Annotated in this window: 210 protein-coding genes, 1 tRNA gene, 1 other RNA gene and 3 pseudogenes (1 of these 215 only partly in view); 155 read left to right on the top strand and 60 right to left on the bottom strand. The window is 66.7% G+C overall.

Annotated elements, in window-relative coordinates; translation table 11 throughout:
* The 10 genes from CGK74_RS02455 to CGK74_RS02410 all read left to right on the top strand — a co-directional run.
* On the top strand, window positions 1-246 hold the 3' end of the coding sequence (locus tag CGK74_RS02455; protein WP_206186157.1) for a DUF2802 domain-containing protein. The gene continues 297 nt to the left of window position 1, outside the view; 246 of the gene's 543 nt are visible here — the last part of the coding sequence; its start codon lies off the left edge, out of view; the stop codon is at window positions 244-246.
* Window positions 243-839 (top strand): SPOR domain-containing protein, encoded by a 597-nt coding sequence (locus CGK74_RS02450; protein WP_094266931.1) that lies wholly within the window; start codon window positions 243-245, stop codon window positions 837-839. The genes CGK74_RS02455 and CGK74_RS02450 overlap by 4 nt, the downstream gene beginning before the upstream one ends.
* 38 nt (window positions 840-877) lie before the next feature.
* Window positions 878-1,321, top strand: coding sequence for a flagellar assembly protein FliW (gene fliW, locus CGK74_RS02445; protein ID WP_094266930.1), 444 nt, complete (start codon window positions 878-880; stop codon window positions 1,319-1,321).
* Window positions 1,322-1,393: 72 nt separating this feature from the next.
* Window positions 1,394-1,774 (top strand): RidA family protein, encoded by a 381-nt coding sequence (locus CGK74_RS02440; RefSeq protein ID WP_094266929.1) that lies wholly within the window; start codon window positions 1,394-1,396, stop codon window positions 1,772-1,774.
* A gap of 117 nt (window positions 1,775-1,891) precedes the next feature.
* Complete coding sequence (recG, locus tag CGK74_RS02435) at window positions 1,892-3,949, top strand: ATP-dependent DNA helicase RecG (RefSeq protein WP_094266928.1); 2,058 nt, start codon at window positions 1,892-1,894, stop codon at window positions 3,947-3,949.
* 196 nt (window positions 3,950-4,145) lie between these two features.
* Window positions 4,146-4,715, top strand: a complete 570-nt coding sequence (locus tag CGK74_RS02430) for a chorismate--pyruvate lyase family protein (RefSeq protein ID WP_094266927.1) — start codon at window positions 4,146-4,148, stop codon at window positions 4,713-4,715.
* Window positions 4,712-5,593 (top strand): 4-hydroxybenzoate octaprenyltransferase, encoded by an 882-nt coding sequence (ubiA, locus tag CGK74_RS02425; RefSeq protein ID WP_094266926.1) that lies wholly within the window; start codon window positions 4,712-4,714, stop codon window positions 5,591-5,593. Before CGK74_RS02430 ends, ubiA begins: the two co-directional genes overlap by 4 nt.
* Before the next feature lie 40 nt (window positions 5,594-5,633).
* Complete coding sequence (gene pyrF, locus CGK74_RS02420) at window positions 5,634-6,458, top strand: orotidine-5'-phosphate decarboxylase (RefSeq protein ID WP_094266925.1); 825 nt, start codon at window positions 5,634-5,636, stop codon at window positions 6,456-6,458.
* 103 nt (window positions 6,459-6,561) lie between these two features.
* A complete protein-coding gene (gene ubiD, locus CGK74_RS02415; RefSeq protein ID WP_094266924.1) occupies window positions 6,562-8,052 on the top strand; it encodes a 4-hydroxy-3-polyprenylbenzoate decarboxylase in 1,491 nt (496 codons plus the stop codon).
* 136 nt (window positions 8,053-8,188) lie between these two features.
* Window positions 8,189-8,602 (top strand): DUF4870 family protein, encoded by a 414-nt coding sequence (locus CGK74_RS02410; protein ID WP_094266923.1) that lies wholly within the window; start codon window positions 8,189-8,191, stop codon window positions 8,600-8,602.
* A 13-nt stretch (window positions 8,603-8,615) separates the two neighbouring features.
* On the opposite strand, the gene dacB is transcribed toward CGK74_RS02410, so the two are convergent.
* On the bottom strand, window positions 8,616-10,157 hold the full coding sequence (gene dacB, locus CGK74_RS02405; protein WP_420823164.1) for a D-alanyl-D-alanine carboxypeptidase/D-alanyl-D-alanine endopeptidase: 1,542 nt from the start codon (window positions 10,155-10,157) through the stop codon (window positions 8,616-8,618).
* Window positions 10,158-10,208: 51 nt separating this feature from the next.
* Between dacB and CGK74_RS02400 the strand changes: the two genes are divergently transcribed.
* A complete protein-coding gene (locus CGK74_RS02400; protein ID WP_094266922.1) occupies window positions 10,209-10,550 on the top strand; it encodes a hypothetical protein in 342 nt (113 codons plus the stop codon).
* Between the two features lie 22 nt (window positions 10,551-10,572).
* Here CGK74_RS02400 and lysA read toward each other — a convergent pair whose 3' ends face one another.
* Both lysA and lptM read right to left on the bottom strand, forming a co-directional pair.
* Window positions 10,573-11,853: a diaminopimelate decarboxylase gene (gene lysA / locus CGK74_RS02395; protein ID WP_094266921.1), complete on the bottom strand. Its 1,281-nt coding sequence runs from the start codon at window positions 11,851-11,853 to the stop codon at window positions 10,573-10,575.
* Entirely contained in the window at window positions 11,850-12,029 is a 180-nt protein-coding gene (lptM, locus tag CGK74_RS02390; RefSeq protein ID WP_240498600.1) for an LPS translocon maturation chaperone LptM, read from the bottom strand. The genes lysA and lptM overlap by 4 nt, the downstream gene beginning before the upstream one ends.
* Before the next feature lie 45 nt (window positions 12,030-12,074).
* Here lptM and cyaY point away from each other — a divergent pair, with 45 nt between their 5' ends.
* Complete coding sequence (cyaY, locus tag CGK74_RS02385) at window positions 12,075-12,401, top strand: iron donor protein CyaY (RefSeq protein ID WP_094266919.1); 327 nt, start codon at window positions 12,075-12,077, stop codon at window positions 12,399-12,401.
* Between the two features lie 4 nt (window positions 12,402-12,405).
* Here the strand turns inward: cyaY and CGK74_RS02380 are convergent, their stop codons facing one another.
* Window positions 12,406-14,823 (bottom strand): penicillin-binding protein 1A, encoded by a 2,418-nt coding sequence (locus CGK74_RS02380; protein ID WP_094266918.1) that lies wholly within the window; start codon window positions 14,821-14,823, stop codon window positions 12,406-12,408.
* Between the two features lie 177 nt (window positions 14,824-15,000).
* Here CGK74_RS02380 and CGK74_RS02375 point away from each other — a divergent pair, with 177 nt between their 5' ends.
* From CGK74_RS02375 to CGK74_RS02330, 10 genes are all read left to right on the top strand, one after another.
* A complete protein-coding gene (locus CGK74_RS02375; RefSeq protein ID WP_094266917.1) occupies window positions 15,001-16,077 on the top strand; it encodes a pilus assembly protein PilM in 1,077 nt (358 codons plus the stop codon).
* A complete protein-coding gene (locus CGK74_RS02370; protein WP_094266916.1) occupies window positions 16,074-16,679 on the top strand; it encodes a PilN domain-containing protein in 606 nt (201 codons plus the stop codon). The genes CGK74_RS02375 and CGK74_RS02370 overlap by 4 nt, the downstream gene beginning before the upstream one ends.
* Entirely contained in the window at window positions 16,676-17,353 is a 678-nt protein-coding gene (locus CGK74_RS02365) for a type IV pilus inner membrane component PilO (RefSeq protein WP_094266915.1), read from the top strand. Before CGK74_RS02370 ends, CGK74_RS02365 begins: the two co-directional genes overlap by 4 nt.
* A complete protein-coding gene (locus CGK74_RS02360; protein ID WP_094266914.1) occupies window positions 17,350-17,871 on the top strand; it encodes a pilus assembly protein PilP in 522 nt (173 codons plus the stop codon). The genes CGK74_RS02365 and CGK74_RS02360 overlap by 4 nt, the downstream gene beginning before the upstream one ends.
* Window positions 17,868-20,018 (top strand): type IV pilus secretin PilQ, encoded by a 2,151-nt coding sequence (locus CGK74_RS02355; protein ID WP_206186156.1) that lies wholly within the window; start codon window positions 17,868-17,870, stop codon window positions 20,016-20,018. The genes CGK74_RS02360 and CGK74_RS02355 overlap by 4 nt, the downstream gene beginning before the upstream one ends.
* 86 nt (window positions 20,019-20,104) lie before the next feature.
* Complete coding sequence (locus tag CGK74_RS02350; protein WP_094266913.1) at window positions 20,105-20,635, top strand: shikimate kinase; 531 nt, start codon at window positions 20,105-20,107, stop codon at window positions 20,633-20,635.
* Window positions 20,623-21,705 carry a 3-dehydroquinate synthase gene (gene aroB, locus CGK74_RS02345; RefSeq protein WP_094266912.1) on the top strand — a complete coding sequence of 361 codons (1,083 nt, stop codon included), beginning with the start codon at window positions 20,623-20,625 and terminating at the stop codon, window positions 21,703-21,705. Before CGK74_RS02350 ends, aroB begins: the two co-directional genes overlap by 13 nt.
* A 59-nt stretch (window positions 21,706-21,764) precedes the next feature.
* Entirely contained in the window at window positions 21,765-22,889 is a 1,125-nt protein-coding gene (locus CGK74_RS02340) for a deoxyguanosinetriphosphate triphosphohydrolase (protein WP_094266911.1), read from the top strand.
* Between the two features lie 309 nt (window positions 22,890-23,198).
* The gene (locus CGK74_RS02335) at window positions 23,199-27,881 is read left to right on the top strand and encodes a glutamate synthase-related protein (protein ID WP_094266910.1); all 4,683 of its coding nucleotides are present in this window, start codon (window positions 23,199-23,201) and stop codon (window positions 27,879-27,881) included.
* A complete protein-coding gene (locus CGK74_RS02330; RefSeq protein ID WP_094266909.1) occupies window positions 27,882-29,345 on the top strand; it encodes a glutamate synthase subunit beta in 1,464 nt (487 codons plus the stop codon). It abuts the gene before it with no gap.
* Window positions 29,346-29,473: 128 nt separating this feature from the next.
* Here the strand turns inward: CGK74_RS02330 and CGK74_RS02325 are convergent, their stop codons facing one another.
* Window positions 29,474-31,108, bottom strand: coding sequence for an ABC transporter substrate-binding protein (locus CGK74_RS02325; RefSeq protein ID WP_240498599.1), 1,635 nt, complete (start codon window positions 31,106-31,108; stop codon window positions 29,474-29,476).
* Between CGK74_RS02325 and CGK74_RS02320 the strand changes: the two genes are divergently transcribed.
* Together CGK74_RS02320 and CGK74_RS02315 are read left to right on the top strand one after the other, a co-directional pair.
* The gene (locus CGK74_RS02320) at window positions 31,095-32,666 is read left to right on the top strand and encodes a GGDEF domain-containing protein (protein ID WP_240498623.1); all 1,572 of its coding nucleotides are present in this window, start codon (window positions 31,095-31,097) and stop codon (window positions 32,664-32,666) included. The genes CGK74_RS02325 and CGK74_RS02320 overlap by 14 nt on opposite strands.
* 155 nt (window positions 32,667-32,821) lie before the next feature.
* A complete protein-coding gene (locus CGK74_RS02315) occupies window positions 32,822-34,765 on the top strand; it encodes an LTA synthase family protein (RefSeq protein WP_240498598.1) in 1,944 nt (647 codons plus the stop codon).
* A gap of 45 nt (window positions 34,766-34,810) precedes the next feature.
* Here CGK74_RS02315 and CGK74_RS02310 read toward each other — a convergent pair whose 3' ends face one another.
* A complete protein-coding gene (locus tag CGK74_RS02310) occupies window positions 34,811-36,256 on the bottom strand; it encodes an aminotransferase-like domain-containing protein (protein ID WP_094266905.1) in 1,446 nt (481 codons plus the stop codon).
* 156 nt (window positions 36,257-36,412) lie between these two features.
* Between CGK74_RS02310 and CGK74_RS02305 the strand changes: the two genes are divergently transcribed.
* Window positions 36,413-37,021, top strand: a complete 609-nt coding sequence (locus CGK74_RS02305; protein ID WP_094266904.1) for a LysE family translocator — start codon at window positions 36,413-36,415, stop codon at window positions 37,019-37,021.
* A 5-nt stretch (window positions 37,022-37,026) separates the two neighbouring features.
* Here the strand turns inward: CGK74_RS02305 and ggt are convergent, their stop codons facing one another.
* The 3 genes from ggt to CGK74_RS02290 all read right to left on the bottom strand — a co-directional run bounded on the left by ggt (window position 37,027) and on the right by CGK74_RS02290 (window position 41,480).
* Window positions 37,027-38,766, bottom strand: coding sequence for a gamma-glutamyltransferase (gene ggt / locus CGK74_RS02300; RefSeq protein ID WP_094267415.1), 1,740 nt, complete (start codon window positions 38,764-38,766; stop codon window positions 37,027-37,029).
* Window positions 38,767-38,892: 126 nt separating this feature from the next.
* Complete coding sequence (locus CGK74_RS02295) at window positions 38,893-40,077, bottom strand: acetate/propionate family kinase (protein ID WP_094266903.1); 1,185 nt, start codon at window positions 40,075-40,077, stop codon at window positions 38,893-38,895.
* Window positions 40,074-41,480 carry a bifunctional enoyl-CoA hydratase/phosphate acetyltransferase gene (locus tag CGK74_RS02290; protein WP_094266902.1) on the bottom strand — a complete coding sequence of 469 codons (1,407 nt, stop codon included), beginning with the start codon at window positions 41,478-41,480 and terminating at the stop codon, window positions 40,074-40,076. The genes CGK74_RS02295 and CGK74_RS02290 overlap by 4 nt, the downstream gene beginning before the upstream one ends.
* 219 nt (window positions 41,481-41,699) lie before the next feature.
* Here CGK74_RS02290 and glmU point away from each other — a divergent pair, with 219 nt between their 5' ends.
* The 10 genes and pseudogenes from glmU to CGK74_RS02250 form a co-directional block, all read left to right on the top strand.
* On the top strand, window positions 41,700-43,061 hold the full coding sequence (glmU, locus tag CGK74_RS02285) for a bifunctional UDP-N-acetylglucosamine diphosphorylase/glucosamine-1-phosphate N-acetyltransferase GlmU (RefSeq protein ID WP_094266901.1): 1,362 nt from the start codon (window positions 41,700-41,702) through the stop codon (window positions 43,059-43,061).
* 51 nt (window positions 43,062-43,112) lie between these two features.
* Complete coding sequence (gene glmS / locus CGK74_RS02280) at window positions 43,113-44,939, top strand: glutamine--fructose-6-phosphate transaminase (isomerizing) (protein WP_094266900.1); 1,827 nt, start codon at window positions 43,113-43,115, stop codon at window positions 44,937-44,939.
* Window positions 44,940-45,079: 140 nt separating this feature from the next.
* A pseudogene (locus CGK74_RS19565) lies at window positions 45,080-45,301 on the top strand (NAD(P)H-dependent oxidoreductase); the annotation flags it as partial.
* 12 nt (window positions 45,302-45,313) lie between these two features.
* Window positions 45,314-45,544, top strand: a complete 231-nt coding sequence (locus tag CGK74_RS19560) for a hypothetical protein (RefSeq protein ID WP_463294564.1) — start codon at window positions 45,314-45,316, stop codon at window positions 45,542-45,544.
* A gap of 69 nt (window positions 45,545-45,613) precedes the next feature.
* Window positions 45,614-46,153 carry a sigma-70 family RNA polymerase sigma factor gene (locus CGK74_RS02270; RefSeq protein ID WP_094266899.1) on the top strand — a complete coding sequence of 180 codons (540 nt, stop codon included), beginning with the start codon at window positions 45,614-45,616 and terminating at the stop codon, window positions 46,151-46,153.
* A gap of 138 nt (window positions 46,154-46,291) precedes the next feature.
* Window positions 46,292-46,462: pseudogene (locus CGK74_RS19110) on the top strand (cation-transporting P-type ATPase); the annotation flags it as partial.
* Between the two features lie 232 nt (window positions 46,463-46,694).
* Window positions 46,695-48,701, top strand: a complete 2,007-nt coding sequence (locus CGK74_RS02265) for a cation-translocating P-type ATPase (RefSeq protein ID WP_240498622.1) — start codon at window positions 46,695-46,697, stop codon at window positions 48,699-48,701.
* 89 nt (window positions 48,702-48,790) lie between these two features.
* Window positions 48,791-50,254: a permease gene (locus CGK74_RS02260; RefSeq protein WP_094266898.1), complete on the top strand. Its 1,464-nt coding sequence runs from the start codon at window positions 48,791-48,793 to the stop codon at window positions 50,252-50,254.
* A gap of 2 nt (window positions 50,255-50,256) precedes the next feature.
* Window positions 50,257-50,496 carry a thioredoxin family protein gene (locus tag CGK74_RS02255; protein WP_094266897.1) on the top strand — a complete coding sequence of 80 codons (240 nt, stop codon included), beginning with the start codon at window positions 50,257-50,259 and terminating at the stop codon, window positions 50,494-50,496.
* Between the two features lie 4 nt (window positions 50,497-50,500).
* Window positions 50,501-50,659 (top strand): annotated as a pseudogene (locus tag CGK74_RS02250) (ureidoglycolate lyase); the annotation flags it as partial.
* A 24-nt stretch (window positions 50,660-50,683) separates the two neighbouring features.
* On the opposite strand, the gene CGK74_RS02245 reads toward CGK74_RS02250, so the two are convergent.
* Together CGK74_RS02245 and CGK74_RS02240 are read right to left on the bottom strand one after the other, a co-directional pair.
* A complete protein-coding gene (locus tag CGK74_RS02245; protein WP_094266895.1) occupies window positions 50,684-51,988 on the bottom strand; it encodes a methyl-accepting chemotaxis protein in 1,305 nt (434 codons plus the stop codon).
* Window positions 51,963-52,484 carry a PAS domain-containing protein gene (locus tag CGK74_RS02240; RefSeq protein ID WP_094266894.1) on the bottom strand — a complete coding sequence of 174 codons (522 nt, stop codon included), beginning with the start codon at window positions 52,482-52,484 and terminating at the stop codon, window positions 51,963-51,965. Before CGK74_RS02240 ends, CGK74_RS02245 begins: the two co-directional genes overlap by 26 nt.
* A gap of 261 nt (window positions 52,485-52,745) precedes the next feature.
* Between CGK74_RS02240 and CGK74_RS02235 the strand changes: the two genes are divergently transcribed.
* The 3 genes from CGK74_RS02235 (at window position 52,746) to CGK74_RS02225 (ending at window position 61,115) form a co-directional block, all read left to right on the top strand.
* Window positions 52,746-55,058, top strand: a complete 2,313-nt coding sequence (locus CGK74_RS02235; RefSeq protein WP_165770032.1) for a PhnD/SsuA/transferrin family substrate-binding protein — start codon at window positions 52,746-52,748, stop codon at window positions 55,056-55,058.
* 341 nt (window positions 55,059-55,399) lie between these two features.
* Window positions 55,400-57,961 carry a hybrid sensor histidine kinase/response regulator gene (locus CGK74_RS02230; RefSeq protein WP_094266892.1) on the top strand — a complete coding sequence of 854 codons (2,562 nt, stop codon included), beginning with the start codon at window positions 55,400-55,402 and terminating at the stop codon, window positions 57,959-57,961.
* Window positions 57,962-58,067: 106 nt separating this feature from the next.
* Window positions 58,068-61,115, top strand: coding sequence for an ATP-binding protein (locus CGK74_RS02225; RefSeq protein WP_240498597.1), 3,048 nt, complete (start codon window positions 58,068-58,070; stop codon window positions 61,113-61,115).
* Between the two features lie 4 nt (window positions 61,116-61,119).
* Here CGK74_RS02225 and CGK74_RS02220 read toward each other — a convergent pair whose 3' ends face one another.
* Window positions 61,120-61,437: a hypothetical protein gene (locus tag CGK74_RS02220; protein ID WP_094266891.1), complete on the bottom strand. Its 318-nt coding sequence runs from the start codon at window positions 61,435-61,437 to the stop codon at window positions 61,120-61,122.
* Window positions 61,438-61,544: 107 nt separating this feature from the next.
* On the opposite strand from CGK74_RS02220, the gene CGK74_RS02215 reads away from it, so the two are divergent.
* Window positions 61,545-62,192 carry a LysE family transporter gene (locus tag CGK74_RS02215; protein WP_094266890.1) on the top strand — a complete coding sequence of 216 codons (648 nt, stop codon included), beginning with the start codon at window positions 61,545-61,547 and terminating at the stop codon, window positions 62,190-62,192.
* Between the two features lie 47 nt (window positions 62,193-62,239).
* On the opposite strand, the gene CGK74_RS02210 is transcribed toward CGK74_RS02215, so the two are convergent.
* Together CGK74_RS02210 and CGK74_RS02205 are read right to left on the bottom strand one after the other, a co-directional pair.
* On the bottom strand, window positions 62,240-63,130 hold the full coding sequence (locus CGK74_RS02210; RefSeq protein WP_094267413.1) for a class I SAM-dependent methyltransferase: 891 nt from the start codon (window positions 63,128-63,130) through the stop codon (window positions 62,240-62,242).
* A gap of 101 nt (window positions 63,131-63,231) precedes the next feature.
* A complete protein-coding gene (locus CGK74_RS02205) occupies window positions 63,232-64,257 on the bottom strand; it encodes an AraC family transcriptional regulator (protein WP_094266889.1) in 1,026 nt (341 codons plus the stop codon).
* Between the two features lie 248 nt (window positions 64,258-64,505).
* Here CGK74_RS02205 and CGK74_RS02200 point away from each other — a divergent pair, with 248 nt between their 5' ends.
* From CGK74_RS02200 to CGK74_RS02150, 11 genes are all read left to right on the top strand, one after another.
* On the top strand, window positions 64,506-65,339 hold the full coding sequence (locus CGK74_RS02200) for an ABC transporter ATP-binding protein (protein ID WP_048708193.1): 834 nt from the start codon (window positions 64,506-64,508) through the stop codon (window positions 65,337-65,339).
* Window position 65,340: 1 nt separating this feature from the next.
* Window positions 65,341-66,225 (top strand): branched-chain amino acid ABC transporter permease, encoded by an 885-nt coding sequence (locus CGK74_RS02195; RefSeq protein WP_048708195.1) that lies wholly within the window; start codon window positions 65,341-65,343, stop codon window positions 66,223-66,225.
* Window positions 66,225-67,265, top strand: a complete 1,041-nt coding sequence (locus CGK74_RS02190) for a branched-chain amino acid ABC transporter permease (protein WP_094266888.1) — start codon at window positions 66,225-66,227, stop codon at window positions 67,263-67,265. The genes CGK74_RS02195 and CGK74_RS02190 overlap by 1 nt, the downstream gene beginning before the upstream one ends.
* Window positions 67,266-67,314: 49 nt before the next feature.
* The gene (locus tag CGK74_RS02185; protein WP_094266887.1) at window positions 67,315-68,484 is read left to right on the top strand and encodes an ABC transporter substrate-binding protein; all 1,170 of its coding nucleotides are present in this window, start codon (window positions 67,315-67,317) and stop codon (window positions 68,482-68,484) included.
* 3 nt (window positions 68,485-68,487) lie between these two features.
* Window positions 68,488-69,300: an ABC transporter ATP-binding protein gene (locus CGK74_RS02180; protein ID WP_094266886.1), complete on the top strand. Its 813-nt coding sequence runs from the start codon at window positions 68,488-68,490 to the stop codon at window positions 69,298-69,300.
* 8 nt (window positions 69,301-69,308) lie between these two features.
* Window positions 69,309-71,159, top strand: a complete 1,851-nt coding sequence (locus CGK74_RS02175; RefSeq protein ID WP_206186154.1) for an AMP-binding protein — start codon at window positions 69,309-69,311, stop codon at window positions 71,157-71,159.
* Window positions 71,152-71,967: an enoyl-CoA hydratase/isomerase family protein gene (locus CGK74_RS02170; RefSeq protein WP_094266885.1), complete on the top strand. Its 816-nt coding sequence runs from the start codon at window positions 71,152-71,154 to the stop codon at window positions 71,965-71,967. The genes CGK74_RS02175 and CGK74_RS02170 overlap by 8 nt, the downstream gene beginning before the upstream one ends.
* A 139-nt stretch (window positions 71,968-72,106) precedes the next feature.
* Entirely contained in the window at window positions 72,107-73,243 is a 1,137-nt protein-coding gene (locus tag CGK74_RS02165; protein WP_094266884.1) for an acyl-CoA dehydrogenase family protein, read from the top strand.
* A 16-nt stretch (window positions 73,244-73,259) separates the two neighbouring features.
* Entirely contained in the window at window positions 73,260-74,459 is a 1,200-nt protein-coding gene (locus CGK74_RS02160) for a thiolase family protein (RefSeq protein ID WP_094266883.1), read from the top strand.
* Between the two features lie 19 nt (window positions 74,460-74,478).
* Window positions 74,479-75,246, top strand: a complete 768-nt coding sequence (locus tag CGK74_RS02155; protein WP_094266882.1) for an SDR family NAD(P)-dependent oxidoreductase — start codon at window positions 74,479-74,481, stop codon at window positions 75,244-75,246.
* Between the two features lie 61 nt (window positions 75,247-75,307).
* A complete protein-coding gene (locus CGK74_RS02150) occupies window positions 75,308-76,891 on the top strand; it encodes an acyl-CoA synthetase (RefSeq protein WP_206186153.1) in 1,584 nt (527 codons plus the stop codon).
* 52 nt (window positions 76,892-76,943) lie between these two features.
* Here the strand turns inward: CGK74_RS02150 and CGK74_RS02145 are convergent, their stop codons facing one another.
* Window positions 76,944-78,143 (bottom strand): CaiB/BaiF CoA transferase family protein, encoded by a 1,200-nt coding sequence (locus tag CGK74_RS02145; RefSeq protein ID WP_094266881.1) that lies wholly within the window; start codon window positions 78,141-78,143, stop codon window positions 76,944-76,946.
* A 200-nt stretch (window positions 78,144-78,343) separates the two neighbouring features.
* Here CGK74_RS02145 and CGK74_RS02140 point away from each other — a divergent pair, with 200 nt between their 5' ends.
* Window positions 78,344-78,949 (top strand): DUF938 domain-containing protein, encoded by a 606-nt coding sequence (locus tag CGK74_RS02140; protein WP_094266880.1) that lies wholly within the window; start codon window positions 78,344-78,346, stop codon window positions 78,947-78,949.
* An 18-nt stretch (window positions 78,950-78,967) separates the two neighbouring features.
* On the opposite strand, the gene CGK74_RS02135 is transcribed toward CGK74_RS02140, so the two are convergent.
* Window positions 78,968-79,450 carry a YbaK/EbsC family protein gene (locus CGK74_RS02135; RefSeq protein WP_094266879.1) on the bottom strand — a complete coding sequence of 161 codons (483 nt, stop codon included), beginning with the start codon at window positions 79,448-79,450 and terminating at the stop codon, window positions 78,968-78,970.
* A 138-nt stretch (window positions 79,451-79,588) separates the two neighbouring features.
* Between CGK74_RS02135 and CGK74_RS02130 the strand changes: the two genes are divergently transcribed.
* On the top strand, window positions 79,589-80,530 hold the full coding sequence (locus CGK74_RS02130) for a cation efflux transmembrane domain-containing protein (RefSeq protein WP_094266878.1): 942 nt from the start codon (window positions 79,589-79,591) through the stop codon (window positions 80,528-80,530).
* Here CGK74_RS02130 and CGK74_RS02125 read toward each other — a convergent pair.
* The gene (locus CGK74_RS02125; RefSeq protein WP_094266877.1) at window positions 80,466-81,605 is read right to left on the bottom strand and encodes an AI-2E family transporter; all 1,140 of its coding nucleotides are present in this window, start codon (window positions 81,603-81,605) and stop codon (window positions 80,466-80,468) included. The two genes, CGK74_RS02130 and CGK74_RS02125, sit on opposite strands and share 65 nt — an antisense overlap.
* Window positions 81,606-82,042: 437 nt before the next feature.
* Between CGK74_RS02125 and CGK74_RS02120 the strand changes: the two genes are divergently transcribed.
* On the top strand, window positions 82,043-82,540 hold the full coding sequence (locus tag CGK74_RS02120) for a cache domain-containing protein (RefSeq protein ID WP_094266876.1): 498 nt from the start codon (window positions 82,043-82,045) through the stop codon (window positions 82,538-82,540).
* Window positions 82,541-82,650: 110 nt separating this feature from the next.
* On the opposite strand, the gene CGK74_RS02115 is transcribed toward CGK74_RS02120, so the two are convergent.
* Window positions 82,651-82,727: transfer RNA gene (locus tag CGK74_RS02115), tRNA-Met, on the bottom strand.
* 215 nt (window positions 82,728-82,942) lie between these two features.
* Here CGK74_RS02115 and CGK74_RS02110 point away from each other — a divergent pair.
* The 11 genes from CGK74_RS02110 (at window position 82,943) to CGK74_RS02060 (ending at window position 93,755) form a co-directional block, all read left to right on the top strand.
* On the top strand, window positions 82,943-83,269 hold the full coding sequence (locus CGK74_RS02110) for a hypothetical protein (RefSeq protein ID WP_240498595.1): 327 nt from the start codon (window positions 82,943-82,945) through the stop codon (window positions 83,267-83,269).
* 24 nt (window positions 83,270-83,293) lie between these two features.
* Window positions 83,294-84,646 carry a tRNA (N6-isopentenyl adenosine(37)-C2)-methylthiotransferase MiaB gene (gene miaB / locus CGK74_RS02105; RefSeq protein WP_094266875.1) on the top strand — a complete coding sequence of 451 codons (1,353 nt, stop codon included), beginning with the start codon at window positions 83,294-83,296 and terminating at the stop codon, window positions 84,644-84,646.
* Window positions 84,646-85,662 (top strand): PhoH family protein, encoded by a 1,017-nt coding sequence (locus CGK74_RS02100; protein ID WP_094266874.1) that lies wholly within the window; start codon window positions 84,646-84,648, stop codon window positions 85,660-85,662. Before miaB ends, CGK74_RS02100 begins: the two co-directional genes overlap by 1 nt.
* Window positions 85,643-86,413 (top strand): rRNA maturation RNase YbeY, encoded by a 771-nt coding sequence (gene ybeY, locus CGK74_RS02095; protein WP_094266873.1) that lies wholly within the window; start codon window positions 85,643-85,645, stop codon window positions 86,411-86,413. Before CGK74_RS02100 ends, ybeY begins: the two co-directional genes overlap by 20 nt.
* Window positions 86,414-86,472: 59 nt before the next feature.
* Window positions 86,473-87,312, top strand: a complete 840-nt coding sequence (locus CGK74_RS02090) for an HlyC/CorC family transporter (RefSeq protein WP_094266872.1) — start codon at window positions 86,473-86,475, stop codon at window positions 87,310-87,312.
* Window positions 87,312-88,820 carry an apolipoprotein N-acyltransferase gene (lnt, locus tag CGK74_RS02085; RefSeq protein ID WP_094266871.1) on the top strand — a complete coding sequence of 503 codons (1,509 nt, stop codon included), beginning with the start codon at window positions 87,312-87,314 and terminating at the stop codon, window positions 88,818-88,820. The genes CGK74_RS02090 and lnt overlap by 1 nt, the downstream gene beginning before the upstream one ends.
* A gap of 48 nt (window positions 88,821-88,868) precedes the next feature.
* A complete protein-coding gene (glyQ, locus tag CGK74_RS02080; RefSeq protein ID WP_004253948.1) occupies window positions 88,869-89,795 on the top strand; it encodes a glycine--tRNA ligase subunit alpha in 927 nt (308 codons plus the stop codon).
* The gene (gene glyS, locus CGK74_RS02075; RefSeq protein WP_094266870.1) at window positions 89,795-91,882 is read left to right on the top strand and encodes a glycine--tRNA ligase subunit beta; all 2,088 of its coding nucleotides are present in this window, start codon (window positions 89,795-89,797) and stop codon (window positions 91,880-91,882) included. The genes glyQ and glyS overlap by 1 nt, the downstream gene beginning before the upstream one ends.
* Window positions 91,883-91,943: 61 nt before the next feature.
* Window positions 91,944-92,477, top strand: coding sequence for a D-glycero-beta-D-manno-heptose 1,7-bisphosphate 7-phosphatase (gene gmhB, locus CGK74_RS02070; protein WP_094267409.1), 534 nt, complete (start codon window positions 91,944-91,946; stop codon window positions 92,475-92,477).
* Window positions 92,478-92,528: 51 nt separating this feature from the next.
* Window positions 92,529-93,302, top strand: a complete 774-nt coding sequence (locus tag CGK74_RS02065) for a lysophospholipid acyltransferase family protein (RefSeq protein ID WP_094266869.1) — start codon at window positions 92,529-92,531, stop codon at window positions 93,300-93,302.
* Between the two features lie 78 nt (window positions 93,303-93,380).
* Entirely contained in the window at window positions 93,381-93,755 is a 375-nt protein-coding gene (locus tag CGK74_RS02060) for a 4a-hydroxytetrahydrobiopterin dehydratase (protein WP_094266868.1), read from the top strand.
* A gap of 97 nt (window positions 93,756-93,852) precedes the next feature.
* Here CGK74_RS02060 and CGK74_RS02055 read toward each other — a convergent pair whose 3' ends face one another.
* The 14 genes from CGK74_RS02055 to CGK74_RS01990 form a co-directional block, all read right to left on the bottom strand.
* Window positions 93,853-94,419: a phasin family protein gene (locus CGK74_RS02055; RefSeq protein ID WP_094266867.1), complete on the bottom strand. Its 567-nt coding sequence runs from the start codon at window positions 94,417-94,419 to the stop codon at window positions 93,853-93,855.
* 326 nt (window positions 94,420-94,745) lie between these two features.
* The gene (locus tag CGK74_RS02050; RefSeq protein WP_094266866.1) at window positions 94,746-95,522 is read right to left on the bottom strand and encodes an enoyl-CoA hydratase; all 777 of its coding nucleotides are present in this window, start codon (window positions 95,520-95,522) and stop codon (window positions 94,746-94,748) included.
* Between the two features lie 31 nt (window positions 95,523-95,553).
* Complete coding sequence (gene lptA, locus CGK74_RS02045) at window positions 95,554-96,057, bottom strand: lipopolysaccharide transport periplasmic protein LptA (protein ID WP_420823163.1); 504 nt, start codon at window positions 96,055-96,057, stop codon at window positions 95,554-95,556.
* A gap of 53 nt (window positions 96,058-96,110) precedes the next feature.
* On the bottom strand, window positions 96,111-96,686 hold the full coding sequence (gene lptC, locus CGK74_RS02040; protein WP_094266864.1) for an LPS export ABC transporter periplasmic protein LptC: 576 nt from the start codon (window positions 96,684-96,686) through the stop codon (window positions 96,111-96,113).
* Between the two features lie 3 nt (window positions 96,687-96,689).
* Window positions 96,690-97,670, bottom strand: a complete 981-nt coding sequence (locus tag CGK74_RS02035) for a KpsF/GutQ family sugar-phosphate isomerase (RefSeq protein ID WP_094266863.1) — start codon at window positions 97,668-97,670, stop codon at window positions 96,690-96,692.
* Between the two features lie 209 nt (window positions 97,671-97,879).
* The gene (locus CGK74_RS02030) at window positions 97,880-98,518 is read right to left on the bottom strand and encodes a prepilin-type N-terminal cleavage/methylation domain-containing protein (RefSeq protein ID WP_094266862.1); all 639 of its coding nucleotides are present in this window, start codon (window positions 98,516-98,518) and stop codon (window positions 97,880-97,882) included.
* Between the two features lie 36 nt (window positions 98,519-98,554).
* A complete protein-coding gene (locus tag CGK74_RS02025) occupies window positions 98,555-99,250 on the bottom strand; it encodes a type II secretion system protein (RefSeq protein WP_094266861.1) in 696 nt (231 codons plus the stop codon).
* Window positions 99,247-100,488, bottom strand: a complete 1,242-nt coding sequence (locus CGK74_RS02020; protein WP_094266860.1) for a hypothetical protein — start codon at window positions 100,486-100,488, stop codon at window positions 99,247-99,249. Before CGK74_RS02020 ends, CGK74_RS02025 begins: the two co-directional genes overlap by 4 nt.
* Window positions 100,485-100,910: a hypothetical protein gene (locus CGK74_RS18725; protein WP_133091758.1), complete on the bottom strand. Its 426-nt coding sequence runs from the start codon at window positions 100,908-100,910 to the stop codon at window positions 100,485-100,487. The genes CGK74_RS02020 and CGK74_RS18725 overlap by 4 nt, the downstream gene beginning before the upstream one ends.
* Window positions 100,907-101,503 carry a hypothetical protein gene (locus CGK74_RS02010; RefSeq protein ID WP_133091756.1) on the bottom strand — a complete coding sequence of 199 codons (597 nt, stop codon included), beginning with the start codon at window positions 101,501-101,503 and terminating at the stop codon, window positions 100,907-100,909. The genes CGK74_RS18725 and CGK74_RS02010 overlap by 4 nt, the downstream gene beginning before the upstream one ends.
* Window positions 101,500-102,879: a beta clamp domain-containing protein gene (locus CGK74_RS02005; RefSeq protein ID WP_094266857.1), complete on the bottom strand. Its 1,380-nt coding sequence runs from the start codon at window positions 102,877-102,879 to the stop codon at window positions 101,500-101,502. The genes CGK74_RS02010 and CGK74_RS02005 overlap by 4 nt, the downstream gene beginning before the upstream one ends.
* Before the next feature lie 3 nt (window positions 102,880-102,882).
* Window positions 102,883-104,082, bottom strand: a complete 1,200-nt coding sequence (locus CGK74_RS02000; protein WP_094266856.1) for a type II secretion system F family protein — start codon at window positions 104,080-104,082, stop codon at window positions 102,883-102,885.
* Window positions 104,079-105,791, bottom strand: a complete 1,713-nt coding sequence (locus CGK74_RS01995) for a GspE/PulE family protein (RefSeq protein ID WP_094266855.1) — start codon at window positions 105,789-105,791, stop codon at window positions 104,079-104,081. Before CGK74_RS01995 ends, CGK74_RS02000 begins: the two co-directional genes overlap by 4 nt.
* Complete coding sequence (locus tag CGK74_RS01990) at window positions 105,788-107,203, bottom strand: pilus (MSHA type) biogenesis protein MshL (protein ID WP_240498594.1); 1,416 nt, start codon at window positions 107,201-107,203, stop codon at window positions 105,788-105,790. The genes CGK74_RS01995 and CGK74_RS01990 overlap by 4 nt, the downstream gene beginning before the upstream one ends.
* Before the next feature lie 464 nt (window positions 107,204-107,667).
* On the opposite strand from CGK74_RS01990, the gene CGK74_RS01985 reads away from it, so the two are divergent.
* From CGK74_RS01985 to murA, 10 genes are read left to right on the top strand one after another with little or no spacing between them, the layout of a single operon-like run.
* Window positions 107,668-108,486, top strand: coding sequence for an ABC transporter ATP-binding protein (locus CGK74_RS01985; protein ID WP_420823160.1), 819 nt, complete (start codon window positions 107,668-107,670; stop codon window positions 108,484-108,486).
* Window positions 108,483-109,286, top strand: a complete 804-nt coding sequence (gene mlaE / locus CGK74_RS01980) for a lipid asymmetry maintenance ABC transporter permease subunit MlaE (protein ID WP_094266852.1) — start codon at window positions 108,483-108,485, stop codon at window positions 109,284-109,286. The genes CGK74_RS01985 and mlaE overlap by 4 nt, the downstream gene beginning before the upstream one ends.
* The gene (gene mlaD, locus CGK74_RS01975; RefSeq protein ID WP_206186182.1) at window positions 109,286-109,753 is read left to right on the top strand and encodes an outer membrane lipid asymmetry maintenance protein MlaD; all 468 of its coding nucleotides are present in this window, start codon (window positions 109,286-109,288) and stop codon (window positions 109,751-109,753) included. The genes mlaE and mlaD overlap by 1 nt, the downstream gene beginning before the upstream one ends.
* 32 nt (window positions 109,754-109,785) lie before the next feature.
* The gene (locus tag CGK74_RS01970; RefSeq protein WP_094266850.1) at window positions 109,786-110,628 is read left to right on the top strand and encodes an MlaA family lipoprotein; all 843 of its coding nucleotides are present in this window, start codon (window positions 109,786-109,788) and stop codon (window positions 110,626-110,628) included.
* A gap of 1 nt (window position 110,629) precedes the next feature.
* On the top strand, window positions 110,630-111,262 hold the full coding sequence (locus tag CGK74_RS01965; RefSeq protein WP_094266849.1) for an MlaC/ttg2D family ABC transporter substrate-binding protein: 633 nt from the start codon (window positions 110,630-110,632) through the stop codon (window positions 111,260-111,262).
* Window positions 111,259-111,546 carry an STAS domain-containing protein gene (locus CGK74_RS01960; protein ID WP_094266848.1) on the top strand — a complete coding sequence of 96 codons (288 nt, stop codon included), beginning with the start codon at window positions 111,259-111,261 and terminating at the stop codon, window positions 111,544-111,546. The genes CGK74_RS01965 and CGK74_RS01960 overlap by 4 nt, the downstream gene beginning before the upstream one ends.
* Window positions 111,543-112,439: an ABC transporter ATP-binding protein gene (locus CGK74_RS01955; protein WP_094266847.1), complete on the top strand. Its 897-nt coding sequence runs from the start codon at window positions 111,543-111,545 to the stop codon at window positions 112,437-112,439. Before CGK74_RS01960 ends, CGK74_RS01955 begins: the two co-directional genes overlap by 4 nt.
* Before the next feature lie 31 nt (window positions 112,440-112,470).
* On the top strand, window positions 112,471-113,244 hold the full coding sequence (locus CGK74_RS01950) for an ABC transporter permease (protein WP_094266846.1): 774 nt from the start codon (window positions 112,471-112,473) through the stop codon (window positions 113,242-113,244).
* Window positions 113,245-113,254: 10 nt separating this feature from the next.
* Window positions 113,255-113,512, top strand: coding sequence for a BolA family protein (locus CGK74_RS01945; protein ID WP_094266845.1), 258 nt, complete (start codon window positions 113,255-113,257; stop codon window positions 113,510-113,512).
* 7 nt (window positions 113,513-113,519) lie between these two features.
* Window positions 113,520-114,770 carry a UDP-N-acetylglucosamine 1-carboxyvinyltransferase gene (murA, locus tag CGK74_RS01940; protein ID WP_094266844.1) on the top strand — a complete coding sequence of 417 codons (1,251 nt, stop codon included), beginning with the start codon at window positions 113,520-113,522 and terminating at the stop codon, window positions 114,768-114,770.
* An 87-nt stretch (window positions 114,771-114,857) separates the two neighbouring features.
* Here the strand turns inward: murA and rnk are convergent, their stop codons facing one another.
* Window positions 114,858-115,265: a nucleoside diphosphate kinase regulator gene (gene rnk, locus CGK74_RS01935; protein ID WP_094266843.1), complete on the bottom strand. Its 408-nt coding sequence runs from the start codon at window positions 115,263-115,265 to the stop codon at window positions 114,858-114,860.
* A gap of 150 nt (window positions 115,266-115,415) precedes the next feature.
* Here rnk and hisG point away from each other — a divergent pair, with 150 nt between their 5' ends.
* Together hisG and hisD are read left to right on the top strand one after the other, a co-directional pair.
* Complete coding sequence (gene hisG / locus CGK74_RS01930) at window positions 115,416-116,060, top strand: ATP phosphoribosyltransferase (RefSeq protein ID WP_094267408.1); 645 nt, start codon at window positions 115,416-115,418, stop codon at window positions 116,058-116,060.
* Window positions 116,061-116,070: 10 nt separating this feature from the next.
* On the top strand, window positions 116,071-117,378 hold the full coding sequence (gene hisD / locus CGK74_RS01925; RefSeq protein ID WP_094266842.1) for a histidinol dehydrogenase: 1,308 nt from the start codon (window positions 116,071-116,073) through the stop codon (window positions 117,376-117,378).
* Window positions 117,379-117,553: 175 nt separating this feature from the next.
* Here hisD and hisC read toward each other — a convergent pair whose 3' ends face one another.
* Window positions 117,554-118,627 carry a histidinol-phosphate transaminase gene (hisC, locus tag CGK74_RS01920; RefSeq protein ID WP_094266841.1) on the bottom strand — a complete coding sequence of 358 codons (1,074 nt, stop codon included), beginning with the start codon at window positions 118,625-118,627 and terminating at the stop codon, window positions 117,554-117,556.
* A gap of 158 nt (window positions 118,628-118,785) precedes the next feature.
* Here hisC and hisB point away from each other — a divergent pair, with 158 nt between their 5' ends.
* From hisB to tatC, 10 genes are all read left to right on the top strand, one after another.
* Window positions 118,786-119,373, top strand: coding sequence for an imidazoleglycerol-phosphate dehydratase HisB (hisB, locus tag CGK74_RS01915; RefSeq protein WP_094266840.1), 588 nt, complete (start codon window positions 118,786-118,788; stop codon window positions 119,371-119,373).
* Window positions 119,374-119,434: 61 nt separating this feature from the next.
* Window positions 119,435-120,073: an imidazole glycerol phosphate synthase subunit HisH gene (gene hisH, locus CGK74_RS01910; RefSeq protein ID WP_094266839.1), complete on the top strand. Its 639-nt coding sequence runs from the start codon at window positions 119,435-119,437 to the stop codon at window positions 120,071-120,073.
* A 46-nt stretch (window positions 120,074-120,119) separates the two neighbouring features.
* Window positions 120,120-120,869, top strand: a complete 750-nt coding sequence (gene hisA / locus CGK74_RS01905; protein ID WP_094266838.1) for a 1-(5-phosphoribosyl)-5-[(5-phosphoribosylamino)methylideneamino]imidazole-4-carboxamide isomerase — start codon at window positions 120,120-120,122, stop codon at window positions 120,867-120,869.
* 22 nt (window positions 120,870-120,891) lie between these two features.
* Window positions 120,892-121,650: an imidazole glycerol phosphate synthase subunit HisF gene (gene hisF, locus CGK74_RS01900; RefSeq protein WP_094266837.1), complete on the top strand. Its 759-nt coding sequence runs from the start codon at window positions 120,892-120,894 to the stop codon at window positions 121,648-121,650.
* Entirely contained in the window at window positions 121,647-122,042 is a 396-nt protein-coding gene (gene hisI / locus CGK74_RS01895) for a phosphoribosyl-AMP cyclohydrolase (protein ID WP_094266836.1), read from the top strand. The genes hisF and hisI overlap by 4 nt, the downstream gene beginning before the upstream one ends.
* A complete protein-coding gene (locus tag CGK74_RS01890) occupies window positions 122,039-122,377 on the top strand; it encodes a phosphoribosyl-ATP diphosphatase (RefSeq protein ID WP_094266835.1) in 339 nt (112 codons plus the stop codon). The genes hisI and CGK74_RS01890 overlap by 4 nt, the downstream gene beginning before the upstream one ends.
* Complete coding sequence (locus tag CGK74_RS01885) at window positions 122,374-122,721, top strand: histidine triad nucleotide-binding protein (protein ID WP_094266834.1); 348 nt, start codon at window positions 122,374-122,376, stop codon at window positions 122,719-122,721. Before CGK74_RS01890 ends, CGK74_RS01885 begins: the two co-directional genes overlap by 4 nt.
* Before the next feature lie 10 nt (window positions 122,722-122,731).
* Window positions 122,732-122,962: a Sec-independent protein translocase subunit TatA gene (gene tatA, locus CGK74_RS01880; protein WP_094266833.1), complete on the top strand. Its 231-nt coding sequence runs from the start codon at window positions 122,732-122,734 to the stop codon at window positions 122,960-122,962.
* A gap of 96 nt (window positions 122,963-123,058) precedes the next feature.
* A complete protein-coding gene (gene tatB, locus CGK74_RS01875) occupies window positions 123,059-123,520 on the top strand; it encodes a Sec-independent protein translocase protein TatB (protein ID WP_094266832.1) in 462 nt (153 codons plus the stop codon).
* Window positions 123,517-124,332: a twin-arginine translocase subunit TatC gene (gene tatC, locus CGK74_RS01870; protein ID WP_094266831.1), complete on the top strand. Its 816-nt coding sequence runs from the start codon at window positions 123,517-123,519 to the stop codon at window positions 124,330-124,332. Before tatB ends, tatC begins: the two co-directional genes overlap by 4 nt.
* A gap of 72 nt (window positions 124,333-124,404) precedes the next feature.
* Here tatC and CGK74_RS01865 read toward each other — a convergent pair whose 3' ends face one another.
* Window positions 124,405-125,565 carry a Do family serine endopeptidase gene (locus CGK74_RS01865; protein ID WP_094266830.1) on the bottom strand — a complete coding sequence of 387 codons (1,161 nt, stop codon included), beginning with the start codon at window positions 125,563-125,565 and terminating at the stop codon, window positions 124,405-124,407.
* Between the two features lie 81 nt (window positions 125,566-125,646).
* Here CGK74_RS01865 and CGK74_RS01860 point away from each other — a divergent pair, with 81 nt between their 5' ends.
* Window positions 125,647-126,402 carry a Nif3-like dinuclear metal center hexameric protein gene (locus tag CGK74_RS01860; protein ID WP_094266829.1) on the top strand — a complete coding sequence of 252 codons (756 nt, stop codon included), beginning with the start codon at window positions 125,647-125,649 and terminating at the stop codon, window positions 126,400-126,402.
* A gap of 19 nt (window positions 126,403-126,421) precedes the next feature.
* Here the strand turns inward: CGK74_RS01860 and CGK74_RS01855 are convergent, their stop codons facing one another.
* Complete coding sequence (locus tag CGK74_RS01855) at window positions 126,422-128,302, bottom strand: type IV pilus assembly protein FimV (RefSeq protein ID WP_133091754.1); 1,881 nt, start codon at window positions 128,300-128,302, stop codon at window positions 126,422-126,424.
* A 245-nt stretch (window positions 128,303-128,547) separates the two neighbouring features.
* Between CGK74_RS01855 and CGK74_RS01850 the strand changes: the two genes are divergently transcribed.
* From CGK74_RS01850 to CGK74_RS01775, 16 genes are all read left to right on the top strand, one after another.
* Complete coding sequence (locus CGK74_RS01850; RefSeq protein ID WP_094266827.1) at window positions 128,548-129,102, top strand: DUF2889 domain-containing protein; 555 nt, start codon at window positions 128,548-128,550, stop codon at window positions 129,100-129,102.
* A 232-nt stretch (window positions 129,103-129,334) separates the two neighbouring features.
* Window positions 129,335-130,495 (top strand): ADP-forming succinate--CoA ligase subunit beta, encoded by a 1,161-nt coding sequence (sucC, locus tag CGK74_RS01845; RefSeq protein ID WP_094266826.1) that lies wholly within the window; start codon window positions 129,335-129,337, stop codon window positions 130,493-130,495.
* Window positions 130,496-130,506: 11 nt separating this feature from the next.
* Window positions 130,507-131,400: a succinate--CoA ligase subunit alpha gene (gene sucD / locus CGK74_RS01840; protein WP_094266825.1), complete on the top strand. Its 894-nt coding sequence runs from the start codon at window positions 130,507-130,509 to the stop codon at window positions 131,398-131,400.
* A 140-nt stretch (window positions 131,401-131,540) separates the two neighbouring features.
* The gene (locus CGK74_RS01835) at window positions 131,541-132,272 is read left to right on the top strand and encodes an FHA domain-containing protein (protein ID WP_094266824.1); all 732 of its coding nucleotides are present in this window, start codon (window positions 131,541-131,543) and stop codon (window positions 132,270-132,272) included.
* A 134-nt stretch (window positions 132,273-132,406) separates the two neighbouring features.
* Complete coding sequence (locus tag CGK74_RS01830; RefSeq protein ID WP_094266823.1) at window positions 132,407-133,174, top strand: 3',5'-cyclic-nucleotide phosphodiesterase; 768 nt, start codon at window positions 132,407-132,409, stop codon at window positions 133,172-133,174.
* Window positions 133,175-133,190: 16 nt separating this feature from the next.
* The gene (locus tag CGK74_RS01825; RefSeq protein WP_240498593.1) at window positions 133,191-135,623 is read left to right on the top strand and encodes a GspE/PulE family protein; all 2,433 of its coding nucleotides are present in this window, start codon (window positions 133,191-133,193) and stop codon (window positions 135,621-135,623) included.
* Window positions 135,624-135,705: 82 nt separating this feature from the next.
* The gene (rpe, locus tag CGK74_RS01820; RefSeq protein WP_094266822.1) at window positions 135,706-136,401 is read left to right on the top strand and encodes a ribulose-phosphate 3-epimerase; all 696 of its coding nucleotides are present in this window, start codon (window positions 135,706-135,708) and stop codon (window positions 136,399-136,401) included.
* Window positions 136,398-137,078: a phosphoglycolate phosphatase gene (locus tag CGK74_RS01815; RefSeq protein ID WP_094266821.1), complete on the top strand. Its 681-nt coding sequence runs from the start codon at window positions 136,398-136,400 to the stop codon at window positions 137,076-137,078. Before rpe ends, CGK74_RS01815 begins: the two co-directional genes overlap by 4 nt.
* A 229-nt stretch (window positions 137,079-137,307) precedes the next feature.
* Window positions 137,308-138,783, top strand: a complete 1,476-nt coding sequence (trpE, locus tag CGK74_RS01810) for an anthranilate synthase component I (RefSeq protein WP_094266820.1) — start codon at window positions 137,308-137,310, stop codon at window positions 138,781-138,783.
* Window positions 138,784-138,793: 10 nt separating this feature from the next.
* Window positions 138,794-139,375 (top strand): aminodeoxychorismate/anthranilate synthase component II, encoded by a 582-nt coding sequence (locus CGK74_RS01805; RefSeq protein WP_094266819.1) that lies wholly within the window; start codon window positions 138,794-138,796, stop codon window positions 139,373-139,375.
* A 14-nt stretch (window positions 139,376-139,389) separates the two neighbouring features.
* Complete coding sequence (trpD, locus tag CGK74_RS01800; RefSeq protein WP_094267406.1) at window positions 139,390-140,436, top strand: anthranilate phosphoribosyltransferase; 1,047 nt, start codon at window positions 139,390-139,392, stop codon at window positions 140,434-140,436.
* The gene (gene trpC, locus CGK74_RS01795; protein ID WP_094266818.1) at window positions 140,433-141,230 is read left to right on the top strand and encodes an indole-3-glycerol phosphate synthase TrpC; all 798 of its coding nucleotides are present in this window, start codon (window positions 140,433-140,435) and stop codon (window positions 141,228-141,230) included. The genes trpD and trpC overlap by 4 nt, the downstream gene beginning before the upstream one ends.
* 30 nt (window positions 141,231-141,260) lie before the next feature.
* Window positions 141,261-145,397, top strand: a complete 4,137-nt coding sequence (locus CGK74_RS01790) for a translocation/assembly module TamB domain-containing protein (RefSeq protein ID WP_094266817.1) — start codon at window positions 141,261-141,263, stop codon at window positions 145,395-145,397.
* A gap of 92 nt (window positions 145,398-145,489) precedes the next feature.
* The gene (msrA, locus tag CGK74_RS01785) at window positions 145,490-146,056 is read left to right on the top strand and encodes a peptide-methionine (S)-S-oxide reductase MsrA (protein ID WP_094266816.1); all 567 of its coding nucleotides are present in this window, start codon (window positions 145,490-145,492) and stop codon (window positions 146,054-146,056) included.
* Window positions 146,057-146,091: 35 nt separating this feature from the next.
* A complete protein-coding gene (locus tag CGK74_RS01780) occupies window positions 146,092-146,436 on the top strand; it encodes an FKBP-type peptidyl-prolyl cis-trans isomerase (protein WP_094266815.1) in 345 nt (114 codons plus the stop codon).
* A gap of 93 nt (window positions 146,437-146,529) precedes the next feature.
* On the top strand, window positions 146,530-146,988 hold the full coding sequence (locus CGK74_RS01775) for an Lrp/AsnC family transcriptional regulator (RefSeq protein WP_004254091.1): 459 nt from the start codon (window positions 146,530-146,532) through the stop codon (window positions 146,986-146,988).
* 29 nt (window positions 146,989-147,017) lie between these two features.
* Here CGK74_RS01775 and CGK74_RS01770 read toward each other — a convergent pair whose 3' ends face one another.
* Window positions 147,018-148,367, bottom strand: a complete 1,350-nt coding sequence (locus CGK74_RS01770; protein WP_094266814.1) for a sodium-dependent transporter — start codon at window positions 148,365-148,367, stop codon at window positions 147,018-147,020.
* A gap of 430 nt (window positions 148,368-148,797) precedes the next feature.
* Here CGK74_RS01770 and CGK74_RS01765 point away from each other — a divergent pair, with 430 nt between their 5' ends.
* The 3 genes from CGK74_RS01765 (at window position 148,798) to CGK74_RS01755 (ending at window position 156,031) form a co-directional block, all read left to right on the top strand.
* Window positions 148,798-151,065 carry a GGDEF/EAL domain-containing response regulator gene (locus CGK74_RS01765; RefSeq protein WP_094266813.1) on the top strand — a complete coding sequence of 756 codons (2,268 nt, stop codon included), beginning with the start codon at window positions 148,798-148,800 and terminating at the stop codon, window positions 151,063-151,065.
* Between the two features lie 221 nt (window positions 151,066-151,286).
* Entirely contained in the window at window positions 151,287-154,883 is a 3,597-nt protein-coding gene (locus CGK74_RS01760) for an indolepyruvate ferredoxin oxidoreductase family protein (protein WP_094267405.1), read from the top strand.
* Between the two features lie 98 nt (window positions 154,884-154,981).
* A complete protein-coding gene (locus tag CGK74_RS01755; protein WP_094266812.1) occupies window positions 154,982-156,031 on the top strand; it encodes a Glu/Leu/Phe/Val dehydrogenase dimerization domain-containing protein in 1,050 nt (349 codons plus the stop codon).
* Between the two features lie 68 nt (window positions 156,032-156,099).
* Here the strand turns inward: CGK74_RS01755 and CGK74_RS19105 are convergent, their stop codons facing one another.
* From CGK74_RS19105 to recQ, 6 genes are all read right to left on the bottom strand, one after another.
* Entirely contained in the window at window positions 156,100-156,843 is a 744-nt protein-coding gene (locus CGK74_RS19105) for a PEP-CTERM sorting domain-containing protein (protein ID WP_240498592.1), read from the bottom strand.
* A 413-nt stretch (window positions 156,844-157,256) separates the two neighbouring features.
* Window positions 157,257-159,353 carry a putative bifunctional diguanylate cyclase/phosphodiesterase gene (locus tag CGK74_RS01745; protein ID WP_165770031.1) on the bottom strand — a complete coding sequence of 699 codons (2,097 nt, stop codon included), beginning with the start codon at window positions 159,351-159,353 and terminating at the stop codon, window positions 157,257-157,259.
* The gene (locus CGK74_RS01740; protein WP_094266809.1) at window positions 159,346-161,724 is read right to left on the bottom strand and encodes an ATP-binding protein; all 2,379 of its coding nucleotides are present in this window, start codon (window positions 161,722-161,724) and stop codon (window positions 159,346-159,348) included. Before CGK74_RS01740 ends, CGK74_RS01745 begins: the two co-directional genes overlap by 8 nt.
* On the bottom strand, window positions 161,721-162,281 hold the full coding sequence (locus CGK74_RS01735) for a YfiR family protein (protein WP_094266808.1): 561 nt from the start codon (window positions 162,279-162,281) through the stop codon (window positions 161,721-161,723). Before CGK74_RS01735 ends, CGK74_RS01740 begins: the two co-directional genes overlap by 4 nt.
* A 151-nt stretch (window positions 162,282-162,432) precedes the next feature.
* Window positions 162,433-164,328 carry a TonB-dependent receptor plug domain-containing protein gene (locus CGK74_RS01730; RefSeq protein ID WP_094266807.1) on the bottom strand — a complete coding sequence of 632 codons (1,896 nt, stop codon included), beginning with the start codon at window positions 164,326-164,328 and terminating at the stop codon, window positions 162,433-162,435.
* A 145-nt stretch (window positions 164,329-164,473) separates the two neighbouring features.
* Window positions 164,474-166,339, bottom strand: coding sequence for a DNA helicase RecQ (gene recQ, locus CGK74_RS01725; protein WP_094266806.1), 1,866 nt, complete (start codon window positions 166,337-166,339; stop codon window positions 164,474-164,476).
* A gap of 192 nt (window positions 166,340-166,531) precedes the next feature.
* Between recQ and CGK74_RS01720 the strand changes: the two genes are divergently transcribed.
* Window positions 166,532-167,458 carry a MerR family transcriptional regulator gene (locus CGK74_RS01720; RefSeq protein ID WP_094266805.1) on the top strand — a complete coding sequence of 309 codons (927 nt, stop codon included), beginning with the start codon at window positions 166,532-166,534 and terminating at the stop codon, window positions 167,456-167,458.
* 3 nt (window positions 167,459-167,461) lie between these two features.
* On the opposite strand, the gene CGK74_RS01715 is transcribed toward CGK74_RS01720, so the two are convergent.
* Window positions 167,462-169,096 (bottom strand): Na/Pi cotransporter family protein, encoded by a 1,635-nt coding sequence (locus CGK74_RS01715; RefSeq protein WP_094266804.1) that lies wholly within the window; start codon window positions 169,094-169,096, stop codon window positions 167,462-167,464.
* 224 nt (window positions 169,097-169,320) lie between these two features.
* Here CGK74_RS01715 and CGK74_RS01705 point away from each other — a divergent pair, with 224 nt between their 5' ends.
* The 15 genes from CGK74_RS01705 to CGK74_RS01640 all read left to right on the top strand — a co-directional run bounded on the left by CGK74_RS01705 (window position 169,321) and on the right by CGK74_RS01640 (window position 181,320).
* Window positions 169,321-169,566, top strand: coding sequence for a hypothetical protein (locus CGK74_RS01705; protein WP_094266802.1), 246 nt, complete (start codon window positions 169,321-169,323; stop codon window positions 169,564-169,566).
* Window positions 169,566-170,933: an NAD(P)/FAD-dependent oxidoreductase gene (locus CGK74_RS01700; protein ID WP_240498591.1), complete on the top strand. Its 1,368-nt coding sequence runs from the start codon at window positions 169,566-169,568 to the stop codon at window positions 170,931-170,933. The genes CGK74_RS01705 and CGK74_RS01700 overlap by 1 nt, the downstream gene beginning before the upstream one ends.
* Window positions 170,927-171,748 carry a DUF1365 domain-containing protein gene (locus tag CGK74_RS01695; protein WP_206186152.1) on the top strand — a complete coding sequence of 274 codons (822 nt, stop codon included), beginning with the start codon at window positions 170,927-170,929 and terminating at the stop codon, window positions 171,746-171,748. The genes CGK74_RS01700 and CGK74_RS01695 overlap by 7 nt, the downstream gene beginning before the upstream one ends.
* Entirely contained in the window at window positions 171,745-172,977 is a 1,233-nt protein-coding gene (locus CGK74_RS01690; RefSeq protein ID WP_094266801.1) for an SAM-dependent methyltransferase, read from the top strand. Before CGK74_RS01695 ends, CGK74_RS01690 begins: the two co-directional genes overlap by 4 nt.
* On the top strand, window positions 172,974-173,540 hold the full coding sequence (locus CGK74_RS01685) for a chalcone isomerase family protein (protein WP_094266800.1): 567 nt from the start codon (window positions 172,974-172,976) through the stop codon (window positions 173,538-173,540). The genes CGK74_RS01690 and CGK74_RS01685 overlap by 4 nt, the downstream gene beginning before the upstream one ends.
* The gene (locus tag CGK74_RS01680) at window positions 173,537-174,859 is read left to right on the top strand and encodes an MFS transporter (RefSeq protein ID WP_094266799.1); all 1,323 of its coding nucleotides are present in this window, start codon (window positions 173,537-173,539) and stop codon (window positions 174,857-174,859) included. Before CGK74_RS01685 ends, CGK74_RS01680 begins: the two co-directional genes overlap by 4 nt.
* A 17-nt stretch (window positions 174,860-174,876) precedes the next feature.
* Entirely contained in the window at window positions 174,877-175,386 is a 510-nt protein-coding gene (locus tag CGK74_RS01675) for a DUF3833 domain-containing protein (protein ID WP_206186179.1), read from the top strand.
* On the top strand, window positions 175,386-176,174 hold the full coding sequence (locus tag CGK74_RS01670) for an SDR family NAD(P)-dependent oxidoreductase (protein ID WP_165770030.1): 789 nt from the start codon (window positions 175,386-175,388) through the stop codon (window positions 176,172-176,174). Before CGK74_RS01675 ends, CGK74_RS01670 begins: the two co-directional genes overlap by 1 nt.
* An 8-nt stretch (window positions 176,175-176,182) precedes the next feature.
* Window positions 176,183-176,629, top strand: a complete 447-nt coding sequence (locus tag CGK74_RS01665; protein ID WP_094266797.1) for a nuclear transport factor 2 family protein — start codon at window positions 176,183-176,185, stop codon at window positions 176,627-176,629.
* 251 nt (window positions 176,630-176,880) lie between these two features.
* The gene (gene coxB / locus CGK74_RS01660) at window positions 176,881-177,696 is read left to right on the top strand and encodes a cytochrome c oxidase subunit II (protein ID WP_094266796.1); all 816 of its coding nucleotides are present in this window, start codon (window positions 176,881-176,883) and stop codon (window positions 177,694-177,696) included.
* Between the two features lie 98 nt (window positions 177,697-177,794).
* On the top strand, window positions 177,795-179,372 hold the full coding sequence (gene ctaD / locus CGK74_RS01655) for a cytochrome c oxidase subunit I (RefSeq protein ID WP_094266795.1): 1,578 nt from the start codon (window positions 177,795-177,797) through the stop codon (window positions 179,370-179,372).
* 111 nt (window positions 179,373-179,483) lie between these two features.
* Entirely contained in the window at window positions 179,484-179,600 is a 117-nt protein-coding gene (locus CGK74_RS19100) for a cytochrome oxidase small assembly protein (RefSeq protein WP_240498590.1), read from the top strand.
* The gene (locus tag CGK74_RS01650; RefSeq protein ID WP_094266794.1) at window positions 179,597-180,199 is read left to right on the top strand and encodes a cytochrome c oxidase assembly protein; all 603 of its coding nucleotides are present in this window, start codon (window positions 179,597-179,599) and stop codon (window positions 180,197-180,199) included. The genes CGK74_RS19100 and CGK74_RS01650 overlap by 4 nt, the downstream gene beginning before the upstream one ends.
* Window positions 180,196-180,408 carry a DUF2970 domain-containing protein gene (locus tag CGK74_RS01645; protein ID WP_094266793.1) on the top strand — a complete coding sequence of 71 codons (213 nt, stop codon included), beginning with the start codon at window positions 180,196-180,198 and terminating at the stop codon, window positions 180,406-180,408. Before CGK74_RS01650 ends, CGK74_RS01645 begins: the two co-directional genes overlap by 4 nt.
* Before the next feature lie 36 nt (window positions 180,409-180,444).
* Entirely contained in the window at window positions 180,445-181,320 is an 876-nt protein-coding gene (locus CGK74_RS01640; protein ID WP_094266792.1) for a cytochrome c oxidase subunit 3, read from the top strand.
* Between the two features lie 33 nt (window positions 181,321-181,353).
* Here the strand turns inward: CGK74_RS01640 and CGK74_RS01635 are convergent, their stop codons facing one another.
* The gene (locus CGK74_RS01635; protein ID WP_094266791.1) at window positions 181,354-181,554 is read right to left on the bottom strand and encodes a DUF2909 domain-containing protein; all 201 of its coding nucleotides are present in this window, start codon (window positions 181,552-181,554) and stop codon (window positions 181,354-181,356) included.
* 102 nt (window positions 181,555-181,656) lie between these two features.
* Here CGK74_RS01635 and CGK74_RS01630 point away from each other — a divergent pair, with 102 nt between their 5' ends.
* From CGK74_RS01630 to CGK74_RS01610, 5 genes are all read left to right on the top strand, one after another.
* A complete protein-coding gene (locus tag CGK74_RS01630; protein ID WP_240498589.1) occupies window positions 181,657-182,460 on the top strand; it encodes an SURF1 family protein in 804 nt (267 codons plus the stop codon).
* Window positions 182,426-183,079 (top strand): hypothetical protein, encoded by a 654-nt coding sequence (locus CGK74_RS01625; protein WP_094266790.1) that lies wholly within the window; start codon window positions 182,426-182,428, stop codon window positions 183,077-183,079. The genes CGK74_RS01630 and CGK74_RS01625 overlap by 35 nt, the downstream gene beginning before the upstream one ends.
* Window positions 183,076-184,161: a COX15/CtaA family protein gene (locus CGK74_RS01620; protein ID WP_240498588.1), complete on the top strand. Its 1,086-nt coding sequence runs from the start codon at window positions 183,076-183,078 to the stop codon at window positions 184,159-184,161. The genes CGK74_RS01625 and CGK74_RS01620 overlap by 4 nt, the downstream gene beginning before the upstream one ends.
* Window positions 184,158-185,054 (top strand): heme o synthase, encoded by an 897-nt coding sequence (gene cyoE, locus CGK74_RS01615; RefSeq protein ID WP_094266789.1) that lies wholly within the window; start codon window positions 184,158-184,160, stop codon window positions 185,052-185,054. The genes CGK74_RS01620 and cyoE overlap by 4 nt, the downstream gene beginning before the upstream one ends.
* A gap of 99 nt (window positions 185,055-185,153) precedes the next feature.
* Complete coding sequence (locus CGK74_RS01610) at window positions 185,154-185,771, top strand: SCO family protein (RefSeq protein ID WP_094266788.1); 618 nt, start codon at window positions 185,154-185,156, stop codon at window positions 185,769-185,771.
* A gap of 1 nt (window position 185,772) precedes the next feature.
* On the opposite strand, the gene CGK74_RS01605 is transcribed toward CGK74_RS01610, so the two are convergent.
* The 3 genes from CGK74_RS01605 to rpoH form a co-directional block, all read right to left on the bottom strand.
* Window positions 185,773-186,105 (bottom strand): DUF5615 family PIN-like protein, encoded by a 333-nt coding sequence (locus CGK74_RS01605; RefSeq protein WP_094266787.1) that lies wholly within the window; start codon window positions 186,103-186,105, stop codon window positions 185,773-185,775.
* Entirely contained in the window at window positions 186,102-186,338 is a 237-nt protein-coding gene (locus tag CGK74_RS01600; protein ID WP_094266786.1) for a DUF433 domain-containing protein, read from the bottom strand. The genes CGK74_RS01605 and CGK74_RS01600 overlap by 4 nt, the downstream gene beginning before the upstream one ends.
* A 62-nt stretch (window positions 186,339-186,400) precedes the next feature.
* Window positions 186,401-187,252 carry an RNA polymerase sigma factor RpoH gene (gene rpoH, locus CGK74_RS01595; RefSeq protein WP_094266785.1) on the bottom strand — a complete coding sequence of 284 codons (852 nt, stop codon included), beginning with the start codon at window positions 187,250-187,252 and terminating at the stop codon, window positions 186,401-186,403.
* A gap of 367 nt (window positions 187,253-187,619) precedes the next feature.
* Here rpoH and CGK74_RS01590 point away from each other — a divergent pair, with 367 nt between their 5' ends.
* Window positions 187,620-188,666: a porin gene (locus CGK74_RS01590; RefSeq protein WP_094266784.1), complete on the top strand. Its 1,047-nt coding sequence runs from the start codon at window positions 187,620-187,622 to the stop codon at window positions 188,664-188,666.
* A 220-nt stretch (window positions 188,667-188,886) separates the two neighbouring features.
* Window positions 188,887-189,684, top strand: a complete 798-nt coding sequence (locus CGK74_RS01585) for a symmetrical bis(5'-nucleosyl)-tetraphosphatase (protein WP_094266783.1) — start codon at window positions 188,887-188,889, stop codon at window positions 189,682-189,684.
* Here the strand turns inward: CGK74_RS01585 and CGK74_RS01580 are convergent.
* Complete coding sequence (locus CGK74_RS01580; protein WP_240498621.1) at window positions 189,681-190,403, bottom strand: lysophospholipid acyltransferase family protein; 723 nt, start codon at window positions 190,401-190,403, stop codon at window positions 189,681-189,683. The genes CGK74_RS01585 and CGK74_RS01580 overlap by 4 nt on opposite strands.
* A gap of 98 nt (window positions 190,404-190,501) precedes the next feature.
* Window positions 190,502-191,269 carry a GNAT family N-acetyltransferase gene (locus tag CGK74_RS01575; RefSeq protein WP_094266781.1) on the bottom strand — a complete coding sequence of 256 codons (768 nt, stop codon included), beginning with the start codon at window positions 191,267-191,269 and terminating at the stop codon, window positions 190,502-190,504.
* A 111-nt stretch (window positions 191,270-191,380) separates the two neighbouring features.
* Between CGK74_RS01575 and CGK74_RS01570 the strand changes: the two genes are divergently transcribed.
* The 3 genes from CGK74_RS01570 (at window position 191,381) to CGK74_RS01560 (ending at window position 193,333) form a co-directional block, all read left to right on the top strand.
* Window positions 191,381-191,797, top strand: a complete 417-nt coding sequence (locus tag CGK74_RS01570) for an HIT family protein (protein ID WP_004291956.1) — start codon at window positions 191,381-191,383, stop codon at window positions 191,795-191,797.
* A gap of 133 nt (window positions 191,798-191,930) precedes the next feature.
* A complete protein-coding gene (locus CGK74_RS01565) occupies window positions 191,931-192,866 on the top strand; it encodes a carbohydrate kinase family protein (protein WP_094266780.1) in 936 nt (311 codons plus the stop codon).
* Window positions 192,860-193,333, top strand: a complete 474-nt coding sequence (locus CGK74_RS01560; RefSeq protein WP_094266779.1) for an outer membrane lipoprotein — start codon at window positions 192,860-192,862, stop codon at window positions 193,331-193,333. The genes CGK74_RS01565 and CGK74_RS01560 overlap by 7 nt, the downstream gene beginning before the upstream one ends.
* Window positions 193,334-193,365: 32 nt before the next feature.
* Here CGK74_RS01560 and CGK74_RS01555 read toward each other — a convergent pair whose 3' ends face one another.
* The 6 genes from CGK74_RS01555 to CGK74_RS01530 all read right to left on the bottom strand — a co-directional run bounded on the left by CGK74_RS01555 (window position 193,366) and on the right by CGK74_RS01530 (window position 198,732).
* Window positions 193,366-194,538, bottom strand: coding sequence for a DUF3426 domain-containing protein (locus CGK74_RS01555; protein ID WP_094266778.1), 1,173 nt, complete (start codon window positions 194,536-194,538; stop codon window positions 193,366-193,368).
* A complete protein-coding gene (gene prmA / locus CGK74_RS01550) occupies window positions 194,535-195,437 on the bottom strand; it encodes a 50S ribosomal protein L11 methyltransferase (RefSeq protein ID WP_094266777.1) in 903 nt (300 codons plus the stop codon). The genes CGK74_RS01555 and prmA overlap by 4 nt, the downstream gene beginning before the upstream one ends.
* Before the next feature lie 6 nt (window positions 195,438-195,443).
* Window positions 195,444-196,802, bottom strand: a complete 1,359-nt coding sequence (accC, locus tag CGK74_RS01545) for an acetyl-CoA carboxylase biotin carboxylase subunit (protein ID WP_004291961.1) — start codon at window positions 196,800-196,802, stop codon at window positions 195,444-195,446.
* Between the two features lie 7 nt (window positions 196,803-196,809).
* Complete coding sequence (gene accB, locus CGK74_RS01540; RefSeq protein ID WP_094266776.1) at window positions 196,810-197,259, bottom strand: acetyl-CoA carboxylase biotin carboxyl carrier protein; 450 nt, start codon at window positions 197,257-197,259, stop codon at window positions 196,810-196,812.
* Between the two features lie 358 nt (window positions 197,260-197,617).
* Window positions 197,618-198,169, bottom strand: coding sequence for a TlpA family protein disulfide reductase (locus tag CGK74_RS01535; RefSeq protein WP_094267399.1), 552 nt, complete (start codon window positions 198,167-198,169; stop codon window positions 197,618-197,620).
* Window positions 198,170-198,180: 11 nt separating this feature from the next.
* Window positions 198,181-198,732, bottom strand: a complete 552-nt coding sequence (locus tag CGK74_RS01530; protein ID WP_240498620.1) for a hypothetical protein — start codon at window positions 198,730-198,732, stop codon at window positions 198,181-198,183.
* 143 nt (window positions 198,733-198,875) lie between these two features.
* Between CGK74_RS01530 and mpl the strand changes: the two genes are divergently transcribed.
* Complete coding sequence (mpl, locus tag CGK74_RS01525; protein ID WP_094266774.1) at window positions 198,876-200,228, top strand: UDP-N-acetylmuramate:L-alanyl-gamma-D-glutamyl-meso-diaminopimelate ligase; 1,353 nt, start codon at window positions 198,876-198,878, stop codon at window positions 200,226-200,228.
* A 6-nt stretch (window positions 200,229-200,234) separates the two neighbouring features.
* Here mpl and CGK74_RS01520 read toward each other — a convergent pair whose 3' ends face one another.
* The 3 genes from CGK74_RS01520 to CGK74_RS01510 are packed head-to-tail and all read right to left on the bottom strand — an operon-like array spanning window position 200,235 to window position 201,969.
* Window positions 200,235-200,900: a BON domain-containing protein gene (locus CGK74_RS01520; protein WP_094266773.1), complete on the bottom strand. Its 666-nt coding sequence runs from the start codon at window positions 200,898-200,900 to the stop codon at window positions 200,235-200,237.
* The gene (locus tag CGK74_RS01515; RefSeq protein WP_094266772.1) at window positions 200,900-201,493 is read right to left on the bottom strand and encodes an SIS domain-containing protein; all 594 of its coding nucleotides are present in this window, start codon (window positions 201,491-201,493) and stop codon (window positions 200,900-200,902) included. The genes CGK74_RS01520 and CGK74_RS01515 overlap by 1 nt, the downstream gene beginning before the upstream one ends.
* 44 nt (window positions 201,494-201,537) lie before the next feature.
* Entirely contained in the window at window positions 201,538-201,969 is a 432-nt protein-coding gene (locus CGK74_RS01510) for a YraN family protein (RefSeq protein WP_094266771.1), read from the bottom strand.
* Window positions 201,970-202,013: 44 nt separating this feature from the next.
* Here CGK74_RS01510 and rsmI point away from each other — a divergent pair, with 44 nt between their 5' ends.
* The 21 genes from rsmI (at window position 202,014) to CGK74_RS01405 (ending at window position 223,358) form a co-directional block, all read left to right on the top strand.
* Window positions 202,014-202,889 (top strand): 16S rRNA (cytidine(1402)-2'-O)-methyltransferase, encoded by an 876-nt coding sequence (rsmI, locus tag CGK74_RS01505; protein ID WP_094266770.1) that lies wholly within the window; start codon window positions 202,014-202,016, stop codon window positions 202,887-202,889.
* A 49-nt stretch (window positions 202,890-202,938) separates the two neighbouring features.
* A complete protein-coding gene (pyrC, locus tag CGK74_RS01500) occupies window positions 202,939-203,973 on the top strand; it encodes a dihydroorotase (protein ID WP_094266769.1) in 1,035 nt (344 codons plus the stop codon).
* Between the two features lie 10 nt (window positions 203,974-203,983).
* Window positions 203,984-204,421, top strand: a complete 438-nt coding sequence (locus CGK74_RS01495; protein WP_094266768.1) for a hypothetical protein — start codon at window positions 203,984-203,986, stop codon at window positions 204,419-204,421.
* 25 nt (window positions 204,422-204,446) lie between these two features.
* Window positions 204,447-204,828: RNase P RNA component class A (gene rnpB / locus CGK74_RS01490), an RNA gene on the top strand.
* Between the two features lie 378 nt (window positions 204,829-205,206).
* Complete coding sequence (mraZ, locus tag CGK74_RS01485; RefSeq protein WP_094266767.1) at window positions 205,207-205,650, top strand: division/cell wall cluster transcriptional repressor MraZ; 444 nt, start codon at window positions 205,207-205,209, stop codon at window positions 205,648-205,650.
* Complete coding sequence (gene rsmH, locus CGK74_RS01480) at window positions 205,647-206,585, top strand: 16S rRNA (cytosine(1402)-N(4))-methyltransferase RsmH (protein ID WP_094266766.1); 939 nt, start codon at window positions 205,647-205,649, stop codon at window positions 206,583-206,585. Before mraZ ends, rsmH begins: the two co-directional genes overlap by 4 nt.
* Window positions 206,585-206,851, top strand: coding sequence for a cell division protein FtsL (gene ftsL, locus CGK74_RS01475; protein ID WP_094267398.1), 267 nt, complete (start codon window positions 206,585-206,587; stop codon window positions 206,849-206,851). The genes rsmH and ftsL overlap by 1 nt, the downstream gene beginning before the upstream one ends.
* Window positions 206,848-208,620, top strand: a complete 1,773-nt coding sequence (locus tag CGK74_RS01470; RefSeq protein WP_094266765.1) for a peptidoglycan D,D-transpeptidase FtsI family protein — start codon at window positions 206,848-206,850, stop codon at window positions 208,618-208,620. The genes ftsL and CGK74_RS01470 overlap by 4 nt, the downstream gene beginning before the upstream one ends.
* On the top strand, window positions 208,621-210,120 hold the full coding sequence (locus tag CGK74_RS01465) for a UDP-N-acetylmuramoyl-L-alanyl-D-glutamate--2,6-diaminopimelate ligase (RefSeq protein ID WP_094266764.1): 1,500 nt from the start codon (window positions 208,621-208,623) through the stop codon (window positions 210,118-210,120).
* A complete protein-coding gene (locus CGK74_RS01460) occupies window positions 210,117-211,529 on the top strand; it encodes a UDP-N-acetylmuramoyl-tripeptide--D-alanyl-D-alanine ligase (RefSeq protein ID WP_094266763.1) in 1,413 nt (470 codons plus the stop codon). Before CGK74_RS01465 ends, CGK74_RS01460 begins: the two co-directional genes overlap by 4 nt.
* Before the next feature lies 1 nt (window position 211,530).
* A complete protein-coding gene (gene mraY / locus CGK74_RS01455) occupies window positions 211,531-212,619 on the top strand; it encodes a phospho-N-acetylmuramoyl-pentapeptide-transferase (RefSeq protein WP_094266762.1) in 1,089 nt (362 codons plus the stop codon).
* Complete coding sequence (murD, locus tag CGK74_RS01450; protein ID WP_094266761.1) at window positions 212,616-214,016, top strand: UDP-N-acetylmuramoyl-L-alanine--D-glutamate ligase; 1,401 nt, start codon at window positions 212,616-212,618, stop codon at window positions 214,014-214,016. The genes mraY and murD overlap by 4 nt, the downstream gene beginning before the upstream one ends.
* Window positions 214,013-215,242 (top strand): putative lipid II flippase FtsW, encoded by a 1,230-nt coding sequence (gene ftsW / locus CGK74_RS01445; RefSeq protein WP_094266760.1) that lies wholly within the window; start codon window positions 214,013-214,015, stop codon window positions 215,240-215,242. Before murD ends, ftsW begins: the two co-directional genes overlap by 4 nt.
* On the top strand, window positions 215,239-216,309 hold the full coding sequence (gene murG, locus CGK74_RS01440; protein ID WP_094266759.1) for an undecaprenyldiphospho-muramoylpentapeptide beta-N-acetylglucosaminyltransferase: 1,071 nt from the start codon (window positions 215,239-215,241) through the stop codon (window positions 216,307-216,309). The genes ftsW and murG overlap by 4 nt, the downstream gene beginning before the upstream one ends.
* A complete protein-coding gene (gene murC / locus CGK74_RS01435; RefSeq protein WP_094266758.1) occupies window positions 216,306-217,721 on the top strand; it encodes a UDP-N-acetylmuramate--L-alanine ligase in 1,416 nt (471 codons plus the stop codon). The genes murG and murC overlap by 4 nt, the downstream gene beginning before the upstream one ends.
* Window positions 217,718-218,632 (top strand): D-alanine--D-alanine ligase, encoded by a 915-nt coding sequence (locus tag CGK74_RS01430; protein ID WP_094266757.1) that lies wholly within the window; start codon window positions 217,718-217,720, stop codon window positions 218,630-218,632. Before murC ends, CGK74_RS01430 begins: the two co-directional genes overlap by 4 nt.
* A complete protein-coding gene (locus CGK74_RS01425; RefSeq protein WP_094266756.1) occupies window positions 218,625-219,485 on the top strand; it encodes a cell division protein FtsQ/DivIB in 861 nt (286 codons plus the stop codon). The genes CGK74_RS01430 and CGK74_RS01425 overlap by 8 nt, the downstream gene beginning before the upstream one ends.
* Window positions 219,482-220,711, top strand: coding sequence for a cell division protein FtsA (ftsA, locus tag CGK74_RS01420; RefSeq protein ID WP_094266755.1), 1,230 nt, complete (start codon window positions 219,482-219,484; stop codon window positions 220,709-220,711). Before CGK74_RS01425 ends, ftsA begins: the two co-directional genes overlap by 4 nt.
* Before the next feature lie 141 nt (window positions 220,712-220,852).
* Window positions 220,853-222,001, top strand: coding sequence for a cell division protein FtsZ (ftsZ, locus tag CGK74_RS01415; RefSeq protein WP_094266754.1), 1,149 nt, complete (start codon window positions 220,853-220,855; stop codon window positions 221,999-222,001).
* Between the two features lie 212 nt (window positions 222,002-222,213).
* Window positions 222,214-223,140, top strand: coding sequence for a UDP-3-O-acyl-N-acetylglucosamine deacetylase (lpxC, locus tag CGK74_RS01410; RefSeq protein ID WP_094266753.1), 927 nt, complete (start codon window positions 222,214-222,216; stop codon window positions 223,138-223,140).
* A gap of 29 nt (window positions 223,141-223,169) precedes the next feature.
* Entirely contained in the window at window positions 223,170-223,358 is a 189-nt protein-coding gene (locus CGK74_RS01405; RefSeq protein ID WP_094266752.1) for a hypothetical protein, read from the top strand.
* Between the two features lie 45 nt (window positions 223,359-223,403).
* Here the strand turns inward: CGK74_RS01405 and CGK74_RS01400 are convergent, their stop codons facing one another.
* On the bottom strand, window positions 223,404-223,835 hold the full coding sequence (locus CGK74_RS01400; RefSeq protein ID WP_094266751.1) for a DciA family protein: 432 nt from the start codon (window positions 223,833-223,835) through the stop codon (window positions 223,404-223,406).
* 118 nt (window positions 223,836-223,953) lie between these two features.
* Here CGK74_RS01400 and secA point away from each other — a divergent pair, with 118 nt between their 5' ends.
* Window positions 223,954-226,677: a preprotein translocase subunit SecA gene (gene secA / locus CGK74_RS01395; protein ID WP_094266750.1), complete on the top strand. Its 2,724-nt coding sequence runs from the start codon at window positions 223,954-223,956 to the stop codon at window positions 226,675-226,677.
* Window positions 226,678-226,809 lie beyond the last annotated feature (132 nt).

The following is a 226,809-nucleotide window of genomic DNA, read 5'->3' as shown; positions in this document are numbered from 1 at the left end:
TTGCGGGCACTCGTGTCGCGCCAACATGCCGAGATAGATGCCCTGCAGCTCGAGGTTGCGGGCCTGCGCACGCAGCTCGAGGACGCTGGCGCGGGTGCCAGCGGCGTGTCGCCCGAGTACAGCGAATCGCTGCGCCTTGCCGAGCAGGGCATGTCTGCCGAGGAGATCGCTGCGCGTTGTGGCATCACCGTGGCCGAGGCCGAACTCGTGCTCTCGCTCGCACGCAGTGGAGGCGCCCAACGATGAGTACGCAGGACGATCCGCTGCGCAGGCAGCGCAACCAAGCCCTGAAGCGCGCGGGCGTGGCCTTGGTCTTGGCGGGCCTGCTGCTCGTCGTGGCGCTGGTGCTGGAGCAGCAGGGGGCCGTGCCGGAGCGCGTCGGGGCCGGCGCTGGCAAAGGCCAGGTGGGCATGCAGCCGGCAGCGTCGGCGATCGCCGTCCTCCCGCCGGCAGCTCCGGCGCCGCGCGTGCCGGCCGCCGCGCAGCCGGAACAGGGCGGCCCCCCGGACCCTGTGCAACCCGCCGCGCCTGCAACCGACCGCGCGCCAGAGGCTCCCATTGTGCCCGCGGTGCCCGTTGCGCCGCTGCCTGTCCCACAAGCCATTCCGCCTGCCCCTGCTGACGGCTTCCGCATTCAGCTCGGCGTGTTCGGCGATCCGGCGAATGCCGCCGCCTATCAGCGCGAGCTCGCTGCAAAAGGGTTGCCGGCTACGATCCAGAGCCGGGTCGTGCTCGGCCCCTTCGCCGACCGTACCGCGGCGGAGAAGGCCCAGGCGGCCTTGCGCAAGGCGGGCCATGAAGCCGGTATGCTGTTGCCGCCCGCACGCAAGAAACCCTGAACCGGGTAAAGAAACCTTCCACCTTGAGGAGTCGCACCATGAAGATCAAGAGCCCCGAATTCGGCAGCGCAGAGATTGCTGACGACCTCATCATCGAGTTTCCCGAGGGGCTGCCCGGCTTCGAGGCCTGCCGCCGTTTTGCCCTCGTGCATGAGGAAGGGCGCGAGCCGGACGTCTTCTTGCTGCAGTGCGCGGATGATCCCGAAGTCGGCTTCTCGGTCACACCACCGGCCCGCCTGGGCGTCAATCTCGAGTTCGTCCTGACCGACGCCGAGACCGAACTGCTGCAGCTCCAGAATCAGGAAGATCTCGCCGTTGCGGTCATCGTGCGGGCGCAGGAGGGGGCGGACGCGAATCCGGCCTCGGCCGGCTTGAGCGCCAACTTCATGGCGCCGCTGGTGATCAATACGCGGGCGCGTCGCGGACTGCAGAAGGTCATCGGCCGCATGGGCTGCGACATCACGCTGCGCCAGCAGGACTGAATCCTGCCGCGCGGCCGCAGGCGGGCAGTCGCGGTTTACAATGCGGGCCTTTCGCACCCAGAGGTTTTCGCCATGGCCCGCACCATCATCTCCACGCCCAACGCACCGGCCGCGATCGGCCCGTATTCGCAGGCCGTCAAGGTCGGCAACCAGGTCTACCTGTCCGGCCAGATCGGGCTCGATCCCGTCAGCATGCAACTGGTCGACGGTGTCGAGGCCCAGGCCGTGCGCGTGTTCGACAACCTCAAGGCGGTGGCCGAGGCCGCAGGGGCGTCGTTCGCCGACGTCGTCAAGATCACGATCTACCTGACCGACCTGTCGAACTTCGGCATCGTCAACGAGGTGATGACGCGCTACTTCGCCGAGCCCTATCCGGCCCGCGCCACCGTGGGCGTCCGCGAACTGCCCCGTGGCGCGCTGGTCGAGGCCGACCTCACCATCGTGCTCGGCTGATTCCGCGAAGTCTGCCTGAGCAAGGGATGCTGCGCCTGCAGCGTCCCATGCGTTTCCGTGCCCCGTTCCCCCCGATCGGCCGCCTCGACGCCTGCCGAGTCCGTCGCCAACGCAGCGGTGCGTGATGCCGCGCCGGCTGCGCGCGGCTGGCCCGGTGTCGGCCCGCAGCTTGCCGGCCTGCTGGCGAAGCTCGACATCCGCGGGCCGCAGGACCTGCTGCTTCACCTGCCGCTGCGCTACGAGGACGAGACGCGCCTGACCCCGATTGCGGCCGCGCGACCAGGATTTGCCGTGCAGGTGGAAGGCGAGGTCCAGTCGAGCGAGATCGTGCTGCGCCCACGCCGGCAACTCGTCGTACGCATTGCCGATGCGTCCGGAACGCTGGTCGCACGCTGGCTCAACTTCTACCCCTCGCAGCAGAAGCAGCTTGCAAGCGGGCGCCGCGTGCGTCTGTTCGGCGAGGTGCGGGGTGGCTTCTTCGGCGACGAGATGATCCACCCCCGGGTCCGCGTGGTGGAGGCGGATGAAGCCCTGCCGAACGCGCTGACGCCGGTTTATCCGACCACCGCGGGCGTGGGCCAGGCCACGCTGCGCAAGCTCATCGACCGCGCGCTCGCGAGCGAGATGCTGGACGATCCGCTGCCCGTGGCGGCGTGTCGCGGCCTCGGGCTGCCGGGCTTTGGTGAGGCCCTGCGCGCGCTGCACCACCCCGCACCCGATGCCGACCCCGCGGCGCTCGAGCTGCGCGAACATCCGGCCTGGCGCCGCATCAAGTTCGAGGAACTGCTGGTGCAACAGATGTCGCTGCGCCGCGCTTACAACGCCCGGCGGGCCCGCCAGGCCGTGCCTCTGCCGGTCCGCGGCGAGCTGACTGCGGCCTTGCTGGCCAGCCTGCCTTTCCGCCCGACCGGTGCGCAGTCCCGTGCAGTGGCAGAGATCGCTGCCGACCTCGCCGCCCCGCACCCGATGCAGCGTCTGCTGCAGGGCGACGTCGGCAGCGGCAAGACCCTGGTCGCGGCGCTGGCGATGCTGCAGGCGGTGGACAACGGCTGGCAGGCGGCGATGATGGCACCGACCGAGATCCTGGCCGAGCAGCACTGGCGCAAGCTGTCCGACTGGCTCGCGCCGCTCGGCATCGGGGTGGCCTGGCTGTCGGGCAGCCGCAGGAAGCGCGAGCGCGAGGCCGAACTCGAACGCCTGCGCAGCGGCGAGCTGCTGCTGGCCGTGGGCACCCATGCGCTGATCGAGGATCCGGTGACGCTGCCGCGTCTGGCGCTGGCGGTGGTCGACGAGCAGCACCGCTTCGGCGTGCGCCAGCGCCTCGCGCTGCGCGAGAAGGGCGAGGCGGGCCGGCGCCCGCACATGCTGATGATGTCGGCCACACCGATCCCGCGCACCCTGGCGATGACCCACTACGCCGACCTCGATGTCTCGGTGCTCGACGAGTTGCCACCCGGGCGCACGCCGATCCGCACCAAGCTGGTGTCCGACGCCCGCCGCGACGAGGTCGTCGAGCGGGTGCGGCAGGCCTGCCTGGGCGGCCGTCAGGCCTACTGGGTGTGCCCGCTGATCGAGGAGTCGGAGGCGCTGCAACTGCAGACCGCAGTCGAGACCTTCGAGACGCTGGTGGCAGCCTTGCCGGAACTCAGGGTGGGCCTGGTGCACGGCCGCCTCAAGGCCGACGAGAAATCCGCCACGATGAAGGCCTTTTCCACGGGCGAACTCGACGTGCTGGTGGCCACCACCGTCATCGAGGTCGGCGTCGATGTCCCCAACGCCAGCCTGATGGTTATCGAGCACGCCGAGCGCTTCGGCCTCGCCCAGTTGCATCAGCTGCGCGGCCGCGTCGGGCGCGGCAGTGCCGAGTCCGTCTGCATCCTGATCTACGCCCAGCCTCTGTCGCAGACCGGCCGCGAGCGCCTGAAGGTGATCTACGAGAACACCGACGGTTTCGAGATCGCCCGCGCCGACCTGCGCATCCGCGGCCCTGGCGAGTTCGTCGGTGCGCGCCAGAGCGGACTGCCCTTGCTGCGTTATGCGAGTCTCGAGGACGACACCGACCTTATCGATCCGGCACGCGAATGGGCCGAGCGCATGCTGCGCGAAATGCCCGAGGCGAGCGAGCGCCTGATGAAGCGCTGGCTTGGAGGGCGGGAAGCCTTGCTGCGCGCGTGACCGTACAACGCCGCAATGAGGCAGTCGGGAGGGGTGGGCGTTCGTGGAGAAGGCGAGGACTGTCCGAGCGCAGCGAGTTCCGCAGCCTTCGGAACGAATGCCCACCCCTCCCGACGGTGGAAGCCTGCTCACGCCTGTGGGTCCCCTCGCTCAGGGATGCCGCGAGTACAATCCGGCCTCGTCCTGACGACCAAGCATGCTGATCCGTCCTCCTAGCGAAACCTGGCTGGCCGCCCCGCCGCGCGCCCGCACGCCGTCCCACCTCATCCCCTGGCTCACCGACCCGTCGTCGCTGACCGCGAGGATCCGCGCGCGCTGTGAGCGCGTCAGCGTGAACCTGCTGTGCCAGGGGCTCGCCTCGGCCGTGCCCGACGAGGCGAAGCTGCTCGGCCTGCGCCCCGGCGAGCGGGTCTGGGTGCGCGAAGTGCTGTTGCTCGCCGACCGCCGCCCTGTGGTGTTTGCCCGCACGCTCTTGCCCCGCGGGCATGTGCGCGGGGCGTGGAATCTCTTTCACGGCTTCGGCGCCCGGCCGCTGGGGGCTGCCTTGTTCGCCGATCCGGCCATCTCGCGTGCGCCGCTCGCCTGCGTACGGCTCGATGCACGCGATGCGCGTTATCATCGGGCCCGCGCTGCCTTGGCCGCACACGCGCCTTCCGTGCTTGTGCCGCGCGAATTGTGGGGGCGCCGTTCGCTGTTCCATCGTCACGACCGCGCGCTGATGGTCAGCGAGTTCTTCCTGCCCGCGATTTTCGATCTGCCCCGATGACCGACACGATGAGCCTCAGTGACAAGCTGCCGCACTACGCCCGCCTGATGCGGATCGACAAGCCCATCGGCACGCTGCTGTTGCTGTGGCCGACGCTGTGGGCGCTGTGGTTCGCCGCCGAGGGCTGGCCGCCGCTGCATGTGCTGGTGATCTTCGTGATCGGCACCTTCCTGATGCGCTCGGCCGGCTGCGTCATCAACGACTACGCCGACCGCGACTTCGACGGCCATGTCGAGCGCACCCGCAACCGCCCGCTGGCGACGGGTGCGGTCGGCACGCGCGAGGCGCTGCTGCTGGCGGGCGCACTGTCGCTGCTGGCCTTCCTGCTGATCCTGCCGCTGAACGCGCTGGTCATCTGGCTGTCGCTGCCGGCCTTGTTCCTTGCCGGCAGCTACCCCTTCACCAAGCGCTTCTTCGCCATTCCGCAGGGCTACCTCGGCATCGCCTTCGGCTTCGGCATCCCGATGGGCTTTGCCGCGATTCTCGCCGAGGTGCCGCCTGTGGCCTGGGTGATGCTGCTTGCCAACGTATTCTGGGCGATCGCCTACGACACCGAGTACGCCATGGTCGACCGGCCCGACGATCTCAAGATCGGCATCAAGACCTCGGCCATCACCTTCGGCCGCTTCGACGTCGCCGCGGTGATGCTGTGCTACGCGATCACGCTCGGCCTGCTCGCCGCGATCGGTGTCGCGGCCGACCGCGGCATGGCCTGGTTCGCCGGCCTGCTCGTCGCGGGAGGGATCGCCGGCTACCACTACACGCTGATCCGCGAGCGCGATCGTGCGAACTGCTTCAAGGCCTTCCGCCACAACAACTGGTTCGGCGCCGCCGTGTTCGCCGGGCTCCTCATCGACGACCTGCTGCGCCGGGCCTGAGCCGGCAGCCGACCTTTCTGCGCATTTTCTGGATCCTGACATGCACTTCATGACCGCCCTCGAGGCCGCCTGGCAGCAGCGCAACAGCCTGCTGTGCGTTGGCCTCGACCCCGATCCCGTCAAGTTTCCCGCTCACCTGCAGGGGTGCCCCGACGCCATCCTCGAATTCTGCAAGGCCATCGTCGACGCCACGGCCGACCTGGTGTGCTGCTTCAAGCCGCAGATCGCCTACTTCGCCGCCCATCGCGCCGAGGACCAGCTCGAGGCGCTGATCGAGCACATCCACACGGCGCATCCCGACACCCCGGTCATCCTCGACGCCAAGCGCGGCGACATCGGCAGCACCGCGGAGCAGTACGCCATCGAAGCCTTCGAGCGCTTCAAGGCCGACGCGATCACGGTCAATCCCTACATGGGCCGCGACTCGGTCGATCCCTACCTGGCCTACCCGGACAAGGGTGTGATCCTGCTGTGCCGCACCTCCAACCCGGGCGGCTCGGACCTGCAGTTCCTGGAAGTCGATACGCCCAAGGGGCGCATGAAGCTCTACGAGCATGTCGCGCGCACCGTGGCCGAGGACTGGAACGCCAGCGGCAACTGCGGCCTGGTCGTGGGAGCGACCTTCCCGGCCGAGATCGCGCGCGTGCGTGAGCTGACCGGCGACATGCCCTTGCTGGTGCCGGGGATCGGCGCCCAGGGCGGCGACATCGCCGCGACCCTCGTGGCGGGGCGCACGGCGAAGGGGGGCGGTCTGATGATCAACTCCTCGCGTGCGGTGCTGTATGCCGGCAAGGACGAGGATTTCGCAGAGGCCGCGCGCAAGGTGGCGCTCGACACCCGTGACGCGATCAACGCCCATCGCTGACCACGCCTGTTCGCGCGCGACTGCAACTTCGCGCTGGCGGGCGCGTCAATTAACGTCCCATGCCTCGCCCGCCCATGCCACGCATCCAACACGAGACGCCCGAATGAAATACGACGACCTGCGCGACTTCATCACCCAGCTCGAGGCGCGCGGCGAACTCAAGCGCATCGCGGTGCCGGTCGATACCCACCTGGAGATGACCGAGATCGCCGACCGCGTGCTGCGCACCGGCGGCCCGGCCCTGCTGTTCGAGAAGCCGGTGACGAAGGGCGTGCAGCAGTCCATTCCGGTGCTCGCCAACCTCTTCGGCACCCCGCAGCGGGTAGCGATGGGCATGGGCGAGGATGTCGCCGACGGCAACTGGAGCACACCGCTGCGCGAAGTCGGCAAGCTGCTTGCCTACCTGAAGGAGCCCGAGCCGCCTAAGGGCCTGAAGGACGCCTGGGAGAAGCTGCCGGTGCTGAAGCAGGTGCTCAACATGGCGCCGAAGGAAGTTCGCTCCGCGCCCTGCCAGCAGGTGGTGTGGGAGGGCGACGAGGTCGATCTGGCGAAGCTGCCGATCCAGCACTGCTGGCCGGGCGATGCCGCGCCGCTGATCACCTGGGGCCTGGTGGTGACGCGCGGGCCGCACAAGAAGCGGCAGAACCTGGGCATCTACCGCCAGCAGGTCATCGGCCGCAACCGCGTGATCATGCGCTGGCTGGCACACCGTGGCGGCGCGCTCGACTTCCTCGAGCACCAGCGCGCGCATCCGGGGGAGCCTTTCCCGGTGTCGGTGGTGCTGGGCTGCGATCCGGCGACGATTCTCGGTGCGGTGACGCCGGTGCCGGATTCGATCTCCGAATACCAGTTCGCCGGCCTGCTGCGCGGGGCCAAGACCGAGCTGGTGAAGTGCATCGGCAACGACCTGCAGGTGCCGGCCTCGGCCGAGATCGTGCTCGAAGGCGTCATTCACCCGAATGACATGGCGCCCGAGGGCCCCTACGGCGACCACACCGGCTACTACAACGAGGTCTCCGACTTCCCGGTATTCACCATCGAGCGCATCACCATGCGCCGCGACCCGATCTACCACAGCACCTACACCGGCAAGCCGCCCGACGAGCCGGCGATGCTGGGTGTGGCGCTCAACGAGGTTTTCGTGCCGCTGCTGCAGAAGCAGTTCACCGAGATCGTCGATTTCTACCTGCCGCCCGAGGGCTGCTCCTACCGCCTGGCTGTAGTCAGCATCCGCAAGCAGTATCCGGGTCATGCCAAGCGCGTGATGTTCGGCATCTGGAGCTTCCTGCGCCAGTTCATGTACACGAAGTTCATCATCGTGGTGGATGAGGATGTGAACATCCGCGACTGGAAGGAAGTGATCTGGGCGCTGACCACGCGCATGGACGCCACCCGTGACACCACGCTGGTCGATAACACGCCGATCGACTATCTCGACTTCGCCAGCCCGGTCGCCGGCCTCGGCAGCAAGATGGGGCTGGACGCCACCAACAAGTGGCCGGGGGAGACCAACCGCGAGTGGGGAACGCCGATCGTCATGGACGCTACGGTGAAGGCGAAGGTCGATGCGATGTGGGGCGAGCTGGGGCTCTGACCCCGCTGTCACGCCGCACATACTTGTGATCCATGTTGCGCCGCGGCGGAACGGCGTGGCACCCTGTGGGTCGAAGCGTTCGTCATCAGGGAGATCGCCGTTTCGGTCGATCGCTCCCGCGTCCTGAGGAAAAACGATGAGCAACCCCGTTCCCGCACCGCTGCAAGCCGGCCAGCCCTCCGAGAACATGGTCACGGTCACGCATCTCATCTATGCACTGCATGCCTTCGCCGTGTTCACCGGTGTGGTCGGCTCCGCGACCATCATCGGCAGCTTCGTCGCGAGCCTGCCGTCGATCGCAGCGATCATCCTGAACTACTGGAATCAGGCGGCAGTGCGGGGGACCTGGCTGGAGAGCCACTTCCGCTGGCAGATCCGCACCTTCTGGTTCGCCGTGCTGTGGATTGCCGTCGCTGTCCTGCTGGCGCTGACCGTAATCGGCATTCCGTTCGCGCTGTTGCTGATCGGCGTGGCCGGGCTGTGGGTGCTGTATCGCGTGGTGCGCGGCTGGCTCGCCCTGATCGGGCGGCGTGCCTTGCCGATGGACTGAGTTGTATCTGGCGTCAGGGCTGGGCGCCCCATACCCATTCGAGCAGCGCGTCCTGCGCTGATGCGCTGGCGCCGGCCTCCGGGTGGTTCACCATCATCACCACCACGTGGCGGCGGCTGTTGCGGTCGAGGACGTAGCCGGCGATCGCGCGCACGCCGTTGAGCGTTCCGGTCTTGATGTGTGCCTGGCCGCTGGCCGGACTGTTGCGCAGTCGGCGGCGGGCGGTGCCATCGAGTCCGGCAACGGGCAGGGCCGAGATGTATTCCGGCATCCACGGCCGCTGCCATGCGAGCAGCAGCATCTGGCCGAGGGTTTCGGCGGGGACGCGTTCGATACGCGATAGCCCGGCGCCGTTCTCGATGACGAGGCTGTCCACGGGCAGCCCCGCTGTGGCGAGCCGCTCGGCGGTTGCACGGGCGCCAAGTGTCACCATGTCCCGCGCCTCGGCCGCTTCGCCTTGATACGTCGTGCCGAGGCTGGCCAGCAACTGGCGTGCGATGACGTTGTTCGACCACTTGTTCATGTCGCGCACGATGTCGGCAAGCGGCGGCGATTCGTGGGTGAGCAGGGTCTGCGCGCTTGCCGGCGTCAGGCCGCTCCGAACCTGGCCGTCCAGGCGTCCGCCGGCCTCGGCCCACAGCGCCGCGACGAGCGCAGCACCGAATTCGGCCGGCGCCAGCGGCGCCGCGCTCCAGGTGCGAGGGCCGCAGGCCGCCGGCAGGCTGCCGCTCAGCACCAGGCGGGGGCCCGGTTCGATGCGCGCCTCGAGGTCGCGGTACCACACGTCGCATCCTGCAGCCGAGGTGACGAGACGGTTGTCGACCACCACGCCCGCCAGGGGCGGCTCGGCGAGGACCGTAACCGCTTCGTTCGGCTGACGACCGGGAAAGAGCGCCAGTTCCAGCGTGTTGTAATGCATCAGCAGACCGTGAGGGCCGCTGTTGTAGGGCCGCAGGCCGCGTCCGTCGAAGGCGTCGGGGTCGTGGGGCGGCAGTTGCAGCACCGAGCCGTCGAGCACGATGTCGCCCGCGATGCGCTCGATGCCGAGTCCGCGGAGGCGGCGCAGGAGCTTGCCGACCCGGTCCTTGTCCAGTGCCGGGTCGCCGCTGCCGACGACATACAGGTTGCCGGTGAGGACGCCTTGCGACACGGTAGTGTCGCTGGCGACACGGGTGCTCCATGTGTGGGTTGGGCCGAGTTGGTCGAAGGCGGCGAAGGCGGTCACCAGCTTCATCACCGAGGCCGGGTTCATACCCGCACGCGCGTTAACGCTCAGGCTGGGAGCGGGTGCATCGACCGGCTGCACCCACACAGAAACCGCACTGTCTGGAATCTGGGCCGATCCGAGGGCGAGTCGGACTGCGGGTGGCAGTGCGTCGTCCCCCGCAGCAGGGAAGGCGAAAAGCGAAAGGCTACCGAAGGCGGTGCAAAGTGCGAGCCGAAGACACCGCGATAGTGCACTACGGCACAGTCGTTTGATGCAGTGCGACAAATCGGCTCTCTCGCGTCTGTAGAATGTAAGTCGTAAACAAGAAGATCGCCCGTTCGGATGCATGGGTGTGGTCGTCGGGAAGGTACTTTCCGGCGTGGTCGCGGGGGCTTTGAAATGAGCGGATTTGGGCATTATGCGCGCACGGCCGATGAGCTGGAGCGCGAGATCTACAAGCGGGGATTGGCCTTGGGCCTCGACTGGGACGATCAGGCGCGGCTGCGTGAGCTGGCACGACAGGCGCTGAGTTGCGACCCCGGTTGCGTCGTGCGCCTGCTGCGCAGCCCGGTCCGGCAGGACAAGCTCACTGGCGAGCTGTTCGCGTTGTCGGAGCTGATGCTGAACACGATGCGCCAGAGCGCGCAGATCGGCGTGCATACGAGTGGCGGCCGGGCATGGAAGGCCTTCGGCCGCGCCTTGTACCAGGAATCCGAGAAGCTGGAGGAGGCGGGCGCCTGAGGTCGCCCGCCCCGGGCTCGATTCAGCCCAGTGGTTTCTCGTCGGCGAACAGCGCCGAAACGGATTCACGCGCCCGGACCAAATGGGCCTGCTCGCCATCGACGATCACTTCGGCGGCGCGTGGGCGGGTGTTGTAGTTGGAGCTCATGGTCATGCCGTAGGCGCCGGCAGACAGGATCGCGAGCAGATCGCCTTCGGCCACGGCCAGTTCGCGCCCGCGAGCGAGGAAGTCGCCGCTCTCGCAGATCGGGCCGACGATATCGTAGGCCTGTGTGGGAACCTCGCGACCGACGACCTCGACCACTTCGTGCCAGGCGTCGTACAGGGCCGGGCGGGCGAGATCGTTCATGGCTGCGTCGACGATGGCGAAGTTCTTGGTTTCGCCGGGCTTGAGGTATTCGATACGGGTCAGCAGCAGCCCTGCGTTGCCAACCAGCGATCGACCGGGTTCGAAACAGAGCTCTTCCTTGCGGCCTTCGAAGACCTTCAGCAGCGGCGCAAGATATTGCGCCACGCTCGGCGGCGTTTCGTCGCGGTAGCGAATGCCGAGTCCCCCGCCGAGGTCTATGTGCTCGAGCACGATGCCGTCGATGGCGAGACGATCCACCAGATCCGCCAGTTTCTGTGCGGCCTCCGCCACCGGCGCCGGGTCGAGCAGTTGCGAGCCGATGTGGCAGGCGATGCCCGCGATGTGCAGGTTGGGCAGCGCCGCTGCGCGGCGGTAGAGCGACTGGGCGTCGGCAAAGGCGACGCCGAACTTGTTGCCCTTGAGCCCGGTGGAGATGTACGGGTGCGTCTTGGGGTCGACGTCGGGATTCACGCGCAGGGCGATCGGCGCGGTCTTGCCGAGTTCGCCTGCAACGGCGTCGAGGCGCTCCAGTTCGGCCGCCGATTCGACGTTGAAGCAGCGGATGCCCGCCAGCAGGGCCTGGCACATCTCGTCACGGGTCTTGCCCACGCCAGAGAACACGACTCGGTCGGCACGGCCGCCGGCCGCCAGCACGCGGGCCAGTTCGCCGCCCGAGACGATGTCGAAGCCCGCACCCAACTGGGCGAAGACGGACAGGATGCCGAGGTTCGAGTTGGCCTTCACCGCATAGCAGACCAGCGCCTTGCGGCCGCTGAGTGCCTGCCTCCAGGCCTCGAAGGCCGAAGTCAGCGCGGCCTTGGAATAGACGTAGGTCGGGGTGCCGAACTGCTCGGCGACCTGCGTCAGCGGCAGGCCCTCAAGGGTCAGCATGCCGCTTTCGGCATGCAGCGTCGGCGTCGGCAGGGTGCCGGCGGTGTTGGTCGAATCGGTCATTGGAGCTCGCGGTCGGAGAACGGGTCCGGGTGCAGGACGGGTTTGCTATGATCGGCGCCCGGTGCCGCCGGACCGGGCGTGCCGGTCTTGGGGGCAGGCAGGTAGAGCGGGCCCTTGATGCCGCAGGCCGACAGGAGCGCGCAGGCAAGCGCGATTGCGGTAATTTTGGCTCGCATCGCCGTCATTCGATAAAAACCGGAATGCTAACAGAAGGAATCCGCATGGAAGAGTCCGCATTCAACGCGCTGGCAGAGGACGAGCTCGCGCGCATCGAGAACGCGCTGGAGGCGTGCGGCGCCGACATTGACATCGAACCCAAGCCCGGCGGGATCCTCGAGATAGAGTTCGACAACGGCAGCAAGATGATCGTCAATCGCCATAGCGCCGCCCGTGAGATCTGGGTGGCTGCCCGCTCCGGCGGATTTCACTTCCGCCACGAGCAGGGGCGCTGGGTGAATACGCGTGGTGGGGACGAACTGTGGGCAATGCTGGCCGCACTCGTCAGCGACCAGGCCGGCGAGACCGTCAGCCTGGTCCGTAGCGACTGACTTGTCAGCGTCGGATCGGCACCGGCATGCGGTCTTCGACCGGCGCCGGCGCTTGCGCTGCGGGAATCGGGCGGCTCACCGGGATGGGGGCCGGCGGGATAGCCTCTTCCGGTGCCTCGAGCGCAGGGCTCTGGTCATCGGAGGCAAACATGTTCCGCAGCCAGTCGGGGGCGAGCGGAGGTTCCGGCGGCTCGTACTCCGCGTACTGGTAATCCATCCGGCTGCCGTCGCCGGCCTGGATCTGGACGAGACCGTTGGGGCGCGGACGCTGTACTTCCGGGCTGTCTTCCAGCGCTTTGCTCATGTAGTTGATCCAGATCGGTAGCGCTGCGGCGCCTCCGGTCTCGCCACGACCGAGATTGCGCGGCTGGCTGTAGCCGACCCAGGCGATGGCGACGACGTCCGGGTTGTAGCCGCAGAACCAGGCGTCCAGATAGTCGTTCGTGGTGCCCGTCTTGCCTGCCAGGTCGTTGCGCTTGAGGCTGCGCGCGCGTGCCGCGGTGCCGCGTTGCACTACGTCCTGCATCATCGAGTCCATCAGCCAGGCGTTCCGCGGATCGAGCACGCGTGGCGCACTCTGTCCAGCCACGGGCGGATCGGTGCGCGCGACCAGGCGGCCGTTACCGTCGTAGATCTCCTTGACGATGTAGGGGTCGATGCGGAATCCACCGTTGGCGAAGACCGAATAGCCCGAGGCCATCTCCCATGGCGTGACGCTGCCGGCGCCCAACGCCATCGTCAGGTAGGGCGGGTGCTTGGCCGAGTCGAAACCGAAGCGCCCGACGTAATCCTGGGCGAACACTGGGGTGATGTCCTGCAGCAGACGGATCGACACCAGGTTCTTCGAGCGCGCGAGGGCGTCGCGCACGGTCATCGGCCCGCCGAACTTGCCGTCGTAGTTCTTCGGCTCCCACGCCTGGCTACCTGTCACGCCGGCAGGAAAGTAGAGCGGATCGTCGGCGACCACGTGTCCGGGCCCGTAGCCGCGCTCGAGTGCAGCCGAGTAGATGAACGGCTTGAAGCTCGATCCTGGCTGGCGCTGTCCCTGGGTGGCGTGGTTGAACTTCGTTCGGGCGAAGTCGAAGCCGCCGACCAGGGCGCGTACCGCGCCGTCCTTCGGGTCGACCGATACCAGGGCAGCCTGCACATCGGGCAGCTGCGCGATCTCCCAGGTCTTGTCGCCCGCGTCGCGGATCCGGATGATCGCGCCGCGGCGGATGCGCCTTGTCTGCGGCGCCTTCTCGGCGAGCATCGGTGCGGCAAAGCGCAATCCGTTGCCACTGATCGTGATCTCCTTGCCACGGCGATAGACCGTCACGGCCTTGGGGGAGGCCTGCAGGACCAGTGCGGCCAGCAGGTCATCGTGGTCGCTGACGTCGGACAGGGCTTCATCGAGGCGCTCGTCGCCGACGCCATTCTGCGGCAGGTCGACGAATGCTTCCGGGCCACGATAGCCATGGCGTCGGTCGTAGTCGAGCACGCCCTTGCGCAGTGCCGCATAGGCGGCCTCCTGATCCTTGCGCGTGATCGTCGTCACGATCCGGATGCCCAACTCATAGGCTTGGTCGCCAAACTGCTCGACCGCGATCTGACGAGCCATCTCGGCGACATATTCGCCATGAATGCTGTTGTCTTGTTGTGCTCGCGCAACACTCGTGTCGCGCTGACTTCGAGTGGGTGTTGCCACCGCAATCGCCTCTTCGAAGGCGTCGCGTCCGATGAATCCAGCCTCGAGCATGCGGCGCAGCACGTACTGCTGTCGCACGGTTGCACGCGCCGGGTTCACGATCGGGTTGAAGGCCGATGGCGCCTTGGGTAGCCCCGCGAGCATCGCAGCTTCGGACAGTGTAAGTGCGTCAAGCGTCTTCGCGTAGTAGGCGCGGGCCGCGGCAGCGAAGCCATAGGCCCGCTGCCCCAGATAGATCTGGTTGATGTAGAGCTCGAGGATCTGGTCCTTGCTGAGCTCATGCTCGATCTTGAGTGCGAGCAGAATTTCGTAAATTTTGCGATTGTAGGTTTTTTCGCGCGTAAGGAAGAAGTTGCGCGCCACCTGCATGGTGATGGTGGAGGCGCCTTGGCCGCGGCCGCCGGACGTCAAGTTGGCCAGTGCCGCCCGCGCAATGCCAATGGGATCAACGCCCGCATGCTCGTAGAAACGCTCGTCTTCCGCTGCGAGGATCGCATGCTTCAACACCGAAGGGACCTCGGCTATGCGAACTACATCACGCCGCTCTTCGCCAAACTCTCCCAGCAAATGCCCATCTGCCGTATATACTCGCAGCGGAACACGCGGCCGGTAGTCGGTCAGCGAGTCAAGGGAGGGGAGGTTCGGCCAGGCGAAGAGCGACACCGCCGCGAGTGTCGCCAGGCCGAGAATTGCGAGCGCCAGTAGCGCCGCGACCGGATAAAGGACCCAGCGCATCAGCAGTCCACAATGATGTCAATTGGGCGCGCATTATACGGGATGCCCTTCAGAGATGCTGTTTCCAGTCGTTAGTTGTGAAACAGTTCCCTTTACATGTATCGGGTCTTGTTGATAGCATTTCATGACAAAAGTCAGCTTTGACTCGTAACATAAAGAAATGTAAGGACTTTCTTTGTGATTGAACTCCCCTTTTTCGGCGCTGCTGCAAGCCAGCTTGCTGGGCTCGATATCTCATCTTCATCCGTTAAGCTTGTCGAGCTTGCCGGGGGGGACAAGGAAGGTTACAAAGTCGAGCGCTATGCCATCGAGCCCCTGCCGCGTGACGCCGTCACGGATGGCAATATCGCCAATCTCGAGGCAGTGAGCGATGCCGTGAAGCGTGCCTTGCGCCGGTTCGGTCCGGGTGTGCGCAACGTCGCGATGGCCTTGCCTGCTTCATCCGTCATCACCAAGAAGATCATCCTGCCCGCCGGGTTGCGCGAGCAGGAAATGGAGCTTTCGGTGGAGTCGGAGGCGAATCAGTACATTCCTTTTGCGCTCGACGAGGTTAACCTGGACTTTCAGGTCATCGGCCCGGCGCCGGGCAATCCCGACGAGCTCGAGGTGCTGATCGCGGCCTCCCGCAAGGACAAGGTCGAGGACCGCGTTGCGGTGGCGCAGGCGGCAGGCCTGAAGGCGACCGTGATCGATGTCGAGTCGCTGGCGATCGAGTCGGCGCTCGAGCTTGTCAGTCGGCAGTTGCCCAATGGCGGAGAAGACAAGGTCATCGGCTTGGTCGATGTCGGCGCCAATGTCATGAATGTCACGGTATTCCGCAATCGTCAGCAGGTGTATGCGCGGGAACAGGCGTTCGGCGGCAATCAACTGACCCAGGACATCGCGCGGCAGTACGGCATGAGTGTTGATGAGGCTGAGGCGGCCAAGCGTGCGGGGGCACTGCCTGACACGTACGCGCGCGAGTTGATGCGCCCCTTCATGGACAGCCTCGCGCTCGAGGTATCGCGGGCGCTGCAGTTCTTCTTTACTTCCACTCAATACAATCAGGTCGATCACCTTGTTCTTGCCGGGGGCTGCGCCGTCATGCCCGGGCTGGCCGAGGTGGTGGCGGCTCGCACCCAGGTCGAGACCATCATCGGCAACCCATTCGTCGGCATGACCGTTTCTTCCAAGGTGCGGCCGAAGAATCTGCTGGCTGATGCGCCTTCGCTGATGGTGGCCTGCGGTCTCGCCCTGCGGAGGTTCGACGCATGATACGGATCAACCTGCTTCCGCACCGTGCCGAGAAGCGAAAGCTGCGCAAGCAACAGTTCTATGGTCTCTCGGTGGCGATGGTCGTCATTGGCGCCTTGGTCGGTTTCATCGTTCATTCGGTCTACGCGGGCTACATCGAACGGCAGGAGGCCCGAAACGCCTTCCTCAAGACCGAAATTGCCAAGCTCGATCAGGAAATCGCCGAAATCCGCCGTCTTCAGGAGCAGATTGATTCCTTGCTTGCGCGCAAGCAGGTCATCGAGTCGCTGCAGGGGACGCGTTCAGAAGCCGTGCATCTGTTCAACGAACTCGCCAAGGGCATGCCCGAGGGCGTCTATCTGAAATCGGTGAAGCAGGCGGGCGCGCGCGTAACCCTGATCGGTTACGCCCAGTCGAATGCTCGGGTGTCGCATCTGATGCGGAATCTGGACGAGTCCCCTTTCCTCGAGCGGCCTACGCTGGTGGAGGTCAAGGCGTCGACTGTCGAGGGGCGACGGGTCAGCGAGTTCACGCTCGGGATCAACATTGAGCGACCCAAGACCGAAGAAGCGGCTCAACAAAAGCCGGCGCCTGCGGCCAAGGGCAAGGGGGCGCGTAAATGAAGGCGGTGGATAGTCAGAAGACGGTGCGAAAGTTCGACTTTCAGCGTCTGGTCAGGGACTTCAAGGGGCTCGATTCGAGTGATCCCGGCTTGTGGCCGCTGGCTCCTCGCGTTGCGGTCATGCTCGCTTTGCTCGCTGCCACTCTTGGCGCGTTCTGGTGGTTCGACTGGCAGGATCAGGCGGCTACGCTCACCCAGCGCGAGGCAGAAGAGCAGCAGTTGCGCGATAGCTGGGTTGGCAAGAAACGCCAGGCGGTGAATCTGGAGGAGCACAAACGGCAGCTGGCGGAAATCGACCGGCAGTTCGGGGCCTTGCTCAAGCAACTGCCCAACCGGGCAGAGATGGATTCGCTGCTTGCTGATATCAACCAGGCGGGTCTCGGGCGGGGTTTGCAGTTCGAGCTGTTCAAGCCGGGCGCGAACCTCGTGAAGGAGTTCTATGCGGAGATGCCCATCGACATTCGGGTGACCGGTGGGTACCACGAGCTCGGCGAATTTGCGAGCGACGTCGCGGGGTTGCCGCGGATCGTCACGCTCAACAACGTCGCGATGAGCACCGAAAAGGATGGTCGTCTGAAACTGGAAGCCAAGGCCGTTACCTATCGCTATCTCGACGAAGAGGAGTTGGCGCAACAACGACAGGCTGCCAAGGCTGCGAAGGGGAAGAAACGATGAACAAGGCGGCTTTCGTCGCTTGCGCCGTCCTCGTCGCCGGTTGCTCGGGCGGCGAGCAGCAGGACATTCAGGCCTGGATGGGCGAGCAGGCAAGGGCTATGCGTGGTTCAGTCAAGCCTTTGCCGGAGATCAAACCTTTCCCTGTAGTTTCCTACGACGGGGCGGCTGGGGACGATCCGTTCCGTACGGGACGGATGGAGGTTGAGAAGCGCGCGGCAAACACTGCGCTGCGCCCGGACATGGAGCGGCGCAAGGAGCCTCTCGAGGCCTATCCGCTCGAGTCCTTGCGCATGGTGGGCGTACTGATCCAAGGGCGGAACTCCCACGCGCTGGTGCTGGCCGGCAAGAACCTCCATCAGGTGAAGGTTGGAAATCACATGGGACAGGACTTCGGTGTCGTTACAAAGATCAGTGAGAACGAAGTGACGCTGAAGGAACTCGTCGAAGACGTGCATGGCGATTGGGTCGAGCGGACCAGTTCGCTGACATTGCAGGAGCGGCAGGAGGCCGGAAAATGAAACACCGCATCGGAATGCTGCTTCTGGCAGCCGCTATCGCGGGCATAGCGCCCGCGCCCGTCGCACTTGCGCAGGATGCCGCGCAGGTGCAGGCTATGGATAACCAGATCGAAGGTCTGGAGGTTGCCGAGCAGGGGGGTACGCTTTACGTCCGCCTGACGATGCGGGAGCCGATGAGTGCGCCGCCGCCGAGCTTCAGCGTGGCGAATCCGGCGCGCATTGCATTCGATTTTCCGGCAACCGGCAATGCGCTGGGGCGCACAAGCCAGACGATCGAGCAGGGCGATCTGCGCAGCGCCAACATCGTCCAAGCGGGCGACCGTACGCGTGTCGTGCTGAATCTGGTCAAGATGAATCCCCATGAGGTCAGTGTCGATGGCCGTAGTGTGGTGATCGCCATCCGCCCGACCAGCGTGCAGGAAATGCAGGGTAGCGTCGTGGCGCAGGCGCAGGGAAATTTCGCTGCGTCGCGTTCGCTCGTAGCGATCGGACAAGGAGTCCGCGATGTCAATTTCCGCCGTGGCAGGGATGGCGAAGGCCGGGTTGTTGTCGACCTCGGCAGTCCCGATACCGGCATCGACATCCGCCAGCAGGGCGGAAATATCGTGGTGGACTTCCTCGGCGCCTCGCTTCCCGAGCATTTGCGTCGTCGCAGCGATGTCACCGATTTCGGTACGCCCGTCACGTCGATGTCGGCGCAGCAGATGGGCGACAAGGTTCGTCTGACGGTGACGCCCAACGGCTTGTGGGAGCACAACGCCTATCAGAGCGACAACCGGTTCGTGCTCGAGGTCAAGCGCGTCGTCGAGGATCCAAACAAGTTGGTCCAGGGTACGCGTGGCCAGTATCAGGGTGAGAAGCTTTCGCTCAATTTCCAGAACATCGATGTTCGTTCGGTGTTGCAGGTCATCGCCGATTTCACCAATTTCAACATCATTACGTCCGACTCCGTTCAGGGTAGTCTTACCCTGCGCCTGAAGGATGTGCCGTGGGATCAGGCGCTAGACATCATTCTTCAGGCCAAGGGCCTGGATATGCGCAAGAACGGCAATGTGATCTGGATCGCACCGGGCGACGAACTCGCCGCTCGAGAGAAACTCCAACTCGAGGCCAAGCAGCAGATCAATGACCTGGAGCCGCTTGCGACCGAAAGCTTCCAGATCAACTATCACAAGGCCAAGGAGATCTTCGATTTCCTCAAGAGCAAGGATCAGACCATTCTGTCCAAGCGCGGCAGCGTGGTCGTCGATGAGCGCAGCAACAAGGTGTTCGTGACCGACGTGGCGTCGCGGCTGCAGTCTCTGCGACGGCTTGTGCAGGAGATCGATATTGCGCCGAGGCAGGTGCTGATTGAGGCTCGTATCGTCGAAGCCAACAAGACCTTCTCGCGTGACCTCGGTGTTCGCCTCGGGTACGGCGATCGTACCAACCGGCATATCGGGAACGGAGGTCGGCTCGGCTTCGGTAGTTCCGAGTTCGGTTCGGTGGATTCAAGCGGCAACACCACGACGGGTCCGAATGCTCCGATCAACTCCATCATCCGCCGTGTTGGCGAGAGTGCGACCAGTGGTTCGAGTGCGCTGACGAGCGGATATGGCAATCTCAATCTGACGCTCTTCAACAGCAGCCTGACTCGCTTCCTGAACCTCGAACTGGTTGCACAGGAGACGGATGGGCGTATTCGCCTGGTCTCGAGTCCGCGAGTGCTGACTGCCAATCAGGTGGAAGCGCTGATCGAGCAAGGTACCGAAATCCCGTACCAGGAGGCCAGCAGTTCCGGCGCGACGAGTACCTCGTTCAAGAAGGCTGTGCTGTCGCTGAAGGTCAAGCCGCAGATCACCCCGGACGGTCGTCTGCAACTGTCGATCGAAGTGAACAAGGATTCGCGCGGCGAGGATACAAGCGCAGGCCCGGCGATCGATACCAAAAAGGTCAAGAGCGAGGTCCTGATCGAGAACGGCGGCACCGTCGTGATCGGTGGTATCTACGAAGAGACTGATACCAGCACGACGGAACAGGTTCCTCTGCTGGGTGATATCCCCGTGCTCGGTCATCTGTTCAAGACCAACATGAAGAACTCCGAGCGTCGCGAGATGCTGGTCTTCATCACGCCGCGTATCGTCGCTGATGCGCTGACCCTGCGGTAAGTCCTTCAGCCTGCTGATACAATGTAGGGGCGGGCATCCCGAGAGGGTGCCCGCCCTTTTTCATCTGGACTTCCGGCGATTCGCGCGTGACCTGCTTGATACTGATCGGCATGATGGGGGCCGGCAAGACCACCGTTGGCAAGGAGCTTGCGCGCAGGCGCAATGTCCGGTTCGCCGATTGCGATCATGAGATCGTGGCGCGGACGGGGGTAAGCGTGCCGACGATATTCGAGATCGAAGGCGAGGCCGGATTTCGCCGCCGCGAGACCCAGATGATGGACGAGCTTACCCGCGAATCCGATATCGTCGTCGCTACGGGCGGGGGCGTCGTGATGACGCCGGAGAATCGCGATCTGATGCGTGAACGAGGCATCGTCATCTATCTCAACGTTCCGCCTCAGGTCTTGTTCGAGCGCACCCGCCACGACCGCAACCGTCCATTGTTGCAGGTGGAGAATCCGCGCCAGCGCATCGAGGAGCTCTACCTTGTGCGTGACCCGCTCTATCGTGAGGTGGCCGACGTCATCGTGGAGGGAGGGCGCGGCAATCCGGGCGCGATGGTGCGAATGATCGAAAACGCGCTGCAGAAACTTAAGAAAACGCCATGCGTACCCTGAACGTTGCACTGGGCGATCGCGCCTACCCGATCCACATCGGTCGTGGCCTGCTCGATCGCGCTGATCTGGTCCTGCCGCACCTCAAGACCAGGCGGGTCGCCATCGTGACCAACGACGTAGTCGGGCCGCTCTATCTCCACCGCCTGTGCAGCGCGCTAGAGGCCGCGGGTGTGCAGGTGAGCGCCGTCAGCCTGCCCGATGGCGAGGCGCACAAGGACTGGGCGACACTCAACCGTATCTTCGACGTATTGCTGGCTGAACGCTGCGAGCGTTCGACGACGCTGATCGCGCTCGGCGGCGGGGTCGTCGGCGACATGGGCGGTTTTGCGGCGGCGTGCTATCAGCGCGGAATGCCCTTCATCCAGATCCCGACCACCTTGCTTGCCCAGGTGGACTCGTCGGTAGGTGGCAAGACCGCGATCAATCACCCGCTAGGCAAGAACATGATTGGCGCTTTCTACCAGCCGAGGCTGGTGCTGGCCGACATCGAGACGCTGAACACCCTGCCTGGGCGCGAACTCTCGGCAGGGCTTGCGGAAGTGATCAAGTACGGCCTGATACGGGACGCCGAGTTCCTGGGCTGGCTCGAAGGGAACCTCGAGCGCCTGGTGGCACGCGAGCCGGATGCGCTGGCGCACGCGATCGAGCGCTCGTGCCGAAACAAGGCCGAGGTTGTGGCGGCCGACGAGACCGAGCGGGGCGAGCGCGCCTTGCTCAACCTCGGTCATACGTTCGGACATGCCATCGAGACGGGTCTTGGCTACGGTGAGTGGCTGCACGGCGAGGCGGTCGCGGCAGGTACGATGATGGCGGTCGAACTTTCGCGGCGCCTGGGCTGGCTGAGCGAGGTCGACGTCGCCCGTGTCGCCGCGCTGTTCGAACGCGCAGGCTTGCCGGTATATGGACCGAAGCTGGGCGTCGAGCGTTATCTCGATCTGATGGCGCACGACAAGAAGGTGGAGGCAGGCAGACTGCGGCTGATCCTGCTGCGTTCGCTGGGGCAGGGCGTTATCCACGCGGACGCGTCACCGGCCGAGATCTCCAAGGCCATCGAAGCGCGCTGTCGCTGAGGCCAGCATGCAGGTGCGCCGCCCGCGGGTTGGCCGATTCCTGATTCGAGGACGAAACGATGCTGCAACTCGCTCCCTATGCCGTGTCTGAGTCCAACTCGCGCGGGCGTACTCACGATGAGCCGGCTCCGATAGCGAGGGGCGACTTCCAGCGCGACCGCGACCGCATCGTTCACTCCACGGCCTTTCGGCGGCTCGAGTACAAGACCCAGGTGTTCGTCAATCACGAGGGCGACCTGTTCCGCACCCGGCTCACCCACAGCATCGAAGTCGCCCAGATAACCCGCGGCATTGCCCGCCAGCTCAACCTCAATGAGGATCTCGCCGAGTCGATCGCGCTCGCGCACGACCTTGGGCACACGCCTTTTGGTCATGCCGGACAGGAGGCGCTGAACGCCTGCATGAAGGACTACGGCGGTTTCGAGCACAACCTACAGTCGCTGCGTACGGTCGATCTTCTGGAGGATCGCTACGCAGCGTTCGACGGCCTGAACCTGATGTTCGAGACCCGCGAGGGTATCCTCAAGCACTGCTCCCGCGCCAATGCCGAATTGCTTGGTGACGTTGGTGAGCGCTTCCTTGCGGGCACTCAGCCCTCGCTCGAGGCCCAGCTTGCCAATCTCGCCGACGAGATCGCCTACAACAACCACGACATCGACGATGGGTTGCGCTCGGGCTTGATCACGCTTGAGCAACTCGAGGGCGTGGCGCTTTTTGCCACCCAGCGGCGTGAGGTCGAATCGCGGTGGCCAGGCCTGGCCGGGCGCAAGCTGATCAACGAGACAGTTCGACGCATGATCCACCTGATGGTGATCGACCTGCTCGAGCAGACGCGCGCCAACATCGCCGCCGCAGGCGTGCTCACGCTTGCCGATGTCCGCACTGCGCCGCGCCTCGTGGCCTATTCGGATGACCTGCTGCCACGTTTGCGCGAGCTCAAGCTGTTCCTGCGCGAGAAGCTGTATCGCCACTACCAGGTGCTGCGCATGACCAACAAGGCGCGACGCATCATCAGCGAGCTGTTCGTTGCCTTCATGGACGACCCGCACATCCTGCCGCCGCAGTATCAGTCATGGGCGCGCGACGACAAACCGCGGGCGATCGCCGACTACATTGCGGGCATGACCGACCGCTACGCGATGAAAGAGCATCGAAGGCTGTTTGCGGTAGGCGAAATCCACTGACGAGGTTGCCGTGTTGCGCGTTGTGGAACGCCTTGCCGAAATGGTGTGCCGCAGTGCAAAAAAATTCTTGAACCTGACGTTTCACGGGCGTATAGTTTTTTTGTCAACAGGATCTCTGATGGCAGTTACCAAAATGGTGCATGCAGCGACTCAGCTTCGCTGAAACGTTCACCAAAAAGCGTTACATGCACCAAGTTGGTGCAAACCACAAAGCCGGTGCGCGCGCGCCCGGCTTTTTTGTGCGCGTTCGTTTTTGGGGCATGCCCGGCCCCTGACGCGTGAACTCCGTTGTCGTTTGAGGAATAGAAGATGGATCTGCCCCAAAAGCAGGGTCTTTACGATCCCGCCAATGAACATGATGCCTGCGGCGTGGGTTTCATCGCCCACATCAAGGGCAGGAAAACCCACGACATCGTGCTGCAGGGCCTCGAAATCCTGAAGAACCTGGATCACCGCGGTGCGGTCGGTGCCGACCCGCTGCAGGGTGACGGCGCCGGCATCCTGATCCAGATTCCGGATCAGCTCTATCGCGAGGAGATGGCGAAGCAGGGCGTGAGCCTTCCGCTGCCCGGCGAGTACGGTGTGGGCATGGTGTTCATGCCCAAGGAAGCCGCTTCGCGCCTGGCCTGTGAGGAAGAGATCGAGCGCGCCGTCGTGGCCGAAGGCCAGGTCGTGCTCGGCTGGCGCGACGTCCCGGTCAACCACGACATGCCGATGTCGCCGACCGTCAAGGCCAAGGAGCCGGTGATCCGCCAGATCTTCATTGGCCGCGGTGCCGACGTGATGGTTACCGAAGCGCTCGAGCGCAAGCTCTATGTCGTGCGCCGCCGCGCCGCGAATGCGATCGCCGCGCTTAACCTCAAGCACGGCAAAGAGTTCTACATGGTGTCGATGTCGGCACGCACGGTGAACTACAAGGGCCTGCTGCTGGCCAACCAGGTTGGCGAGTACTACTTCGACCTCGTCGATCCGCGCGCCGTGTCCGCGCTGTCGCTGGTTCACCAGCGCTTCTCGACCAACACCTTCCCGAAGTGGAACCTGGCCCACCCGTTCCGCTACATCGCGCACAACGGCGAGATCAACACCCTGCGCGGCAACTACAACTGGATGCGCGCACGCGAGAAGGGCGTGCATTCGCCGCTGTTGGGCGAAGATCTGCAGAAGATCTGGCCGCTGATCTACCCCGGTCAGTCCGACTCGGCCTCCTTCGACAACGCGCTCGAACTGCTGGTGATGAGCGGCTACTCGCTCGCTCACGCGATGATGATGATGATCCCGGAGGCCTGGGAGTCGCACACGCAGATGGACGAGAAGCGCCGCGCCTTCTACGAATACCATGCGGCGATGATGGAGCCGTGGGACGGCCCCGCAGCGGTGGCCTTCACCGACGGCCGCCAGATTGGCGCCACGCTCGACCGTAACGGCCTGCGCCCGGCGCGCTACCTCGTTACCGACGACGATCTCGTCGTGATGGCTTCCGAGTCCGGCGTGCTGCCGATTCCCGACAGCAAGATCGTCAAGAAGTGGCGCCTGCAGCCGGGCAAGATGTTCCTGATCGACATGGAACAGGGCCGCATCATCGGCGACCAGGAACTGAAGGAGTCGCTGGCCAACGCCAAGCCCTACGCCGATTGGCTGCGCCGCATCAACATCAAGCTCGACACCCTCGAGGCACCGGCCGTGCTCGACACCGCCGCTGCCGACGAGCGCGTCGCGCCGCTGCTCGACCGCCAGCAGGCCTTCGGCTTCACCCAGGAAGACATCAAGTTCATCCTCGAGCCGATGGGCAAGGCGGGCGAGGAGGCAACCGGTTCGATGGGCAACGACTCGCCGCTGGCGGTGCTGTCGTCCAAGAACAAGCCGCTCTACAACTACTTCCGCCAGCTCTTCGCGCAGGTCACCAACCCGCCGATCGACCCGATCCGCGAGCAGATGGTGATGTCGCTCGTTTCCTTCATCGGACCGAAGCCGAACCTGCTCGAGATCAACGAGATCAACCCGCCGTTCCGCCTCGAGGTGAGCCAGCCGGTGCTGGACTTCGAAGGCATGGCGAAGATCCGCAACATCGCGCGCTATACGCAGAACAAGTTCCGCTCGGCCGAGCTGGACATCTGCTATCCGGCAGAATGGGGCAAGGAAGGCGTCGAAGCGCGCCTGGCCTCGCTCTGTGCCGATGCCGAGAACGCGGTGCTGGGTGGTTACAACATCCTGATCGTGTCCGACCGCAAGCTCGCGGCCGATCGCGTGGCGATCCCCGCGCTGCTGGCGCTGTCCGCCATCCACCAGCACCTGGTGGCCAAGGGCCTGCGTACCCGCGCAGGCCTGGTGGTCGAGACCGGTTCGGCGCGCGAAGTGCATCACTTCGCCGTGCTCGCCGGCTATGGTGCCGAGGCGGTTCACCCCTACCTCGCGCTCGAGACGCTGCAGCACCTCGCGGGCGATGCCGAGTCGGCGGCCAAGTACGTCAAGCATTTCGTCAAGGCCATCGGCAAGGGCCTGATGAAGGTCATGTCCAAGATGGGCATCTCGACCTACATGTCCTACACCGGCGCGCAGATCTTCGAAGCCGTCGGCCTGCAGCAGGCGCTGCTCGACAAGTACTTCACCGGCACCACCAGCCAGGTCGAAGGCATCGGCGTGTTCGAGGTCATGGAAGAGTCCATCCGCCAGCACAAGGCTGCGTTCAGTGCCGACCCGGTGCTGCATGACATGCTGGAGGCAGGCGGTGAGTACGCCTTCCGTATCCGCGGCGAGGAGCACATGTGGACGCCGGACGCGATCGCCAAGCTGCAGCACGCCACGCGCTCGGGCAAGGCTGACACGTACAAGGAATACGCCAAGATCATCAACGACCAGAGCAAGCGCCACATGACCCTGCGCGGCCTGTTCGAGCTCAAGGCTGCGGTCACGCCCGTGCCGCTGGACGAGGTCGAGCCCGCGAAGGAGATCGTCAAGCGCTTTGCCACCGGTGCGATGTCGCTCGGCTCGATCTCGACCGAGGCGCACACCACGCTGGCCGTGGCGATGAACCGCATCGGCGGCAAGTCGAATACCGGCGAGGGTGGCGAGGATCCGATGCGCTTCAAGCCGCTGACGCAGGCGATCAAGCTGTCGCAGGTGATCGGCGAAAACCGCATCGCCCGCGACCTTGAGCTGAGCGCCGGCGATTCGCTGCGTTCCGCGATCAAGCAGGTGGCGTCGGGTCGCTTCGGCGTCACGACCGAGTACCTGGTCAATGCCGATCAGATCCAGATCAAGATGGCCCAGGGTGCCAAGCCCGGCGAAGGCGGACAGCTGCCCGGCCACAAGGTCTCCGAGTACATCGGCTTCCTGCGTCACTCGGTGCCGGGTGTCGGCCTTATCTCGCCGCCGCCGCACCATGACATCTACTCGATCGAGGATCTGGCCCAGCTGATCCACGACCTGAAGAACACCAACCCGCTGGCCAGCATCTCGGTCAAGCTGGTGTCCGAGATCGGTATCGGCACGGTGGCGGCGGGCGTGGCCAAGGCCAAGGCCGACCACATCGTCGTTGCCGGCCATGACGGCGGTACCGGTGCCTCGCCGTGGAGCTCGATCAAGCACGCGGGGTCGCCGTGGGAGCTCGGCTTGGCCGAAACCCAGCAGACCCTGGTGCTCAACCGCCTGCGCTCGCGTGTGCGCCTGCAGGTGGATGGCCAGATCAAGACCGGCCGCGACGTCGTCATCGGCGCGCTGCTCGGCGCCGACGAGTTCGGCTTCGCCACCGCGCCGCTGGTCGTCGAAGGCTGCATCATGATGCGCAAGTGCCACCTCAACACCTGCCCGGTGGGCGTCGCCACGCAGGATCCGGTGCTGCGCGCGCGCTTCTCCGGCCAGCCCGAGCACGTGGTCAACTATTTCTTCTTCGTGGCCGAAGAAGTGCGCGAGCTGATGGCCCAGCTGGGCATCCGCAAGTTCGATGACCTCATCGGCCGTGCGGACCTGCTCGACATGAAGCAGGGTATCTCGCACTGGAAGGCTCAGGGCCTGGACTACTCGCGCATCTTCTACCTGCCGAACGTGCCTGCCGAGGTGCCGCGCCTGCATACCGAGGGCCAGGACCACGGTCTGGAGGGCGCACTGGACCAGCAACTCATCGCGCTCGCGAAGCCGGCGCTGGAGAAGGGCGAGAAGGTCAACATCGACCTGACGGTGCGCAACATCAACCGTACGGTCGGCGCCATGCTGTCGGGCCAGGTGGCCACGCGCTACGGCCACGCCGGCCTGCCATCCGACACCATCCACATCCGCCTGAACGGCACCGCCGGCCAGAGCTTCGGTGCCTTCCTGGCCCGCGGCATCACGCTGGAACTGGTCGGCGAGGGCAATGACTACGTCGGCAAGGGGCTGTCGGGCGGTCGCATCGTCGTGCGTCCGAAGGCCGAGTTCCGCGGCGACACGCCGGAGAACATCATTGTCGGCAACACCGTGCTCTACGGCGCGACCGAAGGCGAGGTGTACTTCGCCGGCGTCGCTGGCGAGCGCTTCGCGGTGCGCAACTCCGGTGCCACCGCGGTGGTGGAAGGCGTGGGCGACCATGGCTGCGAGTACATGACCGGCGGCACCGTGGTGGTGCTCGGCCAGACCGGCCGCAACTTCGCCGCCGGCATGTCGGGCGGCGTGGCCTACGTGCTCGACGAGGACGGCACTTTCGAGCAGCGCTGCAACATGGCGCAGGTCGCGCTCGAGCCGCTGCCCGACGAGATTGCCGCGCGTAAGGGCTCGGAGTCGGGCGACGAGCTCGAGTCCCACGGCCGCGTCGACATCGACCACCTGACCATGGGCGACGAGCTCATCCTCAAGGGCCTGATCGAACGCCATGTCCGTTTCGCCGGCAGCGTTCGCGCCCGCGAGATCCTTAACAACTGGGCGACCTGGCGCAAGAAGTTCGTCAAGGTGTTCCCGCACGAGTACCGCCGTGCGCTCGCCGAAATGGCGCAGCAGCGCGAAGCACAGAAGGAGGCCGCATAAATGGGCAAGCCAACTGGTTTCATGGAGTATCAGCGCCTGTCGGAGGCTTACGAGCCGGTCGACAAGCGTCTGAAGACCTACAAGGAGTTCGTCGTTCGTCTGAGCGACGAGCAGGCGTCGATCCAGGGCGCGCGTTGCATGGACTGCGGCATCCCGTTCTGCAACAACGGCTGCCCGGTCAACAACATCATTCCGGACTGGAACGACCTCGTTTATCGCGGCCACTGGCGCGAGGCGATCGAGGTCCTGCACTCGACCAACAACTTCCCCGAGTTCACCGGCCGTATCTGCCCCGCGCCCTGCGAGGCGGCGTGCACGCTGAACATCAACACCGAGGCGGTGGGCATCAAGTCGATCGAGCACGCGATCATCGACAAGGCCTGGGAAGAAGGCTGGGTGGTGCCGCAGGTTGCGGACGTGAAGACCGGCAAGAAGGTCGCCGTCGTCGGTTCCGGCCCGGCGGGCCTGGCGGCCGCGCAGCAACTGGCACGAGCCGGCCATGACGTGACGGTTTTCGAGAAGAACGACCGTGTCGGCGGGCTGCTGCGCTACGGCATCCCCGACTTCAAGATGGAGAAGGGACTGATCGACCGCCGCGTCGAGCAAATGCAGGCCGAGGGTGTCACCTTCCGTACCGGCGTGCTGATCGGTGCCAAGGAAATGCCGACCGGCATCGTCAATGACGCCAAGGAAGTCATCAGTGCCGAGCAACTGCAGAAGGACTTCGACGCCGTGGTGCTGGCGGGCGGCTCCGAAGTGCCGCGCGACCTGCCGGTACCGGGCCGCGAGCTCGGTGGCGTGCATTTCGCGCTCGAGTTCCTGATCCCGCAGAACAAGCAGGTCGCCGGCGACAAGCCCAACCCGATCTCGGCCAAGGGCAAGCACGTGGTCGTGATCGGCGGTGGCGACACCGGTTCCGACTGCGTGGGGACGTCCAATCGCCACGGCGCGGCCAGCGTAACCCAGTTCGAGCTGATGCCGATGCCGCCCGAGCAGGAGAACAAGCCGCTGGTGTGGCCGTACTGGCCGACCAAGCTGCGGACCTCGTCCTCGCACGAGGAAGGCTGCGAGCGCGACTTCGCCGTCGCCACCAAGGAGTTCATCGGCAAGAACGGCAAGGTCAAGGCGCTCAAGGCCTGTCGCCTGGAGTGGAAGGACGGCAAGATGTCCGAAGTGCCGGGCTCGGAGTTCGAGATCAAGGCCGACCTGGTGCTGTTCGCGATGGGCTTTACCCAGCCGGTGGGCGGCGTGCTCGAGGCCTTCGGCGTTGGCAAGGACGCGCGCGGCAACGCCAAGGCGACGACCGACGGCGAAGGCTGCTACGCCACCAACGCGCCGAAGGTGTTTGCCGCCGGTGACATGCGTCGCGGCCAGTCGCTGGTGGTGTGGGCGATTCGCGAGGGGCGCCAGTGCGCGCGCGAGGTCGATGCATTCCTGATGGGCGAAAGCCTGTTGCCGAGGTAAGGCGGAAAATTAGCGTCGAGCCCGGAGGGGGGCGGATCGAGCAAGTCGATCCGCCCCCCTCGTCCGTTTACGGCGGCCGCGTGTGTAGCGCGCCGGTTGGCCGTGTGTCCCTCCGGCAGGGAGTCACTTCAGCGCCACCGCAGTGCGGCGAGATCGTGGACGTAGATCGGATAGTTCACCCACAGCCCTTCCAGTCCCTTGCGTGCCACGGTGGACACCTGCGGCGCATAGATCCAGGCATTGACGGCGTCGTCCGCCAACTTGCGCTGGATGTCGGCAAGCAGTCGGTTGCGCTGGCGCGGGTTGTCGGCGTTGCGGTGGGCCTCGACCAGCGCGCGGAACTCGGCGCTGTCGTAGCCGAAGTAGTAGGACGGGTCAGTGTAGATGTCGTAGTCGAGTGGCTCGACGTGGTTGATCAGCGTCAGCTCGAAGTTGCCCTTGAATGCGCCGTTCAGCCATTCGGCCCAGCTGACCAGTTCCACGTCCGTGTCGATGCCGACTGCTGCGAGTTGTTGCACGAGCAGCTGTCCGCCGTCCCGCGCGTAGGGGGTGGGCGGCAGGCTCAGTTTGAGCCTGAGGCCACCTTCGATGCCGGCCTCCGCCAGCAATGCTCTGGCACGCCCGGGGTCATGGGGGTAGCGGTCGGCCAGATGCAGATAGCCGACTTCGGTGGGGGCGAAGTGGCTTCCGATGGCGCTGCCACGACCATCAAGGATTTGCCGGATCACGGCCGCACGATCGATGGCATGGTTGATCGCGCGGCGTACGCGGACGTCGTCGAGCGGTTTGTGGCGGTTGTTGATCGCGAGCAGTGCCTTGCTGCTCGAGCCGCCAATGAGTACCTGATAACGTTCGTTCAGCCGGTTGCGCAGAACCGTTTTCGTGGCGAAGTTGAAGAACACATCCACTTCGGGTGGCAGTTCGAGCTTGTCGACGAAGGAGTTGGTGAAGCGGAACACCGCGCGCTGCAGGTCAACGGTATCGGCATTGCGGTACTCAGGCCATTTGACGAGCGTGATCGAGTGCCCCTTGTCCCATCGCTCGAAACGGAAGGGCCCGGTACCGATAGGGGCGGCCATGGCGCGATCCACGCTGGCGGGATGCAGGATCACGGCGGGGCTCTCGCCGAGGCGATACAGCAGGTGAGGATCGGGATGACGCAGAACCAGAATGACGGTGAGCGGGTCGGGAGTGCTGATGTGCTCGATCTTGTCGAACAGTTTTGTTCGCGACTTGTTGCCGGAGTCGGGCCGTTTGGCGCGCTCGAACGAGAACTTCACTGCAGCCGAATCGAAAGCCTGTCCGTCGTGAAAGCGCACGCCGGGTCGCAACCGGAAGGTGTAGGTCCTGCCATCGGCCGAAACGTCCCAGGATTCGGCAAGCATCGGGCTCGTCTGGCCATTCTCTTCGATCTTTACCAGCCCCTCCAGCACGTTGTAGTGCACGACTTCGCCGATTGCCGCTGCTGGCGCGCTCGTCGGATCGAGCCGGTCGGGTTCCAGCGTGATCCCGAACACGACCTGATCTTTCGCTGCAGCGTATCCTGAAACAATTGCCATTCCGCTGACGAATCCAGCCAGCAGGCAGCGAGCGATCACTCGCCAAGCGTTGGAACATGCAGTTCTTGTCATGCGATTTCCTTGTTGATCCCCGAATTTGCCCGAGCCGGCCTTGTCTAGCGTACCCCGACCAGCATCCGATTCCGCCCTGAAGCGCCGCAAGGGGGCTCTTGCCGCTGCGGCGTTGCTCGTGCTGCTGGTCATTTGCCTGATTGCATGGCTTCACGGCGTGTATGTCGAACGCGAGAACCGCCACCGCCATCAGGCAGAGAGAGAGCTGCAGTCTATCAACCAGTTGCAGCTGCAGGCGGTCGTCGGCTGGCAGCAGCGATCATTGCGCGATGCGGAGATGCTGGTCGAGGACACCCTGCTGTCGGCCGCACTCGGCCACTGGCTGGGCGACGGCGATGTCAGCGCTCGCGAAGGCGTGCGTCGCCGCTTGCGTACGCTCAATGAGCTCGGGCACTACACCGCGGTGCATTTTGTCGATTCCGCAGGCACCGTCCTGCTGAGCAATCGTGCAGACGACGGTCGGGAAGGGAAGCGGGTCCCCATGGCCGATCTGGGCGCCTTGCAGTCGGCGCTTTCTTCGGCCAAGGCCGTGATGGCGGAGCCGGTATCCGATCAGGCCTTTGCCTTCCCCTTCATCAGTGTGTTCGCGCCGCTTTACGACGATGAGGTGGCGATCGGTGCGGTGTGGCTGGTGCAGGACCTGCGTTCCGCGCTCTTGCCGTTGCTCGAGCCCTGGCCGACGCCGAGCCAGACGGCGCGTTCCGGTATTGTCTGGCGTGACGGCGAGCAGGCACGCTATCTGAATGCGCCGCGCGGGGTCAAAGCGGAGGTGCTGCAGTATCGCTACCCGCTTGACGGCAATCCGGCCGCGGTCGTGCTGGCGCTGGGGGGCGTGCGGGGCGTGTTCTACGCAAGCGATGAACAGGGCCGCGCAGTGATGGCGATGGCCAGCCCGGTGTTCGGTACGCGCTGGCTGCTGCTGTCCTCCGTCGAGGTGGCCGAGGTGTTTGCCGATGTACGCAGGCGGGAGGTCTTGGCCTTGGCCTTGCCGGTCAGCCTTTTGCTGCTCGCCTCGGCCGGGGTGTTCGGCCTTGTGTTGCGCCGTGCCTGGCAGCGCGAACGGGTGTTGACCCAGGCCCTGCAGCGCAGCCTGGGGGGACTGGAGGCGCAGCTGCGGGTCGATCCGCTGACCGGTGTGGCGAACCGCCGGGGGCTCGACGAAGCCGTGAGCTTCCAGCTGGCGCTCGCCGTGCGTGGCGAAACCCCGCTCGCGCTGCTGATGATCGATGTCGATCACTTCAAGCTCTATAACGACCAATATGGTCACCCGGCCGGTGATCAGTGCCTGAAGGCACTGGCTGCCGCGCTTCAGGCTCACGTCGGTCGTGCCGGCGAGCTGGTGGCACGCTATGGCGGTGAGGAGTTCGCGGTCCTGCTTCCGCTCACGGACGGGAAGGCCGCACTCGACCTCGCTCAACGCATGTGCGAGGCCGTACGCAGGCTGCAGATTCCGCATGCCGCATCGACGGTTGCATCGCATGTGACCGTCAGCATCGGCGTAGCCTGGCTGAAGGCCGACGCCGTCACGGTCGAGTACGCGCGGACGCATCGGGTCGCGCCCGAGGGCGGGCCCGACTGGCCGCTGATGAGTGAGCTTTTAGAGCAGGCCGATGCGGCATTGTACGAAGCCAAGCGGCTCGGGCGGGACCAGGCCGTCTTGTACCTGGACCCGGACGGTGAGGTCCGATGAGGATGGATGTCGCAGGCCAGGGCGGCGCGTCGAAGCCCGTGTAATGCGCCGCAGTGATCCGGGGCGACATCGCCGCATCCAGTAACATGCATGCCGACTCACGGTTGTGTTACAGCGGTATTATCGGATCCCCAGAGTGGCTCCAGAAAACCGCCGTGCATCGATTCATTCATTCCTCGTCGTCGAACTGTCCGGTTGGAACGGGACCCGCGACCTCGCGGGTGCGCGAGTGGGCGTGGGCGCTGGGTCTGGTCACGCTGTGGTACCTGCTCGCGCAGACCGGCATCGCATTTGCCCTGGGCGTGTCACCCGAAGCGGGCGCATGGCTGCGTGATCTTTGCGCACATCTGTTCGTGGGCGGGCTGCTGTTCATGATGGCGCGCAGCGTGATGCACTTTGCGCTGGCGATGGGCGTGCTGTTCTCGGCCTTCACCGTGTCCAACGCGATCAAGCTCGCCGTGCTCGGCGGGCCGGTGATGCCCGACGACTTCGTGGCGGCGAAGAATCTCTTCCTGTTGCTCGACGGCTGGCAGCTATGGGGCAGTGTCGCGATGCTCGCACTGCCGCTGGCCGGCCTGCTGTGGATGTTCGCCTGGCGCAAACCCAGGGCCTGGCTGGCGCTCGCGGGCGTGGTCCTGGCCGTCGCGGCCGTGGCGAAACATCCGGCGCTGGTGGTGGGCTGGATGGACGCCCGCTTCGGCGACTGGGTCTGGAACCAGCGCGGCAACTACGAAATGCGGGGCTTGCCCCTGCACCTCGTGCAGGAAACGGCGCGTAACCTCTCGCGCCGCACGCAGCCGCCGCAGATGGTCGAGGTCGATGAGGCATTGATGCTGCTCGGGGCGAAGCCGCCCGGCAGTCTCTTCAAGGCCGCAATGCAGCGCTCCGGCCGCGCCGGGCGCAACGTGCACATGATTGTGCTCGAGTCCTTCTGGGACTCATTGCCACTCAAGGCAGCGGGCTTGTCGGCCGATCCGCTCGACCCGGCTTTCCGCAAGCTGTGGAAGGCCGCGGGCAACGCGCGGGCCCTGTCGCCAGTGTTCGGCGGCTACACCGCCAATGCCGAGTTCGAGGCGCTGTGCGGATTCCCGGTTCAGACCGACGCCGTGTTCTTCGAAGGCCGCTTGCGCCGCGACGTGCCCTGCCTGCCGCGTCACCTGGGCGAGGTCGGATATCGCAGCGTGGCCTCGCACCCCAACGCCGCGCCGTTCTGGAACCGCATCAACGCCTATCGCCGTGTCGGCTTCGAGCAGTACTGGTCCGACCGCAACTTCGTGCTCGACGACATGAATGGCGAGTTCCTCAGCGATGCCTCCCTGTATCGCCAGGTGCTCGAGCGCATCGGCCCCGAGCTCGACGGTGGTCGGCCGCTGTTCAATTACGTGCTGACCTACTTCGGACATCTGGACTACCCGCTCAACGAAGCACGCCCGCCGGTGATCACCGCCGCGACCGACAACAGCCTGGTGAGCGCCTACGCGAACACCGTGTATTACAAGTCGCGAGAGTTGATGCACTTCCTCACCGAGCTGCGAAGGCGCGATCCCGACGCGATCGTCGTGCTGTTCGGTGACCACCTGCCGTCGCTGGGCTGGAACCATGGTGGCTATGCCGAATCCGGGCTCCTTGCCGCGAGCCGCAGCGAGTTTGACGATGCAATGTTCCGTACCCTCGTCGCCACCCCGCTGATCGTCATCGACGGCCGGCGCGGCCCGGTCCGCACCGGCGACCTGCCGATCTACGCCTTGCCGGCATTGGTCCTCGACCTGCTGGGCGATGAACGCGAGACCATGTTGCGTTTTGCCGCGCATGCCGATGACGTGGTGCGCGTGCGCCCCTTGCCCGGCGTGCACTTCACCGTGGAAGGGAAGGCGCTGACCGTGTGCCGCGACGGCGAAGCGCAGATCGGCTGCGAGGCTTCTTCCGCCTGGGTTGAAGCCATATCGGTACTCAAGCGCGACCTGTTCAACGGCGGACAGCACGCCTTGCAGGCGCCCGACCGCCTGCGTCGTCTGCAGACCGTGGAGCTCGAGGTCGAGGAACTCGGCAGCGACGGGCTGGACGACGGCATCGCCAACGAAACCGACAACGACGTCTGACACGGCAGCCGTCCGATGCCGGACTGGTGTCGCGCTGGCGCATGCTCAGCCCTCGGTCAGTTGCGCGCTGGCAAGGGCGCCGAGCGTGCCCAGTGCCTGCACATGGCGTTCGGTGAACGGGTAACAGCCTGACAGGCGAAGGTGCCGGCTGTAGCGACCGCTGGGGGCGTAGAGCTTGCCGGGCGTGATGCCGATGCCAAGCGGCAAGGCCGCGTCGAACAGGGCGTTGGTGTTGCAGCCCTCGGGCAGTTCGACCCAGAGCAGGAAGCCGCCGCTGGGCTGTGTGGCGAGGGTGCCGCGTGGAAAGGACGCATCGATCAGGCCGCGCAGGCGTTCGATCTGGCCCGCATACACCCGCCGCAGCCGGCGCAGGTGTTGGGCGTAGCCGCCATTTTCCAGGAACCTGCCGACGGCCTCGGCCAGCAACGCCGGCTGCGCCACCGAGGAGCAGAACTTCAGTTCCGCCAGCGCCCGGCCGAAGCGGCCGCCCTCCATCCAGCCGATCCGAAAGCCCGGTGCCAGCGTCTTGGTATAGGAGGCGCAGACGATGATCCAGCCGTCGCGGTCGAAGGCCTTGGCCGTCGGCTGCAGGGGCGTGGCGAACTGCAGTTCCGCGTACAGGGCGTCCTCGATCACCGGCACCCGGTACTGCGCGGCCAGGGCGGCGAGCCGGCGCTTGGCGGCCAGCGGCATGCCGGTGCCGAGCGGGTTGTGGACGTTGGGCATCGCCACCACGGCCTGCAGGCGCCCCTCGGACAGCAAGAGCTCAAGCGCGTCGAGCGAAAGTCCGGTGTCCGGGTGCGTGGGCAACTCGATGGTCTTCAGTCCGAGGCGGTCGATCAGCGGAATCAGGTTGAAGTAGGTCGGCGACTCCAGACCCACCGTATCGCCCGGGCGGGTGACGGCGCGCAGCGCGAGTTGCAGCGCTTCCATGCAGCCGTTGGTGATCAGGATGGCGTCGGGGGACAGGTTCATGCCCAGCGCGGCGGCATGGAGGCAGATCTGTTCGCGCAGCAAGGCGGAGCCCGGTGGCAGCGAATAGTCGGTGAGCAGGGCGGGCCGGCGCCGCGACAGGTCGGCGACGATGCGCGCGAGGCGTTCGCCGGGATAGAAGTCACCGCCCTTCGGGCAGGCGAGCGACAGGTCGATGGTGTCGGGGCGGGTCTGGGCCGCCAGCACGGTCGCGATGCGACTCAGCACGGCGCCATCGGCCGGGCGCCCTTCCTCCGGCAGGTGCCCGGCTGGCGCAGGAGGCGGCGAGGGCAGGCGCGAGCGCACGAAATAGCCCGACTGCGGGCGAGCCTCGACGAGGCCCGCGGCTTCCAGCTGACGGTAGGCGGCCAGTACGGTGTTGATGCTCAAACTGCGGCTGGAGGCCGCCTCCCGTACCGAGGGCAGGCGGGCGCCGGCAGGCAGGCGGCCGTCGCGCATCGCGTCGCGCAGTTCGTCGGCCAGTGATTGATACAGCGGCAGGGCTTCGGTGATGGACATGGATACAGATCGGTGAGCTGGCTGCGGATACAGAACTGCATTTCTGCAGACTGTACCCAATATAGACGACAAGCTCTGGCTCTGTATCTGTATTTGCCGTGCGCATAGAGTGGTTCTGCAGCGGGTCGTCCGGACCCGTGATGCAAGGAGACCACCATGCTCGACCTGCCCCTCATGACCTACGTCGCCACGATGTCCGTCACGCCCGGACCGAACAACATCATGCTCGCCGCGAGCGGGGTCAATTTCGGCTTTCGCCGTACCCTGCCGCACATGCTGGGCATCAGCGTCGGGCATGGCGTGCAGGTCGTGCTGGTGGGCGGGACGGTGGCCTGGGCGATGAACTGGATCGAGGCCCTGCGCCTGCCGCTGGTGCTGCTGGGCTGCAGCTACCTGCTGTGGCTGGCGTGGCGACAGGCGCAGGCCGGGCGCCCGGGCAACGCTGGGCAGGCGCGACCGCTCGGTTTCGTCGGGGCGGCGCTGTTCCAGTGGGTCAATCCCAAGGCCTGGATGATGGTGCTCAACGTCGCGATCCTGTTCCTGCCCCAGGGGGCCGGCTGGGCTGCGGTTGCGCTGCTCGGCCTGTCATGTGCCGTCATCAACCTGCCGTGCATCGCATTGTGGGCCGGTATCGGTGACCGCATGCGCAGCCTGCTGGAACGGCCGGCTGCGCTGCGGACGTTCAACCTCACGATGGCGGCGCTGCTGGGCGCCACCGCCGTGTGGATCCTCGTCGATGAGTTGCCCGCAGGCGTGCTGGCCTGAACCGTCTACTGCTTCTGCACGATCGCGCTGCCGCCGCCGTGACGCAGCGGCTCGCTGACGGCGGTCACCGTGCCGTCGGTGTTGAAGCGGATGCCGTTGGCAGCGCCGATCTGGTCCGTCTCACGCCATCGGTGGCCCAATGCTTCGAGCGCTTTCGCCTGCTCACTGCCGGGGAAGCCGAGCAGCGTCTCGACCAGTGTGGTGTCGCCGTTGCGCTGGCTCATGCGGGGTGCGGCAAGGGCATCGGCCAGGCTCATACCGAGGTCGATGTGGTTGACGAGGGTCTGCAGTGCGGTGGTGATGATGGTCGAGCCGCCGGGTGAGCCGATCGTGAAGGCCGGCGCACCGTCCTTGAGCACGATGGTCGGGCTCATGCTGGAGCGTGGCCGCTTGAAGGCTTCGGGCACGTTGGGGTGCGGACCGCTGAAGTCGAAGTCGGTGAGTTCGTTGTTGAGCAGGAAGCCGCGTCCCGGCACGACGATGCCGCTGCCGCCCCAGTCCTCGATGGTGAAGGTGTAGGCGACGACGTTGCCTTCGCGGTCGGACACCGCCAGGTGGGTGGTGTGCATCGACTCCCGTGCCAGTGGCTTCGGTCGCGGCCGCAGTGGCACCGACAGATCGTTCTCGAAGGGGTAGGGGTCCCCGGCGTCAACCTTGCCCGGCGCGGCGCGCGGGCCGATCTGCCGCGCACGCTCGCGTGCGTAGGCCTTGGATAGCAGGCCTTCCCGGGGCACATCGACGAACGTCTCGTCGGCGACGTAGGCGTTACGGTCGGCGAAGGCCAGGCGCGAAGCCTCGAGGTAGAGATGCTCGATCTCGGCCCGCGACCGGCTCGACAGGTCGAAGGTCTCCAGCATGTTCAGCGCCTGTGCGATCGCGATGCCGCCGCTCGACGGCGTGGGCATGCCGTGGATCTCGTAGCCGCGGTAGGTCGAACGGATGGGCTGGCGGATGCGCGCCTCGTAGTCCTGCAGGTCGGCTATCGTCATGTCGCCGGGCAGGACCGCGACCCCCGGGTTGGCCGGCGGGTGGTTGACCGCGGCGACGATGCTGGCTGCGATCGGACCCTCGTAGAAGGCCTTGACCCCGCCGCGCGCGATGTCGCGGTAGGTCTGTGCCATGTCCGGATTGCGGAAGTGCATGCCGACCGGCAGCGCCTTGCCATCTTTCAGGTAGAGCGCCGATGCGGTGGAGAAGCGTGCGAACTTGGCCTCGTTGGCGGTGTTGATGCGGTGGAAGTTGGGCCCGACCGCAAAGCCCTGTTCGGCGACACGGATCGCGGGGGCCAGAACCTGCTCGAACCCCATCGTGCCGTAGCGCGCCAGCGCCTCGTGCCAGCCGCGCACCGTGCCGGGCACGCCGACCGAGAGGCCGTTGGGCACGGCCGCCTTCCATTCCATCTCGCTGCCGTCCGCATTGCGGAACACGCCGGGGTGGAAGGTGGCCGGCGCCACCTCGCGGTGGTCGAGCGCGATCACGCGCTGGTCCCTGGCCGAGTAGATCAGCATGAAACCGCCGCCGCCGATGCCGCAACTGAATGGATCGGTGACCCCGAGCGTTGCCGCGGCAGCCACCGCGGCGTCGATGGCATTGCCGCCAGCGTCCAGGATTTCCATTGCGGCCAGGCTGGCTTCGTGCGAGATGGTGGCAACGGCACCGCCGTGGCCGGTGTCGACCGCCTGTTTTGCCCAGGCGCCGAAGGCGGCCATCAGCAGGGCCGTGGCGAGAAGGCTGCGGGTTTTCATGTCGTGCTCCATCATGCCGGGGGAATGACGGTAGCACTGCGGGGGAGGGGGCTCAAGCAGGGATAACCCGGCGGAGCGCCGGGGAGGCCGGATGGGCGCAGTCCGGCGGACTGCGCCCGACGCGGATTACAGGCCCAGCGTCTCGACCGTGTAGCGCGCGATCATGCGCTCTTCGTTGGTCGGCACCACCGCAACCGCGACCTGGCTGCCGGTCGCGTCGATGCGGCGGGCGTGGTCGGCGTTGGCGATGGCGTCGATCTTCACGCCAAGCCACGCCGACAGCGCGGCCACCTTCTCGCGTACTGCAGCGGCGTGCTCGCCGATGCCGCCTGTGAACACCAGCGCGTCCAGACCGCCTGCGGCCGCAGCCAGCGAGCCGAGCTCGCGCGCGATGCGGTAGCAGAACAGGTCCACCGCCTCCTTCGCCTCGGGGGCGTCGGAGGTGAGCAGGGTGCGCATGTCCTGGCTGATGCCGGACACGCCCAGCAGGCCCGACTCCTTGTACAGCAGGTTGGTCAGCGCCTTGGCGTCCATGCCCTTCTGTTCCATCAGGTAGAGCATCACGCCGGGGTCGAGGCTGCCGGTGCGGGTGCCCATCATCAGGCCCTCGACGGCGGTGAAGCCCATCGTGGATGCCACGCTCCTGCCGTCACGCAGCGCGCACATCGATGCGCCGTTGCCCAGGTGGGCGATGACGACCGCGCCCTGTGCGCGCTCGCCGATGATGCCGGGCAACTGGCGCGCGACGTAGTCGTAGGACAGGCCGTGGAAGCCGTAGCGCTTGACGCCCTCGGCCGAGATGCGGCGCGGCAACGCGAAGGCCTGGGCGACGGCGGGCTGGGTACGGTGGAAGGCAGTGTCGAAGCAGCCGACCTGCGGCACGTCCGGCATCAGCGTTGCGACCGCGCGCACCGCGCGCAGGTTGTGAGGCTGATGCAGCGGCGCCAGCGGCACGAAGGTGTCGAGCGTGCGCAGCACCGCCTCGTCGAGCCGCGTCGGGGCGCTGTAGTGGTCGCCGCCATGCACGATGCGGTGGCCGGCGGCCACAATCTCGAGGTCGGGGTTGTGCTGCGTCAGCAGGCCGAACACGTGGTTAAGCGCGTCGCGGTGCTGCTCGCCCTGGCTGCCGGAGGTGCGCACCGCTTCATGGATGCGGGTGCCGGATGCCGTCTTGAGGGTGATCTCGGGCGTCGCACCGATGCCCTCGACCTGGCCGGAGAAGGCAGGCTCGGCGGCGAGTTCGCCGTTGATCGGATAGAGCGCGAACTTGAGGCTGCTGGAGCCGGCGTTGAGAACGAGGACGGCCTTCATCGCTTCATCATCTCCCGCTTCTTGTGTGCCATCAGCTGCACCACGGCGCACGAGGCCGCGCGGGTCTCGGCGGTGTCGGCACGGCTGGTCAGCACGATGGGCACGCGCGCGCCCAGCACCACGCCGGCCATCAGCGCGTTGGCCAGGTACTCGAGCTGCTTGGCAACCATGTTGCCGGACTCGAGGTCGGGCACGACGAGGATGTCGGCATTACCCGCCACCACCGACTTGATGCCCTTGGTCTTGGCGGCGACCAGCGACACCGCGTTGTCGAAGGCCAGCGGACCGTCCAGCAGGCCGCCCTTGATCTGGCCGCGGTCTGCCATCTTGCACAGTGCGGCGGCCTCGATGGTGGAGCGGATCTTGGAGGTGACGGTCTCCACCGCAGACAGGATCGCCACCTTGGGTTCGGGCAGGCCGAGGATGTGGGCGAGTTCGATCGCGTTCTGGATGATGTCGACCTTATCCTCGAGCGTGGGCTCGATCATGATCGCGGCGTCGGTGATCATCAGCGGATGCGGGTAGGTCGGGACGTCGGCGAGGAAGACGTGGCTGATGCGACGGCCCGTGCGCAGGTGCTTGATGACCTGACTCATCATCTCGTCGGTGTGCAGCGAACCCTTCATCAGCGCCTCGGCGCCACCGTCGCGGCACAGGGCGACGGCGATTTCGGCCGAGGCGTGGCTGTGCTCGGCATCGACGATGCGGAAGCCCTTGATGTCGATGCCGTGCTCTTCGGCCACCGCGCGGATCTTGCTTTCCGGGCCGACCAGGATCGGGTCGACCAGGCCAGCCTTGGCGGCCTGCACCGGTCCGGACAGCGATTCCTTGTCGCAGGGATGCGCCACGGCGATCGGGATCGGCGACAGGCCGGCCGACACCGACAGCAGGTGGCGGTAGCGCAGTTCGCGGTCGCTGATGGTGACTTCGGGCAGCACCACGCGCTCACGCTTGATCTTCTGCGTCGGCGCCATCACCTCGGCGACGCCGTCGATGACCTTGAGTCCGTCCTGGTTGACCGCCAGGCAGTCGAACACGATGTGGTGGTTGTGCTCGTATTTCTCCTTGCAGGTCACGGTGATCGTCAGCGTGTCGCCGATCGTGATCGGCCGCCAGAAGTTCAGCCCCTGCGACACATAGACGGTGCCGGGACCGGGAAATTCGGTACCAAGGATGGTCGAGATCAGCGTGCTGCCCCACATGCTGTGGCCGACCACCTCGCGAAACTGGCTCGAGCGCGCGTATTCGACGTCGACGTGGGTCGGATTGACGTCGCCGGACATGGCGGCGAACAGGTGGATGTCTTCGGGACGCAGGGTGCGCATCAACTGGGCGAAGTCGCCGACCTGGATCTCGTCGAAGGTGCGGTTCTGGATGAACTGGGGAGCGGAGGAATGTTCCATGGCGGATCTCATTGATGTGCTTTGCAGCACGCGATTCTAGATGCTGTGCGTGAGCAATATAAGCGCTAAACGTTGACGATTGTGCAATGCGTCAATTTAGGCGCAAATTCCTGCGCCGGCATTGTGGTTTCCACGCATTTGCCATGCATGTGCGCACATCTCGCGGCGCATCACGATGATAAACTCCCGCCCCATCCGCCAACCCGCTGGAAAAACTCCATGGAAGTCGTCGTTCTCGCTGCCGGCCAGGGCAAGCGCATGCGTTCCGTCCTGCCCAAGGTGCTGCAACCCATTGCCGGCAAGCCGATGCTGGCCCACGTGCTGGATACGGCGCGCACGCTGGACGCGCAGCGCATCTGCGTGGTCTATGGCCACGGCGGCGAGGTGGTGCGTGAGCGCCTCGACGCGGCTGACCTGGCTTGGGCGCGGCAGGCGCCGCAGCTTGGCACCGGCCATGCGGTGCAGCAGGCGCTGCCGCACCTCACCGATGGCGACATGGCGTTGGTGCTGTATGGCGACGTGCCGCTGATCGGTGTGCCCACGCTGCGCCGACTGGTTTCCGCCGCCGGCGTCGATCGACTGGCGTTGCTGACCGTCGAGATGGATAACCCGACCGGCTACGGCCGCATCCTGCGCAATGCCGCGGGCGGCGTTACCCGCATCGTCGAGGAGAAGGACGCGACCGACGACGAGCGCAAGGTGCGGGAGGTGAACACCGGCATCCTCGTCGCCCCGGTCGTGCGCCTGCGCGACTGGCTCGGCCGCATCGGCAACGACAACGCCCAGGGCGAGTACTACCTCACCGACATCATCGGGCTCGCCGTGGCCGACGGCGTCGAGGTCGCCACCGTGCAGCCCGATGCGTTCGCCGAGACGCTGGGCGTCAACAACAAGATGCAGCTCGCCGAGCTCGAGCGCATCCACCAGGGCAACATCGCCCGCCGCCTGATGGAAGAGGGCGTCACGCTGATCGACCCGGCCCGCATCGACGTGCGCGGCAGCCTCACCGTCGGCCGCGACGTCGAGATCGACGTCGGCTGCGTGTTCGAGGGCGAGGTCGAACTCGGCGACAACGTGCGCATCGGCGCCCACTGCGTCATCCGCAATGCACGTATCGGCGCTGGCACCCGGATTGAGCCGTTCAGTCACGTCGACAGCACGACGATGGGCCAGGCCTGCGTGATCGGGCCCTATGCCCGCACCCGGCCGGGCACCGTGCTGGGCAGCGACGTGCATCTGGGCAACTTCGTCGAGGTCAAGAACAGCGTCATCGCCGATCATTCCAAGGCCAACCACCTGGCCTACGTGGGCGACGCGGACGTTGGCAGCAAGGTCAACATCGGCGCCGGCACCATCACCTGCAACTACGACGGTGCAAACAAGCACCGCACCATCATCGAAGACGAGGTCTTCATCGGCTCCGACACCCAGCTCGTCGCGCCGGTGCGGGTGGGGCGCGGTGCCACGCTGGGCGCCGGCACCACACTGACCAAGGACGCGCCGCCCGACCAGCTCACCGTCTCGCGCAGCAAGCAGATCAGCCTCGAACACTGGAAGCGTCCGGTGAAGCAGTCGCGCTGAGCGCGTCCTGCAGCCGAACCCAACGAATCACGCCTTCAAGGAAGCCCCGCCATGTGTGGCATCGTCACTGCAATCGCAACGAACAACATCGTTCCCGTGCTGCTCGAAGGGCTGCGCAAGCTCGAATACCGCGGCTATGACTCGGCCGGCCTGGCCGTGCTGTCGGGCGAGCTGACCCGCCTGCGCTCCGCCGGCCGCGTCGCAGAGCTTGCGGCGCTCGCCGATGCGCGCCAGCTGTCGGCCAACATCGGCATCGCGCACACGCGCTGGGCCACGCACGGCGTGCCGTCCGAGCGCAACGCCCATCCGCACATCTCGGGCGGCCTGGCAGTGGTGCACAACGGCATCATCGAGAACTTCGAGGCGATCAAGACCGGCCTGCAGGCGCGCGGCTACGTGTTCACCTCCGAGACCGACACCGAGGCCATCGCCCACCTCATCCACAGCAAGCTGCAGGGCACGCCCGACCTGTTCGAGGCGGTGCGCCTGGCGACCAACGAGCTGGTCGGCGCCTACGCCATCGGCGTGCTGGCCGAAGCCGACCCCTTCCGCGCCATCGTCGCGCGCCGCGGTTCGCCGCTGCTGCTCGGGGTTGGCGAGGACGGCATGTACGCTGCCTCCGACACCGCCGCGCTGCTGCAGGTGACGCGCAAGGTGGTGTATCTGGAAGACGGCGATCTCGCCGAACTGCGCCGCGACAGCTACCGCATCGTGCTGGCCGACGGCACGCCGGTCGAGCGCGAGGTGCACCTGTCCAGCCTGTCGGCCGACGCGGTCGAGCTGGGCAAGTTCCGCCACTACATGCAGAAGGAGATTTTCGAGCAGCCGCAGGCGCTGGCCAATACGCTGGAACTTATCGCCGGCGGCGGCGGCATCAGCCCGCAGCACTTCGGTGCCCGCGCGGCCGAGGTGTTCGAGGGCGTACGTCGCGTGCTGGTACTGGCCTGCGGCACCAGCTACCACGCCGGCCTGGTCGCGCGTTACTGGATCGAGGCCATCGCCAAGCTGCCGGTGACGGTCGAGATCGCCAGCGAATACCGTTATCGCGAATCGGTGCCGGACCCTGACACCCTGGTTGTGGTCATCTCGCAGTCGGGCGAGACGGCCGACACTCTGGCCGCGCTCAAGCATGCGAAGTCGCTCGGCATGGAGCGCACGCTGGCCATCTGCAACGTGCCCGAGTCCGCCATCGTGCGCGAAACGGCGCTGCGCTTCATCACCCGCGCCGGCCCCGAGATCGGCGTCGCCTCCACCAAGGCCTTCACCACCCAGCTCGCCGCCTTCGCACTGCTGACGCTGGCGCTGGCCAAGCTCAATGGTCGCCTGTCGGCCGCCGACGAGGAACGCCACCTCGTCGCGCTGCGCCACCTGCCTGTCGCGGTGCAGAAGGTGCTGGAACTCGAGCCCGAGATCGAGAAGTGGGCGCAGCGCTTCGCCAGCAAGGAGCATGCACTCTTCCTCGGTCGCGGCAGCCACTGGCCGATTGCCATGGAAGGCGCGCTCAAGCTCAAGGAGATCTCCTACATCCACGCCGAGGCCTACGCCGCCGGCGAGCTCAAGCACGGCCCGCTGGCGCTGGTGGACAAGGACATGCCGGTCATCGCGGTGTCGCCGCACGACCAGTTGCTGGAGAAGCTCAAGTCCAACCTGCAGGAAGTCCGCGCCCGTGGCGGCGAACTGTACGTGTTCGCCGATGCCGGCAGCGAGATTCCCGAATCGGAAGGCGTTCACATCCTGCACATGCCCGAGCACTACGGCATGCTGTCGCCGGTGCTGCACGTGATCCCGCTGCAGCTGCTGTCGTACCACGCGGCGCTGGTGAAGGGGACCGATGTGGATAAGCCGCGGAATCTGGCCAAGAGTGTGACGGTGGAGTGAGCCTAGAGGGACTGCTGTCGCAGTTGTTCCTTGCCAATAAAGTCGAAAACGCCCGGGCATCTCGTCCGGGCGTTTTCGTTTGGGTGGATTTGTAGGTCTCTGGCCACCGACTTGCCCGATCTGCCCCCGACACCCACCCCAAGGTGGTTGAGTTGTGCGAGCTCACGCAGTGGGCCGAGGGCATGGTGTGGTGCTCGCCCGAGCGCCACGGCGCGATGACCTGCATCATGAAGACGCAGATCGACTGGATACCGCTGTCGGTGGGTGCCGTGCGTCCGACTCAGGGCAAGACGCTGGCGGTGATGCAGGTGTGCGGCGGCTCGCAGTCGTTCAACGCGGTCAACCAGATGTGCGTGCTCTGACGCTGGATGCGCATGCTGACCATCCCCAACCAGTCCTCGGTGGCCAAGGCCTTCCTCGAGTTCGACGACCACGACCGCATGAAGCCCTCGGCCTGCTACGATCGCGTCGTCGATGTGATGGAGGAGCTGGTGAAGCTCACCCTGCCGACGCGTGACATCGCCCCCCAACTCGTCGACCGCTACAGTGAACGCAATGAGAGCGCCCAGGAACTGTCGAAGCGGGTGAGTCAGGCGTCGATCTGACCTAGACGGCCCACCCCGCCTTCCTTGGCGAACGATCAACAACCATTGCCCCGAAATGAGCGCTCCAATGTGACGGTCCCCTGCCTGCTCTCCGCCTGGTCGGCGCACGAAGCCGAACTGCTGCGCTACCTGCGCCACCACGTCCGCCCGCCGTCGGAGGCGGAGGATGTGCTGCACGATCTTTTCCTCAAGGCCTTGCGCCAGGGCGAACGCTTCTGTGACGTGAACAACCCCCGCGCCTGGCTGTTCGAGGTGGCGCGCAACGTGGTTGTGGACCGCGCGCGAGGGGTCCGCAGCAGCGAGCCGCTGCCGGACGACCTGGTGGCGCCCGATTTCGAGCTACCGCCGGTCGACAGCCTGTCGGCCTGCCTGCCAAGAGTGCTGCTCGAACTTGCTGCCGAGGACCGCGAGGCCATCGAACTCTGCGATCTCGGTGGGATGACCCAGGGGCGTTTTGCAGCGCTGAAGGGCTTGTCGCTGCCCGGGGCAAAGTCGCGCATTCAACGCGCACGGCAGCGGCTGCGAGCGCAATTGCTGCGGTCTTGCCAAGTACAGGTCGATGAGACCGGCGCCGTGTGTTGCTTCGTGCCGAGGCCACCCCCCGCCTAAAGTCCAGCTGGTTCTTGCATCCATTCCGTCCCGGCTGCGTCATCAGTGTGAGGCGCCCTACGCCGACGGGAAGGTTCGCTGGCGGCGAGCGACAAGGGTGCGATGGTCCCCCGCTGACGCAGGAGAACCCACTCGATCATGGCCCGGGAATGCACCTGTACTGATGCCAGCCAGCTCGGCGTCGTCGAGATCGCGGCGGCCTTGCGCACCGACTGCGAGAACGGTCTGGGCTCGGCCGAAGTCGAACAGCGCCTTGCCCGCGGCGGCAGCAACGCCCTGCGCAGCGTGCCCACGGTGCCGGCATGGAAGCGCTTGCTGGCGCAGTTCCACGACCCCCTGATCTATCTGCTGCTGGGCGCGATAGTCGTCACGCTCGTCGTGCGGGAGATCGAAGGGCAAACGGGCTGGCCATTCGACGCGATCGCGATCGCAGTGATCGTTGTGCTGAACGCAATCCTGGGCTTCGTGCAGGAGGCGCGGGCAGAGAATGCGGCTGCCGCATTGGCGAGGCTCAGCGAGGTGATCGTCAGCGTCATCCGTGATGGTCATCTCCAGCGCACGCGACTTGCTGGACGTGCTGCTGCTCGGTGTGTCGCTTGCCGTCGCGGCGGTGCCGGAGGGGCTGCCTGCGGTTTTGTCGATCGTGCTCGCGATCGGCGTGCAACGCATGGCGGCACGCAATGCGATCGTGAAGCGGCTGTCCTCGGTCGAGGCGCTTGGGTCGGCCTCGGTGATCTGCTCGGACAAGACCGGCACCCTGACACGGTCGGAGATGACGATCGTGCGCGTCGCCACGTTGTCGGGTACCACCGAGGTCAGCGGTGTCGGTTATGCGCCCGAGGGCGAGGTTCATCAGGCGGGTGAGGCGCTGTCGCAGGGCCCGTTGCATGCCGAGCATGTCGTCGTGCTTTCCGGCGGCAGCCTTGCCGGCAATGCGGATCTGAGCCAGACGGCAGAAGGCACCTGGCAGATCCAGGGCGATCCGACCGAGGCAGCCTTTCTCGTCGCCGAGCGCAAGCTCGGCGTGCACGAGCGCCGCTACCGCCGCTTCGAGCGCGTCGCTGAAGTGCCGTTCACGTCCGAACGGAAGATGATGTCAGTGATCGCAATCGACCACGAGCGTGACGATACCCCTGTGGTGATCGCCAAGGGCGCGCCGGATGTGCTGCTGGGGCGCTGTACACAGGCCCGCGTCGGGCTCGATGTCGTAGCGCTCGACGACGACATCCGTAGCCGCCTGCTGGCCGACGTGGATGAGATGTCCGACGCGGCCTTGCGCGCCCTGGCGGTCGCCTATCGACCGCTCGCTGCGGGCGAGGATGCGCAGGCCGGAGAGACGCTGGAGCAGGGGCTGATCTTCGTCGGCACGGTCGGCATCATCGATCCGCCTCGCGGGGAGGCGAAGCAGGCGATCGGCGAGGCCCTTCGCGCGGGCATCCGCGTGATCATGATTACTGGTGATCATCCACGCACCGCGGCGCGCATCGCGGCCGATCTCGGCATCACTCCGCCCGGCGCGAAGGCGATCTCCGGCGCGGAGATCGATGCGATGGACGACGCGGCCTTTGTCGAGGTGGTGAGGACGATATCCGTCTTTGCCCGTGTCGCGCCGGTGCACAAGCTGCGCATCGTCGATGCGCTGCAGGCCGACGGACAGGTCGTAGCGATGACCGGGGATGGGGTTAACGACGCACCAGCCCTGAAGTCGGCCGACATCGGCGTGGCGATGGGGGGCACCGGCACCGAAGTGACGAAGGAGGCGGCCAAGATGATCCTCGCCGACGACAACTTCGCCACCATCGTTGCCGCCGTGCGCGAGGGGCGGGGCATCTTCAACAACATCGAGAAGTTCCTCCGCTACCTGCTGTCGTCCAACATGGGCGAGGTGCTGACGATTTTTCTCGGAGTGGTCGGCGCCGGCGTGATTGGCTTGCAGACGGACGGCGCGACGCTGGTGTTGCCGCTGCTGGCGACCCAGATCCTGTGGATAAACCTGCTCACCGATTCCTGGCCGGCTATGGCGATGGGGGTGGATCCGCAGGCCGACGATGTGATGGCGCGCCCGCCGCGGCGTGCGGACCAGCGTGTCATCGACGCGCGCATGTGGGCGGGGGCGGTGCAGACGGGCCTAATGATGGCCGCGGCAACCTTGCTAACGATCGATCTCTTCTTGCCCGGCGGGCTAATCGAGGGCGCGCACGACATCGACACCGCCCGCACTGCCGGCTTCACCGTGCTGGTGTTCGCCCAGCTGTTCAACTGCCTCAGTGCGCGCTCCGCGCTGACGAGTGCGTTCCATCGACCCTTCGTGACCCCCTGGCTGTGGGCGGCGATCGGCCTTTCCACCTTGCTGCAGGTGGCGGTCGTTCATGTCGAGCTGCTCAACCAGGCCTTCGGGACCATGCCGTTGACTGGGGCGCAGTGGCTGATCTGCCTGGCGATGGCCAGTACGGTCCTGTGGTTCGGGGAGCTCCGAAAGGCTTTGCTGTGCCTCGGGCGTCCGTCCGTGCCTGCATCCTTTTCGGCGCATGAACGTCATCATTCATAGACAGCTTGTAGTCGAACAGACTCTCCGCTAGCGTTGGTCAGGTTCACGCTTGGCAGCAGGACTCTCACTTTCTCGCTGGAGTTCGCATCATGGACACCCTGCTTTCCTGGGTTCTCCCCGTCGTACACGGCGGGCTGGGCAATCTGGCCGCCTATCTCGCCGCGCATGTCCTGCTCTGCTTGCTGCCCGCGTTCTTCATCGCCGGCGCGATGTCCGCGCTGATCCCGAAGGAGACGGTTACCCGCTTCCTCGGTCGCAACTCCAGCAAGGCGGTGTCGTATCCCGCTGCAGCTGCCGCAGGGTCCTTGCTGGCGGTGTGCTCGTGCACCATCGTTCCGCTCTTCGCCGGGATCTACAAGAAAGGCGCCGGCCTGGGACCGGCGATCACCTTCCTGTTCTTCGCCCCGGCGGCCAACATCCTGGCGCTGGTCTACACCGGCGGCATCATCGGCCCCGATCTTGCCGTCGCGCGCTTTCTGCTCTCCCTGACCTTCGGCATCGGCATTGGCCTGATCATGGCCTTGATCTTCCGCAGCGACGACGCCGCGCACGACCGCGCCACCGACACCGCCTTCGGCGCGCAGGGCGCCGGGATGGGGCGGATGGCGCTGGTCTTCCTGTCGGTGTGGGTGGCGCTGCTGCTGGCGGGGACGCTCAAGCTCGACGTGCTGACCGGCACGTACCTGAGCTTCGAGGTGCCGCTCGCCGATGCCCAGAGCTGGCAGGCCGCACTCGACCGCCTGGTGCCCTACGACGCGGCCAAGGGCGAAGAAGGTGTGTCGCTGCAGGGTGTGGTGCTGATCGGGCTGCTCGGCGCGATCGGCTTTGCCGCCTGGCGCGGACTGGAAAACATCGTCGAGGGCGCCAGCGCATGGACCTGGATCAGCCTCGGACTGATCGCGGCGACCCTGCTGGTGGCTGCGCTGTGGGTGCAGCCGGTGGAAGGCGGGCTGCACATCGGCCTGACCGGCAAGTTCTTCGCCGTCGCTGCCGCGCTCGCGGTGCTGCACTTCATAGTGCGCCACCGTCTGAACGAGGACGAGCTGCGCGACTGGCTGTGGGAGTCCTGGCGCTTCGTGAAGCAGATCTTCCCGCTGCTGGTGGTGGGAGTGTTCATCGTCGGCATGATCCGCGTGCTCATCCGGCCCGAATGGATCCAGATGCTGGCTGGCACCAATTCGCTCACAGGCAACCTGGCCGGCGTGGTGTTCGGCGTGTTCATGTACTTCCCGACCCTGGTCGAGGTGCCGATCGCCAAGATGTTCCTCGAGCTCGGCATGCATCGCGGCCCACTGCTCGCCTACCTGATGTCCGACCCCGAACTGTCGCTGCAGAGCATTCTGATCATCTCGGCGATCATCGGCCGGAAGAAAACCTTTACCTACGTTGGCTTGGTGGCGCTGTTCAGCGCTGCTGCTGGCCTCATCTACGGCGCCTGGATCGACGGCGCTTCGCTGCTCATGCTCGCGCTTTACCTGGCGGGTTTCATCGCGCTGCTGGCGGTGCTGTTGTCGGTTGCAAGCCGCCACACGTCCTCACTGAAAGGAGTCTGACCATGCTCGAGATCAAGGTGCTCGGCCCCGGCTGCGCCAACTGCCGCAAACTGGAAGAACTTGTCCGCGAGGCCCTTTCCACGACGGGCATCGAAGCCGAAGTCCTGAAGGTCACCGCCATGGACGAGATCATCGCCCACGACGTGCTCAAGACCCCGGGGCTGGTGATCGGTGGCAAGCTAGTTTCGTCAGGGCGGATTCCAACGACGGCGACGATTGCGGAGTGGATACGGGCAGCCTGAAATCGACCAGGGTGTCAATTACCTTGCAGGCGTCTGGCATCACCCTTTGCTCGCACTGGATGCGGTGTCTGATTTCATCGTGATCGATCGCAAAGGCCCCGGACTCAATTGCGATGAGGTCATGCTCGAGCCCGCTGGGCTCATCGCGTCCATCAAATTGTGATATGCACATTGGGCGAGCAGCAGGTTACCGGATGCCGGTCTGCAGCACCTGCGACTCGATCCGTGCGAACAGGCTGTCGTAGGCCTCGATCAGGCGGGTGCGCTCGGCCTCGTTGTCCTGCCAGCTACCCTCGAGGGCCAAGGCCAGGGCTTCGCGTTCGATTTCGGGTCGGGACGACAGGTCCGGCGCTTCGCCGCTGACGGCCTGATTGACGTTGGCCCGCGCGGCCTGGGCGAGCGAGACGCGGCCCATCAGCGCCGTCATGGCGTCAGCGCCATCGGCGATCGCGCCGGCGAGGCGCTCGATCTGCGATGCGGCGCTGGCCGAGCGGCTCAGTTCGTCGCCAAAGGCGTCAGCGGTGCCGCGCGCTTCGGCGACCGCCTCGCCTAGACCCTCCATGCGACTGCTGACGGCGTCCATGGCCTGCGATACGGCGGAAATCGCCGCGGTGATCTCGGTCGCGGCATGCTGCGACTGGTCGGCCAGCTTGCGGACCTCGTCGGCGACCACCGCGAAGCCACGGCCGGCCTCACCGGCGCGGGCCGCCTCGATCGCGGCATTCAGCGCGAGCAGGTTGGTCTGCTTGGCGATCTGGTCGACCTGCCCGGACAGTACGCGGATCGCCGCCGTCTTCTGGTCGAGATCGGACAGCGAGGCGGCGCTTTCGCGTGCGGATTCCTGCGCGCCACCCAGCGACACGGACATCGCGTTGGCCGATGAGGACATGCGCGTCGCCGTTTCGAAGAAGTCCTGCGCCAGCGTGCGCACCTCCGAGGCGCCGGCATCGACCTGCGCCAGGGCCTCGTTGACCCGCTCGATCGCATTGGACAGGCCGCGTTCCGAGCGCATGAAGATCCGCGACAGCAGGGCCTCGCGGACGATCGACTGGCGCGCCTGGTGCAGCCGTTCGAGCAGCGTCTGCATGCGCTCGAGCACGATACGGAAGGTGCCATGAAGGCCCGAGGTCTGCAGACGACGCCAGTCGTGGCCTTCCGCCGACGCTTCCATCGCGCCGAGCATCTCGCGGAACGCCGCCTCGGTCTGGTCCAGTGACGAATTGAGGTGGCGACGGATCTGCTCGAGACGCGGCTCGGCGTAGGCGCGCGGCAGGCGTTCGACCAGCCGCCCGTCGCTGAAAGCGGTGAGCAGCCGGTCGAGGTCGGTCAGGGGCGAGGTCGCCGTGCCCGCCGGCCACAACAGGACGACGATCGCGCCCAGCAGTGCGGCCAAGGCATGCAGCGGACCGAGGAATGCGCCTCCCGCGCCGAGCAGCACGAGGGCGCAGGCGATCCAGCGCCGGCGCTCAGAGCGCGAAAACAAGCTGTTCATAGCTCATCCTCGATTGTTGGAGCAGATCCACCAGGACCTTGGTACCCGCGCTGATCGCATCCCGTGCGCCGGCTGCGCGCTCCGCTTCGAGCATCTGGCGATACACCGGCTCGATCTTGGCAAGCGCGTCGCGTCGCGGGCAGCGCCGCACCGAGTAGTAGCCGACGATCTCGCCCTTCGGGCCGAAGTCTGGCGTGATGTGGGTGAACACCCAATAGAAGCCACCGTCCTTCGACATGTTCTTCACGTAGGCAAAGAACTCTCGGCCAGCCTGGATCGTGTCCCAGGCGAGCTTGAAGGCCGCGCGCGGCATGTCCGGATGGCGGATGATGTTGTGCTGGCTGCCGAGCAGTTCCTGCTCGGTGTAGCCGGAGAATTCGATGAAGATCTCGTTGCCGTAGGTGATCCGGCCCTTGAGGTCGGTCTTGCTGACGATGAAATCGTCCTCGCGCATGACGCGCTCGTTGCGGGTAGGCGTGATCGCCTTGTCTTTCATTGTTGCGTCTCCACGGGGTGCGGCAGCTGCGATCTGGGTCGCTCGCCTTTGGCGCGCATGCGACAGGCGCGGCGCTTATAGGGGTTATAGGACCATATCGACTGACGCGGGCAGAACTTGAGCGCCAGCGGCCAGCGGCCAGCGGCTCGTGCGCGCGTCGCTGGCGGGGATCGAATAGAATGCCGACCCATCATGCGAGCGCTCCTTTCCCTGCTGCGATTCAGGCCGACGCGGCCATGCCTGCCAGGGTGGTTGGGCGCCGTGTTTGTCCTTGTGTTTCTCGGTGCGGGGGCTTTGTCGCCGGTCGAGGCCCGTGAGCCCAATACGCTGACGATCGGCATGTTCGCCTACCGGCCCGTCTCCGTGCTGGAGCCCGCCTGGCGACCGTTGGCCTGGTATCTTCAGGAGCAGGTGCCCGGCGTCCATGTGAACATCCGTTTCCTCGATCAGGACGCGATGACCCGCGCACTCGAGCGCGACGAGCTCGACCTGGTGTTCACGAACCCCGCGCACTACATCACCTTGCGCACCCAGAACCAGCTCTCCGGCGCCATCGCCACGCTGGTTGCGCTGGAGGAGGGGAAGGCCGTGTCCCAGTTGGGGGGCGTGCTCATCCGCCGCAAGGAGAGGACGGACATCCAGCGCTGGCAAGACCTGCCGGGCAAGGTGGTCGCCGTCACCGGCACGCAGTATCTCGGCGGCTATGCGACACAGGCCAAGGAACTCGTCCAGCGCGGGATCGCGCTCGACTCGATCGAGTTCAAGCGCCTGGGCAACCCCCACGACAAGGTGGTCGCGGCCGTGCTCGAGGGGCAGGCCGACGCCGGCTTCATCCGCACTGGCATCCTCGAGAGCCTGCACGCGGAGGGCAAGGCCGAGGTCGCAGACCTCGAGGTTGTCGAGCCCGTCTCACACTCCGGTTTTCCGTTCAAGGCGAGCACCGCCTTGTACCCCGAGTGGGCCATGGTCGCCCTGCCGCACCTCGACCGCGACCTCAGCCGGCGCATCAGCGCAGCCTTGCTGGCGCTGGAGCCTGAGGACGTCCTGAGCCAGCTTGCCGGCATCCACGGCTTCACGATCCCGGCCGATTACCAGTCGGTACAGGAGGCGATGATGGCGGCGCGTGTGCCGCCCTTCGACAAGGCACCGACGGTCAGCATCCGCGAGTTCGCGCGCCAGCATGCCGCGGCCGTGATCGCCGTGGGCAGCATCCTGCTGACGGTGATGATCGCTTCGGCCTGGGTGCTGCGTACCAACCGGCGCCTGAATCTGGCGCAGGGGCGTCTGGCGCAGGAGCGGCAGCGCCTGGAAGACATCATCGAAGGTACCAATGCCGGTACCTGGGAATGGTATGTCGCGGAAGACCGGATCGTTTACGGCAGGCGCTGGGCGGCCATGCTGGGTTACACGCTCGAGGAACTCGAGCCCGTGTCGCTCGACACCTGGAAGACACTGACCCATCCCGTCGACCAGCAGGAGGTGCTCGCCCAGCTCGACAAGGATCTCGCCGCCGGAGTCGATGCCTTCGAGTCCGAATTCCGCATGCGGCACAAGGCTGGCCATTGGGTATGGATCCACAACCTGGGCCGGATCATCCGGCGTACCGAAGATGGCAAGCCGCTGCTGCTGACCGGGATTCACCTCGACGTCACCGAGCGCAAGCGCAACGAGGAGGAGCGCGCCCTGAGCCATTCGGTTTTCCTGCGTACCCACACGGGCGTCATGGTGACCGACGAGTCCAACCGCATCGTCCAGATCAATCCGGCATTCACCGAGATCACCGGTTATACGCCGGAAGAGGTGCTGGGCAAGTCGCCGGACATGCTGGCTTCCGGCGAGCACGACGAGGCCTTCTATCGCAAGCTCTGGAACGATCTCGAGGGCAAGGGCGAATGGGAAGGCGAGATCATCAACCGGCACAAGAACGGCCACACCGTTCCCGAGCGAATGACGATCTCCGTGGTGCGGGACGGGGACGGCGCCATCCAGCACTACATCGGGGTGTTCACCGACATCAGCCTGCAGAAGCAGCTTGTCCGGGAGCTGCAGCATTCCGCCCACCACGACCTGCTGACCGGACTGCCGAACCGCGCCCTGCTCTACGACCGGCTGGGCCTGGCGCTGGCACAGGCGCGCCGCGCCCGCAGCAGCGTCGCGGTCATCTTCCTCGACCTGGATGGCTTCAAGCCCGTCAATGACACCTACGGCCATGTTGTGGGCGACGAGCTGCTGAGGAGGCTCGCCCAACGCATGCGCGGGGTTGTCCGTGATGGCGACACCCTGGCCCGACTTGGCGGCGACGAGTTCGTGGTTGTCGCCAATGCGGTCGCCGACGAAGAGGACGCCACTGCCTGTGCGGAGCGCGTGCTCGCGGCCATCGGCGAACCGGTCACGCTGAAGATGGCGGGGACGACCGTGCGCCTGTCGGCAAGCGTGGGTGTGGTCGTCTGCCCGCCAACGGCATCCGAGGAGGATGCGCTGCCGGAGGCGGTGCTGGGCAGGGCCGACGTGCTGATGTACGAGGCCAAGCGGGCGGGCAAGGCGAGGGTCGTCGTGCAGCGCTTCGTCCCGTAAGCGCAGCATTCCGGGCTCCTTCGGGTAGACGGTTGGGGATGCCCGACCATGGCGTCTTCGAGCGCAGGACGTGAGGCAATGCACTTCCCGAACGACGAGGTCGGCAGGCAGAATGATGCGCGCCGTCGCGTTCTCGCGCGGCGAATCGCCATCTGTCGTGGCGGCTCCCGGCCTTCCGTTTCGCTGCCTCCATCCGGTGGCGCGCAAGCAGCCGGCTTCGGTGATGAGGGGACATGATTCTGGGGCGCAGCTGTTTCGTATTGGCCGTGACGGTGGCGTTGCTTGCCGCCTGCGCCCTCACGTCCACGGCGGCGGCCGGCGAGTCCGGGAGACGGTAGATTGTGAGTCTGGCCGCGGATTCCCTGCTGTGGCGTCATCTTCCGGAGGTCGGCGTCGCGATCGGCGGTGTCCTGTTGCTGCTGCTGGCCTGGTTGTACAGCCTGCGCCATGCGGTCAGACGGCGCACGGCGGCCCTCAGTGCGGCGCACGCCGAACTGGCCGAGCGCGTGAAGGAGCAAGCCTGTCTGTATGCGGTGTTCGAGCGCAGCGAGGATCTCGAGGGGCCGCTGGCGGACGTGCTGTCGGATATCGCCGCGCTGCTGCCGGCCGGCTTCTTCCACCCGGACAGCGCGGTGGCCAGCATCGAGTGGGCGGGGCAGGTTCATGCGACCGGGCGCATGGCCGGAACTGTCTCCCGCATCAGCGCAGGCATCTGCCCGCGGGGTGTATGCGATGGCACGGTGACTGTCGCCTACCGCGATGCCTGGCCGCCGCAGGACGAAGGCCCCTTCCTGCACGAAGAGCGCAGACTGATCGAGGCTGTCGCGGCCCGCCTCGCCGGCATGATCCTGCGGCGTGAGTCCGAGGAGCGCCTGCTGCAGAGTGAGGAACGCTTCCGCCGTCTGTTCGACGACACGCGCCAGCCGACGGCACTGCTGGAGGACGGGCGCTTCGTCGCTGCCAATCGCGCGTCGCTGGCGATGCTGGGGTTGAGCGAGGCTGCGCAGCTGCTGGGACGTACGCCGCTCGACATCTCGCCCGCGCGGCAGCCGGATGGGAGGGCCTCGAGCGACATGGCTGCGGACCTGTTCGAGCGCATCCGCGTCGAGGGCGCGTGCGAGTTCGAATGGAGCCACCTGCGCGCCGGCGGAGAAGACTTCACCGCCCGGGTGCTGCTGACCGCGATCCAGCAGGGCGACAAGGAGCTGCTGCACGTCGTCTGGAGCGACATCAGCGAACAGAAGCGCATCGAGCACGAGCTGGCGCTCTACCGTCAGTCTCTCGAGCGCCAGGTCGAGGCACGCACGGCCGAACTGGCGCATGCGCTCGAACTGGCAGAGGCGGCGGCGCGCGCCAAATCGGACTTCCTGGCGAACATGTCGCACGAGATCCGCACGCCGCTCAACGCCGTGGTGGGCATGACCTACCTGGCGCTGAAAGCCGAGCCTTCGGTCGAGGTGCGCGACTGTCTCGAGCGCATCCAGCACTCGAGCCAGCATCTGCTGGGGGTCATCAACGACATCCTGGATTTCTCGAAACTCGAGGCGGAGAAGGTGAGCCTCGAGCACGAGGCCTTCGAGCTGGAAACCGTGCTGCAGGGGGTCGCCAACGTGGTGGGCGACAAGGCGACGGCGAAGGGCCTCGAATTCGTCGTGGACGTCATGCCGGGCACGCCCAACGCGCTGGTGGGCGATGCCTTGCGCGTGGGCCAGATCCTGATCAACCTGGCCGGGAATGCGGTGAAGTTCACCGAGCGGGGCTTCGTGACGGTGCAGGTGTCGCTGCTTGCGTCCGAGGGCGAGACGCTGGTGCTGCGCTTCGCCGTCAGGGATTCCGGCATCGGCATCGACGAGACCCATCGCGCCCGACTGTTCCAGAGTTTCCAGCAGGCCGATTCGTCGACCACGCGCCGCTACGGCGGCACGGGGCTCGGGCTGGCGATCTCGAAGCGCCTGGCTAGCTTGATGGGCGGCCATATCGGGGTGGATAGCGTGCCGGGCAAGGGGGCGACGTTCTGGTTCACCGCAAGGTTCGGCGGGGGCATCGAGCAGGCCGGACGGCTGAGCGTGCAGCCCGACCTGCGCGGCCTGCGCGTGCTGCTGGTCGATGACAGCGCCGAGGCGCGCGAGGCGGTGGGCGACATGCTGCGCAGCCTGAGCTTCGTCGTCGAAGCCACCGACTCGGCCGCTGCGGCGTCGAGCTTCATGCACGAGGCGCGCGCCCGGGGACGCGCCTTCGATGTGGCGCTGGTGGATTGGCGGATGCCGGGCATCGACGGCATCGAGTTCGCGCGCCGCCTGCGTGGCGAGGAAGGTGTGCCGCCGATGGCGCTGATGCTGACCGCGTTCGAGCGCGACGAGGCAGTTGGCCCCGCGCGTGAGGCCGGCATCCGCGAAATGCTGGTGAAGCCGGTGATGCCGTCCACCCTGTTCGACACGGTCATGCGCCTGATCGGTAACGGTGCCCGCAGCGTCCGGCCGGCGCCGCCCGACAGCCGTGAGTTGTTGCGCGAGAAGGCAGGGCTGCGCGGCGTGCGTGCGCTGGTGGTGGAGGACAATGAGGTCAACCAGGTGGTCGCGCGCGAGTTCCTGAAGGCGCTGGGGCTGGTGGTCGACATCGCGCCCGATGGCGCGGTGGCCCTGGAGATGGTGCAACGCAAGCCGTACGACGTGGTCCTGATGGACATGCAGATGCCGGTGATGGACGGACTCACGGCAACGGCCGAGATCCGTAAGCTGCCAGGCATGGATGCACTGCCCATCCTGGCGATGACGGCGAACGCGATGGCCGGCGACCGCGAGCGCTGCCTGGCCGCGGGCATGAACGACCACGTGGCCAAGCCGATCGACCCCCGCGTCCTGGCCGACAAGCTTCAACAATGGGTGCGTCCCGCTGCGCCATGACCCGATGCCGCTGGCGAGCACGGAGTTTCCGCATTCGCCCGTCGATCGCCGATAATCTCGCCTTATGGGCTCGGCCGCATCGTGGGCCCCAACGGATCGAGCACGCATGACCAACCCGGTTGTCCATCCCGCAGCAGACAGGGCCGCGGGCGTACCCCACCGCCCGTGGCGGCGCTTCGTGCTGCCGCTGCTCGTGCTGTCGTTGCTGATCGGCGTGCTTGGCACGGTGGGCTACCGCTATCTCGCCGAGGAGATCCGCCGCGAGACGCATCGCACGCTGACGGTGATCGCCGAACAGAAGCGCCAGCACATCGAGGACTGGCTGGGCAAGGCGCGTGTCGACGCCGAGCTGTATTTCTCCGGCCATTCTCAGCTCGATACGCTTTTCGCGCGCTGGCTGGACGGCGGACGGCAGGACAGCGGAGCTCTCGCGCGCATGCAGGACCTGATGCGCGATGCGCAGCGTGCGCGAGGCTGGGAGGGCGTGGCGGTGATCGACGCCGACGGGCAGCCGGCCTTCGTCATTGGAGACGCGGACAGCGGCGACCACGCCGAGCTGATCAGGCAGGTGCTGCGCGAGCCACGCGTGACGCTGGTCGACCTGTACCTGAACGCGCGGGGTGAGGCGCGCTTTGGCGTGCTGGCGCCGATCGGCGAGGCCGACCACGCACCGCGCGGCGTTGCCTACCTGACCTGGCGTGCGGATGCGGTGCTGTTCCCGATGGTGGAGTCCTGGCCCATCCCGACGCGCACCGCGGAAACCTATCTCGTGCGTCGCGACGGCAGTGGCGTCCGCTTCCTCACGCCGCTGCGTCACCAGCGCGATGCGGCACTCGTGCTGACCCTGCCGCTCGCCTCGCCCAACCTGCCTGCGGCGCGCGCCGCGCAGGGCGAGGCCGGCATCCTCTCCGGCGGGCGGGACTATCGCGGTGTGCCCGTGCTGGCCTACGCGGCGCCCATCGGCGGGACGCCCTGGCTGATGCTCGCCGAGATCGACGAGCGCGAGGCCTATGCGCGCGTGCGCCTGATGACCTGGGTGACGGCGCTGGTCATGGGGCTGCTGTTGCTGCTGGTGTATTCGGCGGGCTTCCTGCTGTGGCGGCGCGACCTGCAGCGGCAGGAGGTGGTTGCGCTGCGTGCCCAGCGTGCCGCGGAGGCACGGTTCCGCGTGATCTTCGAGCAGGCGCCGGTCGGCGTGGTGCTGGTCGATTCCGGCAGCGGGGTGATCACCGAGGTGAATCAGCGCTTCGCCGACATCGTCGGCCGCAGCCCGGCACAACTGGTCGGGCTCGATCCGCGCGCCATCACCCACCCCGAGGACGTGGCCGAGAGCGCGGACAACCTGCATCGGCTGTCGGCGGGCGAGATTCCGGGCTACCGCGTCAACAAGCGCTACCTGCGGCCCGATGGCTCGGTGGTGTGGGTCAGCCTGAGCTTTGCGCCGGTGCAGGTCGAGAGCGAGGAGGCACCGCGCTACCTCGGCATGGTCGAGGACATCACCGCGCGCAAGGCGATGGAGGAGCGCCTGCAGGTCAGCGAGGCGCGCCACCGCCAGCTGGCGGACGAGGCCGCCGCCGCCAACGCGGCCAAGAGCGAGTTCCTCGCCCACATGAGCCACGAGATCCGCACGCCGATGAACGCCGTCCTCGGCCTGGCCCAGGTGCTGGCGCGCGAGAACCTCTCCGCCGGCCAGCGCGACATGGTCGAGCGCATCCGCAATGCCGGCCAGTCGCTGATGGCGATCCTCAACGACGTGCTCGACCTGTCGAAGATCGAGGCCGGGCAGTTGCGCATCGAGCCGCGCCCCTTCGACCTCGCCGCCTTGCTGGCGAACGTCGACAGCCTGATGGGGCAGGTGGCGCGCAGCAAGGGGCTGGCCCTGCGCGTGCAGATGCCCGAGCCGCCGCCCGGCATGCTGCTGGGCGACGGCCTGCGCCTGGAGCAGGTGCTGTTCAACCTGGTGGGCAACGCGATCAAGTTCACGGAGCGCGGCGAAGTGGCGGTGCGCGTGCGCAGCCTCGAGACGCGCGAGGCCGAACTGCGACTGCGCGTCGAGGTGCGCGATACCGGCATCGGCATCGCGCCCGAGGCGCTCGGCCGGCTGTTCTCGCCCTTCACCCAGGCCGATGCCGGCATCGGTCGCCGTTTCGGCGGCACCGGTCTCGGTCTGTCGATCTGCAAGCGCCTGGTCGAGCTGATGGGCGGCAGTATCGGCGCCGACAGTCAGCCGGGCCTCGGCAGCACCTTCTGGTTCGAACTGCCGCTGCAGCGCGCCGCTGCCGACCAGTCCGTGCAACCTCGCACCGCGCCGGCAGCGACCTCGGGCCCGCGCCTGGCGGGCGCGCATGTGCTGGTGGTGGACGACAGCGCGATGAACCGCGACCTGGTCGAACGCGCGCTGGCGCTGGAAGGCGCGAGCGCGACGCTGGCGGCCGACGGGCAGCAGGCGGTGCAGTTGCTGAAGACACGCCCCGACGGCTTCGATGCGGTACTGATGGACGTGCAGATGCCGGTGATGGACGGCCTGAGCGCGATGCGGGTGATCCGCGGCGAACTGGGCATCATCGACCTGCCGATCATCGCCTTCACCGCTGGCGTGCGCGACGACCAGCAGGTGGCGGCGCGCGAGGCGGGCGCCAACGACGTCCTGCCCAAGCCGATGGACCTCGAGGAGATGGCGCAACTGATGGCGCGCTGGATCGGGCCGCATCCCGCAGTGCAGTGCGAGCCTGGGCCAGGTGGAGCAGCGATGCCGGCTCTGTCCGCGGGTGCTTCGACCGCCCTTGCGGCGAGCGCAGCGCCCGCAGCCGATGCCTTCCCCGATATTCCCGGCATCGACCGCGAACGCGCGGTTCAGCGCGTCGGCGGCGACCTCGGAATGTTCGTCGGCCTGCTCGAGTTCTTCATCGAGGACAATGCCGATGCCGCCGGGCAGGCCCGCCGCGAACTTGCCGAAGGCCGGCGCGAGGATGCCGCGCGGCGCATGCACACCCTGCGCAGCAACGCCGGCTTCATCTGTGCGATGGAGTTGATGGAGGAGGCCGGCGCGCTGGAGGCGGCCATCGAGAACGACGAGCCCGACGTCGATGCACGCCTTGCGGTCGTGGGCGAGCGCATCGAGCGGCTGATCGAGGCCAGCGCGCCGTGGCGCTGAAGACCTAGCGTTCGCTGTAGTCCGCGTCGCAGCCGTCGCCGGCCGCGATCCAGCGCCGCACCAGCCGCCTCGCCCACGCCGCCGGCAGCCAGCGCAGGTGGCGCTCGGGGTGGGCGAGGGCACCGCACACGTAGCGCGCCTGCGCGGCGTTCCACGTCAGGGCGCGGCAGGCGCCACGCAGGCGGCGGGACAGCAGCACGCCCAGCGGGCAGGGCTCGGCCGCGCAGCACACGCCGCAGCCGTTGCACGGCGCGCCTGTTGCGGGCTTTGGCGGTGCGGCGGCTTGCAGGTGGATCACCTGATAGCGGGCGGGTGCGGTCATCGTGGCGGAATGGATTCGGGTCGCGGGGCCGGGCGCGCGTGCGAGGACGTGGCCGGCGCATTAACATAGCCGACTTCCGCTGCCGAATCTCACCAAACCCTGCCCCGATGCTGCTCGATACCTGGATTTCCTTCTTCGTCGCCTGCTGGATCATCAGCCTGAGCCCCGGCGCCGGCGCGATCGCGTCGATGTCCTCGGGACTGAACTACGGTTTTCGCCGCGGCTACTGGAACGCCATCGGGCTGCAGCTCGCGCTGGCGCTGCAGATCGGCATCGTCGCCACCGGGCTGGGGGCGGTGCTGGCCACGTCCGAGCTGGCGTTCTCGGCCATCAAGTGGTTCGGCGTGGCCTACCTGGTCTACCTTGGCTGGAAGCAGTGGATGGCGCCGCCCGCGGCGATGGCGGTCGAGTCGGGCGATGCCGCGCACGGCCGGCCGTGGCCGCTGGTGATGCGAGGCTTCGTCGTCAATGCCAGCAACCCGAAGGCGATCGTGTTCATCCTCGCGGTGCTGCCGCAGTTCCTCGATCCGGCGCGCCCGCTGCTTGCGCAATACCTGATCCTCGCGGCCACCATGATCGCCGTCGACCTGATCGTCATGGCGGGCTACACCGGCCTTGCGGCGCGCGTGCTGAGCCTGCTGCGCGAGCCGCATCAGCAGCGGCTGCTCAACCGGACCTTCGGTGGCCTGTTCGCCGCGGCGGCGTTGCTGTTGGCCATCGTCCGGCGCGCCGGCCACGCCACGCCGGGCGCCTAGCCGCCAAGCGGGGCGCGGTCGATCGCCGACAGCGCGGGACGGCCGGCTCAGCCGGCGGCGTCCGGGTCGGGCGCCGGGGCGGTGTCTGAGCACGCTTCGGACGGGGGGGCGCCGGCGAAGAAGCGTTCGCCCAGTTCCTCCAGCCCCAGCGTCTGCAGCAGCTCGCGCAGGCGCGCGGATGGGCGGTTGCGCGGCAGGCCCCGGTCGCTCGCGATGATGAGTTCGTTCTTCATCGAGTGCTCCCAGCCCACCAGTTCGGTGACGTTGACCTGGTAGCCGTGCGATTCGAGTTGCAGGCAGCGCAACACGTTGGTGACGTGGCTGCCGAACTCGCGCGTGTGGATGGGATGGCGCCACAGTTCGGTGAGGCTGTTCTTCAGCTGGCGCTGCTTGTTCTTGCGCAGCACCGTGGCGACTTCGGCCTGGCAGCAGGGCACGAGCACGATGAAGCGCGCGCGCTTTTCCAGCGCGAAGCGAATCGCGTCGTCGGTGGCGGTGTTGCAGGCATGCAGCGCGGTGACGACGTCGATGCGCTCGGGCAGTCGCTCGGAGCGGATCGACTCGGCCACCGTCAGGTTGTGGAAGCGCATGCCGGCCGCGAAGCCGAGCTTGTCGGCCAGGCGGCGCGAACTCATCACCAGTTCGTCGCGCGTTTCGATGCCGTGGATGCGGCCGCCGGGGGCATGCTGCTTGAAGAACAGGTCGTACAGGATGAAGCCGAGGTAGGACTTGCCCGCGCCGTGGTCCACCAGCTGGATGTCCGGCCGTTCGGCCAGCGCCTCGGCCAGCAGCGGCTCGATGAACTGGTAGAGGTGATAGACCTGCTTCAGCTTGCGCCGGCTGTCCTGGTTGAGCTTGCCGTCACGCGTCAGGATGTGGAGCTGCTTGAGCAGCTCGATCGACTGTTCGGGGCGGATTTCGGGGTGCTGGACGGTCATGGGTGCAAGGGGCCGATGGCTGGGCGTGCGGAAGTGGGCGCCAATGTACTCCGCCACCGCGCGTGGACCAAGTGCGGCCTTCCCGAGGCGCGGTCGCTGCTTCAGCTTCCTGGCCGCGCGCGCCTGTAGCTGCCCGGCGGCGTGCCGGTCCATTGCTTGAAGGCGCGGTTGAAGGCGGCCGGGTCGTCGAAGCCGAGGTCGGCGCCGATGCTGGCAATGGGCTCGTCGGTACGCGAGATGCGGGCGATGGCGACGTCGCGGCGCAGGGCGTCCTTGACCGCCTGGAAGTGCGTGCCCTCGGCGTCGAGCCGGCGCGCGAGCGTGCGTGGCGAGATGTGCAGCGCGCGCGCGGTGTCCTCCACCGTCTGCGGCCGGCCCAGGCCGGCTTCCAGCAGGTCGCGCACGCGGTGGGTGAACAGGCGCTCGCTGACCGAGACGTGGATCCAGTCCATCGGCGCCTTGCGCAGGAAGGACGACAGCGAGGCCTTGTCCTGACGGATCGGCGCGTCCATGAACGCCGGCTCGATGCACAGCGCGGTCCGTGCCTGGTCGAAGCGCGCCGGGCCGGCGTACATGTTGATGTATTCGCCGGCATGCGCCGGGGCGGGATAGCCCAGGTCCACCCGCGCGAACAGCAGCTTGCGCTCGATCATCCACGAGGCGATGCCCTGCACCAGCATCAGCATCAGCTCGAGGATCAGCATGCGGTGGCGGCCAAGGTCGACGCGTTCGACCAGCGTGATGCGTGTCAGTCCGTCCGCCTCGCCCATCTCGAAATGCAGGTCGTCCAGCACGAGGCGGAAGAACCAGCAGAAGCGGTGCAGCGCGACGCGCAGGTTGGCGGCATCCAGCATGCCGAGGCACAGGAACTTGAGCGTGCCCGCGCGCAGGGGGCGCGAGAACATGCCCGGGGTCTCGTCGTCGAGCTCGATGGCGAGCGTGCGGTAGAACAGCGCGAACTGCTCCACCGTGACGCGTGCCGATTCCTGTTCAAGCAGTGCCGGGGCGATGCCTGCACGGCCGATGCAGTCGAGTGCCAACGGCTGTCGTTCGCCGAGGCGGTCGAGGAGCTGGCCGATCATGCGGATCGGCACGGTGACGGCGGGAGCATTCGGACGTTCGGTCATGGCGGTTGCGATGCTGCGGTGCGTGATCGGGATGTCTCGATCAAGTGGCAGAAAATGTCAATCGATCGGCCGGTTCTGTCATCCACAACCCGGCCCGTACTGCCTAGTATGGCCTGCAAATAGCGGCAGAAAAAAGATTAATGCCAACGCCGGCGCATCGCGATCCCCGATGGGTTCGCGTTCGCTGGCAATTAAAGCACAGCACGCACAGGCCGCCCGGGAAGAGGCGGCTGGCAGGAGGAGACAAGGTGCATCCAGGCAAGGCCAGTCCGATCCTCGAGGTCGAGGGGCTCACGTTGTCGTTCGGCGGTATCAAGGCGCTGACCGACGTGGGCTTCGAAGTCGCTCCGGGGTCCATCACCACCGTCATCGGTCCGAACGGCGCGGGCAAGACCTCGCTGTTCAACACGATCTCCGGTTTCTACAAACCCTCGACGGGGCGTATCCGCTTCCAGGGCGAGGACATCACCGCCACGCGGCCGCCCGAGCGCGCCAGGCTGGGCCTCGCGCGCAGCTTCCAGAACATCGCGCTGTTCCGCGGCATGACCGTGCTCGACAACATCAAGCTCGGTCGCCATGCCCACCTTCGCACCAACGTGCTCGACGCGCTGTTCTACTTCGGCCGTGCGCGGCACGAGGAAATGAAGCTGCGCCAGGAGGTCGAGGAACGCATCATCGACTTCCTCGAGATCGACCACATCCGCCACATGCCGGTGTCGGTGCTGTCCTACGGCCTGCAGAAGCGGGTGGAGATGGCGCGCGCGCTGGCGATGCGACCCAAGGTGCTGATGCTGGACGAGCCGGTCGCCGGCATGAACCGCGAGGAGACCGAGGACATGGCGCGCTTCATCCTCGACGTGCGCGAGGAGTGGGGCGTGACCGTGCTGATGGTGGAGCACGACATGGGCATGGTCATGGACCTGTCCGACCACGTGGTGGTGCTCAACTTCGGCCAGGTCATCGCCGACGGCACGCCGGCCGAGGTGCAGGCCAACCCCGAGGTGATCAAGGCCTACCTGGGTTCGGGCGACGTCTCGGAGTTGCGCCAGCGCCTTCATCAACCTCTTGCAGTGGGGGCCTGAGATGGACTTCGACTGGCTTTTCCTGGCCGAGATCGTGCTGGCTGGCCTCGGCGCCGGCGGCCTCTACGCGCTGACCGGCCTCGCTTTCGTGATGATCTACAAGGCCACGCGGGTGGTGAACCTGGCCATCGGCGAGATGCTGATGATCGGCGCCTACCTGTGCTTCGGCCTCGCCACGGCCATGAACATGCCGATGTGGCTGGCGATCCTGGTTGCGGTGATCGGCAGCGGGGTGGCGGGCGCGACGCTCGAGCGGGTGGCGATCCGGCCGATGCTGGGCGAGTCGCCGATCTCGGTGTTCATGGTGACCGTGGGTCTGGCCTCCATCCTGGTCGGCGTGGTCGAGCTGATCTGGACCTCCGAGCCGCGCCGCCTGCCCGAGTTCATGCCCAGCGCGCCAGTGATGATCGGCGAGGCCTTCGTGCCGCCCAAGGTGTTCTACGGCTTCCTCGTCGCGGCGGTGCTGATCGGGGTGGCGCTGGCGGTGTTCCGCTTCTGGCGCGGCGGCGTGGCACTGCGGGCGACGGCATCGGACCAGCAGGCGGCCTACTCGATGGGCATCAACGTGCCCAAGGTGTTCTCGCTGTCCTGGACGGTGGCGGCAATGATCGCGGCCATCGCCGGCGTCATCGTCGGTGCGGTGGGCGGCATCTCCTCGACGATGGGCGTGTTCGGCCTGTCGGTGCTGGTGGTGGTGATCGTCGGCGGCCTCGATAGCGTGCTCGGCGCGCTGGTCGCCGGGCTCTTCATCGGCGTCGTCGAGTCCCTCGCGGGTGGCTTCCTCGGCGGCGAATTCAAGCTGCTGGCCACCTTCATGATCCTGATCGTCGTGCTGCTGGTCCGTCCCTACGGCCTGTTCGGCACCCACGAAATCGAGAGGTTGTAATGCGTATCGGAACCGCACGCTCCAGTTACCGCCATGACGAGTCGCTGTTCGACAGCCGCACCCAGCACGGCTGGCTGGCCGTCCTCGCCGTCGCGCTGCTCGGCTTTCCGTTCCTGGCCGACGAGTACTGGCTTTACCTGGCCTGCCTGGTGGCGATCAACATCGCCAGCACCACCGGGCTCAACATCCTCACCGGCTACACCGGGCTGGTGAGCCTGGGGCAGGCCGCGTTTATGGGCATCGGCGCCTACACGGTCGCGGCGCTGGAGCAGAAACTGGGCACGCCGGTGCTGCTCAACCTGCTGGCCGGCGGCTTCGTCGCCATGCTGGGCGGGTTGGTGGTCGGGCTGCCCTCGCTGCGGGTAAAGGGTCTGTACCTGGCGATCGCGACCATCGCCGCGTCGGTGGTGCTGCACTTCGTGTTCGCCAACTGGCATGCGGTCACCGGCGGCCACTCGGGCATCACGGTGGCGCCGGCGGAGATCCTCGGCGTCAGCTTCGACACTTCGTTCCGCCTGTACTGGCTGTTCGTGCCGATCACCATCCTGATGGTGCTGGGCGCGGCCAACCTGTTCCGCACCCGCATCGGCCGCGCCTTCATCGCGATCCGCGACCGCGACATCTCGGCCGAGGTGCTGGGCATCCCGCTGCTGCGCTACAAGCTGCTGTCCTTCGGCCTGTCGTCCTTCTACGCCGGGGTGGCGGGCGGCATGTGGGCCTACTTCTTCCGCGTGGTCACGCCGGAGAGCTTCCCGCTGATCATGTCGATCTTCTTCCTCGCCGCGGTCATCGTCGGCGGCATGGGCACCATCCTCGGCGCCATCCTCGGCGCGATCTTCATGACCATGGTGCCCGAGGCGCTCAAGCTCATCGTCGGCTGGCTGCCGCTGTCAGCCGACGCCACGCTGATCCTTTCGCCGGTGCGCACCATCGTGTTCGGCGCGCTGATCGTCGGCTTCCTGGTGTTCGAGCCGCTCGGCCTGCAGGAGATCTGGCGCCGCATTCGTCGTTTCTTCCACCTCTGGCCGTTCCGGGCCTGAGTTTTCCTCGCCTCACTGCATCACCACATACAAAGAGAAGGAGACAAGCATGAGAAGAACCGTACTCAAGAGCCTGCTGGCCACCGCGGTGCTGGCCGCCACCGCCGGCCTGCCCGCGGTCCAGGCGGCCGACAAGGAAATCGTCATCGGTGGCTCGATCCCGATGAGCGGCGTGTTCGCCTTTGCCGGCATCGGCATCCACGCCGGCATCCAGGACTACGTGAAGATGGTCAACGACGCCGGCGGCATCGAAGGCCACAAGCTGCGCTACGTGCCCGAGGACAGCGCCTACAAGGTCGACCAGTCGGTGGCCGCGTTCAAGAAGATCACCAGCCAGAACAAGGTGAACTTCTACTACGGCGACTCCACCGCCTTCAGCAAGACCATCAACCCCGAGCTCGACCGCGCCGGCACGATGATCATGTCGGGCGCCTCCTTCGCCACCGAACTCAACGACCCGAAGAAGTACCCTTACCAGTTCATCGCCGGCCCCGACTACACCCAGCAGTTCGGCATCCTGCTGCGCTACATCGCCAAGGAGAAGCCGGGCGCCAAGGTGGCCTTCGTCTATTCCGACACCGAATTCGGCCGCGACCCGATCGAGAGCAGCCGCGGCGTCGCCAAGGAGATGGGCCTCAACGTCGCCATCGAGATCATGACCCCGCCGGGCGCGGTCGATGTGTCGACCGAGATCGCCAAGCTGCGCCGCGCACGACCCGACTTCACCATATTCCACGGCTACATCCTCGGCCCCATCCCCGAGTTCATCGGCCAGGCACGCCAGCTCGGGCTGGACACCAAGTTCATGGGCACCTTCTGGACCATGGACAACAGCACCGTGATGCAGATGGGTGACGTCGCCGAGGGCTTCATGGGTGTGATGCCCTACAACTACTACTACGACACGGCCACGCCGGCGCCGATGCTGGACAAGATCCGCGCGATGCGGCCGGAGTACCAGAACGTGCCCTACATCCAGGGCTTCCTGTCCGCCATGCTCTACGCCGAATCGGCCCGCCGCACGATCGCCGCCGGCAAGGAGATGACCGCGGCCAACTTCAAGGCGGCGCTGAACTCGATCGAGAACTTCGACACCGGCGGCCTGATCGGCGTGCCCATCACGATCCACGGCAACACCATCCCCGTCGGTCGCATCTACCGGGCCGACACCAAGGCCAAGCGCATGGTGCCGGCCTCCGACTGGATCGTGCTGGAGTAAGCGATGAGTGCGGTCGAATCCGTCCTCGAGGTGAACAACATCGAGGTGATCTACAACAAGGCGGTACAGGTGCTGCGTGGCCTGTCGCTGTCGGTGCCGCGCGGGCAGATCGTCGCGCTGCTCGGCTCCAACGGCGCGGGCAAGAGCACCACGCTCAAGACCGTGTCCGGCCTGCTGGGGCTGGAGAACGGCGAGCTGACGCGCGGCGAGATCCGCTTCGAAGGCAAGCCGCTGGCGGGTTCGAAGCCGCATGAACTGGTGCGCGCGGGGCTCTTCCACGTAATGGAAGGGCGCCGCGTGTTCGAGGACCTGACGGTGGAGGAAAACCTCGTCTCCGCGACCTATGCGCTCACCGGGCGCAGCGGCGCGAAGGCTGATTACGAGCTCGTCTACGAGTACTTTCCGCGCCTGTACGAGCGCCGCAACGGCCTGGCCGGCTACCTGTCGGGCGGCGAGCAGCAGATGCTGGCGATCGGCCGCGCGCTGATCGCGCGACCCAAGCTGATCCTGCTCGACGAACCTTCGCTGGGCCTGGCGCCGCTGCTGGTGGAGAACATCTTCCAGATCATCGCCCGCATCAACGCCGAACAGAAAGTGTCGATGCTGCTGGTCGAGCAGAACGCCTCGGTGGCGCTGGCGGTGGCGCACTACGGCTACATCATGGAGAACGGCAAGGTCGTCACCGACGGCCCGGCCGAACGCCTGGCCGCCGACCAGGACGTGCGCGAGTTCTACCTCGGCATGGGCGGGCACGGCGAGATGAAGAGCTTCCGCGACATCAAGCACTACAAGCGCCGCAAGCGCTGGCTGTCGTGAGCGAGAGGATGGCCATGAGCAAGAATCCCGAAGTCAATCCGCTTCCCCGGCTGACCCTGCCGCAGATGCTGCGCGAGCAGGCGAAGCAACACCCCGGGCGCATCGCCATCCGCCAGAAGGATTTCGGCATCTGGCAGGGCATCACCTGGGACGACTACTACCGCCGTTCGAGTCACGTCGGCCTGGGGCTGCGTGCGCTCGGCCTGTCTGCCGGCGGCCATGTCGGCGTGATCGCCGAGAACCGCATCGAATGGGTGCTGACGCAGATGGGTTGTGGCCTGGTCGGCGGCATTGCGGTCGGCGTCTATCCGACCAGCCCGTCGCCCGAGGTGGCCTACGTGCTCAACCACGCCGACGTCGAGGTCGTGGTGTGCGAGGACCAGGAGCAGACCGACAAGGTGGTCGAGGCGCTCGACCAGCTGCCGCACCTGCGCGCCATCGTGGTGATGGAGACCAAGGGGCTGCGCAGTGCCGATGAGCGCGTGCGCGACCGCATCCTGTCCTTCGCCGACCTGGAGACGCTCGGCGTCGAGTACGAGGCCACCCATCGTCATCTGGTGGAAGAGACGCTGGCCGCGCAGCGGCTCGAGGACATCGCGCTGATGATCTACACCTCGGGCTCCACCGGCAAACCCAAGGGCGCGATGATCAGCTACGCCAACATCCGCGGCGTGGCGCCCGGCATCGCCGATCGCCTGGGCCTGTCGGCGGACACCAGCCACCTGTCCTACCTGCCGCTGTGCCACGTCGCCGAGCAGATGCTGACCACCTTCTGCCCGATCTACCTGGGCTCCACGGTGGCCTTCGGCGAGTCGATCCGCACCGTACAGGAAGACCTGCGCGAGATCGCGCCGACCATGTTCCTGGGCGTGCCCCGCATCTGGGAAAAGCTGCACTCGGCGATCAGCATCAAGATGCAGGAGAGCGGTCCGCTGCAGCGCTGGCTGTTCGACCGTGCAATGGCCGCCTGCGCGCCCTTCGCGCACAAGGCGGCAACGCAGCGCACGACGGGCGAGCGTCTCACCTACGCCTTCTGGTACTGGATCATCCTGCGCGCGCTGCAGAATTTCATCGGTCTGCGCCGGGCGCAGGTGGCGCTGACCGGCGCCGCGCCGATTCCGCCCGCGGTGGTGCAGTTCTTCCGCACGCTGGGCGTGCCGCTGGTGGAGGTCTACGGCCTGACCGAGTCGACCGGCATGATCACCGGCCAGCCGCTGGATGCCGCTCGCTTCGGCTCGGTCGGCACGCCCATCCTCGGTGTCGAGTACCGGATCGGCGATCGCGGCGAGCTGCTGATCCGCGGCGAGATGGTGTTCGCCGGTTATTACAAGAACCCGGAGGCGACCGCCGACAGCATCCGCGACGGCTGGCTGCACACCGGCGACGTGGTCGAGGCGCGCGACGGCCAGCTCTACATCGTCGATCGCCTGAAGGACATCATGATCACCGCCGGCGGCAAGAACCTGACGCCGTCCGAGATCGAGAAGACGATGAAGGCCAGCCCCTACATCAAGGAGTGCATCGTCGTCGCCGACGGGCGCAAGTTCGTCTCCGCGCTGATCCAGATCGACTACGAGACGGTGGCGAAATGGGCCGAGGGCCGGCAGATCCTCTTCACCCACTTCCGCTCGCTGGTCGAGCACCCGGAGGTGCGCGCGCTGATCGAGGCCGAGATCGCACGCGGCAATGCCCAGCTCGCGCAGGTCTCGCACATCCGCCGCTTCCACCTGCTGACCAAGGAACTGGACCACGACGACGGCGAGGTGACGGCAACGATGAAGGTGCGTCGTTCCAGCATCTACAAGACCTATGCCGACGTGATCGAAGCCATGTACCAGGGAGAGGCCGCCCATGCCTGAACACCATCAAGCCGCCAGCGTTCGCCTCGAACGCGAGGATGGCATCGCCGTCATCACGCTGGATCGTCCTGCCTCGCGCAACAGCCTGGACCTGCCGATGGGCCTCGCGCTGCGCGATGCCGTCAGGTCGCTGGCGGCCGCGTCGCCGCGGGTGGTCGTGCTGCGCAGCAGCGGCGCGCACTTCATGGTCGGCGGCGACGTGCGCCGCTTCGACACCCTGCTTGGTCAGTCGCAGGCGGACTGCACCGAAGAAATCGGCCAGCTGATCGATGCCGTGCATGAGGCCGTCGCCGGCCTGACGCGGCTGCCCTGCCCGGTGGTGGGCCTGGTGGGCGGCTCCGCGGCGGGCTTCGGCATGTCGCTGGCGATGGCCTGCGACCTGCTGGTGGCGGCCGACGATGCGCGCTTCGTGCTCGCCTACAGCGCCATCGGCACCACGCCCGACGGTGGCGCGAGCTGGCACCTGTCGCGCCGCGTCGGTCTGCAGCGAGCCCTGGCGATCGCGCTGCTCAACCCGCAGATCGACGCCGCGCAGGCGAAGGACATCGGCCTGGTGGCCGAGGTGGTGCCGGCAGCGCAACTCGCCGAGGCCGGGCTGGCACTGGCGCGCCGGCTGGCCGAAGGGCCGGCGGCGGCCCAGGCCGGCATCAAGCGCCTGCTGCGCGAAGGTCTCGACACCGACCTGGCGACGGCGCTCGCCGCCGAGAAGGCGAGCTTCATCGCCATGTCGGCGACGCCGGACTTCAGCGAGGGGGTGAGCGCCTTCTGCGAGCGGCGACCGGCGCGCTTCGGCCGCTCATCCGGATGAAGACGCCCGGCTGAGGATTTCCGGCCAAGGCCACCCGCCGCGGTCGCCCTGTATCCCGGTACCCCGTTTCGGCGTGCTCAGGCATGCCGGGCCACGTTGTGCCCGTCGTCCGCGGACGACGGCTTTGCAAGGAGACATCATGGACTTCCAGTTGAACGCGGAGCAGCGCGAGATCCGCGATCTGGCACGCCGCTTCGCCGAGCGCGAGATCGCACCGCGCGCGGCCGAGGCCGACGTCGCCAAGACCTTCCCCTTCGAGGTGCACCAGCGCGCGCAGGAACTCGGCCTGCTCGGCATCAACCTGCCGGAGGCGGTGGGCGGCGGCGGCCTGGGCTGCCTTGAGCTGGTGCTGGTCACCGAGGCCTTCTGCCGCGGCTGCCTGGGCATCGGCACCGCGCTGTGCGTGAATGCGCTGGCCACCGAGCCGATCGTGATCGCCGGCAGCGAGATGCAGCGCGAGCGCTATCTCGGCGCGGCGGCCAATGGCGCGCTGGCGAGTTTCGCGATGACCGAGCCGGGCGCCGGCTCCGACGTCGCCGGCATCCGTACCCGTGCCGAGCGGGTGGAGGGCGGCTACCGCCTGACCGGCAGCAAGATCTGGATCTCCAACGCCAATCTGGCGGAGTTCCTCGTCGTCTTCGCCAAGACCGCGGCGGACGCCGGCCACCGCGGCATGACCGCCTTCATCGTGCCGCGCGGCAGCAAGGGCATGGCGATCGGCGAGCCGTTGGGCAAGCTCGGCCAGCGCTGCGCGCCCACCTGCGAGGTCTTCCTCGATCAGGTGTTCGTGCCCGAGGACCATCGCCTGGGCGAGGAGGGTGGCGGCTTCGCGCTGGCGATGGCGGTGTTCGACCACTCGCGGCCGATGGTGGCGGCCTTCGGCGTCGGTCTCATCGAACGCTGCCTCGACGAATCGCTGGCCTACGCCACCCAGCGCAACAGCATGGGCAAGCGCCTGATCGACCACCAGGCGGTGGCGCACAAGCTGGCCGAGATGCGCATGAAGCTCGAGGCCGCGCGCCTGCTCACCTACCAGTCGGCCTGGCTGCTCGACCAGGGCAAGCCGAACACCATCGAGGCCTCCATCGCCAAGGCCTTCGCCGCCGATGCCGCGATGTGGGCGGCGACCGAGGCCGTGCAGATTTTCGGCGGCATGGGCTACTCGACCGAATACCCGGTGGAAAAGCTCTTCCGCGACGCCAAGGTGCTGCAGATCTACGAAGGCACCAGCGAGATCCAGCGCAACATCATCGCCCGCGAACTGCAGCGGGCCTGAACCTGAGGACCCAGCAATGACCCCAAGCACCCCCTCCAATCCGAACGAAGCGCTGATCCTGGGCGCCGTCCGTACCCCCTTCGGCCGCCGCGGCGGCGCGCTGCGCGAGACCCGTCCGGACGAGCTGCTCGCCACCGCCATCGGCGGCGTGCTGGCGCGCACCGGACTGCCGGCCGAAAAGGTCGGCGACGTGCTGGCCGGTTGCGTCAGCCAGGCCGGCGAGCAGGGCGCCAACATCGCCCGCCAGGCGCTGCTGGTCGCCGGGCTGCCGGCCGAGGTGCCGGGCGTGTCGATGAACCGCATGTGCGGCTCCAGCCAGTTCGCCACCCATGCCGCGTCGCAGGCGGTGGCTGCGGGCGATCTCGACTTCGCCATCGGTTGTGGTGTCGAGAGCATGAGCCGGGTGCCGATGTTCCTCGACCTGACCCTGGGGCAGGGCGACTTCCGCGGCTTCGACAAGCTGCATCCGAAGATCCTCGCGCGCTTCGCCATCCCGCACCAGGTCGAGAGTGCCGAACGCATCGCCGACCAGTGGCAGATCTCGCGTGCCGAGATGGACGACTACGCGATCGAGAGCCACCGCCGTGCCGAGGCCGCACGCGCGGCCGGCCTGCACACCGAGATCCTGCCGGTGGCGGGTGTGGACAAGGAGGGCGGTGCGATCACGCTGGGGCACGACGAAGGCATCCGTGCGGTGATCGACGTCGAGCGCATGCGCGCCATGCAGCCGGTGTTCCGCCAGCCGGGCGAGGGCGGCGTGACCGCGGCCAACGCCAGCCAGATGTCCGACGGCGCGGCCGCGGTGCTGGTCGGCCGGCGTGAGGCCGCCGAAGCGCTGGGCATCCGGCCGCGCGCGCGCTTCCGCGCCCGCGTCGCGGTCGGCTCCGATCCGGTGATGCAGCTCACCGGGGTGATCCCGGCGGCGCGCCGTGCGCTGGAGGTGGCCGGGCTGTCGATCCGCGACATGGACTGGATCGAGGTCAACGAGGCCTTCGCCAGCGTGGCGCTGTGCTTCGTGCGCGAGTTCGCGCCCGACATGGACCGCTTCAATCCCTGGGGCGGCGCGATCGCCCACGGCCACCCGCTGGGTGGCACCGGTGCCGGCCTGATGGCCAAGATGCTCGCCGGCCTCGAGCAACGCGACGGCCGCTTCGGCCTGCAGGTCATGTGCATCGGCCACGGCATGGCCACCGCCACCATCATCGAACGCATCTGAGACACAAGGAGCACACGCAATGAAGATCGCAAACTCGGTATTTCTCGTCACCGGCGGCGCCTCGGGCCTGGGCGCGGCCACCGCGCGCATGGTGGTGGGCGGCGGCGGCCAGGTGGTGATCGCCGACCTCAACGAAGAGGCGGGCAAGGCGCTGGCGGCCGAACTGGGCGCGGCGGCCTGCTTCGTGCGCACCGACGTCACCGACGAGGCGTCGACGCAGGCAGCGGTCGATGCCGCGGTGAAGGGCTTCGGTGGACTGCATGGCCTGGTGTGCTGCGCCGGCGTGGCGCCGGGCGAAAAGGTGGTGGGCAAGGAAGGCCCGCACCGCCTCGACAGTTTCATGCGCGGGGTGACGATCAACCTCGTCGGCACCTTCAACCCGATCCGCCTCGCGGCCGACGCCATGAGCAAGGCCGCGCCGAACGAGGAGGGCGAGCGCGGCGTGATCGTCACCACCGCCTCGGTCGCCGCCTTCGACGGCCAGATCGGCCAGGCGGCCTACTCGGCGTCCAAGGCCGGCGTGGTCGGCATGACGCTGCCGATCGCGCGCGAACTGGCGCGCTACGGCATCCGCGTCATGAGCATCGCGCCCGGCATCTTCGAGACGCCGATGCTGCGCGGCCTGCCGCAGCAGGTGCAGGATTCGCTCGGCCAGATGGTGCCTTTCCCCTCGCGCCTGGGCCGTTCCAGCGAGTACGCGCAGCTGGTGAAGTCGATCTGCGAGAACCCGATGCTCAACGGAGAGGTCATCCGCCTGGACGGCGCGATCCGCATGGCGGCCAAGTAAGGCGATTTGCCCGAGTACGATGGGGGCGCCTGCGGGTGCCCCGCAAGCACTGAATGAGGACATGAGCATGACCGCAGCACTCCTGACAGCCACGCCCGCCGATGTGCGCCGTGCCGGGCGCAACCTGATCGGCGACGCCTTCGCGCGCTCGGTGCGCCGCAATCCCGAACGCGAGGCCCTGCGCTTCGAGGGGCGCAGCTGGCGCTACGCCCAGCTCGAGCGCGCCGCGAACCGAGTCGCCAACCGGCTGCTGACGCTGGGCCTGAAGGCCGGCGACCGCGTCGCCGCCTATGGCCGCAACTCGGACGCCTACGTGCTGCTGTGGCTGGGCTGCGCGAAGGCCGGCCTGATCCACGTGCCGATCAACTATGCGCTGCTCGATGCCGAGCTGCGCTACATCGTCGAGCAGTCCGGCGCGCGGGCACTGTTCTGCGACGCCGACATGGCGACCCACGTCGAGGCGCTGGGCCCTACGCTGCCCTGCGAGTGGCGCGGCACGCTACATGGCGGGCAGGATCGCGACATCCTCGCCTGGGCGCAGGGCGGCGGCGCCGATACCGCGCCGGAACTTGACCTCGACGAGGAGAGCATCGCCCAGCTGCTCTATACCTCCGGCACCACCGCGGCGCCCAAGGGCGCGATGATGAGCCACCGCGCCCTGCTGGCCGAATACACCAGCACCCTGCTGGCGACCGACATCCGCGGCGAGGACTGCTCGCTGGCCGCGCTGCCGCTCTACCACTCGGCACAGATGCACGTGTTCCTGATGCCGCAGCTGCTGGTGGGCGCCACCACGCTGCTGATCCAGGCACCGCAGCCCGAGCGCTGCTTCGAACTGATCGCGCAGGAAGGCGTCACCTCCTTCTTCGCGCCGCCGACGGTGTGGATCGCCTTCCTGCGTCATCCTGCCTTCGATCCGGCGCGCCTGGCCTCGCTGCAGAAGGGCTACTACGGCGCCTCGATCATGCCGGTGCCGGTCGTGCACGAACTGGCGTCCAAGCTGCCGGCGCTCAAGCTCTACAACTGCTACGGCCAGAGCGAGATCGCACCGCTGGCCACCGTGCTGCGCCCCGAGGAGCATGCGGATCGCCCCGCCTCCGCCGGACGGCCGATCTTCAACGTCGAGACCCGCATCGTCGACACCGACCTGAACGACGTGCCGCCGGGCGAGATGGGCGAGATCGTGCACCGTTCGCCGCAGCTCATGAGCGGCTACTGGGACAAGCCCGAGGAAACCGCGGCCAGCTTCAAGGACGGCTGGTTCCGTTCCGGCGATGTCGGCTACCTGGACGAGGCCGGCTATCTCTACATCACCGACCGCATCAAGGACATCATCAAGACCGGCGGCGTGGTGGTGGCGAGCCGCGAGGTCGAGGAGTGCCTCTACACCCACCCCGCGGTGGCCGAGGTGGCGGTGATCGGCTTGCCCGACGAGCGCTGGATCGAGGCAGTGACGGCGGTGGTGGCGCTGAAGCAGGGCGCGCAGGCCACGGCCGAGGAGCTGATAGCCCACGTACATGCCCACCTGGCGCCGTTCAAGGTGCCCAAGCGCGTGTTCTTCGTCGAGGACATGCCGCGCAACGCCTCGGGCAAGCTGCTGAAGCGCGAGCTGCGTGTGCGTTACGCCAGCGAGGCGACGGACTGAGGGGCGCGTCGGCAGTGAAACGGCCCGGTAGCGGTCGCTGCCGGGCCATGGCTCAGATGGCGCCGGCGGCGCGCAGCGCGGCGATGCGCCCGGCGTCGTAGCCCAGCGTGGCGAGCACGCGGTCGGTGTGCTCGCCCAGCGCCGGGCCGATCCACTCGGTGCCGCCCGGCGTCGCCGACAGCTTCGGCACGACGCCCGGCATGCGGCAGTCGCGGCCATCGGGCAGCTTCACGGTCTGCAGCATCTCGCGTGCGAGGAATTGCGGGTCGGCGAACATGTCGGCCACCGAGTAGATGCGCGAGGCCGGCACCTCGGCGGCGGTGAGTGCGGCCAGCACCGCAGCCTCGTCGTGGGCGGCGACCCAGGCGTCGATCAGCGCGTAGAGTTCGTCGCGCCGGGCGTCGCGGCCCGCGTTGTCGGCCAGCGTCGGATCGTCGGCGAGGTCGGGGCGGTCCATCGCCAGCATCAGGCGGCGGAAGATGGCATCGCCATTGGCGCCGATGGCGACGTGCTTACCGTCCTTCGTGGTGTGGGTGTTCGACGGCGTGATGCCCGGCATGATGTTGCCGGTGCGCTCGCGCACGAAGCCGAACACGTCGAATTCCGGCACCAGCGACTCCATCATCGCGAACACGGCCTCGTACAGCGCCACGTCCACCACCTGGCCCTGGCCGCCGTTCACTTCCTTGTGGCGCAAGGCCATCAGCGCGCCGAGCGCGCCCCACAGCGCAGCGATCGAATCACCGATCGAGATGCCGGTCTTCACTGGCGGCCGATCGGGGAAACCGGTGACGTAGCGCAGCCCGCCCATGGATTCGCCGATGGCGCCGAAGCCGGGTTGCTGCGCCATCGGCCCGGTCTGGCCGAAGCCCGACAGGCGCAGCATCACCAGCCCCGGGTTGATCGCCGACAGCGCCTCCCAGCCCAGGCCGAGCTTTTCCAGCACGCCGGGGCGGAAGTTCTCGATCACGATGTCGGCCTCGGCCACCAGCCGGCGCAGCACCTCGAGCCCGTCGGGATGCTTGAGGTTCACCGTCACCGACTGCTTGTTGCGCGACTGCAGGTACCACCACAGCGAGGTGCCCTCGTAGAGCTTGCGCCACTTGCGCAGCGGGTCGCCGCCGTCGGGCGATTCGATCTTGATCACCTCGGCGCCGAACTCGGCGAGGATGCGGGCGGCGAAGGGGCCGGCGATCAGCGTGCCAAGCTCGATGACCTTGAGGCCGGCGAGGGGTTTGGTGGGTGTGCTCATGGTGGGGCGGGGCGGTGAAGGGAGTGCGTCATTATCTCAGCGTTGGCCTGCACTTCCCGGCGTCAGTCGCACGCGAGCAGTAGCGCCTGACGCCGGGTGGTCGGGCTTGGCGGACATGACGCGCAGAACAGCACACGGGGTGCTTCGCTGAACCGGTGCGGGCGATAATCGGAGCCACCATCTTCATGCCTCCGCACCCCATGCCGACCCTCGACTGCCGCCAGTTCTCGCCCTCCGCCGCCCGCAACCGCGACCCCATCCTCGCCGTGCTGCAGCGCGTGCTGCCGACCGCAGGCTTGGTGCTCGAGCTCGGCAGCGGCACTGGTGAGCATGCGGTGCATTTTGCCCGCCACCTCTCCGCGCTGCGCTGGCAGCCGAGCGAGGCCGATCCCGCCGCGATGGCCTCGATCACTGACTGGGTGGCGCACAGTGCGCTGCCCAACGTGCTGCCGCCGCTGCGTTTCGATCTTGCCGCCAGCCCCTGGCCCCTCGCCGCGGCCGACGCGATCGTGGCGATCAACGTGCTGCATTACTCGCCCTGGGAAACGACGCCTGCGCTGTTTGCCGGAGCGGCCGAGGTCTTGCCCGCAGGCGGGGTGGTTTATTGCTATGGCCCCTACCGTCGCGGTGGCGCCCACATCGCACCGAGTAACGCCGATTTCGACGGCTGGTTGCGCAGCGTTGATGCGCGCTTTGCCGTGCGCGACCTGGAAGCGGTTGAGGCCGAGGCGCAGCGTCGGGGCTTCAGGCTGGAAGAGGTGGTCGACATGCCGGCGAACAATTTCAGCCTGGTTTTTCGTCGCTGAGGAGTTGGGCGGGCGCGCTCACTGCTTGATGTCGCCCCAGGCGGCACCGGTCAGGGCCTGCAGTTGAGCCGGGGTGAGCGGGAAGACCGAGAACGGGGTGCCGGCGGCGGCCCACAATCGGTTGAAGCGCTGCAGGTCCTGGTCGAGCAGCAGCTTCGCCGGCTGCGCATGGCCGATCGGGGCGACGCCGCCGATGGCGTAGCCGGTGGCGCTGCGCACGAACTCCGCGTCGGCGCGGCCCAGCGCTTCGCCGACCAGCGCGGCGACCTTGGCCTCGCACACCCGGTTGTCGCCGCTGGCGACCACGATGACGGCCTGTCCGCTGTCCCTGCCGCGGAACACGATGGACTTGGCGATCTCCGCCACTTCGCAGCCGAGGGCCGCGGCTGCCTCGGCACTGGTGCGGGTGGGCTGTTCGAATTCGACCACGCGGCTGTCGAGGCCGGCGTCGGCAAGGCGCTGCTGGGTGCGCAGGGCGGTGGGGTGTTGGGCGGACTTCATGCGATCGGATACCCGAGTCGGACACGAAGCCGAAGGGTAACTGCTTTTGAGGGCCGCGGCCGAACGCAGCCGGATTTTCGCAAAAGGCACTCGAAGGCGGAAAATGGCGCCTTGACGATTCATGTCCCTGCGAATGCGATGCCGATCAAGCCCGCCTGCTCCGGAAGTTGCGATTGCAGCAACGCCAAGTCCCTCAAGCCCCGCGTCGAGCCAGGCCGTGTGGTGGCGGAAGATCAGGTTTCAGCGCATGGAGCAGCGGCGTCCTCCGAGGTGAATGGCCTCTGGCGGCGCAGCGTCTTTCGCATCCCCGGCATGGATTGCCCCGCGGAGGAGCAGATGATCCGCCTGCGGCTGGCCGATGCGCCGGTGACCACGCTGCGTTTCGATCTGCCGGGACGGACATTGATCGTGGATCATGGCGGTGAGGCCGCGGCCATCCTCTCGAGGCTGCTGCCGCTGGGCTATGGTGCCGTACTGGCAGAGTCCGAAGCGCTGCAGCAGGGTGAGGCACCGGCAGCAGCGGGCGCAAACGATGCCGACGAGGCGCGCGTGCTTGGGTTCCTGCTGGCGATCAATGCCGTGATGTTCGTGGTGGAACTCGGGGCCGGGTTGTGGGCGCGTTCGGCGGGGCTGGTGGCCGATGCCATGGACATGTTTGCCGATGCCGCCGTGTATGGCGTCGCGCTCTATGCGGTGGGGCGCACGGCGCGGCACAAGCTCTGGGCGGCGCGCCTTGCGGGCGTGCTGCAACTGCTGCTGGCGCTGGCTGCGCTGGGTGAGACTGCGCGGCGCATGCTGACAGGGGCTACGCCCGAGCCGCTGGGCATGGTGAGCATCGCGGTTCTGGCGCTGGCAGCCAATGTTGCCTGCCTGTGGCTGATCTCGCGCTATCGCGACGGCGGCGTGCATATGAAGGCGAGCTACATCTTCTCGGCCAACGACGTCATCGCCAACCTGGGCGTGATCGCCGCCGGCGTGCTGGTCGGCTGGATCGGCAGTCCGTGGCCGGACTGGATCATCGGTGTGGCGATTGCTGCGGTGGTGCTGGCGGGGGCGCTGCGGATCCTGCGCCTGCGTTGACATGGGGTGTGGCGGGCGGCTTCAGGTCCGACTCCTCTATCCACTCGCGCCACACCGCCATCAGCACGGCCAGCACCACGGGTCCGAGGAACAGGCCGACCAGGCCGAAGGCCGCCAGACCGCCGAGCACGCCGAACATTACCAGCAGGAAGGGAATGCGGGTGGCGTTGCTGATCACCAGCGGACGCACGAGGTTGTCCACCCAGCTCACCACCAGCGCGCCCCATAACAGCAGGCCAATGCCCTCCGCCGTATTGCCGCTCACCAGCAGCCACACGCCGATCGTGCCCCAGGCGAACGGCGTGCCGAACGGAATCATCGCGATCAGGGCGGTGATGGCGCCGAGCAGCACGGGCGCGGCGACACCGGCCCACCAGTAGCCCAGGCCGGCGACGAAGCCTTGCGCCAGTGCCGTGGCGACGAGGCCCCAGACTACCGCCTTCGTCATCGAACCGACTGCCGCCAGGTAGTCGTTCACCCGCTCGCCGAGGAAACGGTGCAGCACGCGATGCACCTGCTGCAGCACGCGCTCGCCGTCGCGATAGAGGAAGAATACGGTGATCAGTGCGAAGCCGAGCTTGGCCGCGTTGCGGCCGACGTCGCCGATCAGTGCGACGGCCAGCTCGGCGCCTTGCCTGACCCACTCGTTCATCTGCACGCGGAAGGTTTCGGGGTCGCCCGTCAGTTCGTCGAGCATGCGCTGAAGGTCGTCGCCGATCCACGGCAGGTTACGGATGAAGTCGGGCAAGGCGAGCGTGCCCTGGCGCAACTCCGTAGTCACTGCCGCGATCGCAACCCCGATCTCGCTGCGCAACAGCGTCGCCAGCCACAGCGCCGGCAGCACGAAGGCAGCCGTCAGCAGCAGGGTCATCATTGACGCGGCCAGTGTCGGGTAGCGCGACAGGCGCTGGCGCAGGCGGTGATAGAGCGGCCAGGTGGCGTAGGCGATGATCACCGCCCACGCCACCGGAACGATGAAGGGCTGCAGCACCGCGTAGCTCAGTACCAGCAGGCCGCCGAGCAGGAAGCCAAGAATGACGCGGCGGGCGATTTTTTCGGCGACCTGGTCGATCATGGGGGTGCGTTCTTCAGGCGGTTGGGGCTGATCCTGGCGCGTGAGGCGCGCTGGCGTTCAGGCCCCATTGTGCGCGCTCCTGTCGCGGAAGGCTTGATGAGGATCGGCAAACGCGGGTTCGAGAGGTCGAGCCATGCCTGCTTATTCGTTCCGGGTTAAGGGGGGTGCCGATCATGGCGGATGGGACCTAGTTCACGAACTCTTCGTCATCAGCCTGCACGAGTGCACGGCAGATTGCTACTATGCGCGCTCCAGTGCGTGTAGTCGTCGCCTTGGCGGTTCGATTTGTCGCCCCGTGTGGTGTCGCGAGCCGAATTGATCACTGGAAGTCATGGGGTTCTGCCGGGTGTGCCAGCATGCAGGCAGGATGAGATTTGCAGTCGGGTTCGTTGCGGCCGCCAGGAAGCGGTCGGGCCCGGATACGGGGAGACCAGAATATGCTTTCAATCGCGCGCCTGCTGCGCATCCGGCTTTTTGTTTTTGCCTTTGCCGCGTCGTTGGGGGCCACGGCCGCTGTGGCCCAGGGGAGTGGCCAGACCGAGGTTCGCTCGACGCAGGCCCAGGCTCAGCAGATGCTCGACCGCGCAGTCGCCGAACTGAAGGCAAACGGCCCCCGAGCCTATGAGCGTTTCAACGATCCCAAGGGTGATTTCGTCATCAACGACCTGTATGTGTACGTCGTCGGAGTCGATGACCTCGTGTTCCGCGCCCACGGTACCATGCCCAAGCTGATTGGCCGCAGCGCCGCCACACTCCGCGATGCGACCGGCAAGCGCTTCATCGCCGATCAGGCCGACGAAGTGCGCACGGTCGGCAAGGGAACGCTGGAGTACATCTGGCGCAATCCGGTCAATGGCCGCGATGAACTTAAGCGTGCCCTGTACCAGCGCGTCGGCGACGTCTTTGCCGCGGTGGGTATCTACGTGGCTCAGTGAGAGATTGTCGACGGGGCTGCCTGTCGGCGGCCCGCTGTCGTGCCCGACAGGGCAGGTGCCGAAAAGCAAAAGGCCAACTCCGAGGAGTTGGCCTTTTGCTTGAATCGGGGTGGTGGTGATGGGCGGAATCGAACCGCCGACCTATGGGTTATGAATCCATCGCTCTAACCGTCTGAGCTACATCACCAACAGAGCGCGCGAATATAGCGGGCTTTTCAGTACCTCGTCAACAGGCCCGAAGCGCGGCCGCGCTGGATCTGCGGCCGGGGGTGTGCCGCATGGAAATGCCGAAACGGGAGTGTAACGTTTGATTTATAAGGGTTTTGCATTGACATGGAAGGGGTGATCGGGGATCATTCTTCGCCTGAATAACCTTCTGCCGGAACCTGCCGGCCGACGTCTTTGCGCAAAATTCCCCTCTCCCTGCTGCTGCTGTCGCTGGCCGGAGCCCCGGGCTCGGCGGCGAATGCGGCACCGACGCGAGCGTTTCCCGAGGATGCTCGCAAGACCACCATTACGTTTGCCCCTGCCGGTGCCGTGCTTCTGGATGATGAGCCGGTGCCTCTGAGTCCCGGCGCGCAGATCCGTGATCGTGCCAACCGGATCGTGCTGCCGTCGCACATTCGCGGCGAGTACAAGGTGCGCGTCAAGTTCGACAATCAGGGACAAGTTCACCGGGTCTGGATCCTCACGCCCGAGGAAGCGGCCGTTCCGGACCCCAAGCGGTAATCCCGCAGCGATTCCTTTCCCCAGATGAAGAAACTCTACATCCGCACCTTCGGGTGCCAGATGAACGAGTACGACTCCGACAAGATGGCGGACGTGCTCGGTGCCCACGAAGAGCTGGTCAAGACCGACAACCCGGAAGAGGCAGACGTGATCCTCTTCAACACCTGTTCGGTGCGCGAGAAGGCGCAGGAGCGGGTGTTCCACGACCTCGGTCGGGCGCGCCTGCTCAAGCTGCAGAAGCCCGGGCTGATCATCGGCGTCGGCGGCTGTGTGGCGAGCCAGGAAGGCGAAGCGATCGTCAAGCGCGCGCCCTATGTGGACGTGGTCTTCGGTCCGCAGACCCTGCATCGCCTGCCGAAGCTGATCGAGGCGCGCAAGCAGACCGGGCGCTCGCAGGTCGACATCTCCTTCCCCGAGATCGAGAAGTTCGACGCGATGCCGCCGGCGCGTGTCGAAGGTGCCAGCGCCTTCGTGTCGATCATGGAAGGCTGCTCGAAGTACTGCACCTTCTGCGTCGTTCCCTATACCCGCGGTGACGAGGTGTCGCGCCCGCTCGAGGACGTGCTTGCCGAGGTGGCCGGCCTGGCGGCGCAGGGTGTGAAGGAAGTGACCCTGCTCGGGCAGAACGTGAACGCCTGGCGTGGCGAACTCACGCGTGAGGATGGCGAGCAGGGCGACTTTGCGTTCCTGCTCGAGTGCGTGGCCGAGATCCCCGGCATCGAACGCATCCGCTACACCACCTCGCACCCGCGCGAGATGACGCAACGCCTGATCGACTGCTACGCGAACATCCCCAAGCTGGTGTCGCAGTTGCACCTGCCGGTGCAGTCGGGCTCGGACCGCGTGCTCGCGGCGATGAAGCGCGGCTACTCGGTGCTGGAGTTCAAGTCCGTCGTGCGCAAGCTGCGGGCGGCGCGACCGGATCTGTCGCTGACCTCGGATTTCATCGTCGGCTTCCCCGGCGAGACCGAGGACGACTTCGAGAAGACCATGAAGCTCATCGAGGACGTCGGCTTCGATGGCTCCTTCAGCTTCGTATACAGCGCGCGCCCCGGCACGCCGGCGGCCGACCTCGAAGACCCCGTGCCGCAGGAGACCAAGCTCGCCTGGCTGGCGAGGCTGCAGAAGCGCATCGACGAACAGTACCAGGCCAACAGCGAGGCCATGGTCGGCAGCGTGCAGCGCATCCTGGTCGAGGGGGCGGCGAAGAAGAATGCCGAGGCCGAGATGATGGGGCGCACCGACAACAACCGTGTGGTGAACTTCCCCTCCGATTCGCCCCATCGCGACCGCCTGATCGGCCAGTTCGTCGATGTCCGCATCACCGCCGCGCTGCCCCACAGCCTGCGTGGCGAAATCCTCGTCCGGGAATCCTGATGGCGAAAACCCTGGAAGTTTTCTTCGAGCCGGTCGACAACGCCCGGCTCGCCCGCCTGTGCGGCGTGCTGGACGAGAATCTGCGCCAGATCGAGAACGCCTTCGACATCACTGTCACCCGCCGTGGCGAGCAGTTCACGCTGCATGGCCATCCGGCCCAGGTGCTGCGTGGCGAGATGGCGCTGAAGCACTTCTACGCGCGCGCGGAGAACGACCTGTCGCTCGACGACGTGCAACTCGGCCTGATCGAGATCGCGAACAAGGGCGAGGCCGTGGCGCCCGCGCCGGTGCTGATGACGCGCCGCACCGAACTTCACGGGCGCACGCCGCGCCAGGTGGAGTACCTGAAGCACATTCAGGACCACGACATCACCTTCGGTATCGGTCCGGCGGGCACCGGCAAGACCTATCTGGCGGTGGCGAGCGCGGTCGACGCCTTCGAGCGCGACCTGGTCGAGCGCATCATCCTGACCCGACCTGCGGTCGAGGCCGGCGAGCGCCTGGGTTTCCTGCCCGGCGATCTGGCGCAGAAGGTCGATCCCTATCTGCGGCCGCTGTATGACGCGCTCTACGACCTGATGGGCTTCGACCGCGTGGGCAAGCTGTTCGAGCGCAGCCTGATCGAGATCGCGCCGCTCGCCTTCATGCGCGGGCGTACGCTCAACAATGCCTTCATCATCCTCGACGAGGCGCAGAACACCACCCCCGAGCAGATGAAGATGTTCCTGACACGTATCGGCTTCGGTGCCAAGGCCGTGGTCACCGGCGACCTGACCCAGGTCGACCTGGCGCGCGGCCAGCGCAGCGGCCTGAAGGAGGCGCGCGAGGTGCTGGGCGAGGTGCGCGGTATCGCGTTCACCGAGTTCCGCAAGGAGGACGTGGTCCGTCATCCGCTTGTCGCACGCATCGTGGAAGCTTATGACAACGAGGCTGCGCGCGTGGAGCGCGCCAAGGCTGCAGTACGTGCACAGAAACAGCAGGACGAGGGAGACCAGAATGCCGAAAGCGGCGAATAATCCCGCGGTAAACAGCCCGAAGATCGTCGCCGTCGATGCCGATGGCAAGGCGACCCGCATCAAGGCCGAACGCCTTGAGATCGACCTGGGCGACGGCCGCAAGCTGCTGCTCGCCTTCCCCGAGCGCGCCTGGGGCGACCTCGAGATCGAGGCCGAGACCGACAGCGAGGAGGCCGTGCCGATGCTGTCGCTGCAGCCCGGCGCCTGCAACCTGATGACGCTGCGTGTCGACGTGCATCACGACCTGCTGCCGGTCGAGCCGATCGACCTGCCGCAAGGCGAGAATCCGCCGCTGCTGACGCTGGCGGTGCAGAAGGCGGTCGACAGCGTGGACAAGGCCAGTGCGCCCAAGAAGCACCAGATCCGCCGCTGGGCCCAGGCTGCGCTACAGCGGGATGCCGAGGTGGCGGTGCGCCTGGTCGGCGAGGCCGAGGGGCGCGAGCTCAACCGCGAGTTCCGTGGCAAGGACTACGCCACCAACGTACTGACCTTCGCCTACGGCGAGGGCGAGGACCTGCCCGGCGCCGCAGACAGGCCGCTGGCGGGCGACCTCGTGCTGTGCGTGCCAGTCGTCCTGCGCGAGGCGGCAGAGCAGGGCAAGACACTGGAAGCCCACTTCGCCCACCTCGTGGTGCATGGTATGTTGCACCTTCAGGGCTACGACCACGAGAACGAGATCGATGCCCAGGAAATGGAAAAACTCGAAACGGAAATCCTCCGCGGCCTGGGCTACGCTGACCCGTACGCCTGAGCACGCGCGGCGCGGCGTCGGGATGGCGCGCGCCGCAGGCGGCATTTCCTTCCCCCGACATGGACAGTCCTTCAAAACCGTCGCTGATCGATCGTATCTCGGCCCTGCTGTCGCGTGAGCCGGAAGACCGTGAAGACCTGCTCGCGCTGCTGCATGCGGCCTTCGAGCGTGATCTGCTGGATGCCGACGCGTTGTCGATCATCGAAGGCGCGCTGCAGGTCTCCGACATGCAGGTGCATGACGTCATGGTGCCGCGTGCGCAGATGGACTGCGTCAGCCTTGAAGCGCCCGTCGAGGAGATCGCCGGCTTCGTCGTCGACAAGGGCCATTCGCGTTTCCCGGCAATTGGCGAGGGCAAGGACGACGTCGTCGGCATCCTGCTGGCCAAGGATCTGCTGCGCTACTTTGCCGGACGCGAGTTCGACCTGCGCGGCATGCTGCGTCCCGCGGTCTTCATCCCCGAATCCAAGCGCCTCAACGTGCTGCTGCGCGAGTTCCGCGTCAGCCATAACCACATGGCGATCGTCGTCGATGAGTACGGCGGCGTCGCCGGCCTGGTGACGATCGAGGACGTGCTCGAGCAGATCGTTGGCGACATCGAGGACGAGTACGACCTCGACGAACTCGGCGACAATATTCGCCTCGCCTACAACGGCCGCTACCGCGTCAAGGCGACGACCGAGATCGAGGCTTTCAACAAGGCCTTCGCCACGCAGTTCTGCGACGACGAGTACGACACCGTCGGTGGTCTGCTGATCCGGCAGTTCGGTCGCCTGCCGTATCGCGGCGAGACGATCGAGCTCGACGGGGTGAAATTCCAGGTTCTGCGCGCCGATAGCCGGCGCCTGCATTCGCTGCTGGTCGAGCGGCTGCCCCAACCCGAAGCGGCTGCCGAGTGATGCGCCGGCGCGTGGGGCTGGCGCTGCTCGCGGGGGGCGCGGGCGTTCTGGCGTTCGAGCCCGTCGGCTGGTTTCCGCTCATGTTCCTGTGCCTGGCCGTACTGGCCCGCTTGCTGCGCGACGTGGGGCGCACGCGAGATGGCTTCTGGCTCGGGTTCGCGTGGGGCTGGGGTGCCTTCATCGCCGGCGTGTCCTGGCTCTATGTCGCGCTCAACCGCTACGGCGGCATGCCCGCGCCATTGGCCGGTCTGGCGATCGCGCTGTTCTGTGCTTACCTGGCGCTCTACCCGGCCCTGGTCGGGGCGCTGTTCGTGCGTTTGCGAAGTCTCGCTCGGGGCAGTGCGCCGCTCGCAGGGGCCGCGCTGTTCGGCGCGTTGTGGCTGCTCGGCGAATGGCTGCGCGGCGTGGTGTTCACCGGTTTTCCATGGCTTGCGGTCGGTTACTCGCAGACGGCGCCAAGCCCGCTGGCGGGCTACCTGCCGGTGATCGGCGTGTATGGCGTCGGCGGCCTGCTGGCCTTCGTCGCCGCGTGGCTGGGGCTGGCCGAGTGGCGACGTGCAGGCACTTTGTGGCGCCCGGGGCTGATCTGCGTCGCCGTGCTCGGCGGCGGAGCCCTGCTGTCGATGCGCGCCTGGACCACGCCGGTCGGCGAGCCCGTGCGCATCGCACTGGCGCAGACGAACTTCGAACAGAGCCTGAAGTGGGATCCGGAACGCTTTGCCGACGTGCTCCAGGTCAATTTCGACCTCGTTCGCGACGCCTTCCTGCGCCCGAATCCGCCGGCCATCCTGGTGCTGCCGGAGACCACGCTGCCGACGCTGCTCGACCGACTGCCCGAAGGCTATCTGGAAGCGCTTGCGCGCCTGGCGCAGGAGGCGGGCGGCGACCTGGTGCTGGGCGCGTTCCGGCGCGACGACGCAGGTCATATCTACAACGCGGCGATCAGTCTGGGCACGGCGCCGGTGCAGCACTACGCGAAGCAGCACCTCGTGCCCTTCGGCGAATACTCGCCGCCGCTGTTCGGCTGGTTCTACCAACTTGCCAGCATACCGATGTCCGACCAGACGCGGGGTGCGCCCGACCAGGCGCCGATGGTGCTCGATGGCCAGCAGGTCGCGCTCAACATCTGCTACGAGGACTTGTTCGGCGCCGAGATCATCCGTGCCCTGCCGCAGGCCACGCTGCTGCTGAACATCTCCAACCTTGCCTGGTATGGCGACTCCTTCGCCCAGCCCCAGCACCTGCAGATTGCCCGCGTGCGCGCAATCGAGACCGGCCGGCCCATGCTGCGTTCGACCAATACAGGCATGACCGCGGTCGTGCAGCCCGATGGCAGCGTCAGCGCGGTGCTGCCCGAGTTCGAACGCGGCGTGCTGCGCGCGAGCGTGCAGGGCTATTCCGGGCTCACGCTCTATGTGCGCTGGGGAGACCGCCTTGCGCTGGCCGCTGCCGTGTTCGTGCTGGGGCTGATCGGCCTGCGGCGCGCGCGTCGTGCCGGATACCGGTAAAATCCCCGTCTTTGCGTGCGCAGCGCGGCCAATGGGCCGCCCGAGACCATGACCACCGAATCCAGACTCGTGAAACCGACCTTCCAGCAAGTCATCCTCACGCTCCAGCACTTCTGGGGCGAGCGCGGCTGCGTGCTGCTGCAGCCCTACGACCTCGAGGTGGGCGCCGGCACCAGCCACACCGCCACCTTCCTGCGCGCGATCGGTCCCGAACCCTGGAACGCCGCCTACGTGCAGCCGTCGCGCCGCCCGAAGGACGGCCGCTACGGTGAGAACCCCAACCGCCTGCAGCACTATTACCAGTTCCAGGTGGTGCTCAAGCCCTCGCCGCTGAACATCCAGGAACTCTACCTCGACAGCCTGCGCGCGCTCGGCATCGACCCGATGGTGCACGACATCCGCTTCGTCGAGGACGACTGGGAGAACCCCACGCTCGGCGCCTGGGGCCTGGGCTGGGAAGTGTGGCTGGACGGCATGGAAGTCACCCAGTTCACCTATTTCCAGCAGGTCGGCGGCCTCGATTGCAAGCCGGTGCTGGGCGAGATCACCTACGGCATCGAGCGTCTGGCGATGTACCTGCAGGGCGTGGAAAACGTCTATGACCTGGTGTGGTCGATCGCGCCGGACGGGCGCAAGGTGACCTATGGCGACGTCTATCACCAGAACGAGGTCGAGCAGTCGACCTTCAACTTCGAGCACAGCAACGTCGACTTCCTGTTCTCGCTGTTCAATAACTACGAGTCCGAAGCCAAGCGCGTGATGGAAGTCGGCCTCGCGTTGCCGGCCTACGAGATGGTGCTGAAGGCGGCGCACACCTTCAACCTGCTTGATGCCCGTGGTGCCATCTCGGTGACCGAGCGCGCCGCCTACATCGGCCGTATCCGCAACCTGTCGCGCGCCGTCGCCCAGGCTTATTTCGAATCCCGTGAAGCCCTCGGCTTCCCGATGCTGAACACAACCAAGGAGGCCGCGTGATGACCAGCGCGACCCTGCTCGTTGAACTGCTCACCGAAGAGCTGCCGCCCAAGGCCCTGCCGCGCCTGGGCGAGACTTTCGCCACCAGGATCGCCGACGGCCTCAAGGCCAAGGGCCTGGCGCCTGCCGACGCCGCCTTCCGCACCTTCGCCAGCCCGCGCCGGCTGGCAGTGACGGTGGCGCAGGTGGCCTCGGAGGCCGCCGCCAAGGAGGTCACCGAGAAGCTGATGCCGGTGTCCGTGGCGCTCGACGCCGAGGGCAAGCCGACGCCGGCGCTGCTGAAGAAGCTGGAGGCGAAGGGCATCGCGGTCGAGGCTGTCGCCAGCTTCGAGCGCCGCATGGACGGTAAGGCCGAGGCCCTGTTCCACACCGCCATGGTGCCGGGTGCGAAGCTCGCCGACGTCCTGGCGGGCATCGTACAGGACGCGATCAAGGCACTGCCCATCCCCAAGGTCATGCGCTGGGGCGACGGCGATGCCACTTTCGTGCGTCCGGTGCACAAGCTCACCTTCCTGCACGGTGCTGACGTGGTGCCGGGCCGCGTGCTCGACCTCGACTCGGGGCGCACCACGCGTGGCCACCGCTTCATGAGTCGCGGCGACATCGACATCGCGACTGCGGATGCCTACGAGCCCACACTGCTCGCCGAGGGCAAGGTCATTCCCAACTTCGCCGAGCGCCGCGCCAACATCGAGCGCCAGCTTCTCGCCGAGGCTGCGAAGCAGGGCGCGCTGCTCAACGAATATGCCGACCTGCTGGACGAGGTCGCCGCGCTGGTCGAGCACCCGACGGTGTATGTCGGCGAGTTCGAGGCCGAATTCCTCGCCGTGCCGCAGGAGTGCCTGATCCTGACCATGCGCGCCAACCAGAAGTATTTCCCGCTCTTCGACGGCGCCGGCAAGCTGCTCAACCGCTTCCTGATCGTCTCGAACATGCAGGTGGCTGACCCGAGCAACATCGTCGCCGGCAACGCCCGTGTGGTGCGCCCGCGCCTGTCGGACGCGCGCTTCTTCTTCGAGCAGGACAAGAAACAGAAGCTCGAGGCGCGCTTGCCGCGCCTGGCGCCGGTGATCTATCACAACAAGCTCGGCAGCCAGCTCGAGCGCGTCGATCGGCTTGAAGCGCTGGCGGGTGCGATCGCCGCCCAGCTGCATGGCGACGTCGCCGCGGCCAAGCGCGCCGCGCGCCTGGCGAAAGCCGACCTCGTCACTGACATGGTGGGCGAATTCCCCGAGCTGCAGGGCATCATGGGCCGTTACTACGCGCTCGCCGACGGCGAAGGCGAGGTTGTGGCCGATGCCATCCAGGCCCATTACCAGCCGCGTTTCGCGGGTGATGCCTTGCCGGCCGGCAACGTCGCCGCCGCGGTGGCGCTGGCCGACAAGCTCGACGCCCTGGTCGGATTCTTCGGCATCGGCATGGTGCCGACGGGCGACAAGGACCCGTTCGCGCTGCGCCGCGCCGCGCTCGGCGTGTTGCGCATCCTGATCGAGGCGCCGCTGCCGCTTGAGCTGCCGAAGCTCATCGATACGGCCGCCGCCGGCTTCAAGCCCGGCCTGCTCACCGCCGAAGGCTTCGCCGCGCAGTTGCAGGACTTCATGCTCGAGCGCCTGAAGAACCTGCTGCGGGAGACAGGGCGCGATGGCGCTGTGATCGACGCCGTGCTGGCATTGAAGCCCGCGCGCATCGATCTGGTACCGGCCAAGCTCGCCGCGGTGGAAGCCTTCCGCGCCCTGCCCGAGGCCGAGGCGCTGGCTGCCGCCAACAAGCGCATCGTCAACATCCTGAAGAAGGCCGAGGGCACGCCGGGTGAGCCCGACTTCGCGCTGCTGCAGGAGGAGGCCGAGAAGGTGCTGTTCCGCCAGGTGGTCGAGGTCGCGCCGCTGGTGCGCTCGCATGTCGCCAACGAAGACTACACCGACGCGCTGCGTGCCCTGGCCGGCCTGCGCGCAGCGGTTGACCACTTCTTCGAGGATGTCATGGTGATGGCCGAGGAGCCGCTGACCCGCGCCAACCGCATCGCGCTGCTGGCCCAGCTTGCCGGCCTGATGAACCAGGTGGCGGACATCTCCCGTCTGTCGGCCTGACCCGGACGCGTCCCGCTGCAGGGCGGGGTGTGTTCCGCTATGCCGGAGCAACGACATGCCGATGAAGCTCATCATTCTCGACCGCGACGGCGTGATCAACGCCGACTCGGAACAGTTCATCAAGTCGCCCGACGAATGGAAGCCCATTCCCGGGTCGCTCGAGGCCATCGCGCGCCTCAACCAGTGGGGCTGGCGAGTGGTCGTCGCGTCCAACCAGTCGGGGGTGGGGCGCGGCCTGTTCGGCATGGACACGCTGAATGCGATCAACGACAAGATGGTGCGCAGCCTCGCGCAGGTGGGGGGGCGACTCGATGCGATCTTCTTCTGTCCGCACGCCGCCGACTCGACCTGCGACTGCCGCAAGCCCAAGCCAGGGCTTTTCCAGCAGATCGCGGAGCGCTTCAATGTCGACCTCACCGGCGTGCCCTGCGTCGGCGACAGCCTGCGCGACCTGCAGGCGGGCGTGAGCATGGGCTGTGAGCCCTACCTGGTGCTGACGGGAAAGGGCATGAAGACCCGTGAGGATCCCGAGTTGCCGCCGGGCACGCGGATCTTTCCAGATCTCGACGCAGTCGCTGCAGCCCTGACCGCCTGATTCCGGCGCCATCCCGCGCGGCGCCTTCCCCGTCTCATTGCGAACCTCATCGTGCATCTGATCCGCTCCGTCGTCTTCGCTCTCCTGCTCACCCTGATCACGGTGCCGTACGCGATCTTCGCGACATTGATCTTCTGGCTCCCTCCGATGACGCGCCATCGCCTGATCACGTCGTGGGTGCCAATCATGATGTGGGTGATCAAGCATGTGCTGGGAATTCGCTACCGCATCATCGGTGCCGAGAACATTCCGGCCGGCCCAGCGGTGGTGTTGTCGAAGCATCAGTCGGCGTGGGAAACCATCGCGTTGCAGCAGATCTTTCCACCGCTGTGCTACGTGCTCAAGCGCGAACTGCTGCGCGTTCCTTTCTTCGGTTGGGCGCTCGGCATGATCCCGGGCATCGCGATCGACCGCGCGGCGGGCAAGGATGCGATGGCGCAGGTGGTGGAGCAGGGGCGCGAGCGACTCAAGGAAGGCCTGTGGGTCGTTGTGTTCCCGGAAGGCACGCGCGTTGCGCCGGGGACGGTGCGGCGCTACAAGCCGGGCGGGGCGATTCTGGCCAAGCGTGCGGGCGTGCCGGTGGTGCCGGTGGCACACAACGCGGGCGAGTTCTGGCGGCGCAACGCCTTCATCAAGCACCCGGGGGAGATCGTCGTTAGCATCGGGCCGGTGATCGAGGTCAAGGGCGTCAGGGCCGACGACATCAACCAGCGTGCCGAGGCGTGGATCGAGAACGAGATGCGGCGGCTGTTCCCGCATCACTATGCGGGTGCGGCTGACACCGCCGGCCAGGCCGCTGCGGAGAAACCCCCGTCACCCGAGTGACCTCGCTGGCGAGCGGGGAACGTGGCATTCGGCCGGTCGCATGACTAAAGTGAAAGCCCGATCCGAGAGGAGACCGAGATGAGCGACAGGCTGCCGGTGATTTCCGATGACGATATCCGCAGCCGACTGGCGGCGGAACTGCCCCACTGGTATCTCGAGAATGGCTGGATCCGGCGCAAGTACCGGACTGAAGGCTGGAAGGGCACGCTCATGGTGGTCAATACCATCGGTCATCTGGCCGAGGCCGCCTGGCATCACCCGGACCTGGCCGTTTCCTACGCCTTCGTGATCGTGAAGCTGACGACGCATTCGTCGAAGGGGGTCACCGAGCGCGACTTCGCGCTGGCCCGGAAGATCGAGGACGTGGTGCAGTGGCAACCCGCGCGCGAGGGTGGCGTGCTGGAAGGCACGCCCGGCGATGATCCGCGGTTCCGTTACATCAAGTACGACTGAGGCTGCGCTTCCGCGTTGCGGTGTTTCTTGATGGCGTTGTAAACGCAAAACGGCCCCGCACTGCGGGGCCGTTTCGTGAAGCTTGAACCGTCAGGACTCAGGCGGCCTTCTTGGCGGTGGTCTTGGTGGTGGTGCTGACGGCCTTGACGGTGGCGTTGGTCGCGGCGGCCACGTTGGCTTCGGCGATCTCGGCGACTTGCTTGGCAGCCTTGCTCATGCTGTCGTAGGCGCTGTTGGCGGCGGCGATGGCCGACTTGACAGCGGCGACGGCAACGTCGGAACCAGCCGGGGCGGACTTGGCAGCCTTGTCCAGCGCGGTGGCGACGCCCTTGTTCAGCTCGGCGACCTGGCCTTCCAGAACCTTCGACACTTCTTCCTGGCTCTGCGAGGTGATCTCGTAGACGCTGCGGGCGTAGGCGACGGCCTTCTCGACGATCGGCTGGGCCAGCGAAGCCTGCAGGTTCACCAGTTCCTGCACGTCCTTGACGGCCAGCAGAGCCTTGGTGTTGGCAACGCCGTCTTCCAGGATCGAACGGGCGGTGTTCAGGTTCAGGGCAGCCAGGCGCTCGGCGCTGGCGAAGGCGGCGTTAGCCAGGGTCAGCAGGGTCTCGACGTTGGCCTTGTTGGTGTTGGCGAACTGCTCGGGGGTAACGAAAGCGGACATTTGAATCTCCTCGAATGGTGGTCAATGCAGAAACATCGGGTTGGGTTTGCCGCGATGTTGCGTTGCAGCATGGTCTGGATTATAGGGACGTCGTCATTCAAGTCAAGGGAAAACTTGTGCATCGCACAATAGTGAATCGATAATTTCAATCTATCCCGGCGCTTCCTGCCCCGCCCGAGTCTGTCCCCAGCGTGCTTGCCCGTCTCCGGTCCGGAGTCTGCCAAAGCTGCCTTACAGAAAAATGACGAGGTCGTTCTGCGGCGCAGCGATCGACGGACGAAAAAAGGCCGCCCGGGGGCGGCCGTTCCGGTGCATGCGGCGATGCGTCAATCGTGGCGGAAGCTGGCCTTGCGCTTCTCGACGAAGGCGGCCATGCCTTCCTTCTGGTCGTTGAGGGCAAAGGCCGAGTGGAAGACGCGGCGCTCGAACAGCAGGCCTTCGTTCAGGCTGCTCTCGAAGGCGCGGTTGACGGACTCCTTGATCATCATGACCACCGGCAGGGAGAAACTGGCAATCGTCTCCGCTGCGGCGAGCGCCTCATCGACGAGCTTGTCGGCCGGGACGACGCGCGACACCAGGCCGGCCTTCTCGGCTTCGGCGGCGTCCATGAAGCGGGCGGTCAGGCACAGGTCCATCGCCTTGGCCTTGCCGACCGCGCGCGGCAGGCGCTGCGTGCCGCCAGCGCCGGGCAGGATGCCGAGCTTGACTTCGGGCTGGCCGAACTTCGCCGAATCAGCCGCGATGATGATGTCGCACATCATCGCCAGTTCGCAGCCTCCGCCAAGCGCAAAACCCGCGACAGCCGCAATGACCGGCTTGCGGCAGGTCTTGACGCGTTCCCAGTTGCGGCTGATGTAGTCGCCCTTGTAGGCGTCCATGTAAGAGAAGGTCGCCATGGCGCCGATGTCGGCGCCGGCAGCGAAGGCTTTCTCGGAGCCGGTGATGACGATGGCGCCGATGTTGTCGTCGGCCTCGAAGCCGTCGAGTGCAGCGCCAATCTCGTCCATGACCTGGTCGTTCAGCGCATTCAGCGCCTTGGGGCGGTTCAGGGTGATCAGGCCGACGCGGCCACGGGTTTCGGCGATGATGAGTTCGAAGCTCATGCTGACTCCAGTGCTGTTGCAGGAAAAACCGCTATTGCGCAGCGGTGGGCTTGTTGTCGTTCTTGGGCTGGATGACGGCGCGGACGCGGGTGTCACTGCCGGCGGCGGGCTTGCTGCCGCCCGGCGCATTGGTGGCGAGGTAGTTCTCGGTGATGGCGTCGTATTCGATGTAGGCGCCGCGTACCTCGTCGCCGCCGCTGGTGACGCGCGCACGGTTGAAGAGGCGGGCGCGCTCGTTGCGGCTGTCGTATTCGATGCGCTCGGCCTCGCCGTCGACGTATTCGTTCGTGCCCTCGCGCTTCTGGCGGAAGGTGGCGAGCTTGCCGCCGCTGGCGGTGGCGACGCCGTTCTGGAAGCCCGCGGCGTCCTGGGTGACGACCAGCTTGTCACCCTTGATGACAAGGCTGCCCTGGGTTAGAACCACGCTGCCTTCGAATACATGCACCTTGTTGCGGTCGTCGACGGTCATGTTGTCGGCTTCGATGTTGACCGGCTGGTCGCGATCGGCACGCTCAGCGAATGCATGCTGGCTCATGCCGAACAGGGTGGCGAGGGCGATGGCAAGCGGGGCGATGGAGATTCGGGCTTTCATGAAGCGGATCCTTGGCGGCGGGGCATGTTGACGCGCACCTGGCCGAGCAGTTCGAGGGTGCCGAAGAGATTGTCGGCGCGCATGCCGAGCGCGTCGGCACGCGTGTTGCCCCGGGTTAGGACCACGGGGGAGTCGGTGAGCGCGCGGTAGGAATCCGGCCACACCGTAAGGGTTTCGGAATCGAGGGCTAGCGCGGGCTCGTCGGTCGAGCCAGGGCGACGTACCTTGACGTCGCCGCGCATGTCGACCTGCTCGCCACCGGGCGAAATCTCGGCCTGCTCGGCCGTGATGCGCGTTTCCCGCCCCTGGTTGTCCATGCGCAGGCGCGGCTGCTCGAGCCGGGTGATGTCGCCCTGCGGGAAGTGCGTCATACGATCGGCGAACAGTTCGTAGCGCTGCGAGCCGTCCGCAGCGAAGCCGACCACGCGCGTGTGTTCGGCGATGAAGTCGGGGCCGGTCTGCTCCGCCCGGCTACCCACGGGGTCGTCGATCCGCGTGACGCGCTCGAGCCAGACGGACGCGCCGGCCAGCAGGGCGAGGACAAGGATGGGGTAGAGGCGATAGGTGTTCACGGTTCAGATCACCTTCGCCAGCATCAGGTCGTGGGTCGTCAGTGCGCCGAGCAGGCGACCATCCTTGCCGACCACCAGCAACTGGCTGATGCGCATGCGCTCCATCAGTTCTGCCGCCTCGACTGCCAGCGCATCCGGCCCGATCGAGCGCGGGTTGCGGGTCATCACGTCGGCCAGCCGGGCGCTGCGCACGTCGCAGCCCTTCTCAAGCGCACGGCGCAGGTCCCCGTCAGTGAAGATGCCGATCGGCTGCGTGGCCTCAGCGGTGACGGCGGTCATGCCCATGCCGCCGGCTGTCATCGCCAGCAAGGCGTCGGTCAGCGGCGCGTCGGGCGCGACGGCGGGTACGGTTTCGGCCGGGCGCATCACGTCGCGCACGTGGGTCAGCAGGCGGCGACCCAGTGCGCCGCCGGGGTGGGAGCGGGCAAAATCGTCGGCGCCGAAGCCGCGCGCATCCAGCAGCGCGACGGCGAGCGCATCGCCCAGCGCGAGCGTGGCCGTGGTGCTCGCGGTCGGTGCAAGGTTCAGCGGACAGGCTTCCTCGGCGACCGCGGCCTCGAGATGGACGTCGGCCTGTTGCGCCAGCGGTGACTCGGGGCGACCCGTGATCGAGATCAGCCTCGCACCCTGCCGTTTCACCAGCGGGACGATGGTGAGCACTTCCTCGCTGGTGCCCGAGTTTGACAGCGCGATCACCACGTCTTCCGGCGTGATCATGCCGAGGTCGCCGTGCGCCGCCTCGGCCGCGTGCACGAAATAGGCCGGCGTGCCGGTGCTTGCGAGCGTGGCTGCGAGCTTGCGGCCGATATGGCCGGACTTGCCGATGCCGGTCACGATGACGCGGCCGTGGCGCTGCAGGATGAGTGCGACCGCGCGCTCGAATTCCGGCCCGATGCGGTCGGCCAGGGCAGCGACCGCGGCCGCTTCGATGCGGAGCACGCGGCGTGCAAGGGCGAGGGTGGGACTGTCGGCGGTGGAGCTCATCGGGGCGGTCGAATCCGTGCGTTCAAGGGCTGCAACAGGCACCAGTGACGCGCACGAATGCGGATGGCGCTGTGCAGCAACGACTCGCGATTCTATACCAGTCGACCGCCGGGCCGCTGTCCGGGTAGTCGCCCGACTGCGGTGGGTGCCCGCCTCTCCGGCTCAGGCGCCGCGGCGCACCTGCGGCCGCGTGCCTGAGCAAGTCGCGCTTACAGGCTGGCACACACCGTGTAGCTTGCCGCGTCGTCAAGCGGGGCGTCGGCCGAGACGGCGGTGAGCGAACCGCCTGCGTCGCTGCCGGCACGCATCGAACCGGTCGACGGGTCGCCGTCGTCCAGCGCGATGTCGAGCTGGCGCGCCAGTTTGCCCGGGATGCTCGCCGAGCACGTCAGGATGCCGCCACTGATGCCGAGCAGGGTGCCGGCGCGCTGCACGCCCAGCCTGCCGCCGAGGGTGTTGCGCGGCAGGTAGCTTGCGCTGCCGGTATCGCTGCTGCCGCTGGCGAGGTTCGCCAGCCTGACATGCTGCCAGAAGCGGAAGGCGTCGCTGTCCGTGGTGTCGTTCCAGGCGCCGTCAATAATTCCGTTGCCATTGCCGAGCGCGGTGCATTCGGCGCCGCCCGGGCACAGGTGAAGCCGGGCGCGGGCGTCGTCCCCCGGCAGGGCACGAAAGCGGTCCTGGTAAGCGTGAACGAGGGCCGGGATGGTGCGGAAGTCCTGCGCCAGGTTCTTGACCTTGGCGCTGTCGATCAGCTCCTGCCCCTTGAGCACGCCGCCGAGCAGCAGGCCGACGATGAGCAGTACGACGGCAATCTCGACGAGGGTGAAACCTTGTTGGCGGGGTTGCATCGGTGTTGTCTCCTGGGTGGTGGGTGAAATCGGGGGTCAGAGCCGGCCGGCCTGTGCCAGGCGCGCGATCAACAATGGGCGGCCGATCCAGACCAGCAGGTCGTCGTGGTCGGGGGTGGTCTCGCCGGCCTGGTAGGTCGTGGAGTAGCTGGCGTTGAGGCCGTCGGCGCGGCGGTTGGGACCGGTCGAATAGACGATGGCGACCGCCTGCGAGTCGGTAACGGTGATGCGGCTGCCGTCGTGGCCGCGGATCTGCAGGTCGTCGGTGGGGGCGGTCGCGGCGCTGATGGCGGTGTTGGCGAAGGCGCGGTCGACCCGGTAGTGCCAGTGTCCGCCCCAGTCGTCGCTGCGGGTCCGGCGTGGCAGCCCCCAGGCGTCGGTGGGCTGGAGCCCTAGGGTCAGCCACGGCAGTCGTCCTTCGCGGGCGGTGTTGCAGGGTGGGCTGTCCTCGATGCCGTAGCCGGGCGCGCCCGGGTCGTCCTCGGTGCTGGGGCAGGGCAGGCGGCCGTGGATGATGGCGAAGCCGGTGAGTGCATGCTGGATGTCACGCAGGCGCTCGATGCTGAGCTGACGGTCGCGCGCGTCGATGCGTGCGCCCAGTGGCACCATGAGCCCGCCCGCCAGAAGCGACAGGATCACCAGCACGATCGCAAGCTCGGCGAGGGTGAATCCGCCTTGCGCTAAACCGCTGGTGTGGGGAGGGAGCGTTTGGGCCGGACCGGGCGTGTTCATGGGATGCATCGGACGACGTCCTGGGTAGCCGGTCGGCTGGGGTTGCCGGCGCGGAACAGAGGTGCGCCCGCGAACCACGGAATGCCCGCTGTGTAGTTGTGCGCGTTGTCGCCCTCAAGGTACTGCGCGGGATCGGCGCGCTCGGCGGTGGTTGTGCGCTGCTGGCGCTCGGGGCCTTCGCGGATGCGTTCGCCGCCGAGGAGCAGCGCCGCCCGGCAGAGTCGGGTGGCGCCGTCGTCCGTGTCATGGACGCTCACGCAAGGGGAGCCATCGATGCAGGCTGCAATGCGGAACTGGTCGCGCCAGTTGTCATGCACGGCTGCGTCCTCGCCGGCGAGGCCGAGCACGGCAGCGGATGGCAGCAGGCCCGTCGCGACCGGGGCGCCGGCTACGGGAGCGAGATGGGTGGCGATGAAATCCGCGTCGGCAAGCGCAGCGTCGAGCGCGGCGGCGGCATCAGAGCCGATCCGCGCGATCCGGTCCGCATGGTCGCTCCGACGACGCAGCGCGTCGTGGATGTCGTCGATGCCGATCCAGGCAAGCACATCATTGCTGGCGGTGTCGCCTGTCATGCCCTGGCGGAAGGTGGCCGGCACGACGAGGCTACTGCCGTTGCCGCCGTCGAGGAAGGCCGACAGATCATCGCTCGTCGACGCACTACCCGGGCACGGTCCGGCGCCGGTGTTGGTGCGGATCTGGCCTGCCAGGGCGGGGCCCGGCGCGATGATGACGGCGACCGCGAGTTCGTCGGGACCGGCTGCCGAGAGCCGCCGCCCGGTACTGTCGAGAAGTGCGAACTGGCCGGGGCTGTCCCAGTTCAGCACCGCTGGCTTCGGGTTGTTCTTGATGCTGCCGGCGACCGCGTACCACAGGCATTCGTGCCATCCGTCGCGCAGTTCCGGCAGCGCCAGTGTTCGCCACGGGAGGCGACCGAGGCTCGGTGCGTTGCGTGCGCCGCAGGCGCCGAGCGCGCTGGAGCCGCTGTTGCCCGCGTCGGGGCAGGGCAGGTAGCCGTAGCCTTCGCCAGGATGGCGCTCGGCGTAGCTGATCGCGTAGCCGATCAGTGCTTCGCGTGCCTGGGAGAGGACTTCGACGCTGCGTGCCTGGGCGCGTGCCTCGGCGAGCGTGCGTAGCTCGCCGTTCGCGAGCAGGCCCGCGGTCGATAGCAATGCGACCAGCAGCAGGACAGCGAGCAGGGCATGGCCGGAGACCGGGTGATTAGTTGGGGGACGTCTCATTGGTGCGAAGGGCCGTGGGAACGGACGTGGAGCCGCGGCAGACCGTCTCCGGCTGACGGAGCGGCCGGTGGCCAGCTGTCGCCGACGTGCAAGCGCAACCGGGGCGCAGGACGAGGGAAGAGCTCGAGTGCGGGATAGGGGGCAAGGCGAAAGAACGGCGCCGGGACGAGCGGCTCGGCATCGAGCCAGATCGTGGCTTGCCCGCCGCTGCTGCGAAGGAGCCCGTCGATGCGCCGGGACACTGGATCGACGCGCGAGCCGCCTTGATCGACGGCCGGCTCGGCGGGATGGTCGAGGGCGTGGCGTTCCGCCGGGGTATGGAACAGGCGGCCGAAGTCCGCGGCTGGCGCGTTCGTTCCCCAGAGTGCCAGTAACAGCGTGAGGGGCCATGCGGAAGCGGGATGTGGGCGGGTCTTGCTCATGGCGTCCTGGCGTTTGCAGGCAGGGCGACGCTCAGCCATAGAAGGCGGCAGTCAGCATTGATGCGAGCCGGGTACTGGCTGACCACGCGTTCCAGCCTGCAGCCGCGCGCGCGTACGTGGGGCGTAGATTCGATGGCCTCGAGCAGGCGCGGCAGGCGGCCCTCGTGGCGGAGGGAAAACCCGGCGATGATCTCGCTGCGGAGCAGAAGCGAGGCGGGGGCGCCAGCGAGCGGGCGCGGGGGCGAGAGCGAGGTCGATACGACGCGTGTGGGAGTATTTCCCGTGTCGTGGCGCTCGACGGTTTCCTGCAGCGCGCGTGACCAGTGCCGGGGGTCGGGCGTGCGCGCCAGCGCTTCGAGTGCTTGCCAGTGTGCAGTGGCGTGCCTGGCTGTCTCGGCGCGCGAGGATGCCGCTGCAAGTTCGGCATCGATCTGATTGACCGCGCGACGCACGCGGTCAAGGGCGGTTTCTGCCGCGTCGACGGCGGAGGTCGAGCCGATCAGCAAGCTGGCCGTCACGACGAGCCCGGCCACGGCAAGCCCTGGTGCAGCGAAGCGTGCAAGCCTGGACGGGCGTGATTCGATGGCTTTCATGGACGTTCGCTGCCAAGCCTGTCGAGCGCAGTACGCACTGAAATCACGGACCGCCCATCCGGACGGCTGGGTTCGACCGCGACCGGGCCCAGGTGCTCGAGCCGTCGGGCAATCGCTTCGATGTCCTGGCGCGTCGCTTGTGTGAGCGTCAGTGTGATGGCGACACCGGGCGCCTCCAGCTCCCAGGCGAGTGAATGCAGGCGGGCTGCAGGGCCCTCCTCGAGCGCGCGGGAGACGTGTTCGAAGAGAGCCTGGGTCGGGGCGCGCAGGCGCGTGGCCTGCTCGAACTGCTCGGCGCTTGACCGGATGAGATCGGGCGTGGCAGGCAGCGGGGGAATGGAGGCGTCAATGCTTGCGAGCAACTCGCGCTTGGCGCTCAGCGCGGCTTCCTGCGCGGCATGCTCCTGTGTCAATCGTGCTGCGTCTTGCCAGTTCAGCGCCGCCGCGGCCATCCCGGCCACACAGATGGAAGCCGAGACGCCGACAAACAGGCGCTGCGGTCGTGACATGCGGCCCGGCGAGGCGGGCGTTTGCCAGCCCAGCCGGGGCGATGCCTTGTTGAGCCAGTGGAGCAGAAGATGGCTGCAATCCAGGCCCTTGCCTTCCCCGGTGAAGATGCCGAACGATGCTGGGTCGAGCCAGTGCAGCTCGAGTCCATGTTCAGCCGCCGACGAGAGCGTGCAAGTGGATGGCAGTGCCGCTGCAGCAGCGAGGATGCCGACCACTGGCTGCACCGTTCCGCCGACGACCGTACTCGCGTAGCGCACGGTGCGTGCGATTTCGCTCAGCCAATCGGTGTTCTGCCCGGCCGTAGTTGCCGGGTAGTCTTCGACGAGACGGGACAGGCGGGCACGTCCTTCCTCCACCAGGGTCAAACGCATGCCGGCCTGGCTGAAGCTGACGAGCAGGCCGTCGGCAAGCCCGCTGCAAGCGGCCAGCAAGGCGCTTGCCGGGATGATGCATTCGATGCGGACATCTGCCGAGCGCAGGGCGTCGATCCAGGGTTCGATCCGTTCCGGCCGGGTCAGGCCGCTGAACAGTACGCGCTCGGTGGCCCCGCCGTGCTCGCGGGGTCTGTCCGGCAGCGCGTCGGCACGGGCCCAGAGTGGCTGCGGAAACCATTGCGCAAGCCTGCGCGCGATGAGGGCGCGGCGGTCCGCCCCGCGCACCCGGGGCAGGACTTCGGTCTCATACGCTTCTTCGCCGACGTCTATCAGGATGCGGATGCGTGCGCCGCGCGGGCGTGCTACCAACCAGCGGGCGAAGTCCGCAATCTGGGGCGGGGAGAGGCGCTCCACGCACCTGTGGTCATGTCCATTCGTTTGCCATATCTCGAGGCCGAGTGAATCGATGCGCAGGAACTGGCGGCGGCTCATGGGTCAGAGAGGAAGCCGGGTGATGAGGCCGTAGATCGGGCCCAGGATGGCGCTGGCGATCCACAGCAGCAGGGCGCCCAGCATGACGGTGAGCGCGGGGTCGATGGCCGCCTGCAGGCGGCCGATCGCGTTATCCACATCGCGCCGGCACAGCAGGGCGACGTTGTCGAGTGCGCGGTCGAGCGCGCCGGTCTGTTCGCCGACCCGGACCATGCGGGTGAGCAGTGCGGGAAAGCCGCTTGCCGTCTCGAAGGCTGCCGCAAGCGGACGGCCCCGTTCCACCTGCCGTGTCACGTCGCGCAAGGCGTTGCGTAGCGCGAGATTGCCGGTGGTGTCCTCGGCGATGTGCAAAGCATCGATAACGGGGACGCCAGCGGCATAGAGGCTGGCGAGGGTGCTTGCGAAGCGGGCTAGCCCGATGTCGCGCAGGATGCCACCGACGAACGGCAGCGAAAGCAGCAGGCGGTGGGCGCGCACGCGTGCCGGCTCGGAACGGGCGAGCTGCCATTGCAGGGTGGCGGCGAGGCCTCCGGTGCCCAGCAGCATCAGCCAGCCATGCTTGGTGACGAGGGCAGACAGGGCGAGCAGCACCCGTGTCTGCAGGGGCAATTGCTCGCCGCTGCTGCGGAAGAGCTTTTCCATCTCGGGCACGACATGCACGAGTGCCACGACGAGCGCGAGCAACAGCAGGGCGGCGACGATCGCCGGGTAGATCGCGATACGCCGGGCGTGCATGACGAGTGCCTCCTCCCGCTCCAGCGCTGCGCCGATCTCGCGGACGGCGTCGCTCAGTCGGCCTGCCTGCTCGCCCGCCTTCAATAGCGAAACGAGCGCCGGTGCGAAGACGCCGTCCGGGCGCGCGATCGCCTCCGACAAGGGGCGTCCTCGTTCGACGTCGGTGAGCAGCGTGCTGATGAGAACGCTGGTGCGCGCATGCGTCGTGGCATCCCGCATGGTCGTGAGTGCCTCGAAGGGCGGGACGCCTGCAGCGAGGAGTTGTTCGAAGTGAAAGCAGAAATTGATCAGCTCCCGGCGCGGCACCTTGGCGCGCGTCCGCCAGCGCAGGCGGATGGCCTCGCCATTGATCAACACCAGGCCCATCGCCTGCAGGCGCTGTTCGAGGTCGTGCAGGTCGATGGCGTCGAGTTCGCCCCGTACCCGACGGCCATCGCTTGCCATGGCGCGATAGCGATGGGGATTCATGCGCTTGCTCCACGCTCGTCCGCATGCGCGGCGAGGTCCACGACGCGGGTCAGCTCGGCGATCGATGTGCTGCCGTCGAGCACGCGCCGGATGCCGTCGTCGGCAAGGCTCACATGACCACGGGCGCGCAGCGCGGTCCGCACTCGGCCGAGACTGGCGCCCTCGTGGATGAGCTCGTCGAGCGCAGGATCGATCCTGACCAGTTCCATGATGGCCAGGCGTCCGCGGTAGCCGCGGAAATCGCAGGCGGGGCAGCCGACGGGATGGAAGATCCGGTGCAGGCTGGCCGGGTCCAGCCCCAGCAGCCTGCAGTCGTCCTGGCCTGCGGTAGTCTCGGTCCGGCAGTCTGGGCACAGCCTTCGCACCAGGCGCTGCGCGATGATGCCGCCGAGGCTGCCAGCCAGCATGTCCGTCCGCAGGCCGATGTCGACAAGCCGCTGCAGCGCGCCGGCGACCGAGTTGGCGTGCAGGGTCGAGAACACGCGATGTCCCGTGAGCGCGGCGCGCAGTGCCATGCGCGCGGTGTCCGTGTCGCGGATCTCGCCGATGAGCAGGATGTCGGGATCCTGGCGCAGCAGGGCGCGCACGCCATCGGCGAAATCCAGCCGCGAAGCCTCCCCGACCGAGGTCTGGCGCAATTGCGCCAGTGGGTATTCCACCGGGTCTTCGAGCGTCATGATGTTGACGGCCTCGGCGTTGAGGTGATTCAGGATCGAGTACAGCGTCGTGGTCTTGCCGCTGCCGGTCGGACCCACGACCAAGGTCAGGCCTTCGGGCCGGGCGAGGATGCGGTCGAGGATTGCGCGCTGCCCGTCGGTCAGCCCCAGGGCGTTGAGCGGCACGATGCCCTTCTCGCGGTCCAGCACGCGTAGCACGATGTTTTCGCCGTGCAGCGTGGGCTGCGTGGCGACGCGGAAGTCGATCGGGCGGCCGGCCAGCGTGATCGAGATGCGGCCGTCCTGCGGGCAGCGGGACTCGGCGATGTCGAGCCCGGCCATCACCTTGAGGCGGACGGCCAGCTCTGGCCAGAACGACTTGTGCAGTGCGCGCACCTGGCGCAGCGTGCCGTCGATGCGCTGGCGGATGCGCAGGAAACCGGCCTCGGGTTCGAAATGAAGGTCCGAGGCGCCGCGTGCGGCGGCGTCGGCGAGCATGGCGTCGACCAGGCGCACGATGGCCTGACCGTCGGAGGTGGCGTTGCGGCCCCACAGTTCGCTGCGGGCGTCGCGCTGCTCGATCTCGTGCACGATGTCGTCGATCGCCGCCGGCTGGCCGTAGTGGCGATCGATCGCGCGCGACAGCTCGGCGTCCGCTGCGAGGCGCAGTTCGACGCGGATCCCGGGCCCCAGTTCGGCGCGCAGTCGATCCTGGGCGACGATGTCGTCTGCGTTGGCGGCGGCGATGGTCAGCGTCTGTGACGCATGGTCATAGTGCAGGGGCAGCAGGCGATGCCGTTGCGCCAGTGCGCGAGGCACGCGTGCAAGGGCGTCTGGGTCGGCGAGGGTGTCGCCCAGATCGACACTGGGGTGCCCGTAGTGGGTCGCGAGCGCGTCGCGCAGCGCCGTGTCGCTGACGAAGCCGAGTTCGACCAGCAGTCGTCCGAGCGGGCGCTTGCGTTGCTGTTGCTCGTGCAGGGCGATGCGTAGCTGGTCGGCACCGATCAGGCGAGCGGCTGTGAGGATCTGGCCAATGGGGATGGGGGCATTCATGGCTGGCTGGGCAGTGTGGGGATCCCCGGGCGTAGCGGCATGGAGGGGAGGTTGCGCTGCCCCGGCGACGGCGCGGAGACGAGGAAGCCGGCGTCCGGCAAGTGGCCGGCATAAGGCGCGTAATCGGTGTCGGTGCTCGGGTCGTCGATCAGCAGCGGGCGCAGGAAGATCAGCAACTCGGTCCGGCGTGCGGTGTTGTCGCGCCGGGTGAAGAACTCGCCCAACAGCGGCACGTCGCCCAGCAGGGGGACGCGGCCGGTATCGTGGTCGATGCGGTCCTCCATGAGCCCGCCGAGCACGGCGATCTGGCCGCTGCGCAAGCGCAGCATGGATTCGATCTCGCGCGTGCGGATCTGCGGCACACGGTTGGGGATGTTGCGCAGCGAGGGATTGGGATCGTCCTTGAAGCCGGCGATACCGGAGATGGTCGGCCGGATGTTGAGCGTGATCTCGCCGCCGGCGCTGATCTGCGGCGTGACCGACATCACCATGCCCACCGAGACCGATTGCGGCGTCGTGGTCGCGGTGATCTTCTCGCGGTCGCTGTCGCCATACTCGGTCGTGGAGGCGTCCACCAGGAAGTACACGTATTCCTCGACGACCTTGAGCATCGCAGTCTGGTTGTTGAGCACCGAAAGTCGCGGGCTGGACAGTACCTTGACCGTGCCGAAGGTCTCGAGGAGTTCCACCTTGATGTCGAAGCTGCCGGACAGGTAGCTCAGGGTGGGCGAACCCGCTGCGGCGCCGTCGTTGCTGCCGCGCGGTGCGATGCGCCAGCCGGGCAGGCCAAGCCGCGTCCAGTCGATGCCCTGCCGGTAGCCGTCCGCGAGTGTGACCTCGACGATCGTCGCCTCGATCAGCACCTGGCGGCGCGCGGCCGCTTGAACCTCGCCGAGAAAGGCGCGCAATTGATCGTGCTGGCGTGCGGTGGCGCGCACCATGACGACGCCGCTGCCCGGGTTGAGCATGATGTCGGGGCAGATGCCTGTATCGGATCTGCACGGGGAGGCGCCGCTCGCCGGATCGGCCAGGATGGCGCGAATGTTCGACTGGAGCACCTCCCAGAAATCGTTTGTCGAACGCGTCTCGATCTGGGTCACGGAGGCGTTGCCGGCGCCGTTCGGGCCGTTGCCCGAGCTGCCGGCCCCGGTGGCGATCTGCGTGCTGGTGGCGACGGTGCCCCGCATGCTCCGGCTCAGGTTTACGTAATCGAGGGCATAACTGCGCAGGAAGGGGGTGTCCGGTCGCACACTCAGATGGTCACCCTCAATCTCGTAGCGGATCGGCGCCAGTTGGGCAATGCGGGTCAGCAGGCGATCAAGCGGCTGGTCGATGGCATTGAGTGTGACGCGACCCTCGAGTCCGGGATGCAGGTCGAGATTCAGGCGCGCATCCCGGCCGATGGCCAGCAATAGTTGGGTGACCGGGAGGTCGTGAACCGCGACCGAGTAGGTTTCATCGCGTCGGAGCGGACGTGCCCGGATTGGTGCCGCAGGCGGGGCACTCGCCGGTGGCGGCGGATCGGCTGAGGGTGCGGCCGCGGTCTGGGGAGCGGTGTGTGGCGACGGCGAATGTCCTGTCGTCAGGTGCCCTTCCGGCGACGGTGCCGGCGGCAGCGTTGTGCAGGCGCCAATCAGCCCGGCGCAGAGGGCGGGCAGGACGAGGCAGGCGGCGTGCTGAAGGGTAGGCATGCAACAATGCTAAATGCATTTATCGAGAAATGAAATATGCATTTAGGATCTAGCCCCAATAGTTTCGCCCGATGAGGTATGAGTGCGTTCGTGCAATAGTTGGCTGTTGCGTCGCAGCATCATGCCCGGGGCGATGTTTCTCCTCTGCTAGAATGCGCGGTTCGATACCAGATGCAGAGCCCCTTGTGATTCCTGCCGAGCGCGGCGCCCCCCTCGTTTCCCTTCGCGATGTCCGCTTCGCCTACGGCGAGCGGTCGGTGCTGCGCGGCATCGACCTGCGCGTGCATCGCGGCCAGGTCGTGGCGATCATGGGTGGCAGCGGTTGTGGCAAGACCACGCTGCTACGCCTGATCGGCGGTCAGCTCAAGGCGAGTTCGGGGGTGGTCGAGGTCGACGGTCGCGACGTCGGCAAGATGGGCCGCTCCGACCTCTATGCGATGCGACGTCGGATGGGCATGCTGTTCCAGTTCGGGGCGCTGTTCACCGACATCAGTGTGTTCGACAACGTGGCTTTCCCCTTGCGCGAGCACACCGACCTGCCGCCGTCCATGATCAGCGACCTGGTGCTGATGAAGCTGCAGGCCGTCGGTTTGCGCGGGGCGGCTTCGCTGCGCCCGGGAGAGCTTTCCGGCGGCATGGCGCGTCGCGTCGCGCTGGCGCGGGCGGTGGCGCTGGACCCGATGCTGATCCTGTACGACGAGCCCTTTGCCGGGCTGGACCCGATCTCGCTCGGCATCATCGGCCAGCTGATCCGGCGCCTGAACGATGCGCTGGGTGCCAGTTCGGTGATGGTCACGCACGATGTGCATGAGTCGCTCGAGATCGTGGACTACATCTATTTCGTTTCCGACGGGCGGATCGTCGCACAGGGTACGCCGGACGAGATCCGCGCCTCGACCGATCCCTTCGTGCATCAGTTCGTCAATGCGGAGGCCGACGGACCCGTGCCCTTCCATTATCCGGCGGCGCCGATCGACAGCCTGCTGCAGGGGGGGCGATCATGAACGCGTTCTTCGGCAGTATCGTCGGCGGGCTGCGCCACATCGGCAAGCTCACCATCGACGGCATCTGGCGCCTCGGCTTCATCACCCGCTTCCTGTTCGCGCTGCTGATGGCTTCGGGCCAGTCGGTGCGCCGCATTCACCTGACGTTCCGGGAGCTCTATTTCAGCGGCGTGCTGTCGCTGCTGATCATCACGGTCTCCGGTCTGTTCGTCGGACTGGTGCTGGGCCTGCAGGGCTACGATATCCTGCAGCGCTACGGTTCGGCCGATGCTGTCGGGGTGATGGTGGCCTTGTCCCTTCTGCGCGAGCTCGGTCCGGTGATTGCCGCCCTGTTGTTTGCCAGCCGCGCGGGTTCGGCCATTACCGCGGAGATCGGCCTGATGAAGACGACCGAACAATTGAAGGCCATGGACATGATGGCGGTGAACCCGATCGCGCGCGTGGTCGCGCCGCGCTTCTGGGGCGGCGTGCTGTCGATGCCGCTGCTGGCTGCGCTGTTCTCCGCGATGGGTGTGTTCGGCGGCTGGTTCATCACGGTTGCGGTGATCGGCGTCGATGATGGCGCCTTCTGGTCGCAGATGCAGGCCGCGGTCGAGTTCCGCTACGACGTGGTCAACGGCGTGATCAAATCCTTCGTCTTCGGCGCGGTGGTGTCGCTGATCGCCGTGTTCGAGGGCTACGACTGCGAGCCCACCGCGGAGGGCGTCTCGCGCGCCATTACGCGCACCGTCGTCACGTCGGCGCTGGCCATCCTGGCGCTCGATTTCGTGCTCACCTCTTTCATGTTCCGGGGTCAATGATGAGTCGTACCGCGCTCGACCTGTGGGTCGGCATTTTCGTTGCCATCGGCTTTGCCGCGCTGGTGTTCCTGGCGATGAAGGTCGGCAATTTCTCGGGCCTCGATGGCCGGGAGACCTATCGCATCGAGGCTCCGTTCGACAACATCGGCGGGCTGAAGGTCAGGGCGCCGGTCAAGAGCGCCGGCGTGCTGGTCGGTCGTGTGCAGTCGATCCGTTTCGACACCGAGACCTATCGCGCGGTCGTGCAGATGGAGATCGACAAGCGCTTCGAATTCCCGGCCGATACCTCGGCATCGATCCTGACCTCGGGGCTGCTCGGCGAGCAGTACATCGGGCTCGAGGCCGGTGCCGACATCGAGCCGCTTAGGGAGGGCGACCGGGTGCTGATCACGCAGTCGGCCGTCGTCCTCGAGAAGCTGATCGGCCAGTTCCTGTTTGACAAGGCGGCCGAGCCGGCCGCCCAGTAAGTCCCCCAGACCCGCCGCTGGAGAAAACAACAATGAGTGCAGTGTCAAATCGTTCGCGCAAGCCGCTTGCCGTGGCCGCCCTGTCGCTAAGCCTGTTGTCCGGCTGTGCCACCACCGCCAATCCGGATGACCCGCTCGAGGGGTACAACCGGGCCATGTTCAGCTTCAACGAGCAGGTCGACAAGGCGGTCGTGAAGCCTGCGGCGCAGGCCTACGAGTTCGTGTTGCCGCAGTTCGTGCGCACCGGCGTGGGCAACTTCATCGGCAACCTCGAGGATCCGTGGATCGGCCTCAACAACCTGTTGCAGGGCAAGGGTGCGGACGGCATGTCCGACCTGATGCGCTTCTTCGTCAACTCCACCTTTGGCCTGCTGGGTGTGCTTGATGTCGCGACCGAGATGGGTTTGCCCAAGCACGACGAAGACCTTGGTCAGACGCTGGGGCGCTGGGGCGTAGGCGAAGGCGCCTACATCGTGTTGCCCTTCTTCGGGCCGCGCACGGTGCGTGACGCCGTCGCCTTGCCAGCCGACCGGGCGGGCCAGAGCCCGGTCAACATCGATCATGTGCCGACGCGCAACAGTTACACCGCGCTGCGCATCACGCATGTCCGCTCGACCTTCCTCGGCACGGAGAAGACCGTGGACGAGGCCACCATCGACAAGTACGCCTACACCCGCGACTTCTACCTTGAACAACGTCGTTACAAGGTTTCCGATGGCAACGTGACGCGCGAGTACGAGAATTTCGATGCGCGCAGGGCGCCCGCGCTGGGTGAGGAGCTTGACGTGGCTGCGGCGGCGGCCGTGGAACGCCTGGAATTGAACAGCATCGGTGGCGACAAACTTGCTGATGCAAGTATTCGAACGGGTAATTGACATGACTTTCAAGAAGCTGATTGCACTGGGCTTTTTCATGCTTGCCGGCTTGCTGCCCGCAGCGCATGCGTCGGCGCAGCAGGCGCCCGATGCGCTGGTGCGTGACGTGACCAACGAGGTGCTCGAGATCGTGCGCGCCGACAAGGCGATCCAGGCGGGCGACGTGCATCGCGTCATCGAACTGGTCGACGCCAAGGTGCTGCCGCACTTCGACTTTCGCCGCATGACCATGCTGGCCGTGGGGCGTGACTGGCGCGAGGCTTCGCCCGAGCAGCAGGCCCGCCTGACCGAGGCCTTCCGTACGCTGCTCGTGCGCACTTACTCCAACGCGCTGACCCAATATCGCGACCAGACCATCGATTTCAGGCCTACTCGGTTCGCGGCCGCTGACACGCGGGTGCAGGTCCGTACCGAGGTGCGCCAAAGCGGCGCCCAGCCGATCGGCATCGACTACATGCTGGAGAAGTCGGATGCCGGCTGGAAGGTGTTCGACGTCATCGTTGCGGGCGTCAGCCTGGTCACGAACTACCGCAGCAGCTTCACGCAGGAGATCCGCAGCGGCGGCGTAGACGGCCTGATCAAATCGCTGGAGGCCAAGAATCGCTCGCTCGAGGCGGAGCAGCGACGCTCATGAGTGACGCGCAGGCGGTGTTCGCGCCGCAGGGCCCGCTCACCATGCTGAGCGCCGCCGCCTTGCTGGCGGAGGGACGGCGACTGGCCGCAGAGGCGCCGTTGACGGTCGATCTTGGTGCGGTGACGGCAGCCGACTCGGCTGCGCTCGCGCTGATCCTTGACTGGCTGCGCGCGGCGCGGACGTCCGGCCAGCGCATCGTGCTGCGCAACCTGCCCGCGGGACTCGTCAGTCTCGCTGCGCTCTACGACATCGACACGCTCCTGCCGCTGGAGCCGAAGGCATGACGATGCCTGCGATTCGCGTCAGCGCCGTCACCAAGCAGTACGGTTCGCTGAAGGCGCTGGGCGGCGTCGATCTCGAGATCGCGCAGGGCGAGTTCTTCGGCCTGCTCGGTCCGAATGGCGCGGGCAAGACCACGCTTATCTCGGCGCTGGCGGGGCTGGTGCGGCCGGATAGCGGCTCGCTCGAGATCATGGGGCACGACGTGGCGGCCGATTACCGCAGTGCTCGCCGTAATCTCGGCGTGGTGCCGCAGGAACTGGTGTTCGATCCCTTCTTCTCGGTGCGCGAACTGTTGCGCATCCAGTCGGGCTACTTCGGCATTCGCGGCAATGACGATTGGATCGACGAGATCCTTGCCAGCCTCGATCTGACGCACAAGGCCAGCGCCAACATGCGCACCCTGTCGGGCGGCATGAAGCGCCGCGTGCTGGTCGCGCAGGCGCTGGTGCACCGTCCGCCGGTCATCGTGCTGGACGAGCCCACCGCCGGTGTCGACGTCGAGTTGAGGCAGGGGCTGTGGCAGTTCGTACGCAAGCTCAATCGCGACGGTCACACCATCGTGCTGACGACGCATTACCTCGAGGAAGCCGAAACTTTGTGCGGCCGCATCGCCATGCTCAAGGCCGGCAAGGTGGTCGCCCTGGATACCACCGGCAACCTGCTGCGCCGCTTCGCCACCCACAGCCTGCGCGTGCGTGTGGAGACGCTCGAGGCGGCCCTCGCGCTCGGCGGTCTGGCGTCCGATGACGGCTGGGTCGAGTTCGGCTTCGACAGTTACGACGACGTCGAGCGCCTGCTCGCGCGCCTGCGCGAATCCGGTGCCGGATTGCGCGAGATGCAGCTGGGAGAGCCCGACCTGGAGAGGGTGTTCGTGGAGGTCATGCATCGTGCCTGAGACGCGCAAGCCCTCACCCCGCATCGAGCCGATGCCTGTCGATTCGCCGCTGACGGGTTTCAGCACCCTGCTGTACAAGGAGGTGCTGCGCTTCTGGAAGGTGAGTTTTCAGACCGTGGCGGCACCGGTGCTCAATGCCCTGCTGTTCCTGCTGATCTTCTCGCATGTGCTCGACCGCCACGTCACCGTGTACGGCGACGTGGCCTACACCAGCTTCCTCGTGCCGGGCCTGGTGATGATGTCGGTGCTGCAGAACGCCTTCGCCAACAGTTCGTCCTCGCTGATCCAGAGCAAGATCACTGGCAACATCATCTTTGTGCTGCTGCCGCCGCTGTCCTATCGTGAGTTTTATGCGGCCTACGTGATTGCCTCGACCCTGCGCGGGCTCTTCGTCGGTGCCGGCGTGTTGCTGGTGGCCATGCCCTTCGTTGACCTGAGCATCGCCAACCCGTTGTGGGTGCTGACGTTCGCGGTGATGGGCGGGATCATCCTGGGGTCGTTCGGCGTCATCGCCGGCATCTGGGCGGACAAGTTCGACCAACTCGCTGCGTTCCAGAACTTCCTGATCATGCCGCTGACGATGCTGTCCGGCGTGTTCTACTCCATTCACTCCCTGCCGCCCGTGTGGCAGGACGTCTCGCATTTCAACCCGTTCTTCTTCATGATCGACGGGTTCCGCTACGGTTTCTTTGGTCAATCCGACACTTCGCCCTGGCTGTCGCTCGGGGTCGTGTCGCTGTGTTTCGTGTCGCTTGCGGCGCTGACCCTCGCCATGCTCGCGCGGGGCTACAAGCTGAGGGCGTAAAGGATGAATCATGTTTGAAGCAAGTGAGATCAAGCGTCTGATCGAGCAGGGGCTGCCCTGCGAATTCGTTGCCATCGAAGGTGACGACGGGGTGCATTTCACTGGCGTCGTCGTCAGTGCCACCTTCGAGGGCAAGCCCCGCGTGCGCCAGCATCAGGCGGTGTATGCCACGCTCGGTAGCCTGATGGGCAACGAGATCCACGCGCTGCAGTTGCAGACCTTCACGCCCGCGCAGTGGGAAGAGGGTCGCGGCGACCTGGGGATGTGAGCGCTTCATGGACAAGCTGCTGATCGAGGGCGGCGCCCGTCTGTCGGGCGAGATCGCCATTTCCGGCGCCAAGAATGCCGCGCTGCCCATCCTGTGTACCGCGCTGCTGACGGCCGAGCCGGTGACCTACACCAATGTGCCCCAGCTCAAGGACATCGGCACGCTGCTGGCGCTGCTCGGGCAGATGGGGGTCAAGGTCGAGCGTGCTGGCGATACCGTCACCCTTGACGCCTCTGGTCTGAACAACCCGGTGGCACCGTACGAGATGGTCAAGACCATGCGTGCGTCCATCCTCGTGCTCGGCCCGCTCGTGGCCCGCTGTGGCGAGGCCAGGGTATCGCTGCCCGGCGGTTGCGCGATCGGTGCACGACCGGTTGACCAGCACATCAAGGGTCTGCAGGCGATGGGTGCCGACGTACGAGTCGAGCATGGCTACGTGCATGCCACGGTGCCGCGGCTGAAGGGAGCGCGCCTGTTCACCGACATGGTGACGGTGACGGGTACCGAGAACCTGATGATGGCTGCGGTGCTGGCTGATGGCGAAACGGTCATCGAAAACGCGGCGCGCGAGCCCGAGGTGGTCGATCTGGCGAACTGCCTGGTGTCGATGGGGGCACAGATTTCGGGCGCTGGGACCGACGTGATCCGCATCCGCGGCGTTGAGCGCCTGCATGGCGCCACGCACCGCATCATGCCTGACCGCATCGAGACCGGCACCTACCTGTGCGCAGCCGCGGCCACCGGTGGTTCGGTGCGCCTGACCGGCACAAGTTCGAGCTATCTCGACGCGGTGGTCGACAAGTTGATGGATGCGGGTTGCGAGGTGGTGTCCGAGCGCGACGCGATCCGCATCATGGCGCCGGCGCGGCTCAATGCCGTCAGTCTTCGAACCGCGCCCTATCCGGCCTTTCCGACCGACATGCAGGCGCAGTTCATGGCGATCAACTGCGTGGCCAACGGCGTGGCGATGATCCGCGAAACCATCTTCGAGAACCGCTTCATGCATGCGGTCGAGCTGCAGCGCCTCGGTGCCGACATCCGCATTGACGGCAACACCGCGGTGGTGCAGGGTGTGGCGAAGCTCGAAGGTGCCACCGTGATGGCGACTGACCTGCGTGCTTCGGCCAGTCTCGTCGTCGCCGGCCTGGTGGCCGAGGGCGAGACCACGATCGAGCGCATCTACCATCTTGACCGCGGCTACGAGCGGCTGGAAGAAAAGCTCGCGGCACTGGGGGCGAAAGTCAGGCGGCTGGCCTGACCGTCTGAGTGCGGTCCAGAAACGCGACGGGGGCGTCCGGCCAAGCCGGACGCCCCCGTCGTCATTACGGTCATCCGTGTTCGCGGATCAGAGGTCGAACTGACCGTTGGCCTCGGGTTGCCAGGTGACTTCCAGCACCTTCAGGCGGATCTCGTTGCCATCCGGACCCTTCCAGTCGATCGACTGCCCGGCCGACAGGCCCAGCAGTGCGCTGCCCGCGGGCGAAAAGATCGAGACGCGACGCGCCTCGGCGTTGGCGTCCTTCGGATAGGCCAGGGTCAGCTCGTATTCGCGCCCGGTGTTCTCCTCGAGAAAACGGGCGCGGCTATTCATCGTGATGACGTCGGCTGGCATCTCCTCGGGCTCGCGCACGTCGGCGCGCTCGAGTTCCTCGCGCAGGCCGTTGAGGTCGCTGCGGCTGCGGAAGGCGGGGAGGGTGAGCAGACCCTCGAGGCGCTCGAGGTCGCTGCTGGAGACGATGATCGACGGTTTCATGTTGCGGATTCCTGCACAGGGCGCGCGCCAGCGATGCGGCACGACAAAAGAAAAGGCCGAACCGCCTTGTGCGGTTCAGCCAGTTGGCACGAAGGTTAACAGAAGCGGCCTCGGGTTACAATGTCAGCCCTTTCGATCAAGGCTTTTCACGTGTCCAGCATCACGCTCGCCCTGTCCAAGGGCCGCATCTTCGAAGAGACGCTGCCGCTGCTTGCCGCTGCCGGTATCGTGCCGACCGACAACCCCGAGTCCTCGCGCAAGCTCATCATCGGCACCAATCGGCCCGACGTGCGCCTCGTCATCGTGCGCGCGACCGACACGCCGACCTACGTGCAGTATGGCGCGGCCGATCTCGGTATCGCCGGCAAGGACGTTCTGATCGAACACGGCGGCGCGGGGCTGTATCAGCCGCTGGACCTCAACATCGCCAAGTGCCGCCTGTGCGTCGCGGTGCAAAGGGGTTTCGACTATGTGGCGGCGACGCGTCCAGGCGGTCGCATCCGCGTTGCGACCAAGTACATCAATGCGGCCAAGGCGCACTTTGCCGGCAAGGGCATGCATGTCGACCTCATCAAGCTCTACGGCTCGATGGAACTCGCGCCCCTGGTCGGGTTGGCCGACGCCATCGTTGACCTGGTGTCCACCGGCGGCACGCTGCGGGCCAACAATCTGGAAGAGGTCGAGGACATCATGCCGATCAGCTCGCGCCTGATCGTCAACCAGGCCTCGCTCAAGCTCAAGCGCGAATTGCTGCAGCCGGTGCTCGACGCCTTCGCCGGTGCGATCAAACCGTAAGGACCGTTTCATGAGCCAGACGCCCATCCGCCGCCTCGATGCGCGCGAACCCGAATTTTTTTCCACGCTGGATGCGCTGCTTGCCTTCGAATCCGAAGCCGACGAGCGCATCGACACCGCGGTGACCGAGATCCTGCGCGCGGTGCGCGCCACCGGCGACGCGGCTGTGGTCGAGTTCACCCGTCGCTTCGACGGTCTGGACGTGCATTCGATGGGGGCGCTGGAGTTGCCCAAGGCCGAGCTTTACGCCGCACTCGACAGCCTCTCGTCGGAGCAGCGCGAGGCGCTGACGATCGCGGCCGACCGCGTGCGCGTCTATCACGAGCGCCAGAAGGGCGAGTCCTGGGAATTCACCGAGGCCGATGGCACGCGTCTGGGCCAGAAGGTCACGCCGCTTGACCGCGTCGGCCTCTACGTTCCGGGCGGGCGCGCGTCCTATCCCAGCTCCGTGCTGATGAACGCCATTCCGGCCAAGGTGGCCGGTGTTGGCGAGCTGATCATGGTCGTGCCCACGCCGCGCGGCGAGAAGAACCCGCTGGTGCTGGCTGCCGCCGCGATCACTGGCGTCGACCGCGTGTTCACCATTGGTGGCGCGCAGGCGGTGGCGGCGCTTGCCTATGGCACGCAGACCATCCCGCAGGTGGACAAGATCGTCGGCCCGGGCAACGCTTATGTGGCCGAGGCCAAGCGCCGCGTGTTCGGCACCGTCGGCATCGACATGGTCGCCGGCCCGTCGGAAGTGCTGATCATCTCCGACGGCTCCGGCCACGCCGACTGGGTCGCGATGGACCTCTTCGCCCAGGCCGAACACGACGAACTGGCGCAATCGATCCTGCTCTGTACCGACGCCGGCTTCATCGACGCCGTGCACGCGGCGATCGACCGCCTGCTGCCCACCATGCCGCGCCGCGAGACAATCGCCAAATCGCTCGCCAACCGCGGCGCCCTGATCCATGTTGACAGCCTCGAACAGGCTTGTGCGCTAGCGAATCGCATCGCCCCCGAGCACCTCGAACTGTCGCTGGACGACGCCGAAGCCTGGATCGACCACATCCGCCACGCCGGCGCGATCTTCGTCGGCCACTGGGCGGTGGAGGCGCTGGGAGACTACTGTGCCGGCCCCAATCACGTGCTGCCGACCATGCGCAGCGCGCGCTTCTCGTCGCCGCTGGGCACCTACGACTTCCAGAAGCGCACCAGCATCGTGAATATCTCGCAGGCCGGCGCCCAGCATCTCGGCAAGGTCGCTTCGATCCTCGCTCACGGCGAGGGCTTGCAGGCACATGCACGTTCCGCCGAGATGCGGCTGAAGGTGTGAAGACAGCGGGCTCGAAGCCCATGTGGTGGTGAGCCGGACGTGACTGGGGTATCCATGGCGCCGGCGAGGACTGTCTGAGCCGAGCGCAGCGAAGGCGAGTTCCGCAGCCGGCAGAGTGGATACTCCAGTCACGTCCGGCGGACTGGAGCCAAGCCGCCTGACGCGTCGATGTGTCTCAGCGGCCGAGAATGTCCTTCAGTGCCTCGACCAGGATGTCGCACTGTTCATCGGTACCGATCGTGATCCGCATGAACTGATCGATCCGTGCAGCCTTGAAGTGGCGCACGATGATCGCGCGCTTGCGCAGTTCGGCCGTCAACTCGGCTCCGTCACGCTGCGGATGGCTGGCGAAGATGAAATTCGCCGCTGACGGCAGCACCTCGAAGCCCAGCGCCCGCATGTCGGCGATCAGCTTCTCGCGCGTCGCGATGACCTTGCGACAACTCGCCTGGAAGAACGCCTCATCCTCTACCGACGCCACGGCGCCAGCGATCGCCAGCCGGTCGAGCGGATAGGAATTGAAGCTGTTCTTGACCCGCTCCAGCGCCTCGATCAGGTCAGCATGCCCCGCGGCAAAACCGACCCGCAGGCCCGCCAGCGAGCGGCTCTTCGAGAAGGTATGTACCACGAGCAGGTTGGGATACTTGTCGATCAGGCCGATGGCGCTCTCGCCCCCAAAGTCCACATAGGCCTCGTCCACCAGCACCACTGCGTCCGGGTTGCCGGCGACGATACGCTCGACTGCCTCCAGCGGCAGCAGACGACCGGTCGGGGCGTTGGGGTTGGGGAAGATGATCGCCCCCGGCTGTTCGCCGTCCTGCGGGAGGTAGTCCTCCACCCGGATCGAGAAGTCCTCCGCCAGCGGAATCGTGCGGTGTGGGATGTCGTACAGTCCGCAATAGACCGGATAGAAGCTGTAGCTGATGTCGGGGAACCGCAGCGGGCGATCCTGCTTCAGCAGCGCCATGAAAGCGTGCGCGAGCACCTCGTCCGAACCGTTGCCGACGAAGATCTGTTGCGGTTGCAGGCCGTGGCGCTGCGCGAGTGCGGCCTTGAGGGCGTCCGCATTCGGGTCGGGGTAGAGGCGCAGGGAGTCACCCGTCGCCGCGCGGATCGCCTCGAGCGCCTTGGGCGACGGGCCATAGGGGTGCTCGTTGGTGTTGAGCTTGACCAGGTTGTCGAGCTTGGGCTGTTCGCCCGGGACGTAGGGGGTCAGGCCGTGGACGACGGCGCTCCAGAAGCGGCTCATGGTTTTGTCTGCGATAGAAAGGCGAGCAGGGGATCGAGTGGCAGATCGGCAACGCGATAGCACGGCGACGGTCTACACCATAGGCTGCGCGTTGCAGTCAATTTGCCGGGCGATGTTATCATGGCCCGGACCTGTCACCCTTGAGCCATCAGCCAGTCATGCGGCAAGCCGAAGTTACTCGCAATACCCTCGAAACGAAGATCTCCGTGCGCATCGATCTCGATGGCACGGGCAAGGGCAAGCTCGATACGGGCGTGCCTTTCTTCGACCACATGCTCGACCAGATCGTCCGCCACGGCCTGATCGATCTCGACATCCACTGCGAGGGCGACACGCATATCGACGACCATCACACCGTCGAGGACGTCGGCATCACCCTGGGCCAGGCTTTTGCCAAGGCGATCGGCGACAAGAAGGGCTTGCGTCGCTATGGTCATGCCTACGTGCCGCTGGACGAGGCGCTGTCGCGCGTGGTGGTGGATTTTTCCGGCCGGCCCGGACTGCATTACTTCGTCGAATATACGCGTGCCCGCATCGGCAATTTCGATGTCGATCTGGCGCGCGAGTTCTTCCAGGGCTTCGTCAATCACGCGGGGGTCACGCTGCACATCGACAACCTGCGTGGCGACAACGCGCATCACCAGTGCGAGACCGTGTTCAAGGCTTTTGCCCGCGCGCTGCGCATGGCGGCCGAGGTCGACGAGCGTGCAGCCGGCACCATCCCCTCCACCAAGGGCGCGCTCTGAGCGAATTTTCCTCGCGATCGTCTTCGACGGCCGCCATCCTGTTCAATAGCGAGTCAAGCCGATGACCACTGTGGCCATCATCGATTACGGCATGGGCAACCTGCGCTCGGTCGCCAAGGCGATCGAGCACGTGGCGCCCGGTCACGACGTCTTCATCACCTCCGAGCCGGCGCGCGTTGCCGAAGCCGAGCGCGTGGTCTTTCCCGGCCAGGGTGCGATGCCCGACTGCATGCGCGAGCTCGAGGCGCGCGGACTGCGCCAGGCCGTTGTGGATGCGGCCGCAGGCAAGCCCTTTCTGGGTATCTGCATCGGTCAGCAGATGCTGTTCGAGCACAGTGCCGAGGGTGATGTCCCCGGGCTGGGTATCCTCGATGGTGACGTCGTGCGCTTTCCCGAGGCGAAAATGCTGGCGGCCGACGGTGGTCGGCTGAAGGTGCCGCACATGGGCTGGAACGAGGTCTGGCAGCGGGGCGCGCACCCGATGTGGGACGGCATCCCGGACGGCGAGCGTTTCTACTTCGTGCATAGCTACTTCGTTGCGCCGGCCGATCCGGCGCTCACCGCGGCCGAGACCGATTATGGCGTTCGCTTTACCAGTGCGGTAGCGCGGGCTAATATCTTCGCGGCCCAGTTCCACCCGGAAAAGAGCGCTGCGGCGGGACTCCGGCTGCTGGCCAACTTCATTCGCTGGCAGCCCTGAGCGCCGGCGCCATCCACCTCCCCGTTCCACTACTTCAGATACCGGTATGCTGCTCATTCCCGCCATCGACCTCAAGGACGGTCAGTGTGTTCGCCTCAAGCAGGGCGAAATGGACGACGCCACGGTGTTTTCCGAAGATCCCGGCGCCATGGCGCGCCATTGGATCGACGCCGGCGCCCGTCGCCTGCACCTGGTGGACCTGAACGGCGCCTTTGCCGGCAAGCCCAAGAACGGCGCTGCGATCCGTGCGATCACCGACGTGGTCGGCGACGATATTCCGGTGCAGTTGGGCGGCGGCATTCGCGACCTCGACACCATCGAGCATTATCTGGACAACGGCATCAGCTACGTGATCATCGGCACCGCCGCGGTGAAGAACCCGGGCTTCCTGCATGACGCCTGCGGTGCCTTCCCCGGACATATCATCGTGGGCCTCGACGCCAAGGACGGCAAGGTGGCGGTCGACGGCTGGTCCAAGCTCACCGGCCATGACGTCGTTGATCTGGCGAAGAAGTTCGAGGACTACGGCGTCGAGTCGGTGATCTACACCGATATCGGGCGTGACGGCATGCTGTCCGGCGTGAACATCGAAGCCACGGTACGACTGGCGCGTGCCCTGCGCATTCCGGTCATTGCCAGCGGAGGCGTCACCGACCTGCGCGATATCGATGCGCTGTGTGCGGTCGAGGACGAGGGCGTGATGGGCGCAATCACCGGACGGGCCATCTACGAAGGCACGCTCGACTTCGCTGCGGCCCAGGCTCGTGCCGACGAACTCAACGGGGTATCCGAATGACCCTCGCCGCCGAGCGCTGCTGATGCTGGCCAAACGCATCATTCCCTGCCTGGACGTGAGCGCCGGGCGCGTGGTCAAGGGTGTCAATTTCGTCGAACTGCGCGACGCGGGTGATCCGGTCGAGATCGCCCGTCGTTATGACGAGCAAGGCGCCGACGAACTGACCTTCCTCGACATCACGGCGAGTTCGGATGATCGCGACATCATCCTGCACGTGGTCGAGCAGGTCGCCGAACAGGTCTTCATTCCCCTCACCGTGGGCGGCGGCGTGCGCGTCGTCGACGACGTGCGCCGGCTGCTGAATGCCGGCGCGGACAAGGTCAGCATGAACACCGCGGCGGTCAATAACCCGCAACTGGTGCATGACGCCTCGAGCAAGGTCGGCAGTCAGTGCATCGTGGTGGCGATCGATGCCAAGCAGACGGCGCCGGGCAAGTGGGAGGTGTTCACCCACGGTGGCCGCAAGAATACCGGCCTCGATGCCATCGAGTGGGCTCGAAAGGTGGAGTCGCTGGGGGCGGGCGAGATCCTGCTGACCAGCATGGACCGTGACGGCACGAAGAGCGGCTTCGATCTCGCGCTGACGCGCGCGGTGTCGGATGCCGTGCGCATTCCGGTCATTGCTAGCGGTGGCGTTGGTACCCTCGAGCATCTGGCCGAGGGCGTATCCGAGGGCCGCGCTGATGCCGTTCTGGCTGCGAGCATCTTCCACTTCGGACAACACACGGTGCGCGAGGCCAAGGAGCTGATGCGCGCGCGCGGCATCGAGGTGAGGCTGTGAGCGAGAACACGCGCTGGCTCAACGAGGTCAAGTGGGACGAGCATGGCCTGGTTCCCGTGATCGCGCAGGAGGCGTCGAGCGGCGATGTGCTGATGTTCGCGTGGATGAACCGCGAGGCACTGCAGCGCACTGCCGAGACGGGCGAAGCCATCTACTGGTCACGTTCGCGGCGTAAGCTGTGGCACAAGGGCGAGGAGTCCGGCCATGTGCAGAAGGTGCTCGACATCCGCATCGACTGCGACAACGATGTGGTCTTGCTGAAGATCGAGCAGGTAGGCGGCATCGCCTGCCATACCGGGCGCCACAGCTGCTTCTTCCAGAAGTATTTCGCCGATGGCCGCTGGGAGGCCGTCGAACCGGTTTTGAAAGACCCGCAGGAGATCTACAAGTGATCGATATCGAAGTGCTGCGTCGCGTGTCGGATACCCTGGTTGCGCGCAAGAAGGCCGACCCCGATTCTTCCTACGTCTCCAGCCTGTACGCCAAGGGCACTGACACCATCTGCAAGAAGGTGGCAGAGGAAGCGGCGGAAACGATCATGGCTGCCAAGGACAAGGACATGCTGCACCTGGTCTGGGAAGTCACGGATCTGTGGTTTCACTCGATGGTGCTGCTTGCGCATCATGGGCTTTCGGTCGAGGACGTGCTGGCCGAGTTCCGCCGCCGTGAAGGCGTGTCGGGCATCGACGAGAAGAAGTCCCGCACGGCGCAGCAGGCAGGGTCATGAGCGACTGCATCTTCTGCCGTATCGTCCGCGGCGAGATTCCGTCGAAGAAGGTCTACGAGGACGAGCATGTCTTCGCCTTCCACGACATCAACCCGATTGCTCCCGTGCATGTGCTGGTGGTTCCGAAGGTGCACGTCGACTCGATGGCGCACCTGGATGAGGAACACGAGGCCGCCATGGGGCGTCTCATGGTTGCGGCGGGCAAAATTGCGCGCGAGCAGGGTTGTACGGATGGCTTCCGGACCATCGTGAATACCGGAAGGGTTGGGTTGCAGGAGGTGTATCATCTGCACCTTCACATTGTGGGTGGCCCCAATCCCCTGCCACCCATGTTGAAGCGTTAAGGAGAGCGGTATGGGTTCATTCAGCATCTGGCACTGGCTGATCGTGCTGGTCATCGTCCTGCTGGTGTTCGGGACGAAGAAGCTGCGCAACATCGGTTCGGATCTCGGTGGCGCGGTCAAGGGCTTCAAGGACGGCATGAAGGAAGGCGAGAACGCCACCGATGCCTCCCAGCAGAAGATCGCGGGCGGTCAGACGATCGAGGGTGAGGCGCGGGAGAAGGTCGACAAGACCGCTTCCTGAGCTTCGCGTCTCGAAGGAGGAGGGGCGCCCGCAAAGGAGCGCCCCTTCGTTTTCGTGCGGCATGCTCCGGCGTGACCGCATCTCAAGCGGCAGAACATGTTCGACTTCGGCTTTTCGGAACTCATCGTCATCGGCGTGGTGATGCTCGTCGTGGTCGGCCCCGAGCGGCTGCCCAAGGTCGCGCGCACGGCCGGCCATCTCCTCGGGCGTGTCCAGCGCTATGTGTCCGACGTCAAATCCGACATCCAGCGCGAGATGCAGCTCGACGAGCTGAAGAAGCTGCAGGAGCAGGTCAAGCAGCAGGCTCAGGAACTCGAGTCCTCGGTGCGCGCAGGGGCGGCCGGTGTCGAGTCCGAGGTAAACCGGACGGCGAACGAGGTTCGCTCGATGATGCCCGACGCGCCCGCGTCGGCGGCCAGTGCTGTTGCCGCGTCGCAACTGCTCGGACAGACGGCTTCCGCTACTGCAGCACCGGCCGATACGCAACTCGAACTCGGACTCGATGCCGCAGCCGGCCAGGCTGCGGCGGTCAGTGCGGCTGACAAGACCAAGGCATGAGCACTCAACAGGAAACCTTCATCTCCCACCTGATCGAGCTGCGCGATCGCCTGATCCGTGCATTGCTGGTCGTGGTGGTGGTCTTCGTCTGCCTGATGCCGTGGGCGGGTGATATCTACGACATCCTCGCCAAGCCGATGATGGACACCCTGCCTGAGGGCACGCACATGATCGCCACGGGCGTCGTGACGCCCTTCTTCGTGCCGGTGAAGGTCACCATGATGGTGGCCTTCGTGCTGGCCTTGCCGTGGGTGCTGTTCCAGGCTTGGGCCTTCATCGCACCCGGTCTCTATGCGCACGAGAAGCGCATGGCCTTGCCGCTGGTCGCGGGCAGCACGCTGCTCTTTCTCATCGGCATGGCCTTCTGCTACTTCTTCGTGTTCGGCATGGTGTTCAGCTTCATTGCCGAATTCGCGCCGAAGAGCATTGTTCCGGCGCCGGATATCGAGCAATACCTGTCCTTCGTGATGTCGATGTTCATCGCCTTCGGCGTGACATTCGAGGTGCCGGTGGCGGTCATCCTGCTCGTCAAGGCGGGCGTCGTCGACGTCGCCAAGCTCAAGGAGATGCGTCCCTACGTCATCGTTGGTGCGTTCGTGATCGCCGCGATCGTGACGCCGCCGGATGTGATCTCCCAGCTGATGCTCGCGATTCCGATGTGCCTTCTGTATGAACTGGGCATCATCCTCGCGCGCTGGATGTCGAAGCCGGTGCCCGCTGCGACTGAAAGTGCCTATGTTCCGCCGTCCATCGAGGATATGGACCGCGAACTCGACCAGATCGAAGCCAGCGAGCGCACCGACAAGGGCTGACGCCGGCGGGGTGGGTGTCGCGGCGGCGTTGTGTCGCAAGGCGATGCCCGATCATCCCGCCAAGGGCGGCTTTCAGCGGCTGGGTGCCGGTGTCGGGCGTCGACCCACTTCCACCGTCAGTTCGATTTCCCGCTCGCCGCGGCGCACGAGGAAACTTGCGCGGCGACCGGGCGGCAGGGCTGCCACCAGATCGAGCATGCCCTTTGGGTCGCGCACCGTTTCGCCACCGACGGCGATGAGCACGTCGCCCGGCTTGATGCCGGCGCGATCTGCAGGGCTGGCGCGCAGCACGCCGGCAATGAGCGCGCCGCGCGTGTCGGCAAGGCCGAACGATTCCGCCAACTCCGGCGTGATGTCCTGGATTTCCACCCCGACCCAGCCGCGCGTGACCTCGCCGGTGGCGACAATCTGCTCGAGAACATTGCGCGCGATCGATACCGGGATGGCGAAGCCAATGCCGAGCGAGCCGCCCGAGCGGGAATAGATGGCTGTGTTGATCCCCACCAGGTTGCCGCTGTTATCGACCAGGGCGCCGCCCGAATTGCCCGGGTTGATCGCAGCATCGGTCTGGATGTAGTTCTCGAAGGTGTTGATCCCGAGCTGGCTGCGACCCAGCGCCGACACAATGCCCATCGTGACGGTCTGGCCGACGCCGAACGGGTTGCCGATCGCCAGCACGACATCCCCGACCGTCAGGGCGTCGCTCGCGGCAAGCGTGATCACCGGCAACTGGCCATCGCTGTCGATCTTCAGCACCGCGAGGTCGGTTTCCGGGTCGCGCCCGATCAGCCGTGCGCCGAACTTGCGCCCGTCGTTGAGGGCGACCTCGATCTGGTCGGCGGTTTCGATGACATGATTGTTGGTGACGATGTAGCCGTCCGGGCTGACGATCACGCCCGAGCCCAGCCCGGATTGGCGCTGGGTGGGGCCACTGTTCGGCCGCTCGCCGAAGAAGTGGCGGAACACTGGATCGTCGAGCAGCGGGTGGCCTGGGGCGACACCGGCCTTGCTGGTGAAGATGTGGACGACCGCCGGCATTGAGCGCTGCGCCGCCGCCGCGTAGGAGCCCACCGCGGCGGGGCGTTCGCCCTCGGTGCTGGGCGCCTCGAGGATGGCTACCACCGATGCGGGCGCCGTGTCGCGCAGCCACTCGGGCTTGAGTGTGCTGAGGACGAAGAGCCCGGCGACGCTGATGGTCACGGCCTGGGCGAAGATGAGCCACAGACGGCGCATAATGATTGACTCTAAAGGCTGAGGATGTTCGGGCCTGCGCCACGAGGGTGCCTGTCGGGCCCGAAAAGGAATGGAGGGAGCATGCAACTCATCGAGCTCATCGAGCGTCTTGACGCCCTGCTCGACGCTTCACGCGTGAAGGATTATTGCCCAAACGGTTTGCAAGTGGAAGGACGCGCCGAGGTGCGCCGCGTGCTATGCGGCGTGACGGCGAGCCAGCCTTTGCTCGATCGTGCAGTCGTCGGCGGATATGACGCGGTGTTCGTGCATCACGGCTATTTCTGGAAAGGCGAGGACGGGCGGGTCAATGGCATCCGGCGCCAGCGGCTCAAGACCTTGCTTGTCAATGACATTAGCCTGATTGCCTATCATCTGCCGCTCGATCTGCATCCGGAACTCGGCAACAATGCCCAGCTGGGCCGGCTCATGGGGTGGCAGGCGGACGCGCGCTTCGCCGATCAGGAACTGGGCTGGCTCGGCCGTCCGGCCGAGTCCGCCGTGCCGGAGTCGGCCGAGCAACTTGCGCGCTCGATCGCCGCGCGACTCGGGCGCGATCCGCTGCTCGTCGGCGACGGTGCGCGCAAGGTGAGGCGAGTCGCCTGGTGTACCGGCGGCGCCCAGGGCTACTTCGAGCAGGCGATTGCAGCCGGTGCGGATCTCTACGTTTCGGGCGAGATCTCGGAGCAGACCGTTCATCTTGCGCGCGAATCCGGTGTGCCCTACATAGCGGCCGGCCATCATGCGACCGAGCGCTATGGTGCCCGCGCAATCGCGGCCTATCTCGACGACAGTCTCGGCCTCGAGGCCGACTTCATCGATCTGCCGAATCCCGTCTGAGCGGGGGCACCGACCTGCCTCAGGCAGGCGTCGGCGCTACGCGGAAGGGGCCGAGCTCATGTTCGAGCACCGCTGACAGCATCAGGATGTCGTCGATGACCGTAAACGGGAAGCCCGCGCGAGACCCGTCACGATTGTCGCGCAGCAGGTGCTGCAGGTAGGACTGGCACTCGCGGGTACCCCACAGCTGCTGCACGCGCGCGGCGATATGCGGCATGTCTTCCAGCCGTATGGCGTTGTGACGTACCGCATCGTAGTTGTCCCAGGTGACGGCGAGGACGTTGAAGGTCTTGTTCAGCTCGCGAGCGACGGCGCTGAAATCTTCCCGCAGGCCGGCGGCCCGATAGACCTCGAGCAATTTCAGCCAAGGGGTGACGGCCTGCTTCGGACTGCCGCGGACGAACTCGGCGAGCGTGTCGGCTGCGCCGTGCAGGCGACCGAAGCTCACCATGATCTCGGCAAGTTCGACGGCAGAACGGTGCTCCTCGCCCGCGTCGTCAACGGGGTGTTCGACCGCATAGCCGGCGGTCGGCAGCAGGGTCGAGGTGCTCCAGTCGATTCCTTCGTCGTAAGGCCTGGCCGGGGCTTGCGGAGTTGGCGCGACGCCTGCGGGCAGTTCGGTCTGTGCTTCGGCGGGGGCGGCGCTTTGTTGCTTGACGGGATAGGCGGCGTCGCGCGCCGGAAGCGGTTGAACGGTGTGTGCAGCGGTCAGCGTCTGGGGGGGCGTCTCGGGCGGGGCGGGGCGACGGCGACGCAGCACCATGGCGAGCGCCAGGGCCGCGATGGCCAGCCCTGCGATCAAATAGGTGTCGCGGTGGTCGGGACTGCTGGTGGTGGGTGCGCTTTCTGATGCGGTCGCGGGTGCGCTTGGTGCTGCAACCGGCGGGATCGCTTGCTGCGCGGCCTGGTCGAGTGCCGCGATGCGGGCCTGCAGCCGGTCACGTGCCTCTTCGAGCTCCTTGATGCGCGCCAGCAGTTCCATCTCCGCGATGATGCTGCGATCAACCGCTGCAGCAAGCTTGCGCTCACGTTCCAGCAGGTCGGAAGCCGTTGTGCCGGGCGCTTCGCCCGACGCCGGGGCCGTCGCGCCTGAGGGAACGCTTGCCGGCTTGTCGCCCTCGACGATCACGCGGTCGCGCGTGTCGATCTGTGCAGCCTGGGTCGGCGCAGCAGGCGTCCTCGGTGCCGAGGCGGGAGGCCTGGGGGCGGTGGTGCCCGGCGTTTTTGGCTGCGCTGCGCGCGGCTTGTCTGCCTTGCGGGCGGGTGCGCTGGCGGACAGCGTGCGCAGGTCGGGTACCGTCAGTGCGGTGCCATCGGGAAGGGGGCGGGACTGCGAGCCGGCCTGCTCGAAAAGGCCGGGGTTGGCCGCTGCCGTCGCGCGCATGAATCGGCGCCGTGCTGTTGCATCGTCCGGATACAGAGAATGCGCGAGCGACTCGAGCGACTCTCCGGGCGCGGTGGTCCATGTGCGCCCGGTGCTTGCGGCGCTCTTTGCGGGGGCTGGCGCCGAGGGTTGTTGCCGGGGCGAAGCGGGCGCTGCCGGGGTCGAGACCGGATAGGGCAGAAGCAGGGTGTATTCGCGCCGCAGGCGGTTCTCGCACACATCCTCCACCGCTATCTGGACGACGGGCTCATTGATCGCGCGGGAGGTGGTCACCGCAACCCGAGGGTTCGTGCCGCCGATCACTGTCAGGCGTGCGCCCGAGACCCAGGGCAAGTCACCTGCGCCGTCACCCGCGGCGCCGATGCGCAGGCAGTTCGCGGTCTCGCGGTCGAATCCGCCGATGATGCGGATCTCGGCGCGCAAGGGCTCGCCGATCGGTGACAGCGACACGACCTCGCCCAGCACGGCCGCGAGGGCACCGGTCGGTGAAGATATGAGGGCGGTGGCAAGTGCCACTGCCGTGGTTATCGGTGTTGTTCTCATTGTCCGCACTTCCGGCGGTTTGGATGCGATAGCCTGCTTTTAGCAGAGTCCGGCCCAGGCTTCCAGCACCTGCAGCATGGTTTTGTGCTGCGTTGCATGCGTAACGTGAACTATTGTGCACCGCGGCGGCGGTTGGCAAGCGCCCGTCCGACATCCCTTGTGGTGCCCGCAATCGGTTAAGATTGACGGCTCCATACGCCACCGTACGCGAAACGAAGATGCCGCTACCTGCTCCCACGGCGCCTCGTCGGCGCATTCACACTCGTCGCATCGAGATCGAAGGTTTCCTGCGAGAGGATGGCCTCTACGATCTCGAGGCGTCGCTGACCGACGTCAAGGATGTCGACTATCCCATCGCCTCGGGCATGCGTCCTGCGGGGGTGCCGGTGCATCTGATGCGGGTCCGCATCAGTTTCGATGTGGCATTCAATATCGTCGCGGCGGTTGCCTGTTCGGACGAGGTGCCTTACCCGGGCAACTGCGACACGATCGGTCCGAGTTATGCAAGGCTTGTGGGGCTCAACCTGGTGCGTGGCTTTCGGCGCACGGTCAATGAGATGTTCGGCGAGACGCTGGGTTGCTCGCACATGACCGAGATGCTGCAGTCGCTGCCTACTGCCGCCATCCAGACCGTCGCGACCTTCCGTCGCGACACGGATGACAGTGCCGGCAAACCGCCACAGCTCGATCACTGCCACGCGCTCGATACCGCAAGCGAAACCGTGCGGCGCTACTACCCAAAGTGGTACCGCGGGCAGGACGAGAGCGCCTGAACGGCGCATTGCGCGAGCGCTGTGCACTGCGCAAAACTGGTTATAATTATGGAGTCTTGCGGTAAACACGTACTCGTGCGTGACAGCCGGAAGTTCAGGCCGGCTTTCCGGCCGGCGGCGGTGGGTGGCGGTCGAGGGAGACGACGCCCGTCGCTGAGCATCTGCGCTCCTAAGCATGCCATCAACCTGTTCGCGGCGGGCTCGCCGCCGTGACTTCGATCGAAGGGCAACCATGAAGATTCATGAGTATCAGGCAAAAGAACTACTGAGGAAGTATGGCGTCGTGACGCCGCGTGGCTTCCATTGCGTTTCCGTCGATGCGGCGGTCAAGGCGGCCGAAGAGCTCGGCGGCAAGATCTGGGTGGTGAAGGCCCAGATTCACGCGGGTGGCCGTGGCAAGGGCGGCGGCGTCAAGCTGGCCCGCTCGCTCGACGAAGTGCGTCAACACGCCAACGATATCCTCGGCATGCAACTGGTCACCCACCAGACCGGCCCCGAAGGCCAGAAGGTGCGCAACCTGCTGATCGAGGAAGGCGCCGACATCCAGAAGGAATACTACGTCGCCGCGCTGACCGACCGCGCCACGCAGAAGGTCGCCATCATGGCCTCCTCCGAAGGCGGCATGGACATCGAGGAAGTCGCTCACAGCACCCCCGAGAAGATCCTCAAGGAGTTCGTTGATCCGCTCGTCGGCCTGACCGACGCGCAGGCCGAGAATCTGGCTCGCGGCATCGGCGTGCCCGAGGCTTCCGTGGCCAAGGCGGTCGACACGCTCAAGCGCCTGTACACCTGCTACATGGAAACCGATGCCTCGCTGGCGGAAATCAACCCGCTGATCCTGGAAGGCAACGGCAACATCAAGGCCCTGGACGCCAAGTTCAACTTCGATTCGAACGCGCTCTACCGTCACCCGGAGATCGTCGATTTCCGTGACTTCGACGAAGAAGACGCCGACGAAATCGAAGCCTCCAAGTTCGACCTCGCCTACATCAGCCTCGACGGCAACATCGGCTGCCTGGTGAACGGCGCCGGCCTGGCGATGGCCACCATGGACACGATCAAGCTGTTCGGCGCCGAGCCGGCCAACTTCCTCGACGTCGGCGGCGGCGCGACCACCGAGAAGGTCACCGAAGCCTTCAAGATCATGCTCAAGAACCCGAAGGTCAAGGGCATCCTGGTCAACATCTTCGGCGGCATCATGCGTTGCGACACCATCGCCACCGGCGTGGTCGCCGCGGCCAAGGAAGTTCACCTCTCCGTCCCGCTCGTGGTGCGCATGAAGGGCACCAACGAAGACCTCGGCAAGAAGATCCTCGCCGAATCGGGCCTGCCGATCATCACCGCCGACACCATGGCGGAAGCTGCGACCAAGATCGTCGCTGCGGTCAAGTAAGGAGAGTTTGAATGTCCATCCTGATCAACAAAGATACCAAGGTCATCACCCAGGGCATCACTGGCAAGACCGGTCAATTCCACACCGAGAAGTGCCAGGAATACGCCAACGGCAAGAACTGCTTCGTCGCCGGCGTGAATCCGAAGAAGGCGGGCGAGAAGATCTTCGACATCCCCATCTACGCCTCGGTCAAGGAAGCCGCTGCCGAAACCGGTGCCACCGTGTCGGTCATCTACGTGCCGCCCGCGGGCGCTGCCGACGCCATCTGGGAAGCCTGCGAAGCCGACCTCGACCTGGCGATCTGCATCACCGAAGGCATCCCGGTCCGCGACATGCTGGTCGTGCGCAACAAGATGAAGCAGAAGGTTGCCAAGGGTGGCAAGGAAACGCTGCTGCTCGGCCCCAACTGCCCCGGCCTGATCACGCCCGACGAGATCAAGATCGGCATCATGCCCGGCCACATCCACCGCAAGGGTCGTATCGGCGTCGTGTCGCGTTCCGGTACGCTGACCTATGAAGCCGTGGCGCAGCTGACCGAGATCGGTCTCGGCCAGTCGTCCGCGGTTGGTATCGGCGGCGACCCGATCAACGGCCTGAAGCACATCGACGTCATGCGCATGTTCAACGATGATCCGGACACCGACGCGGTGATCATGATCGGCGAGATCGGCGGTCCGGACGAAGCCGAAGCCGCGATGTGGTGCAAGGAAAACATGAAGAAGCCGATCGTCGGCTTCATCGCCGGCGTCACCGCCCCCGCAGGCAAGCGCATGGGCCACGCCGGTGCGCTGATCTCCGGCGGCGCCGACACCGCCGATGCCAAGCTCGCCATCATGGAGGAGTGCGGCTTCAAGGTGACGCGCAACCCGTCGGAAATGGGCAAGCTGCTGAAGGCGATGCTCTGATCCTGCCGCGTCGTTCGCGATCCGAGAAAGCGCCGGTACATCCGGCGCTTTTTTTTCGTCTCCCGCCCACGGGGTGCCGCGTTAGAATGCGATGACACTTCCGCAGCATCTGCGGCAAACCAAATCGACAGGTAGGGGCAATGCCGAAGTTGATCCTCAGCATGGACGGTCTCGTCCTCAAGGAAATCGAGCTCGACAAGGAGCGGACTTCGATCGGGCGCAAGCCGAACAACGATATCCAGATCGACAATCTGGCCATCAGCGGACAGCACGCCGTGATTACCTGCATTCTCAAAGACGCCTTCCTCGAGGATCAGAACAGCACCAATGGCACCTACGTGAATGGCCAGCCGGTCAAGAAGCACGTGCTGCACCACAACGATGTCATCGAGCTTGGCAAGTACCGCCTGAAGTACATCGTCGATGCCACGCAGCCCGGCCTTTCCGCTTCGGAGATGATCGACACGGCCGCGATCAAGCCCTTCGAGTTGCCGCCGACGGGTACGGATGTCGGTGCGCGGCCTGCGGGCGAGGGCGGTGGCGATACGCAGGTGGTGGCCGCGGGCGCGCTTGAGCGTGCCGAGAAGGCGCTTGCAGCGGCGGGCGAGCGCCTCGGGATCATCCAGGTGCTCAGTGGCGCCAACGCGGGCCGCGAGCTGGAGCTGACGAAATCGCTGACCACCCTCGGCAAGCCGGGCAAGCAGGTGGCGGTCATCACTCGCCGCCCCCATGGCTACTTCATCACCCACGTCGAAGGCGCCAGCTTCCCGCTGGTCAACGGGGCGCCGATCGACGCCCAGGCCTGCCTGCTAAAGGATCATGACATCATCGAGCTGGCGGGGGTCAAGATGGAGTTCTTCCTGCGTCCCTGAAAACATTCAGGGCGTGCCGCCCTTGGCGTGATTTTTTGCCTACCGGCGCCGGGGCTGGGGTGATAAGGTCCCCGCAGACGTAACGGGGAACCAATGCCGCTCGATCCGGATGGGTCGTCTCGCGGCGAACACTCATGAAACTGAAGGTGTTGGGGTGCAGTGGCGGAATCGGCGGGGCGCAGGCGCGCACCACGTCCTTTCTCGTCGACGAGGACATCCTCATCGATTGCGGAACTGGCGCGGGTGAGCTTTCGCTCGACGCGATGCGGCGCATCGACCACGTCTTCCTGACGCATGCGCATCTCGATCACATCGCCTGCCTGCCATTGCTGATCGATTCGGTCGGCGACGCACGAAGCCTTCCGGTCACGGTGCATGCGACGCCGGAGACGATCCGCATCCTGCACTCCCACGTCTTCAACTGGCTTGTGTGGCCTGACTTTTCCGCGATTCCGGACCGGCATCACCCCTTCATGCGCTTCCAGCCGATGAAGCTCGGCGAGAGCATCTCGTTGAGCGGGCGCGTAATCACGGCGCTGCCGGCGCAGCACACGGTGCCTACCGTCGCCTATGCCCTCGACAGCGGGGAAGGGCAGCTCGTGTTCTCCGGCGATACCGCCTATTGCCCCGAGCTGATTGCCGCGATCAACGCCCAGCCTGCCCTGCGCCATCTCATCGTCGAAACCGCTTTCGCCGATGAACAGCACGGACTTGCTGTCGCGAGCCGTCATCTGTGCCCGAGCATGTTGCTGGCCATGCTCGAGGAAGTGCACGTCACGCCCGAAGTCCACATCACCCACCTGAAACCCGGCGCGGACCTGCGTATCATTGCGCAGATCGAGGCAGGAGCCTCGCGGCTCAAGCCCAGGCGCCTGCAAATGGGCCAGGAGCTCCATTTCTGATTTCGGGGTTTCGCGAATGACGCAGTTGCACGACGATCCGCAGCAGTTCGCCGCGCAGGCGAAAGCTGCCCAGGGGGCTGCCGACCCGTTGGCTGCGACCATTGGCAAGCTGCAGCAGGGTAGCGCGGTTGCGCGTCGCCTGGCCTTCTTCAAGGGGCTGCAGGTCGTCACCAATCGCATCCACGCCAGCAACGACGTGGACGAAATCATCCTCGAGCTCTCGGCCGACCTCTGTGCCCTGTTCGAGGCGCAGCGGCTGACGATCTATACGCTCGAGGACAACGGCACTACGATCGTTACCCGGGTCAAGACCGGCCTCGACTCGGTGCAGAGCATTCGCCTTCCGGTGGACGACAGCAGCGTCGCCGGCTTCGTCGCGCTGACCGGCAGGCCAGTCAATATCGCCGACGCGTATGACGAGGCCGAGCTGGCCGCCATTTCGCCCCAGCTCCACTTCAAGCGCGAGGTGGACGCGAGCACCGGCTTTCGCTCCCGCCAGATGCTCGTGGTGCCGATCCGCGATCCGGACAGCGAGCGCGTCATCGGCGTCATCCAGCTCATCAACAGCCACAGCGGGGCGCCTTTCAGCAACGTTGCCGAAGAGGGGCTGCTGGGTTTGACTCAGACACTCGGTGTCGCGTTCGCGCGACATGCCGAGAAGCCGGCACGCCTGCGTTCCCGCTTCGATGCGCTGGTGGCCGACGGGCGAATCACAGCCGAGGAGCTGCGCCAGGTCATCCGCGAGGCGCGCACCGGCGACCTCAGCACCGAAGAGATTCTCATCGACGTGCTCGGCCTGAGTACCGCCGAACTTGGTGAGGCTGCCGCCCGCTATTTCGGCGTCCCCTACCAGCCCTTCCAGCCCAATCACGTCAAGCCGATGGACCTGCTGCGCAACATCAAGCGCGACTACGTGCAGCAGAGTCTGTGGTTGCCCTACGAGGAGAACCAGGACGGGGTCGTGGTCCTGTGCGTGGACCCGGAGCAGGTCCGCAGTTCCTGCGTCGCGCAGAATGTGCTGCCCAAGAAGCGGCTCAGCTACAGGGTGACGTCGGCACGCGAGTTCGAGATGGTCGTGGAGCAGTATTTCGGCGAGTCGATCGACGACGGCTCGGTCAGCGACATCCTGTCCGATCTGGACGAGCGTGACGACGAACCGGGCTCGCTCGGCGACGACGTCTCGGCTGCGGCCGACAACGAGCTCGTCAAGCTGGTCAATCGCATCATCATCGAGGCCTATCGGCAGGGGGCGTCGGACATCCACATCGAGCCGCGACCGGGGCGGGAGAAGACGCTGATCCGCTTCCGCAAGGATGGCTCTCTCGTGCCTTACATCGAGGTGCCGGCCAGCTATCGCAATCCGCTCGTGACGCGCATCAAGATCATGTGCGATCTCGACATCTCCGAACGGCGCAAGCCGCAGGACGGCAAAATCAAGTTCCGCAAGTTCGCGCCGCTCGATATCGAGCTGCGCGTGGCAACGCTGCCGACGCAGGGCGGGCTCGAGGACGTCGTGATGCGCCTGCTCGCCAGCAACGAGCCGATCCCGATGGATCAGCTCGGCCTGATGCCGTTCAACCTCGAGCGGCTCAAGGAGGCGATCAGCAAGCCCTATGGCATCTTCTTCGTCTGTGGCCCCACCGGTTCCGGCAAGACGACGACCCTGCACTCGATCCTCAGCTACATCAACACCCCCGACACCAAGATCTGGACCGTCGAGGACCCGGTCGAGATCACGCAGCGCGGCTTGCGCGAGGTGCAGGTCAACCGCAAGGCGGGCATCGATTTTGCGACCATGATGCGCGCCTTCCTGCGTGCCGATCCGGACGTGATCATGGTGGGCGAGATGCGCGACCATGAGACGGTGTCGGTCGGCATCGAGGCCTCGCTCACCGGCCACCTCGTGTTCTCGACCCTGCACACCAACAGCGCCCCGGAGTCCGTCGTGCGCCTGCTCGACATGGGCATGGATCCGTTCAACTTCGCCGACGCGCTGATCGGCGTGCTCGCCCAGCGCCTCGCCAAGCGCCTGTGCCTGAAGTGCCGCCAGGCCTTTCGCCCGGACGAGGAAGAGATCCATCTGCTGCTCGAGGAGTATTGCGAGGACATGCACCTGACGCCGCGTTTCCAGGCCGACCCGTCGGCAGCGCGTGCCGAGGTGCTGCAGCGCTGGCGGCAGAGCTTCGCGGATCCGGCGGGGCGCTTCACGCTCTACCGTCCGGTCGGCTGCGTCGAGTGCAACCACGGCTACAAGGGGCGGGTGGGCCTGCACGAGCTGATGCTCGGCTCGGCGCAGATCAAGCGCCTGATCCAGGAGCGTGGCCGCGTCGACCAGATCCTCGGCGAGGCGCTGGCCGAAGGCATGCGTACCCTGCGCCAGGACGGCATGGAGAAGGTGCTGGCGGGTATCACCGACATGAAGCAGGTGCGCAAGGTCTGCGTGCGCTGAACTGCGCCGTCGCGGCACGCTTGCCCGCGCAGGCGCGGCGGGCGGTTAGAATCCGGGACTGAACGCCTTCCGGAGACCGCCCATGTACCGCATCGCCCCCAGCCTGCTGTCCGCCGACTTCGCTCGTCTCGGAGAGGAAGTGCGCAACGTCGTCGCCGCAGGCGCCGACTGGATCCACTTCGACGTGATGGACAACCACTATGTCCCCAACCTCACCATCGGGCCGCTGGTGTGCGAGGCGATCCGTCCGCACACCACCGCGCCCATCGACGTGCACCTGATGGTGAGGCCGGTTGACCGCATCATTCCCGATTTCGCCAAGGCCGGCGCCAACGTCATCACCTTCCACCCCGAGGCTTCCGAGCACATCGACCGCAGCCTGGGCCTGATCCGCGATGTCGGCTGCCAGGCCGGACTGGTGCTCAATCCGGCCACGCCGCTGCACCACATGGACCACGTCATGGACAAGCTCGACGTGGTCCTGCTGATGAGCGTGAACCCGGGTTTCGGCGGGCAGAAGTTCATCCCCGAAACGCTCAACAAGCTGCGCATGGCGCGCGAGAAGCTCGATGTCTACGAGGCGCGCACAGGGCGGCGCATCCTGCTCGAGATCGATGGCGGGGTGAAGACCGACAACATCGCCGAGATCGCCCGTGCAGGCGCAGACACCTTCGTCGCCGGTTCGGCGGTTTTCGGCGCTGGCAAGGACGGCGATCCCAACCGCTACGATTCCATCATCGGTGCTCTGCGCCGCGAACTCGCCAGGGTGGCGGCATGAGCACCGGTGCGCGCTTCGCGCCACGTGCGGTGCTGTTCGACCTCGACGGCACCTTGCTCGACACCATCGCCGACCTGGCCGACGCAGCCAACCTCATGCTGGCCGAACTCGGCCGGCCGGCGCGCAGCCAGGACGAGATCCACAGCTTCGTCGGCAAGGGCATTCCCAATCTGGTGCGGCGCTGCATGACCGAAGGCATGAGCGCGACCGAGGCCGAGATCGAGACCGCAGTGGCGGTCTTCCGGCGCCACTACGCGGTGGTCAATGGAGCGCGCACCTCGATCTACCCCGGTGTGGTCGAGACCCTGCAGGTCCTGCGCGGGCGCGATATCCGGCTGGCGGTCGTCACCAACAAGGCCGAGGCCTTCACCCTGCCGCTGCTCGAGCGCATGGGCATCGCCACGCATTTCGATGCCGTCGTCAGCGGCGACACGCTGCCGGTGAAGAAGCCGGATCCGGCGACGGTACGCCTCGCCTGCGAGCGACTTGGCGTAGCACCGAACGAGGCGCTGATGATCGGTGACTCCGCCAACGACGCCTTGGCGGCGCAAGGGGCGGGCATGCCGGTGCTGCTGGTCACCTACGGCTACAGCGAAGGGGTGCCGGTGGACACCATCGAATGCGATGGGCTACTATCGAACGCACTTCAGGCCCTCGATCATATCGTCACCGCATAAGTGCGGGTCTGTCGGTACACTCCACTACAGATCGACATCGTGATGCTCGCACCCCGGGATCGCTTCCTCGCCGCTCTCTCCTCCGTCCAGTCCGGCTGGCACGGCGGCTGGCGTTGGCCTTTGGGCCACTGAACGCGATTCCCCCCAGCGGGGTCCCGTGCGCCAAGGCGCGCCGGCCACTCCGCCCGCTGCAGCACCGTCCGCTCGAACCGACTCACGTGGAGCCTCCATGCTCGAACAAGAATTCAACGCCCTTGCCTCCGAGGGCTATAACCGCATTCCGGTCACGCTCGAGACCTTTGCCGATCTCGACACGCCGCTGTCCATCTACCTGAAGCTCGCCAACGAGCCCTACACTTACCTGCTCGAATCGGTGCAGGGCGGCGAGCGCTTCGGCCGCTATTCCTTCATCGGTCTGTCGTCGCCGACGCGCATCGAGGTCTATGGCCGCTCGGCGCTGCTTCTCACCGGCAACCGTCTGGTCGAGCGTCGCGACTATGGCGATCCGCTCAACTTCGTCGCCGAGTTCATGAACCGCATCAAGGTGCCGCCGCGTGAGCACCTGCCGCGCTTCGCCGGCGGCCTGGTCGGCTGCTTCGGCTATGACACGGTGCGCTACATCGAGCCCAAGCTGGCGAAGACCGACAAGCCCGACCCCGTCGGCACACCAGACATCCTGCTGCTGTTGTCCGAGGAAGTCGCCATCGTCGACAACCTCAGCGGCAAACTGACCCTCGTCGTGTATGCCGAGCCGGAAGTGCCCGGCGCCTTCAAGCGTGCGCAGAAGCGCCTGCGCGAGCTGCTGGCCCGCCTCCGCGCGCCGGTGCAGGTGCCCGAGGAGTCCCGCGCCGAGCCCGCGGCTGCAGTGTCGAGCTTCGGCGAGGAAGCATTCAAGGACGCGGTGCGCCGCGCCAAGCAGTACATCGTCGACGGCGACGTGATGCAGGTCGTGCTGTCGCAGCGCATGAGCAAGCCCTACGCGGCGAGCCCGATGGCGCTGTATCGCGCGATCCGCTCGCTGAATCCCTCGCCCTACATGTTCTATTTCAACTTCGAGGACTTCCACGTCGTTGGCGCCTCGCCCGAGATCCTGACGCGGCTCGAGGATGACGTCGTCACCGTGCGTCCGATCGCCGGCACGCGCAAGCGTGGCGCCACGGTGGCCGAGGATGTTGCGCTGGAGAAGGACCTGCTGGCCGACGCGAAGGAGATCGCCGAGCACGTGCAACTGCTCGACCTCGGTCGCAACGACGCCGGGCGCGTGTCGCAGACCGGCACGGTCAGGGTCACCGAGCAGTTCAGCATCGAGCGCTACTCGCACGTGATGCACATCGTCTCCAACGTCGAAGGCAAGCTCAAGGACGGCCTCAACGCCCTGGCCGTGCTGCGCGCCACCTTCCCGGCGGGCACGGTGTCGGGCGCACCCAAGGTGCGGGCGATGGAGATCATCGACGAGCTCGAGCCGGTCAAGCGCGGCATCTACGCCGGCGCGGTCGGCTACCTCGGCTTCCACGGCGACATGGACCTCGCGATCGCGATCCGCACCGCGGTACTCAAGGACGGCCAGATCCACGTTCAGGCCGGTGCCGGCATCGTCGCCGATTCCGACCCCGAGTCCGAATGGCAGGAAACCCAGAACAAGGCGCGCGCCATGCTGCGTGCCGCCGAAATGGCCGAAGGCGGGCTGGACACCCAGGTGAAGTGAGGAACGCGAGATGCTGCTGATGATCGACAACTACGACAGCTTCACCTACAACCTGGTGCAGTACTTCGGCGAACTGGGCGCCAATGTGAAGGTGTATCGCAACGACGAGATCACCCTCGAGCAGATCGAGGCGATGAAGCCAGACCAGCTCGTCATCTCGCCCGGACCGTGCTCGCCCGCAGAAGCCGGCATTTCGGTGCAGGCCATCAAGGCCTTCGCCGGCAAGCTGCCCATCCTCGGTGTCTGTCTTGGCCACCAGAGCATCGGCGCGGCCTTCGGCGGGCGCATCGTGCATGCGCGGAAGCTGATGCACGGCAAGACCTCGCCGGTGCATCACAAGGACGTCGGCGTGTTCCGCGGGCTGCCCAATCCGCTCACCTGCACCCGCTATCACTCGCTGGCGATTGAACGCGAGAGCCTGCCGGATTGTCTGGAAATTACCGCCTGGACCGAGGACGGCGAAATCATGGGCGTGCGCCACAAGACGCTGGACGTCGAGGGCGTGCAGTTCCACCCCGAATCGATCCTGACCGAGCGCGGCCACGACCTGCTGCGCAACTTCCTCGACCGCAGCGCCGCTGCCGTCGCCTGATGCCGGACGACACCATGCACACGACGATCACCCCCCAGCAAGCCCTGCAACGCACGATCGAGCATCGCGAGATCTTCTTCGACGAGATGCTGTCGCTGATGCGCCAGATCATGGCCGGCGAAGTGTCGCCGGTCATGACCGCAGCCATCCTCACCGGCCTGCGCGTCAAGAAGGAGACCATCGGCGAGATCACCGCCGCCGCCACGGTGATGCGCGAGATGTCGACCAAGGTCGAGGTCAGGCCGCCGCACGATCACTTCCTCGACGTCGTCGGCACCGGCGGTGACGGCGCCAACACCTTCAACATCTCCACCACGACGATCTTCGTCGCCGCCGCGGCCGGCGCCCGTGTCGCCAAGCATGGTGGGCGCGGGGTGTCGTCGAAGTCCGGCGCGGCCGACGTCATCGAGGCGCTCGGCGTCAATCTCGACCTCACGCCGGCCCAGGTTGCCGAGTGCATCGAGGCCACCGGCATCGGTTTCATGTATGCCCCGGCCCACCATAGCGCGATGAAGAACGTCGCCCCGGTGCGGCGCGAGATGGGTGTGCGCACGCTGTTCAACATCCTCGGCCCGCTGACCAATCCCGCCGGTGCGCCGAACACGCTGATGGGCGTGTTTCATCCCGATCTCGTCGGCATTCAGGCGCGCGTGATGCAGCGCCTCGGCGCCAACCACGTGCTGGTCGTGCATGGGCTGGACGGCATGGATGAGGTCAGCCTCGGCGGTGCGACCCTGGTCGGCGAGCTCAAGAACGGCCAGGTCAGCGAGTACGAGATCCACCCCGAGGACTTCGACATCCCGATGGCCAGCAGCCGCAACCTGCGCGTCGAGAATGCCGACGAGTCGCGCGATGTGTTGCTCGGCGTGCTCGACAACCAACCGGGGCCCGCGCGCGACATTGTCGTGTTCAATTCTGGCGTGGCCCTGTACGCGGCCAACCTCGTCGATTCCATCGGCGACGGCATCCAGCGTGCGCGCGAAGTCATCTCCAGCGGTGCCGCCCGCGCCAAGCTCGACGAGTTCGTGCGCTTCACCCAGCAGTTCCGGAGTGCGCAATGAGCGACATCCTGAAGAAGATCTGCGCGGTCAAGGTCGAGGAGGTTGCGGCCGCATCCGCAGCGAGGCCGCTCACCGTCATCCGCGACGATGCCGAGGCTGCCCCTGCCGTGCGCGATTTCGTCGGTGCCATCCGCGCCAAGCATGCGGGCGGGCGCGCGGCAGTGATCGCCGAGATCAAGAAGGCTAGCCCGTCCAAGGGCGTGATCCGCGCTGACTTCCGGCCGGCCGACATCGCCGCGTCCTACGAGCGGGCCGGTGCCGCCTGCCTGTCGGTGCTCACCGACCGTCCGTTCTTTCAGGGGGCGCCCGAGTACCTTCAGGCGGCGCGCGCTGCGTGCAACCTGCCGGTCCTGCGCAAGGATTTCCTCGTCGACCCCTATCAGGTGTTCGAGGCGCGTGCGATGGGGGCGGACGCCATCCTGCTGATCGCGGCCTGCCTCGAACTGCCGCTGATGCGCGACATGGAGCAGATCGCCATCGCGCTTGGCATGTCAGTGCTGGTCGAGGTGCATGACGCGGCCGAGCTCGAGCAGGCGCTGCAACTGCAGACGCCGCTGATCGGCATCAACAACCGCAACCTGCGCACCTTCGAGGTCTCGCTGCAGACGACGCTCGACCTGCTGCCGCGCATCGCCACCGGCGCAGCGGGTCGCATAGTCGTCACGGAATCGGGCATCCTCAGGCCCGAGGACGTGAGCCTCATGCGGGACAACACGGTGCAAACCTTCCTCGTCGGCGAGGCCTTCATGCGCGCCGAGGATCCGGGCGAGGGCCTGCGCGCCCTGTTCGGCTGAGCCGGGCCTCACAGCGCTTCGGGGCGCCTGATGAACGACGAGCCGACGCCGGCTGGGCGCAGGTCCGAGCGCGAGCCGCAGCGTCAGGCGCGGCGCCTTCGCCCGTGGCGGGCCGTGGCGCTTGTCTTCGTGCTGGTGCTGGCCGTCGTGGTCGGAGGGGCGGCCTGGCTGCTCGGCACGCGCCCAGGGCTGGACGCCGCAGTAGCCTTGGCGCAGCGCGCGACCGGCGGCGCGCTGCGCATTGATGGCGCGCAGGGTCGCATCCTGGGTCCGCTGCGGATCGATGCGCTGCGCTATCACACGCCTGACCTGCGACTAAACCTCGAGGCGCTAGAGCTGGACTGGCATGCCGCGCCCCTGCTGCAGCGCCGGCTGGTGGTCGACCGGCTCGGCGTGGCGCGCATCGAGCTCGCCCGCCGCAGCGATGAGGCCCCGGCTGAAGCGCCGACGCCGCCCGACGACCTGCAACTGCCGCTGCAGGTAGAGGTGCGTTCCCTGACGCTGGGCCGCTTCGACCTGCGGCAAATAGGCACTGGCCCCGGCTCGTCGGGAGAGGCGGCGAGCGATGTCGTCACCGATGCGGCGCGGCAGCTCGACGAGGCGGCAGACACCATGCGCAACGCGGCCGATACCGTGGAGGCTGCGGTGGAAACCGCCGCCGGGCAGGGTTTCTGGCTGGCCGATCTGCGCGCCGCGATCGACAGCGATGGCCGCCGGCATGCGCTGCGCGCGCTGAATGTGACGCTGCCGCAGGGACGACTTATGGTCGACGGCCGTATCGACGGCCTTGCACCCTTCGCGCTGGAAGCCAGCGGCCGCTTCGACGGGGAGCTTGATGGCCGTGCATTCGAGGCCCGTCTCACCGTTGGCGAGACCTTGCTGGCGCCGCGGATCGTGGCGGAGGCTTCCGCGGAAGGGCTGACCGCGCATGCGGAGCTGCGCGCTGCGCCGTTCGAACACATGCCGCTGCGCGCACTCAAGCTTGCCGCCGGGGAGCTCGACCCTGCCGTGTTCGTCGCCGGCGCACCGCGTGCCGCCCTGAGCATCAAGGCCGAGCTCGCCGCGGTCGAGGGTACGGCGACCTTGCTCGCCGGCCCCATCCGCCTGACGAACCGCAGCCCGGCGACGGCGGACGCCGGGGGGCTTCCCCTCGTTTCGCTGGCGGGCATCCTCGATTGGACGCAGGCGGCGATCGCGGTCGATGCGCTCGACATCCGTCTGCCGGGGGAAGGGCGCGTCAGCGGTCACCTGCAATGGCGCCCGCCGCGGGCTGCGACCGGAGAAAGCGCGCTGCAGAGTGGCTTCGGCCAGCTTGCCGCGGCGCTCGAGCTGGCGGGCATCGACATGCGCAGCCTGGATGGACGCCTGCCGCGACAGCAACTGGCTGGCCGCGTCGACGCCGAAGGCGATGCACAGCGCCAGCAGGCTGTGTTGGCTCTGGCGCTCGGGGCGGCGCGAATCGATGCCCGCGCCGAGTTGAGCGCGGTGAATGCCGAGGCGGGTACTGACGGCAGCACGGCGGGCGAACCGCTGCGCAGCTTCATGCTCAACGCCGCCGTGCGTAAGCTCGATCCGCGTGCGTGGCTGGCCGATGCGCCGCAGGCACAGTTGAATCTCGATCTCGACGCGTCGGGCGAGCTGGCCGAGCAAGGCGGCCTGCCTCGCACGCTGGCGGCGACCTTCAGCATCCCCGACAGCCGGCTCGAGGGCCTGGCGCTGGATGGAAAGGGCCGTGTGCGCGTCGAGGGCACGCGCCTGCCGGAGCTCGAGCTTGACCTGCAACTTGCCGGCAACACCCTGCGCGCGGATGGCGCCTGGGGCGGGCCAGGCGATGCGCTGAACCTTGCGCTCGATGCGTCGCGACTCGATGCGCTCGGTCACGGCCTCGGGGGGCGCGCTGGCGCGACCGGCCGGCTGCGTGGCACGCTGGCCGTGCCGGCCGGCGAACTGCAGTTCTTCGGCGAGGCCTTGCGTCTGCCGGGCAGCGTGCGCCTGCTCGGCGTAAACGGTGCGGCCCGCCTGGAGGCCGGCGCCGACGGGCCGTTCCAGCTATCGGCCGGGCTGACCGGGCTGGGGCCGTTGGGTACGGACGGCGACGGTGTCGCCTTGCCAGACTGGCTGGCCAGCGCGCGCGTCTCCGCATCCGGTACGCGCGCCCGGCACGAACTGGAGGTCGTGCTGCAGACGCCCGCGCGCGACGAGGGAGCGGACAGTCTGGCTCTGGGGTTGCAGGGCGGGTTGGAGCAGGTGACGCAGGGGCAGCCGGGGCCGCGTTGGGTGGGCGAACTCAGGGCGCTCGAGACGGCGGGCCGCTTCGTGTCGCGTCTCGTCGCGCCCGCGCGCCTGTCCCTGTCCCCGACTGCGGTCAGTCTCGGTGCCGCGGAGCTGAGTGCCGGCGACAACGGCCGCATCCGCCTGGACGAGACGAGCTGGTCGCCGCGGAAGTCGGTCGCGCGCGGCTCGCTGACCGGGCTCAGCTTCGGTCTCGTTTCGCGGCCCGACGGCCGCCCCCGGCGCGGTCCCGGACCGCTGGTGCTGGGCGCCAGCTGGGACCTGTCAATGGGCGACACGCTCGACGGCCAGCTGCGCGTGTTCCGCGAGGCCGGCGACCTGACGGTCGAGGGCGAGATCCGCACCCGGCTCGGACTGGAGGCGCTGGAGGCAGTGCTCAGCGCACGCGGCGACCTTCTGGCGCTGACTGCCGATGCGCGCGGCAGCGAGTTCGGCCGTGTGCAGGCCAATGCCGCGCTGCGCGCGCGGCGCACGGCCGAGGGTCAGTGGACGCTGCCGCCGGACACGGCCTTGTCCGGCGCGGCCGAGCTCGACATGCCGTCCATCACCTGGCTTGGCCGGCTGATGCGCGAGAACGTGGAGACCGCAGGCCGGCTGCAGGGGCGGATCGAGCTGGCCGGCACGCTCGATGCGCCGCTTGCCAGCGGCCGCCTCGACGGCCGAGAGCTGCAAGTGGCGCTCGTCGACCAGGGGCTGATCCTGTCGGGGGGCGAGTTCACCGCCAGCTTTGACAGCGACCGGGTGCGGCTGGAACGCCTCGCCTTCGTGTCGCCGAATCGCGTGCGTCCGCGCGAGAGCCGCATTCCCTTCGAACGCCTCACCACCGAGCCCGGCCGCTTCACCGCCAGCGGCGAGGTGCTGCTCGACAGCGGTGCGGGCAGCTTCCGCTTTGCCGCTGACCGCTTGCCGCTGCTGCAGCGCGACGATCGCTGGATGATCCTTTCTGGCCAGGGCACGGCACACAGCAGCTGGAACTCGCTCACGCTCGATGCGGACTTCCGTGCCGATGCCGGCTACATCGAGCTCGCCGAGACGCTGCCACCGAGCCTGTCGGACGACGTCGTCGTCCTTGGTCGCGACGAGGTGCGCAGCGGCACCTTTGCGGTCGAGGCGGACGTGCGCGTCGGCTTGGGCGACGCGCTCTACCTGTCGGCGATGGGGCTGGAGACACGGCTGGCGGGCGATCTGCGCTTGCGCCTGCGTCCCGGTCAGGCGCTGTCGGCCGTCGGCACCATCTCCACGGTTGGCGGCAGCTATCGCGGCTATGGGCAGAACCTCGTCATCGATCGTGGCGTGGTCAACTTCCAGGGGGCGCTCGACGCGCCTGGCCTCAACATCGTCGCGCTGCGCAAGGGATTGGCGGTGGAAGCCGGCGTCGCTGTCACTGGCAGCGCCAAGCGGCCGCAGGTGCGGCTGGTGTCCGAGCCGAACGTGCCCGACCCGGAGAAACTGTCGTGGATCGTGCTCGGCCGTGCGCCGGATGCCGGCGCGGGCGCCGACCTCGGCCTGCTGCTGCCGGCGGCGCAGGCGCTGCTGGGCGGACCGGGCGGCGGCATGACCGACGAACTGTCGCGCAGCCTCGGCTTCGACAGCTTCTCGATCGGTCAGGGCGAACTCAACAGCACCTCGCGCGCCGCGACCAGCCGGGTGGTCGGCGGCGGCTCGACGATCGCCAGCGGGCCCTCTGTCTCCGGCCAGGTGCTGAGCCTGGGCAAGCGCCTCGGCACCGACCTGTTCCTGTCCTTCGAGCAGAGCCTGGGCGGCGCCGAAACGCTGGTCAAGCTCAGCTACCAGCTGTCGCGCCGCCTGTCGCTGGTTGCGCGCGGCGGCACCGACAACTCGCTCGACCTGTACTACAGCTTCTCCTTCCGTTGAGCCTGCCGGCCCGGCGCCTGCAGCGGGCGGGGAATGAATGCGTCAGGCCGCGGTCTGTGCAGCAGACCGATCACCCTTGGAGTCAAAGCAAGATGACCGAATTGCAATCGTCCCCCGCTCTTGAGACCGCCATCCTGGGCGGTGGCTGCTTCTGGTGCCTCGAGGCCGTGTTCCGCGAGGTCGAGGGCGTCCATGCCGTGACTTCGGGCTATTGCGGCGGCCACGTCGACGCCCCCTCCTACCGCGCCGTTTGCACCGGAGGTACGGGGCATGCCGAAGTGGTGAAGATCGATTTCGATCCAGTCGTGGTTGGCTACCGTGAACTGCTGGAGATCTTCTTCACCATTCACGACCCGACCACGGTCGACCGCCAGGGTAACGATGTCGGGCCGCAGTATCGTTCGGCGATCTTCGTTACCAGCGACGACCAGTTGCACACTGCCCTGGCGTTGATCGAGGAACTGGGCGAGCTGCGTGTGTTCCCGAAGGCCATCGTGACCAAGGTCGAGCGCGCGCCGGCGTTCTGGCCGGCCGAGCCGGAACATCACGATTACTACGCGCACAACACCGACCAGCCCTACTGCCAGTACGTCGTGGCGCCCAAGATCGCGAAGTTCCGCGCCAAGTTCGGCGAGCGCCGTCGCCGCGACGGCAGGTAGAATCGCGGTCTTTACCTCACGAGCAGGAGACGCGCATGACCCAGACCACCACCGCCAGCGGCCTCGTCATCGACGACATCGAAGTCGGCACCGGCGAGACCGCCGTGAAGGGCAAGATGGTGTCGGTGCATTACACCGGCTGGCTGACCGACGGCCGCAAGTTCGATTCGTCCAAGGATCGCAACGACCCCTTCAACTTCCCGCTCGGTGCCGGCCATGTCATCCGTGGCTGGGACGAAGGCGTGCAGGGCATGCAGGAAGGCGGCAAGCGCAAGCTGACGATTCCGCCCGAGCTGGGCTACGGCGCGCGCGGCGCCGGCGGCGTGATTCCGCCCAACGCGACGCTGGTGTTCGAAGTCGAACTGCTGAAGGTGCTTTAAGCGGGCACTGCGGCCGCCGCCCAAGCGGTGGCCGATTCAGGCTGCACGCGATAACGACATGGCCACCGGCCGCATCCTCGAGGGATGGGAGACATGAAACTCGACCAGGCGCAGCGCAACATCCTGACGCTGTTGCAGAAAGATTCGACCCTCAGTACCCAGGCCTTGTCCGAGAAGGTGGGTATGTCGGCGACGCCGTGCTGGCGGCGGGTGCGCGAGATGGAGGAGGCGGGCGTCATCCGCGGCTACGTGGCGCTGGTCGATCGCCACAAGGTGGGGCTGGGCACCTGTGTATGGGTGCGGGTGAAGCTCAAGCAGCACAGCGCCGACGTGCTCGACCGCTTCGAGCGGGTGGTGAAGGCCTGCGAGGAGGTCGTCGAATGCTATGAGCTGCTGGGCGAGACCGACTGCCTGCTCAAGCTCTACCTGCCGAACCTCGAGGCGCTGTCGCTCTTCATGCACAACTTCCTGCTCAAGATCCCCGAAATCGACGTCACCCATTCGGCGGTGGCGCTGCGCGAGATCAAGAACGAAACGGCCCTGCCGCTGTAAGGCGGGCAGGGCCGTCCGTGATCGACTGATTACAGGTTGTTCCAGAACACGTACAGCACGCCCAGCGGCGCCACGTAGCGCGCCAGGATCGACCACACGGCAAAGCCGGTGTTGCCCAGGTTCAACTCCTGCTTCACGCTGTTCTGCTCCAGCTTCCACGCGGCGAACACGATGGCGCCGAGGCCTGCCAGCGGGAGCATGAACTTGCTGGTCAGGTAGTCGAGCAGGTCGAAGATGTTGAGGCCTGCGAGTTTGACGTCGCCCCACAGGTTGAACGACAGCAGGGCCGCGATGCCCAGTGCCCAGATCGTCACGCCGGCGACGATGGTCGAGGTGACGCGGTTCATCGGCGTACGCTCTTCCAGCAGTTCCACCACCGGTTCCAGCAGCGAGATCGACGAGGTCAGCGCGGCGAAGGTCAGCAGCAGGAAGAACAGGGTGCCGAGAATCAGGCCGCCGCTGATGTTGCCGAAGGCCAGTGGCAGCGTCACGAACACCAGGCCCGGGCCGGCGGCTGGGTCGAGGCCGTTGGCAAAGACGATCGGGAAAATCGCCAGACCGGCACATAGCGCGAACACGGTGTCCATGATCACGACCGTGCGCGCGGTGCGCAGCAGGTTGACGTCTTCGCCCAGATAGGAGCCGTAGGCCATCATGATGCCCATGCCCAGCGACAGGGTGAAGAAGGCGTGGCCGAGCGCGGCGAGCAGAACGCCGCCATCAAGCTTGCTCCAGTCCGGGTTGAACAGATAGGTCACCGCCTGCCCGAAGCTGCCGGTCGTCATGCCGTAGCCGACCAGCACGACCAGGATCAGCGCCAGTGCCGGCATCATCACCTTGCTGCCGCGCTCCAGGCCCGACGACACGCCCATGGCGACGATGATCATGGTCAGCGCCATGAACACGGTGTGCCAGCTCAGCAGTTCACTGGGGCGGGCGAGGAAGCCTTCGAAGATGGCTGCAACCCCGGCCTTATCCAGGCCGCTGAAGCTGCCGGTTGCGGCGTCGCGGATGTAGGCCAGCGACCAGCCGCCGATGACCGAGTAGAACGACAGGATGAGGAAGGCGGCGAGCACGCCGACTGCCCCCACCAGCGCCCAGTTGCGGGTGTGCCCGTGCTGGTGCGCGAGCTGGGACATGGTGTTGATCGGGTTCTTCTGGCCGCGGCGGCCGATCATCCACTCGGAGACCAGGATGGGCACGCCGATCAGCGCGATGCAGGCCAGGTAGACCAGCACGAAGGCGGCGCCACCGCTCTGGCCGACCATGTAGGGAAACTTCCAGATGTTGCCGAGGCCGACGGCGGAGCCGGTGGCGGCGAGCACGAAGCCCATCCGCGAGGACCATTGGGCGTGTGCGGTCGTGGTGACGGATGACATCTCAGCGCGCCTCCGGCTGGTTGCGGGCGGGCATCGGCAGGGTGTCGACGAAGGCGGCTTGCTTGTGGACAGCAGGTTTCATTTGCGGTGCGTCTCCTCATTTTTGGTCCGCCGCACTCTTGGCGCGGCTCGGACCCCGGCGGGCAGGGTGTGCCGACGGGGAGGGTGAATGGTAATGATTATGGGCGGAAAAGTTTTTCTGATATTTCGACGGCTGGGCTGGATCGCGGAAAAAAATTCCGCGATTGGCGGGGGGCGAATGATAGGCCACTCGGCTGGCCTGACTGTAGAGGGGTGTGGAATTTCGCACTGAACAACGCCGAGGTTGAATGTAATATTTGACAAAAGCAACGAGTTGTTGCGTATTGATCAAATATACCGATCAAGAATCCCGGCCTGCCAAGGCGGCCATTCCTCCGACGAGCCGAACATGTCAAATGACGACCTTGTCCTGATCCTCGACGATCAGCCCGAATCCGGCAGCGATCAGGCGTCCCGCGGCGACGGTGGGCCGGCGTGGCGGATCCTCGTCGTGGATGACGATGCCGACGTGCATGAGACCACGGCGTTCGCGCTGAATTCGCTCGAGCTTGCCGGGCGACCGGTCGAACTCCTGCATGCGATGAGCGCGGCCGAGGGGGTGGCGCTGTTGCGCCGCGAGACCGACGTTGCGGTGGCGCTGCTGGACGTGGTGATGGAAACCGACGACGCGGGCCTGCGCATGGTCGAGACGATCCGCAACGAACTCGGGCTGCACAACCTGCGCATCATCCTGCGCACCGGGCAGCCGGGGCAGGCGCCCGAGCTGGAAACGATCCGTGCCTACGACATCAACGACTACAAGACCAAGAGCGAGCTTACCCGCCACCGCCTGTACGCCAGCCTGACCACGGCCGTGCGCTCCTACGAGCAGTTGCGCAAGCTCGAGGCCAGCCGGCGCGGCCTGGAACAGATCATTGCCGCGAGCAACCAGTTCATCGCCGAGCAGGGCATGCAGTCCTTCGCCGAGGGGGTCATCACCCAGATCGCGGCACTGCTCGGGGTGGAGCCCGAGGGCGTCGTGTGTGCCGGTGCCAACGCTGACGATGTCGCCAGCGAGGCCGGGGCGAACTTCGTCGTGATCGCCGCGGCAGGACGCTTCCGGCATCTGATGGCGCGCGCGATCGGCGAGATCGACGAGCCGCACATCGTCGACAACCTGAACGCGTCCCTGCGCAGCCGCAAGAGCGTGGTGGATTCGCACAGCGTGACGCTGTATTTCCATGGCGCGGCCAGCCAGGATTTCGCCGCCTACATCGGCGCCCGGACGCCACTGAAGGAAGTCGACCGCGAACTGCTGGAGATCTTCTGTACGAATATCGCCCTGTGTGCGAGCAACGTGTCCCTGGTGCGTCGCATGCGTGAGCTAGCCTATGTCGACCGCATGCTGGGGCTGCCCAACCGCACCGCCTTCATCGAGTACGTCGATGAGCTGCTGGCCGAGGGGCGGATGAAGGGCATGGTGCTGGCGAAGGTGGACATCGATCACTTCGGCGAGACCAACGACATGCTGGGCTATCGCTACGGTGACGCCCTGCTGGTGGCACTGGCGCGGCGCTTCGAGTTGCAGCTCGGCGGCTTTGCCTATGTTGCGCGGCTGGGTGGGAACACCTTCGGCGTGCTCGGCCGCGACGAGGACGTGACGCCGGATGCCCTCAAGGCGGTGTTCCAGGAGGCCTTCGAGATCGGGGGCGTGCCGCGGCGTTTGTCCGCCTCGATTGGCGTGGTCCGCTGCGACGAGGTGCAGGTGTCCTGCGCGCCGGAACTGATCGAGCAGGCTTTCATCGCGCTCAAGCGGGCGGAGGCACAGGGCAACGGCCGGGTGGAGTACTACACGCACGCGCTGGGTGCCGATGCGAAGGACCGGACCCGGTTGCTGCAGGGGCTGCACCGCGCCTTCGACCACGACCGGCTGTTCATCGTCTATCAGCCCAAGCTCGACCTGCGCACCCGGCGCACGGTGGGGGTCGAGGCGCTGATGCGCTGGCGCGCCGAGGATGGCTCGCTGATCCCGCCCGATCGCTTCATCCCGGTGGCCGAACAATCGGGGCTCATCGTGGGGCTGGGGGCCTGGGCCTTGCGCACGGCATTGAGCGCAGTGCAGGAACTGGACAAGGCGGGCTTCGGCGACATACGGATGGGGGTGAATGTCTCCGCCGTCCAGTTCGCCCAGCCCGAGTTTGTCGCCGACCTCGACAGGGCACTCGCGAGCAAGGGCGTCGATCCCCGGCGGCTGGAGCTGGAGGTGACCGAGTCCGTGGCGCTGATGGGCATGGACCGCGTCGTCTCCGTCCTCGACGAGGTCCGTTCGCGCAAGGTGGCCGTCGCCATCGACGACTTCGGCACTGGCTTCTCGTCGCTGTCATATCTCGACCAGCTGCCTGCCGACCGCATCAAGATCGATCGCAGCTTCGTCGATCACCTCGAGACCGACCGCCGCGGGGCGCGCATCGCACGGCTGATCGTGCCGCTGGGACACCAGCTGGGCATGAAGGTCGTTGCCGAGGGTGTGGAGACCGAAGGCCAGCTCGAGGCGCTGCTCGAGCTCGGCTGCGACGAGGCGCAGGGCTACCTGTTCGCGCGACCGATGCCGCTGGACGAGCTGCTGGTCTGGCTGGGGGCGAGAGACGAGGGTCGTGTCGCCGAAGGCGAAGCGTAAGGTTTCTGAACAGATTTACTGATCCAGAGAAAAATTTTTCTTTTTCTCCGTCGATTCGGCCTGCAAGGAGAAACGTCTCTGCCGGCGCCTGTCCGTAGCATTCCGCCATGTTGCCCCGCAAGGGCTGCGTGCCAGATCAACTACACAGGAGACAACGCCGCCGGACCCGTCGCATGCGCCAGAAGCGCAAGGCGGCGGACCCGCTGGCGGTTCACGCCACCATGCCGAACACCTTGCCCCCCGTCAGTCTCGACGACAAATACACGCTGAAGTCCGGCCGCGCCTGGATGACCGGCATCCAGGCCCTGGTGCGCCTGCCGATGATGCAGAAGCTGCGCGACGAAGCCGCCGGCCTCAACACCGCCGGCTTCGTCACCGGTTACCGCGGCTCACCGCTCGGCAACGTCGACCAGGAGTTCTGGAAGGCGAAGAAGTATCTCGAGCCGATGCACATCCGCTTTCAGGCCGGGCTCAACGAGGATCTCGCCGCGACCTCGGTGTGGGGCACGCAGCAGGTCAATCTGGACCCGAATGCGAAGTACGACGGCGTGTTCTCGATCTGGTACGGCAAGGGCCCGGGCGTCGACCGCACCGGCGACGTGTTCCGCCACGCCAACGCTGCCGGCACCTCGAAGCACGGCGGCGTGCTGGTGATCGCCGGCGACGACCATGCCGCCAAGTCCTCCACGCTGCCGCACCAGACCGAGCATGTGTTCAAGGGCCTGATGATGCCGGTGCTGGCGCCCGCCGGCATCCAGGAGTACCTGGAGTACGGCCTGCACGGCTTTGCGCTGTCGCGCTATTCGGGCTGCTGGGTGGCGTTCAAGGCGCTGACCGACACGGTGGAAACGTCGTCGTCGGTGGATGTCGATCCGTTCCAGGTGCAGACGCTGATCCCGAGCGCAGCGGACTTCCCGCTGCCTGAGGACGGACTGAATCTGCGCTGGCCCGATCCGCCGCTGGTGCAGGAGAAGCGCCTGCTGCACCACAAGCTCTATGCCGCGCTTGCCTACTGCCGGCTCAACCGGCTCAACCGCACCGTCATCGACAGCCCGAACGCGAAGCTGGGCATCATCACCAGTGGCAAGAGCTACCTCGACGTGCGACAGGCGCTGGACGACCTCGGCATCGACGAGGACACGGCCGCGGCCATCGGTCTGCGTCTGTACAAGGTCGGCATGGTGTGGCCGCTGGAAGCCGAAGGTGTGCGCCAGTTCGCCGAGGGGCTCGACGAGATCCTGGTCATCGAGGAGAAGCGCCAGTTCCTCGAGTACCAGTTGAAGGAAGAGCTCTACAACTGGAAGGACGAGGTGCGGCCGCGCGTGATCGGCAAGTTCGACGAGAAGGGCGAGTGGAGCCTGCCGCACGCCGACTGGCTGCTGCCTGCCGCCGGCGAGCTCACGCCGGCGATGATCGCGCGCGCCATCGCCGGCCGCATCGCGCGCTTCTACACCTCCGACCGCATCAAGGCGCGGCTCGCCTTCATCGAGGCCAAGGAGGCCGCGCTCGCCAGGCCGCGGCTGTCGATCGCGCGTGTGCCGCACTACTGCTCGGGCTGCCCGCACAACACCTCGACCAAGGTACCGGAAGGTTCGCGCGCCATCGCCGGCATCGGTTGCCACTACATGGCGACCTGGCTGTCGCCCGAGCATACCCAGACCTTCTGCCAGATGGGCGGCGAGGGCGTGCCCTGGATTGGCCAGGCGCCGTTTACCAGCACGCCGCATGTGTTCGCCAACCTCGGCGACGGCACCTACATGCACTCGGGCATCCTCGCCATCCGCGCGGCGGTGGCGGCGAAGGTGAACATCACCTACAAGATTCTCTACAACGACGCGGTGGCGATGACGGGCGGCCAGCCGCATGACGGCACGCTGTCGGTGCCGATCATCGCCCGCCAACTGCTCGCCGAGGGCGTGGGCACCGTGGTGGTGGTCAATGACGGCACGCCGCGCGCCTATGGTCCGGCCGACCTGCCGCACGGCGTCGGCGTGCGCCACCGCGACGAACTCGATGCCGTGCAGCGTGAACTGCGCACGGTGCCGGCGGTGACCGCAATCATCTACGACCAGACCTGCGCCGCCGAGAAGCGCCGCCGCCGCAAGCGCGGCAAGTTCCCCGACCCGGCCAAGCGCGTGGTCATCAACGACCATGTGTGCGAAGGCTGCGGCGACTGCAGCGACAGGTCGAACTGCATGTCGGTGGGCGCGGTGGAGACCGAATTCGGCCGCAAGCGCTTCATCGACCAGAGCTCGTGCAACAAGGACTATTCCTGCGTGAAGGGCTTCTGCCCGAGCTTCGTCACCATAGAGGGCGGCAAGCTGAGAAAGGGCAAAGCCAGCGGCGCGAGCGCACTCGGCGGCCGTCTTGCGGGCGAACTCCCCGAGCCGCAGCTGCCGTCCACCTCCGCGCCCTGGGGCATCCTGATCACCGGCGTTGGCGGCACCGGCGTGGTGACGATCGGCGCGCTGCTGGGCATGGCCGCCCACCTCGAAGGCAAGGGCATCTCGGTGCTCGACATGGCGGGTCTGGCGCAGAAGGGTGGCGCAGTGTGGTCGCATGTGCGCATCGCCGACTGCCAGGAATTGCTCCATGCCGCGCGCGTCGCCGCCGGCGAGGCCAACGCGGTGATCGGCTGCGACCTGGTGGTGGCGGCCAGCGACGAGTCGCTTGCCAAGATGCAGCACGGCCTCACCCGCGTCGTCATCAACCGCGACCAGACCAACACCAGCGAGTTCGTGCGCGGTTTCGCCGCCCAGGCGCGCAGCGGCAACGTCGGCGCCAACCCGGATCCGCAGTTCCCGGCGGCCTCGATGGAAGCGCAGATCGTCGATGCGGTCGGTGCGGACAAGGCCGAGTTCCTCGACGCCACCCGCATCGCCACCGACCTGCTCGGCGACTCGATCGCCACCAACCTGTTCATGCTCGGCTATGCCTGGCAGCGCGGCCTGGTGCCGTTGTCGCGGCAGGCGATCGAGCGTGCGATCGAGATCAACGGCGCCGCGGTCGAGGCCAACAAGGCCGCCTTCCTGTGGGGCCGGCGCGCCGCGGTGGACCTGAAGGCGGTGATCGAGGCCGCCAAGCCGCAGTTCGGCACGCCCGACCACCACAAGCTCTCGACCAGCGTCGACGAGGTGATTGCCCGCCGCAAGGCCCGACTCACCGACTACCAGAACGCCGCCTACGCCGAGCGCTACATCAAGCGGGTCGAGCGCGTGCGTGCCGCGGAAGCGAAGGTCGCGCCGGGCATCACCCTGCTTACCGAGGCGGTCGCGCGCGGCTATTACAAGCTGCTCGCGTACAAGGACGAGTACGAGGTGGCGCGCCTCTATACCGAGACCGACTTCCTCAAGCGCGTCGAGGAGCAGTTCGAGGGCGATTACAAGCTCGTGTTCCACCTCGCACCGCCGACCCTGGCCGACAAGGATCCGCAGACCGGCGAGCTGAAGAAGAAGGCCTACGGCCCGTGGATGCTCAAGGCGATGCGCACGCTGGCGAAGTTCCGCTCCCTGCGCGGTTCGGCGCTCGATCCCTTCGCTCGCAGCCACGACCGCAGGCTGGATCGCGAGCTGATTGCCGACTACGAGCGGCTGATCGACGAGATCGTCATCAACCTCGACCGCAGCAACCACGAGGCGGCGATCGAGCTGGCGGCCATCCCCGACCAGATCCGCGGCTACGGCCATGTGCGCGAGCGCTACCTCGCCAGCGCCCGCCAGCGCCAGGCGGCCCTGCTCGATGACTTCCGTCAACGCCGTCCGGTCAGCGTGCCGGTGGCGACCAAGACGCGCCGGACCATCGCGATCATCCCCGGCTGACCCCCCCGTTTTCTCACCCCTGCCGCCTGACCGGCCCGCCACGAGCGGTGTCGGCGGGCCGGCTCACACCCAAGTTCCCACAAGGAAGGAGACACAACATGGCCGTATTTTCCCTGAGCGACTTCGCCGACCACGAGCAGGTCGTCTTCGTCAGCGACGACAAGAGCGGACTGAAGGCGATCATCGCCGTCCACAATTCCAATCTCGGTCCGGCGCTTGGCGGCTGCCGCATGTGGCCGTATGCCTCCGAGGAGGAGGCGATTCGCGATGTGCTGCGCCTGTCGCGCGGCATGACCTACAAGTCGGCGATGGCCAACCTGAAGCTCGGCGGCGGCAAGTCCGTCATCATCGGCAACCCACGCACGCAGAAGACGCCCGAGCTGCTCGCCGCCTTCGCCCGTGCGCTGGAGCAGCTGAATGGCCGCTACATTGCCGCCGAGGATTCCGGCACCAGCGTGGTCGACATGAAGACCATGACGCAGTTCACCCGCCACGTCGCCGGCATCCACGACAAGCCCTCCGACCAGGGAACGCGCAGCGGCGACCCCTCGCCGGCCACCGCCTACGGCACCTTCATCGGCATCAAGGCCGCGGTGAAGGAGCGCCTCGGGCGCGATTCGCTAGAGGGCCTGCGCGTCGCGGTGCAGGGCGTGGGCAACGTCGGCTTCGACCTCGCCCGCCAGCTCAAGGCTGCAGGCGCGCAGCTCTGGGTCACCGACATCCACCGCGAGCCGCTGCTGCAGGCTGGCAAGGAGCTGGGCGCCACCGTGGTCGCGCCGGAAGAGGTCTTCGGTCTCGACGTCGACGTCTTCGCGCCCTGCGCGCTCGGCGCCATCCTCAACGACAGCACGATCCCGCAACTGAAGGCGCAGGTCGTTGCCGGGGCCGCCAACAACCAGCTCGCCGAAGCCCGTCACGGTGCCGAGCTGATGAAGCGCGGCATCCTGTATGCGCCGGATTACGTCATCAACGCCGGTGGCATCATCGACGTGTATCACGAGCGCATCGGGTTCGACCGTGCGGCGCTGATCAAGCACATCGAGGGCATCGAGGACAACCTGATGGAGATCTTCGAGCGTGCGCGCAAGGAGGAGCGACCGACCGGCGAAGTGGCGGATGCCATCGCCGAGGAGCGCTTCAAGCGCTGAGCGTTTCCGGCGCGACCATGAAAAACGGCGACCCGCGGGTCGCCGTTTTCCTGCGTGGAGCCCGGGTGTCAGGCAGCGCGCTGCTTGCGGCGCAGGGCGCCCAGGCCGGCGAGACCGAGGCCGAGCAGGGCGAGTGTCGCCGGTTCCGGAACGGGTTGCGAGCCGGACACCGGGGGGGCCTCCACGACAGGGATGGGATTTCCGGTCAGGCTGATCCAGTCGATCCGTGCGCCTTCGTTTGCGAGCGGATTACTGATCAGACCTGCGAGTGCTTCGAGAATGCTCGAGTGGTCGACATCCGTCCAGAACCGGATGTCGATGCTCTCCAGATTTGCGGCAGACGCTCCCAGCCCGACATTCGCGCTGCTCCACCCGCCGTCGCCGCCCAAGCCGGAAGACCAGATGTTCGTCCAGGCGTTGTCGCCGGTCCGCCAGCTGACGTTGAGGACGTCCTCGTCCTCGGAGGCTATCAGCGGTGCCCAGGCGAAGGACAGGAACAGGTCTTCCAGGCCTAGCGTGGACACCGAGAAGGTGGCCGCCGCGTCCGGCGATGAAGCGCTGGCGACGCCTCGGTTGTCGTCACGCAACTGCAGGGCGTTGCCGCTGATCGCGACGTCGTTGCCATTACGCTCGATCTCGCTCCAGTCGCCGCCGAGGTTGTTGGCGTTGGAGCGATTGAATTCGTCGCTAAAGACGGGTGCAGCCAGTGCGGATCCCGAAACGGCCAAGGCAGCGAGCCCGAGGGCGATTTTGTTCTTTTTCATTTTTTGAGTTCCAGAGGTCTGAATTCCGTTTTTCAGCGCGCTTGCCATGGGTTGGGGTTTCTGCAGTTCCCCTGAAACCACCGCTGCGGGCAAGCGACGCACGCAGTGTCTCTGAAGCATTTTGCGTGCCATTCTCCTGTTTTCCTTGGTTTGCCTGGATTTCGTGGGAGATCGAATGCCGTTCCGCAGCGATTTGAATGCCACTGGTACGAGGGTGAGCGGTAAATGTAAGAACCCCCGACATCCCTACCGTAAGTCCCGCCGGGCATTCAGCTTCTAGCGCGATTTTGTCGGACGGCAGCGTGACAACCTTCACGCACCGATTTTTATGCGCATGGTAGCAAGTCTGCTTTTTATGACAAACGGCGCATGCGTGAGTGCCAGATTTGCTCGTTCTCCGTTGATCGCGGAAGTGAGTGTAAAAAAATCCGACATCCCGATCGGCGAGAACGGCGCTTGCTTCAGGCGATCAGCCGTCGCGCGAATTCGTCGGCAGGGAGCGGCCTTGCGTACAGGTAGCCCTGAACCAGGTCGCAGCCTTCGCGGCGCAAGGCTTCGGCCTGCTCGAGGGTCTCCACGCCTTCGGCCACCACTTCGAGGCCCAGCCCTTTCGCCAGCGCGATGATGCCGCGGACTATGGCGGCCTGGCGCGGCACGCTGAGCATGTCCTGGATGAAGGCGCGGTCGATCTTCAGCGTGTCCAGCGGCAGGAAGCTCAACTGGCTCAGCGACGAGTAGCCCATGCCGAAATCGTCGAGCGCGAGGCGGAAACCGTATTCGTGCATGTCGCGCAGCACCGCGCGCACGAACTCCGTGTCCTGCATGATCATGCTCTCGGTCAGCTCGAGCTCGATCAGGTGCTGCGGTACGCCGCAGCGCTCGGTCTCGGCCACCAGCAAGGGCAAGAGCCCGGCGTCGAGGAAGTGCGAGGCAGAGAGATTGAGCGCCACCCCGACGATCGGCAGGCCGGCGTCGCCCCACTCGCGCAACTGGCGGCAGGCACGGCGGATGACCCATTCCCCGAGCGGAATGATCAGGCCGGTTTCTTCTGCGAGCGGGATGAAGCGGCTGGGGGGCAGCAGGCCGAGCGTCGGGTGCTGCCAGCGGATCAGGGCCTCGGCGCAGCAGATTGCGCCTTCGCGGTCGTACTTGGGCTGGTAGTACAGCAGCAGGCCGTCGCCGTCCGCGCTTGCCAATGCCGCCCGCAGCTCGGCTTCGAGCTGCAGTTGCAGGCGGGCGTCGGTGTTGATGTCGGGCGAGTAGAACTGCAGGTCGCGAACGTCGTGGCTCTTGGCGTGGTGCGTTGCTGCGGTGCTGGCGCTGATCAGCTCGGAGGCGGACTTGCCATCCGCCGGATGAATGGCGATGCCGGCGCGGGCGTCCAGCATCACCTCGTTGTCGCCGCTGCGGAAGGGGCGCCGGATGGCGCCCAGCAGCCGCTGCGCGACGCGGCTGGCCTCATGCGCCGACGGCAGATCGGCCAGCAGAACCATGAACTCGTCGCCACCCCAGCGCGCCAGCGTGGCGGCCGGTACCGTCTCGCCAGGCAGGCGCGCGCTGCCCGAAAGGGCCTGGGCGAGCCGGCGCGCCACCTGCAGCAGCAGGGCGTCGCCGGCCTCGTGCCCCAGGCTGTCATTGACGCGCTGGTAGCGGTCGAGGTCGATATGGATGACGGCGCTGAGCGTGCCCGCGGGATGCTGCGCGATCCGCTCGTCCAGCGCCTCGGTGAAACGCGCGCGGTTGGCGAGCCCGGTGACCGGGTCGTGGCGCGTCAGGTAGTCGATGCGTTCTTCGATGCGGCGCTGGGCGGTGATGTCCTGCACCGTGCCGTAGGAGCGCACCGCCTGTCCGTCGGCGTCGTACTCGAACTTCACACGCAGATGGATCCAGCGCACCTGGCGCTCGCGCGTCAGGAAGCGGTGGATGATGTCCAGCGCTTCGTGCCGCTCGATGGCCTGTGTTATGCCCTGCTGCACGCGTTCGAGATCGTCCGGGTGTACGCCCTGCATGAAGCGCTGCACGGTCGCGGGCGCCTCCTGCGGATCGACGTCGAGGACGGTGTATAGCTCGTCCGAGCACAGCGCGACGCCGCTGGCGCGGTTCAGCTCCCAGCTGCCGAGGCGGGTGATGACCTGCGCCTCTTGCAGGTTGCGGCGGCTCGCTTCGAGCGCCTGCAAGGTGTCTCGCGCGCTCAGCAGGAAGCGCACGCGATGCGCGAGGATGCTGAAGTTGAAGGGCTTGGCGATGAAATCGGAGGCGCCGGCGTCGAAGGCGTTCTGGATCGTGCCGCTGTCGTCCAGCGCGGTCATCACCAGCACGGGCAGGCGGGCGAGAGCGGGTTGCGTGCGCAGCCAGGCGCAGAAGGCCAGGCCGCCCATGCCCGGCATCTGCAGGTCGAGCAGGACGATGTCCGGCCGTGCCTCGTCGAGCAAGGGGATGGCGGCTTCGGCGCTCTCGGCGTCGACGACCTCGTGGCCGACGTCGGTCAGCGCACTGCCGGCGAGCAGGCGGATGACGGGGTCGTCGTCGACGATGAGGATCCGTGCCCGTTCAGGCAAGCTGCGTCTCCATGTTGGCGAGTGCCGCGTCGAGCGCCGTGACGGCCGTCTCGAAGCCTTGCACGATGTCGACGATTCCCGCATCGATGGGGGCGGTGTCTCCGGCGCGCAAGGCCAGTTCGACCTCGCGGCAGCGGGCGGAAAGCCACAGCGCGCCTAGCGATGCGCTGCTCGATTTCAGCGTATGCGCTGCCCGTGTGGCAGTCGCTATGTCGCCATTGTGCCACGCGGCCTGCAGGCTCTCGAGCTGCCTGCGGCCGTCCTCGCGGAACACGCCGACGACCTTGCGCAGCAGGGCGTTCCCGCTCGAGTGCTGCGCCGCGATGGTCCGCAATACGGCCGTGTCGAGCGCGTCCGCCGGCGCGGGGGTGGGTGTGACCGCCTCGGCGGGGGCGGGTGCCGCTGCGACAGCCTTGCTCTCGGGGGCATCGAGCCAACGCGCGATGACCTCGACCAGCTCGGCCTGACGATAGGGCTTGGCGAGGAAGTCGACCATGCCGGCCTCGAGGCAGCGTTCGCGGTCGCCCTGCATGGTGTTGGCGGTCATGGCCACGATCGGGCAACCCGTGACGTCCTGGCGATCGGCCAGGATGCGGCGGGTCGCTTCGAAGCCGTCCATCACCGGCATCTGGCAGTCCATGAGGATGAAGTCGAACTGCGTGCGCTGGCAGGCGGTCACTGCTTCGGCGCCATTCTCCGCGAGCTCGACGGTGAAGCCCAGGCTCTTCAGCTGGCTCGCGGCCAGCGCCTGGTTCACCGGGTTGTCCTCGACCAGCAGAACGCGCAATTCCTGCCAGCGTCCCGATGTGCCGGCCGCGCCCTGCCTTGCGGCGCCCGCCGGTGCCTCGGGCGGCACGGCCTGGGCGTCGGGCAGTGCGGATGCCGGCGCAACTGGCATCGGCAGGCTCAGGCGGAAGCGCGATCCGCGGCCCGGCTCGCTCTGCGCGGTGATCCGGCCGCCCATCAGTTCGACGAGCTGGCGCACGATGGCCAGGCCGAGCCCCGTGCCGCCGAAGCGGCGGGTGGTGGAATTGTCGGCCTGCGAGAAGGCCTCGAACAGCTTTGGCAGCAGCCTCGGGTCGATGCCGATGCCGCTGTCGCTGACCTCGATGTCGAGCAGCGTCTGGTCGGGCGTGGCGCCCCGATGTGCATCGACCTCGATCGTGATCCCACCGCTGGGGGTGAACTTGAGCGCATTGCTCACCAGGTTGTGGATGATCTGCCGGATGCGCGTCGGGTCGCCGATCACCGCGGCAGGTACCGCGGGGGCGACGCGGGCTTCAAGCCTCAGACCCTTGTCGCGGGCCATGGGCGCGTGCAGTTCGACCAGTTCGTTCACCAGCCGTGCGGGCGCGAGCGGGATGTGCTCGAGTTCCATCCGCCCGGCCTCGATCTTGGAGAAATCGAGCAGATCGTTGAGGATGGCCAGCAGCGCCTCGCCGGACTGCAGTGCGGCGCGTGCATGGCGGTTCTGTTCGGGCGTCAGCGGCGAGGACAGCAGCAGCTCGGTCATGCCGAGGATGCCGTTCATCGGCGTGCGGATCTCGTGGCTCATTGTCGCCAGGAAGCGCGACTTGGCCTGGTTGGCGGCCTCGGCGCTATCCTTGGCCTGGCGTAACTCGGCGGTGCGGGATTCGACCTCGCGCTCGAGGTTGTCGCGGTGTTCGAGCAGGGCCTGGCCGCGGGACTCGATTTCGGTCAGCATGCGGTTGAACTCGTCGACCAGGGCACCGACTTCGTCGTTGCCGAACTTGCTCACGCGCACGTCGTAGCGCTGGTTGCGGATCACCTCGCCCGCCGCATGGGCCAGATCGCTGATCGGCGCGGTGATGTGCCACTGCAGCCGCAGTCCCAGCAGCACGGCCACGGCGGCGGCCAGCGCCGCGATGCAGGACAGCAGCAGCAGACCCAGGCTGAACTGGCGCCACGTGTCAGTAATGTCCGCCTCGATCTCGAGCCGGCCGATGGTCTCGCCGCCGGCGGTGACGGGCTCGCGGAAGCTCAGCCGGGTGGGCAGCAGGCGCGCGATCAGCCATGCCGCCGCGTCGGCATCGTGTGCCGCGGCGGGTGCGTCGTAGCTTGCCAGCGGTGTGCCGTTGGCATCGAGCAGGCGCGCGTGCCGGATCGTCGGATCGGCCTGCAGTGCGCCGAGGATGGCGGTGCCGGCGCGCGGATCGAGGAAGGCGAGGGCGCCCTGGCTGTTCTGGCTGGTGAGACGGGCCAGCGTGTGGATGCGCTGGTCTGCGGCGCGATGGACCTTGTAGATGGCGCCAGCGGCGAACACCAGCATCGCGAGCAAGATGGCCGTGCCGGTGGTGCCGGCCACGATGCGGGTGAGCTTGCTGGCGATGGGCAGGTCACGGAATCTCATTGCACGACCCGGTCGGCGAGCTGCAGCAGCTGGCTGCTCAGCATCAGGTTGGCGGCACGGGCCGCGGCGAGGTTGACGTCGAAGCGCACGCGGCCATCGACGATCTTCAGTTCGATCATGCCACCTTGGGCGACGAAACCGGGCTGGTCGCTGATGGTGAGTGCGGCGCGCCGGCCGGTGAGCTGCTGCAGGCTGCGCAGGGTCACGGCGTCGGTCATGGTGGCGAAGACCGCGTCGCATTGCGCATCGCCACCCTGGGCTTCCAGCGGCTGCAGTCGCACCTGGCGGCCCTGCACGTTGCGGCCGGCGAGGGCGTTGAGCTGGCCCGCAAGCGCGTAGCCGCCGGTCACACACAGCGTGAGCGTTGGCGCCGCCTCACCTTGTCCGTCGGGCCAGCTGGTGAACTTGATGAAGTTGAGGACAAAGGCCGCCTTGACGCGTGCCTCCTCGATCGAGTCGCTGGCGCGGGCGGCCCCCGCGACCAGTACGGCGAGCGTCACCGCGGCCACGACGAGACCGCGGAGCAGGGACAGGCGTGGCCAGAGGCGCGACATCATGGAGGGCTCAGAGACGCCAGTTCGCCTTCACGTATACGCTGCGCTCGATCTCGTTGACGATCGACGGTAGCGGCTCGTTGATGGCCTCCGCACGGCGGTGGTCGAGCAGGTTCTGGCCGACGATGGACAGTTCGAGCGTGCGATTGACCTTTCAGCCCAGGCGCATGTCCAGCCCCCAGTGCGGGTCGATCCGGCGGGTCGGGCTGAAGGAGTAGGTGCTGGTTGCGCTCGAATGGCGCAGCCACACATCCCACTGCACGTTGGGGGCGAGGTCGTAGGCGGAACGCAGCGAGAAGATCCGCTCGGGCGTGCCTTCGGAGAACTCCGAGCTGCGCGGCATGCTGCTATGCGACATGCGGTGCAGGCTGAAGCTGGCCGCGAGCTGCCAGGCGGGCAGCGCGCGCCAGTCGGCGCTGAATTCGATGCCGGTGACGCGGGTGCGTTCGCTGGTGTCGAGCAGCAGGGGCTGGATCACGTACGGAAAGCCGGGGGCGCCGAAGGGGGCGAGGATGTAATCGCCATTCACCCGTGCGTTGCGCAGATCCCTGTAGCGGTAGTGATAGGCCGCAATCTCGGTGCCCAGCGTCCGCGACCAGTTGGCCCGCCAGCCGAGGTCGAGCGCGCGCACGTACTCGGTGCCGAAGTCGGGGTTGCCATAGACGACGGGCACGACATGACTGACTGGCCCCGGTAGCCCGGTGCTGCGGGCAGGCAGGGTGGCCACCGGAGCCTGCTCGGCCCGTGTGGCGGTGCGTGCAGCGCGGGCGATGGATGCCCACAGGCTGTGCGCGGGGTCGGGGGTGAACAGGATGCGCGCATTCGGCTGGAAGGCGAGCTTGGCGTCGTCCTTGAGGTCGACCCGGCTGCCCAGTGTCAAGGTCCAGCGCTCGGGTACCAGTGCGAACTCGCCCTGGGCGAAGAGGCTGAACTGTTCGGCGCGGTCGCGGGTGTTCTCGATCGTGACGTAGGGCGCACGGCCACGGAGTTCGTCTCGCGTGTGCTGCCAGCTGCCGCCCCATACGAGGTCAACGCCTGCGCCGAATTTGCGCTGCTGCTGGTATTCGATGTCGAAGGTGCTGCGCCGTTCGCTGCCGGCGAGGATGTCCAGGCGCGATTTCTCGACGTAGGCCTGCACGCTGTGGGTGATGCCCTCGCCGGACAGGTGCTCCCAGCGGCCGAGCAGGTAGGCGTTCTCGCCGACGCTGGTGTAGGAGTGTGCCGGTGCATCGATGAGCGGCGTGCGTTGCAGGAAATGGTCGCCGGCGGCGCTGTCGCGCACCGCGCCCTGCAAGCGGAGGCTGTCGCCGCCCGCCTTGGCGTCGAGCCGGAAACCGGCCTGTCGCGTGCGCCAGAAGTCGCGCGCCGGGCCGTCTTCGAGCGTCGTGGAAGGTTCGACGTACTGCGATTTGGCGTGCAGCTCGAGATGGGCGTCGTCGGACAGGGCCAGGCCATGGCTGGCGAACAGGCTGCCGTGCAGCTCGGTGCCCGCCGTGGCTGCGAGCTGGCTGCCCTGCGCGCTGCGCGCATTGCGGGTGATGATGTTGATGACGCCATTGACGGCATTGGCGCCCCAGATCGAGGCGCCCGGGCCGCGCACGATCTCGATGCGCTCGACGATCTCCAGCGGGATGTCGTTGAACTCCCAGAACACGCCCGAATAGGCCTGAGAATACAGGCTGCGGCCGTCCTGCAGCACCAGCAGCTTGTTGGCGTAGCGCCCGCCGAAGCCGCGGATCGACACGCTCCAGCGGTTGTTGCTGAAGCGCGCCACATTCACGCCCGGCGCCAGGCGCAGCGCCTCAGGCACGTTGGTGGCACCGCTGCGGCGGATGTCGTCGGCGCTGATGACGTGCACCGCGGCGGCCGTGGCAGACAGCGGCTGCGAGCGCTTCGACACCGAGGTGACGACGACGTCCATCAACTGCTCGAGACTCATGTCGAAGACGTCGTCGCCTCCCGGCTGCGTGTCGGCGGGCGTTGGCGCAGCCATCGCCGGCAGGGCGCCGAGAGTGAGCGTGAGGGAGAGCAGGGTCCGGATCAGGGGCATGAAGTGACTAGAGAGCGTGTTGCGGTTCGTGGCGCGCCTGGCCAGAGCCCGCAGCAGTGGTTGCGAACATGTGGCGAATATAGTGTCGAGCACGCTTCTGGCGTGTGACGGAGCTAACGGGTTCTGCCCGAATCGCCCGCAGGCGTCAGGCGGTCTCCTGCGTCAGCGCCAGGATGGCCTCGCCGTAGGCCTCGAGCTTGCGGTCGCCGATGCCGCTGATGGAGGCCAGTTCGGACAGCGTCTGCGGGCGGGCGATGGCGATCTCGCGCAGCGTGGCGTCCTGGAACACGACGTAGGCCGGCACGTTGCGCTCCTTGGCAGTGGCGAATCGCCAGGCGCGCAGGCGGTCGAACAGCGTGGTGGGGATGCCGTCGGGAATGTCGAGGGGGGCGTTGCGCCGCTTGCTGCGACTCTTGCCGCGTTCGCGTTCGCGCTCGAGGCGCAGGTGGAACTCGGCCTCGCCGCGCAGCAGCGGGCGGGCGGCGTCGGTCAGGCGCAGAGCGTTGTAGCGTTCGTGGTCCACCGCCACGAGTTCGCGCGCGACGAGCTGACGGAACACCGTGCGCCAGCGCTTCTCGTCGAGTTCGTTGCCGATGCCGAAGGTGGTGATGTCCTGGTGGCCGCGTTCGACGACCTTGTCGGTGAGTTCGCCGCGCAGCACGTCGATCAGGTGGCCGGCACCGTAGCGCTGGCCGGTGCGATAGACGCAGGACAGCGCCTTGCGCGCGGCCTCGGTGGCATCCCAGGTCTGGGGCGGGTTCAGGCAGTTGTCGCAGTTGCCGCAGGGGCCGGATTCCTCGCCGAAATAGGCGAGCAGGTGCTGGCGGCGGCAGGTGGTGGCCTCGACCAGGCCGACCAGCACGTCGAGGCGGTTGCGCGCGAGGCGCTTGAACTCCTCGCTCGCCTCGGACTCGTCGATCATGCGCCGCTGCTGCACCACGTCCTGCGCGCCCCAGGCCATCCAGGCCTGCGCGGGCAGACCGTCGCGACCGGCGCGGCCGGTTTCCTGGTAGTAGCCCTCGATCGAGCGCGGCAGGTCGAGGTGGGCCACGAAGCGCACGTCGGGCTTGTCGATGCCCATGCCGAAGGCGATCGTCGCCACCATGATCAGCCCGTCCTCGCGCAGGAAGCGGGTCTGGTGCTCGGCGCGCATTTCCTGGGTCATGCCGGCGTGGTAGGGCAGGGCGTTCAGCCCCTGTTCCTGCAGCCAGGCGGCGGTTTCCTCCACCTTGCGTCGCGACAGGCAATACACGATGCCGGCCTGCGCCGGGCATTCCTCGCGGATGAAGTTCAGCAGCTGGCGGCGCGGATCGTCCTTGTCGACGATGGTGTAGCGGATGTTGGGGCGGTCGAAGCTGGAGACGAAGCGACGCGCGTGGGTCAGGTTAAGGCGTTCGGCGATCTCCTCGCGCGTCTGGCGGTCGGCCGTGGCGGTGAGCGCGATGCGCGGGATGGACGGGTAGCGCTCGGGCAGGATGGAAAGCTGCAGGTACTCCGGGCGGAAATCGTGGCCCCACTGCGATACGCAGTGGGCTTCGTCGATCGCGAACAGCGCCAGCCGGTGGGTGTCGCGCAGGTGGTCGAGCTGGTCGAGGAAGCGCGGCGTCATCAGCCGTTCGGGCGCGACGTAGAGCAGGTCGAGTTCGCCGTCCCACAAGGCGCGCTCGACGGCGCGTGCGGCGTCCATGTCGAGGCTCGAGTTCAGGAAGGCCGCGCGCACGCCGGCCTCGACCAGTGCGCTGACCTGGTCCTGCATCAGCGCGATCAGCGGCGAAACGACGATGGCCGTTCCATCGCGCATCAGGGCCGGGATCTGGTAGCACAGCGACTTGCCGCCGCCGGTCGGCATCAGTACCAGCGCATCGCCACCCGCCGCCACGTGCTCGACGATGGCCTGCTGCTCGCCGCGGAAGGCGGGGTAGCCGAAGACGTGCTCGAGAATGTGAAGCGCCGACGGCGGCGTGCGGGAGGTGGAGGCGGGGTAAGGGGGTGACGCGAACGCGGTGTCCATGGGGCCGCATTGTACCGGCTTCGTTGCGGGAGCCTGTGCGCGGGACGGGCATCGGCGCCGGCAAACCGGCTGGGGTCGCATCTCGGGTTCGGCATTTTGTCGTGGACAAAACCGATGTCGCTGCCTAGCATTCGCATGCGGCGGACGACGGTTTGTCCGCCTTACCGTTCCCACTCCTGAACCTGGTCCCGCATGAACGCCGCGCCTCCGGAAGAGATCGCATTCAACATCGCCGCCGTCGAGCGCGATACCGGCTTGCCCAAGGACACCCTGCGGGTGTGGGAGCGCCGCTACGGCTTCCCGGCGCCCGCGCGCGATGCCCATGGCGAGCGCCAGTACCCGCCGGAGCAGGTCGAGAAGTTGCGCCTGATCCGTCGCCTGCTGGATCACGGTCACCGGCCGGCGAAGATCTGCGGCGCGTCATCCGAAGAACTGATGCAGTTGCTCGCACAGCATGGGCGTGCCGCCGGCGCCGGGGAGGAGGGCGGCTGCGACACTCGCCTGCTCGAATGCGTCTGCCTGCACCGCAGCGCGGAACTGGCGGCCGGCTTGCGCCAGGCTCTGCTCAAGCAGGGGCTTCAGCGTTTCGTCGCCGAGACCGTGGCGCCGCTGGCTACGGCGGTGGGCGAAGCCTGGTTGCGCGGCGAACTGGAGGTGTCCGAGGAACATCTGTTTTCCGAGCAGGTGCAGAACCTGCTGCGCAGCGCCATCGGTGCGCAGGCCGGTACCGGCGGGCGGCCGCGCATCCTGCTCACCACGCTGCCCGACGAGGTGCATGTGCTGGGCCTGCTGATGGCAGAAGCCATGCTCGTGCCCGAGGGCGCGTCCTGCGTGTCGCTCGGCACGCGCACGCCGCTGGCCGATATCCGCAATGCAGCGGCCGGCGGCGACTTCGACATCGTCGGCCTGTCGTTCAGCATCGCCTACCCGTCGCGCCAGGCGATCGACGACCTGCTGGAACTGCGCGCCAGCCTGCCGCCGCGTATCGCCCTGTGGGCGGGTGGCGCCGCGGTGCGCGACCGTCAGCGCCGTCTGCCCGGGGTGCGCGTGGTCGGCGATCTGGACGACACTCTTGCCGCCTTGCGCGAATGGCGCAGCGCCCGCGAAAACGCGGACTGAGCTTCAGCCGGCATTGGCGTCGGCCGCTTCGATCGGGTCGTTTCCGGTGCGCTCGGCCTCGTCGTTGCGCGCCACTTCGGCGGCCGACGTGCCTTCTTCCAGCGCCGCGAGCATGCGCGCGCCCTTCGCCACCTGTTCGGTCGCGCGGCGCTCCAGGCTCGCCAGGCGAAGCCAGTCCTGCATCGTGTGAATGTCGAGGCGCGCGTGTGCGCCGCCGAGCAGGAGGGCTTCCTTCAGTTTCTGGTACTGCGCCTCCGCCTCCTCGAGGCGCACCGACACCGCGCCGGGACTGAAGTCGGGACGCTCGGGGTCGGCGGCTTCTGCCAGGTGGGCGACGGACTGGCGGAAGGTCTCGATCTCGGCGGAGAAGTCGCGTGTCGCCGTGCGCGCCAGATTGCCGGCGAGCGCGACCGCTTCGCGCATCAGCATGGCCGTCGTCTCCTGGTACTGCAGCGTGCGCAGGCAGTGCGCGAGCGTCTCGACCAGGGCGGGAGGGAGACTCGCGGCACTCAACTGGCGGGCGTAGTTGCCTATGGCGGGTGCCAGCGCCTGCAGGGCCGAGGTCTCGTGCTCGACGCTCGCTTCGTCCGGCGGCAGGCGGTTGGCTGCCGCCAGCGCAGCAACTGCGAAGCCCTGGGTGCGTGCGAGTTCCATGCGCAAGGCGTGGATCGCGAGGTCGGGAATCGCCAGCGAGTTCGTGTCCAGGTAGTGGGGGCGCGCCACTTCCTCCTCGCGCGTGCGGAAGTGGCCCGCGAGCGTGCGTAGCATCAGCGGCGCGATCGGCACCATCAGCAGCACGCCGAGCAGGTTGAAGGCGGTGTGGAACATCGCGATCATGACCGCGGGTGTCGCCGGTTGCTCGAACCACTCGCGCAGCACACCGAGCAGCGTGATTAGCAGCGGGAGCATCAACAGGGCCATCGCGCCGGTCACGAAGTTGAACAGCACATGGGCCGCGGCCAGGCGGCGCGCGTTGGAGGTGGCCCCCATCGCCGACAGGATGGCGGTGGAGGTGGTGCCGATGTTGGTGCCGATGACCATCGCACAGGCGGCTTCGACCGTCAGCAGCCCGCCTTGCGCCGCGGTGATGACGATGGCGATGACCGCGCCGGAGGCCTGCATCAGCACCGTCAGCACGGTGCCGATACCGATCAGGATCAGCCAGCCGGCGACGCCCGGCGTGATGAAGTCCTGCAGGTCGATCATGCTGCCGACACCCGAGAAGCTGTCCTTGAGCACGTCGATGCCGAGGAAGAGCACGCCGAACCCGGCCAGCGCCTGGCCCAGCGCGCGTGCGCGCAGGGTGCGACCGGCCAGCATCAGCACGGCGCCGATGCCGACGAAGGGCAGGGCGAAGGCGTCAATCCTGAAGCCGAAGCCCAGGGCCGCAACGAGCCAGGCGTTCATCGTCGTGCCGACGTTGGAGCCGAAGATCACCCACAGCGCGTTCTTCAGCGACAGCAGGCCGGTGTTGACGAAGCCGATGCTGGCGACGGTGACGGCCGTCGACGACTGCACCAGCGCGGTGATGGTCATGCCTGCGGCGAGTCCGCGCGGCGCCGTGGCGGTGCCGCGCTCAAGCAGCCCTTCCAGCGCGCGGCCGGCGGCGAGCTTCAGCCCCTCGGTCATCATGTGCATGCCGATGAGGAACAGGCCGATGCCGCCGACGAGGGCGGAGACGAGCTCATAAGTGGTGGGGACGGGCGTTTCCAGGGGGTGCTCCCGAGGGACTGGGGATGGCTAAAGCGTAATACCGCAAGCCGGTTCGTGGAAGTATGCAAAATTGTCCAGGACAAAGCATTGACATGGTGGTCGCTGTGACCTACTGTTCAATTGCAATCGACATTTGTCCAGGACAAATCATGAAATACGCAGCGAACCTCTCCAGCGTGCCTGCTCTCGTCCTCGGTATCGTGGCGGTCCTCGGCGCGGGCCACGCGGCCGCCGTCCAGCCGGAGGCGACGCGCAACCCGGTGCAGCGCGCCGAAAGCCCGGCGCCCAAGGACCCGGCGCTCATCGATCTCATGCTGTTCGCCCATCGCGCCGACATTGCGCCCTTGCGCGTTCCGGCGGCGACCTCGGCAGCACCCGAACGGGAGCGTCGATAATGAACGCGCCCGAGCATCTCTTCCGGTCCGGTTTCGGCGACCGTGCTGACGACGCCCTGCGTCCCGGCGAGCGGGTCGCGGTCATCGGCAGTGGCATCGCAGGCCTGTCTGCCGCCTGGTTGCTGGCCGACCATGCTCAGGTCACGGTGTTCGAGGCCGGCGCCGAGGCCGGCGGGCACACCCACACCGTGGACGTGACGCTGGGCGGCGTGACGCATCCCGTCGACACCGGCTTCCTCGTCTTCAACCGCCGCACCTATCCCAACCTGTGCGCGCTGTTCGCGAAGCTGGGCGTGGAGGCAGTCGAGACCGAGATGAGCTTCGGCGTGAGCCTGGCCGAGCCAGGCATCGAGTGGGCCGGAACGGATCTGGCGAGCGTGTTTGCCCAGCCGCGCAACCTCGTGCGGCCGGCTTTTCTAACGATGCTGCGTGACATCCTGCGCTTCAATCGCGACACCACGCAGCTCGCGCGCGAGGGCGGCCTGCCCAACCTGTCGCTGGGCGACTTCCTTGTGCTCGAGGATTACAGCGACGCCTTCCGCGACTGGTACCTGCTGCCGATGGCGGCCGCGATCTGGTCCTGCCCGACGCGCACGATGCTGGACTACCCGCTGGCGACTTTCGTGCGCTTCTGCCACAACCATGGCCTGCTGCAGATCCTTGACCGCCCGCAATGGCTAACGGTAAAGAACGGTGGGCGCAGCTACGTGCGCAGGATGTTGCAGAAGATCGAGGACTTGCGGCTGAACAGCCCGGTCACGGCGATCTCGCGCGACGAAACCGGGGTGTGGGTCAGCTCGTCGCAGGGCACGGAGCGCTTCGACCGCATCGTGTTCGCCTGCCACAGCGACCAGGCCCTGGCCATCCTCGGGCCGCAGGCGAGCGCGGAGGAGCGGCGCATCCTTGGCGCCGTGCGCTACCAGGACAACGTCGCGCTGCTGCATACCGACGCCAGCCTGTTGCCCGCGCGCCGCAAGGTGTGGTCGGCGTGGAACTACCTGGCCGGGAAGGGCGCGCCCGATGCGCGCCCGGTGTCGGTAAGCTACCTGATCAATCGCCTGCAGCCGCTGCCGTTCGAGACGCCGGTCGTCGTCTCGCTCAACCCCTTCCGCGAGCCGGCGCCCGAGCGCCTGATCAAGCGCATCACCTACGCGCATCCGGTGTTCGACCGCGGCGCCATCGACGCCCAGAATCGCCTGAACCGCATCCAGGGCCGCAACCACAGCTGGTTCGCAGGCGCCTGGACGGGCTATGGCTTCCACGAGGACGGCCTGCGTTCGGCGATCGCGGTCGTGGAGTCGATGGGTGTGGCAGTGCCCTGGCGTGACGCCGTCGCCGGGGCGGTCGAGGCCGGCAGGGCATGGTGAGCGATTCGGTCGCGCTGGATCGCGGAGAAGCGGCTGCGGCCGCTGTCGGTGATCTGGAGCCCGCGGTGTGCTTCGGCGCGGTGATGCACGAGCGCCATGTCGTCGCGCACAACCGTTTCGTCTATCCCACCGCCTTCCTGCGTCTGCCCCTGTCGCAGATCGACGCATTGCATGTGCCGCTGCTTGGCATCGAACGCGCCGGCGCCTTCAGCTTCCGCCGCCGGGACCACGGTGCGCGCGACGGTTCGCCCCTGTTGCCCTGGCTGCAGCGCATTCTCGACGCGCACGGACTGCGGGACATCTGCGACGGCGAGGTGGTGCTGCAGACCATGCCGCGCGTGCTGGGCTACGTGTTCAACCCGGTCAGCTTCTGGTTCTGTCACGACGCTTCCGGCCGCTTGCGCGTGGTACTGGCCGAGGTCAGCAACACCTTCGGCGAGCACCACAATTATCTTGTGCATCACCCCGACCTGCGCCCGATCGAATCCGGCGACGAACTGCGCGCGAGCAAGATCTTCCACGTCTCGCCCTTCTTCCCGGTGCGCGGCGAATACCGCTTCCGCTTCGAGCGCCGGCCCGGCCTGCACGCGGTCACGGTCGACCTGTGGGATGGCGGCGTGCTGCAGCTCTCGACCCGCCTCGGTGGCCGCGCCGAGGCGCTCGACGGTCGCGCGATGCGACGCTGGCTGTTGCGCCAGCCCTTCATGACTCTGGGCGTGATCGCCCGCATCCATTGGCAGGCCCTGCGCCTGGCCGTCCGGCGCGTGCGCTTCCACCCGAAGCCGCTGCCGCCGCTCGAGGAGACTTCGCGATGAACGCCCTGGAACATGCCCTGCAGCCGCTCGCCAGCATCAAGCTGTCGCGCCTGCCCCGCGCCACCCGGCTGGCGCTGGAGATTTTCGATCGCCTCGACGGCGGCGCGATTGCCATCGAGCTGCCCGACGGCACGCACCTGCGTGCGGGCCACGGGCCGCTGGTCGCCCACCTGCGCGTGCGCGACCACGCGGTGTTCGATGAGACCCTCGCGCGCGGCGACATCGGCTTCGGCGAAAGCTGGATGGACGGGCTGTGGGACACGGACGACCTGACCGGCCTGCTGACCCTGCTGTCGCGCAACCGCGCCCGCATCGGCGAGGCGATCTACGGCCGCATGTTCCGCATGCTGGGCCACCGCGTCGCCCACCTGTTGCGGGCAAACACCCGTGCGGGCTCGCGCCGCAACATCGAGGCCCATTACGATCTCGGCAACGATTTCTATGCGCTGTGGCTCGACCCGTCGATGACCTACTCCGCTGCGGTGTTCGACACGCCCGCCGAGTCACTTCATGACGCCCAGTTGCGCAAGTACCGCCGCATCCTGGGCGAACTCGGCGCGCAGCCGGGGCAGACCATCCTCGAGGTCGGCTGCGGCTGGGGCGGCTTCGCCGAGGTGGCGGCCACCGAGTTCGGCTGCCGCGTGCTCGGCATCACCCTGTCGCCGTCGCAGCTTGCCTTCGCCCAGGCGCGCGCCGAGCGCGGCGGGTTTGCCGACCGCGTGGACTTCGCCCTGTGCGACTATCGCGACGTGCGCGGCCAGTACGACCACGTCGTGTCGATCGAGATGATCGAGGCCGTCGGCGAGCGCTTCTGGCCGACCTACTTCGCCCAGCTCTCGGCCTTGCTCAAACCGGGCGGGCGCTGTGTGGTGCAGGCGATCACGATCGCCGATGCGCTGTTCAAGCGCTACCGGCGCGGCACCGACTTCATCCAGCGCTACATTTTCCCCGGCGGGATGCTGCCCAGTCCGGCGGAGGTCGGCCGGCAAGCACAGGGCGCCGGACTCGCCGTGGTCGGCGATTTCACCTTTGGCCGAGATTACGCGCGCACGCTGGCACACTGGCATTGCAGTTTCGAGACGCAGTGGCCGGTGATCAAGGCGCAGGGCTTCGATGAACGCTTCCGCCGAATGTGGCGCTTCTACCTGGCTTACTGCGAGGCGGGCTTCGAAACCGGTGACATCGACGTTCATCACTACGTCTTTGCCCACGTCGGAGAAGCGGGATGAACGCGACACGGCGTCGCGCGCGGTTTGGCGCCTGCGTGGCGGCGGGGCTTGCCCTGGCGTTGCTGGTAATGCCGCTGCACGCCTACGTGCTGCCTGCCGCCGAGGAATTTGCGCCCGCGCCGCTGCGCGTGCTCGGCGAAGGCGAGATGCGTTGGCTGGGCTTCAAGCTCTACGACGTGCGGCTGCTGGTGGCCGGCGGGGCGGAGGCCCCTGGCGACGACACGCACGCTCTGGCGATCCGTTACGCGCGTGACATCGACGGCCGCCGGCTGGTGGACACCAGCATCGACGAGATCCGCCGCCTGGGTGAGCGCGACGAGGCGACGCTGCAGCGCTGGCGCGACGAACTCGCGCGCGCGCTGCCATCCGTGCGGGCGGGCGACACGCTGGTCGGACTACATCAGCCCGGCGAAGGCGCCCGCTTCTGGCACGAGGGGCGGCTGACGGCCGAGATCGACGACCCCGCTCTCGCGCGCGCCTTCTTCGCCATCTGGCTCGATGCGCGCACGCGCGAGCCCGAACTGCGTGCGCGCCTGCTCGGGCTCGACGGACGCGCGCAATGAACGCGGACGGCGTTCGGCGGCGGGACCTGCTCGCCTACGGCGCGCTCGGGCTGCCACTCGCCTTTGCGGCCTTGCCGCTGTACGTGCATGTGCCGCGCCTTTACGCCGAGCTTGGCCTGCCGCTGGCGACCGTCGGCGCCGTCCTGCTGGCCGCGCGCATCGTCGATGCCCTGACCGATCCCCTGATCGGCTGGGCGCTCGACCGCCGGCCCGGCCGCCGTGCCTGGGTGGCCGCCGCGCTGCCGCTGCTGGGCTTCGGCATGATCGGCCTGCTTGCGCCGCCGGATGGTGCGGGCGCCCTGTGGTTGTTCGTGCTGCTGGTGCTGGTCTCGCTCGGCTACTCGGTGGCGAGCATCGCTCACAATGCCTGGGGCGCGGAGGTGGCGCCGACCTCCGCGCTGCGCACGCGCTTCGTCGCCAGTCGCGAGGGTTTCGCGCTTTTCGGGGTGATGCTGGCTGCCGCCCTGCCGGCGCTGCTGGCCGCCGAGGGTGGCGAGGTGGGCGGGCTGGCGCGGCTGGCCCTGGTCTTCATCCCGCTGCTGCTGGTCTTCGGCCTGTGGACCCTGTGGCGGGCGCCACTGCCGGCAAGCGCGGCACCCGCCCGGCGCCCGGTGCTCGCCGGGCTCGGGGCGGCCTTGCGCGTCCCCGGCTTCAGCCGGCTGCTGGCGGTGTTCGCGGTCAACGGCATCGCCGCAGCCATCCCGTCGGCGACGGTGCTGTTCTTCGTTGCCGACGTGCTTGGCGCCACCGCCTTCGCCGGCGCCTTCCTGATGCTGTATTTCGCCGCCGCAGCGGCCAGCCTGCCGCTGTGGGTCCGCATCTCGCAGCGGGTCGGCAAGTTGCGCGCGTGGCTGGCCGGCATGGGGCTGGCGGTGGTGGTGTTCGGCTGGGCGGCGACCATCGGGCAGGGTGATCTGCTCGCCTATGGCGCGATCTGCGTGCTGTCCGGCGTGGCGCTCGGCGCCGACCTGAGCCTGCCGCCGTCGCTGCTTGCCGACCTGCTGGCGCGGGACGATACGCAAGGTGGCGGGGGCTCGCACGCGGGCGCCTGCTTCGGCTGGTGGAACTTCGTGACCAAGGCCAACCTCGCGCTCGCCGCGGGCCTGGCGCTGCCGCTACTCGCTGCCCTCGGCTACGCGCCCGGCGCGACGGCGCTCGATGCGCTGGCGGCCTTGTCGGTGGTGTACGCGGTGGTGCCGGTCGGATTGAAGTTGCTGGCCGTCGCCTTGCTGTGGCGCTGGCGCCACGTCCTCGAAACCGCGTCCGCCACGCAGCTGCCTGCGGCCGCACGGACGCCCTGCGGAGCCTGTGAAACGTGAAGCGAATCCTTGTCTTGATGGTGGCCCTGTTCGGGCTGTGGGGGTGCAGTTCGGTGGAGATCGACAAATACCGCAGCGAGACGCCGGTGCTGGACCTGCGCCAGTATTTCAACGGCACGCTCGAGGCGCACGGCATCTTCCAGGACCGTTCCGGCGAGGTGGTCAAGCGTTTCACCGTGATCATCGACGCGAGTTGGCAGGGCGAAGTCGGTACGCTGGACGAGCGCTTCACCTATTCGGACGGCAGCACGCAGCGCCGAGTGTGGACGATCACCCGCACCGGCGAGGGGCGTTACGTCGGCCGCGCGGATGACGTGGTCGGCGAGGCGCGCGGCGAGGAGGCCGGCAACGCGCTGCGCTGGCGCTATGTGCTGGCCTTGCCGGTCGATGGCAAGGTCTACAACGTCGACTTCGACGACTGGATGTTCCTGATGGACGACCGCGTGATGCTGAACCGTTCGGTGATGAGCAAATGGGGCTTCCGCCTCGGTGAGGTAACGCTGTCCTTCTACAAGCGGGGCGGCTGATGGGCTGGCTGGCGCCGCTCAACGCGCCGATCCGCGACTGGCAGGGGCGGCGGGTGTGGCTGGTCGGGGCATCGACCGGCATCGGCGCCGCGCTGGTGCAGGCCCTGGCGGCGCGCGGTGCGCGTGTCGCGGTATCGGCACGCAGCCGCGAGCGGCTCGAGGCCCTCGCGGCGAACTGTGGCCCCGCCATGGTCGTCGAGCCGATGGACGTCACCCGGCCCGAGGATTTCGAGCGCGTGCGCGACGGGCTGGTCGATGCCTGGGGCGGCATCGACCTGGTGGTGCTCAACGCCGGCACCTACCGGCCGCTGCGCGCCTGGGAACTGCAGCCCGAGGCGATCCGCGAGACGCTCGACACCAACCTGTTCGGCACCATGGCGGGCGCGGCGGCGGTGATTCCGCAACTGCTGGGGCAGGGCAGCGGCGCGATCGCGCTGGTGGGCAGCGTCGCCGGCTACGGCGGGTTGCCGAAGGCGACGGTGTATGGGCCGAGCAAGGCCGCGCTGATCAACTTCGCCGAAACGCTTTACCTGGACCTGGCGCCGAAGGGGCTGGGCGTGTTCCTGATCGATCCCGGCTTCGTCGCCACGCCGCTTACGGCGCAGAACGACTTCCGTATGCCGGCGCTGATCTCCGCCGAGGACGCGGCACAGGAGATCGTCGCCGGCTTCGGGCGGGGCGATTTCGAGATCCACTTTCCGCGCCGCTTCACGCGCGTACTGAAGCTGCTGCAGTGGCTGCCGCGGCGCGCTTACTTTGCCTTGATCCGGCGCGCAACCGGACTTTGAATACGCGAATGACCAACCCGAACCAGCGCTCCGTCAATGATGCCGTCGACGCGCTTGCCGACTTCTACCAGGCCCTGACACCGGCTTCGCTCGTCCGCCTCGGCGAGTTCTACGCCCCCGACGCGCATTTCAAGGACCCCTTCAACGAGGTGATCGGCGTCGCCGCGATCCGCCGCATCTTCGAACACATGTTCGCGACCGCGGACTCACCGCGCTTCGTGGTCACCAGTCGCATCGTGCAGGGCGACCAAGCCATGTTGGGCTGGGACTTTCACCTGCGCCTGCGTGGGCGTGCCTTGGTGGTCCGTGGCGTCAGCCACCTGAGCTTCGATGCCGACGGGCGTGTCGTCCTGCATCGCGACTACTGGGATCCGGCCGAGGAGCTCTATGCCCACTTGCCGGTCATCGGCGCATTGATGCGGGCCCTGCGGCGCAAGCTGTCCGCCACCGGCTGAGGGCGCAGTTCACTGCAGTCCGATTGCATCCTTGCCGGATGACGGGCGCGTCGTGCGCAGTTGCGGCACTGCAAAAAAACGCCCCATGGGAAAACCCCGAATGCAGCGCGCAAGTGCAGCCGTGATGCGGCGGGTAGCAGATATTGCGACGCAATATATTGATTTTTATCAAAAAACCGTGTTGCGGCTGTGTTTTTCGCTATGGCAACATCGGTCACGCCTGCCAAAACTACAAGATGTAGGGGGTGGTCATGGAAAGTGCCCGTCGCTTCGCGACTGCATCCGCCGCTGTCGGCCTTGCCGGTCCTGCGCTCGCGCAGGATTCGCCGGCGCGCTACAACCTGCAGGCCCCGGTCACGGGCATCGCCGAGCAGATCAACGACATGCACACGCTGATGCTGGTGATCTGTCTGGTCATCTTCATCGGCGTGTTCGGTGTGATGTTCTGGGCGGTGTTCCATCATCGCAAGTCCAAGGGCGCCGTCGCCGCCCATTTCCATGAGAACACCGCGGTCGAGATCGCCTGGACCGTCATCCCCATCCTGATCCTGCTCGGCATGGCCTGGCCTGCGACCAGAACCGTGATCGAGATGAAGGACACCTCCAACCCCGACCTGACGATCAAGGCCACCGGCTATCAGTGGAAGTGGGGCTACGACTACCTGCAGGGCGAGGGCGAGGGCATCCGCTTCCTGTCCAGCCTGTCGACGCCGCGCGAGCAGATCGAAGGCGGCGCCCCCAAGGGCGAGGCATACCTGCTCGAGGTCGACAAGCCGCTGGTGGTGCCGGTGGGCAAGAAGGTGCGCGTGCTGCTGACGGCCAACGACGTCATCCATTCATGGTGGGTGCCGGCCTTCGGCGTCAAGCAGGACGCCATTCCCGGCTTCATCCGCGACACCTGGTTCCGCGCCGACAAGGAAGGCATCTACCGGGGCAACTGCGCCGAGCTGTGCGGCCGCGACCATGGCTTCATGCCGATCGAAGTGCACGTCGTGTCGGCCGAGAAGTACGCCGAGTGGGTCAGTGCCCAGATGCAGGCGCAGAACGTGGCGCTGGCCGCCCAATAGGAACGGAATTGCATCTCCGCGGCGGCATCAGGGTCACCGCGTTTGTGCATCGCGTTGTTGAGTCGTCGTTGTAGCGCTGTTCGACAGGAGGACCCCGCATGGCCGCCGTCACACATGATCAGCTCCAGGGGCATCAGCCCGGCCCGACCGGCCTGATGCGCTGGCTCACGACGACCAACCACAAAGACATCGGCACGATGTACATGATCTTCAGCTTCATCATGTTCCTGTCCGGGGGCGTGATGGCGCTGACGATCCGCGCAGAGCTGTTCCAGCCCGGCCTGCAGGTGGTGCAGCCGGAATTCTTCAACCAGCTCACGACCATGCACGGCCTGGTGATGGTGTTCGGCGCCATCATGCCGGCCTTCGTCGGCTTCGCGAACTGGATGATCCCTCTGATGATCGGCGCCAGTGACATGGCCTTCGCGCGCATGAACAACTGGAGCTTCTGGCTGCTGCCACCGGCCGCGATCCTGCTGATCGGCTCCTTCTTCGTGCCGGGTGGCGCCACCGCCGCAGGATGGACGCTGTACGCGCCGCTGTCGGTACAGATGGGCATGGGCATGGACCTCGCCATCTTCGCCATCCACATCATGGGCATCAGCTCGATCATGGGCGCGATCAACATCGTCGTCACCGTGCTCAACATGCGCGCGCCGGGCATGACCCTGATGAAGATGCCCCTGTTCTGCTGGACCTGGCTGATCACCGCCTACCTGCTGATCGCGGTCATGCCGGTGCTGGCTGGCGCGGTGACGATGATCCTCACCGACCGCCATTTCGGCACCAGCTTCTTCAACGCTGCGGGCGGTGGCGATCCGGTGATGTACCAGCACATTTTCTGGTTCTTCGGCCACCCGGAGGTCTACATCATGATCCTCCCGGCCTTCGGCATCGTCAGCCAGATCATCCCGACCTTCGCGCGCAAGCCGCTGTTCGGCTATGCGTCGATGGTCTATGCGACGGCCTCGATCGCCATCCTGTCCTTCGCCGTGTGGGCGCACCATATGTTCGCCACCGGCATGCCGGCCGCCGGCCAGCTGTTCTTCATGTACGCGACCATGCTGATCGCCGTGCCCACCGGGGTGAAGGTGTTCAACTGGGTGGCGACGATGTGGCGCGGCTCGATGACCTTCGAGACGCCGATGCTGTGGGCCACCGGCTTCATCTTCGTGTTCACGATGGGCGGCTTCACCGGCCTGATCTGCGCCATCGCGCCGATCGACATCCAGGTGCAGGACACCTACTACGTGGTCGCGCACTTCCACTACGTGCTGGTCGCCGGCTCGCTGTTCGCGCTGTTCGCCGGCGCCTACTACTGGCTGCCGAAATGGACCGGGCACATGCCGAGCGAATTCCTCGGCAAGCTGCATTTCTGGTGCTCGATCGTGTTCTTCAACATCACCTTCTTCCCGATGCACTTCCTCGGCCTGGCCGGCATGCCGCGCCGCATTCCGGACTACGCGCTGCAGTTCGCCGACTTCAACGCACTGGCCTCGGTCGGTGCCTTCGGCTTCGGCCTGTCGCAGCTGATCTTCCTGGTGGTGGTGGTCAAGTGCGTGCGTGGCGGCGAGCGTGCCGCGGCGCGTTCGTGGGAAGGCGCCGAGGGGCTGGAGTGGACGGTGCCGTCGCCAGCGCCGCACCACACCTTCGAGCAGGCACCAGTGGTTAAGTAGGAACCGGCGCTGCAGGGTTTCAGGGGTGAGCGGGGAGCAGGGGTGGAGATCTCGGGAGAAGGAGGCTCTGCTCTCCGCCTCGCCACCAGGGTGGCAAGGAAGGGTGAGGACATGACGCGCAGCGAGGATCGCAAGGCAGCCAACCGTCGCACCGGCCTGATGCTGGCGGCGGTGGCGTTCGCCTTCTTCGTCTTCGTCATCCTCAAGTACAAGGTGTTCGGGCAATGAGTACCCACCCTGGCCGCCTCGCCGCGGAGAACCGTCGCCTGCTGTTGCGCCTGTCAGTGTCGGCCGCGGTCATGTTCGGCTTCGGCTTCCTGCTCGTGCCCTTCTACGAAAAGATCTGTGAAGTGACCGGCATCAACAACTTCCTGCGGCCCGAGGCCGAGCAGGGGGCAAGGGCGGTGCTCAACACCCAGGTCGATACCAGTCGCCGAGTCCTGGTGCAGTTCGATGCCAACCTGCACCACCTGCCCTGGCGCTTCCAGCCCATGCAGCGCTCGATCGAGGTCCATCCGGGGCAACTGGTGCAGGTCGAGTACGAAGTCTCCAACACCCGCGACGTGCCGGTGACCGGCCAGGCGGTGCCGAGCTACGGGCCGCAACTTGCCGGGCGCTACTTCAACAAGATGGACTGCTTCTGCTTCGAGCAGCAGACGCTGGCGCCAGGCGAGCAGCGCACGATGCCGGTGGTGTTCGTCGTCGATCCAGCGCTGCCGGCAGACGTCACGGTGATCACGCTCTCCTACACCTTCTTCGAGTTGCCGGGCCGCAACACCGCCGCGGCGCAACCACCGAAGCCAGCGCTGGTGGAGGGGGCGTCATGAACGCGCACGGTGCCGGCAACCCGCGCCGCGCCGGCTTCTGGCCGACGCTGCGCGCCGTGCTGTGGTCATTCTTCGGGGTGCGCAGGCGCCAGGCTTACATGGAAGACGCCGGCTCGCTCAACCCGCTGGCGGTGGTCGTGGCCGGCGTGCTGGCCGGCGCGGTCTTCGTCATCCTCATCGTCATCGCGGTGCAAGTGGTGCTCGCCTAGCGGCACCGGGCAAGTACAGGCCAGGGGGAACACGTCATGAGTCATGCAACAGCAAGCCGCTCGTTCGACCACTACTTCGTGCCCGAGCCGTCCAAGTACCCGATCTTCGGCTCGATCGCGCTTCTGCTGTTCGGTGCCGGTTCGGCGCTGTGGCTCAACGATGCGCCCGCGGGGCCGTGGTTGTTCTTCGCCGGCATCGCCATCCTGATCTACATGCTGTTCGGCTGGTTCGGCCAGGTCGTGCGCGAATCGGAGACCGGCCAGTACGGCAGGCGGGTGGACGTGTCCTTCCGCTGGTCGATGGGCTGGTTCATCTTCTCCGAGGTGATGTTCTTCGCCGCCTTCTTCGGCGCACTGTTCTACGCTCGCGTGCTGTCGGTGCCGTGGCTGGCGTCCGGCGACAACGAGGCCCTGCTGTGGCAGGGATTCACCAGCACCTGGCCTACGTCCGGCCCCTACGCGCAGAGCGGCGCCGACCCCTTCACGCCGATGGGGGCGTGGGGCATTCCCGCAATCAACACGCTGATCCTGCTGACCTCCGGCGTCACGCTGACCTGGGCGCACTACGGCCTGCTGGGCAACAAGCGCAGCCAGCTCAAGCTCGGCCTGCTGGCCACCATCGTGCTGGGTGCCATCTTCATCGCGCTGCAGGCCTACGAGTACGTGCACGCTTACGCCGACCTCAACCTGCGGCTCGACAGCGGCATCTACGGCTCCACCTTCTTCCTGCTGACCGGCTTCCACGGCCTGCACGTCACCATCGGCGCGATCATGCTGGCGGTGATGCTGTTCCGTGTGATGGCGGGCCACTTCACCCCGGACCACCACTTCGGCTTCGAGGCCGCGGCCTGGTACTGGCACTTCGTGGATGTGGTGTGGCTGATCCTGTTCGTCGTCGTGTATTGGCTCTAGGACGGGGAGACCGGTCGTGACTGCCGCATGCGCCTACAGCCTGCCCTCGATGAGCCCGGTGGCGAAGCCGGCCATCAGCAGCGCGAACAGCGTCAGCGACAGGCCCACGCGGATGGCCAGGGCGCGGGCGACCCGGGTGCCGCCGGCCGCGTTGCGGTCGCGCATCAGCAGGAACAGCGCCGAGGCCAGGCTGGCCACGATCATCAGCAGGAAGGCGATGACGACGATGCGCATGACGGTTCTCCGCGGGGTTTCGCTGCAGTGTAGCCGCGTCGATGGGGCGCACCAAACGGAGGAGGCGTGCTCGTGAGCACCCGGGCGACAGCACGCCTGCGAATGCTCCTGCCCCTGCTGGCGGGCGTGCTCGTGGTCGCCCTCACGACGTCGCTCGGCAACTGGCAGCTGCGCCGTGCGCAGGAGAAGAGCGAACTGCAGGCGCTGCTCGATGACGCGGCGGCGCGGCCGGCCGTGCGCGCGACGGCCTCGGCGCCACTCGCGACCGACACCGACGAAGCCGGGTTGCGGCTGGGCCAGCCCTTGCTGCTCGAGGGCGAATGGTTGCCGGCGGAAACGATCCTGCTGGACAACCGCACCCATGCCGGGCAGGCCGGCTACCACGTGCTGACACCCCTGAAGCTTGCCGACGGCTCGGGCGTGGTAGTGGTCAACCGCGGCTGGATCGCGGTGGGGCCGGATCGTCGCGCGGTGCCGGACGTGTCGGTCGCGCGCGGGCCGGTTCAACTGCAAGGCCGGCTGCATCGGCCGGAAGCCTCGCCCTTCACGCTGGCGCGCGCGGGACAGGCAACTGGCGGAAAGGTGGTGCAGGTGCTCGATCTGGCGCAATGGGCCGGGGCGTCCGGACTGGGGCTGGCGCTCTGCCCGACGGCCAGACCACGCGCACGAGGCGAGGCCGCAGCCCCCTGCGTTGCACTCTGGATCGCGCTGCAGACCTCGGTCGTGAATGACGGCCTGGTGCGCGACTGGCCGCTGCCGTCCGCCGGCATCGACCGTCATCGCGGCTATGCCTTCCAGTGGTACGCGCTTGCGGCGCTTGCCGCCTTGCTCACCGCCGGGTTCGCCTGGCGCCTGATCTTCCGGAGACCTCATGAGCAGCGGAACCCTCGCTTCGCCGGACACTGAGCCCCTCGGTCCGGTGCCGCCCGCGCTTCGCCGCCGGGCACGGCGCACCCTGTTGCTGCTGGCGCTGGTATGCGTGCTGCCGGTGCTGGCGTCCTACTTCATGTTCTACGTCTGGCAGCCGCAGGGGCGGGTGAACAACGGCGCATTGCTGCCGCTGACGCCCTTGCCGCAGAGTGGCTTGCCCGGGCTTGGGGGCCAGCCGGCGCTGACGCGCGCCGAGCTCGAGGGACGCTGGACGCTGGTCGTGGCCGCACCGGCCGCCTGCGATGCGGCCTGCGCGCGTGCGCTGTACGTGTCGCGCCAGGCGCGCATCGCCCAGGCCAAGGAGATGGAGCGGGTGGGCCGGCTTTGGCTGGTCAGTGATGGCGCAGAACCGGCAGCCGATCATCTGCCCGGCACGTCGGTGGCCGACGAGCTGCGCATCGCCCGTGCCGATGCGGCGTGGCTGGCTGCGCTGCCGCAACTGGCGCCCGGCACCATTCTTCTCGTTGATCCGCTGGGCAACGTCATGATGCGTTTCGACGACCGGGCCGATGCGACGGCGGCGGCGCGTGCCCTCACCAAGGATCTGCAACGCTTGCTGAAGTACTCGGCGCTGGGGCGGGGAGGGCGGCCGTGAGTCGCGGCCTGCGCCTCTACAAGCGCCTCGCCCTGGGCGCGCTGCTGCTGACCTTCGTCGTCGTGGTGTTCGGCGCCTATGTGCGTCTGGCCGATGCCGGGCTCGGCTGCCCGGACTGGCCGGGCTGCTACGGCAAGCTCACGCCGGCGCATGCCGCCGACGTGATCCGCGACGTCCATGCCGCGGCGCCGGACGGCCCGGTCAGCCTGCCCAAGGCGTGGAAGGAGATGATCCACCGCTACCTCGCTGCGAGCCTTGGCCTGCTGATCATCGTCATCGCGGTGCTGGCCTGGCGTTTGCGCGACAACCCGCGTGCCGCGCCGGGTGTGGCCCTGGCGCTGGTCGGGGTGGTGATCTTCCAGGGGCTGCTCGGCAAATGGACGGTGACCCTGCTGCTCAAGCCCGCCATCGTCACCGCGCACCTGCTGGGCGGCCTGACCACGCTGGCCCTGCTGGCCTGGCTGGTGTTGCGCGCCTCCGGTGCCGTGCAGCCGATGGCGGCGCCATCGCACGCGGGTCGATCGCCGCGCCGGCTGCAGCTGGGTGCCAGGCTGGCCTTCGCCCTGCTGATCGCACAGATCGCCCTCGGCGGCTGGACCAGCACCAATTACGCGGCGCTGGCCTGCACCGATTTCCCGACCTGTCACGGCAGCTTCGCGCCGGAGGCCGACTACGCCAACGCCTTCCACGTGGTGCGCGAACTCGGCATGACGGCAGATGGCGAACTGCTGTCGAACGCCGCGCTCACTGCCATCCACTGGTCACATCGCATCGGCGCGCTGGTCGCGGGGGGCGCACTGCTGTTGCTGGGCGGCGCCCTGTGCCGACGGCGCGCGACCTTTGATGTCGGCGTCGTGCTGCTGGCGGCGCTGGCGCTGCAGGTCGGGCTGGGCATCGCCAACGTGCTGCTGTCGCTGCCCCTGCCGTTGGCCGCGGCGCACAACGCCGGCGCGGCCCTGCTGGTGTGGGTGATGGTGTGGGTCAATTTCCGGCTCGGCGCACCGCGCGCCCTGCCATTCGTCGCCCCGCAGCGCCGGCCCGATCCGGCGCTGGCGATGGCGATCGAGGAGGGGAGATCATGAAAATCGCCGCTTTGGACGCCGCCCGCGCCAGCCGCCTGCGCGCCTTCTACGTGCTGACCAAGCCGCGCGTGAATACGTTGATCGTGTTCTGCGCGGTGATCGGCATGTTCCTCGCCGTGCCCGACGGCTTGCCCAACGCCTTGACCGTGTTCGCTGCGACGGTCGGCATCGCCTGTGTCGCCGGTGCCGCGGCGGCGATGAACTGCCTGATCGAGCAGCAGATCGACGCCCGCATGACGCGCACCCGGGCCCGCCCCTTGCCGCGCGGCGAGCTGTCGCCCACCGAGGTGCTGCTGTTCGCCGGCGTGCTCGGCGGCTTCGGTCTGACACTGCTGCATCAGGCGGTCAATCCGCTGACGATGTGGCTGACGCTCGCCACCTTCGTCGGCTACGCGGTGGTCTATACCGTGCTGCTGAAGCCGCGTACGCCGCAGAACATCGTGATCGGCGGTGCATCCGGCGCGATGCCGCCAGTGCTCGGCTGGGCCGCGGTGTCGGGCGAGGTCAGCGCCGATGCGCTGCTGCTGTTCCTCATCATCTTCGCGTGGACGCCACCGCACTTCTGGGCGCTGGCCCTGTACCGCACCGCCGACTACGCGCGCGCGGGGCTGCCGATGCTGCCCGTCACGCACGGCGCCGAGTTCACCCGCCTGTCGGTGTTGCTGTACACCCTGATCCTGTTCGGCGTCACGCTGCTGCCCTTCGCTACACGAATGAGCGGCGCGCTCTATCTGGGCGTAGCGGTGGCGCTTGGCTTGCAGTTCATCCGCTACGCCTGGCGGCTGTTCCGCGACTATAGCGACGCGCTGGCACGGCGTACCTTCCGCTTCTCCATCGCCTACTTGTTCGGGCTGTTCGGGGCGCTGCTGGTCGACCATTACCTGCGGTGGTGATGCACGCCGGACGTGCGGCGCCTTGACGCAGACGGTGTTTGCGCGCGTCGCAAGCGTCTATCATCGGGCGCTGATTGAACCGGCAGCACGAGGTGCCCGATGTCTTCCCGCTTTTCCCCTACGTTCCGTTTCTCCCGCCTTGCCCGCGCTGCGGCCACGGCGCTTGCCGTCGCGTTGCTCGCGGCCTGCACCCCGCCCGAGCCGGTGTTCCGCAGCACCGACATCACCGGCGCCGAATATGGCAAGACGCTGCAGCTCACCGATCACCACGGCCAGACGCGCACGCTCGCGGACTTCAAGGGCAAGGTGGTCACGATCTTCTTCGGCTACACCCAGTGCCCTGACGTCTGTCCCACGGCATTGGCCGGCATGAGCGAGGTCATGCAACAACTCGGCCCGGACGGCGACAAGGTCCAGGTCATCTTCATCACCGTCGACCCCGAGCGCGACACGCCTGCGCTGCTGGCCGAATACGTGCCGGTGTTCGACAAGCGCTTCCTCGGGATGTATGGCACGCCCGACAAGATCGCCGAGGTAGCAAAGGATTTCCGTGTGTTCTACCGCAAGAGCGGCGACCTGGAGGGGCACTACACCATCGACCATTCGGCCGGCACCTACGTGTTCGACCCGCAGGGCAGGCTGCGCTTGTACGTGAAGCACGCCGAGGATCCCGCAGTGATCGCGGCGGACATCAAGGCGCTGCTGGCGGGGAAGTGAGTCAGCGAATCTCGACGATGGATTCGCCGGCTTCGAGCGCCTCGATCAACTGGGGGAGTACAGAGTCGAAGGCCGTGAACAATGCCTGCTTACGGCAGTTTCCCAGCCGAACCCAGACGACCTGAGGCGGGATGCTTCTTTGGTGGTTGGCGAGGATACGGAAGTCGTCGTCCTTCGTGACGATGACCAAGCTCTCTTCTCGCGCGTGGCGCCAGATCTCGCTATCCGAGGCGTCTGCGAGGCCAACGTCCGTGACGTGCGCTGCGCATAGCTGCTTCGACGAGAGCCAGCGAGCCAGAGCCGCTGGAAGCTGATTGTCGACCAGCAGCCTCATGCTGCGACGAGGATTGTGTGATCGGCCTGAATGGCTGCGTACTCGAGGCATGCACGGATGTCCGCCTCCTCCAGGAAAGGATAGTCCTCGAGAATCTCTTCAAAGCTCGCGCCTGCGCCCAGCAAACCGAGAACGTCCGAAACCCGGATTCGCAAACCCCGGATGCATGGACGGCCGCCGCACTGGTCTGCCGAGATGCTGATCCGGTCAAGCAGCTTGCTGTAGTGGGGCATGTCGCGTTCTCCGTTGGCCAGGCTCTTGGCTGAGTATAGCCACTTGCATGCCAACGTGAACTTTACGCCACCGCCGCAAGCATCCCGCGCATCTTCTGCATGGCCTTGGCTTCGATCTGGCGGATGCGCTCGGCCGACACGCCGTACTCGGCTGCCAGTTCGTGCAGCGTGGCGCTGTCGCCTTCGCTCAGCCAGCGGCGCTGGACGATGGCGCGGCTGCGGTCGTCCAGGCTGGCCAGCGCGTTGCGCAGGCCGCTGTCCTGAAGGTGGGCGAGCTGCGTCTGCTCCAGCACTTCCGAAGGTTCGGCGTGCGGATCGGGCAGGTAGGCGATGGGCGCGAAGCGCTCGTCATCGTCGTCGCTGCCGCCATCGAGCGGGATGTCGCGGCCGCCGAGGCGGGTTTCCATCTCGACGACTTCTTCCGGCTTTACGCCCAACTGGGCGGCGATCGACTTCACTTCGAGTGGGTTCAGCGTCGTGCTGTCCTGCTTCATGCCGCGCAGGTTGAAGAACAGCTTGCGCTGCGCCTTGGTGGTGGCGATCTTCACCAGGCGCCAGTTCTTCAGGATGTATTCGTGGATCTCGGCCTTGATCCAGTGGATCGCGAACGACACCAGACGCACGCCCCGCGTCGGGTCGAAACGCTTCACCGCTTTCATCAGGCCGATGTTGCCTTCCTGGATCAGGTCGGCATGCGGCAGGCCGTAGCCTAGGTAGCCGCGCGCGATCGCAACCACCACCCGCAGGTGTGACATGACCAGTTGGCGCGCTGCATCAACATCGCCGTCATCGCGCAGCCGCGTCGCCAGTTCCACCTCCTGCCGCTCGCTGAGCATCGGCATGCGGTTCACGCTCTGGATGTACTGATCCAGGCTGCCGGCGGCGGGAACGGGGAACGTCAGGGCTTGAGACATAGGCTTGTGTCCTCCTTGCGCTCGAATATTAGCACTCGGGGCATCAGAGTGCTAAGCCGGGCTCGAGTTCCGTCTTTGATACACGGCGCTTCCTCCCGATCGTACGTGGGTTCGGGCATGCGGGTATCCCATTGTCAGGGCTACGACCCCGCCCGACGGCGCCGGCTGCGATTCCCGCAGGCAGGTGCCATTGGCGTTGTCATCTGTTGCACGACTGCAACAACAATCCTCCGAATGTGGTGTTTTAGCGCTGCCGGGCTTGCAAGGGGCGCGGCGGGTTTGCAGAATCGCTCCAACTTCTCGCCAGAGAGGTGAGTAGGGCCGAGGCACATGCCAAGGTCTCAACTTCATATTTGAGGAGAAACACATGCAGAAGAAACTGATCGCGCTGGCTGTTGCCGCCGCTGCTGCCGCTCCGGCCTTCGCTCAGTCGAACGTGACCGTCTACGGTCGTGTCGATATGGGTTATTCCTACTCGGGTTCGCACTCGGGTGACGCTGAGAGCCGTAACGGTATCGACAGCGGCCTGCTGCAGCCCAGCTTCATCGGCTTCAAGGGCACCGAAGATCTGGGCAATGGCCTGAAGGTTGGTTTCGACGTTCAGACCCGTCTGAACTTCGACACCAACGAAGAGCGTGACTACATCGCGTCGAGCTCGCGTCGTGATTCTTACCTGTTCCTGAGTGGCGGTTTCGGTACCGTTGCCGCTGGTCGCCTGACCACCCCGCAAAACGCATTCCTGGGCAGCCTGGACCCCTTCCTGGATTCGGCCATCACCGGTTTCAGCACCAATTACACCCAAGGTGCAGGTCTGCTGAACTTCGTGCTTTCGGGCAAAGCAGATCCTGTCACCCGTCTTGATAACACTGTCGCTTACATCTCGCCGAGCTTCTCGGGCCTGACGGTGACTGTGGCTTACACCGCTAGCGCACTGAATGACGAGCGCGCTGACGACGATCTGGATGCGAACATCTGGGCAGTCTCGCCTGTCTATAAGAACGGTCCGCTGACCCTTGGCGCGAACTACCATAAGGTCAAGGTTGACGCTATCGATGCAACCGAAACCGTCTGGGATCTGGGTGCCGCCTATGACTTCGGCGTGGTCAAACTGGCTGCTGCCTATGGTCAGGACAAGCTCGAGCTCGGTGGGGATGACGGTAAGGTCAAGCAGTGGTTCCTTGCTGCCACCGTTCCGGTCTCGGCAGCTGGCAACGTGGTGCTGGCTTACGGTCAGCAAGAGATCGACGATGTGGATGATTCCAACAACGATCGCTTCTCGATTGGTTACCACCACAGCCTGTCGAAGCGCACCACGGTGTACGCTCAGTACGGCGACTACGACATCGAAGAGAACTCGCTGGCTGGCGAAGGCTACGAGAGCAAGTTCGGTCTCGGCGTGCGTCACACCTTCTAATCTGTCTTCCGGACAGGTTTGAAGATCAAAACGGGAGCTTCGGCTCCCGTTTTGTTTTTTGCTGCGTTCTCGATCGCTGGTGCTCGCGGACCGCGCAGTATCCGCCTGGCGCTCACGGATGTCGGCAACTCAGATGAAACCCGAGCGCAGCAATACGCCGGTAAGATTCAGCTCCCTTTCACGTTCTCGGTGCGGGTCTTTGCGCACCCCCGTTCCCAGCATGCCAAGCTACGCCATCGGCGACATCCAGGGCTGTTACGGACCGCTCGATCGGATGCTCGAGCGCATCGCCTTCGACCCTGCAAGGGACCAGCTCTGGGTGGTTGGCGATCTCGTCAATCGCGGGCCGGAGTCGCTGCGCGTGCTGCGCATGCTGCGAGACATGGGGCCGGCGGCGAATGTCGTGCTCGGCAACCATGATCTCTATCTGCTGATGGTTGCGGCCGGCTATTCGCGGCGTGACAGTGACGACACCCTGTTCCAGGTACTGGAGGCGCCGGATCGCGACGAATTGCTGGGCTGGCTGGCACAGCGGCCGCTGGTACAGGTCGAGGGCGACCACGTGCTGGTGCATGCGGGCTTGCTGCCCGGCTGGACCGTGGCGAAGGCGAAGGCGCTGTCCGACGAGGTTGCAGCGGCGCTGACTGGGCCGAAGGCGAAGACCTTCCTGCTGCAACTGGCCGGCAACCGGCCCGAGCGCTGGGACGAAAAGCTCAAGGGCTGGGATCGGCTGCGCGTGATCGTCAACGCCTGCACGCGGATGCGCTTTTGCTCGCCCGACGGACGCATGGCATTGCGCGCGAAAGGGGCACCCGACCAGGCGCCGCCGGGCACGCTGCCGTGGTTCCGCGTGCCGGACCGGATGAATCGCACGCACACGATTGTGTGCGGCCATTGGTCGGCGCTGGGTTTCTACCGCGAGCCGGGACTGATTGCGCTCGATTCGGGCTGCGTGTGGGGCGGCAAGCTCACTGCGGTGCGCATCGAGGACGGCGAGGTGTTCCAGGTGCCGGGTTAGGCGCCGATATCCCGCATGACTGCGGCACGAGCCTGTTGGGCGAGGCTGCGGCGGTCGATGCCTTCGGCCGTCTCGATGGGCGCCGAAACCGTTACCCGTGCGACGAGCTCCCGCGCTGCGATGATGTTGGCCGTGCATTGGCCCAGGCTCAGTTCGCCGTCGTAGGCGGGCGCGCGGCTGTGGCTTCCATCCGGGTTCCGGTAGCTCAACGCGAGCGGCTGCACGGCGTGGCCGCTGGCGACGGCAGGTTGCAGCAGCGCGGCGTGGAAATGCAGCACGTGGCTGCCGTCGGTGGTCGTGCCTTCGGGGAAGATGGCCACGTTGCGGCCGGCGTCCAGCAAGGCGGCGATCTCGGCATTGATGATGCGCGCGTGGCCGCGGCTGCCACGGCGCAGGAAGATGGTGTCGTTGCGCGCGGCCAGCCAGCCTATGAGCGGCCAGCTGCGCACCTCGGCCTTGCTGACGAAGGCTGAAGGGGAGGCGGCATTGATGACGAAGATGTCCACCCAGGAGATGTGGTTGGCGACCAGCATCGCGCCCGGTGCGATCGGCGCACCTTCCAGCTGCAGGCGCAGACCCAGGATGACGAGCAGGCGCCGGGACCAGCGCTGGCGCAGGCTCAGCCGGGTCGTGGGCTTGCACAAGGGATAGACCAGCGCCAGCGTTGCCGCACCCTGCAGCAGGTGAAGGGTGAGCCGCAGGTAGCGCCAGGCGCGCAAGAGCGGCGGTGTGGGTGCGAATGCGGCCGGCACGACAGGAGCGGCCGCCGAGGCCTGTGTCTGCGTCCGCAGGTCAGCGGTCTGCCCCTGTCCGTTCATCAGCCTTGGCGTCCCATGAAGTGTCGCGCGTAGCGGTCGTCGACCTTGGTCATCGGCATAAGGATCGGCAGGTCGGCGGTGTTGAAGTCGGGATCCCAGGCGGGGTCGCCGCAGATCCAGGCGCCAGCGCGCAGGTAGCCCTTGATCAGCGGCGGCGGCTCGGCGGCAAGGTCACTGCGCAGTGCGCGCATCGGCAGTGGGCAGCGCGGGAACACGTGGTACTCGGTCGGTGCGAGGTGCTTTTCGCGCAGGCGATTATACAGGCTGGCTGCGGCGTGGCCGCCGTCAGCCATGCTGACCGAGGCGCAGCCGACCAGATAGTCGTAGCCGTTCTCCTGCATGTAGCGTGCGAGGCCGCCCCATAGCAGCGCGATCACCGCGCCACTGCGGTAGTCGGCATCGATGCAGGAGCGCCCGATCTCGACCAGCCGCGGGCGGAGGTGCTGGAGGCGGGTGAGGTCGAATTCGTTCTCCGAGTAGTATCCGCCGACCCTGCGCGCCGCGGACGGGGACAGGATGCGGTAGGTGCCGACGATGCGGCCGGCATCTTCGTCGCGCACGATCAGGTGTTCGCAGAAGGGGTCGTAGATGTCGCGGTCGACGCCCGGCGTGCGGGTCGGCAGGCGAGCGCCCATCTCGTCGGCGAACACGCGATAGCGCAGCTTCTGGGCTTCGAGGATCTCGGTTTCGCAGGTGGCGAGGCCGACGTGGAGGTTGCGGCCCTTGCGGGCGGCGGTGTCCTGGCGGGGCTGGCGGTTCTCGAGCATGGCTGTTGTCCGTCCTGTTGGAATGGGGCCATTCTCGAAAGCCTGCGTTGCGATGCGGTGACGCGATGGTTACGATGCGATGACTGAAACGCAGACAGACGAGGAGAGGGGATGGACAACTGCGTGTTCTGCCGCATCGTGAAGGGCGAACTGCCGGCATCGAAGGTGTATGAGGATGAGCACACGCTCGCGATCATGGACATCCAGTCGGTGAATCCCGGCCACATGCTGGTGATGGTGAAACCGCATCGCGACAACATCTACGCGCTCGACGACACGCTGGCTGGCGCGGCGCTGCGCACGGCGGCTCGAATGGCGCGGACGGTGAAGAAAGTGACCGGCTGCGAGGGCGTGACGCTTTTGCAGGCGAACGAGCCCGCAGGCGCGCAGACGGTGTTCCACTTCCATATCCACGTGCTGCCGCGATGGACGGACGACGGCATGGCGCTGGCGTGGCCGGTGAAGAACCCGTCGCGCGAGGCCCTGCAGGAGATGGCTGAGCGCCTGCGCGCAGGACTGGTGGACTGACATGGCTTCCGGCAGGCGAGCGGCCTCGGTCGCGTCGCCAATCCTGCCGGGAACGTGACCGTCTGCCGGACAGGGCAGCAGGGCCGCCTCGTATAATGGCGGCCTTTTTCATTCGTCCCTGCGGGCCTGCCCTATGTCCATCCTCGTCTGCGGATCGGTCGCCTACGACTCGATCATGGTCTTCCACGACCGCTTCAAGAATCACATCCTGCCCGAGCAGATCCACATCCTGAATGTATCCTTCCTGGTGCCGGATCTGCGCCGCGAGTTCGGTGGCTGCGCCGGCAACATTGCCTATTCCTTGAAGTTGCTCGGCAGCGATCCGCTGATCATGGCCACCGTCGGCGAGGATGCCGGCCCCTATCGCTATCGCCTGCAGAAGCTGGGGCTGCGCGAGGATCATGTGCGCGAGGTCCCGGGCACCTTCACCGCCCAGGCCTTCATCACGACGGACCTCGACGACAACCAGATCACCGCCTTCCACCCTGGCGCGATGTTTCATTCGCACCTTAACGATGTGCGCGAGGCGAAGGGCGTGAAGCTGGGTATCGTGTCGCCTGACGGCCGCGATGGCATGTTGCGCCATGCGAAGGGCTTTGCCGAGGCAGGCGTGCCCTTCGTGTTCGATCCGGGTCAGGCGCTGCCGATTCTCGGTAGCGAAGAGTTACTCGAATGCCTGCAACTGGCTACCTACTGCACGGTCAATGACTACGAGGCTCGCCTGATGTGCGAGAAGACGGGCCGCAGCGAGGCCGATCTCGCCGCGATGGTGGATGCCTTTGTGGTGACCTTGGGTGGCGAAGGTTCGCGTATCCATCATCGCGGTAAGGTGTTGAGCATCCCAGCCGCCAGACCGGATGCGATCGTCGATCCCACGGGCTGTGGCGACGCGTATCGGGCCGGCCTGCTTCACGGCATCGCGAATGGCTGGGACATGCTGCGTGCGGGCCGTTTGGCTGCGGTGATGGGCGCGATCAAGATCGCCTGCCGTGGCGGACAAAACCACCAGCCGACGCGCGACGATATTGCGGCGCGCTATCGGCAGGCTTTCGGGGAGGATCTATGGTGAATCTGAAATCGACCAGGCTGCGGGCCACGGCGGGTGCGCTTGCTGCATTGCTGATCCTTGGCGGTTGTGCGCAGGGGCTGGGTGGTGGAACTTATTCGCGCACCGAGGCGCGCCGCGCGATGACGGTGCAGTTCGGTACCGTCGAGTCGGTGCGCGGCGTGCAACTGGAGGGGACCAAGTCGCCGGTGGGTACGGTGGCAGGCGCGGCCGTGGGCGGCATTGCCGGCAGCACGATCGGCGGCGGCCGCGGTCAGGCGGTGGCGACGGTGATCGGGGCTGTGGCGGGTGGCGTGGCCGGCGCTGCGGTCGAGGAAGGCGTGACGCGTACGCAAGGGGTTGAAGTCACCGTTCGGCTGGATAACGGCCAGTTCCTGGCCGTGGTGCAGGCCGACGAGGGCGAGGGTTTCCGGCCCGGCGAGCGCGTGCGCGTGCTGCGCGACGCCGGCACCACGCGCGTGACGCGCTGAGTGCCGAGACGACGGGCGTTACCGGTAGAAGGTCAGGGGTAGAAGACGTAGACCCGGTAGCCGGTTGGTGCAAGATCAGGCGCTTCGAAGCGGATGCGGGCATTGACCGCCCGCCGCCCTGCGAACGCCTCGACGCGTTGCGCCGCCGGAACCCATTCGTCTGGAGCGAGGGTTCGGCGGGCGATCGGCATGTCGCGCGCATCGGTCAGCGTCAATTCCAGATGGGGCCAGGTCTGTGCATAGTCCGCGCGGTTGTTGACCGTGGCGTGCAGGACGTAATTGCCCGGCCGTCCCGGTTCCGATTGCAGGTCCGAGGCGTCGAGCCCGATCGACTCTGCATTGCGGGGATAGGGAACGTCGCAGCCCAGCTGTGCGCAGGCGGTCGTCAGGATCGGGCGCAGGCCGGGCAGTTCGCGTGCGATCTCGGTGCGATACAGATAGGTGCCCTGTACAAGCAATAGCCCGGCCAGCAGGCCGACGGTGAGACCTTCCAGCGTGCGCACCGCGGCGCTGGCCGGCTTGGGTGGGCGGCCGTACCGTGCGTCGAGCCGCGCGATGTCGATGTGGGCTGGCTTGATGTCGGCCGGCACGACAGGCTCGGGGGGCGCCGTGGCGGGTTCGGGCGCTACGATCTCGGCCTCGTTTCCGGGCGAGAGGGGTTCAGCGCGGACATCCGCCGCAGAGAGCGCTGCCGCATCTGGGGGCGCTTCTTCGACCGCCGGGTTTGCTTCGGAGGTCGACGGCTGTTCGCCTTGGCCCGCGGACTCGGCGGGTGCTGCCCTGCGTCCGCTGCGAAGAACCTCTGGCAACGTTGCCGTAGGCTGCGCACGGGATGCATCGGCATCGGTATCGAGCGGTTCTGGATCGAAACGCTCGCGCGGTGGCGTCAGGCCGGGGAAATCCGGAATCACGAAATCGAGATCGGTCAGGCTTGCCGCCTGCGTCTGGACGGGCTCATCCGCGACTGGCGGTCGGATCGGTTCTGCCGGTGCCGGTGCTGGCGACGGCGCCGCCGTCTCGATTTCCGGAAAGGTCAGGCGCGGCGAGCGCGGCGAAGCCAGAGCCTCGCGTGGGCGGATCTCGTGTTCGCGAGCGTTGAAGGGGTGGAAGCAATGGCCGCAGCGAACCTCGCCCCGACGCGCGTTGAGCTGTTCCGGACTGAGCCGGAACACCGTCTGGCAGGCTGGGCAGCGGGTCAGCATCATGCGACGGGGCGTTGCCCCTCGAGTCGGATCCAGCCTTCGTGCGTGGCGCCGACCTGCAGCGCGATGAAGGGCGCCCAGGCTTCGATGACCTGCTCGGCTTGGGTTTCGAGCACGCCCGACAGCGCCACCTTGCCTCCCGGCGCAACGCGCGCGGCAATGGCGGGAGCCAGTACGCACAAGGGGTTGGTCAGGATGTTGGCGACCACGACATCGAAGGTGTCGCCGACCGGCGTGCCCGAGTGCTGCAGGCGAATCGTCGTGGCGTTGCGTTCGGCGTTGTCGCGTGCGGCCTCGACTGCCTTCTCGTCGATATCGACGCCAAGCACGTCGCCCGCGCCCAGCTTGGCTGCCGCGATGGCGAGGATGCCCGAGCCGCAGCCGTAGTCGAGCACGCTGCAACCGGGTGTGATGCTGTCACACAGCCATTCGAGGCACAGCCGGGTGGTCGGGTGCGAGCCGGTACCGAAGGCCATGCCCGGGTCGAGCTCGATGTTGATCGCCGCCGGATCGGGCGCCTCGTGCCACGACGGCACTATCCACAGCCGGTCGGTGATGCGGATCGGATCGAACTGGCTTTGCGTGAGTTGCACCCAGTTCTGCTCGGCGACCTGTTCGGTGGTGTAGGGTGGCACGACGGTGAAGCCAGCGGCCTTCGACGCTTCGGTGAGCAGGGCGGCGAGGGCGGCATCGTCGGTGTCGCCGTCCACCAGCGCGATGACGCGGCTGTGGTCCCACAGCGCGGTCGGCAGGTGGCCGGGCTCGCCGAATTGGGGCGTCTCCGCCTCGGTGCCGGCGTCGGCATCCTCGATGGACACCGACAGTGCGCCGGCCTCCATCAGGGCGTCGGACAGCGCTTCGGCCTTTGCCGCGTCAGCCTGCAGTGTGACCGAGATCCACATCGGTGCTCAGCCCTTCACTTCGTTGCGGTCGGCCAGCTTGTGCTCCAGGTAGTGGATGCTGGTGCCGCCTTCGATGAAGCGCGGGTCGAGCATCAGCGTCTGGTGCAGCGGGACGTTGGTCTTGATGCCCTCGACCATCATTTCCGACAGTGCGATGCGCATGCGACGGATGGCCTGGTCGCGGGTGTCGCCGTAAGTGATGAGCTTGCCGATCATCGAGTCGTAATGCGGCGGCACGGTGTAGCCGTTGTACACGTGCGAATCGACCCGCACGCCGGGGCCGCCGGGCGTGTGCCAGTTGCTGATGCGGCCGGGCGACGGCGTGAACTTGAACGGGTCCTCGGCATTGATGCGGCATTCGATGGCATGGCCGCGGAACTCGATGTCGCGCTGGCGGAACCACAGCTTCTCGCCGGCAGCGACGCGCACCTGCGCCTGCACCAGGTCGACGCCGGTGATGAACTCGGTCACCGGGTGCTCGACCTGCAGACGGGTGTTCATTTCGATGAAGTAGAACTCGTCGTTCTCGAACAGGAACTCGAAGGTGCCTGCGCCGCGATAGCCGATCTTGCGGCAGGCTTCGGCGCAGCGCTCGCCGACTTTGGCGATCAGCTTGCGATCAATGCCGGGCGCGGGCGCTTCCTCGATGACCTTCTGGTGGCGGCGCTGCATCGAGCAGTCGCGCTCGCCCAGATAGACGGCATTGCCGTGCTGGTCGGCCAGCACCTGGATCTCGACGTGGCGTGGGTTCTCGAGGAACTTTTCCATGTACACCACGGGGTTGCCGAATGCCGCCTGGGCTTCGGCGCGGGTGGTGGTGACGGCGTTGAGCAGCGCGGCCTCGGTGTGCACCACGCGCATGCCGCGCCCGCCGCCGCCGCCCGCCGCCTTGATGATCACCGGATAGCCGATGGCGCGCGCGATCTTGACGATTTCCTTCGGGTCCTCGGGCAGTGCGCCGTCGGAGCCCGGCACGCAGGGCACGCCGGCGGCTTTCATCGCATCCTTGGCCGACACCTTGTCGCCCATCAGGCGGATGGTATCGGGGCGTGGGCCGATGAAGACGAAGCCCGACTGCTCGACGCGCTCGGCGAAGTCGGCGTTCTCCGACAGGAAGCCGTAGCCGGGGTGGATCGCCTCGGCATCGGTCACTTCCGCTGCGGAGATGATGGCCGGGACATTGAGGTAGCTGAGCGTGGAGGAGGCGGGGCCGATGCACACGGACTCGTCGGCCAGGCGTACGTACTTGGCCTCGGTGTCCGCCTCGGAATGCACCGCGACGGTCTTGATGCCCAGTTCGCGGCACGCCCGCAGGATGCGGAGTGCGATCTCTCCGCGGTTGGCGATGAGGATCTTCTCGAACATGGCGCGATCAGCCGATGACGAAGAGCGGCTGGCCGTACTCGACCGGCTGGCCGTTCTCGACCAGGATTGCCTTCACCACGCCGGAGAACTCGGACTCGATCTCGTTCATCAGCTTCATCGCCTCGATGATGCACAGGCGGTCGCCCACCGACACGCTCTGGCCGACGTCAGCCATCGGCTTGGCGCCGGGTGCCGAGGCGCGGTAGAAGGTGCCGACCATCGGCGACTTGACGACGTTGCCTTCGGGCAGTGCGGCAGCGGCGGGCTCGGCTGCGGCTGCGGGCATCGGTGCGGCAGGCGCGGCAGCCGGAACGTGGGCGACGTAGGTTGCCGGCGCGGCGGCGCCGCCAAAATGCTTGGCGATGCGGACCTTTTCCTCGCCCTCGGTGACTTCCAGTTCGGAGATGCCCGATTCCTGGACGAGGTCGATGAGTTTCTTCAGCTTGCGCAGATCCATGCTAGTTCTCCGGACCGAGCGGCCTCGCCTGACAGGGCGGCCGACGGCAGTGGTGGATTAATTTTCTGGGTGCCGCGAACGGGCGTTGGGATGGCGCGATGTTGCGCGCGGCGGGTTCTGGAAATGACCAGGCTGGCGGCCGATGACGGTCGGAAGCAGCGAAAAGCCCACGGCAAGCCCCCTGCGGTGGCTTGTTGCCAGGCTCGGTCGATGGCCAAAAACGCTGGTGCGAGTGGGCGAAACGTGACTCCCGCCGCGTCGCCACTCAGCCTTTTGGCTGCGTGATGTACGCTTCATGGCGGCGAGTTTGCCGTAATTCCCGTCAACTTGTCCAGTTGCGGCTATTGCGGAGTCAGCCTCAGAGGGCGAGCAGTGCGCGGATTCTGCCCTCGAGTTCCTCCCGGTTCAAGGTGCCGAGCTTGATGTGACGGGCTTTGCCGTCGCGATCGATGATGACCGTGAAGGGCAGGGCGCGGGCGTCGTTGCCGAAGCCGGCCGCCAGCGTGAGGACTTCGGGGCCGGCGATCAGCAGGGGGTAGGGCACCTTGAACTCTTCGTCGAAGGTCTGCACCTTCTCCAGACTGTCGATGCTGATGCCGACGAATTGCACCGGCTGGTCTGCAAGCGCCTGACTGGCGGCAGCGAAGTCCGGGATCTCCTTGCGACATGGCGGGCACCAGGTGGCCCAGAAGTTGGCGACTATGACCTTGCCGCGCCATTGTTCGAGGGCTTGCACGTGGCCATGGGTATCGGGCAGGTTCAAGGCCAGCAGGGCGTTGACCGTCTCGGTCGATATCTCGCGGGTTTGCGTGCCCGGCTCGGACTGGCCGCCGCGATTGGCGAAGTAACCGCCGATGCCCGCGAGCAGGGCGACGACGAGGATCAGTGCGGTTTGCAGGTTTCGGTTCATGGCTGCGTCCTTCATTCGCCGGAGGGGCTGGGTTGCTGGTCCAGACTCGAGCTGGCCAGCAAGGCTTCGACCTGCGCCAGGCGGGCACGCTCCTGACCGCGGCGGCCGCTGCGCTCGGCGCCTGCCGGGTAGATCGACAGGCGGACTGGCACATCGTCCCAGTCGAAGCTCAGGATGGCTTCGGGCGTGTTGGGCGCGGGCCGCCGGGGCTCGCGATGCTCGTAGTGGAAATCCTGGTTGAGGAAGAAGATCTCGACCTCCTTGGCACTCTCGGGGAAGAGTTCGATCTCCAGTTCCGAGTAGCGGCCCGCTGTGCCGTCTAGGGCGCCGCCCGTAAGGTAAGGGCGGAAATCGGCCAGCAGGCGCATCACTTCGACCGCGGCGCTGCGCATCTCATACAGGCGCTCGGGTTGCTCCTCATCCTGGTACAGGGCCTGCCACGCGCGCAACTCGGCCTCGATCTCGGCATTGTTGGGCAGGGCGTCGGAGTCGCTTGCGCCCAGCTGCTTGGCTGCCTTGCGTTTGGCGAAGCCGAAGTCGCTGATGCCGTCTTCGGCCATCATGCGGGCAGCCAGGGCGGCGATCTCGCGCCGCAGGGTGCCGCTGTGGGGGGCGTGTGAGTGCATGATGGGGGTCGGGTAGAATGCCGCCCAATTCTACACGGGCCGGTTTCATCCGGATGACGGCCTCTCGGAGCTTCTCCCCCATGCACATCCACATCATAGGTATCTGCGGCACCTTCATGGGCGGCGTGGCGCTGCTTGCGCGCGCGGCGGGCCACACCGTCACCGGCTGCGACGCCAATGTCTATCCGCCGATGAGCACCCAACTCGAGGAGCAGGGCATCCGCCTGATAGAGGGTTACGATCCGTCGCAGCTCGAGCTGGCGCCTGACGTGTTCGTCGTCGGCAATGCAGTGTCGCGTGGCAACCCGCTGCTCGAGGCGATCCTCGATCGCGGTCTGAATTATGTTTCCGGGCCGCAGTGGTTGGCCGAGCATGTGCTGGCCGGGCGCTGGGTGCTGGCGGTGGCTGGCACGCACGGCAAGACGACGACGACCTCCTTGCTGGCATGGATGCTGGAGGACGCCGGATTGAATCCAGGCTTCCTGGTCGGCGGCGTGCCGCAGAACTTCGGTCTCTCGGCGCGGCTGACCGAGTCGCCTTTCTTCGTGATCGAGGCTGACGAATACGACACGGCCTTCTGCGACAAGCGGTCCAAGTTCGTGCACTACCGGCCGCGCACGGCCATCCTGAACAACCTCGAGTTCGACCATGCCGACATCTTTGCCGACCTGGGTGCCATCGAGACCCAGTTCCACCATCTCGTGCGTACGATCCCGGCGATGGGGCGGGTGGTCGCCAATGCGCGCGAGGATAGTCTGAAGCGCGTGATCGACCGCGGCTGCTGGTCGGAGCTGGAGTGGTTCAACGATCCGGCGCAGTGGACGGTCGAGACAGGGGTGTCCGAGGCCGAGGCCGTGTTCAGCTTGGGCGGCGTGGAGCAGGGGCGGGTCATCATGCCGCTGGCGGGCAGTCACAACCGCGAGAACGCCCTGGCAGCAATCGCGGCGGCGCGGCATGTCGGGGTCACGCCGGCGCAGGCCATCGCCAGCCTTGCGCGTTTCAAGGGCATCAAGCGCCGGCTGGAGCTGCGCGGTGTCAAGCGGGGTGTGCGGGTCTACGATGACTTTGCCCATCATCCGACGGCGATCGCGCTGACCGTCGGCGGCCTGCGTCGGCGAGAGCCGCGGGGGCGCATCCTGGCCGTGCTCGAGCCGCGCTCGAATACGATGAAACTCGGCGTGATGAAGGCGCAACTGCCGGGCAGTCTGGCCGAAGCCGATCAGGTGTATTGCTACGCGAACAATCTGGGCTGGGATGCGGCGGATGCATTGTCGCCGCTGGGTGAGCGCGCCCGGACCTATGAGGCGCTGGAGCAGCTGGTGGCCGACGTGGTCGCCGCGGTGCAGCCGGGCGACCACGTGCTGGTGATGAGCAACGGTGGTTTCGGTGGCGTGCATCAGAAACTGCTCGATGCACTCTCCGCAGCGGACTGAAACCGCCTATTTGCGCGCGCCGGTCGGGTTGTCGAGGCGGCGCGCCTCTTCCTCGCTGATGTATTCGAACACGCGCACCACCTTGCGTACGGCCTTGCTGGTGCGGGCCACCTCGGCTGCGGCGTCGGCTTCGGCGCGGGTGACGATGCCGAGCAGGAAGACGACGTTGGCTTCGGTCACGACCTTGACGTTGTGCGGGGAGAAACGCTGCGCGTCGACAAAGCGGGCCTTGACGTTGGAGGTGATCAAGGCGTCGTTGCCGCGTGCGGTCAGGGACGAATTGGGTCCGACCACGACTTCATTGATGACGCCGCGCACGTGCTCGACACCGGCGACGATGCGTTCGAGTTCGCCGCGCACTGTCTCGTTCGGCGCCTCGCCGGTCAGCAGCACGTTGCGGTTGTAGGACGTGACGTTGATGTGAACGCTATCGCCGAAACGTTCGCGGATACGGCTGGCGACCTTCCATTCGATGCCTTCGTCCTCGACGTAGGCGCCGCTGGTGCGCCGGTCGGAAATCATGGCGGCACCCGCGCCGACGCCGGTGGCGACGACCGGGAAGCAGCCCTGAAGCAGAGGCAGGCTGCCTGCAGCCAGCAGGCCTAGGACGAGCCGGCGGCGGCCCTGCAAGGGCTGTGCGGAATAGCTGGCGATGTGAGGGGCGTTGGGCATCAGTCTTCCACTCCGAGTAGTAAACAGTCGATACCGTCGCACAGGCAATGCAGGATGAGCAAATGCAGCTCCTGAATGCGGGCGGTGCGATCGGCGGGGGCGCACAGATGGATATCGTCCGGGCCGAGAAGTTCGGCCACCGTGCCGCCTTCGATGCCGGTCAGCGCGATGATGCGCATGTCCCGTTCCTGCGCGGCCCGGATCGCGTCGACGATGCGCGAGGAGTCGCCGCTGGTCGATAAGGTGAGGAGAACGTCGCCGGGCTGGCCCAGTGCGAGGATCTGGCGCGAGAAAAGCGCTGCCGGACTCGGGTCGCCCGCGATCGGGGCCAGCGTGGAGGCGTCGGCGCTGAGCGCGAAGGCGGCCAGAGAGGGGCGCTCCAGTTCGAAACCGTTGACCAGTTGCGCGGCGAAACGGCGGGCGTCGCCGGACGAGCCGCTGCCGCCGCAGACGAGGATCTTGCCATTGTCGAGCAGGCTCGACGTCATGACCTCGATGGCGCCGGCGATCGGGGCGGCGAGCATCTCGAGGGCGTCGAGCGTGGTGCGCGTGTTGTCCTGGAACTGTCGGGAGATGCGCTCGATGAGATCCATTTCGCGTTCGTCATTCGATGGACGCAAAAGTCTAGCACGCACCTTCATCCGGCATCGAAGGCGCCACGTAACCAGATGATGTGCGCTTCGTCCGGGCGGTCGAGCAGCACGGCGTCAAATCGGCACGCCGCGCCCTGGAAGCGCCTTCCCTGGCCGGCGAGCCACCACTGTGCCGCCAGCTGCACACGCCGGCGTTTGCTCGCGGTGATGCTGGCGGCTGCACCACCGAAGCGGGCATTGGTGCGCAGGCGGACCTCGACGAACACCACGCAGTTGCGGTCGAGGCAGATCAGGTCGACCTCGCCGCCGCGGCAGTGCACGTTGCGGGCGATGAGGTGCAGGCCGTTGGCGGTGAGGTGGCGGGCGGCCAGGTCCTCGGCGAGTTGTCCCTGCGCTTGCGCGCGGGTCGGCCGGGCGTCGACAATGTCGCGGTCCGGACTCCGGGCTGCGCCGGTGGCGCGTTGACGTGCTGCCATTCCTGTTTTTCCTCCTTGCGCCGCCCGGCGTGCCAACTGACGACATGACTCCATCCATTTCCCTGCTGCAGAATCCACTGGCAAGTACATCGTCATTATATGTGGTGGCGACACCGCTCGGAAACATGAATGACATTGGCGTTCGTGCGCTGTCCGTTCTGGCCGCGGTCGACGTCGTGGCGGCGGAGGATACCCGGCATAGCCAGCGCCTGCTCGATGCCTTCGGAATCACGACGCGAATGCTGGCGGTGCATCAGCACAACGAGCAGGAGGCGGCCGGACGGCTGATCGCATTGCTCGAATCGGGGCAGCAGGTGGCGCTCATCACCGATGCGGGAACACCCGCCGTCTCCGACCCCGGTGCCAAGTTGGTGGCGCGGGTTCGTGCGGCAGGACATCCGGTCGTGCCCGTGCCGGGACCGTGCGCGGCGGTGGCCGCGCTGTCGGTATCCGGCTTTGCCGAAGGTGGGTTTCGTTTCGTGGGCTTCCTGCCGCCGAAATCGGCCGCCCGCGTCGCGGCCCTGCAGGCGCTGTGCGACGAGCAGGACACGATGGTGTTCTACGAGGCGCCGCACCGTATCGTCGAGTGCGTGGCGGACATGGCAGCCGTGTTCGGCGGCGAGCGCGAACTGCTGATCGCGCGCGAGATCACCAAGCTGCACGAGCAGATCGTGCGCATGCCACTGGGCGAGACGACCGAGTGGTTCGCCGGCGACCCCAATCGTGGTCGCGGTGAGTTCGTCCTGGTGCTGGGCGGCGCCCCCGTGGTCCAGGGGCTCGATGCTGAAACCGAACGCATCCTCGGGCTGCTGCTCGAGGCACTGCCGCTGAAGGGCGCCGCAAAGCTTGCCGCGGAGATCACCGGCGCGCCGAAGAACCTGCTGTATGCGCGCGCGCTCGAGTTGCGCGAGCCACGCTGAAGGGCTTTCGACCGCCTATAATCACGACCTTGGCTCAAGGATAAGCACCATGCAATCGATCACCCTCGTCCGCCCCGACGACTGGCATCTTCACGTTCGCGACGATGCTGCGCTGGCCACCGTGGTACCGCATACTGCAGCCCGTTTCGGACGTGCGTTGATCATGCCGAACCTGAAGCCGCCGGTGACGACCACTGCGCAGGCGCTTGCCTACCGGGAGCGTATCCTCGCTGCAGTGCCGGGGACGCGCTTCGATCCGCTGATGAGTCTCTATCTCACCGACAACCTGTCGCCGGACGAAATCGATCGCGCGGTCCAGACGGGCCGTATCGTGGCCGCCAAGCTTTACCCAGCTGGTGCAACGACCAATTCCGATGCCGGCGTGACGGCCATCGACAAGATCTATCCGGTGCTCGAGCGCATGGAGAAGCTCGGGCTCGTGCTGTGCGTGCATGGCGAGGCGACCGGCGCAGAGGTCGACGTTTTCGACCGTGAGCGTGTCTTCATCGAGCGTACGCTGTCGCCGCTGGTCCGGCGCTTTCCGGGGCTCAAGGTGGTCTTCGAACACATCACGACGGCCGAGGCGGCGCAGTTCGTGCGCGCCGCCGGGGCGCATGTGGCCGCGACGGTGACGGCGCACCATCTGCTGCTGAACCGGAACGCCATCTTCCAGGGTGGCATCCGTCCACATCATTACTGTCTGCCGGTGCTCAAGCGCGAGACGCATCGCGAGGCGCTGGTGGCGGCGGTCACTTCAGGCAACGCGCGCTTCTTCCTTGGTACGGACTCCGCGCCGCACGCCCGCAGCACCAAGGAGAACGCCTGTGGCTGTGCAGGCTGCTATACCGCCCATGCCGGCATCGAGCTCTACGCCGAGGTGTTCGAGGCCGCGGGTGTGCTCGACAAGCTCGAGGCCTTTGCGAGCCTGAACGGGCCGGCTTTCTACGGTCTCGCGCCCAACGCGGACACGATCACGCTGCGCAAGGAGTCGTGGACTGTGCCGGCAAGCTACCCTTACCTGGGAGATGATCCGCTGGTGCCGCTGCGTGCCGGCGAGAGCGTGTCCTGGAAACTGGTGGCCTGAGGAGGGGGATATGGTGGGTCGAATCAGCGGTATCCGTCGGATTGTCCTCGCACTTGCGCTGCTGCCGGTGTTGTCTGCCTGTGAGAACACGGCTACGGCCTACATGGTTGAGGGCAGCCAGCATGCGCTCGTCCTGGTCCGCGAACAGAAGTTCTTCTGGGATGACGAGCTCAAGCAGTCACTGATCGCGTCCCGTCTGCCGCACTGCCAGAAGCGCGTGTCCATTCATCCGGGCTCGACTACTCTGGTCGAAATGCGCGTGTATGAGGCGGGCGATCGTCTGTGGGCGCTGCATCAGGGCAACCGCTGGTATCTCGCCAGCACCGAGCAATGCCGTGTGCAGGACTGGGATAACGCCACCGGCCAGCCCCCCGGTCGTCTCGTCGGCAGTTTCGTGCTGAAAGAGGGGGCACCGACTTTTGTTGCGGCGCCGGCCGACGGCGGCTGAGACGAGCGCGTATAATCTGCCGCGGGAAGTTCGCCAGGCAGTCGCTGCGCACTTCGTCGTGCGTGGAGGAAAGTCCGGGCCCCGCAGAGCAGGATGCCGGCTAACGGCCGGGCGCCGTGAGGCGACGGAAAGTGCAACAGAGAGCAGACCGCCGATGGCCCGTGCAAACGGGATCAGGCAAGGGTGAAACGGTGAGGTAAGAGCTCACCGCAGGACTGGCAACAGGACTGGCACGGCAAACCCCATCCGGGGCAAGGCCAAATAGGGGAGCATTGGCGTGGCTCGCGTCGCTCCCGGGTAGGCTGCTAGAGCGCCACGGTAACGGGGCGCCCAGAGGAATGACTGCCCGATGTCGCCGGCTTGCCGGCGATGTTCGACAGAACCCGGCTTATCGGCGAACTTCCCCACTTCTTTTTTGAGCGGCGACCGCTCCGCTGCAGACGCCTCTTGTGCGTCGCCCAAGGTCGCCATTCGACGCGTTCGCGCTCCTGGAAAGGGGCTGCCCGCGTCCAGTGCGCCTTGCCGCTGCCGGTTTTTCCCACCTCGCCCCACTTTCGCGTCGATCCAGTCCGAGTTCGACCGTTTTCGCATGTCCATGCGCTATCGCCCTTGATTTTTCAGGGTTTATTCAATATTTCCCGGCTTCACATAAGTCATTGTGTAACAACGAGATTCCGGTTTTGTCAGCTTGACCGGGTACGGCCTTTCCACTAAAGTGGGTCCAAGTGGAAAAAAGTGGGGAAAAGTGTCATTCCGGCACTGCCCCGGTGCCGTCAGGGGGGACGATGTTCCAAGGAGCCGCAGCGCTCAATCTCGATGCCAAGGGTCGTCTCGCGATCCCCGCGCGGCATCGTGATGCCTTGGCTGTCGAGAGCGGCCAGGTGGTGCTGACCGCCCATCCCCATGGTTGCCTTCTGGTTTATCCCGTCCCCGCCTGGGTTCCGATTCGCGACAAGGTGCTCGCGGCGCCGGGGCTCGATCCGACCTCCGCCATGCTCAAACGTCTGCTCGTGGGCTTCGCCCAGGAGGAGGCGCTCGACGCCGCCGGCCGTGTGCTGGTCGCGCCGTCGCTGCGCCAGTTCGCCAAGCTCGACAAGCAGGTCTGGCTGGTGGGGCAGGGCAGCCACTTCGAACTCTGGTCCGACGAGGGCTGGCAGAAGCAGCAGGAAGCCATGCTGGCCTTGATGAACAACGGGTTGCCGCCCGGCTTCGAGAGCCTGGCGCTGTGAGCGCGGTCCATGCACATGTCACCGTCCTGCTGAACGAGGCGGTCGAAGCGCTCGCGATCCATGCCGATGGCACCTATGTCGACGGCACCTTCGGTCGTGGCGGGCATAGCCGCGCCGTGCTCGAGCGGCTTGGGGCGCAGGGGCGCCTGATCGCCTTCGATCGCGATCCGGCGGCAATCGCGGCCGGGCAGGCGCTCGGTGATGCACGACTGACGCTGGTGCATTCGGCTTTCGGCGACCTCGATGCAGAGCTCGATGCGCTGGGTGTGGTGCAGGTGGACGGCGTGCTGCTGGACCTCGGGGTGTCGTCACCTCAGCTCGACGATGCATCGCGTGGCATGAGCTTTCGCTTCGATGCGCCGCTGGACATGCGTATGGACACGAGCCGCGGGCAAACCGTGGCGGAATGGCTGGCGGAGGCATCCGTCGGCCAGATCACGGAGGTAATCAGGGATTATGGCGAGGAACGGTTTGCTCATGCGATTGCAAAGGCGATTGCAGCTGCTCGGACAGGGGGGGCTGTTGCAACCACTGGACAACTTGCCGCGATCGTGGAAAAAGCGGTCCGCACACGCGAGCCGGGGCAGCACCCGGCGACACGTACCTTCCAGGCTCTACGGATTTTCATTAATCAGGAGCTCGAGGAGCTGACGCGCGTGCTGCCTGCCTGCGTTGCGCGACTGACGCCGGGGGGGCGGCTGGCGGTGATCAGCTTTCATTCCCTCGAGGACCGCATCGTCAAGCGCTTCATGCGCGACGAGTCGCGTCCGCCTGTGCTTCCGGCGCGCCTGCCGATTCGTGCGGCCGACCTGCCTCCGCCGCGCCTGCGCCTGATCGGCAAGGCCGTGCGGCCGAGCGCGGCGGAGGTCGAGGCCAATCCGCGTTCGCGCAGTGCAGTGATGCGCATCGCCGAACGCACGGAGGCGCCCGCATGATGATCCGGGCAGACGCGGTGCTGGTGGCGCTGGTGGTGGCGAGCGCGCTCGGCGTGGTCTCGTCCCAGCACCAGGCACGCAAGCTCTACGCTGAGCTTGAACGCGAGCAGTCGCGTGCCCATGGGCTCGAGGTCGAGTGGGGGCAGCTGCAGCTGGAACAGAGCACCTGGGCGGCCCACGCACGTGTGGAGAAGCTCGCGCGCGAGCGGCTTGGCATGCGTCTGCCGATGCAGGGCCAGGTCCTGGTGGTGGAGCCGCAGTCATGAAGAAGAATCAACGTACGGTCACCTTCAACCACAATCCGCTGCTCAAGCGCGAGCTGCCGCTGTGGCGCCCGCGTTTCATGCTGCTGGCGATGCTTGCCGGCTCGCTCACCCTGACCGGGCGTGCGCTCTACCTCCAGGGCGTCAATAACGACTTCCTGCAGGCGAAGGGCGAATCGCGCTATGCGCGCACCATCGAGATTCCCGCCACCCGCGGCCGCATCACGGACCGCCATGGCGACATGCTGGCCGTCAGCACGCCGGTGCGCTCGGTGTGGGCGCTGCCGTCCGATGCCAAGCTCGAGCCGGCGCAGGCCCGTGAGCTTGCGCGCCTGCTCGAGATGGACGTGCGCGAGCTCAATGAGCGGCTCGCTACGCCGCGTGACTTCGTCTATCTCAAGCGTCAGCTGTCGCCCGAGGTGGCGCAGCGGATCGCCGACCTCAAGCTGCCCGGCATTCACCAGCAGCAGGAATACCGCCGTTATTACCCCGGTGGCGAGGTCATGGCCCACATCCTGGGTTTCACCAACGTCGAGGACCGCGGCCAGGAAGGCATTGAGCTCGCGTACGAGAAGCAGCTGGCGGGGCGCCCCGGGCTGCGCCGCGTCATCAAGGATCGCCGCGGGCAGATCGTGGAGGACGTCGAGGCAGTGCGTCCGCCGCGCGAGGGTGAGGAGGTGGCGCTGTCGATCGACGGCAAGATCCAGTACCTTGCCTGGTCGGCCCTGCGCGACACGATGCAGCAGCACAAGGCCAAGGCGGGCGCTGCGGTGGTCATCGACTCGCGGACCGGCGAGATCCTCGCGATGGTCAACGCGCCGACATTCAACCCGAACAACCGTGCCAATCTGACTGGTGAGCAGTTGCGCAACCGCGTGTTCACCGACGCCTTCGAGCCCGGTTCGGTGATGAAGCCTTTCATCGCCGGGCTCGCGCTCGACCGCGGCAAGGTCAAGCCGACCACGATGATCGACGTCAGCGCCGGACGAATGACGATCGGCACTGCGACGATCTCGGATTCGCATCGTCACGACAAGCCGATGACGGTGGCCGAGGTCATCCAGAAGTCCTCCAACATCGGCACCGTGAAGCTCGCGCAGTATTTTTCGCCGACCGAGATGTGGCAGCTTTTCGACGATCTTGGCTTCGGCACGCCGCTCAATCTCGGCTTCCCGGGTGAGAGCAGCGGACGTTTGCGTCCCGCCAAGACCTGGAAGCCGATCGAGCAGGCGACGATGTCGTACGGGCACGGTATCTCGGTGAGCCTGATCCAGATGGCGCGTGCTTACCTTACGTTCGCCCGCGAGGGAGAGCTCGTGCCTCTTTCGCTGACGCGCGTCGATGGCCAGCCGATGAAGGGGCGGCGCATTTTCTCGCCCGAGACGACACAGGCTGTGCGAGACATGCTTGAGTCCGTCACCCAGCCGGGCGGCACGGCGACCAAGGCTCAGGTGCCGGGCTACCGTGTTGGCGGCAAGACCGGTACCGCGGTGAAGCTCGAGAACGGACGCTATACGAAACGCTACATCGCCTCGTTCGTGGGCTTTGCGCCAGTGTCGAATCCGCGCCTTGTCGTCGCGGTGATGATCGATGAGCCGAGTGCGGGCAGCTACTACGCCGGTACCGTGGCCGGGCCGCTGTTCTCGCGCATCATGGAAGGCTCGCTGCGCTCGCTCGGCGTGGCGCCCGACGCTCCGCTGACCCCGTTGCAGCTCGCGCGGCGCCAGTCCGAGGGGACGGCTGGCACGGCCGTGGCACAGGAGAGCATGTAAGTGAGCCTGGCCGCCCCCATCCTCGCGCGCCTGCAGGCGGCTGGTGTGACCCCGAGCGGGATCACGGCGGACTCGCGCCGCGTCGGGCCGGGTGAGGTATTCGCGGCGTGGCCGGGGTTCCGCACCGATGGGCGACGCTACCTGGCGTCTGCCATCGAGCGGGGCGCGGCGGCCGTGCTGTGGGAAAGCGGCGATGGCTTTGACGCGGGGGAATTGCCCATCCCGTCACTGCCCGTCGAGCGTCTGCGTGATCTTGCCGGCCATCTGGCACATGAGATCTACGGCCGTCCGTCGGAGCGCCTATGGCTCGCCGGCGTGACGGGCACCAATGGCAAGACCACGGTGAGTCAGATGCTGGCGGGCGCCATGCAGGACCTCGGGGTGCGCTGCGGCATCGTCGGCACCCTGGGCAACGGCTTCCCGGGCGAACTGGAGAGTTCGCTCAACACCACGCCCGATGCGCTCGATCTGCATCGCCTGCTTGCGGGCTTTGCTGCCGCGGGAGCTGGGGCGGCGGCGATGGAGGTCTCGTCCATCGGCCTCGACCAGGGGCGGGTCAATGGGGCCTGCTTCGACGTTGCGATCTTCACCAATCTGAGCCGGGATCACCTCGACTACCACGGTTCGATGGATGCCTACGGCGAAGCGAAGGCCCGCCTCTTCTCGCTGCCGGGTGTCGAACGCTGCGTGATCAACATCGACGATCCCTACGGGCTAATGCTCGCGCGGCGGCTGGTGGCGCAGGGGCGGGACGTGATCGCGTGCACCCTGTACCACGCCAACGCCGATGCGGTGCCGGGTGCACGTGTGCTGCTCGGTGACCGGCTGCAGGCCTCGCCGACCGGACTGCGGTTCGCGCTGCAATGGGACCGGCGCGTGGTCGAGATCCAGGTGCGGATGGTCGCGCCGTTCAACGTCTCGAACCTGTTGGCCGTGGCAGGTGCGCTGCTGGCGCGTGGCGTGCCGTTCGATGAACTGCCGCCGGTGCTGGTGCGGATGACCCCGCCCGAGGGGCGCATGCAGCTGGTGGGCGGCGTCTGCGAGCCACTGATCGTCATCGACTATGCGCACACCCCTGATGCGCTGGCGCAGGTGCTCGAATCGTTGCGCACGACGGTGCATTCGCGTCGCGGCCGGCTGAGCTGCGTCTTTGGTTGCGGCGGCGACCGCGATCCGGGCAAGCGCCCGCTGATGGGCGAGGTCGCTGCCCGACTCGCCGACCGCGTGATTGTCACGAGTGACAATCCACGCACGGAAGATCCGCTGAAGATCCTCGAGACCGTGGCGGCAGGCGCCGGCCCGCAGGCTGAGCGCATCGTTGATCGCGCGCAGGCGATCCGCATCGCCATTGCCGAGGCTGCTGCCGATGACGTGGTGGTGATCGCGGGCAAGGGCCACGAGCCGTATCAGGAAGTCATGGGCCAGCGTCTGCCCTTCTCGGACCTGGAGCAGGCAAACCTGGCCTTGCGGGCGTGGCATGCAGGAGGGGCGAAACGATGATGAGTCTGCAGGATGCCGCACGCGCCCTGGCCGAACATGGCGCCCGTGCAGTCGGCATGACGCGCTTCGACGGGGTGGGCACCGACAGCCGCGCGCTGGTGCCGGGCCAGTTGTTCGTTGCGTTGCGCGGCGAGCGCTTCGACGGTCACGAGTTCATCGAGGCCGTCGCGCGCGCCGGCGCTGCCGCGGCCCTGGTGGACGCGCGCTGGTTCGAAGCGAACCCCGAGCCGCCATTGCCGGTTCTCGTCGTCGAGGACACGCGTCTTGCGCTCGGCACCTTGGCCGCCGCCTGGCGCGCGCGTTTCGCGCTGCCGGTCGTCGGCGTCACCGGCAGCAATGGCAAGACCACCGTCAAGGAGATGTGCGCCGCCATCCTGCGTGCCCAGGCGCGTCGGGACGGATTTGGCGACGAGGCAGTGCTAGCGACGCGGGGTAATCTCAACAACGACATCGGCATGCCGCTGACCCTGCTCGAACTGCGCGACTTCCATCGTGCAGCGGTGATCGAGATGGGCATGAACCATCCGGGCGAGATCGGCTATCTGACCGACCTGGCGCAGCCGACCGTCGCCATCGTGAATAACGCGCAGCGCGCCCACCTCGAGGGCATGGGCACGCTTGAAGAGGTCGCGCGCGAGAAGGGCGCGATCTACGCGGGGCTGGGCAGCGCGGGTGTGGCCGTGATCAACGCCGACGACCCGCACGCCCAGTACTGGCGCACGCTGAATGCTGGTCGTGCGATTGTGACATTCGGTATCGAGCAGGCGGCCGACGTGAGTGGCCGGTGTACCCTTCGCGGCCTCGGCTCGCGGGTCGAACTCGATACCCCTCAAGGGCGCATCGAGTTTGCACTGCAGGTGCCGGGTCTGCACAACGTGCGCAACGCCGTCGGCGCGGTTGCGGCCTGCCTTGCGGCAGGCGCCACGCCCGAGGCGGTCACCGAAGGTCTGGGCGAGTTTCTCGGCACGCGCGGTCGCCTGCAGCGACGCAGCGGGCCGAATGGTGCCGTGATCCTCGACGATTCGTATAACGCCAATCCCGACTCGGTGCGTGCCGGTATCGACGTGCTTGCGTCCATGCCGGGACACACCTGGCTGGTGCTCGGCGACATGGGCGAGGTGGGCGAGACCAGCGCCCAGGTTCATGACGAGATCGGTGGCTACGCCAAGAGCAAGGGTGTCGACGGCTTGTTCGCACTTGGTGAAATGACCAATGTTGCGGTGCGCAATTTTGGCGACGGCGCCCAGCACTTCGGGTCGCCTGAGGCCCTCGTGCGGGCGCTGGTGCCCAGGCTGGATGCAGACTCGGTCGTGCTGGTGAAAGGCTCGCGGTTCATGCGTATGGAAAGAGTGGCGGACGCGCTTGCGGCAATGCACAATCCCGCCCCTTCAATGGATACCGGCTCCTGACATGCTGTTGGAACTTGCACTCTGGCTCGGCCAGGACATTCGTGGATTCAACGTCTTCGGCTACATCACGCTGCGGACGGTCCTCGCCGCACTGACCGCGCTGGCGATCTCGCTGATTGCCGGTCCCGGCGTGATCCGCTGGCTCGCGGCAAAGAAGATCGGGCAGGCGGTGCGCGACGACGGTCCCAAGTCGCACCTGACCAAGGCCGGCACGCCGACCATGGGCGGAGCGCTGATCCTGATCGCGATCGGCGTGACGATCCTGCTGTGGGGCGATCTGAAGAACGACTACGTGTGGGTCACGCTGCTGGTCACCCTCGGCTTTGGCGCCGTGGGCTGGGTGGATGACTGGCGCAAGGTTGTTCACCGCGACCCCAAAGGCCTGGCGAGCCGCTGGAAGTATCTGTGGACCTCGGCCATTGCGCTCGCTGCGGCCATCTACCTCGGGCTTACCGCCAACACGCCCGCCGAAACCGAACTGATCGTGCCTTTCTTCAAGGCCGTCGCTTACCCGCTGGGCATCTTCGGCTTCGTTGCGCTCACCTACTTCGTCATCAACGGCACAAGCCATGCGGTGAACCTCACCGACGGCCTCGACGGCCTGGCGATCATGCCGACGGTGATGGTGGCGGGCGCGCTGGCGATCTTCGCCTACGTTGCCGGTCATGCAGGCTTCTCGAACTACCTCGGCGTGCCTTACATCGCCGGCGCGGGCGAGCTTGCGGTGTTCTGCGGCGCGATCTGCGGTGCCGGCCTCGGCTTCCTGTGGTTCAACGCTTACCCGGCGGAGGTCTTCATGGGCGATGTCGGCGCGCTCGCGCTGGGAGCAGCGCTGGGCACCATCGCCGTCATCGTCCGCCAGGAGATCGTGCTCTTCATCATGGGCGGCCTGTTCGTGGCCGAAACCCTGTCGGTGATGGTGCAGGTGCTGTACTTCAAGGCGACTGGCGGCAAGCGGATCTTCCGCATGGCGCCGCTGCATCACCACTACGAGCTGAGTGGCTGGAAGGAAACGCAGGTCGTGGTCCGTTTCTGGATCATCACCATCATGCTGGTGCTGTTCGGTCTGTCGACGCTGAAGCTGAGATGAGCGCACTTACGGGAAAACATGTCCTTGTGCTCGGGCTCGGCGAGTCGGGCCTGGCGATGGCGCGCTGGTGCGCGCTGCGCGGTGCGCGCGTGCGCGTAGCCGACAGCCGTACTGCGCCGCCGGGACTGGACGCCTTGCGCGAGGACGCGCCGCTCGCGGAGATCGTCACCGGCGGTTTCGGTGCCGAGGTACTGGACGGCGTCGATCTGGTGGCGCTGAGCCCGGGTCTCGATCCGCGCGTCGGTGTCGCCGCCGAGGTCCGCCGCCGCGATCTGCCGATCACCGGCGAGATGAGCCTGCTGGCCGAGGCGCTGGATGAGCTGGGGGTGCGCGGGCAGACCCGTATCCTCGCCATTACCGGCACCAACGGCAAGACCACGACGACGGCGCTCACCGCCGCGCTGGCACGTTCCGCCGGCATCGACGCCGTCGCCGCCGGCAATATCAGCCCGGCCGCACTCGACGTGCTGATGGACAGGCTCGCGGCCGGCGCAGCCTTGCCGCAATGCTGGGTGCTCGAACTGTCCAGCTTCCAGATCGAGACGATGCGGCACCTCGATGCGGAGGCTGCCACGGTGTTGAACGTCACCGACGATCACCTGGACCGTTACGCCGGCCTGGACGAGTACGCCGCGACCAAGGCCGTGATCTTCCAGGGGCGCGGCGCGCAGGTCCTGAATCGCGAGGACGCCCGCGTGAATGCGATGGCGCGTCCGGGCCGCGACATCATCCGTTTCGGTACCGACGCGCCGGGCGGATCCCGTGACTACGGCATCGCCAGGCATGGCGAGGCAGACTGGCTGGTCCGCGGGCATCAGCCCCTGCTGGCGCTCGCCGACTTGCCGCTGGCCGGCCGCCACAACGCTGCCAATGCGCTCGCGGCGCTGGCCTTGTGCGAAGCCGGCCTGGGGCTGGAGCCGAAGACACTTCTTGCCGGCCTGCTGGCTTTCCGTGGCTTGCCGCACCGCGTCGAGCTCGTTGCCGAGCGCGCCGACGGCGTGCGTTTCTACGACGATTCGAAGGGGACCAACGTCGGCGCCACGGTGGCCGCGCTGGCCGGGTTCGACCAACCGGTGGTGTTGATTGCGGGTGGTGATGGTAAGGGCCAGGACTTTTCGCCGCTCGCCCCGGTCGTGGCTTGCAAGGCGCGGGCCGTGATGCTGATCGGACGTGATGCCGGGCGGATCGAAGCTGCCCTGGTCGGCTGCAACCTGCCGGTCGAGCGTGCGGCTGACCTCGAGACTGCCGTCGCACGCGCGAACGCGCTCGCCCAGGCGGGTGATGTCGTGCTGCTGTCGCCGGCCTGCGCCAGCCTAGACATGTTCCGCAACTATGCGCACCGCGCCGAGGTCTTCGTGGCGGCGGTGCGTGGCTTGCCGGAGGTCTCCGCACGATGAAGCTCGGTGCCAGCCTGACGGGTCTGTTCAGCGGCGGTGTGCGCAAGGCCGATAGCGGTTCGCGCGTTGCGGACCGTTTCGCGCGCGGCGGCAATCCGGTGCGCGAACTCGACCTGCTGCTGATCTGGTCCGCCGTCGGCCTGCTGCTGCTGGGCCTCGTCATGGTGTACTCGGCCTCGATCGCCATTGCCGAGGGCAGCCGCTTCACCGGCTACCAGTCGCACTATTTCGTGATGCGGCACGCGGTTTTCCTTGCGATCGGGCTCGGTGCCGGCCTGGTCGCCTTCCAGCTGCCGATGGCGCGCTGGCAGCAACTCGCGCCTGCGCTGTTCGTCGCCGGCGTGGTGCTGCTGATCGTGGTGCTGATTCCGGGCATCGGACGCGAGGTCAATGGCGCGCAGCGCTGGTTGTCGCTCGGTCCGATCAACCTGCAGCCGTCCGAGCTGATGAAGATCTTCGCTGCGCTGTACGCCGCCGACTATACGGTGCGCAAGCTCGATGCGATGAGCAGCTTCAAGCGCGGCTTCCTGCCGATGATGGCGGTGATCCTGTTTGTTGGCTTCCTGCTGCTGCGCGAGCCGGATTTCGGCGCCTTCGTCGTCATTACCACGATCGCGTTCGGCGTACTCTTCCTCGGCGGCGTGAATGGCCGCGTCTTTGCCCTGCTGGCGATCGCGGCGGTGATCGGCTTCATCATCCTGATTCTGAGCTCGCCCTACCGACTGGAGCGCGTGCTCGGCTTCATGGACCCTTGGAAGGACGCCTTCGGCAAGGGCTACCAGTTGTCGCACGCGCTGATTGCCTTCGGCCGTGGCGAGTGGTTCGGCGTGGGCCTCGGCGGCAGCGTCGAGAAGCTGTTCTACCTGCCCGAAGCCCATACCGACTTCCTGCTCGCGGTGATCGCCGAGGAGCTGGGCTTCGTCGGCGTGCTCACGGTCGTCGCCGGTTTCGCGATCATCGTGCATCGTGCCTTTGCAATCGGCCGCGAGGCGATCAAGCTTGAACGCTACTACGCCGGGCTCGTGGCGCAAGGCATCGGTTTGTGGATCGGTGTGCAGTCCTTCATCAACATGGGCGTCAACATGGGGCTGCTCCCCACCAAGGGCCTGACCCTGCCGCTGATGAGCTTCGGCGGCTCGGGCATCGTCGCCAACTGCATCGCGCTTGCGATCCTGCTGCGCGTCGATTGGGAAGTGCGTCAGCTCAAGCGGGGGGGCGGCGCATGAAGACGCTGATGGTCATGGCCGGCGGTACCGGTGGCCACATCTTCCCCGGCATCGCGGTCGCAGAAGCGCTGCGGGCCAAGGGCTGGCGCGTGGTGTGGATGGGCAACCCGGATGGGATGGAGGCGCGCATCGTGCCCGCCCGTGGCTACGAGACTGCCTGGGTGCGTTTCGGTGCGCTGCGCGGCAAGGGGCTCGTGCGCAAGCTGATGCTGCCGGTCAATCTGCTGTCCGGGTTCTGGCAGGCGCTGCGTGCGTTGCGCAGTGCCCGGCCGGACGTGGTGGTGGGCATGGGCGGCTACATCACCTTCCCCGGCGGCATGATGGCGGCGTTGCTGGGCAGGCCGCTGGTGCTGCACGAGCAGAACTCGGTGGCCGGGCTTGCCAACCGGGTCCTTGCCCGCGTGGCGGATCGTGTGCTGACGGGTTTTCCCCAGGTGTTGGCCAAGAGCAGTTGGGTTGGCAACCCCGTGCGCGCCGAAATTGCGGCGGTCGCACCACCGGCTGAGCGCTTCGCCGGTCGAGAGGGGCCGCTGCGCATCCTCGTCGTCGGCGGCAGCCTGGGCGCGGCAGCGTTGAACGAGGCCGTCCCCGCTGCGCTGGGCCGGATGCCGGCCGACCAGCGACCCTTGGTCGTGCATCAGGCGGGCGAGAAGCAGATCGACGCTTTGCGCACCGCCTATGCCCGTGCCCGCGTCGATGGCGACCTGCGTCCCTTCATCGACGACATGGCTTCGGCCTATGCCGAGGCCGACCTGGTGATCTGTCGTGCGGGCGCACTGACGGTCGCCGAACTGGCCGCGGTGGGTGTAGCCAGCCTGCTGGTGCCCTTTCCGCATGCGGTGGACGACCATCAGACCGGCAATGCGCGCTTCCTCGCGGAGCACGGCGGTGCCTACCTGCTACCGCAAACCGAACTCAACGCCGAACGGCTGGCCGGCATCCTCGCCAGCATCGACCGCCCGCGCCTGTTGCAGATGGCCGAGCACGCCCGCGCTCTTGCCCGCCCCCTCGCGGCGGCCGAGGTGGCTCGTGTCTGCGAGGAACTGGCCGGCGGAGACAGGACATGAAGCACAAGGTCAGGAACATCCATTTCGTCGGTATCGGCGGTTCGGGCATGAGCGGCATCGCCGAGGTGCTGGTGAACCAGGGCTACGCCGTGAGCGGTTCGGATCTCGGCGACAACGCCGCGACGCGCCGCCTGCAGAAGATGGGCGCGCGGGTGATGCGTGGCCACGATGCCGGGCACGTTGCCGGCGCCGACGTGCTGGTCGTGTCGACCGCCGTGAAGGCCGACAACCCCGAGGTGGTGGCGGCGCGCGAGCGCCATATCCCGATCGTGCCGCGGGCGCTGATGCTGGCCGAACTGATGCGCTTCAAGCAGGGCATTGCGATCGCCGGCACTCACGGCAAGACCACGACGACCTCGCTGGTGGCCAGCATCCTCGCCGAAGGCGGCATCGATCCGACCTTCGTCATCGGCGGCCGGCTCAATGCTGCGGGCGCGAACGCACGGCTCGGCAAGGGCGAGTACCTGGTGGCCGAGGCGGACGAATCCGATGCGTCCTTCTTACTGCTCAGTCCGATGATCGCCGTCGTCACCAACATCGACGCCGACCACATGGACACCTACGGTCATGACTTCGGCCGCGTCAAGCAGGCTTTCGTCGATTTCCTGCAGCGTCTGCCGTTCTACGGCGTGGCGGTGTTGTGCGAGGACGACGCCAATGTGCGCGAGATCGCGCCGCAGGTCTCCAAGCAGATCGTGCGCTACGGCCTGTCACCGACCGCCAACATTCGTGCGGAGAACGTGCGCGCAGATGGCGGGCGCATGCTGTTCGACTGTGTACGCGTCAATGGCAGCACCTCGCGCCTGTCGATCGAGCTCAACCTGCCGGGCATGCACAACGTCCTCAATGCGCTCGCCGCCATTGCCGTCGCCACCGAAGTGCAGGTGCCGGACGAGGCCATCGTGAAGGCCTTGGCCGATTTCCGCGGCGTCGGCCGGCGCTTCCAGCGCTATGGCGAAGTGGCGCTGCTGGACCAGGATGGCGACGAGGCGGGCAGCTTCACGCTGGTGGACGACTACGGTCACCACCCGGTGGAAATGGCGGCGACGATCGCGGCGGCGCGGGGCGCCTTCCCCGGCCGGCGCCTGGTGCTGGCCTTCCAGCCGCACCGCTACACCCGCACGCGAGACTGCTTCGAGGACTTCGTCAAGGTGCTGTCTTCGGTCGATGCGCTGCTGCTGGGCGAAGTCTATGCGGCGGGAGAGACGCCGGTCGTAGCCGCGGACGGACGCTCGCTGGCGCGTGCGATCCGCGTTGCCGGCCATGTCGAGCCGGTGTTCGTCGAGGACATCGCCGACATGCCGAAGATGATTCTTTCTGCCGCGCGCGATGGCGACGTGGTGATCACCATGGGTGCGGGCAGCATCGGCGCGGTGCCGGGCAAGCTCGCACCGATCGAGGAAATGCTGTGAAGGCGCGGTTTGGCAAGGTTGCTGTGCTGTTCGGCGGTTCGTCCGCCGAGCGTGAGGTGTCGTTGATGTCCGGCCAGGCGGTGCTTGCGGCGCTGCAGGGCGCCGGTGTGGATGCTCATGCTTTCGATCCGGCCGAACGGGACCTTCACATCCTGAAGGAAGAGGGTTTCGATCGGGTGTTCATCGCGCTGCATGGCCGTGGCGGTGAGGACGGTACGGTTCAGGGGGCGCTGGAACTCATGGGCATCCCCTATACCGGCAGTGGCGTGATGGCCTCGGCCCTGTCGATGGACAAGTGGCGGACGAAGATGGTGTGGCTGGCCAGCGGGCTGCCGACCCCGCGCTACGCCATCCTCGAGGCCGACTCCGACTGGGATGCGGTGGTCGCCGAGCTGGGGCTGCCGATCTTCGTCAAGCCCGTCCATGAAGGCTCGAGCATGGGGGCGACCAAGGTCACCGAGGCCGGCCAGCTGCGTGCCGCCTGGGAACTCGCCGCCCGCTACGACAGCCTGGTCATCGCCGAGGAGTTCGTCGCCGGCGAGGAGCTGACCGCACCCTTCCTCGAAGACCAGGCGCTGCCCTTGGTGCGCATCGTGGCGCCCGACGGCAACTACGATTACCAGCACAAGTACTTCACCGACGATACCCGTTACGACTGCCCCTGCGGCCTGCCTGCCGAGCTCGAGGCCGCGCTGCAGGCGCTGGTCATGAAGTCGGCGCGTGTGCTCGGCTGCCGGGGCTGGGGGCGTGCGGACCTGATCCTCACCGCGGACGGACGTCCCTACCTGCTGGAGATGAACACCTCGCCCGGCATGACCGGTCATTCTCTGGTGCCGATGTCGGCGCGCGTCGCCGGTCTCGAGTTCGAGGCCCTGTGCCTGAAGATCCTCGAAGGAGCCCGCCTTGGCTGAAATGAGCGTGCGCCCCGCCGCAATCCGTTCCGGTCGTCCGGAGCGGGCGGCTGCGCGCGCACCGCGCGTGGAGACGGGCCTGTGGCACCGCCCCGCGCTGCTCAACCTGATTTCCGACCTGCTCACGTTGCTGGCTGCCATCGGCCTGGGTTGGGCGCTGGTGATCTGGTTCGTCTCGCGTCCGCTGTTCCCGCTGCGCGAGATCGTGGTGCTGACGCCGCCTGCCAAGGTCACGGAAGCACAACTGGAATACGCGGCGCGCACGGCCATCGACGGCACTTTCTTCACTGTCGATCTGGAAGGCGTGAAGGCGACCTTCGAGAAACTGCCGTGGGTGCGCAAGGCGGAAGTCCGCCGGCGCTGGCCCGATGCGATCGAGCTGCGTTTGGAAGAGCACCAGGCCGTGGCTTACTGGACGGTTTCCGAAAGCGGCGATGCGCGGCTAGTGAATTCGCGGGGCGAGGTCTTCGTCGCCGCCAGCGACGCCGAGATGCCGCAGTTCGACGGCCCGCAGGGCAGCGCCGGCTGGCTGCTGGCGCGTCATGCCGAGTTCTCCGACCTGCTGCAGCCGCTCGGCCTGCGCCTGGTCGGACTGGCCCTGTCGGCGCGGCAGGCATGGCAGCTCAAGCTCGACAACGGCCTGGTGATCATGCTCGGCCGTGAGCAGGACAAGTCCGCGCTCGCAGACAGGCTCAAGCGTTTCATCGCGGCCTGGCCGCGCGTGCGGGAACAGATCGACATCGACATCAAGGTAGCGGACCTGCGCTACCCGAGCGGATTCGCGCTGACACCGGCCGACGGCACGGTGCTGCTTCAGTCCGCCTCGCAAGGCGCCAGGAAGGGCAAGCAATGAGCAAGGAATACAAGGATCTGATCGTCGGCCTGGACATCGGCACGGCCAAGGTGACCTGCATGGTCGCCGAGGTGCGCCCGGACGGCCGTCTCAACGTCGTCGGACTGGGCACGCAGCCGACCAATGGCCTCAAGCGTGGCGTGGTGGTGAACATCGAGGCCACAGTGGATGCGATCTCGCGCGTCGTGCAGGAAGTCGAGCTGATGGCTGACTGCAAGATTCACGACGTCTATACCGGTATCGCCGGCAGCCACATCAAGAGCTTCAACTCCAGCGGCACGGTCGCGATCAAGGAGAAGGAAGTCACGCCGATGGATGTCGAGCGCGTGATCGAGGTCGCGCGTGCGATGCCGATCCCGGCCGAGCAGCAGATCCTCCACATCCTGACCCAGGAATTCATCATCGACGGCCAGGGGGGCGTGCGCGAACCGATCGGCATGAGCGGTGTGCGTCTCGAGGTGAAGGTGCACATCGTCACCGGCGCTGTTTCGGCTGCGCAGAACGTGATCAAGTGCGTGCGCCGCTGCGGGCTAGAGGTCTTGGACCTGAGCCTGCAGCCGCTGGCGTCCAGCCATGCCGTGCTGACTGACGACGAGAAGGAACTGGGCGTGTGCATGGTGGATATCGGTGGCGGCACGACCGACATCGCTGTGTTCACCCAGGGCGCCATCCGTCACACGGCCGTAATCCCGGTGGCTGGCGACCAGATCACCAACGACATCGCGATGGCGCTGCGCACGCCGACCGCCGAAGCGGAGGAGATCAAGATCCGCCACGGCGTCGCCATGCACCAGATGGCCGATCCGGAAGAGATGATCGAAGTGCCCGGCGTGGGCGACCGCCCGCCGCGCAAGCTGTCGCGCCAGGCGCTGGCCGACGTGATCGAGCCGCGCGTGTCCGAACTGTTCGAGCTGGTGCAGGCCGAACTGCGCCGCTCCGGCTACGAGGAACTGCTGTCGTCGGGCATCGTGCTCACCGGCGGTTCGTCGGTGATGCGCGGCATGGCCGAACTCGGCGAGGACGTTTTCCACATGCCGGTGCGCGTGGGCGGGCCGCTCTACGACGGTGGTCTGGCCGATGTCGTGTGCCAGCCGCGCTACGCGACTGCGATGGGGCTCGTCATGGAAGGCGCAGCCCAACGCCGGCGCGGTCAGCAGGCTCGCGATACGCGCAGCGTGAAGCAGTTTTTCGGACGCATGAAGTCGTGGTTCGAACGGAATTTCTGACGGGACACGAGAAGTCCAGTCATTTCGTATGAAGGCCGATTTGCCAGCCCGTATTTAGTATTAGAATCCGCGTGTATTACTAGATGCAGGCTGGGCGGCATTCGTTGTTGAGCAGGGCCGTTAATTCAGGAGGCGAGGCAAATGTTTGAAATCGTTGAGAAAGAGCCGTCTGGTACGATCATCAAGGTGATCGGTGTCGGGGGCGCCGGTGGCAACGCCGTCGACCACATGATCCGCGAAGGGGTGAAAGGCGTGCATTTCATCTCCGCCAACACCGATGCTCAGGCGCTGAACCGTTGCCTGGCCTCGCACAAGGTGCAGCTGGGCGGCACCGGCCTTGGCGCCGGCTCCAAGCCCGAAGCCGGTCGTGCCGCGGCCCAGGAGTCGCGCGAGGAGATCGCCGCGGCGCTGGAAGGTGCGCACATGGTGTTCATCACGGGTGGCATGGGTGGCGGTACCGGCACGGGTGCTGCACCGGTCGTGGCCGAGATCGCCAAGGAGATGGGCATCCTGACCGTCGCCGTGGTGACCAAGCCCTTCGACTTCGAAAACCGCATCCGCGTCGCCGAGAGCGGTGTCGAAGAGCTCACGCGTCACGTCGATTCGCTGATCGTCGTGCTCAACGACAAGCTGCTCGACGTCTATGGCGACGATGCCGGCTTCGAGGAATGCTTCCGCTCCGCCGACAACGTGCTGCGTTCTGCCGTCGGTGGTATTGCCGAGATCATCAACGTGCCGGGCCTGGTCAACGTTGACTTCCAGGACGTGCGCACCGCGATGGCCGAGATGGGCCGCGCGATGATGGGTTCGGCAGAAGCCGCCGGCATGGATCGCGCCCGCATCGCGGCCGAGCAGGCTGCCGTCTCGCCGCTGCTCGAAGGGACCGAACTGTCGGGTGCGCGCTGCGTGCTGATCAACATCACCGCCAGCAAGTCGCTGAAGATGTCGGAAGTGCGCGACGCCGTGAAGACCGTGCAGGCCTTTGCCGCGCCGGAAGCCTTCGTCAAGTACGGCACCGTGTTCGACGAGAGCATGGAAGACCGCATCCGCATCACCGTGGTTGCCACTGGCCTGGGTGCGCCGCGCGCAGCCCGCCAGCCGGTCATGCAGGTGGTGCAGGGCACCGGTACCTATGGTCCGGCGATGGGCGGCGGCGCTGCCGTCGACATGACCAACCTCGACGTGCCGGCCGTGATGCGCAGCGGTCGTCGCACCACGGTTGAAGCGATGAGCACCAGCGGCGTCGGCACCTACGACATCCCGGCCTTCCTCCGCCGCCAGGCCGACTGACCGGTAATCGGTCGCGCGCACTTTGCGCGTGACCGCCTGTCCAACGGGCACCCGTTTCGAACCGCCGCCTCCGGTTCGTGACGAGTGCCCGCGTCGTTTCTGCCTGCTGCATTGCAATATCCGCTTGCGCAACAGTCTGGCTGAATGGGTGTCATAGCCAGCCCCGCCGGAGGGCGCGTGATAAAATTGCGGCAAATAAAGGGAATTTAACGATGATCAGGCAGCGCACCCTCAAATCCATCGTCAAGGCCACCGGCGTCGGTCTGCACGGCGGGCGCAAGGTGACGCTCGTCCTGCGTCCGGCGGCGCCTGATACCGGCATCGTCTTCCATCGCGTCGATCTCGATCCGCCGCTCACGCTGCCGGCCGATCCCTACGCGGTTTGCGATACGCGCATGTGCTCGGGGCTGGAGAAGGGTGGCGAGAAGGTGGGGACCGTCGAGCACCTGATGTCGGCACTGGCCGGGCTGGGCATCGACAACCTGCACGTCGATGTCGATGCGCCGGAGATTCCCATCCTTGACGGCAGCTCCGCGCCCTTCGTGTTCCTGCTGCAGTCGGCGGGGATCGAGGAACAGCCGGTGCCGAAGAAATTCCTTCGCGTGAAGAAGGCGGTCGAGTATGTCGAGGGCGACAAATGGGTTCGCCTCGAACCCTATGACGGCTTCCGCCTCAGCTTTTCGATCGTGTTCAATCATCCGGCCATCGACAGCACCTCGACGCGGGTGACGATCGATTTTGCCGAGCAGTCCTATGTTCGCGACGTGGCGCGCGCGCGCACTTTCGGCTTCATGCAGGACGTCGAGTTCATGCGCGCGAACGGGCTCGCACTCGGCGGCAGCCTCGAGAACGCGATCGTGATGGACGAGTACCGCGTGCTCAACGCCGAGGGCTTGCGCTACGCCGACGAATTCGTGAAGCACAAGGTGCTGGATGCCATCGGTGACCTCTACCTGTGCGGCCACCCGCTGCTGGCATCGTATTCGGCGCACAAGGCGGGCCATGCGCTGAACAACCAGATCCTGCGCGTCCTGCTCGAGGACCGCGAGGCCTGGGAGATCGTCACCTTCGAGCAGCCCAAGGCGACGCCGGCCGCGGTGGCGCACCAGTTCGACGAGTCCGTGCTGGCGCAGGCCTGAGCCGACGCGACGACCGGATTGCGCCGATAATGCTGATCATGCGCCTGCTGCTGCTGTTCGCCGTGCTTGGCGTCGGCGGTTCGGTGATCCTGTGGTTGCTGACGGGCAATCCGCGCTTCAAGGCCTGGGCTTGGAAGATCTTCCGTATCGCGGTCGTGATGCTGTTCGCCTTTTTCGCGCTGTTCGCGATCGAGCGTGTGTTGGTGCCGCTGGCCTGACGTACTAACTTTCCGGGCGCGAAGTCGTCCCCGCCGCACCGGCCGCTATTCGCGGCCCCGTCTCACCAGTCTTTCCAGCGACTCGCGCAGCGGCGAGTCCGCCGGCAGGGACGCCGCGAAGTCCGCCAGCCCGGCCTTGGCGTTCGCCGAGATATGCCGTTCCGGCGGGGGGCGGCGCCATTCCACCTGCTCGGGTGTGCCGACCTTCACCTTGATGTTGCTGACCGCGTGGCCGGCTTGCGCAAACTGTGTCAGCACGCTCGGCAGCATCTGCTTCAGGCGCACGGCTGTCGCGCCGTTGCGTGCCGTGATGACCAGCTCACCATCCTTAAGGTTCGCCACCTGGCATTGTTCGACCATGTAAGGAGGTAGCGCCGCTTCGAGCGCCCCCTGGAGTCGCCGCAGGCGGGCAGCGTGTTCTTGCAGGCGGGCGAGGGCGTCGCCGCTGCCGAGGAAGCGATGGAGGAGCTGGCTCATGATGCGTGGAATCCGGGGGATGGGCGAAGCGCCGCGGTCAACTGGAGACACGCGTCACGGGACGCCCGGTACGGCATGATAAACTCGCGCCTTTGCCGAATCGACGTCGACCCCAAACATGATCTCCGGCCTGCTCAAGAAAATCTTCGGTAGTCGCAACGACCGCCTCGTTCGTCAGTACCTTCAGACCGTGCGCAAGATCAACGCGCTCGAGCCGGAGATCTCCGCGCTGTCCGACGACGCACTGCGCGGCAAGACTGCCGAGTTCCGGCAGCGCCTGGCCAATGGCGAGGCTCTCGACGCCCTGCTGCCCGAGGCATTTGCCGTTGTCCGCGAGGCTGGCAAGCGTGTGCATGGCATGCGCCATTTCGACGTCCAGTTGGTGGGCGGCATGGTGCTGCATAACGGAAAGATCGCCGAAATGCGCACCGGTGAAGGCAAGACCCTGGTCGCCACGCTGCCGGCCTACCTGAACGCGCTGTCGGGCAAGGGTGTGCACGTCATCACCGTGAACGACTACCTCGCCAGCCGCGACGCCGAATGGATGGGCCGCATCTATGGCTTCCTCGGCCTCACAACTGGCTGCAACCTGTCGCGCATGGCGCACGCCGAGAAGCAGGCCGCCTACGCTGCCGACATCACCTACGGCACCAATAACGAGTTCGGCTTCGACTACCTGCGCGACAACATGGTCTACGCGGCCAACGAACGCGTTCAGCGCGGCCTGAACTTCGCTATCGTCGATGAGGTGGATTCCATCCTGATCGACGAGGCGCGTACGCCGCTGATCATTTCCGGCCAGGCCGAGGATCACACCGAGCTCTACCTCAAGATGAACCAGGTTGCGCCCATGCTGAAGAAGCAGGAGGGCGAGGGAGACGAAGTCACCGTGCCGGGCGACTACACCGTCGACCTGAAGTCGCACCAGGTGCTGCTCACCGAGGACGGCCACGAGAGCGCCGAGCAGATCCTGATGCGGATGGGCCTGCTGGCCGAGGGCGCCAGCCTGTACGACCCGGGCAACATCCTGCTCGTGCATCACCTTTACGCGGCGCTGCGTGCGCATGCGCTGTACCACAAGGACCAGCACTACGTGGTGCAGAACGGCGAAGTGGTCATCGTCGATGAGTTCACCGGCCGCCTGATGGCCGGCCGGCGCTGGTCCGACGGCCTCCATCAGGCGGTCGAGGCGAAGGAAGGCGTGCGCATCCAGGCCGAGAACCAGACCCTGGCCTCGATCACTTTCCAGAACTACTTCCGCATGTACGGCAAGCTCGCCGGCATGACCGGTACCGCCGACACCGAAGCCTTCGAGTTCCACTCGATCTACGGCCTGGAAACGGTCGTGATTCCCACCAACAAGCCGACGCAGCGCAAGGACGGGAACGACAAGGTCTATCGCACCGCGAAGGAGAAGTGGGACGCGGTGATCGAGGACATCCGCGACTGCGTCGAGCGTGGTCAGCCGGTGCTGGTGGGCACGACCTCGATCGAGACCAACGAATTCCTTTCCGGCCTGCTGAAGAAGGCCAAGATCGAGCACCAGTTGCTCAACGCAAAGCAGCACGACAGCGAAGCGCAGATCGTCGCCCAGGCCGGACGCCCGGGCGTGGTGACGATCGCCACCAACATGGCCGGTCGCGGTACCGACATCGTGCTCGGCGGCAACATCGAGAAACCGGTTTCGCTGGTGCGCGAGGACGAGTCCCTGCCGCCCGAAGACCGTGAGGCGAAGATCGCCGCGATGCGGGCCGAGTGGGCCAAGGTACATGAGCAGGTGATCGCCGCCGGCGGCCTGCACATCATCGGCACCGAGCGCCACGAGTCGCGCCGCATCGACAACCAGCTGCGTGGCCGTTCGGGGCGTCAGGGCGATCCGGGCTCCAGCCGCTTCTACCTGTCGCTGGAAGATCCGCTGATGAAGATCTTCGCCGGCGAGCGCCTCAACGCGATCATGGTTCGCCTCAAGATGCCCGAAGGCGAGGCGATCGAGCATGCGATGGTCACGCGCTCGCTAGAGTCCGCGCAGCGCAAGGTGGAACAGCGCAACTTCGACATCCGCAAGCAGCTGCTCGAGTACGACGACGTCGCCAACGACCAGCGCAAGGTCATTTACCAGCAGCGCAACGAACTGCTCGAGACCGAAGACATCTCCGAGACCATCCGTGCGATGCGTCAGGGCGTCCTGCACGATCTGTTCCGTCGCTATGTGCCGCTCGACAGCGTCGAGGAACAGTGGGAAATCCCCGGCCTGGAGTTGGCCCTTGCGTCCGAGCTGGCGCTGAAGCTGCCGGTGGGCGAGTGGATCAAGGCCGAGCCGAATCTGGACGACGAAGCCATCCTCCAGCGCATCGTCGATGCCGGCGAGGAGGCTTATGCCGCCAAGACGGCGATGGTCGATCCGTCGGCCTGGCACCAGTTCGAGCGCAACGTAATGCTGCAGAGCCTGGACACGCACTGGCGTGAACACCTGGCGGCGCTCGACCACCTGCGTCAGGGCATCCACCTGCGCGGCTACGCGCAGAAGAACCCGAAGCAGGAGTACAAGCGCGAGGCCTTCGAACTGTTCGAGACCCTGCTCGACACCGTCCGTGCGGACGTCACCAAGATCCTGATGACGGTGCAGGTGCGTACCGAGTCCCAGCTCGAGGAGGCCGAGACGCCGCCCGCGCTTGAGAACGTCCAGTATCACCACGCCGATCAGGACGAAGCGCTTGCCGCGGCGAATCCCGACCAGGCGGCCCAGCTGCCCGCACAGGCCGGGCCGCGCGTCGGCCGCAATGACCCCTGCCCCTGCGGCTCGGGCAAGAAATACAAGCATTGCCATGGCAAGCTGAGCTGATCTGCACAGCGGGCGCCACGCTGAGGGCGCGGCGTCGACAGCAACGAGGGGGAGGGTTCCTGTGGAGCCTTCCCCCTCGGTTTTTTTAGGTTCATCGCGCCTTTCCGGGGAAGGCGGCCTTGATCTTCAGGA

Origin of the sequence: Thauera propionica, assembly GCF_002245655.1 — a bacterium.
Classification (GTDB): Bacteria; Pseudomonadota; Gammaproteobacteria; order Burkholderiales; family Rhodocyclaceae; genus Thauera; species Thauera propionica.
Note: the sequence above shows the minus strand (reverse complement) of the source record. Positions and strands in the feature narration are given on the sequence as shown.

Coding starts and splice junctions, on each gene's coding strand:
- CGK74_RS02450 (WP_094266931.1), top strand. CDS start 243: ATGAGTACGCAGGACGATCCGCTGCGCAGGCAGCGCAACCAAGCCCTG.
- fliW (WP_094266930.1), top strand. CDS start 878: ATGAAGATCAAGAGCCCCGAATTCGGCAGCGCAGAGATTGCTGACGAC.
- CGK74_RS02440 (WP_094266929.1), top strand. CDS start 1,394: ATGGCCCGCACCATCATCTCCACGCCCAACGCACCGGCCGCGATCGGC.
- CGK74_RS02430 (WP_094266927.1), top strand. CDS start 4,146: ATGCTGATCCGTCCTCCTAGCGAAACCTGGCTGGCCGCCCCGCCGCGC.
- ubiA (WP_094266926.1), top strand. CDS start 4,712: ATGACCGACACGATGAGCCTCAGTGACAAGCTGCCGCACTACGCCCGC.
- pyrF (WP_094266925.1), top strand. CDS start 5,634: ATGCACTTCATGACCGCCCTCGAGGCCGCCTGGCAGCAGCGCAACAGC.
- ubiD (WP_094266924.1), top strand. CDS start 6,562: ATGAAATACGACGACCTGCGCGACTTCATCACCCAGCTCGAGGCGCGC.
- CGK74_RS02410 (WP_094266923.1), top strand. CDS start 8,189: ATGAGCAACCCCGTTCCCGCACCGCTGCAAGCCGGCCAGCCCTCCGAG.
- dacB (WP_420823164.1), bottom strand. CDS start 10,157: ATGCATCCGAACGGGCGATCTTCTTGTTTACGACTTACATTCTACAGA.
- CGK74_RS02400 (WP_094266922.1), top strand. CDS start 10,209: ATGAGCGGATTTGGGCATTATGCGCGCACGGCCGATGAGCTGGAGCGC.
- lysA (WP_094266921.1), bottom strand. CDS start 11,853: ATGACCGATTCGACCAACACCGCCGGCACCCTGCCGACGCCGACGCTG.
- lptM (WP_240498600.1), bottom strand. CDS start 12,029: ATGCGAGCCAAAATTACCGCAATCGCGCTTGCCTGCGCGCTCCTGTCG.
- cyaY (WP_094266919.1), top strand. CDS start 12,075: ATGGAAGAGTCCGCATTCAACGCGCTGGCAGAGGACGAGCTCGCGCGC.
- CGK74_RS02380 (WP_094266918.1), bottom strand. CDS start 14,823: ATGCGCTGGGTCCTTTATCCGGTCGCGGCGCTACTGGCGCTCGCAATT.
- CGK74_RS02370 (WP_094266916.1), top strand. CDS start 16,074: ATGATACGGATCAACCTGCTTCCGCACCGTGCCGAGAAGCGAAAGCTG.
- CGK74_RS02365 (WP_094266915.1), top strand. CDS start 16,676: ATGAAGGCGGTGGATAGTCAGAAGACGGTGCGAAAGTTCGACTTTCAG.
- CGK74_RS02360 (WP_094266914.1), top strand. CDS start 17,350: ATGAACAAGGCGGCTTTCGTCGCTTGCGCCGTCCTCGTCGCCGGTTGC.
- CGK74_RS02355 (WP_206186156.1), top strand. CDS start 17,868: ATGAAACACCGCATCGGAATGCTGCTTCTGGCAGCCGCTATCGCGGGC.
- aroB (WP_094266912.1), top strand. CDS start 20,623: ATGCGTACCCTGAACGTTGCACTGGGCGATCGCGCCTACCCGATCCAC.
- CGK74_RS02340 (WP_094266911.1), top strand. CDS start 21,765: ATGCTGCAACTCGCTCCCTATGCCGTGTCTGAGTCCAACTCGCGCGGG.
- CGK74_RS02335 (WP_094266910.1), top strand. CDS start 23,199: ATGGATCTGCCCCAAAAGCAGGGTCTTTACGATCCCGCCAATGAACAT.
- CGK74_RS02330 (WP_094266909.1), top strand. CDS start 27,882: ATGGGCAAGCCAACTGGTTTCATGGAGTATCAGCGCCTGTCGGAGGCT.
- CGK74_RS02325 (WP_240498599.1), bottom strand. CDS start 31,108: ATGACCAGCAGCACGAGCAACGCCGCAGCGGCAAGAGCCCCCTTGCGG.
- CGK74_RS02310 (WP_094266905.1), bottom strand. CDS start 36,256: ATGTCCATCACCGAAGCCCTGCCGCTGTATCAATCACTGGCCGACGAA.
- CGK74_RS02305 (WP_094266904.1), top strand. CDS start 36,413: ATGCTCGACCTGCCCCTCATGACCTACGTCGCCACGATGTCCGTCACG.
- ggt (WP_094267415.1), bottom strand. CDS start 38,766: ATGAAAACCCGCAGCCTTCTCGCCACGGCCCTGCTGATGGCCGCCTTC.
- CGK74_RS02295 (WP_094266903.1), bottom strand. CDS start 40,077: ATGAAGGCCGTCCTCGTTCTCAACGCCGGCTCCAGCAGCCTCAAGTTC.
- CGK74_RS02290 (WP_094266902.1), bottom strand. CDS start 41,480: ATGGAACATTCCTCCGCTCCCCAGTTCATCCAGAACCGCACCTTCGAC.
- glmU (WP_094266901.1), top strand. CDS start 41,700: ATGGAAGTCGTCGTTCTCGCTGCCGGCCAGGGCAAGCGCATGCGTTCC.
- glmS (WP_094266900.1), top strand. CDS start 43,113: ATGTGTGGCATCGTCACTGCAATCGCAACGAACAACATCGTTCCCGTG.
- CGK74_RS19560 (WP_463294564.1), top strand. CDS start 45,314: ATGCTGACCATCCCCAACCAGTCCTCGGTGGCCAAGGCCTTCCTCGAG.
- CGK74_RS02265 (WP_240498622.1), top strand. CDS start 46,695: ATGGTCATCTCCAGCGCACGCGACTTGCTGGACGTGCTGCTGCTCGGT.
- CGK74_RS02260 (WP_094266898.1), top strand. CDS start 48,791: ATGGACACCCTGCTTTCCTGGGTTCTCCCCGTCGTACACGGCGGGCTG.
- CGK74_RS02255 (WP_094266897.1), top strand. CDS start 50,257: ATGCTCGAGATCAAGGTGCTCGGCCCCGGCTGCGCCAACTGCCGCAAA.
- CGK74_RS02245 (WP_094266895.1), bottom strand. CDS start 51,988: ATGAACAGCTTGTTTTCGCGCTCTGAGCGCCGGCGCTGGATCGCCTGC.
- CGK74_RS02240 (WP_094266894.1), bottom strand. CDS start 52,484: ATGAAAGACAAGGCGATCACGCCTACCCGCAACGAGCGCGTCATGCGC.
- CGK74_RS02225 (WP_240498597.1), top strand. CDS start 58,068: ATGACCAACCCGGTTGTCCATCCCGCAGCAGACAGGGCCGCGGGCGTA.
- CGK74_RS02220 (WP_094266891.1), bottom strand. CDS start 61,437: ATGACCGCACCCGCCCGCTATCAGGTGATCCACCTGCAAGCCGCCGCA.
- CGK74_RS02215 (WP_094266890.1), top strand. CDS start 61,545: ATGCTGCTCGATACCTGGATTTCCTTCTTCGTCGCCTGCTGGATCATC.
- CGK74_RS02210 (WP_094267413.1), bottom strand. CDS start 63,130: ATGACCGTCCAGCACCCCGAAATCCGCCCCGAACAGTCGATCGAGCTG.
- CGK74_RS02205 (WP_094266889.1), bottom strand. CDS start 64,257: ATGACCGAACGTCCGAATGCTCCCGCCGTCACCGTGCCGATCCGCATG.
- CGK74_RS02195 (WP_048708195.1), top strand. CDS start 65,341: ATGGACTTCGACTGGCTTTTCCTGGCCGAGATCGTGCTGGCTGGCCTC.
- CGK74_RS02190 (WP_094266888.1), top strand. CDS start 66,225: ATGCGTATCGGAACCGCACGCTCCAGTTACCGCCATGACGAGTCGCTG.
- CGK74_RS02185 (WP_094266887.1), top strand. CDS start 67,315: ATGAGAAGAACCGTACTCAAGAGCCTGCTGGCCACCGCGGTGCTGGCC.
- CGK74_RS02180 (WP_094266886.1), top strand. CDS start 68,488: ATGAGTGCGGTCGAATCCGTCCTCGAGGTGAACAACATCGAGGTGATC.
- CGK74_RS02175 (WP_206186154.1), top strand. CDS start 69,309: ATGGCCATGAGCAAGAATCCCGAAGTCAATCCGCTTCCCCGGCTGACC.
- CGK74_RS02170 (WP_094266885.1), top strand. CDS start 71,152: ATGCCTGAACACCATCAAGCCGCCAGCGTTCGCCTCGAACGCGAGGAT.
- CGK74_RS02165 (WP_094266884.1), top strand. CDS start 72,107: ATGGACTTCCAGTTGAACGCGGAGCAGCGCGAGATCCGCGATCTGGCA.
- CGK74_RS02160 (WP_094266883.1), top strand. CDS start 73,260: ATGACCCCAAGCACCCCCTCCAATCCGAACGAAGCGCTGATCCTGGGC.
- CGK74_RS02155 (WP_094266882.1), top strand. CDS start 74,479: ATGAAGATCGCAAACTCGGTATTTCTCGTCACCGGCGGCGCCTCGGGC.
- CGK74_RS02150 (WP_206186153.1), top strand. CDS start 75,308: ATGAGCATGACCGCAGCACTCCTGACAGCCACGCCCGCCGATGTGCGC.
- CGK74_RS02145 (WP_094266881.1), bottom strand. CDS start 78,143: ATGAGCACACCCACCAAACCCCTCGCCGGCCTCAAGGTCATCGAGCTT.
- CGK74_RS02140 (WP_094266880.1), top strand. CDS start 78,344: ATGCCGACCCTCGACTGCCGCCAGTTCTCGCCCTCCGCCGCCCGCAAC.
- CGK74_RS02135 (WP_094266879.1), bottom strand. CDS start 79,450: ATGAAGTCCGCCCAACACCCCACCGCCCTGCGCACCCAGCAGCGCCTT.
- CGK74_RS02130 (WP_094266878.1), top strand. CDS start 79,589: ATGCCGATCAAGCCCGCCTGCTCCGGAAGTTGCGATTGCAGCAACGCC.
- CGK74_RS02125 (WP_094266877.1), bottom strand. CDS start 81,605: ATGATCGACCAGGTCGCCGAAAAAATCGCCCGCCGCGTCATTCTTGGC.
- CGK74_RS02120 (WP_094266876.1), top strand. CDS start 82,043: ATGCTTTCAATCGCGCGCCTGCTGCGCATCCGGCTTTTTGTTTTTGCC.
- miaB (WP_094266875.1), top strand. CDS start 83,294: ATGAAGAAACTCTACATCCGCACCTTCGGGTGCCAGATGAACGAGTAC.
- CGK74_RS02100 (WP_094266874.1), top strand. CDS start 84,646: ATGGCGAAAACCCTGGAAGTTTTCTTCGAGCCGGTCGACAACGCCCGG.
- ybeY (WP_094266873.1), top strand. CDS start 85,643: ATGCCGAAAGCGGCGAATAATCCCGCGGTAAACAGCCCGAAGATCGTC.
- CGK74_RS02090 (WP_094266872.1), top strand. CDS start 86,473: ATGGACAGTCCTTCAAAACCGTCGCTGATCGATCGTATCTCGGCCCTG.
- lnt (WP_094266871.1), top strand. CDS start 87,312: ATGCGCCGGCGCGTGGGGCTGGCGCTGCTCGCGGGGGGCGCGGGCGTT.
- glyQ (WP_004253948.1), top strand. CDS start 88,869: ATGACCACCGAATCCAGACTCGTGAAACCGACCTTCCAGCAAGTCATC.
- glyS (WP_094266870.1), top strand. CDS start 89,795: ATGACCAGCGCGACCCTGCTCGTTGAACTGCTCACCGAAGAGCTGCCG.
- gmhB (WP_094267409.1), top strand. CDS start 91,944: ATGAAGCTCATCATTCTCGACCGCGACGGCGTGATCAACGCCGACTCG.
- CGK74_RS02060 (WP_094266868.1), top strand. CDS start 93,381: ATGAGCGACAGGCTGCCGGTGATTTCCGATGACGATATCCGCAGCCGA.
- CGK74_RS02055 (WP_094266867.1), bottom strand. CDS start 94,419: ATGTCCGCTTTCGTTACCCCCGAGCAGTTCGCCAACACCAACAAGGCC.
- CGK74_RS02050 (WP_094266866.1), bottom strand. CDS start 95,522: ATGAGCTTCGAACTCATCATCGCCGAAACCCGTGGCCGCGTCGGCCTG.
- lptA (WP_420823163.1), bottom strand. CDS start 96,057: ATGAGCCAGCATGCATTCGCTGAGCGTGCCGATCGCGACCAGCCGGTC.
- CGK74_RS02035 (WP_094266863.1), bottom strand. CDS start 97,670: ATGAGCTCCACCGCCGACAGTCCCACCCTCGCCCTTGCACGCCGCGTG.
- CGK74_RS02030 (WP_094266862.1), bottom strand. CDS start 98,518: ATGCAACCCCGCCAACAAGGTTTCACCCTCGTCGAGATTGCCGTCGTA.
- CGK74_RS02025 (WP_094266861.1), bottom strand. CDS start 99,250: ATGAACACGCCCGGTCCGGCCCAAACGCTCCCTCCCCACACCAGCGGT.
- CGK74_RS02020 (WP_094266860.1), bottom strand. CDS start 100,488: ATGAGACGTCCCCCAACTAATCACCCGGTCTCCGGCCATGCCCTGCTC.
- CGK74_RS18725 (WP_133091758.1), bottom strand. CDS start 100,910: ATGAGCAAGACCCGCCCACATCCCGCTTCCGCATGGCCCCTCACGCTG.
- CGK74_RS02010 (WP_133091756.1), bottom strand. CDS start 101,503: ATGAAAGCCATCGAATCACGCCCGTCCAGGCTTGCACGCTTCGCTGCA.
- CGK74_RS02005 (WP_094266857.1), bottom strand. CDS start 102,879: ATGAGCCGCCGCCAGTTCCTGCGCATCGATTCACTCGGCCTCGAGATA.
- CGK74_RS02000 (WP_094266856.1), bottom strand. CDS start 104,082: ATGAATCCCCATCGCTATCGCGCCATGGCAAGCGATGGCCGTCGGGTA.
- CGK74_RS01995 (WP_094266855.1), bottom strand. CDS start 105,791: ATGAATGCCCCCATCCCCATTGGCCAGATCCTCACAGCCGCTCGCCTG.
- mlaE (WP_094266852.1), top strand. CDS start 108,483: ATGAACGCGTTCTTCGGCAGTATCGTCGGCGGGCTGCGCCACATCGGC.
- mlaD (WP_206186182.1), top strand. CDS start 109,286: ATGAGTCGTACCGCGCTCGACCTGTGGGTCGGCATTTTCGTTGCCATC.
- CGK74_RS01970 (WP_094266850.1), top strand. CDS start 109,786: ATGAGTGCAGTGTCAAATCGTTCGCGCAAGCCGCTTGCCGTGGCCGCC.
- CGK74_RS01965 (WP_094266849.1), top strand. CDS start 110,630: ATGACTTTCAAGAAGCTGATTGCACTGGGCTTTTTCATGCTTGCCGGC.
- CGK74_RS01960 (WP_094266848.1), top strand. CDS start 111,259: ATGAGTGACGCGCAGGCGGTGTTCGCGCCGCAGGGCCCGCTCACCATG.
- CGK74_RS01955 (WP_094266847.1), top strand. CDS start 111,543: ATGACGATGCCTGCGATTCGCGTCAGCGCCGTCACCAAGCAGTACGGT.
- CGK74_RS01950 (WP_094266846.1), top strand. CDS start 112,471: ATGCCTGTCGATTCGCCGCTGACGGGTTTCAGCACCCTGCTGTACAAG.
- CGK74_RS01945 (WP_094266845.1), top strand. CDS start 113,255: ATGTTTGAAGCAAGTGAGATCAAGCGTCTGATCGAGCAGGGGCTGCCC.
- murA (WP_094266844.1), top strand. CDS start 113,520: ATGGACAAGCTGCTGATCGAGGGCGGCGCCCGTCTGTCGGGCGAGATC.
- rnk (WP_094266843.1), bottom strand. CDS start 115,265: ATGAAACCGTCGATCATCGTCTCCAGCAGCGACCTCGAGCGCCTCGAG.
- hisD (WP_094266842.1), top strand. CDS start 116,071: ATGAGCCAGACGCCCATCCGCCGCCTCGATGCGCGCGAACCCGAATTT.
- hisC (WP_094266841.1), bottom strand. CDS start 118,627: ATGAGCCGCTTCTGGAGCGCCGTCGTCCACGGCCTGACCCCCTACGTC.
- hisB (WP_094266840.1), top strand. CDS start 118,786: ATGCGGCAAGCCGAAGTTACTCGCAATACCCTCGAAACGAAGATCTCC.
- hisH (WP_094266839.1), top strand. CDS start 119,435: ATGACCACTGTGGCCATCATCGATTACGGCATGGGCAACCTGCGCTCG.
- hisA (WP_094266838.1), top strand. CDS start 120,120: ATGCTGCTCATTCCCGCCATCGACCTCAAGGACGGTCAGTGTGTTCGC.
- hisF (WP_094266837.1), top strand. CDS start 120,892: ATGCTGGCCAAACGCATCATTCCCTGCCTGGACGTGAGCGCCGGGCGC.
- CGK74_RS01885 (WP_094266834.1), top strand. CDS start 122,374: ATGAGCGACTGCATCTTCTGCCGTATCGTCCGCGGCGAGATTCCGTCG.
- tatA (WP_094266833.1), top strand. CDS start 122,732: ATGGGTTCATTCAGCATCTGGCACTGGCTGATCGTGCTGGTCATCGTC.
- tatB (WP_094266832.1), top strand. CDS start 123,059: ATGTTCGACTTCGGCTTTTCGGAACTCATCGTCATCGGCGTGGTGATG.
- tatC (WP_094266831.1), top strand. CDS start 123,517: ATGAGCACTCAACAGGAAACCTTCATCTCCCACCTGATCGAGCTGCGC.
- CGK74_RS01865 (WP_094266830.1), bottom strand. CDS start 125,565: ATGCGCCGTCTGTGGCTCATCTTCGCCCAGGCCGTGACCATCAGCGTC.
- CGK74_RS01860 (WP_094266829.1), top strand. CDS start 125,647: ATGCAACTCATCGAGCTCATCGAGCGTCTTGACGCCCTGCTCGACGCT.
- CGK74_RS01850 (WP_094266827.1), top strand. CDS start 128,548: ATGCCGCTACCTGCTCCCACGGCGCCTCGTCGGCGCATTCACACTCGT.
- sucC (WP_094266826.1), top strand. CDS start 129,335: ATGAAGATTCATGAGTATCAGGCAAAAGAACTACTGAGGAAGTATGGC.
- sucD (WP_094266825.1), top strand. CDS start 130,507: ATGTCCATCCTGATCAACAAAGATACCAAGGTCATCACCCAGGGCATC.
- CGK74_RS01835 (WP_094266824.1), top strand. CDS start 131,541: ATGCCGAAGTTGATCCTCAGCATGGACGGTCTCGTCCTCAAGGAAATC.
- CGK74_RS01830 (WP_094266823.1), top strand. CDS start 132,407: ATGAAACTGAAGGTGTTGGGGTGCAGTGGCGGAATCGGCGGGGCGCAG.
- CGK74_RS01825 (WP_240498593.1), top strand. CDS start 133,191: ATGACGCAGTTGCACGACGATCCGCAGCAGTTCGCCGCGCAGGCGAAA.
- rpe (WP_094266822.1), top strand. CDS start 135,706: ATGTACCGCATCGCCCCCAGCCTGCTGTCCGCCGACTTCGCTCGTCTC.
- CGK74_RS01815 (WP_094266821.1), top strand. CDS start 136,398: ATGAGCACCGGTGCGCGCTTCGCGCCACGTGCGGTGCTGTTCGACCTC.
- trpE (WP_094266820.1), top strand. CDS start 137,308: ATGCTCGAACAAGAATTCAACGCCCTTGCCTCCGAGGGCTATAACCGC.
- CGK74_RS01805 (WP_094266819.1), top strand. CDS start 138,794: ATGCTGCTGATGATCGACAACTACGACAGCTTCACCTACAACCTGGTG.
- trpD (WP_094267406.1), top strand. CDS start 139,390: ATGCACACGACGATCACCCCCCAGCAAGCCCTGCAACGCACGATCGAG.
- trpC (WP_094266818.1), top strand. CDS start 140,433: ATGAGCGACATCCTGAAGAAGATCTGCGCGGTCAAGGTCGAGGAGGTT.
- CGK74_RS01790 (WP_094266817.1), top strand. CDS start 141,261: ATGAACGACGAGCCGACGCCGGCTGGGCGCAGGTCCGAGCGCGAGCCG.
- msrA (WP_094266816.1), top strand. CDS start 145,490: ATGACCGAATTGCAATCGTCCCCCGCTCTTGAGACCGCCATCCTGGGC.
- CGK74_RS01780 (WP_094266815.1), top strand. CDS start 146,092: ATGACCCAGACCACCACCGCCAGCGGCCTCGTCATCGACGACATCGAA.
- CGK74_RS01775 (WP_004254091.1), top strand. CDS start 146,530: ATGAAACTCGACCAGGCGCAGCGCAACATCCTGACGCTGTTGCAGAAA.
- CGK74_RS01770 (WP_094266814.1), bottom strand. CDS start 148,367: ATGTCATCCGTCACCACGACCGCACACGCCCAATGGTCCTCGCGGATG.
- CGK74_RS01765 (WP_094266813.1), top strand. CDS start 148,798: ATGTCAAATGACGACCTTGTCCTGATCCTCGACGATCAGCCCGAATCC.
- CGK74_RS01760 (WP_094267405.1), top strand. CDS start 151,287: ATGCCGAACACCTTGCCCCCCGTCAGTCTCGACGACAAATACACGCTG.
- CGK74_RS01755 (WP_094266812.1), top strand. CDS start 154,982: ATGGCCGTATTTTCCCTGAGCGACTTCGCCGACCACGAGCAGGTCGTC.
- CGK74_RS19105 (WP_240498592.1), bottom strand. CDS start 156,843: ATGGCAAGCGCGCTGAAAAACGGAATTCAGACCTCTGGAACTCAAAAA.
- CGK74_RS01740 (WP_094266809.1), bottom strand. CDS start 161,724: ATGAGATTCCGTGACCTGCCCATCGCCAGCAAGCTCACCCGCATCGTG.
- CGK74_RS01735 (WP_094266808.1), bottom strand. CDS start 162,281: ATGATGTCGCGCCTCTGGCCACGCCTGTCCCTGCTCCGCGGTCTCGTC.
- CGK74_RS01730 (WP_094266807.1), bottom strand. CDS start 164,328: ATGCCCCTGATCCGGACCCTGCTCTCCCTCACGCTCACTCTCGGCGCC.
- recQ (WP_094266806.1), bottom strand. CDS start 166,339: ATGGACACCGCGTTCGCGTCACCCCCTTACCCCGCCTCCACCTCCCGC.
- CGK74_RS01720 (WP_094266805.1), top strand. CDS start 166,532: ATGAACGCCGCGCCTCCGGAAGAGATCGCATTCAACATCGCCGCCGTC.
- CGK74_RS01715 (WP_094266804.1), bottom strand. CDS start 169,096: ATGCACATGATGACCGAGGGGCTGAAGCTCGCCGCCGGCCGCGCGCTG.
- CGK74_RS01705 (WP_094266802.1), top strand. CDS start 169,321: ATGAAATACGCAGCGAACCTCTCCAGCGTGCCTGCTCTCGTCCTCGGT.
- CGK74_RS01700 (WP_240498591.1), top strand. CDS start 169,566: ATGAACGCGCCCGAGCATCTCTTCCGGTCCGGTTTCGGCGACCGTGCT.
- CGK74_RS01695 (WP_206186152.1), top strand. CDS start 170,927: ATGGTGAGCGATTCGGTCGCGCTGGATCGCGGAGAAGCGGCTGCGGCC.
- CGK74_RS01690 (WP_094266801.1), top strand. CDS start 171,745: ATGAACGCCCTGGAACATGCCCTGCAGCCGCTCGCCAGCATCAAGCTG.
- CGK74_RS01685 (WP_094266800.1), top strand. CDS start 172,974: ATGAACGCGACACGGCGTCGCGCGCGGTTTGGCGCCTGCGTGGCGGCG.
- CGK74_RS01680 (WP_094266799.1), top strand. CDS start 173,537: ATGAACGCGGACGGCGTTCGGCGGCGGGACCTGCTCGCCTACGGCGCG.
- CGK74_RS01675 (WP_206186179.1), top strand. CDS start 174,877: ATGGTGGCCCTGTTCGGGCTGTGGGGGTGCAGTTCGGTGGAGATCGAC.
- CGK74_RS01670 (WP_165770030.1), top strand. CDS start 175,386: ATGGGCTGGCTGGCGCCGCTCAACGCGCCGATCCGCGACTGGCAGGGG.
- CGK74_RS01665 (WP_094266797.1), top strand. CDS start 176,183: ATGACCAACCCGAACCAGCGCTCCGTCAATGATGCCGTCGACGCGCTT.
- coxB (WP_094266796.1), top strand. CDS start 176,881: ATGGAAAGTGCCCGTCGCTTCGCGACTGCATCCGCCGCTGTCGGCCTT.
- ctaD (WP_094266795.1), top strand. CDS start 177,795: ATGGCCGCCGTCACACATGATCAGCTCCAGGGGCATCAGCCCGGCCCG.
- CGK74_RS19100 (WP_240498590.1), top strand. CDS start 179,484: ATGACGCGCAGCGAGGATCGCAAGGCAGCCAACCGTCGCACCGGCCTG.
- CGK74_RS01650 (WP_094266794.1), top strand. CDS start 179,597: ATGAGTACCCACCCTGGCCGCCTCGCCGCGGAGAACCGTCGCCTGCTG.
- CGK74_RS01645 (WP_094266793.1), top strand. CDS start 180,196: ATGAACGCGCACGGTGCCGGCAACCCGCGCCGCGCCGGCTTCTGGCCG.
- CGK74_RS01640 (WP_094266792.1), top strand. CDS start 180,445: ATGAGTCATGCAACAGCAAGCCGCTCGTTCGACCACTACTTCGTGCCC.
- CGK74_RS01635 (WP_094266791.1), bottom strand. CDS start 181,554: ATGCGCATCGTCGTCATCGCCTTCCTGCTGATGATCGTGGCCAGCCTG.
- CGK74_RS01630 (WP_240498589.1), top strand. CDS start 181,657: ATGCTCCTGCCCCTGCTGGCGGGCGTGCTCGTGGTCGCCCTCACGACG.
- CGK74_RS01625 (WP_094266790.1), top strand. CDS start 182,426: ATGAGCAGCGGAACCCTCGCTTCGCCGGACACTGAGCCCCTCGGTCCG.
- cyoE (WP_094266789.1), top strand. CDS start 184,158: ATGAAAATCGCCGCTTTGGACGCCGCCCGCGCCAGCCGCCTGCGCGCC.
- CGK74_RS01610 (WP_094266788.1), top strand. CDS start 185,154: ATGTCTTCCCGCTTTTCCCCTACGTTCCGTTTCTCCCGCCTTGCCCGC.
- CGK74_RS01605 (WP_094266787.1), bottom strand. CDS start 186,105: ATGAGGCTGCTGGTCGACAATCAGCTTCCAGCGGCTCTGGCTCGCTGG.
- CGK74_RS01600 (WP_094266786.1), bottom strand. CDS start 186,338: ATGCCCCACTACAGCAAGCTGCTTGACCGGATCAGCATCTCGGCAGAC.
- rpoH (WP_094266785.1), bottom strand. CDS start 187,252: ATGTCTCAAGCCCTGACGTTCCCCGTTCCCGCCGCCGGCAGCCTGGAT.
- CGK74_RS01590 (WP_094266784.1), top strand. CDS start 187,620: ATGCAGAAGAAACTGATCGCGCTGGCTGTTGCCGCCGCTGCTGCCGCT.
- CGK74_RS01585 (WP_094266783.1), top strand. CDS start 188,887: ATGCCAAGCTACGCCATCGGCGACATCCAGGGCTGTTACGGACCGCTC.
- CGK74_RS01575 (WP_094266781.1), bottom strand. CDS start 191,269: ATGCTCGAGAACCGCCAGCCCCGCCAGGACACCGCCGCCCGCAAGGGC.
- CGK74_RS01570 (WP_004291956.1), top strand. CDS start 191,381: ATGGACAACTGCGTGTTCTGCCGCATCGTGAAGGGCGAACTGCCGGCA.
- CGK74_RS01565 (WP_094266780.1), top strand. CDS start 191,931: ATGTCCATCCTCGTCTGCGGATCGGTCGCCTACGACTCGATCATGGTC.
- CGK74_RS01560 (WP_094266779.1), top strand. CDS start 192,860: ATGGTGAATCTGAAATCGACCAGGCTGCGGGCCACGGCGGGTGCGCTT.
- CGK74_RS01555 (WP_094266778.1), bottom strand. CDS start 194,538: ATGATGCTGACCCGCTGCCCAGCCTGCCAGACGGTGTTCCGGCTCAGT.
- prmA (WP_094266777.1), bottom strand. CDS start 195,437: ATGTGGATCTCGGTCACACTGCAGGCTGACGCGGCAAAGGCCGAAGCG.
- accC (WP_004291961.1), bottom strand. CDS start 196,802: ATGTTCGAGAAGATCCTCATCGCCAACCGCGGAGAGATCGCACTCCGC.
- accB (WP_094266776.1), bottom strand. CDS start 197,259: ATGGATCTGCGCAAGCTGAAGAAACTCATCGACCTCGTCCAGGAATCG.
- CGK74_RS01535 (WP_094267399.1), bottom strand. CDS start 198,169: ATGAACCGAAACCTGCAAACCGCACTGATCCTCGTCGTCGCCCTGCTC.
- CGK74_RS01530 (WP_240498620.1), bottom strand. CDS start 198,732: ATGATGGCCGAAGACGGCATCAGCGACTTCGGCTTCGCCAAACGCAAG.
- mpl (WP_094266774.1), top strand. CDS start 198,876: ATGCACATCCACATCATAGGTATCTGCGGCACCTTCATGGGCGGCGTG.
- CGK74_RS01520 (WP_094266773.1), bottom strand. CDS start 200,900: ATGCCCAACGCCCCTCACATCGCCAGCTATTCCGCACAGCCCTTGCAG.
- CGK74_RS01515 (WP_094266772.1), bottom strand. CDS start 201,493: ATGGATCTCATCGAGCGCATCTCCCGACAGTTCCAGGACAACACGCGC.
- CGK74_RS01510 (WP_094266771.1), bottom strand. CDS start 201,969: ATGGCAGCACGTCAACGCGCCACCGGCGCAGCCCGGAGTCCGGACCGC.
- rsmI (WP_094266770.1), top strand. CDS start 202,014: ATGACTCCATCCATTTCCCTGCTGCAGAATCCACTGGCAAGTACATCG.
- pyrC (WP_094266769.1), top strand. CDS start 202,939: ATGCAATCGATCACCCTCGTCCGCCCCGACGACTGGCATCTTCACGTT.
- CGK74_RS01495 (WP_094266768.1), top strand. CDS start 203,984: ATGGTGGGTCGAATCAGCGGTATCCGTCGGATTGTCCTCGCACTTGCG.
- mraZ (WP_094266767.1), top strand. CDS start 205,207: ATGTTCCAAGGAGCCGCAGCGCTCAATCTCGATGCCAAGGGTCGTCTC.
- ftsL (WP_094267398.1), top strand. CDS start 206,585: ATGATCCGGGCAGACGCGGTGCTGGTGGCGCTGGTGGTGGCGAGCGCG.
- CGK74_RS01470 (WP_094266765.1), top strand. CDS start 206,848: ATGAAGAAGAATCAACGTACGGTCACCTTCAACCACAATCCGCTGCTC.
- CGK74_RS01460 (WP_094266763.1), top strand. CDS start 210,117: ATGATGAGTCTGCAGGATGCCGCACGCGCCCTGGCCGAACATGGCGCC.
- mraY (WP_094266762.1), top strand. CDS start 211,531: ATGCTGTTGGAACTTGCACTCTGGCTCGGCCAGGACATTCGTGGATTC.
- murD (WP_094266761.1), top strand. CDS start 212,616: ATGAGCGCACTTACGGGAAAACATGTCCTTGTGCTCGGGCTCGGCGAG.
- ftsW (WP_094266760.1), top strand. CDS start 214,013: ATGAAGCTCGGTGCCAGCCTGACGGGTCTGTTCAGCGGCGGTGTGCGC.
- murG (WP_094266759.1), top strand. CDS start 215,239: ATGAAGACGCTGATGGTCATGGCCGGCGGTACCGGTGGCCACATCTTC.
- murC (WP_094266758.1), top strand. CDS start 216,306: ATGAAGCACAAGGTCAGGAACATCCATTTCGTCGGTATCGGCGGTTCG.
- ftsA (WP_094266755.1), top strand. CDS start 219,482: ATGAGCAAGGAATACAAGGATCTGATCGTCGGCCTGGACATCGGCACG.
- ftsZ (WP_094266754.1), top strand. CDS start 220,853: ATGTTTGAAATCGTTGAGAAAGAGCCGTCTGGTACGATCATCAAGGTG.
- lpxC (WP_094266753.1), top strand. CDS start 222,214: ATGATCAGGCAGCGCACCCTCAAATCCATCGTCAAGGCCACCGGCGTC.
- CGK74_RS01405 (WP_094266752.1), top strand. CDS start 223,170: ATGCTGATCATGCGCCTGCTGCTGCTGTTCGCCGTGCTTGGCGTCGGC.
- CGK74_RS01400 (WP_094266751.1), bottom strand. CDS start 223,835: ATGAGCCAGCTCCTCCATCGCTTCCTCGGCAGCGGCGACGCCCTCGCC.
- secA (WP_094266750.1), top strand. CDS start 223,954: ATGATCTCCGGCCTGCTCAAGAAAATCTTCGGTAGTCGCAACGACCGC.